The following is a 228,574-nucleotide window of genomic DNA, read 5'->3' as shown; positions in this document are numbered from 1 at the left end:
GGCATCGGCCCCGGCCGCCTTGAGCTCGGCTACCTGCTCGGCATAGGACTCACCGTTGCTCAGGGCCCCGGCGAAGATCGTGGGGTTGGTGGTGACACCAACAACGTTCTTCTCGGCGATGAGGGTCTGCAGGCCGCCCGAGTTGATGCGTCCGCGGGAGAGGTCGTCGAGCCAGATGCTCACGCCGGCGGCGGAGAGTGCTGCGGTACGTTCGTTCGTCATTTCAATTCTTCCGATCTTCAACGACTAGGCGTTGAGGGATTCCTTGGCCGCGGCCACAACGGCCTCGGTCGTGATTCCAAACTTGGTGTACAGGGTCTTCTCATCGGCCGAGGCACCGAAGTGCTCGATCGAGATGGAGCGACCCTTATCGCCGACGATGCCGCGCCAGGTGAGGGCGATACCGGCCTCCACGGAGACGCGGGCGGTGACGGCGGAGGGGAGAACCTCTTCGCGGTAGGCGGCGTCCTGCTCGGCGAACCACTCCAGCGAGGGGACCGAGACAACGCGGGCCTGGATGCCCTCGGTGGCGAGCTGCGCGCGGGCCTCAACGGCCAGCTGCACCTCGGAACCTGTGGCGATCAGCAGCACCTCGGGGGTGCCATTGGGCGCCTCGAGGAGGGTATACGCACCGCGGGCGGTGAGTGCGGCGGAGGCGAAGGTCTCGCCCTCGGCGTTGCCGGTGCCACGCTCATACACGGGGAGGTTCTGACGCGAGAGCGCGATTCCCTGCGGGGCGGTGTGACGCTTCAGCATCTCCAGCCACGCATAGGACACCTCGTTGGCGTCCGCGGGGCGGATGACGTCGAGGTTCGGGATGGCGCGCAGCGCGGCCAGGTGCTCCACCGGCTGGTGGGTGGGGCCGTCCTCGCCCAGGGCGATCGAGTCGTGGGTCCAGACGAAGATCGGGGCCACGTTCATGAGGGCCGCGAGGCGAACCGCGGGACGCATGTAATCGGAGAACTGCAGGAAGGTTCCGCCAAATGCGCGGGTCTTTCCGTGCAGGACGATGCCGTTGAGGATCGCGCCCATGGCGTGCTCGCGGATACCGAAGTGCAGCACGCGGCCGTATTCGTTACCGGTCCAGCTGGCCGTGGAGTGCTCGGCGGGAACAAACGATGCCGCACCCTCGATGGTGGTGTTATTGGAGCCGGCGAGGTCGGCGGAGCCGCCCCACAGCTCGGGCAGCACGGCGGCGAGGCCGTTGATGACCTTGCCCGATGCGGCACGGGTCGAGACGTCCTTGCCACCCTCGAATACGGGCAGTGCCGATTCGACGTCGGCGGGAAGCTCGCGGGCCTCGAGGCGGTCAAGCAGCTGCTTGCGCTCGGGGTTGGCGGCGGCCCAGGCGTCGAAGCCTACCTGCCACTCGGCGCGCAGCTCGGCGCCGCGGGCGATGGCACCACGGGTGTGGTTGATGACCTCGGGGGCCACGTCGAAGCTCTTCTCGGGGTCAAAGCCCACGGCGACCTTCAGGCCGGCGAGCTCCTCGGCGCCCAGCTTGGAGCCGTGGATGCCACCGGTGTTCTGCTTCTTCGGCGAGGGCCATCCGATGATGGTCTTGAGGATGATCAGCGAGGGCTTATTGGTGACAAGCTTCGCCTCCTCGATCTGGTCGTTGAGCTCGGCGACGTCCTCGACGTATTCGCCGTTCTTCTTCCAGTCCACGATGCGCACGTCCCAGCCGTAGGACTCGTAGCGCTTGGCCACGTCCTCGGTGAAGGCGATATCGGTGTCGTCCTCGATGGAGATCTGATTGGAGTCGTAGATGGCAATCAGGTTGCCCAGCTCCTGGTGGCCGGCCAGCGAGGAGGCCTCGCTGGTCACGCCCTCCTGGAGGTCGCCGTCTCCGGCCACGACGTAGACGAAGTGGTCAAAGGGGCTGGTGCCCGCGGCGGCCTCGGGGTCAAACAGGCCACGCTCATAGCGTGCGGCATAGGCGAAGCCCACGGCCGAGGCGAGACCCTGGCCCAGGGGGCCGGTGGTGATCTCGACGTGCTTGGTGTGTCCGTACTCGGGGTGGCCGGGGGTCAGCGAACCCCAGGTGCGCAGCGCCTCGATATCGCCGAGCTCGAGGCCAAAGCCGCCGAGGTACAGCTGTACGTACTGGGTGAGGGAGGAGTGGCCCACGGAGAGGACAAAGCGGTCGCGACCGAGCCAGTTCTCATCGGTGGGGTCCTTGCGCATGACCTTCTGGAACAGAAGATATGCGGCCGGCGCCAGGCTCATTGCCGTGCCGGGGTGGCCGTTACCGACCTTTTCGACGGCATCTGCCGCGAGAACACGGGCGGTGTCAACCGCCTTATTGTCAATGGGGTCCCATTGCAAAGCTGCCACTATCTGTTGACCTTCCTAGTCGAACCGAACCGCCACGGTGGCGCACTCGGCTGAGCGAAACACACGCCTAAAGACATGACCCGGAACGAGCACGGGCAGTGAAAGCCCCAATTGGGGGCCAAACACCGGGATTGTGCCGCGAACACGAGCCCTTCCAGTATAGGGAACTCTGCCGCCGCGCCTCGGAAAATTCCGGCGAGACTGCACGGTTGGCCGCCCCGAAACCCGTTCGCTAGGATGGCTTTGTCGAGTAAAGAGGTTAAAAAGCAATGGACATCGCCGAAATGCCCCGGGTGCATACAGAAAAAATTGGCTTTAAGCGTAAAGCGAAGGCCTATTTTGCGCTCACGAAGCCTCGCGTGATGGAGCTGCTGCTGGTCACCACGGTGCCGGTGATGATCCTCGCGCAGGGCGGCCTCCCGAGCCTCTGGCTGGTGCTGGCCACCGTGATCGGAGGCTCCCTCAGCGCCGGTTCCGCGGGCGCGTTTAACTGCTATTTTGACCGCGATATCGACCGCGTCATGAACCGCACCCAGGGCCGCCCGCTGGTCACCGGCGAGCTCAGCCCGCGCGAGGCGCTGGTGTTTTCCTGGGTTCTGGCGGTGGCCTCCACCGTATGGCTCTATGTCACCACCAACTGGGTGGCCGCCGCGCTCTCGGTGGGTGCGATCTTCTTTTATGTCTGTGTTTATACGCTCTGGCTGAAGCGCCGCACCGCCCAGAACATCATCTGGGGCGGAATTGCGGGCTGTTTCCCGGTTCTGATCGGCTGGACGGCCGTGACCGGTTCGCTCGCGTGGGAGCCGTTTATCCTCTTCGCCGTGGTGTTTTTATGGACCCCGCCGCACTACTGGCCGCTGTCCATGAAATACCGCGAGGACTATAAGGCCGTGGGTGTGCCGATGCTCTCGGTGGTGCGCGGCCGCGCCCAGGTGGGCCTGCAGGTGATCCTCTATGCGTGGGCCACGATCGTATGCTCGCTGCTGCTGATCCCGGTGGGTCATATGGGCGTGCTCTATACGGTGGTAGCGGTGCTCGCGGGTGGCTGGTTCATCTATGAAACCCACCGGCTGTATAGCCTCTCGATTCGTCACGAGGCCGCCAGCCCGATGCGCGTTTTCCACGGCTCGATCTCCTATCTCACGCTGCTTTTCCTCGCGGTGGGGATCGACCCCCTGCTTCCGTTCTAGAAAAATCGCACGTTTTCTCACCGCCCGGGCCGCTTCTGCGTCCCGGGCGTTTTGCTTTTGGGCCCGCGGGTTGCGCATCCGTGCATCCGGCGGCGGTGCCCGCGGCGGTTATTCCGGGCGTGGCGCGCGGGGTGGGGGAGTGTGTGTCGCCGCCTCCCGGGGACCGGGAGCGGGTGCCCCGGGGTCGCCGGGGCACCAAAAGAGCCCCGCGCCGGGTGGCGCGGGGCTCGTCTTCTGGAACCGGGGGGGCTACGGCGCGTGGACGGGCTCCGCGCGCACGGCGGCCGGCTCCGGGACCGCGGTGCGGGTGCCCAGCACCACCGCGGTGGCGAGGGCAATCACCACGCCCGCGAGCACCATATGGGCGCCGACCATGACCCCCGGCAGCCCCAGGCGAGACTGCGCGATGCCCAGGAGGATCTGCGCGACCTGCGCGAGCAGCAGCCACAGCACAAAGCCGCGCGGGCGTCCCTGGCGCAGCGTCAGCAGGAGCAGGAGTACGGTCGCGGCGAGCATCGCATAGCCGGGCCAGGAGTGGAAGTGCTGCATCAGCTCGGCGTCGAGGCCGTTGCGCGGGACCGCTGCATCCCCGGCATGCGGGCCGGAACCGGTGGTAAGAATGCCCACCACGGCCGTTACGGCCACCAGGCCCATCACGATCTGCGTGAGCGTGCGATAGGCGCGCGGCGGGATCACCGGGCCGGCCGCGCCGCGATAGACGCGGTAGACAAGCATCGTGGTCAGGGCCACGAGGCCCAGCGATACGAGGAAGTGCCCGCCGACCACATAGGAGTTCAGGCCGGTGAGTACCGTGATGCCGCCGAGGACCGCCTGGAACGGAATGCTCATGCCCTGCCAAAACGTGATCCAAAAAAGGTCACGCCGGCGCTTGCGCATATTCCACACCGATAAAAACGCGCCGATCGCGATGATCACGAGGACAAAAGTGAGCATCCGGTTGCCGAACTCGATGATGCCGTGGATACCCATTTCGGGGGTGGAGATCAGCGATTCATCGGTGCACTTGGGCCACGTGGGGCAGCCCAGGCCGGAGCCGGTCAGGCGCACCGCGCCACCCGTGCCGATCAGGACCGTCTGGAAGATCAGGGAGAGCCAGGCCAGGACGCGCACCCGCCGATCCACGCTCTGCGGAAGCCAGCGCTCCACGCCCTGTGTATAGCGACGGATCCGGGTCGTGAGAGCAGTCACGGGAATCAAGCCCCATTCTTCGTTGTAGCGGTTGGTATGTCATCCACGGCACGCGGCTTTCGGGGAGGCGGAAGGCGCATAAAACCTATAGACTAGGAGAGTTCAAGCCGTGCGCCGGGCGCAGCGGTATTTGGGTCAAACCAAACCGTTTGCTCAAACCCCTTGAACTCATTGTAGAGACGCTGGAGAGCGACTCGCACATCACCCCCCTCACAAGCCCGCGGCTGATACCGCATCAATGCGAGGGAATGCTCGGGACAGAAATGCTGTTGCCGGCAGGTAGAAAAGAGGTAGAGACATGTCAGACGTTCTCATTGACCGCCCCGAATTAGATTCCCTCGGGGTCTATGAATTCGGATGGTCCGACTCGGATGCCGCGGGTCAGTCCGCGCGTCGAGGCATCAACCCCGAAGTGGTCACCAACATCTCCAACCTCAAATCCGAGGAAGACTGGATGTTGCAGCGCCGCCTGAAGGCCCTCCAGATTTTTGAACGCAAACCCATGCCCACCTGGGGTGCGGACCTGTCGGAGATTGACTTCGACAACATCAAGTACTTTGTGCGCTCCACCGAGAAGCAGGCCACCACGTGGGATGACCTGCCCGAGGAGATCAAAAACACGTATGAGCGCCTCGGGATCCCCGAGGCCGAGCGCCAGCGCCTGGTATCCGGTGTGGCAGCCCAGTACGAGTCCGAGGTTGTATACCACCAGATCCGCGAGGACCTGGAGGAGCAGGGTGTCCTTTTCCTCGACACCGATACTGCCCTGAAGGAGCACCCGGAGATCTTCAAGGAGTACTTCGGTACCGTGATCCCCTCGGGCGATAATAAATTCGCCGCGCTGAACACCGCCGTCTGGTCGGGTGGCTCCTTTGTGTATGTACCCAAGGGTGTACACGTGGATATCCCGCTGCAGGCCTATTTCCGGATTAATACCGAAAACATGGGCCAGTTCGAGCGCACGCTGATCATCGCCGATGAGGGCTCCTATGTGCACTATATCGAGGGTTGCACGGCCCCCATTTATAAGTCCGACTCGCTGCACTCCGCCGTGGTGGAGATCATCGTGAAGAAGAACGCCCGCGTTCGCTACACCACGATCCAGAACTGGTCGAATAACGTCTATAACCTCGTGACCAAGCGCGCGATCGCCGAAGAGGGCGCCACCATGGAGTGGATCGACGGCAATATCGGTTCCAAGGTCACCATGAAGTACCCGTCCATCTACCTCGTGGGCGAGCACGCCAAGGGTGAGACCCTCTCGGTGGCCTTCGCGGGCCCCGGCCAGCACCAGGACACCGGCGCCAAGATGATCCACATGGCCCCGTATACCCAGTCCTCGATCCTCTCCAAGTCGATCGCCCGAGGCGGCGGCCGCGCGGGCTACCGCGGGGAGATTCGGGTGGACGCCAATGCGCACCACTCGAAAAACGTCGTGAACTGTGACGCCCTGCTGGTGGACACCATCTCGCGCTCGGATACCTATCCGGCCATCGATATTCGCGTGGACGACGCCGAGCTGGGCCACGAGGCCACGGTCTCCAAGGTCAGCGAGGAGCAGCTCTTCTATCTGATGAGCCGCGGTATGGAGCAGGACGAGGCCATGGCCATGATCGTCCGCGGCTTCATCGAGCCGATCGCCCGCGAACTCCCGATGGAATACGCACTCGAACTCAATAAGCTCATTGAAATGGGTATGGAAGGATCTGTCGGCTAAATGACGACCACAGCGCCTGCAGCCAGCAGTACAGAATCAGAACAGCACGGTTTCCGTGCGCACTCGGATGGTGGCTCCGCCTTCATCCCCGTGCAGACCCGCTCCGAGCGGTTCGCCTCGGTGAACGTGGGGGATTTCCCCGCGGTCACCGGGCGCGAGCCCGCGTGGAAGTACACCCCGGTCTCCGAGCTCTCCGCCCTCATCGACGGCGAGCTTGACGGCTCCGAGTATCCCTTCGACGCGCCCGCCGTGGCCGGCGTCTCGGTGGAGTGGGTCGGTCGCGACGACGCCCGCATCGGCACCGCCGGAACCCCCGAAAATAAGGCGGCCGCAAACGCCTGGAGCGGTTTTGAGAAGGCCCTCGCGATCACCGTGACCGGCGAGGACGCCAAGACGTTCCGCCTGATCCGTTCGGAGCTGGGTGGAAACGCCCGTGCCGCGCATACGATCATCGAGGCCAAGCCGCACTCGCGCGCCCTGCTGATTCTTGATAACACCGGTGCAGCAAACCTCACCGAAAATATCGAGCTCATCATTGGCGACGGCGCGGAGCTCACCGTCGTGAGCGTGCAGCAGTGGGATAACACCGCCCACCACCTCGCCGAGCACTTTGCCGAGATCGGCCGCGATGCCAAGCTGAAGCACTTCGCCGTGACCCTGGGTGGCAAGATCGTGCGGGTAAACCCCTCGAGCCACCTCGGTGCACAGGGTGCCGATATCGAGGCCCTCGGCGTATATTTCGCGGATGCCCACCAGCACCTCGAGCAGCACGTCTACGTGGACCACGATGCCCCGCATACCCGCTCCCGCGTGACCTATAAGGGCGCGCTGCAGGGCGAGGGTGCACACACGGTCTGGATCGGCGATGTTCTCATCCGCCAGTCCGGCAACGGCACCGATAGCTACGAGGAGAACCGCAACCTCGTGCTGAGCGAGGGTACCCGCGCCGATTCCGTGCCGAACCTCGAGATCGAGACCGGCGATATCGCCGGTGCCGGTCACGCGAGTGCCACCGGTCGTTTTGATGACGAGCAGCTGTTCTACCTGATGGCTCGCGGCATCAACGAGGTTGACGCCCGTCGCCTCGTGGTGCACGGGTTCCTGATAGAGATCGTGCAGCGCATCGGCGATTCCGAGCTGGAGGCCCGCATCGAGCAGGTCATCGAGGACGAGCTTGCGGCGGGTGCAGCATAATCGTGTCGACCCGAGTTTGCTCGCTTGATGAGCTCACCCTGAACCAGGCCAAGCGGGTCGTGGTAGACGGAAAGCCCATTGCGCTCGTTTTAGATAGTCAGGGTGAGGTCCACGCCATCGGCGATACCTGCACCCACGGTGATATCTCCCTCTCCGAGGGATTTGTCGAGGGGGAGACCCTGGAATGCTGGGCCCACGGATCGGCGTTCTCGCTGAAAACCGGAAAGCCGCTGACCCTCCCCGCCTATGAACCCGTACCGGTTTATGTTGTCGATCTGCGTGATGGCGACATTTATATCGACCCGACCGTAACGAAAGAGATTTAAGTAATGTCTGTTCTTGAGATTCGCGACCTGCACGTCAGCGTCGAAACCGACCAGGGCACCAAGCAGATCCTGCGCGGAGTTGACCTCACGATCAACTCCAAGGAGACCCACGCCATCATGGGCCCCAACGGCTCGGGAAAGTCCACGCTGGCCTATACCATCGCCGGACACCCCAAGTACATCGTGGACTCGGGCTCGATCACGCTTGACGGCGAGGACGTGCTGGAGATGAGCGTGGACGAGCGCGCCCGCGCCGGCCTGTTCCTCGCGATGCAGTACCCCGTGGAGATCCCGGGCGTCACCGTGACCAACTTCCTGCGCACCGCCAAGACCGCGATCGACGGCGAGGCCCCGGCCATCCGCGCGTGGATCAAGGACGTGCGTTCGGCCATGGAAAACCTGCGCATGGATAAGGCCTTCGCCGAGCGCAACGTGAACGAGGGCTTCTCCGGTGGAGAGAAGAAGCGTCACGAGATCCTGCAGCTTGAGCTGCTGAAGCCGCGCTTCGCCGTGCTCGACGAGACCGACTCCGGCCTCGACGTGGACGCCCTGAAGATCGTCTCGGAGGGTGTGAACCGCGCCAAGGAGAACACCGATATCGGTGTCCTCCTGATCACGCACTACACCCGCATCCTGCGCTATATCAAGCCGGATCACGTCCACGTATTTGTGAACGGTAAGGTTGCCGAGCAGGGTGGCCCCGAGCTGGCCGACCGCCTCGAGGAAGAGGGTTACGACCGCTTCCTGGTGGACGCGCCCGCCGAGGCGTAGGCTAGAGCCATGGTTTCCACTCTCAGCCCGGCCCGCTATGACGAGGTCGAAGAGGCACTGAAGGACGTGATGGATCCCGAACTCGGGATTAATATCGTGGACCTCGGTCTCATCTATGACCTCGGCTGGGACGACGAAAATAACGCCCTGATCATCCACATGACCCTCACCTCGGCCGGCTGCCCGCTGACCGATGTGCTGGAGGCTCAGACCGCCGAGGCCCTCGATGGCGTGGTGGAGGCCTTCCGCATCAACTGGGTGTGGATGCCGCCGTGGGGCCCCGAAAAGATCACCGATGACGGCCGCGATATGATGCGCGCCCTCGGCTTCTCGATGTAGCAAAATTCAACGGGCCCCTCACCTATCGGGTGGGGGGCCTTATTGTATTCCTGCGGCGACGCCTGGCGGCCGAAAGCCGGATGGTGTTGTAGTCTGGAACGACTGCTTCGACCTGTTTGGGAGTGAACCTGCAGGTGCGGCGTGAGCGCTGCGAATAGCATGTTTACGGTTCCGACGGGGACATTCTATTCGGCCTATATGCGTTGCTTAGAACCACTTAATTTCAAGGACACTCCACCGTATGAATGAAGAGAAAATCGTTTTCAGTCGCCCGTTTCGTGCTGATAGCGAGGCGCGAAACCTTGAGGCAGTGCTTGCCAGCGGGCATGCTCATGGCGATGGGCCATTCACCGCGTCGGCGACCGCAAGACTGGAACAAATTACGGGGAGTGAACGCGTTCTCCTGACGACCTCGTGTACACACGCCCTGGAAATGACATCGATGTTATTGGATCTGGCTCCGGGCGATGAGGTTATTCTCCCGAGCTATACGTTCCCCTCGGCGGCCACGGCGGTGTCCGCCTACGGCGCAACAAGCGTATTTGTGGATGTGGTGAAAGACACCGGTGTGATCGACGCGGAGTTGATCGAGAGCGCCATCACGTCTCGAACCAAGGCGATTTCTGTAATGCATTATGGTGGCGTTGCGCCGGACATGCATCGGGTGCTGGAAATCGCTCATGCACACGGCCTTCCGGTGATCGAGGATAATGCCCACGGTTTGGGCGGCGAGTGGGACGGCCAAAAACTGGGTACGTTTGGTGCATTCGCGACACAGAGTTTCCATAGCACGAAGAATGTGCACTCCGGAGAGGGAGGTGCGCTCCTGATTAATGATGATCGTTTTGTAGAGCGTGCCGAGATCATTCGCGAAAAGGGCACAAACCGATCACGGTTCCTTCGTGGGCAGGTTGATAAGTATTCCTGGGTGGATAAGGGGTCAAGTTATCTCCCCAGCGAGTTTAATGCAGCGGTCTTAGATGCGCAGCTGGAACAGTTTGATCATATTCAGCGCCTGCGCGGGGGAGTATGGGAGCGGTATTCAAGGGAATTGGCCGAGTGGGCCGCGCGCTCGGCGGTGCTTCCCATGACCATTCCCGCAAAAGCGACGCAAATCGCGCATCTTTTTTATCTGCTGATGCCGAGTTTTGAGATGCAACAGGCCCTTTTAGAGCATCTGCGCGATCGTGGAGTAATTGGTACTTTTCACTATATTCCGCTCGATTCGAGTGTGGCCGGGCGTAGATTTGGGCGCACGCCTCAAGAGTGTCGCAATAGTCTTGATTTTTCTCGGCGCATTGTCCGCCTTCCGTTGTGGGCCGGGATGAGTGACTCTCAGGTTGACCGTGTAATCGATGCCGTGCGTGCCTTCACCGTGACGGGAACGGCATAAAATGTCCTGGGCGAGTGCGCACGCGGGTGTGAGTCATCTCACTCATAGCGGAACGGAGTCCGCGAGATTTGGTCTCGGAGTGGGCAGGCTATCCGTTGGCGAGGCCTGTGGCGTCACGCAGCTTATTCCTGGCGAGCCGTCGGGAGACGCGCTGGTTGAGACCGTTTCACGACGACTCCGGGACAGTGAAGAAGACGTGGTCATTCTGCGTTACCCTTCTCGGTTGGTTGCGCTGGCCGATCGCGTGGCGCCCGTCGGCTGGCGCGTGTTGCCGGCCGGGTCGCTCATGTATTGGGAGACGCACACGAGTGATTATCGGGCTATCGAGCGTATTGCTGGTATCGAGGTGCTGGTCTTTCGCGGGGACGAGTTCTCGGGCAGTCCGTGGCGTAGACCGACCCTAGATCTATTAAAGGACTCGTTTAACGGCTATGTGAATCACTACGCGGCAAATGGGCGCTTCGAACATTCTGCCGTTACCGAGGGTTACCTTGAATGGGCGCAGAATACGTTGCTTGATCATTCCGGTATTGCATATCTGCTCCTTGCCGAGGGGGTGCCCGTGGGAGCGGCCATTATTTCTGAGTTTTCCGAGCTCTCGGTTCACGAGGTTGAGTTGGCCGCTATTGGGTCTCGCTTTCAGCGGCAGGGGTTGTACCGTCATCTCCTAGACGGAATCATCGCCGGGGCCGCGGCGGGCGGCATCAAAAGGGCTGTGATATCAACACAGTCCTATAATCTCAACGTCCAGCGCGCGTGGGCTCGAGCGGGCTTGGTACCGGCACTAGCAGTTGAAACGGCGCACCTGGTACGACGCTAACCTTTTGGGGAGCGTCGCTCGATGCTGTTGACCACGTTTGTCGGTGTGCGGGAGAGGATGCCCGAGGGCTAAGCTGGCCGAATGAAACTGTCTGTAGTTGTGCCCTGTTATCGTTCGGCTGCCACACTTCCCGAGCTGACCACGCGACTGGGTAGCTCGCTCGACGAGCTTGTTTTTGCCGGAGAAATTGAGCGTTACGAGATCATCCTGGTTGTGGATGGAGATATCGACGGGACCGGCGACGCCGCCGATAGCAGTGCCGAAAGTCAGTCATTCATCTCCGTGGTGCATTTGCGCCGAAACTTTGGACAACACAATGCGCTGTTGGCCGGTATCCGGCTCGCCGAGGGCGACGTTATTGTCACGCTTGACGATGATTTACAGCATCCTCCAGAGGAAATTGGAAAGCTAATTGCGCCGTTCGTCGACCCTCGTGTCGATCTGGTGTACGCGCTTCCGGAGGTTGAGGAGCACGGGTTCTTTCGTTCGTTTGCGTCACGGTCGGTTAAGCGGGCCCTCGCCCTGGCCGGAGTTGCGAACGCCGAGTGGGTGGGGGCTTTTCGAGCGTTCCGCAGCGAATTGCGTGAGGGATTCAGCCGCGTAGATGACTCTCAGGTAAATCTGGACGTCTTGCTTTCTTGGACCACCTCGTCCGTGGTACCCGTAACGGTCTCCATGGATCGCCGCGAGACCGGGCGTTCTTCTTATAGCGTATTGCGTTTGGCTAAGCACGCAATGAATATGATTACCGGCTATGGTTCCGCGCCGCTCACGCTGGCAACCTGGCTGGGCTTCATCTGCGGCGCATTTGGACTCATTATGCTGCTGACCATCGGCGTCCGGTTCCTATTGGGTTATAACACCGTGGCCGGCTACACCACAATGGCCGGCATGATCTCCCTATTCGCAGGTGCTCAGATGCTCACGATCGGTATCATCGGGGAGTACCTTGGCCGTCAACACCTGCGAAGCATGGGTCGTCCCATGTACTTGATCCGCAAAAAAATCTAGTAAATGGTTGTCGGAACCGTATCGTAGGGTCCGATTAGCTGCGAACAGAACGGCACTCCGTAATAGTGGTTAAACGCCGCGTAGGCACCGGAAATCGTGCGCTCACCATGTAGATCCTCGCCAACCTGCTCCATGAGTGTGGAAATCAGCGTGCATCGCAAGGCATCCGCCGCGGGGGAAAGATCGCCCACGGCGACTTCGTTATGGATGCTGTCCACCGTACGAGTCACCTGATTTAGGCGCGCATTCTGTGCCGCGTAATAGTTAATCGGTGTCGCCATAGCGATCACCACGGCCCCGGCAAGAGCCAGCGCACTAATGATATAGGGCGCGGTGCGGGGGCTTCTGCCCGCGAGATACATTAAGAGGGCAGCCACCATGGTCGCCAGGGCAAACCAAATCAGTACACCGCTGCGGAACGGAACGGACCAGAGCGTCAACGAGGCCTGGGCCTTCGAACTTACGGCCATAAGGACTGCGCCGCCCAGGGCGACACACGCGCTCAGCGCCGCCAATCGAAGGTAAAGAGGCTCCGTTGTGATGCGCTCTTGGGGGGCCTGCAACAGGCGGGAACGGTTGCGGCGACGCACCCACAAAATGACTAATAAGACGCCCAATGCAAAGAGAATGCCCAAAAGCAGCGATCCTCGGGTGGGCGACTGAGGATCCGAACCTAAGGTCTCGAGGGCGTTTTGGCCCGCGTAGTCCACCGTGGCGCCGGGAAGGGAGCTGACGAGGTTGTATACCGTTGCGCTGATCGTGCCCTTAACCGATCCGGCAAGAACCCCGGTATAGCAGCCTCCCGCCGCGCAGGCGGTAGCTACATAGAGACGGGTAACGCCAAATGCAAGAGCAAATAATGTCGCCGTGGTCGCCAGAAGAAATATCTTAGATCGGTCCCTGCCCGCGGAGTATTCAGGATTTCGTGGTTGCAGAAGCAGGGATACGATCATCATCGGAAAGACCAGATAGTACAGCTCATAACTGGTAGTGATGAACACGCAGATTACGAGGACCACGATAACCGCGATGGGCGCGAAAAGGACAAATTTTCGCTGCAGACCCTCGTAGAGCCACAACATAATTATCCCCGCCCCGAAAATGATAGGGACGGCTCCGTAGGTGAGCACCGGGTACGAAATCCAGCCGTTGAAACTGCCCAACATCATACTCTTGGCACCCAGCGGGATAAGTACCGCCAGGATGACCGCAAAGAGCACGCTATCGCCCCGCGATAGGCCCACGAGGCGCCCATCCGGCAGGCGCCGGCGCAGGATGCGCGCGAAACCCAGGATGGATGCAAAGGCAACCAATAAGAGAATCACCTTTAGCCCCGCCCGGATGACCAGCGGGGGCGTTGAGAGCGCGACGGAGAGGTTCATCGTGGCCAGGTCCATGATGCGCTGCATGGCATAGGCAAACTGGGAGAAGCGACCCTGATCCGGGGACTGTGCGGGAACGTCGGTGAACGACCAGACCACCGACTGCCAAAACGACCCTTGCGTATAGGCCGGCGTTTCCAGTATCCAATGTGCGTCGTCGGCATCCACCGAGGAAAAGAGAACCGGGCCGAGGATTGCTGCCCCTACCAGCGTCAGTAGGAGGAGACCCAGGCACAGACTCCATCGGGTCGCCAAAAGGATGTTGATGCGTTCTCGCAGTGCTGTCATGGGGCGCCCCTAAAAGGTGTTTATTGTTTTTGCGACGTTCAGGAGATAGTAGATTCCCGAGAACGTGTGTGCCGCAACAGCCAGTCCAGCAAGAAACAGCGCGACCCGCGGCCAGGGATCAAGTTTAGGCACGTCGAGCTGACGCAACATGAAAATCATGGAGAAAATGAATACCACTGTAATTGCGGTATAGGAGCCCCATGTCCAGTTGCCCTCGAAGGAGATACTTCCATCGGGAAATACCTCCACCAGGAGGCCATACTGAGCAATGGCGACGAGTAACGTCAACCAGGAGACTTGAATTTCCAGCGAACGTCTGGCTAACGGAGTCATTGCTAACAGCATGAGAACCGGCCCGGCCAAGGAGAGCACCAAGAAGTATGAGATGTTGTCGGAGAAATGAGACCAGACGGCAAAGGGAGATATGCCCAGTTTTGTTTCTCGAACACTTCCGGAAAGAAACACGATCGTATATTGCAGCGCAAGAAGCGCTGCCACCGGGATAAACGCGATAGATATCAATTTTAACGCGGGCATAATAGCCGTGCGATTCTGAATCAGGACAATTATGGCGGCAATTCCGATTACGGGAAGCAGCGCTAGTGAAAAATTTGGCTTACACAGGGTGGACAGCACGATGAGTCCGGAGAAAACGGCGGCCGATCGAACCGTCTGTTTCCGAAGGAAGAGGATTCCCGTGTAAAAAGCGGCGATTGCAAATGGCGCGACCATGACATTGGTCGAGTTATGCCAGACGTTGGCCGATAGATGTCCGAGGTAGAGGTTTGCGGGGTTATTCGGGTCGATCAGCGGCATCGCGACGGCGGCCACAAGGGCAACCAGGGTGCTCAGCTGAGGCGAGGAGAGATACCGTTGCGCGATCCAGAAGACAACCCAGCCCTTCAATACCGTGAAGCCGGTCAGGAGAATCACGATCGTGGCTACGACCACTTCGGGTCTCTCGGATCCAAACGAGAGGAAATGAAAGAGCGGATACCACAAAGAATAGGAAAACCATCCGCCATTTTCCACCATCCCTCGAGCCAGAGCGGCATGTGCGAGGAGATCGGAGCGGACGCCCGGCTGTGAGAGCCGGTAGAATACCGGTGCGGATAGGAGCGATAGTACTCCAGCAATGATCAGGTACGATCGCAGGTGGGTTCTCACTGGGAGTGGGGTCCTTCCGAGGACAAATTAAACGCAGGGCGTCTGATTTCTGGGCGTGGTTATTCACAAAGTTGCGGAGAAAGACTGCTCCTTGCGACGTGCCGAGAATATCAGACTCGCGGATATTCGCAGCGGTCGCAGTGCCGCCTTGGGTTGGAGACGATTGATGTTAACGAAAGATGGCAAACGTGTCGGTTAATGATTCCGGGTCCGCGATAGCCAATCTTGTCAAGCGCTTGCTCGCCCGGCAGGAGATCCGTTACCTCCTGGTAGCTGGGCTGACCTCGCTGTTTTATCTGCTGCTCGTCGGCGCTGGTTTATTACTGAACGTGCATTATTTCATTGCAATTTTGATTGCCCAGGCGATAACAATTCTGTGTGCGTTCCCGTTTTATCGGGCATTTGTGTTTCAATCTACCAGCGGTCTTCGGGGCGACTTTATCCGGTTTCTCTCGGTGTGGCTTTCGGGTATGGTTGCAGGCCTTGTCCTGACGCCCCTGCTGGTGGAGATTCTTCGATGGCATCCGTTGCTTTCGCAGGTAGTTGCTATCGGGCTGGTGAGCATCGCCTCGTTCCTGGGGCATCGGTTCTTTTCGTTTAGAAAAAAGGAATAGTCTCCGCGGCGCTAAACTTGGGCTATGACTTCTCGTACCGGCCGCGAACAGCTCCACGATTCCATTAGCAATTATGAGGCGGGCGACCTGCCGGTCGCTCGAATTAGTGACTGCATTTGTGACTGCGGTAGTGAGGTTTTTTCTCTCGGTTTCGACGATGATCGAGGCGTGGCGGTGAGGTTGTGTTTTGCCTGCGATTCCGAGGTCGCCCTGCTTGATTCGCAGGAAGTATTGGACCATGCGGATTCCGATATCGATCTTGACGCTGCCGAGTGCACCTGTGGAGGCATCGATTTTACGGTTGCCGTGGGCTTCGCGATCAGCGGGAACGACGTGCGCTGGGTGAGTGTGGGCCTCCGCTGTGAGGACTGTGCGATAGCCGGAGTGTACACCGATTGGGCCATTGGCTACAGCCCGAGTATGCACCTGCTCGAACGCATTTAGCGGTGCTCCGGGGCAACCCGACCCAACAGTCGTTGCCGCGACGGCAAGCATAATTGGGTGAACGCCTCCCGGAAATAGCGACCACCCGTGGTGGCTTTTAAGAGCGCGGGCATGGATACCATCGGGGGCAGATAAATCTAAGCGCCCCACGGCGCGCTTATTTATGTGTCGGGGTCCGCGCCCAGAACACCTCGGTCTTCATGCTCATGCTGATATTGCCATCCACCGTATGCTCGGCGATCAGCTCCGCGAGGTCGGCCTCGGCCGCGGCCCCGCCCAGGCGCAGGGCGCCGCGAATCTTGCTGGAGGACAGCGCGCGCCCGCGGGTATCCTCGGCCGAGCGCGTGAGGGTCCACGGCTGGCTCAAAACCCCCGCATCGCCCGGGCCGCCGCCGAGGGCGCGCGGCAGTTCCGTGGCATAGGGAAAATCGCGATAATCGCGGCGATAGCCGGGATCGTGGCGCTCCACAAAATCCTCCCAGCCCGCGGCAAAGCCACCGCCGGAATACTCGCGATTATTCTGCACGATGGCCAGGGCCCCTCCCGGAACCAGCGCGGCGCGCGCGGCGCGATAAAACCGGGGGCGATCAAACCAGTGTGCCGATTGGCCCGCGGTGATCAGCGAGAGCCCAAACCGGCGCTCAAGCTCCTCCTCCACGGGGGCATGCACCCATTCCACCGCGGGGAACTTGGCGCGACCGGTCGCGAGCATATCGGTGGAGACATCCACCGCGGTGATGGCGGGGTGCGGGGGGAGCCGCGGGATCAGGCCCTCCAGGATCACCCCGGTACCCGAACCCGCATCCAGGATCCGCACCGGATGATCCGCGGGAAGGAGGGAGACGAGCAGTGCAAATACGGCATCGGGATAGCGCGGACGCTGCCGGTCGTAGATCCCGGCCAGGCCATCAAATACTGCGGACACGGGGGAGATCCTTCCGTCGCGGGACGCCTTGGTCTCCCCAGCCTAGGCGCTAGCGTGCGGGAAACTCCACCACAATCTTGCTCCCCGGGGCGGTATGGGATACCGCGGCGGAGGCCTCGCGCACCGCGGAGAGCGGATAAACCTCGGGGGAGGGCGGGGTCAGGTTGCCCGCCGCGACCCGCTCCAGCAGCAGGGCGAGCCGCTCGCGGGCGTATTGCGGCCGGGTCGCGACCATGACCGGGACCGAACATACCCGTTCGCGCGGGCGGGCCAGCGAGAGCGCGGCGCTGCGCGCGCCGCCGAGTGCGATGCCGCGGCGCGCATGCCCCGAACCATCATCAAATGCGAGACGCACAACGGATCCGCCGCGCGCCACCGCCCCGCGCAACTCCCAGGAACCGGTGTGATCAAACGCGGCATCCACGCCGCCCGGAGCCAGCTCGCGGACACGCGCGATCCACTCGGGATCGCGATAGTCCACAACATCGGGGGTCAGGCCCAGCGCATAATCGCGCGAGCGCTCGCTCGCGGTGCCCAGAACCCGGATGCGCCGCCCGCGATAGTGCTGCGCGAGCAGCGAGCCCACCGCGCCGGATATACCCTGCACCAGGACGCTGCGCGGATCGCCCGCGAGGTCAATCGAGATTCCAGCGGTGAGCAGATCCAGCGGCAGGGTTGCCGCGACCGCGGAACTCAGCGAGGCGGGCACCCGCACGAGGCGCTCGGGGGAGATCGCGAGGTGTGAGCGCAGGCTCCCCATCCGTGGGAGCACGCCGGCCACGCGGGTACCCAGGGGCCAGGCCGCGGAATCCACCGCGGAACCCGCGCCGGTGATCTCGCCGATGAAGTCATAGCCCGGGGTGAACCCGGGGCGCGGCTGAAGCAGGTATCCGCCCGAGCGGGCGAGGGTATCGGTGGACCCGAGCGAGGCATGGGTCACGCTGATACCCACCTCGCGGGGGCGCAGCGCCGAGGCCGCGGGGGATGTGGTGGACTCGGTGATAAGACCCTCCGGGCCACCAAAGGCGGCCACGCGGACGCGGGTAATCTGGGTCATCGGGCTCCCGGGATAAAAATATGGACCGTCCCACTCTACGGCGTATGCCGGTTCCGCCCGGCCCGCGGTCGCCCGAGGACACCCGGGCCTGCGCAAACCCACCCCGGTTTATACGGGGCAAATCGGCGCGCGGCCGCCCGCGCCACGGGCATGCCACACCCGATTTCGCGCGCGGCGCACCGCTCCTTTACGCGGAATCGCCCCCGAGCGCGTAGACTGGCCACTTACCCCCAGATTTTTGCGCGCCCATTTATCGCGCGCCGTCTTAGAGAAATGGACTCCCCACAGTGGCGCTCTCCGTGCACGATCTTGAGATTCGCGTTGGCGCGCGACTGCTCATGGAAAACGTGAATTTCCAGGTCGCCGCCGGCGATAAGATCGGACTGGTCGGGCGCAATGGTGCCGGAAAGACCACTCTGACCAAGACCCTCGCGGGAGAAATTCCCGCGGCCGGCGGCGAGATTAAAAACCGCGGCGAGCTGGGCTATCTGCCCCAGGACCCGCGCACCGGCGACCCGAACGACCTCGCCCGCACCCGCATCCTCGATGCCCGCGGACTCGGCCAGATCGCCCTCGGTATGGCCAAGGCCACCGAAAATATGGCGCACCCCGATCCCGAGGTCGCCGAGGCCGCGATGAAAAAATACGGCAACCTGACCGACCGCTTTAACGCGCTTGGTGGTTATGCCGCGGAGGCGGAGGCCGCGTCTATCGCGAGCAACCTGAACCTGCCCGATCGCATTCTGGACCAGCCGCTGAGCACGCTCTCGGGTGGTCAGCGCCGCCGTATCGAGCTCGCCCGCATCCTGTTCTCCGATGCGCAGACGATGATCCTCGATGAGCCCACCAACCACCTGGACGCCGATTCCGTGGTGTGGCTGCGCGAGTTCCTGAAGAATTACCGCGGCGGATTCATCGTGATCACCCACGATATTGAGCTGGTCGGCGAGACCGTGAACCGCGTGTTCTATCTGGACGCCAACCGCCAGGTCATCGATACCTACAACATGAACTGGAAGAACTACCTCCGCCAGCGCGAGGCCGATGAGGAGCGCCGCAAGAAGGAGCGCGTGAACGTCGAGAAGAAGGCCACCACGCTGCAACTGCAGGCGGCCCGCTTCGGCGCCAAGGCCTCCAAGGCCGCGGCCGCCCACCAGATGGTGGCCCGGGCCGAGAAGATGCTCGCGGGCCTCGACGAGGTGCGTGCCGTGGATCGTGTGGCCAAGCTGCGCTTCCCCGATCCCGCGCCCTGTGGCAAGACCCCGATCATGGCGAAGAACCTCTCCAAGAGCTACGGTTCGCTGGAGATCTTCACCTCGGTGGACCTCGCGATCGACCGCGGCTCCAAGGTGGTGGTCCTGGGGCTTAACGGTGCCGGAAAGACCACGCTGCTGCGCATGCTCGCGGGCGTGGATAAGCCCGATACCGGGGAGATCATTCCCGGCCACGGGCTGAAGGTGGGCTATTACGCCCAGGAGCACGAGAACCTCGACGTGAAGCGCAGCGTCCTGGAGAATATGCTCTCCGCCTCGCCGAATATCGGCGAGACCGAGGCGCGTAAGGTGCTGGGTTCGTTCCTCTTCACCGGAGATGACGGCTATAAGCCCGCGGGTGTGCTCTCGGGTGGGGAAAAAACCCGCCTCTCGCTCGCGATGCTGGTGGTGTCCTCCGCCAATGTGCTGCTGCTGGATGAGCCCACAAATAACCTGGACCCCGCGAGCCGCTTGGAAATCCTGGATGCCCTCGCGCACTTCACCGGTGCCGTGGTTCTGGTGAGTCACGATGCCGGCGCCGTGGAGGCCCTGAACCCCGAGCGGGTTTTGATCCTGCCCGATGGTGTGGAAGACCACTGGAATAAGGACTATAACGACCTGATCGAGCTGGCCTAGACTCGGGGAAACCACCGTTTCCGTGAGCCCGGGGGAGTAGCCGCATGACCGAGAGCCCAGAATTTTCGTTTCCGCCCGCGGGCCAGGACGCGGTATTTCGGGCCTGGTTTGTGGACAGCTTCGCCGGGTTCTGGCAAAACGGCGGGGGCACCCGCATCGGCGGACTCATCGCCGGCTATCTCCTGCTGAGCGAATCCGATGGCGTGGGGGCCGAGGAGCTCGCGCGCGAGCTCGACGTGAGCCGCGGCTCGGTATCCTCCCATACCCGCGCGCTGGAACAGCAGGGTTTTGTGCGCCGCGTGCGCCGCCCCGGCGACCGCACCCATTATTACGTGATGGATGCGGATGTCTGGGGCGGCTTCCTGGAGCAGGAACAGGCGTATCTGCGCGATCAGCGCGCCCTCGCCGAGGAGGCCCTGGCCCGGGCCCGTCCCGCGGGGCTCGCCTATCAGCGCGTGCGTAATATGCGCGACTATATGGGCTGGGTGCTGGATAACCGCTCCCTCGGCAGCGAGTGGCAGCGCTTTAAAGACGAGCGCGATGCCGCCGAGGGCGGCTAGCGGGCGCGGGGCACAATCAGCGGAGAACCCGCCTGCGGATCGCGGGTGATCTCGCAGTCCAGGCTAAAAACATCCTCGATCAGCTCGCGCGTGAGTACCGTCTCCGGGCTGCCCTGGGCCACGATGCTTCCGGCCTGCATGACCACCAGATGCTCCGCATAGCGTGCGGCCTGGTTAAGATCGTGGAGCACGGCGACCACGGTTTTTCCGGCATCGCGCATGTCCTGACACAGGTGCAGCACCTCGATCTGATGCGCGATATCCAAAAACGACGTGGGCTCGTCCAGGAGCACAATTCCGGTGTCCTGGGCCAGGATCAGCGCGACCCAGACCCGCTGCCGCTGGCCCCCCGAGAGCTCGGAGACAAAACGATCGGCCAGGGCGCTCACGCCCGTGGCAGCGAGGGCCCGGTCCACGATCTCGGCGTCCCCGGGGGCCCACTGTCGCAGGAGTGAGTGATAGGGGTGGCGGCCGCGCCCCACGAGGTCCCGCACCCGGATGGTCTCCGGGGCCACGGGGTCCTGGGGGAGGAGGGCGATTGCGCGCGCGATGGTTTTGGCGCGCTGCCGGGAGAGCTCCTCGCCGCCCAGATAGATGCCGCCCGAGCGCGGGGTCAGGGTGCGGCCGAGGGATTTCAGGAGCGTGGATTTGCCGCAGCCATTGGGTCCGATGATTGCGGTGAAGCGATCCCGGGGCACCTCAAAGCTCAGGTCGCGCAGCACCGGATGCGGGCCATAGCCCACGCTCAGCCCGCGCGCCTCGAGGATCGCGGGGCGCGGGGGAGCGGGCACGGTGGGGGAAGCGGTGGTCATAGGAGTCCCTTTCGCCATTCGCGGAGGAGGAGATAGCCAAGATAGATGCCGCCCACCCCGGCGGTGATCACGCCCACCGGGAGCCCCTTCGCCCAGCCCGCCTGCTGGGCGATCAGATCGGCCAGCACCATGATCAGCGCACCGATCAGGGCAGACAGGCCCAGGCTCACGCCGGGGGAGCGCACGAGGCGGCGGGCGATCTGCGGCGCGGTCAGGGCGATAAATGCGATCGGCCCGGAGACGGTGACGGCCCCGGCCGCCGCAATAACCGCGATGATGATCGCAAGCGTGCGGGTGGAGCGGGTGCGCCCGCCGAGGGACTGCGCGAGCGAATCGCCCAGTTCCATCAGGTTCAGCCGCGGGGTGAGTGCGGCCGCGGCGGGCCAGGTCACGGCGAGCACCAGCAGGATCAGCCCCGCCGAGCCCCAGCTGCTTGCGTTGATCGAGCCCGCGAGATATCCGGCCAGCTGCGCCGCCTCATCGCGCAGCGTGATGGTCACCACGTATTGGGTCACGGCGGAGGCCATCGCGGCCACCCCGATGCCCGCGATGATGATCCGGGTGGGGGAGCTAAAGCCGCGACCCGTGGCGAGATAGACCACGGTGATCGCGAGGGTGGCCCCGAGCAGCGCCCCCACCGGCGTGGGGATTACGCCGGGCCAGGCCACACCGGTCAGGGCCACGCCTGCCCCGGCCCCCGCGCCCAGCCCAATCACATCGGGGCTGCCAAGCGGATTGCGGGTCACGGTCTGAAAGAGCGCGCCCGAGATGCCCAGCGCGGCGCCCACCCCGAGCGCCACGACGAGCCGCGGCCCGCGCAGGGTGCCCAGCGTGAAGCCCGCGGCCCCGCGCGGGGGCTCCAGGAGTGCGGCGGGCAGCTCGGCGAGGGGGATGCCGAGCTTGCCGAGGCTCAGTGTGGCCGCGGCCGCCACGAGCAGCGCCATCAGCAGCAGCACCGACCAGAGGAGCGAGCGGGCGCGCAGCGGAAGCGCCACGCGGGTTCCGGCGCGCAGCAGCAGGATGCGCTCGGCGCGGGGCGCGCTCATGAGCGCACCACCCTGCCGCCGCGCACGGCGAGGAGCAGGAAGGGCGCGCCGATAAAGGCCGTCACGATTCCCACCATTAATTCGCCCGGGCGTGCGATCACACGACCGGCGATATCGGCGGCGATCAGGAGGGTGGCTCCGAGCAGGATTGCCGCGGGAATCTGCCAGCGGTGATCGGTGCCGATGAGCGAGCGCACGATATGCGGCACGGCGAGGCCGATAAACGCGATGGGTCCCACGGCGGCGGTTGCGGCGGCGCACAGCAGCGCGGCGGAGAGGATGCCGCCCCCGCGTACCCACGCCACGCGCACGCCCAGCGAGGTGGCCACGTCCTCGCCCAGCGCGAGTGCGTTGAGCCCGGAGGCGAGCATCAGCGCCAGCAGGCCGCCCAGGATCAGGACGGGGGCCACGCTCGCGAGCGAGCCCAGATCGCGGCCCGCGAGTGAGCCGATCACCCAGAAGCGGAAGGAATCAAAAACCTCGGGCCGGGTGAGGATCATCGCCTGAATATAGGTGCCCAGCACCGCGGATACCACGGCGCCCGCGAGCAGCAGCGGGGCAATTCCCCCGCCGCCGCGCGTGCCCACCAGATAGACCACGGATACCGAGAGCAGCGCGCCGATCAGGGCGATCCAGACGGTGCCCACGCCCCCGGAAAAACCGAGGAAGGCGGTGGCGGTGACCACGGCCGCCGAGGCGCCGATGCTCACCCCGAGCAGCCCGGGATCGCCCAGCGGATTGCGCGTGATGCCCTGCACCAGCACCCCGGCCACGGCGAGGGCCGCGCCCACGCAGGCGCCCAGGACGGTGCGGGGGATGCGGCTTGCGATCACGGTTTGCAGGTGCGCGTCGCCCTCCCCGCGCAGCGCGGTGAGCACCTGGCCGGGATCGGTCACCTTGGACCCGGCGATCAGCGACAGCACACAGATCAGAAGCAGCGCGGCGGCGGAGAGCAGCAGGATCAGCGCGGGGCGCGCAAAACCGCGACCGCGGGGAGAGTTCCCGGCGGCCGCGGTGTGTTGTGGGGTGTGGGTCACTTCCCGAGCGTGGCGACGGCGCCATCGATGATCGGAACATAGCGTTCCAGGGCCCAGGGCACGGTGAGCGGGTTGATCATCGAGGATGCGGTCACAAAGGACTGATCGGTGGGGGCCACGACCGAGCCGCGGGCAACCGCGGGGATCGCGGCGTAGAGCGGCTGGGCCTCGATCTCGGCGCGGTTTGCGGCATCCGAGTAGAACGTGAAGATGAGGTCAGAATTGGCGAGCTTATCGGCATTTTCCAGGCCGATCAGTGCGGAGTCGGTGCCCTCGGTCTCGGGGAGGTCATTCACCATCGGGTCCACGGTGAGTCCCAGGGCGCTGGCCATGGCCACGCGCTGTTCCCCGGGGAAAAACACGCCGAGCGTGCCGGGGCCGGTGTTATAGATATAGGAGAACGAGACGCCGGCATATTCGGGGCGCTTGGCGGAGGCGAGGGTGTCGTTAATCGTGGTGATCAGCCCGGAGGCCTCCTCCTTTTTGCCCATGGCCTCGCCGATCGTGGTGATCTGATCGGTCCAGGTGATGGTCCACGGCTGCTCGGGATAGGCCACGGTGGGGGCGATTTTTTCCAGGACATCGTATTGTTCCTGGGTCACGCCCGACCACGGTGCGAGGATCAGGTCGGGCTCCAGATCGGCGATGGCCTCGATGTCCAGCTCGCTGGAGCCGGTGAAGGTCTTCGGGAGTGTGCCGTGTGCGTCGGTCACGGCCTCGTGGACCCAGGGCAGATAGCCGGTGTCATCGCTGCCCCAGGCATAGGATTCCATGCCCACGGGGATCGTGCCGAGCGCGATGGCGGTCTCGGCCGAGCCTTGGCCGAGGGTCACGATGCGCTGGGCGGGGGCGGTGATCGTGGCGGTGCCGAGGGCGTGCTCGATGACCACGGGTGCAAAATCGGCGTTTCCCGAGGCCGCGGGCTCGGCCGTGGTGGAGGAGCAGCCGGCGAGGGCGAGGGCGGAGATCGCGAGGGTCGCGAGGCCCAGGAGTGGGCGGGACGGGGAGGTTCGTCGCATGATGGCGGAGGGCCTTTCGCAGTGGGGTGGGGTGGCAGGGCCACGCGCGGGGGATGCGGCGGGCCCGGGATCGCGGGCAGTGGGGCGTGCCGCGATAACGAGCCTTCCCGTGCTGCCCGGAGGGGCGGGGAAAACCGGCAGTGGTTAGTCTAGCCTTACCTAACGTCAACTTTCAAATAAATTGACAGTTCTCGGGGCGCGCGGGCGCCACGGAGGCATGGCTCCGCCCCGGAATCCCGAGGGAAACTCAGGTGGGGGAGACTGGAATATGGCGGCCACGGGGTCACAAATGGACGGCGTGGCGCGCGCGGATCGCGGGGCGTATTTCCGTTCCGGAGCCTCGGGGCGCGCGCTGCGGATGCCCCCACCCACCCGCGGGGGGTGGCCTCGGCAGGTGGGGAATGCGGGGAAACGCGCGGCGGAGGGGAGCCGCCTAGTGCTTGCCGTCGAGCAGCTCGTCCTCGATATCGGCATCGGTCACGCGCAGTGCCTTCTTACGGGCGCGCTCGGTGGCGCGGCGGTTCTCCTCGGGATCATCCGAGTTCACCCGGCGATACTCCTCGCGCACCGCATAGCCGAGGAATCCAAATGCCATCAGCGCAAAGATGATCCACTGGAACGCATAGGACAGGTGCGGGCCCTCATCGGGCTCGGGGCGCTTCACCTCGGCGGGCCGCGGATCGGGGGACTCGGGGCTTTCGCTCGCGAGCAGCCCATAGGCTCCCGTATAGGTGGGCTGGCCAAACGTGGCGGCGGCATCATCGAGGCGGATGGTGGCGAGCTGCCCCTCGGGTGCGCCGCGACCCTTAATCTCTGCCTCGCCCGCCTTAAGTCGCGCGACCACCGTGACCTCGCCGCTCGGCGGGCGCGGAACGGACTCGGGGCGATCGGCATCGTTGCCGGTGGGGATCCAGCCCCGGTTCACCACAAAAATATTGCCGTTATCCAGTTGCAGCGGCGTGAGGATCTCGTATCCGGGCTGGCCGTCGTGCGGGCGGTTACGCACCAGCAGTTCCTTCTCGGGCAGATACGTGCCGGTGACCTCCACGGGCAGCCAGCGGTCGTTTTCGTTAAAGCCGTCCAGCGTGGGCAGAACGTCCTCAATCTGCACCGGGGTGGCATCAAAATTGCGGTTGACCCGATCGATCTCCACCTCGCGCTCATCGCGGCGGCTGAGCTGCCAATTGGAGAGCATCACGCAGATGATGGCAAAAAGAATGGCCACCCCCAGATAGCCAAACCAGCGCTTCTGAAGTGCAAAACGCCACTTATTCATGTGTCTCCTCGGGGGATGTGAAGGGCAGGGCCTCCACGGGGAAATTACGTGCCTCCAGGAAGCCCACCAGGTACTCCCGGTGCTCCTCGCAGGCCAGCCATATCTTGCGGCGTGTTTCGTCGTGAATCTTGGGGTTGCGCCACTCGATGCGCCACGCGGCGGCCTCGCGGCACTGCGCGCGCGAGCACTCGGCGGCCTCGGGCTCGCCAAAGAGGGAGATCATGCGTGCGGCACCTCGGGGGTCTGGGCCTCGGGGGTGGACGCGGGCATCACAAAAACCCGCGGCTGCGCCGGGGCGGGCGCGGGGGTGGCCTCGTGCACAATCCAGGTGGTCGGGTCCGGCTCGCCGGACTCGGGGGCCGCGGGCTCGTCCGCGGCGGGCCCCGTGCCCCCGGTGGTATCCGCCGCGGTGTCCGCATCCGTGCCCTCGGACGCATCCCCGGGCTGCGCGCCCGGCTGCGGGCGATAGGGCAGGAGCCCGCCCGGGCTCTCCACATTGCCTCCCGGCGGGGTGCCCGTGACATTGGCGATGAGCATCGCAAAATACGGCAGGACTATCGACCCGATCACGGGAAGCACAAGCCACCAGCCGTGCAGAAACAGCAGGCAGAGCAGGCACAGCACGCGGATGATCATCGCGATGAAGTATTTTTTCATCCGCGAATGTCGATCGTCCTCCGGGGAGGGCGGCAGCGTGGTGATCGTGGGCTGATTCATGTCCCTCCTAGCCTACGCTCTTTCCGCAACGCCTAAACTGGTATCCGCGTGCCGACCGGATCGGTGCGCCCTCTTCGTGCCGTTTTACGCGCCGACCACCAGCAGGAGAAAACATGACAGACCCCCGTACCGTCCTCGTCACCGGCGGAAACCGCGGCATCGGCTATGCCATCGCCGAGGAATTTGTGGCCCGCGGCTATCGCGTGGCCGTGACCGCCCGCTCGGGCGAGGGCCCCGCCGGTTCCCTCACCGTGCGCGCCGATGTGACCGATGCCGCGTCCGTGGATGCCGCGTTCACCGAGATCGAGGCCGCCTATGGCCCCGTGGAGGTGCTGGTGGCCAATGCCGGCATCACCCGAGACACCCTGCTCATGCGCATGAGCGAACAGGACTTCGACGATGTGGTGGATACCAACCTCGGCGGCGCATTCAGGGTGGTGAAGCGCGCCTCCAAGGGCATGCTGAAGGCTCGCTACGGCCGCATCGTGCTGATCTCCAGCGTCGTGGGTCTTTATGGTGGCCCCGGCCAGGTGAATTATTCGGCCTCCAAGGCTGGCCTGGTGGGTATGGCGCGTTCGATCACGCGCGAGCTGGGTGCCCGTGGCATCACCGCCAATGTTGTGGCGCCCGGCTTTATCGAAACCGATATGACCGCCGCGCTTCCCGAGGACACCCAGAAGCAGTATCGCGCGTCGATTCCCGCGGGCCGCTTCGCGAGCCCCGAGGAGGTGGCCAAGGTGGTCGCCTGGATCGGCGGCGAGGATGCCGGCTATATCTCCGGCGCCGTGATCCCCGTGGACGGCGGCCTCGGAATGGGCCACTAGCCCCGGATCCGAAAAATGCCCCACACCGGAAGGTGTGGGGCATTTTTTGGGCGCTAAGCTGCCCGTAGCAAACCCGCGGGATGTGGGTGTTGAGTATCGGCGCGGAAAGGGAGAGCAGCGTGAGTCATGAGGGATTTGCGGTACTAGATTTTGAGACAACGGGAATCTCACCCGAATATCATCATCGAGTAATTGAACTCGCGGTGGTTCACGTCGCCCCGGACGGAGCTATTGAAGACCGGTTTGAGACCCTGGTTCACCCCGATCGCGATCTTGGACCCACGCATATTCACGGCCTGCGGGGTTCGGATATGCGGGAGGCGCCACGATTCTCGGGGATAGCCCCAGAGTTCCTGGATCGGCTTCGCGGTCGCGTGCTAGTCGCCCATAATGCCAGTTTTGAAGCTCGCTTTTTGCGTGCCGAACTCGCTCGTCTTGGCGTGGATTCCCCCGTGGGGAACGGCGATGCCCTGTGCACGATGCGGCTCGCGACGTTATTTTTGCCGGGCGGCGGACGCTCCCTGGCGGACTGCTGTGCCGCGTACGATATTCCCTTGCACGATGCTCACCGGGCAGTGAATGACACCGTTGCCACCGCAAAACTATTGGCGGCCTATCGCGAAGAGAATCCGCGAGCGGACGTGTGGGCTAGGCATCGGGAATTGGCGGCGGGGCAAGATTGGCCGACACTTCCCTCGACCGGTACGCGATGGGTTTCGCGGGGTTCTGCGCCGGAACAGGAACGCTCCTTCCTGGAGCGCACAGTGCAGAGCCTCCCCGGTGGAATAACCGATCAGGGAACAGCCATCGACGAGGGACGGGGAAGTCACCGAACGCAAACCCCCGAGGAGCAAGAATATTTTGCGCTCCTTGATCGTGTTCTGGCCGATGGATTTGTGACCCTGCTTGAGGCCGAGGAGCTGGTTACACTGGCAGGCGACCTGGGGCTCCGGGAAACCGACCGAGCACGATTGCATGATGATTATTTCGAGGACGTCGTGATCGCGGCTCACCGCGACGGCATTCTTGACGCGGACGAGATTCAGCAGATCCGTACGGTTGGAACCCTTCTGAACATCGATCCCCGCGAAATTGAAGCCGCGCTGATTATTGAACCAGCGCCCCCGGTTGAAAAGCAGGAGACCACGGGGGGTGTGCGGCCCATATCGGGCGACATGGTGGTATTCACCGGCGATATGCCGCACCCGCGCTCGTACTACGAAGAGATTGCACGCGCACGCGGTTTGGAACCCCGTGCTGGCGTGACCAAAAAAGTGCGCTGGGTTGTTGCGGAAGATGTGGATAGTTTTTCGGGGAAGGCCCTTAAGGCTCGAAATTATGGGATACCGATACTATCGGCTTCGCGATTTCTAGAGCTGTTGAACTGATAACGGGCACCGCTCAGAGGAAATGCCCCACACCGGAAGGTGTGGGGCATTTTTCTTCGAGGCGCTAGCCGCGCAGGCCCAGCAGCGGCAGCAGATCCGCGAGATTACGGCTGCCGATCACCAGCTTGGCGCGCTCACGCACCGCGGGCTTGGCGTCAAAGGCCACCGAGAGGCCCGCGATCTCCATCATCTTCAGGTCGTTTGCGCCGTCACCCACGGCCACCGTGCGCTCCAGGGGGAGCGAGAACTCCGCCGCCCACTCGCGCAGCGCCACGGCCTTCGCCTCGGCATCGATGATCGGGCCCTCCACGCTGCCCGTGAGTGAGCCATCCGCGGCCCGCCCGAGCCGGTTGGCGCGCCAGCGATCCAGGCCCAGGGACTCGGCCAGCGGATCCAGTAGCTCGTGGAAGCCCCCCGAGACCACCGCGATCCGGCCCCCCGCGGCCCGCACCCCGGCGATCATCTCGCGCGCGCCGTCGCTCAGCTCAATCTGCGAACGCACGGCGTCAAAGGCGCCGGCGTCGAGGCCGCCGAGCGTGGCCACGCGCTCGCGCAGGCTCTGCGCAAAATCCAGCTCCCCGCGCATCGCGCGTTCGGTCACCGCTGCCACGTGTTCGAGGCTTCCGGCGCGCGCGGCCAGAAGCTCGATGGCCTCGTTTTTAATCAGGGTGGAATCCACGTCCAAAACGACGAGGAAACGGGCGGGGGACTCGGGGGTCTGGTTCATGGCGCAGGCTGCTCTCTTTCGCTTTCCTCAATACTGGCATCAACTCTCGGCCGTTTGTGTCACGCTCCCCCCTCCGGGGCCGATAGGCTAGGGGCATGGCGAGCGTTCTACGTGTTGATGATGTGTCCGTACTGCGGGATGGTAACCCCATCCTCGATTCCGTTTCTTGGGAGGTAGGGGCAGACGAGCGTTGGGTCATTCTGGGCCCCAACGGTGCCGGGAAGACCACGCTGCTGCAGCTGGCCTCGACCCTGATGTACCCCACCCTGGGCGAGGTAGAGATCCTCGGGGAGCCCCTCGGGCGCACCGATGTATTTGAGCTGCGCCCCCGCATCGGCTTCGCGTCGAGCGCGCTCTCCAAGCGCCTCCCGCAGTCCGAGACGGTTCTGGACGTCGTGATGACGGCCGCGTATTCGGTCACCGGGCGGTGGAACGAGGAATACGAGTCCATCGATATTAAGCGCACCCACCGCGTGCTGGCCGAGTGGAAGCTAGACCACCTCGCCGACCGCCTCTTTGGCACGCTCAGTGACGGCGAGCAGAAGCGCGTCCAGATCGCCCGCGCCGTGATGACCGATCCCGAGTTCATGCTGCTGGACGAGCCCGCGTCGAGTCTCGACCTCGGGGCCCGCGAGGAGCTTGTGGGGTTGCTCGGCGGCTTCGCCCGCTCGGAGGAGGCCCCGGCCATCGTTATGGTCACCCACCACGTGGAGGAAATTCCCGTGGGCTTCACCCATGCACTGCTGATTCGCGAGGGACGCATCGTGGCCCAGGGACCCCTGGCCACCACCGTGACCTCCGAGAATCTCACCTCCACTTTCGGCCTGCCGATCGAGGTCACGGAAACCGCGGGTCGCTTCGGCGCCCGCGCCGTCTAAACCGCCCAACACGCCGGGGTTTACCCCGATGTGGCGGCGGCGACCTGCGTCATCTGCTAAAGTTAGTAGCTGACTTAGCTGCGTGGTTTTTTGCGCTGCGCGGCCACCCCCAAACGTTCATCGTTTATCACCATCCACTAACCAAGGAAGTCCTCATGAAGACTGACATCCACCCGGAATACGCACCCGTCGTATTCCGCGACCTCGCCTCCGGCGAAACCTTCCTGACCCGCACCACGGTCACGAGCAGCAAGACCATCGAGCTCGACGGCGTCACCTACCCGGTGATCGACGTGGAAATCTCCTCGGCCTCGCACCCGTTCTACACCGGTAAGCAGCGCATCATGGACTCCGCCGGCCGCGTTGAGAAGTTCAACCAGCGCTTCAAGGGCTTCGGCGCCTAGTCTTTATCGACTCCGCGGAGGGCGGGTCGGACACCATCACGGTGACCGACCCGCCCTCTTCCGTTTAACAAAAAAGGCGGGTGGCCGCGTCCCGAGGGAAACGCGGCCACCCGCCGGTGGCGCGGGGGCTAGCGCACGGGCCAGGAGCCCGAGGTGGTGAATGAGGGGTCCTTGGTGCGGCGCATATACTCCTGGAAGCTCGCTGCCTGCTCGGCACACCAGCCCACCTGGAGGGCGTGCAGCTCCTCGGCGCTGTGCTGCGCCAGCTTCGCGGCATGCGCGCGGGCGATGGCCTGCGCCACCCGGCCGGCGGCAATCGCATCGGAGCTGGCGTCGTGGGCGTCCACGAGGTCTACGCCATAAAACTGCGATGCGGCCTCAAGCGTGCGCTTGCCCTTGCGGTAGCGATCCACCGCCTTATCGATCACCAGCGGGTCGATGATGGGGGAGGGGCCCTCGAGCGCGGGCACACCATAGCGCAGCGCCTCGTGCTGAAGCAGGCTCAGGTCGTAGGGCGCGTTATAAATGACCACGGGGGTGCCGGCGGCCAGCAGCTCGCGCAGGGCTGCCACAATCTCGGCCACAACCTCGGCGGCGGGGCGGCCCTCGGCGCGCGCCCGCTCGGTGCTGATGCCGTGCACGGCGCTGGCCTGCGCGGGGATCTCCACGCCCGGATCGGCGAGCCAATCCAGGCGACGCAGCACACTGCCATCGGCGGCGAGCACCCCAACGTGGGCGCTCACGATGCGGCTTGTGGTGACGTCGATGCCCGTGGTCTCCAGGTCAAAGACGGCGAGGGGATTGGCTGACCAGATATTCGCTGAAGTGTTCACGTGCCCCAGCTTAGGCCGACCCCCCGACGGCGGGAGCCGGGGACACACCCCGGCCCCCGGATTAACCGGCGGCCGGGGTGGGATCCTCGGCGAGGATATGCAGCCAGAAGAAGCTCTGCGAACCGAGCGTCAGGGTGAGATTTCCCTCGGCATCAAAGGCCGGGAACTCGGCGCCGCCAAAAAGATCAAATACCCGCCGGCCCGCGAGCTCCGGGGCGTGCAGCGTGGTGGTGGCCGGATGGTGCGAAAAACTAAATACGCACAGCACGTCCTCGGCCGCCTCGGTATTACGCCCGGGCTTCCCCGCATAGCTGCGGCGATAGGCGAGCACCGATTCGTGATCGGCGGGCACCACGTGCAGCGTCCCCAGGCCAAATACCGGATGGGATTTGCGCACATGGATGACATTGCGAACCCAGTGCAGGAGCGAACCCGATTGGGCCAGCTGCGATTCCACGTTCACCGATTGGAAGTTATATACCAGGGACTGCACCACGGGCAGATACAGCTTGCCGGGATCGGCCGCGGAAAAACCCGCGTTGCGGTCGGGGGTCCACTGCATCGGCGTGCGCGAGGAATCGCGATCCTCGAGCCAAATATTATCGCCCATCCCGATCTCATCGCCGTAGTACAGGAACGGGCTGCCGCCCAGCGAGAACAGCAGCGCGTGGGCCAGCTCCAGCTCGGCGCGCGAATTATCCAGCAGCGGCGCGAGCCGGCGGCGGATACCCACGTTCACCCGCATCCGCGGATCGTAGGCATACCAGCCGTACATGGCCTGCCGGTAGTCCTCCGTGACCATCTCCAGCGTGAGCTCATCGTGATTGCGGAGGAATACACCCCATCCGGCCCACTCGGGCACCTCGGTCACCTCGCCCAGCACCCGCACCAGCTCCTCGGCCTGCTGGGAGCGCAGCGAATAGAAGATCCGCGGCATCACCGGGAAGTCAAAGGCCATATGGCACTCGGGGCGCTCCTCGGTGCCAAAAAACGCGGCGACCTCGCGCGGCCACTGATTGGCCTCGGCCAGCATGATCCGGCCGGGATATTCCAGGTCCAGCATCGCGCGCAGATTCACCAGGAACTCGTGTGTCTCCGGCTCGCCCTCGCCATTGCCGCGATCCGACTCATAAAGATACGGCACGGCGTCGAGGCGGAAGCCGTCCACGCCCAGATCCATCCAGAAACGGACGATATCAAAGATGGCCTCGTGAACGCGAGGCTCGTTATAGTTCAGATCGGGCTGATGCGAGAAGAAGCGGTGGAAATAATACTGTCGCCGCTCGGGATCAAAGGCCCAGTTGGAGCTCTCGGTATCGTTGAAGATGATCCGAATATCCGGCCACTTCTGATCGGTATCGCTCCAGACATAAAAATTGCCATAGGGCCCCTCGGGATCCGAGCGGGACTGCTGGAACCACTCGTGCTGATCCGAGGTATGGTTCAGCGGAATATCGATGATCACCCGCATATTGCGTTCATGGGCCTTGGTGATCAGATCGCGGAACTCGTCGATCGTGCCAAACTCCGGCAGGATCCCCTCATAATCGGCCACGTCATAGCCGCCATCGCGCAGGGGCGAGGTGAAAAACGGTGGCAGCCACAGGGCGTCGATGCCGAGCCACTGCAGATAGTCAAGCTTGCCGATCAGGCCCTGCAGATCCCCCGAGCCATCGGCATTGCTATCCACAAAGGAGCGGACCATCACCTCATAAAAAACTGCCCGTCGATACCACTGGGGATCGCGGGCGAGGCCGGGAAGCTGGATGGGCGCAGTAAAGGTCACGCTGTTCCAATCGTCAAGAGAGGGGTGGTGCTTCGATCTTTGTTCTTCCCCATCGAGTCTAGGGCGAGGCCGCGGGTTTGTCGCGTTCAAAAACGCCTAAGCTAGGGATGCTATGACACTGCGTTCCCCGTTCCAGGACCTGCTTGACCACATCCCCACAACCGCCGGGGAGGTGGAGATTCGCGGCGCCCGCACGGCCTATTGGACCTATGGGCCGCCGGCCGCCCCGCGCACCATCATCGTGGTGCACGGCTTCCGCGGGGACCACCACGGGCTGGAACCGATTGTGGCGCAGCTCGCGGGGGAGTACCGCATGATTTCCCCGGATCTGCCCGGCTTTGGCGACTCGGAGGCATTCCCCTCGGGTAAACACGATATGCCCGGCTATGTGTCCTGGCTGCGCGCGTTTATCGCGGGGCTGGATCTGGCCGAGCCCCCCGTGATTCTGGGGCACTCGTTTGGGTCGATTCTGGTCTCGGCCGCGGTGGCCGACGGCCTGGAGGCCTCCACGGTGATCCTGATTAATCCGATTGCCGCCCCGGCGCTGAGCGGCCCGCGCGGCATCCTCACCCGGCTTGCGGTCTTTTATTATTGGGCCGCCAAGACCCTCCCGGAGCGCCCGGGGTTTGCGCTGCTGCGCAGCCGGGTGATCACGCGGATCACCAGCATCGCGATGGCCAAAACCCGCGACCGCGCGCTGCGTGCCTGGATCCACGATCAGCACGACCGCTATTTCAGCGCGTTTGCCGACCGCGCCAGCGTCATGGACGCGTTCCGGGCATCCATCACCTATGACGTCAGCCAATACGCCCCGAAGCTCACCGGGCGCACGCTGCTGATCGCCGCGGAACACGATGACATCACCTCGGTTGCGCAGCAGCGCGTGCTTGTGGAGCGCCTCAAAAATGGCCGCCTGGAGGTGATCCCCGAGGTGGGACACCTGATCCACTATGAGTCGCCGGTGCAGGCCGCGGCGATCATCCGGGACGAGCTCGGCGCGGCCTAGTCCCGCTCGCGCAGCAGCGCGTCCAGCGCGGCGAGCGTGGGCGCGGCCGAGCCCTCCACGTTCAGGGCGGCCCGGGTATGGCCTCCCGTGCGGCCGCGGTTAATAATCACGATCGGCGAGTCATCGCGGCGGGCCTGCTCTAGCAGGCGGATGCCGGAGTTCACGGTGAGCGAGGAGCCCACCACCAGCAGAGCCTCGGCCCCGGCCACGATATCGCGGGCGCGGGCAAAACGCGCGACCGGAACCGTCTCCCCAAAAAACACCACATCGGGCTTGAGGATCCCGCCGCAAAGCGTGCAGGCAGGGGCGAGGAAGCGCGCCAGCTCGGGCACCTCGGCATCGCCATCGGGGTTAAGCCGATCGGCCTCATGATCGCCGAGCTCGCCGAGCCAGGGATTGGCGGCGTTAATCTGCTCCGCAATGGCCTCGCGGGCAAAACCCTGCCCGCAGTCCAGGCAGTACACCCGGTCGAGGCTGCCGTGCAGCTCCACGAGCTTGCGGGTGCCCGCCTGCCGGTGCAGCCCGTCCACGTTTTGGGTGATCGCGCCGTGTACCCGCCCGCGGGCCTCCCACTCGGCGAGCAGCGCATGCGCGGCATTGGGGCGGGCGCGCCCCATCAGCCGCCAGCCGAGGTGGCTGCCCGCCCAATAGCGTCGCCGGGATTCGGCACTGGCCAGAAACTGTTGCCCGGTCATCGGCGTGCGCACGGGGGCTCCCGGTCCGCGATAATCGGGGATTCCGGAATCCGTGGACACACCCGCCCCGGTGAGTACCGCGAGGCGGCGGCCGTGCAGAAGATCCGCGACCGTATTGAGGTCGGGGGTGCCGGTGGTGCCTGGCGCGGGTGAGGGTGCGTGCATGGAATGATTGTACGTGAGGGGCCCCGCCGGGTCCCGATCCACAGCACCCGTTTCCAGGAGTTCCCCTTTGCGCGTAATCCCCATCGGCCCCGATGACCTTGAGTCCCTCACCGATTATTCGCGCCTGACCGATGTGGCGCTGCGCAAGGTCTCCGAGCCCGAGGGTGGCCTCTATATTGCCGAGTCCAGCAAGGTGATCGGCCGGGCGCTGGCCGCGGGACATATTCCGCGCTCGATTCTCCTCTCCGAAAAATGGCTGGATGCGCTCGCCCCGGCCCTGGAACCCTTCCCCGATCTGCCCGTATATATGGGAGATCCCGCCACGCTTGAGGCGCTGACAGGTTTTCACCTGCACCGCGGGGCCCTCGCGGCCATGCACCGCCCCGAACTGCCCACCATGGTGGACCTGCTGCGTGATGCGCGCCGCGTGGTGATCCTGGAGGACATCGTGGATCACACCAATGTGGGCGCGATCTTCCGCGCGGTGGCCGGGCTGGGGGCCGATGCCGTGCTGATCTCCCCCCGCTGCGCGGATCCCCTCTATCGCCGCAGCGTGCGCGTGAGCATGGGCACCGTGCTCCAGGTGCCGTGGACGCGCATGCCCGAATGGCCCGAATCGCGCGAAATCCTCGACGCGGCGGGCTTCCACGTCGCGGCGCTTGCGCTGGATGAGCGCGCGGTGACCCTGGATGAATTTTCCACCTCCGCCCCCGAGAAGATCGCGATCATGCTGGGCAGCGAGGGGGACGGGCTGAGCCGGCAGGCGCTGCATCACGCCGATAGCACCGTGATCATCCCGATGCTGCACGGCGTGGACTCCCTGAACGTGGCGAGTGCCAGCGCGGTGGCGCTCTGGGAATTGCGTGTGCGTAATCTCCCCGGAACGGCCTAGCGCAAGCGCGGTCTCCCGGGAGCGGCCTAGGATATAATGGTGTCTCATACCTCCGGCGCCCGCGCGCTGCATCGCCCCGCCCGCCGCCGCTCCCCACTCTTTGGCATCTCGGTCATCCTCGTGGTGTTGCTGGGAATCTATGCCGCCTATGCGCTGCTGCGCGCCGTCCCCGATGCCACGGCCACTCCCGAGCCCGTCTCCCGCTCGCTGACCACCGCGGTCACGCCGCTGGCCTGGCCCGGAACCCCCGCGGTCGCCGCGGTGGGGGCCGTGGGCTTTGACGGGGTCCTCGCCTCGAGCGGATCGCAGGCGCGCACCCCGATCGCGAGCATGACCAAAACCATCACCGCGCTTGTGGTGCTGGATGCCAAGCCGCTCGCCCAGGGCGAGGATGGGCCCGACTATACGTTCACCGAGCTGGACGCCAAGATTTATGAGGACACCGTGCGCGAGGGCGGATCGCGCGCCCCCGTGGTGGTGGGGGCCACCGTGACCGAGCGCCAGCTCCTCGAGGGCCTGATGCTGCCCTCGGGCAATAATTATGCGATCACGCTGGCCACCTGGGCCTATGGCTCGATGGATAAATTCCTCGACGCCGCCCGCGTCTGGCTGGATAAAAATGGCCTGACCGATACCGTCCTGGCCGATGCCAGCGGCATTAATCCGGGCAGCCAGAGCTCCCCTCCCAACCTGATCGAGATCGGCAAGCTTGCCCTCGCCCATCCTGTGCTCTCCGCGGTGGTGGGGGAGAAGGTCGTGAATATCCCCGGGGTGGGAGAGGTCAAAAACACCAACTCCCTGCTCGGCACCGACGGCATCATCGGGCTGAAAACCGGCACCACCATCGTGGCCGGCGCCTGCCTGCTTTTTGCCGCGGAACAAAAAATTGACGATAAAACCGTGACCGTTGTGGGCGTGGTGATCGGCGCGGAGGACCATAAATCGCTCTTCAGCGCGGTGCCCACGCTGCTCGGCACGGTGAAGGACGCCCTGCACCGGGTGACCCTCGTGGAATCCGGCGATGTGATCGCCCGCGTGGATACCGCCTGGGGTGCCCGGGCGAACGTGGTGGCCACCCAGACCGAGCGGGTGCTCACCTGGCAGGACTCCTGGGTGGACCGCGAGGTCACGCTGGAGGTTCCCAACTCGGGGCGCGGCGGCGAGGCCGCGGGGCACGTGACGTTCACCGAGGACGGCAAAAAAACCGTGGTTCCGGTGGTGCTGGGCGAAAAGCTCGCGGGCCCCTCGGCCTGGTGGCGGCTCACGCACCCCTGGTAGCGGGTACGGAACAAAAAACGGGCCGGGGGCGGCGGAGATTTCTCCACCATCCCCGGCCCGTTTCTGCGCTAGTGGCCGTCCTCGGCGGAGTGCAGCGGCGCGGCCTCGGGGCGCTTGGCGCTCATGTTATCTCCCGAGGACTGGTGGCGCAGCCGGCGAATCACCCAGGGGACCAGGTGGGCCCGGGCCCAGGCCAGATCCTCGGCGCGGGCATGCCGCCACGAGGACTCGGGAACCGCCTGCGGACGCAGCGGCTCCAGGTCGTTGGGAACATTCAGCGCATCCAGGACCATTCGGGCCACGGTGTGATGGCCCAGCGGGTTAAGGTGCAGGCGGTCGGGGGACCACATGCCCTGATCCTGAATCTCGGACAGTGCCCACTGATCGGCCACAATGCAGTCATAGCGCTGGGCCACGGTGCGCACATTTTCGTTATAGATCGCGACCTTGCCGCGCAGCGCGCGCATGACCGGGGAAAACCCGGTGTCCACGCCTGTGAAGAGCACGATGGTGGCTCCATCGCGCGAGAGGCGGCGCACGGCGCCGTCGAGCTTCTCGGCGATCTCATCGGGATCGGTGCCGGGCCGGATGACGTCATTGCCCCCGGCGCAGAGCGTGATCAGATCGGGGTGCAGCGCGAGGGCCGGCTCGATCTGGTCGTTAATGATCTGCCCAATAAGCTTGCCGCGCACGGCCAGGTTGGCATAGGCAAAATCCGGGACATCCCGCGCCAGCACCTCGGCCACACGATCGGCCCAGCCGCGGTTTCCGCCGGGCAGGCTCGGCTCGGGATCGCCGATGCCCTCGGTAAAGGAATCGCCGATGGCCACATAGCGCCGCCATGGATGGACGGTGCCGTTATCGGTTGGTTCTGCTGATGTCACTGGGTTCCCCACCCCTCTACAGTGTTCTGGACGGCGGTGCCGGGCATCTCCGCGGCCCCGCTCGGTTTTTATTGCGGCACTGTCCGGGCGAGCCCGGCGGCCGGGAGAAAATCTCCGTGTCCAATCTATCGCGTGACCCGGGAATCGCCCAGGGTGGCCGACGGTTTTCGTCGTGTCGGTGGCCTGGGGTACAGTCTTGTTCAGTGAGCGAAGAGTTGATGTCAGCGGAACCGGGCCAGGGCCCCAGAATCGGTACCTCCGCGGCCGAGCATCTCTCGCCGACCTTCCCGGAGCGCGCCGCCTGGGGTACCGCGGGCAAGCTGCGGGCCTGGCAGGCCGAGGCCATCGAGCTTTATTTCCAGAAGGAACCGCGAGATTTCCTGGCGGCCGCCACCCCCGGGGCCGGAAAAACCACGTTTGCGCTGCGGCTGGCGGCCGAGCTCCTGGCCCGCCGGGTTGTGGAGCGCGTCACCGTGGTGGCGCCCACCGAGCATCTGAAAAAGCAGTGGGCCGATGCCGCGCACCGGGCCGGTATCCGCCTCGACCCCTATTTCAGCAATAAGGATCGCCGCTATGGCAGCCACTATCACGGCGTCGTGGTGACCTATGCGCAGGTGGCGATGCGCGCCGAGCTGCACCGCGAGATCACCGAGTCGCACCGCACCCTGGTGATCCTCGACGAGGTGCACCACGGCGGCGATGCCCTCAGCTGGGGCGATTCGATTCGCGAGGCCTTTGAGCCCGCCGTGCGCCGCCTCTCGCTCACCGGTACCCCGTTCCGCTCGGATACCGCCCCCATTCCCTTTGTCACCTATGCGCCCGATCATCAGGGCATCCGCACCTCGCTCACCGACTATAACTACGGCTATGGGCGGGCGCTGCAGGACGGCGTGGTGCGCCCCGTGATGTTTATGGTTTATGCGGGCCATATGCGCTGGCGCACCAAGGCCGGCGATGAGATGGAGGCCCGCCTCGGCGAGGGCAATACCAAGGACATCACCTCGCAGGCCTGGCGCACGGCGCTGGATCCCAAGGGGGAGTGGATTCCGCAGGTCCTCGACTCCGCCAATAAGCGGCTGAGCGAGGTGCGCCTCGGCATCCCCGATGCCGGCGGCCTGGTGATCGCCACCGATCATTATTCGGCCCGCGCCTATGCCGCAATCCTGCGTGATCTCACGGGCGAGCCGGTCACCGTGGTGCTCTCCGACGAAAAGGAGGCCTCCGACCGCATCGAGGAGTTCTCGCAGAATACCTCGCGCTGGATGGTGGCCGTGCGGATGGTATCCGAGGGCGTGGATGTGCCGCGCCTGGCCGTGGGCGTTTATGCCACGTCCTCCTCCACCCCGCTGTTTTTTGCGCAGGCCATCGGCCGCTTTGTGCGCGCCCGCCGCCGCGGAGAGACAGCCTCGGTATTCCTGCCCAATGTGCCCCAGCTGATGAATCTGGCGGCGGCGCTGGAGCTGGAACGCGATCACGCGCTGGATCGCCCCGCGAGCGATGAGGGCGATTTTTATAACCCCGAGGATGCGATGGTCGCCGCGGCCAATCGCGAGGAGAAGGGCTCCGATACCCTCGGCGAGGAGCTATTCTCCTTCGAGGCGATGAGCTCCTCCGCCAATTTTGATCGGGTGGTTTTTGACGGCCAGGAATTTGGCGGTTATGCCGAGCCCGGAACCGATGAGGAGCTCGACTTCATCGGCCTGCCCGGCATCCTTGAGCCCGAACAGGTTCATGAGCTCCTGACCCAGCGCCAGCAGCGGCAGACCCGGCGCGCCTCCGAGCGCGAGGCCTCGGGTGAGAAACCCTCCGAGAATACGCCCGAGCCGCTCTATCGCACGCTCAAGGAGCAGCGCAGCCTGCTCAATAGCCTGGTGGGGCTCTATGCCAAGCACACGGGCGATCCGCACGGCCTGGTTCATGCCGAGCTGCGCCGCGTGTGCGGGGGCCCCGCGGTGCCGCAGGCCAGTGTCACCCAGCTGCAGGCGCGCATCGTCTATCTGCGTAAGCGTCTCGGCAGCGGCCGCTAGACACGCCGCACCGGGCACACTCCCAGCCGGGCGCGTCGCTGTGGGAACACACAGAATTCCGCGCCCGAAGCCCCGCGCGCCCTGCACTATATGCCCAAAGAAGAAACCATCGGCGGAACCGGCGGGGATAATGGAGGGCATGAGCACAGCGTTCGTGACTAAACCCTGGCTGAGTGCGTATGCGCCCGGGGTGCCCTTCGAAATCGAGGAGGTAACCGAGACGCTTGTTGATATGATCGACAGCTCGGTGCACCGCTTCACCAATAGCCCGGCCCTGGACTTCTTCGGCCGCTCCGTGAGCTATTCCGAGGTGGGGGACCAGATCTCCCGCGCGGCCAATGGCCTGCGCCGCCTCGGCGTGAAGAAGGGCGATCGGGTGGCGCTGGTGCTCCCCAATTGCCCGCAGCACATCATCGCGTTTTATGCGGTCCTGCGCCTGGGGGCGATCGCCGTGGAGCATAACCCGCTCTATACCGAGCGCGAGCTGCGCCATCAATTTGAGGATCACGGCGCAACCGTGGCCATCGTCTGGGATAAATTGCATGCGGTTGTGCAGGGATTCCCCGCCTCGATGGGCGTGGATACCGTGATCGCCGTGGACGTGACCCGGGCGATGCCCTTCGCCACCCGCACCGCCCTGCGCCTGCCCGTGGCCAAGGCCCGCGAGTCCCGCGAGGCGCTCACAGCGGGCCGGCTCGACTCGCATGCGCTTACCTGGAGTGGGCTTGTGAATAATCGCCGGCTGCGCCGCTCGCACCCGCGTCCCGGGCTCGAGGACACCGCGGTGCTGCAATATACCAGCGGCACCACCGGCACCCCCAAGGGTGCGATTCTCAGCCACCGTAACCTGCGCGCGAACGCGAGCCAGGGCGAGGCCTGGGTGCAGGGCCTGCGCCCCGGGCGCGAGGTGGTCTACGCGATCCTGCCGATGTTCCACGCCTATGGGCTCACCCTGTGTGTCACGTTTGCGATGAGTATCGGCGCGCGGCTCGTGCTGCTTCCCAAATTTGACGAGAAGCTGGTCCTGGACGCGATGAAGCGCACCCCGGCCACGTTCCTGCCCGCGGTTCCGCCGATCTATAGCCGCCTGGTGGATGCCGCCGAGGCGCGGGGAGTCTCGCTCTCCGGCATTCGTAACGCGATCTCGGGGGCGATGAGCCTCCCGGTGGCCACCGTGCGGAAATGGGAGGACGCCACCGGCGGCCTGCTGGTGGAGGGCTATGGCATGACCGAGTCCTCGCCCGTGGCGCTGGGCAATCCGATGGGTCCCTCGCGCCGCCCCGGTACCGTGGGTGTGCCGTTCCCGAGCACCGAGATCCGGGTGATCGATCCGAAGGATCCCACGGTGGATCGCGGATTTGAGGAGGAGGGCGAGCTGCTGGTGCGCGGCCCGCAGGTTTTTGGGGGCTATTGGAACCGCCCCGATGACACCGCGATGACGCTGCTGCCGGGAGGCTGGTTGCGCACGGGCGATGTGGTCACGGTATCCGAGGATGGCTATGTCACGATCGTGGACCGCCTCAAGGAACTGATCATCACCGGCGGCTTTAACGTGGCCCCCACCGAGGTGGAAACCGTATTAAACGGGCACCCCGATGTGATCGAGGCCTCGGTGGTGGGGCTGCCCTCAAGCACCGGCGGCGAAAAGGTTGTGGCCGCCGCGGTCCTGCGCGAGGGGGCGGACCTATCCGCGGCACAGCTGCGCGAATGGGCCCACGACCGGATGGCGGCCTATAAGGTGCCCCGCCGGATCACGCTGATCGAGGAGCTGCCGCGCTCGATCGTGGGTAAGGTGCTGCGCCGCGAGGTGCGCGAATTGCTGATCGCCGCCGAGACCGGCGATAACGGCGTGCAGCAGGGTTAGCCCACCCCCGGCACACCGCGCGGGGCCCACCATATTCCGGTGGGCCCCGCGCGTTTTTTTATCCGGCCTCTCCGCGGGGCGACCGGTTTCCGCCCCGATAGAGAAGCCCGGCCCCGGCAAGCAGCAGCATAAACATGAGGCCGAGGGAGAGAAAGAGCGGGCCCTGCTCCGCGCCGGTGCCCGCGAGCCCGCCGCCGGGGCGATCCGCGGGATCGGTGGGGGGCACGGTGGTCGGCGGGGTGGGCTCCGGGGTGGTTGGCGGGCCCACGACCGCGGGGGTTACCGTGAGGAGGGCGGACGTCGATAGCGCCTCCTGGCCGGTGACATCGTTTTTATGGAGCGCCCGATAGCGGGTGCCGGTGACGGCCTCGGCGGCGGGTACCGTGAGCGTGGTGTGGGTGGCTCCCGGTATCGTGGTCCAGGTTTCCCCGTCCGGGCTCGACTGCCAGGACACGCTGAGGGTGCCGCCGGTGGAGCTCGCGGTGGAGGTAAACGTGGCGTCCTGTCCCGCCGTCACGGTGAGGTCCCGCGGGTCGGTCACGGATAGATCGGACTCCCGGGTGGCCTCCTGAAGGATTGCGCCCGTAAAGATGTAATAGCCGGGCCCGGTCCCGGGGGGTACCGGGAACTGCTGCGCGTCATCCCAGCTCAGCGTATGGGCGCCCGGCTCGGTGAATACCCAATTGCCCGTGACCGGATCGATATCCACCCCGCCGCCGGTGGAGGTGGGGATCAGCGGCGAGCCATCCAGCGTGCGCACCGGGTTCTCCTGGACCACACCGAGGAGCTGAGCGGGCAGCGTGACCCGCTGCCCGCTGAGGACCAGCTTCTGTTTTTCCCAGGCCCCGGCGAGCCCGCCAATATCCGCGATCCGATTGCCCGAGAGGTCCAGATCGCCATAGGTGAACCCCGGCGCCGTCGCCAGAACGGCCAGGGGAGTGGGATCGGTGATTAGGGAATTACTGAGGATGAGCTCCCGCAGCTCCCCGGCCTGAAAACCGCCGAGGTCAGCGATGCGGGTATTATCCAGCCGCGCATATTGAAGCTTCGGGGAACCGGCCAGGAGACGATTTGCATCCACGACCGTGCTGTTCTCGATGGTCAGGCGGGTCAGCCCGGGCAGCGGGGGGATCGTTGCCGGGAGGACCTCGGGTACCGGGCGCAGGATCAGATCGGTCAGTGCCGGAAGCGTGGCTAGGGTGGAGACATCGCTCAGCACGTTTCCGCCGAGTTGCACATATTGCAGCAGGGGGAGCCCGGCGAGGGGCGTGATCGAGGTGATCGGGGTGTTCTCCGCCCGCAGCGTATTAAGCGCCTGCAGCCCGGTCAGGGGGGATAGATCCCCGACCTGTGTGTTATCGATGCCGAGGCTAGTGAGCTGGGGCAGGGCGCGGAGCGGGCCAAGATCGGATAGCGGCGCATCAACGACGTTGAGGATGGTGAGCCTGGGCAGGGTGGTCAGCGGGGTCAGATCGGTGATTTTTGTCTCGTAGAACCCCAGGGAGTAGGCGGCGCTCATGTATTCGATTCCGGTGAGATCCGCGATCGGTCGCCCACTACAGTTGATGGCCTGGAGGCGCGCCAACTGCTCCGCGGTGATCTCCGCCTCGGCGGGCTGACCCAGCCGGGAGTTCAGGCACGCGCGCAGCTCCGGATCGGGCATATTCACCACCACGGGCGCGGCGATCGCGGGTGCCGCCGCAAATCCGGGCAGGATCAGCAGGGCGGCGAGGGCCAGAACGGCCGTGCGTGCAGTTTTCATTTATTCCCCCGGCACCGCGAGCAATGCTCTTTTATAGACCCGGCACGGCGGGCGGGCGCGTCCACGGGCCGGGGTGATGGAATAACAACCTAGCAGGGCGCGGGCCGGCGCGGTATCCCCGACACCGGAGATTTTTGGGAATGCGCTCGGGCTGGGCCCAGAGGGCGCGATCCCGAGCGGCTAACGTCGAGGGGTCCGCCCCCGGCCGAACGACGTGCCGGGTGGCCCCGGGCACCGCGGTCAGGCCGGTGTTGAGTAGCTGCGACGGGTACCCCGCCGCAGCAGCCCAAGCCCCGCGAGGAGGAGAATTATCGCGCCGAGCGCGGGCAGGAGGCCATCCCCGCTCGCCCCGGTACCGGCCAGGCCGCCCGCGCCGCCGCCCGGGGGTAATACCGGAGCGGTGGGCTCGGTGGTGACCGTGGGTTGGGTGGTGGCGGGGGGTTCCACGACCGCCGGGGTCACCGTGAGAATCGCGGCCTCCGAGAGGACCTCCTCGCCGGAGAAATCGTTTTTATGCAGCGCGCGGTATCGGGTTCCGGTCGCGGCCGAGCCGGCCGGCACGATCAGCGTGGTCTCGGTGGCGCCCGGAATGGTCTCCCAGGTGAGGCCATCCGCGCTGTACTGCCAGGACACCGTATTGCTACCCAAAATCGAGGTGGACGTGGAGGTGAAGCTCGCATCCAGCCCCGCGGACACGGTGACGCTCGCGGGATTGGTCACGCTGAGGCCCGCGTCTTGATGGGCGGTCTGCAAAAGCACCCCGCCGAACCCGTAATATCCCAGGGGATCCTCCGGATCATCGCCAAAATCGCCGTAGTCGATCCAGCGCAGCGATCTGGTGCCTGTTTCGGAGATCACCCAGTCTCCGGTGACCGGATCAATCGTCACGCCGCTATCGGTTGTGGTGGGAATCACGGGTGAACCGTCCAGCGTGCGTAGCGGGTTTTTATTCACCTTGCCGAGGACCGTGGGAGGCAGCGTGACCTGCTGGTTTAACGCCTCGATTGTCTGATAGAGCCAGGGTCCGTCGAGCCCGCTGAGATCCACGATGTGATTACCCGCGAGGTCAAGCCGCCCAAAATAAAAGCCGGGGGAGTCGCGGAGCACCCCGAGGGGGGAGGGATCGCTAATCTCGGAGTGGCGCAGCCGGAGGACGGAAATATCTCCGGGAACGAATCCGGAGAGATCCCCGATGCGGGTATCGCCGATCTCCACGCTCCTGATATCGGGGAAACGGGAGAGCAGATCCGGGAGATCCGATACGTCGTTTTTCTGGATGAGCAGGGTCTGCACGGTCGGGAGGGTGGGGATCGTATGAAGATCGAGGCCCGGTGCCTGGCGCAACCGCAGTGTGGTGAGTATCGGGAAGGTGGACAGGGGCGAGAGATCGCGCAGGGGACCGCCGCTCAGCGCCAGGACGGACAGTACAGGGAGCCCGGCTATCGAGGCAATCTCGGGGATCGCTGTACCCTCCGCGAGGAGGGTATTCAGGTTTTGCAGGCCGGCCAGGGGGGAAAGATCGGTGACGAGTGTGTTCCCGATATTCAGATCGCGCAGGGTGGGGAGCGTGGCGAGCGGGCCAATATCGGCGACCGGGGTATTGGAAACGTTCAGGTACTGCAATCGGGGGAGGTTGCTGAGCGGCGTGAGGTCGCTGATCTGCGCCTGATGAAAGTGCATCTGGTTGGCGCCGATAACATATTCCACGCCCGTGAGATCGGTGATGCTGCGCCCATTACAGTTCAGGGAATTCAGCGACGCCGCCTGATCGCGCGTAATATCCGCCTGCGGGTCCTGCCGCAGCCAGGAGTTCACGCAGGAGCGCAGCTGGGGATCGGGGAAATCCACGAGCGTATCGTCGGCAAACGCGGGGGAGCCAGATAACCCCGTAAATACCAGCACCGCGGCCAATAAGAGGCCGCCCCTGTGAGCCTTCGCCATGATTCCCCTCGCCGTGCCCCGCGGCGCAGGTCGCGCCCCTTCACATCCCACGGGCATATCTGGAACATACCGGAGGTGCGCCCTCGAATAAAACCCTAAAACTGGGGTGAATCCGGGCCGGAAAACGCAAAAGAGCCGGACCCAGGGGATCCGACTCTTTTGATGAGATATCTCATCGTGCGCAAGAAGGGACTTGAACCCTCACGTCCTTTCGGACACTAGCACCTCAAGCTAGCGCGTCTGCCATTCCGCCACTCGCGCGTGACCAACAGGTAGAAACATTACCGGATAACCGGGCCGGGGACGAATCCTGACTCCGGTCGGGCGCGTCGCGCCGCGGAGGGCGCCGCGTCGCATTCGCGGGCCGCGGCGATGCGGTTTGGCATGCCCCGGATGTCGAGGCCCGCGCGCAAGAGAAAAGGGCCGGATCTAAAGATCCGGCCCTTCATACTGTCTCAACACAGTGTGCGCGGAGGGGGACTTGAACCCCCACGCCCTTTCGGGCACTAGCACCTCAAGCTAGCGCGTCTGCCATTCCGCCACCCGCGCGGGTGTCAACCGGGATTTCGCAAGCGAGAAACCGGAGGCAGTTCGCCGGGGTGAGCCTGCGCTCTTTCCGACAGATGAAACATTACCAGACCCCGCGCACGGCTTTTGACCAAGCGGCGATTTTGCCGCCAATAATTCCCCGGGACGGTAGCCTAGGGGCATGAGCGAAGCCCAGAACGACGCGGAAATCACCTCACTCGATGAGACGGCCCAGATCACGCGTGAGCTAATTCAGATCAATACAACAAACTACGGGAACGGCGTGTCGGAGGGGGAGACCGAGGCGGCCGAATACGTGGCCGAAAAACTGCGCGCGCTGGGCCTGAAACCCGAGCTTTTTGACGCCGCGCCGGGTCGCACCAGCGTGGTGGCGCGCGTGCCCGGCCGCAATCGCGATAAGGGGGCGCTGGTGGTGCATGGCCACCTCGATGTGGTGCCCGCCGATCCCGAGAACTGGAGCGTGGATCCCTTCGGTGGCGTCATTAAGGACGGCATGATCTGGGGTCGCGGCGCCGTGGACATGAAAAACATGGATGCCATGATCCTCGCCTCCCTCTCCGATGTGCTCGAGCGCGGCGGACCCGAACGCGACCTCGTGGTGGCGTTTTTTGCCGATGAGGAAAACGGCGGCATCTACGGTTCTCATCACCTCGTGGACACCCAGCCGCAGCTTTTTGCCGGCGCCACCCAGGCCATCAGCGAGGTCGGCGGCTATTCGATCACGGTGGGAGGCAAGCGCGCGTATCTCCTGCAGACCGGTGAGAAGGCCCTGATCTGGGCGAAGCTGGTGGCCACCGGCACCGCCGCGCATGGCTCGCGCGTGATCTCGGATAATGCCGTGACCAAGCTGGCGCGGGCGGTGGCCGCGATTGGCGAACTGCACTGGCCCGTGCGCCTGACCGAAACCACCGACCTGCTAATCACCGAATTGGCCGCGCTGCTCGGCGTGGACCCCCAGCGGGTGGGCCCCGAGGAGATCACCCTGGCCACCGGCCCCGCGGGCGCGTTCATTCAGGCCTCGCTGCGCACCACCGCCAATCCCACGATGCTCTCCGCGGGCTATAAGCACAACGTGATTCCCGATCGCGCCGAGGCCTGCATCGATATTCGCTGCTTCCCGGGCGAGGAGGAGCAGGTGAAGGCCCAGCTGCGTGAGCTGATCGGCGAGGGCGTGACCCTGGAGATCTCGCATCAGGACGTGGGGCTGGAAAACCCGCCCACGGGCGAGTTGATGGATGCCGTGGCGGCCACCCTGGCCACGCACGATCCCGGGGCCCCCGTGCTCCCGTATCTGCTGGCCGCGGGCACCGATAATAAAGCCCTGTCTAAACTGGGGATTGCCGGATATGGGTTTGCACCGCTAAAGCTCCCGGCCGAACTTGATTTTCCGGCGATGTTCCACGGCGTGGACGAGCGTGTCCCCCTGGACGCCCTCGTTTTTGGGCGTGCGGTTCTCACCGATCTTCTTCTTGACTACTAACCGTTCGCTGCAGAAAGATAATTTCGCGTGGAAATAATTAATGCCATAATCCTGGGCCTTGTCCAGGGTCTCACCGAGTTTCTCCCGGTGTCATCGAGCGCCCACATTCGCATCGTGGGAGCGTTCCTCGGAACCGGCGAGGACCCGGGCGCGCGATTTACGGCGATTATCCAAATCGGTACCGAGCTCGCCGTGATCCTCTACTTCTGGAAGGACATCACCCGCATTATTGGTGCGTGGTGCAAGGCTCTGGTGGGGAAGATCCCGCGTAATGATCCCGATGCCAAGATGGGCTGGCTGATCATCCTCGGCTCGATTCCGATCGTGGTGCTGGGCCTGCTGTTTAAGGACGATATCGAGACCACGTTCCGTTCGCTGTGGTTCACCGCCATCACGCTGATCGTATTTGGAATCATCCTCGGCGTGGCCGATTGGTTCGGCAAAAAAAATCTCACGCTGAAAAACCTGAGCTATGGCCACGGCCTTATCTACGGCCTGGCCCAGGCGCTCGCCCTGATTCCCGGCGTCTCGCGCTCGGGTGGCACGATCACCGCCGGCCTGGCGCTGGGCTATTCTCGGGCCGCGGCCGCGCGCTATGCGTTCCTGCTGGCGATTCCCGCCGTGCTGGGCGCGGGCGGATATCAGGTTTATAAGGCATTCACCGAGGTCTCCCAGGTGGCCGAACCCTTTGGCGCCCTGGCCACCGTGATCGCCACGATCGTCTCGTTTGTGGTGGGTCTGGTTGTGATCGTCTTCTTCATGAACTACATCTCCAAGAAGTCGTTTATGCCCTTCGTGATCTACCGCGTGGTGCTGGGCCTGGTCCTGTTTGCGCTGCTTGGTATGGGGGTGCTCAGTCCCTATGGCAACTAGTCTTCCCGCCGGAATCGCCAGCTGGCCCGCCCCCGCGGTCCCCACGCTGCCGGGCAACGGCCTGCCGCCCCTGCTGCATAACACCGCCACGGGCGCGCTCGAGGAGGCCTCCGCGGAGGGCACCGCGGGCATCTATGTCTGCGGAATCACCCCCTATGACGCGACCCATCTTGGGCACGCGGCCACCTATCTGGCCTTTGACATGATCCAGCGGCTGTGGCTCGACGCCGGCTATGACGTGCACTATGTGCAGAACGTCACCGATGTGGACGATCCGCTGCTCGAGCGCGCCGCCGCCACCGGGGTGGACTGGCGCGATCTGGCCGCCTCTCAGGTGCAGCTTTTCCGCACCGATATGGAGGCGCTGAGCATCCTGCCGCCGCGCAATTATGTGGCGGTCACCGAGAATATTGCCCCGGTGGCCGCGGCCGTGGCCACGCTCCTGGAGGCCGGACTGGCCTATCCCGTGCCCACCGCGGAGGCCGCGGGTGAGGATATCTATTTCGATTCGATCGCGGCACAGGAGCGCGGCCCGTGGGCCCTCGGCGAGGTGGGCGGACTGGATCGCGCCACGATGCTGGCGCTCTCGGCCGAGCGCGGGGGAGACCCCGAGCGCCCCGGAAAGCGGGATCCGCTGGATCCGATGCTCTGGCGTGCCGAGCGTGCGGGTGAGCCCGCATGGGACTCGGTCGTGGGCCGCGGCCGCCCGGGCTGGCATATCGAATGCTCGGTTATCGCACTGGATTATCTGGGCGCCAATTTCACGGTGCAGGGCGGAGGATCGGATCTGATCTTCCCGCACCACGAGTTCAGCGCCGCCCACGCCTCGGCGCTCTCGGGGCAGCCGCTCGCGAAGCTCTATAGCCACGCGGGGCTCGTGGCCTATGACGGCGAGAAGATGTCCAAGTCACTGGGCAATCTGGTGCTGGTCTCGACCCTGCGTGCCGAGGGTGTGGATCCCTCCGCCATCCGCCTCGCAATTTTGGATAACCACTATCGCGGCGAGTGGGAGTGGACCGATGCGGTTCTCAGCCGCGGCCGCGAGCGCCTCGAGCGCTGGCGCACCGCGGGCGCGGGCACGATCGTGCCGGGCAGCGCCGTGGCGCTGCTTGCCACCGTTCGTGCCGCGCTGCACGAGGACCTGAATACGGCCGGGGCCCTCGCCCTGATCGATGAGGCCGCCGCGGGCATCGACGATACCGCGCTATTCGCGGATATGCTCTCCGCGTTGCTGGGCGTCTCGCTCTAGCCCACAACAACGGGGGCCCCTCATCCGGTTTGGATGAGGGGCCCCCGTTGTTTGCGTGTGCCCGTTAGCGAGGGTCGGCGGGGGTATCCGGTTCGGAATCGGGCGTCTCGCCCGGCTCCTCGCGCGCATCCTTTTCCAGATAGCGCTGGAACTCCTGCGCGATGGCCTCGCCGCTGGCCTCGGGGGCCTCCACGGTGTCCCGGGCCTGCTCCAGCTGGCGAATATAGCCGGTATAGCGTCGTCTCATTGCCTGGCAACGGGAGGCTGCCTGGTATCTGCCTCGGAGCTGAGAGCAGCCGGAAAAGATATCATGATTGCATGGATCATCTACCAGTAACATCTCGCCCGGTGTACGTTCTGGGCGCGGGTTTCTCGAAGGCCGTGAGCGATAGTATGCCGATCACCAATGCGCTTGGTAGCGAAATTAAGGAGCGGCTCAGTGGCCAGGTAGATATATCCCTCAGAAATGAGCAATCATTTGAGGACTGGCTAACAGTGCAGATTACGCCGTTGCCGTTTCTGAGTAGTCATGAAAATAGTGTTCGTCGCGCTCACGCCGATTTAGTCATTGCTGAAATTGCAGCCGTGCTTGATCAGCGCGTAACCGCTGCTTCTGAATCTGCATCTCCGCATTGGCTGCGTCAATTGCTTACGATTTGGGACGTGGAAAAGGCAGTTATACTCACGTTCAATTACGACTCTCTTATTGAACGCGCAGTAAATGCCGGCGAGTTGTTTGTGGTGGGCTCTGGATCAAATATTTCAGCTGTTCTGGGAGACAACGTGGTGTTCCCGGCACCAGCGGCTCCGCCGGCGGAGATTTATTATGATGTTAGTTCCCCGCATTCCAAAGGAACTATGCAAGTCATCAAGATGCATGGTTCGCTCCTCTGGTATTGGGCCTCGGATGACACAACCGGGGCGACGCTAATCCGACGCAGGGAAAGAAACCTATTAGGCGATCCAAAACCTTACGTCGAAGACAATGACTTCAACGGAATTCGTGAACTTGATCGATATCTGGTTCCGCCGCTGATAATTAAAGACGGCTATTACGGGACCTATCTTGCGACAGTAATTTGGCGTAGCGCGAGGAAATTCATCGACTCGGCGTCGTCATTGGCGATCATGGGTTATTCCCTCCCTCTCGAAGATAGAGCGGCCAGTCAGCTCATTTCACGAATCCCATCGGATATTCCCATTACCGTCGCAGACCTACACCCGGGCTCAATCGAGCCACGCAAGGGAATTCTGGGGAATCTGGCAGATCTCGGTTTAACTGCGAGCCGTGATACTCATGTGCGTGCTTCCATAACTGAATTTGTTACAGAGAGAATGAAGCAGCTGACGACGAGCTTAACGAATCACTCGCTCCTTAACCGGGAAAGCGGCAAAGAGATGGAGCTGGTTACAGTTATCGCGGGGGGACGTAACGACCGATTTACTTCGGATTATTACGTTTTCACGCGCGAGAACACATCCGGCAGTTATTCTGCACAGATTGTGGACATACCCGTTGACGCCAACAGCGAGATGAGCCTAAATGAGGCGGTGCTGAATTCAATGCCACACGGGACCGGGCGCTTGGAGTCATTCTTAACTGTTGAAGGATTCAAGAGTGCTATTTCTGGTGGCGAGTGTTTTTATTTTCAACACCCACATCGCGAAGAATTGTTGGTTGCTATAGGGCTTGAGCAAATCGTGCACCGTGGTAGACGCCTCTTACGGGTGAAGTGGGCTCCGGCGTAAATTTCTGACGCAGAATCTTAGGTATTATCACGTTCCGAGAATAAGCAAATGGCACTTGGTCGGGCCCAGCTGAGAAGGGATAATTCACGCGGATAAGCGCTATAGCTCGGAGGTGCGCCCTGCTAAATGCTAGGAGTTTCCATTTGAGTCGTTCTCATCTTGTGCGTCGTCCTCCGGCGGGATACCTTCCTGGTTAGATGAGCTAGTGCCCGTGGTATCCAGATAGCGCTGGAACTCCTGCGCGATGGCCTCGCCGCTGGCCTCGGGGGCCTCCACGGTGTCCCGGGCCTGCTCCAGCTGGCGAATATAGCCGGCCATATCCGGGTCCTCCCCGGCGAGCGCGTTTACGCCCTCCTCCCAGGCGGTGGCCTCGGTGAGGAGTTCGCCGCGCGGAATGACGATATCAAGCAGCTCCTCGAGCTTATCGATCAGCGCCAGCGTGGCCTTGGGCGAGGGGGCGTTATGCACATAATGCGGGACCGAGGCCCAGACCGAGAGGGTGGGGATGCCCACGGTTTCGGCGCCCGCGGCCAGTACGTTGAGGATGCCGATCGGCCCCTCATATACGCTGCGTTCGAGGTGGAGCTCGGCGCGTACCTCGTCGTTCTCGCTTGAGCATTCGATCGTGATGGGCCGGGTATGCGGGGAATCGGCCAGCACGGCCCCGAGCACGATGACGCGGGAGATATCGTGGGCGAGCGCCGAGTCCAGCACCTCGGAGACAAAGGACTGCCAGCCGCGGCTGGGTTCCGCGCCGAGGAGCAGATAGACGTTGGAATCGTTATCGGTGCGCGAGCGCGGGAGCAGGGGGTCCTCGATCAGCTCGGGCAATTCCTCGTCGAGGCCGGTGCGGGGCGCGGGCCCGTACAGGGTCGCGCCGGGCCAGCGGATCTGCCGCTTTCCCTTATCGTCGAGATATACGGTGGGCCGGGTGAACTGATAGTCGTAATAGAGCTCCGGGTCCACGCTCATCAGGGGAACCGTCCCGAGCCGATCGCGGAGGATGCCCACGGCCCCGGTTGCGGCCTCCCCGGCATCGTTCCAGCCCTCAAAGGCGACCACCAGCAGGCGACCTGTCACTCGACACACTCCAATTCACGTCTCTTTATCGCGTCGGGGCGGGGTTTCCGCCCGACGGATCATCCCTTAAGAATAGGCCCCCGCGCGAACCAGGTAACATTGACACCCGTGACCCACTCAAACCTCCCCGCCGCAGTCCTCTGGGACATGGACGGCACCCTAGTTGATACCGAGCCTTTCTGGATCGAGGCCGAGACCGATCTTGTGGCCTCATTTGGGGGCGTCTGGACCCATGAGGATGCCCTGTCCGTGGTGGGCTCGGGCCTCTGGGAGAGTGCCCGGCTCCTGCAGACCCACGGCGTAAAACTGGGGGTGGATGAGATCGTACAAAATCTGACAGACACCGTGATGTCGCGGATTCGTGCCGAGGGTGCCCCGTATCGTCCGGGCGCTCTGGAGCTCCTGCGGGAACTTCGCGAGGCGGGTATTCCCACCGCGCTGGTCACGATGTCGATTGGCCCGATGGCCTCGCTGGTGGTGGATTCCCTCCCGTTCCCGGGATTTGATCTGCTGGTCACCGGGGACCTGGTGGATAAGCCCAAGCCGCATCCCGAGTCCTATCTGCTGGCCGCCGCGCGCCTGGGTGTGAACCCCGCCGATTGTGTGGCCTTTGAGGATTCACCCCCCGGAATCCGCAGTGCCGCGGACGCCGGAACGGTGGCCGTGGGTATCCCGCATGCGGTCGCGATCCCCGCCCACCCCGATTACATCCTGCGCGAGACCCTCGCCGGGCTCACCCTGGCCGATGTTTGTGCTCTATTTGCCGAGCGTCGTGCCCTCACCCCGGAGAACACCCTATGAGCGTCCTCGACGGCACCCAGCGTCCCCAGAATTCCGGCCCCTTCCGCGTCGGCGATCGGGTTCAGCTCACCGGCCCGAAGAATAAACTGAATACCGTCACGCTTGAGGCCGGGGGAGAGTTCCACTCGCACCGCGGCATCGTGATGCACGATGAGGTCATCGGCCTGCCCGATGGCTCGGTGGTCAAAAACACCGTGGGTGAGGAATACCTCGCGTTGCGCCCCCTGCTGATCGACTTTGTGATGTCGATGCCGCGCGGCGCCGCGATCATCTATCCCAAGGATGCCGCCGCCATTATCGGCGAGGCCGATATCTTCCCGGGTGCCACCGTGGTGGAGGCGGGCGTGGGTTCCGGTGCGCTCTCGCTCTGGCTGCTGCGCGCGATCGGCCCGGCCGGGGAACTGAAGTCCTTTGAGCGTCGCGAGGAATTCGCCGCGGTGGCCCGCGGAAACGTGGCCACGTTCTTTGGCCACGATCCCGCCAACTGGTCGGTCACCGCGGGTGACCTCGCCGAGACCCTGCCCGAGGTTGCGGCCCCCGGTAGCGTGGACCGCGTGGTCCTGGACATGTTGGCGCCCTGGGAATGCCTCGATGTCTGCCTGGATGCGCTGGTCCCCGGTGGGGTGCTGCTGTGCTACGTGGCCACCGTGACCCAGCTCTCCCGCGTGGCCGAGGCCATGCGCGCCACCGGACGCTTCACCAACCCGATCTCCAATGAGACCATGGTGCGCGGCTGGCATGTGGAGGGCCTGGCCGTGCGCCCGGACCACCGCATGATCGCGCATACCGGGTTCCTGATCACCGCGCGTAAGCTCGCCGATGGCACCATCCTCCCCGAGCTGAAGCGTCGCCCGTCCAAATCCGATTTCAGCGCCGAGGATGTTGAGCTGTGGACCCCCGGTTCGCTGGGTGCCCGCGAGGTGAGCGATAAGGCGCTGCGCAAGCGCGTGCGGGCCGCCGAGGCCGCCGCCCAGGCCTCGCGGGACCGCGATTTTGGCGAGACCGAGGGTACGGACACGGCCGAGGGTTCCTCCCCGGCATAATCGGTCGCCTAGACTGTTGCGGGTGGCCCCTCGGGGCCGCCCGCAGAATCCATTTCTGATTAAAGTGAGGTAACGTGCGCACCACTCCCGCACTCATCGTGACCGCCGTGCTGCTGGCCGGCGGATTATCCGCGTGTTCTTCCGCGCCCGTCGCCCAGGATTGCGAGGGCGCCCCGGCCGATGGCAAGGGTGCGCAGCTCGTGCAGGTCTCCGCCCCGGGCGCCGGTGCCCCGCGCGTGAGCTTCCCGACGCCCGTGATCGTGGACGGCCTCGAGCGCCATGTCCTCGTGGAGGGTGACGGCCCCGTGATTGACGCCAATCAGGTCGTCTCGATGAGCTTCACCGTCCTGGACGGAAGCACCGGTCAGGTTGTCCCGGGCTATGAGTGGGCCGAGCCCGCCGTGCGCCTGGTGTCCGAGCTGCCCGAGCCGCTACAGCCGATGGTGGCCTGCGCCACGGGTGGCTCGCAGGTCGCCGGGGTGCTGGGGAACGCGCTGCAGGGGGAGACCCCGGGCGAGATTCACTCGGCCGTATTTGTGGCCCAGATCGATCGCGTTCTCCCGAACCGCGCCACCGGAAAGCCCCGCGCGGTGCGCGAATCGGGCTTCCCCTCGGTGGTGAGTGCCGCCGATGGTACCCCCGGAATCACGATCCCGCGCAGCGAGGCCCCGACCGAGCTGAAGGTTGCGCTCCTTGCCGAGGGTGACGGACCCGTGATCGGCGACGATACCGCATTTGCGATGCAGTTCACCGGTGCCTCCTGGACCGAGCGCACCATCTTCGCCTCCACCTGGGAGAAGGGTTCGCCGATGGGCGCACGGCTCTCGACCCTTAGCCCAGGAATGGCCGAGGCCCTCAAGGGACAGAAGCTTGGTTCCCGCGTCCTTATGGTGGTCCCGGCCGATCAGGACGTGACCGCCGGTGGCGCCGGCCTGGGTGCCCCCGCGGGCACCACCGCCGTTTATGTGGTGGATCTGCTCGGCGAACTCTAGGCAGCACGGCATTCGAATATTTATTCGAATACCGCCGCCCGCCCGAAACTGCGCGTCGTTCCCGAAAATTCGGGGGCGGCGCGCATTTTCTTTGCGTCGCGGCTCTCCCCTCCGCCGCCCGCAACCGGGTACACTGAAACTGTGTTCGAATCAAAGCCTCCCGCGCCTGCCCGCGTTCCCGTAGAGGAGCGCCTGTTTAGCCTGGTCCTGGCGCTCCTCGCCAGCGAGCAGGGCCTCACCAAATCCGAGGTGCTCTCGAGTGTGCAGGGCTATCGCCAGCGCTTTAATCGCGGCGGCGATAACACCAGCCTCGAACGCCAGTTCGAGCGCGATAAGGACGATATCCGCGAGCTGGGCATCCCCCTGGAAACGGTCGAGACCCCGGGGGAGGCCGGCAATAATCAGCTGCTGCGCTATCGCATTCCCAAGGGTGAATACGATCTGCCCGCCGAGATCACGTTCTCCCCGGCGGAGATCACCATGCTCTCCCTGGCCTCCACCGTATGGCGCGAGGGCTCGCTCTCGGGGGAGTCGCAGCGGGCGCTGCATAAGCTCCGCTCGCTGGGTATCGATTCCACCGATCCGCTGATCGGCTATGCCCCGCGCCTGCGCACCCGCGAAAACGCCTTTGGCCCCCTCAGTGCGGCCATGGAAAAGCGCGTGGAGGTCACGTTTGACTACCTCAAGCCCGGCGATGCCGCGCCGCGCACCCGCACGGTGGCCCCGCTGGCGCTGGTGCAGCACGAGGGGCGCTGGCATGTGCACGGGAATGACCGTGATGCCGGGGGCCCGCGTACCTATTTGCTCTCCCGCATCATCGGCACGGTCTCCGCCACCCGGCGCTCCTTCCCCGAGGATCCCACGGGTCGCGCCGAGGCCGCCCTGGCCGCCCTGCGCGAGCTCTATGCCGCCCAGGTGGCGGTGCTAGACGTGCTGCCCGGAAGCGAGGCCGCGCGCCGCCTGCGCGTGCGTGCGGAGGTCGTTGAGGCCACCACCTACCGGGTGCACTATACCGACCCCAATATTTTCGCCGATGAACTCGCCGGTTTTGGCCCGGAGGTTTTGGTGAGGGAGCCCGAGTCCCTGCGCTCCGCCGTGATCTCCCGCCTCACCCGCACCCTCGCCGATCACGGCACGGAAGGAAGCCCCGCATGAGCGAGCCCAGCACCCCGGCCATTCAGGGCCGCGACCGCCTCGCCTTTTTGCTGTCCCTGGTGCCGTATCTGATCGAGCATGAGCAGGTCTCGGTTTCGGACGCCGCGGCACATTTTGGTGTCTCGGAGACCCTCGTTCGCGAGTCGGTACGGCTGATCGCCGTCTCGGGTGTGCCCGGCGAGACCAGCAGCTATCAGCATGAGGACCTCTTCGATATCGACTGGGATCTACTGGAGCAGCGCGATCAGATCGTCCTGACCCACCTCGTGGTGCTGGACGATTCGCCGCGTTTTTCCGCGCGCGAGGCCGCGGCCCTGATCGCCGGCCTGCAGTATCTCTCGGCGCTGCCCGGGGACGGCGGCGATGAGGTGATCGATTCCCTCATGGCCAAGCTCACCGCGGGCTCCTCCGGGAACCCCGCGCAGGTGGCCGTGAGTGCCTCACCCGCCACCGCCGCCCTCGAGCCGGTGCGTCGCGCGCTGAGCGAGCGCCGCGAGCTGGAATTTGACTATCTCAGCTCGGATGGCGGCCGCCAGCATCGCACGGTGGACCCGCTGCGCGTGGAGTCCCTCGACCAAGACTGGTACCTGCGCGGCTGGTGCCATCTGCGTCAGGCCGTGCGCACATTCCGCCTGGATCGCATGGCCTCCGTGGTGGTGGGCGAGGCCACGGCCCGCCATGCGGAATCCGATCTCAGCATCCCCGAGGCCTTTTTCCATCCCTCCGAGACCGATCTCACGGTCTCGGTGAATATCGATCATGCGGCCCTGCCGATGATCGCGGAGTTTTTCACCGCCGAGTCGAAGATCCACGACGAGGGCGGGCGCGCTCGCGTAAACCTCCGGCTGGGGCATGTGCACGGCTTTAAACGGGTCATCGCGGGGCTCAGCGGACTCGCCGAGGTCACCGATCCGGGCTCGGCCCGGCGCGAGGTGGCGGCCTGGGCCCGCGAGGCACTCGCCCGCTATGGGGATACGGCGCGTCCCGAGGATTCACGATAGACTTGCGGGCAGACCCCGTCAGACAATAAAAGGAATGATCATGCAAAACATCCTGAGTGGATGGCACCTTCCGGTAGTCCTCTTCATCATCCTGCTGATCTGGGGTGGACCCAAGCTTCCCGGTCTGGCCCGCAGCCTCGGCCAGTCGATGAATATCTTCAAGTCCGAGATTCGTTCCGGCAAGAAGTCCGAGGGTGACAACACCTCGGATGCGCCCGCCGAGAGTGCCGGTAACTCCACTCTCGACAGCGACTCCTCCCACAAGAACTAGTTCGTGGCCGTCGGTTCTGCGCCGACCAAGAACCGCGAGGGGCGGATGTCCCTCGGTCAGCATCTGGTCGAACTTCGAAAGCGCCTGTTTATCAGTGCCCTCGCCATCGTGGTGGGCATGGGTATCGGTTTTTATTTTTCCGGTATGGCCATCGTGGAGATTTCGCGGCCCATTCAGGAGCTCGCGCAGGAAAGTGGCAAGGCCCTCCTGAACTTCGATACGGTCACCTCCCCGTTTGATCTGCGGATGAAGGTCGCCCTCACGCTGGGCACCGTGATCTCCTCGCCGGTATGGCTCTACCAGATCTGGGCCTATTTTATGCCCGCCCTGACCCGCAAGGAGATCGGCTATGCGCTGGGTTTCCTCGGCGCCGCTATCCCGCTGTTTCTTGCGGGCTGTTTTGCGGGCTGGTGGGTTTTCCCCCGCATCATCGAGGTCATGGCCTGGTTCACCCCCGAGGGGGCGGCCAATATTTATCAGGCGGGCTATTATTACGACTTTGTCCTGAAGCTCATCCTCGCGGTGGGTATCGCGTTTGTGCTGCCGGTGCTGCTGGTGCTGCTGAATTTTGTGGGTGTGCTCAGTGCCCGCGGAATCATCGGCGGCTGGCGCTGGGCCATCCTGGGCATCACGCTGTTCTGTGCCATGGCCACCCCCGCCGCCGATGTCGTCTCGATGTTTATTCTTGCGGCACCGATGGTGGTCCTCTACTTTGCCGCCTGGGCAATCGCCTGGGTGCACGATCGTCGGGTGGCTAAACGCCTCCAGCGCGAATTCGAAACGGAATCCTCCCAGTGAGTAGCTCTCCCCAAACCACGCCCGAAGCCGCCCCGCCCTCCGCCGCCGAGAGATTCGCCGCGCATAAGGCCAAGACGCCACTGGTCACCGCGTTTGTGGAGAGGCAAAAATTTGCGCTAGATCCCTTCCAGCTGGCCGCGGCCGCAAGCGTGGAGGCCGGAAATAGCGTGCTGGTCGCGGCACCCACGGGGGCCGGCAAAACGATCATCGCGGAGTTTGCGATCTATGCGGCGATGCAGGGCCCCGCCGCGAAGGTGTTTTATACGGCGCCAATGAAGGCGCTGAGCAATCAGAAATATAACGAGCTGGTGGCCGAATACGGGGCCGATCAGGTCGGGCTGCTGACCGGGGATAGCAATATCAACTCGGGCGCCCGGATCGTGGTGATGACCACCGAGGTCCTGCGCAATATGCTTTATGCCGGTTCGGGCCTCCTGGATCACCTGGCCTATGTGGTCATGGACGAGGTGCACTATCTTGCCGATCGGTTCCGCGGCGCCGTCTGGGAGGAGGTCATCATCCACCTTCCGCGCTCGGTGCGGCTGATCGCCCTGAGCGCCACGGTATCCAACGCCGAGGAGTTTGGTGACTGGCTGCAGGCTGTGCGGGGCAATACCGAGGTGATTGTCTCCGAGGAGCGCCCGGTTCCCCTGGATCAGCACGTGCTGGTGCGCGGCAAGTTGATCGAGATGTTCCAGACCGAATATCGCGGGGATACCCGCACCGTGAACCCCGAGTTTATCCGCCTGGTGCAGGGAAACTCGGGCGGGCATAAGAGCCGCCGCCAGCGCGAATACGAAAAATATAATCGCCGCAGCCTGCCGGGTCACGGTAACCTCGACCGTGCGGGGCTTGTGGATCTGCTCGGCGAGTCCGATCTGCTGCCCGCGATCTTTTTTATCTTCAGCCGCGTGGGCTGCGATCAGGCCGTGCGCCAGGTCCTGCGTTCGGGCGTGCGCCTCACCACCCACGAGGAACGGCGGGAGATCCGCGAGTTTGTGGACGAACGCTGCCGCACCCTGCTCGAGGAGGACCTCGCGGTCCTCGGTTATTGGGAGTGGCGCGATGGCCTGGAGCGCGGCGTGGCCGCCCATCACGCCGGCCTGCTGCCCGCCTTTAAAGAGGTGGTGGAGGAGCTGTTCCGCCGCAAGCTGGTGAAGGTGGTTTTTGCCACGGAAACCCTCGCGCTGGGGATTAATATGCCCGCGCGCACGGTGGTCCTGGAAAAGCTGGAAAAATTTAACGGCGAGGCCCGCGTGCCGATCACGCCGGGGGAGTATACCCAGCTCACCGGGCGGGCCGGCCGCCGCGGGATCGATGTGGAGGGCCATGCGGTCATCCATTGGCGCGAGGAACTGAACGCGGAGGCCGTGGCCTCGCTCGCGTCCAAGCGCACCTATCCGCTGAAATCGAGCTTCCGCCCCACCTATAACATGGCCGTGAACCTGATCGATCAATTCGGTCGGGGCCGCGCCCGCACCATCCTGGAGTCCTCGTTTGCGCAGTTCCAGGCCGACCGCGACGTGGTGGGCCTGGCCCGCAAGGTGGAGGAGCAGAAGGCCTCCCTGGCCGGCTATGCCGCGTCGATGCAGTGCCACCTGGGCGATTTTGCGGCCTATGCGCGCGTGCGCCGCGAGCTGACCGATCTGGAACGCAAATCCAATGAGCGCACCAGCCGTGCCAATCACGAGCGGCGCCAGAAGCGCCTGACCGAGCTGCGCGCGGAGATGCGCGAGCACCCGTGTCATAACTGTCCCGATCGGGAAAAGCACGCCCGCTGGGCCGAGCGCTGGTGGAAGCTGAAGCGCTCCACCGATCAGCTCAGCCGGCAGATCAGCGAGCGCACGGGGGCGGTGGCGCGGGTATTTGACCGCATCACCGACGTGCTGCTGGAGCGCGAATATCTGGAGCGCGATAGCAATGGCGCCCTGATCCTCAGCAAGAGCGGGATCATCCTTAAGCGCATCTATGGTGAGCGCGACCTGCTCATCGCCGAGGCGCTGCGCCGCGGCCTGTGGACCACCCTGAACCCCGAGTCGCTTGCGGCGATGGCCAGCTGCCTGGTCTTTGAGCCGCGCCGCGATAACGGCAACCCCGATGAGCGCTATCTGCCCGGCGGCGCGTTCCGAGATGCGCTGCGCGCCTCGGAGACGCTCTGGTCCCAGCTGGACGATGCCGAACAGGCCCACCACCTGCCCGGCAGCGAGCCCCTCGCCACCGGCCTGGCCAGCGCGATGTTTGACTGGGCCCGCGGGGAGCACCTGGATAACGTATTGCGCGAGGCCGATATGGCCGCGGGAGACTTTGTGCGCTGGTGCAAGCAGACCATCGACCTGCTGGATCAGCTCTCGATGGTCGCCGATGCGCCCGTGGCCGGTAATGCCCGCAAGGCCCTCGATCAGATTCGCCGCGGCATCGTGGCCTATAGCTCAATCTAATGCGCACCCGTTTTGATTCCTGGCAATCGCTCGACCGCTCCGGCCCCTGGCGTTCGCGCCTGAGCCCGCGCCCGCTCCCGGGGGATCCAGCCCCGAGCACGGGCACGTTCTGGGCCCTGCTGCTGGCCCTGGGCTCGGGGCCGGTACTGAATGCAGCCTTCCCGGCGCTGGGCCTCTGGCCGCTGAGCTTCCTGGGCATGGGCATGATCCTCTGGGCGATCCAGGGCCGCGGCTTCTGGGCCGGAACCGGCCTCGGGATGCTCGCGGGCCTCGGCTTTTATCTGTCCCATGTGGCCTGGACGGCGCTCTATCTGGGCCCGATTCCCTGGCTGGCACTCTCCACCCTGGAGGCGATCTTCTTTGCGCTGGGATGTGGCCTGATTGCCGTGGCCTATCGCCTCGTGCCGCGCGCCTGGCCCGGCCGTTCCGGGCAGTTCCTGCTCCCGGTCATCATCGCTGCACTCTGGGTCACCCGAGAGTATATTGCGGGGAACTGGCCCTATGGCGGATTCGCCTGGGGCCGGCTCGCACTGGCGCATTCGGAGAGCCCGTTTGCGGCGCTGGCCAGCTGGCTGGGCGTGAGCGGTCTAAGCTTTATCATCGCGCTGATTGCCGCCTCCGCGGTGGCGCTGCTGCGCTCGGGTGTGCTGGCCACCCCGGCCCGACTCCTGCTTCCGGCGCTCCTGGTGGCCGCGCTCGGCGCGGTCCCGGTTTTTGCCGTGGAGCAGGTGGGCACCAGCCGCATCGCCGCGGTGCAGGGCAACGGCAAGGCCGGCTATTTTGATGAGCGCGACCCCGGGGACGTGCTGTCCGCGCAGATCCAGGCCACGCTGCCGCTGCAAAACGATGCGGTGGATATGGTGGTCTGGCCGGAAAACGGCACCGATCTGGACCCGATGCAATATCCGGAGGCCTCGGGGGCGCTGAACTATCTCACGGCGCTGCTGAATGCCCCGATCATCACGGGAACGATTGCCGAACGCGAGGGTAAGTTTTATAACTCCTCGATTCTGTGGATGCCCGAGACCGGCCCGGAAACCTATTACGATAAGGTCCGCCCGATCCCGTTTGGCGAGTATGTTCCCGATCGCGAGTTTTGGACGCCGTTTGCGCCCGACCTGATCAACCTGATCGGCCGCGACTATACCCCCGGCACCGTGGATAATATTTTTGATATCAACGGCACGATCGCGGCGATTTCCATCTGCTTCGATATCGTGGACGATAACCTGCTGCGCGATGCTGTCTCCCGCGGAGCCCAGGTGATTCTGGCGCAGACCAATAACGCCGATTTTGGTCGTACCGAGGAGAATCAGCAGCAGCTCGCGATTGCGCGGCTGCGGGCCATCGAGACCGGGCGTGCGCTCGTGAATATCTCCACCGTGGGCACCAGCCAGATGATTAACTCCGATGGCTCAACGCTCGCCGAGATTGCGCCCTATGAGCCGGGCTATATGGTCGAGAATGTTCCGCTGCATCGGGGTAATACCCCGGCGGTGGTGCTCGGCGCCGCCCTCAACACGGGCATCATTATTTTTGCGGTGGCCGGAGTGGTCCTGATGCTGGGCCTGGGTCGCCGCCCCCGCCGCTAGCGCAAAAAAACGCCCGGCCGGAGGATATCCGGTCGGGCGCGTACTGCGGGGATGGGGGAGTGGGAGCCTAGGCGCCCACCTTTTTCTGGCCGCGACGTTCGCGGAGATAGCTGAGGCGCTCATCGAGCAGCACCTGAAGCTCCTCGCGGCTGCGGCGTTCCAGGAGCATGTCCCAGTGGGTGCGCACCTGCTTTTGTTCGCTGGGGTCCAGGGTGATCGGCTCGGCGCCAACCATCAGGACCGCCTGCTCGCCGCATTTGCGGCATTCCCAGGTATCGGGGGCTTCGGCATCGGCCGCAAAAACCAGTCCGGTTTCGTGGCCGCATTTGGGGCATAGGTAGATGTGCTTTTCTCGGTCCGAGAAAATGACACCCTCTTCACTCTGAAGGCTTTGTGCGCCCAGGCGCATTCCGCGCAAACTGCGATCTGCCATTATGTGGTCTCCTCTCGCGTGCTTGCCAGTTATATCGCTTTAGTCTGAAAGAAGCATCCTAATTACTCGGGTTTCACACACCTTACACTCAGTTTGAGGATTTTTTCCCACGTTGGCGCACAATTCCTGCCGCGAGGTCGGCGCGATCGGTGATCAGCCCGTCCACACCCATGGCCAGCAGGCGTGCCATCTCGGAGGGGTCATTCACGGTCCAAATATGCACCTCCACGCCGTGCTCGTGGCAGAGCTCGATCAGGCGCGGCGTGAGCACCCGGATGCCGGCAAATTTTACGGGCAGCTGCACAGCCTGAACGCCGCGCAGGCCCGAGCGGGCAATGCGCGGCAGGTGCAGCGCCAATCCGAGGATCAGCCGGATCACCCCCGACTGGCTCGCGGAGGAGGCCACCCCGGGGAGCAGGGCGCGGGCGGCGCGCGCACGATGGTCGTTAAACGAGGTGATGAGCACTCGATCGCCCGCCCCGGCACCCCGAATCGCCGCCGCGGCCGGGGCGATCACCGCATTTTCTTTAACGTCGATATTAAACCGGGCCGCGGGGAACTCGCGCAGCACGCCCTCCAGGGTGGGGATCTCGAACCCGGCCCCGGTGACCGGATCGCGCAGCTCGGCGAGCGTCCGCTCGGAGAGGCGCACGCGGCGCCCCCCGCGGCGGTAGTGGGCGTCGTGGAAGAGCACAGCGACCCCATCGGCCGTGATCCGGGTATCGGTCTCCAGGTGCGTGGCCCCGGCCCGCAGGGCCAGGGCAAAAGACTCGGTGGAGTTCTCGGATACGGCAACGGCCAGGCCCCGGTGCGCAAACACGCGGGGACTGGCCGTGGCAAAAAACGAGGAGGAGACCTTAGTCACCCGAACCCTCGGGCTTGATCTTGGTATAACCCAGGGCCGCCGCGATCTCGGCGGGAATCTCCGGCAGGGCGGAGGGCGCCGCGGGGGAGCCGGCTCCCGGCGTGGGCTCGCCGTTCTTCGGGGTGAAGGCCCCGCCGATGCCCTTCAGCGCCTCGGTGAGCTCGGACGGGATGATCCAGAGCTTATTGGCCGAACCATCGGCGAGCTTGGGCAGCGTCTGCAGGTACTGATAGGCCAGCAGCTTATTATCGGGGTTTCCCTCGTGGATCGAGGCGAAGACCGTCTTAATGGCCTCGGCCTCACCATTGGCGCGGAGGACCGCGGCCTGGGCCTCACCCTCGGCGCGGAGGATATCGGACTGCCGGGCTCCCTCGGCCTCGAGGATCGCGGACTGCTTGGTTCCCTCGGAGATGAGGATCGCGGCACGCTTATCCCGCTCGGCACGCATCTGCTTCTCCATGGAATCCTGGATCGACAGGGGCGGATCGATGGCCTTCAGCTCCACACGACCCACGCGGATGCCCCATTTGCCGGTGGCCTCGTCCAGGACGATGCGCAGCTGTCCGTTGATGTTATCGCGGCTGGTCAGCGCCTCCTCGAGGTTAAGCCCACCCACGACGTTTCGCAGCGTGGTGGTGGTGAGCTGTTCCACGGCACCCAGGTAGTTGGCGATCTCATAGGTCGCGGCGCGCGCGTCGGTGACCTGGAAATACACCACGGTATCGATCGAGACCACGAGGTTATCCTCGGTGATCACGGGCTGGGGCGGGAAGGAGACAACCTGCTCGCGCATATCGATCAGCGGGCGAAGCCGGTCGATAAACGGAACCAGGATATTCAGGCCCGGCTGCAGGGTCTTGTGATAGCGCCCGAGGCGCTCCACGATGCCGCTCTGCGACTGCGGGATGATCCGCACGGCGCGCGAGATAACAACCAGCACAAAGATAATGACGATGACAAGGGCGATGAGCCCCACGATGGTTCCGGCGGACATGCCGTCGGAGATGTCGAGTTTATTCATTTAAACAACCTGTTCGGGTTTCACGAGCGCGGTGGCTCCGTCGATAACGGCGACGGTGATGGGGGTCCCGGGTTCAAGGGCGCTGCCCGGGGCGGAGCTTTCGGTGCGGGCGGTCCAGGTATCGCCATTGGCGAGCTTCACCAGGCCGGTGCCGGCCGAGACGGTCTCCAGGACCGTGCCCCCGAGGCCGATCAGGGCATCGAGGTTGCTCTTGGTGGGATCCCCGCCGCGCTGGAGGGCGCGGAGTAGGGGAGGCCGGACGAGGAAGATCAGCAGCATTGCGGCGACACCCGCGATGATGATCTGCCCGTACCAGGGGACCTGGATGACGCCGCTGAGCAGCCCGATGAAGCTTCCGATGGCCAACATCAGGAACGTAAATTCCAGGGTGAGCATCTCGATGATGATGAATATGAGGATCAGCGCAAGCCACGCGATCCAGATATACGGTGTGATCTCCATATCGGGTCCAGTTCTTCCTGGGCTCTCGGCGAGAACTCTTTGTATAAACCTATCAGTTGGGCCCGCGAAGTTTGGGGGAGTGGCACCAATTAAGCCGCCGTCCCTTTGGTAGTCTCTACGAGGGCCCGTGCCCCCATTTTTTTATCCGCTGCCACTCAAGGAGCAAAAGTACAGTGTCTGAAATCCTCACCCCGGGAAGCCTGTCCGGTAAAAACGTCCTCGTGACCGGATCTTCGCGGGGAGTGGGCGCCGATACCGTGCGCTACTTTGCCGAGGCCGGCGCCAATGTTGTGATCAACTTCCGTAATAAGGAGGCCCGCGCGGTGAAGCTCGCCGAGCAGATCCGCGAGGCCGGTGGCACCGCGATCAGCGTGGGTGCCGACCTGACCGATCCCGCGTCCGTGGCCGAGCTGATGGCGACCATCGCGGCCGAGTATGGCTCGCTGGATATCCTCGTGCTTAACGCCTCGGGCGGCATGGAATCCGGCATGGCCGAGGATTATGCCCTGACGCTGAACCGCGATGCCCAGCTGAACGTGCTGGAGGCCGCACGCCCGCTGCTGTCTGCCGGTTCGCGCGTGGTTTTTGTGACCAGCCACCAGGCCCACTTTATTAAGACCACCCCGACCATGCCCGAGTACCTGCCGGTCGCGCTGTCCAAGCGCGCGGGCGAGGATGCGCTGCGCGAGCAGATCCCCGCGCTCACCGAGGCGGGTATCGAGTTTATTGTGGTCTCGGGCGACATGATCGAGGGAACCATCACGGCCACGCTGCTGGACCGGATGAACCCCGGCGCGATTGCCGAGCGCCGGGCACAGGCCGGCAAGCTCTATAACGTGGCCGAGTTTGCCGCCGAGGTGGCCCTCGCCGCCGTGGAGCCCGTCCCCGCGGATAACACTCGCCTGGTTGGCGATACCGCGAGCTTCGGCGGCTAAACGCCGTCAAAAAAGGGCCCCGCCATCGGCGGGGCCCTTTTTTAGGTGGCTACTTGCCGTGGCGGCCAAACAGGAAGGCCTGAACGATCTGCACCACGCCGGCCACGATCATCATGATGGCCACAAAGACCAGCAGGACGGCCGCGGTGGTCACGGGAATGAAAAAGACGAGCACACCGGCGACGATGCTGATGATTCCGTAGACCACGGCGAACCAGCGTGCGCGGTCGTTGCTGCGGTCGGCCAGCGAGGCGATACCCTCGATGACCCAGGTGATTCCGATGACCATGGCCAGAACCGCGGCACCAAAGACCGGGTTGGCGAGGGTATAGATACCACCGATGATCAGCAGCGCACCGAGGATTCCGGTGAAGATGCGGGCGGCAGTGCCGGATTCCTTGGCGAGAATCGTGGTGGTCAGGCGCAGGATTCCGGCCACGATGAAGTAGAGACCAAAGAGCCAACCCACGGCGACGAGGGCGGAACCGGGCTGGGCGAGGATCAGAATACCCACGAGGATTCCGATGGCCCCGGTCACGATGAGACCGGCGCGAATGCCGCGAACCGCCTTCTCCGGGAGGCTCCGGGTGTCGATAACCGTATTGCTTGTCATGGTGCGCGTGCCTTTCGATGGGGGATGGGCCGCGGCGATTTCCCCGGGTCCCCTGTGTGTTAACTGAGAGCTTAGTGCTCGGTAAGTTGCATTTCTAGGCTTTTAAGCGGCTCGGCGGCGCGCGCCGGACACCCGGTTATGGGGGCAACCGGGCGGGCGGCATGAATACGGGGCGGAGAGGTTGGTATAACGCCGACGCCCGCACCCCGTTCGAGGGGTGCGGGCGAGGTGTATTGGGGGAGTGGCCGGGGGTTTAAGACTTAAACCCCCGGCTCGCGGCTAGCGACCGGCGATGCCGGCCTTGGCCACGGGGCCCGCGTGGTGGGTGAGGAAGAGGATTCCCAGCACCAGCCAGACGCCACCCAGGACGGCAATCGGCGCATAGACGCCCGGGCCGCTCCAGCCAAATACGAGGATCAGGACGCCGGCGACGGCGAGCCCCAGGCCGAGGATGATGATCGGCAGCGTGCCACCCTCCACGGGCTCCTCGCGGCGCTGGCCGGGACGCGGCGCATAAACATCCTGCGCGTGAACCGTCTGCGGCTGGGTGCGGGTCAGGGCAACGGCGCCAATAAAGCAGGACACCGCAAAAACAAGAAACAGGCAACCCAGGGCGATCACCATGAGGGCGATATTGGTATCGTGCACGACGACGTGTCTCCTTGAGATTATGAAGCGGGATGGAGCGACGGTGTGAGCGCGCCGCCCGCACGGCGGAGGCCGTGCGCCGATATTCTCTCAGGATCGGCATGATTCCGGGCATAATTGGCCGAAACTGTCCCGTCCCCGGAAATTACCCGATTGCGCCGATAATGCACATTATGTCAAGTAACGTGTATTGGGGTCCTTCCCCGGGCCGCGGGGGCTATCGGGAAGGCCGATTGCGCATTAGCGTGAGACTAACGCAGAAACTCCACCGGACCCCCGAGAGGAAACGCTCATGACCGCCTTCGCCGGAACCGCAATTCCCCGCCTCGTGATCGGCGTGATGCCCGGTCAGGCGGCCGTGGTCATCGATACCGCACTCGGTGCCGCCGCGGCCATGAACGCCCGCGCGATCTTCGCCTATGTGCAGCGCGGGAGCGCGCTGATCGAACAGGCCGATTTTTCGGCCCGCGACTCCCTCTCGCTCTCCCCCGAGGCCGATGAGGAATCCGGCCGCATCCTGGCCGGCCTGCGCGCGTATATCGCCGCCCGGCCGGATGCCGCGCGCGTGGACTGGAAACTCGTGGAGCTCGGCGGCGATCCCGTCCGCGCCCTGGATCGGCTGGCCGAGGCCGAGGACGCCGCGATGATCGTGATGGGCGGCGTGCGCCGCGGCTTCGCCCACCGCGCCGAGGACCTGATCGGCGGCTCCCCCGCCACCTGGCTCGCCCGCCATCAGCTACGCCCCGTCCTGGTGGTACCCGATGACCGCGGCCCCCGCATCGATCCCGAACGCCCCGAGGCCACACCCGAGGAGACGACCTCCTAGCGGCGGCAGCAAAACGGCCGGGCCACTCCCCCACGGGAATGGCCCGGCCGTTCTATTTTTAGTAGACCGCGGGCTCGGTGCTGATTCCGGCCCGGCGTCGGCGGCGCAGCATCGACCAGTACACGATCCCCAGCAGGGCAAACCAGGCCGGGGTCAGGGCTACGGCCATCAGGGTGTCCTCCTTCTGGGTCAGGGCCCAGAGGATAAAGGCAAAAAACGCAAACACCATGATGCAGGCGGGAATGCCGCCGGGCATCTTAAACTTCGAGGCCGCGTGCAGCTCCGGACGCTTCCGGCGATACACGATATAGGAGGCCAGGATGATCGACCAGACAAAGATGAACAGCACCGAGGAGATGGTGGTCACGATGGTAAACGCCTCGATAATGCCGTTTCCCGTATACAACAGCACCACGCCCGAGAGCAGGAAAACACAGGAGAAGAACAGCGCGTTTACCGGCACCTTGCGGCTGCTGAGCTTGGCCAGGCGCTTGGGTGCGTCGCCATTGCTCGCGAGGCCAAAAATCATCCGCGATGTTGAATAAATGCCACTATTGGCGCTGGAGGCCGCCGAGGTCAGCACCACAAAATTCACCACGCTCGCCGCGATCGCCAGCCCGGCCAGGGCAAACATCGCCACAAACGGGCTCTCCCCCGCCTTAATCTCGTTCCAGGGCGTGACCGTGAGGATCACAAAGAGCGCGCCCACATAAAACAGGATGATCCGGATCGGGATCGAGTTAATCGCCTTGGGCAGGTTCTTCTCGGGGTTCTTGGTCTCGGCCGCCGCGGTACCCACCAGCTCGATACCCACAAACGCAAATACAGCGATCTGGAAGCCGGCCACAAAGCCCATGAAGCCGTTCGGGAACAGCCCGTCAAACTCCCAGAGGTTGGAGATCTTGGCCACGTGACCCTCGGGGGAAACAAACGAGGTGGCGAGCATATAGATACCCACCGCGATCAGCGCGATGATCGCAATGATCTTGACCAGCGCAAACCAGAACTCGGTCTCGCCAAAATTGCGCACGGTGGGCAGGTTAAGCACCAACAGCAGCACGATCAGCGCGAGCGCCGGGACCCACTGCCACAGGTCGGGCCACCAGAACTTGGCATAGCCGGCCACGGCGATCACATCAGCCACTCCCGTGACGATCCAACACAGCCAATACGTCCAGCCCGTGAAAAACGTGGCCCAGGGCCCCAACAGATCGCCGGCAAAATCCGCAAAGGAACGATAGTTCAGATTGGAGAGCAGGAGCTCCCCGAGCGCCCGCATCACAAAAAACAGCATGAACCCGATCACCGCGTAGACGATCAGGATGCTGGGTCCGGCGAGCGAGATCGTTTTACCCGATCCCATAAACAGGCCGGTGCCGATCGCCCCGCCGATTGCAATCAGCTGCAGATGGCGATTCGAGAGGTTACGCGCCAGGTGCGGCTGCGTGGGTATCGAGTTTGTTAACGGCTCCGCCTGAAACGGCACCGCGGTAACGTCTTTTTTTCTCCGTGCCATGAGGCCCCTCCAACAGAAATGTGTTCGTCGTTGAACATCCGGCGAGCCTAACAGATTGTATACAAATAGCGAGCGTTTTTCAGTGTGGGCTGTCGGGCCGCGTCATCGGACGCGTCGCGGGTCGTGTCGCCGGGGTCCGGCGGGGGAGAATATGGGGGGCCATAATGGTTCAGTCCCCAAAATCTATACCGGGGCACGGGTGAGGAGAGTTCAGATATGGTGCGGCCGCGTGAGTGAGATTACCGCCGAGCTGGCCCGGGTACGCGAGGCCTTTGATAAGCCCACCCTGCGCCTCCTCGACCGCAAATGGGCGCCGCTGGTGCTCGCCGTATTTAAGACCACGTTTGGGCGCGACCGGCAGAGCGTACACGCCGAGCGGCTGCATATTCGGGTGGACTCGCTGCTGGCCGATCTGGCGTCCGCGGGCGAGGAGATCCCCGCACTGGCGGGCCGGGCGCTGTGTGTGCAGTGGATGAACGACGCCTGGCTCTACCGCTCGCTCGGCGCCGACGGCGAGGAATCCTATTCGCTCACCTCGCACGCCCTGGAGGCGCTCTCGATCGTGGACGGCCTGGCCAAGGACCGCGCGCTGCTGAGCGAGTCTCGGCTCACCACCATCCTGGATACGATGTCGCACTGGGCCGCCGAGTCCACCCCCGATCGCGAGGCGCGCCTCGCCCGGCTGGACACCAGGATCGAGGAGCTCACCGCCGAGCGCACCCGGCTGGCCGCGGGCGGGGAGATCCCCACCGCCTCCCCCGAACGGATGCAGGACGGCTATGCCAACCTGATCAACCTGATCGCCCAGCTGCCGAGCGACTTTAAGCGGGTCGAGGAATCCGTGGCCGGAATGCACCGCCAGATCATCAGCGATTTCCGCTCCGAGGAGCGCCCGATCGTGCAGGTGCTCGACGAATACCTGGCCAAAACCGATGAGCTGATGTCGGGCACGCCCGAGGGCCGCGCGTTTGAGGGGGCGTTTGCGCTGCTGCGCGATGATGAGCTCCTCGCCGGGCTCCGCCGCGATATCGACGCGATCCTCGAACACCCCTTCTCCGCGCGCCTGTCCCCCGCCGAACGCCGCGAGTTCCGCGGCACGGTCGCGGTGATCCGCAGCGGAATCGACGATGTCCTCTCCCAGCGCAGCCGCCTGACCGGGACGCTGCGCGAACATATCGTGAACCACGACGTGGTGCGCGATCGACAGTTGGAGACCACGCTGCGCCGGATCAACCAGGAGCTGGAAACCTGGATGAAAACCGCGCCCGTGCGCGCGGCGGTGCCCGTGGAGCTCCTGCCGGGGCTGCCCGAGGTGGGTCACCTGCGCGAGCGGGTCTATGACCCGGCCGGGTTAAGCGCTCCCCCGCCGCTTGAGGACGTCTCGGAGGAGGCCCCCGAGGCGCCGCTGATCGCCGATATTCGCACCCAGGGAGGGCCGCTTTTGGAGGATATCCGGGACGCCCTGCTATCCGGCGCCGCCGAGGGCGCAAGTGCCGGCACCCTGTTTAACACCCTCGATGGCCGGCTGCGGCGACCCGTGGAAATCTTCGGCGTGCTGCACCTGCTCACCCAGATCGACGCGTTGGAATCCCTGGACGGCGAGGCCGAGGAATTCCATACCGTGCGTCCCGATCACAGCACCCAGGCCTTCCGGGTGCCGCGCGTGCAGGTCTCCCCCGATACCGCCCGGGCCCTCGCCGAACAGAAATCCACCACCGAAACGATCACCCAAGGACAGGCATGACCGAGCCCACCCCCGCCGCGCTTCCCGCGGATTCCGATTCGCTCTCGCTCTTTGAGGGCGATGAGGGCCGCCTGGGCGCGGCCCAGCGCCGCACCCTTGTGACGCTGCTGCGCTCCCGTTATCTTTCCCGGGCCGCGCACCCGCAGGAATGGCGCACGCTGCTGGAATCGGAAACCCTGCTCCGCTCGCGCCTCAACGAGCTCTTCCTGGAACTGCATATCGACCATACCTATGAGGTCGCCTATAAGCGCCAGGCCCAGCCCGAGGAGGGCGGCCGTTTTCCCACGCTGCTGCGCGATACCGCCTATACCCGGGAGGAGACGATCCTGCTGGTATTCCTGCGCGGACGCCTGCGCACCGAGCGGGCCGGCGGGGCCGAGAGCGTATTTGTGGGTCGCGCCGAGATGCTGGAATATATCAGCCAGTTCCGGCCCGCCTATGCCACCGACCGCTCGGGGGACGCCCGCAAGGCCGAAAAGGCCGTGGATAACCTCATCCGTTCCGCGATCCTGCTGAAATCCGATGACCCGGACCGGCTGCGCATCGCCCCCGTGATCGAGGTGCTGCTCTCGCTGGAGCGCCTGGGCGAACTGCTGGAATGGTTGCAGGCCAGCAACGGCGAGATGGGGCCCGAGGCCCCCGGCGGGGAGGGTGACCTGGCCGTGGAGGCCGAGCCCACCGCGGCCGAAAACGATCCCGATTCGAATACGGAAGACACCGAGGTATCCGCGTGAGTGACGCTCCCCTGTTTCATATTAATGGCGCAACCGAGGGCACCACACAGTGGCGGGCCGAGACCTTCCAGCTCGTGAACTGGGGTGGCTTCCAGGGCCACCACTCGATGGACTTCTCGGCCGAGGCCACGCTGCTCTCGGGCGCCTCCGGCAGCGGAAAAAGCACGCTGCTGGACGCCTATCTGGCGCTGATGATGCCCTCCGATACCGCGTTTAACGGCGCCTCCAATGACGCCACCACCGGCCGGGCCCGCGGGGCCGATCAGCGCAACCTGCTGTCCTATCTCAAGGGCAAAACCGATACCCTCCGCGAGGAGGATACCGGCGAGATGCGCGATGCCGTGCTGCGCGGGGCCGAGAGCTCCACCTGGGGCGCCATCGCGATGACATTTGTGGACGATAACGGGCGTCGCTATACCGTGCTGCGCACCTATTTTGTGCCGCGCGGGGCCACCGCCTCCTCCGAGGTCTCGATGAAAATGGCCGTGGTGGACGGTTCGTTTGACCTGCGCCAGCTGGAGGGCATCGCCGAGACGCGCTTTGACCGCCGGGCCCTGAAATCCCTCGGCGCGGGAATCGACGTGTGCGCGAGCTATCTGGAATTTGCGCAGAAGCTGCATACCCGCCTCGGAATCGGCGCGGGGGGCGACGGCGGCAAGGCGCTGCGCCTGCTCGCCCGGATCCAGGCCGGCCAACAGGTGCGCACCGTGGACGGGCTTTATAAGTCGATGGTGCTCGAGCGACCCTCCACCTATGCCGCGGCCGATAAGGCCCTCGCGCATTTTGCGGATCTCGAAAAATCCTATGACGCCATGGTCACCGAGGACTCCAAGGCCCGCGTGCTCGCGCCCATCGTGGAGCTGCACGCCGAGTTTGAGCGGGCGGGCGCGGAGGCCGCCACCATCGATACGTTTGGGGTGCACCGCGAGGGAGCCACCCCGTTCACGCTGTGGCGACTGCATGCCGAACGCGATCTTCTGGACGCCGCCGCCGAGGTGAATGCGCTCGGCCGCCGGGAGACCCGCGAGCGCGCGGGCAGCGCACGCGAGCAGGAGGACACCCTGACCCGCCGCCTCGCCGAGCTGCAAAAACAGCAGCGCGAAAACGGCGGCGATGTGCTGGAGGTGCTGGGCGCCGAACTCGCGGTCCTGGGGCACCGGCACGAGCAGGTGCGCGCGGAACGCTCCGATTTCCTCCGCCGCACGGCCCCGCTGGGGCTTGCCCTGGACACGCGCGAGGAATTCCTCGTGGCGCAGGGCTCCGCGGATCTTTTCCTCAGCGGATTTGAGGAAAACCAGCGTGCGCTGGAGGCGGAGCGGGACGTGATTAAGCGCGCCCAGTATCCGCTTGAGGAGGAAAAGCGCGCCCTGCGGGCCGAGGAAAAATCCCTCGCCGGGCGCGAGGGCCTGGTCCCCGAGCGCCTGCATGCCGCGCGTTTGCTGATTGCCCGGGCCGCGGGAATGGACCCCGCCGAGCTGCCGTTTGTGGCCGAGCTGCTGGATATCGCCCCCGAGCAGGAACACTGGCGCACCGCCGCCGAGGTCACCCTCGGCTCGGTGGCCCGCCTCCTGCTTGTGGACGAGACCCGGCTCGACGCCCTCTCGCGCGCAATCGACGGGCTTGACCTGCCCACCCGGATCGGCTTCGAGGGTGTGCCGCTGGGCGGGCCCGCGCAGTTCACCGGCGATCCCGCGCGGATCTCCGGCAAACTCATTTTTAAAGACTCCCCGTTCACGGCCTGGGTGGCCGAGCGCGTGGGCGCACCCCATACCGATGCCCTGTGCGTCGAGGACGCCGCTCAGCTGGGCGGTGGCGGCCCCCGGGTCACCGCGAGCGGCCAGACCCGCGACGGCAAGCGCGGGGCCCACGGCGATGTGCGCGACCGTCATATCATCGGGTTTTCCAATACCGTGCGCCTCGCGGAGATCGCCGCGGAGATCTCCGCGCTGGATGAACGCCTGGCCGAAAATACCGCACTCGCGGGCGCTGTGGGAGCGCGCATGACGCAGCTGCGCCAGGTGCGCGAGGCCCACCTCTCAGTGCGCGATGCCAAATGGGCCACGATCGACGTGGCCGCCGTGGCCGCCGAGATTAGCGAGCAGACCGCCGAGCGCGAACGCATCCTCGCGGGCAGCGATATTCTGCGCGAGCTTAACGCGGAGGAGGATCGCCTGATCCTGGAGCGCGAGGGTGCCCAGCGCGAGAAGCACCTCGCCGAGAGCGAGGCGGCCCGGCTGGGAACCGATCACGCTACCCTCGTGGATCGCCAGGACGCCGTGAGCGCGGAAATCGAGGAGATCGAGATCCGCCAGGACATCTCTCTGAGCGAGGAACACGCCCGGCGCCTGGACGAGGAATTTGCCGCGGTGGGAGACGCCGCCGATTATGCGGCATTTGCCGCGGGCATTCGCCGGCTGCGCGAGCGCCTGCTGGGCCAGTCGCAATCGGCCACGGATGCCGCCGCACGCGCCCAGAACGGCCTGATCCAGATCTTCCAGACCTATCAGGAGCGCTGGCCCGATCCCAACCTCGGCACCGGGGTGGTGTCCTATCCGGGATATCTGGAGATCCTCACGGGGATTCATACCACCGGGCTGCACGCGCGTCGCGGCGAATGGACCCGCCGCCTCGCGGAGTGGAGCGGCCAGGACCTCGTGCCGCTCGGCGGCGCGTTTGACGGCGCGGTGGAGGCCATCGAGGAGCGCCTCGGCCCGGTAAACGACATCCTGGAAACCCTGCCGTTTGGGGCGGGCCGGGATCGCCTCAGCATCGTGCTGCGCCGCCTCGCGAACGAGGATGTCCACGAGTTCCGGCGGGAGCTGCGTGTGCTCTCCTCCGCACCCGCCGAGGTGCCCAGCGATGAGCAGGCCGAGGAGCGTTTTGCCCGGCTGCGCGCGTTTATGGATCGGATCCGGGAGACCACGGGCGGCGGCACCTCGCAGCGGGACCTGCTGCTGGATGTGCGCCGGCACGTGGAGATCACCGCTGTGCGCAGCACGGTGGACGGCGTGGAAATCAGCACGTATTCCTCGCTCGGCGGCAAGAGCGGTGGCGAGTCCCAGGAGCTGGTGGCGTTTATCGTCGGGGCCGCGCTGCGGTTCCAGCTGGGCGATGAGTCCCGCACCCGCCCGCGGTTTGCGCCGGTTTTCCTCGATGAGGGTTTTGTGAAATCGGACTCGGAATTTGCCGGTCGCGCGGTGGCCGCCTGGAAGGGGCTTGGCTTCCAGCTGATCGTGGGTGCCCCGCTGGATAAGGTGACCGCGCTGGAGCCCTATATGCAGAGCATGCTGTCGATGACCAAAAATAATGCCACGGGATATTCCTATATCACCGAGCTCACCGGGGTGCGCGGCTAGCCCGGCCGCCGCTTGGTGCCCTCCCCGGGGAGGGCACCAAGCGGCGCGATCGGGCTAGGCGAAGCGGGGGTTAATCACGCGCCCCCAGGTGCTCTTATTGCCCCAGATGTTTTGGCGCAGGCCCTCCAATTGCAGCACCTGCGAGTGATCCACAAAGAGGTTCACCTCGTTGCCGTAGTTTTTGATATACCACTCAAAAACCGGCGGATCGGCGGCCTCAAACATCACGTTTTCCAGGCCCAGGCCGTTAATGATGCTCGCGGCCGCCGCGGTATTCCACTCCGCGACGTTTTCGGTGATCCCCTCGGATTCGATCATGATGATGCTGGCCCCGGCATCCAGCGCCCGCTGCGCGCGCGAGATCAGATCGCCCACGTCCTTGGCACCCTCGGCGGCGAGCTCCGCGACCGAGGAATCGCCGCCCGACCCAAACTGGATGCCCAGCTCGGGCTTGGCCTTGAGGCCCGCCGCGGTGACCTTATCGATCAGCCGCAGCAGGCCCGAGGTGGGCACGGTGATAAAACCGGTGGAGATTTCGATCACGTCAAAGCCCGAGTTTTTGGCCTCGGCCAGATAGTGATCCACCGCCTCCTCGCCATAGCGCAGCACCGTTTCGAGCCAGCCCCCCGAAGATACATAGGCGCCGTGCTCATGCGCGATATCGGAGAACGCGCGCACCTGCTCGGGCGGGAGCAACGCAAACGAGCCGCCGGCCCATTTAATGCCGTCCACCCACTGGCCGGCAACCTCCAGCACATCGCTGAGATGGCGGGTGCCAAACGTGGAGTAATACGGGGCCCGCACCTCGGTGAGGCCAAACTCGCGCGGCTTGGCCGGACGATAGGCGCGCGGCACAAAGTTAAAGGAAACGTTATGGGCATCGGTATGGGAGGTCATGAGCGGTCCTGTTCTGCGCCGCCCACCCGGGCCAGCGCGGTCGTGAGCTCGCGCACGGGGCGCGTCTCGAGTGAGTGGATCAGCTCGGCGAGCCGATCCGCGGGGCCGATTCCCAGGCCGGGGTGGGCCAGGGGCCGGAATTTTTCGAGCGCACCGTCCCAGTCCAGCGGATCGCTCGGGAAGCCCAGATAGCTGGACTCGCTCGCCTCCAGCACCGAACCATCCGCGAACGTGACCCTCAGCTCGGCGGGCATTTCGGCGGGGAAGCGCGCCGAGAGTGCCGCATCGGGCTCCACGGTGATCAGGGCCAGGAGGTCCTGGATATCATCGGAGAGGATGCGCTCGGGAGTAAATTGGGCGGGCTGCACAGCGCCGTCCAGCAGCGCGGCGGCCAGCAGATAGGGCAGCGAGTGATCGGCCTCCTCCTTGCTGCGGATATTCTGTTTGGAGCCCTCCTCTCCCCCGCCGATGATGGCGTGCGCCACGGCAAAGGTGCGCAGGTGCACGCCCGTGATCGCGCGGGCGAGGAAGCCGTCCTGGGAGCGAATATCCAGCGCCGCCTCGATCGCCGTCTGGGAGTGGATCTCGGCATTATGCCGCTTCACCAGGGTGCGCGGCACCACGTCCAGGCCCTCGGCGGCCCAGTCCACCTCAAACGGGCCCGCGATGGTCTCGCGGAAACCCTTATTGCCCTCAAATACCAGCTCGGGCCCGGTGATTCCGGCGCGCGCGAGCAGCGCCGCAAACGTGGCCTCCTTGGCCACATTGGGATAGGCCAGGCCCTTCCAGTGGGAGAGATTGCCGGTGCGGGTGACACGCAGCGCGTTATTGGCGGTGCCGGAGATGGCGAGGGCCTGGGCCGTGTGTTCCACGCTCAGGCCGAGGGCGCGGGAGACCCCGGCCGCGGCCGCATAGGCCCCCTGCACGGTGTGATCAAAGCCGCGGGCGCGCACCGGGGCGGCCTCGGAGAGCCGGGCGTGTACCTGATAGGACACGGCGAGGGCGGTGAGGAACTCCCGCCCCGAGCCGTCCACGGATTCGCTCGCGGCCAGGACCGCCCCGAGGTTATCGGAGGGATGATTGGTCTCCCCGGGGGCGAGGAAGGAATCCATGAAGTCCAGATAGCGGCTGAGCGCGGTGTTATAAAACGCCACGCGATCCAGGGGCCCCGCTCCCCCGCCGATATAGGTGGCCTGGGGTGTTCCGCCAAGATCGGCGAGCAGGCCGCGGATGGCGCGGATGGGTTCGGCATCGCGCGCGGCAATGGCCACGCCGATGGTATCTAGGACGCGGATTCTTAGCTGCTCCAGGGAATCGGCGGAGAGCGCGGAAAAACGGGCGTCGTGGGCAAATTGCGCAAGAGAATGGACCTCGGGCATGGGTGACCTCTTTTATCTTAAACAGATGACAAATAGGAGAAATACCGCCGCGGTGGTGCAGATAAGGCTTGCCTAAGAAAAGAGGCTACGCCGATTTATCTTGATGTCAAGGTATATTTTTGCCGCGGGTCAATTTGGGTACGCATTCGAACGCATGTTCTACTGGTTTGGGGTGTGGAACTCGCCATCCCCGCGACGCGCTGGGCGCGGGAATCTCCGGGGTGTCACCGAATCATGATGGGAACCCATCACGCACTCTGCGGGGCGGCCGCCTGGGTTGCGCTCACGTCCACGGCCCCCGGATTTCCGGCGATCTCGGCCGCGCCGATCGCCCCCGAATACGTGGTCATGGGGGCCGTGCTCTGCGCCGGTGCGGCGCTCCTGCCCGATCTGGATCACCCCTCGGCGACCATCGCGCACGCGATTCCCGGGGTGGGTCGCGCCGCGACGGGCGCCATCTCGGGCCTGGCCGGGGGCCATCGCCGCGGCACCCACTCGCTGCTCGCGGCGGCCGGGATTGTCCTGCTGGCTTCGCTGCCATTCACGCTCCCGGCGCTCCTCGCGGGCGCGTGCGGTGCCGCACTGCTGGCCTTTGCGTTGCGGGTCCTCGGCCTGCGCGGGGGATGGCCCGCCGCCTGGGCGCTGGGGGCCGCGGCGGCCCTGGGGATCGGCGCGCTCACGCCCGGGCTCTGGGCGCTGCTCGGGCCGATCGTGCTGGTGGGGTGGATCACCCACCTCGCGGGCGATATTCTCACGCGGGGAGGGCTGCCCCTGCTCTGGCCCCTGCGGCCGCGCGCCCCGCGGGCACTGCGCCGCGTGCCCGTATTGCGGGCCCTGTGGCTGCGCTCGGGAAACTTCGCCCTCCCGATCCTGGGGCGCACCGGATCCCGCCGGGAATGGGCGCTCCTGTTGCCGATCGGCGCCTATGCGCTGATCGGGATCTGCGTAAATCTGCCGCTGATTATCGGCGGATAGCCGGGCGCTGCGGGGCTAGGAGCCCGTGGCCTCGGCCACCAGCTCGCGCAGCTCCCCCGCGAGCCCGGGCGCGGCCGCGAGGGTCAGCACGCCATCCGGGGTGGCCCCCTCGCCGAGGGCGAGCCCGCCGGCCTCGGCCACGATCAGGGCCCCGGCGGCATAATCCCACGGCGCCAGATCCCGCTCAAAATAGGCATCCAGCCGCCCCGCGGCCACCAGGCATAGATCGGTGGCCGCCGAGCCGCCCATGCGCAGATCGCGCACCCGCGGTGCAATCAGCGCGGCCGCGCGGGCCTGCTCGGCGCGGCGCCCGCGGTCATAGCCCAGTCCGGTGCTCACGAGTGCCGCGCGCAGGGGCACCCCGGCGGTGACGGCGAGCGGCACATCCTCCCGGGTGGCACCCTCGCCGAGGCCCGCGGAATAGGAGGCGTTCTCGGTGCAGACGTGCACGGCCGCCGCCCGCACCACCCAGGACTCGGGGGTGGGCTCCCCCGATACCGCGGCGATGCTCACGGCATAGGGGCCGCAGCGATAGAGATAATTCACCGTGCCGTCCAGGGGGTCCACGATCCAGGTGATCCCGCTGCTACCCGCGATCAGCGTGCCCTCCTCGCCGAGGAAACCGTCCCCCGGGCGTGCGGCGAGCAGGCGCTCCCGGATCAGGACCTCCGCCTCGCGATCGGCGCGGGTCACGATATCCAGGTCGGTGCTCTTGGTGGCGGCAATGCTCACGCCCCGATCGCGGGCGAGACGCAAAAACTCGCCCACCTCCGCGGCCACCTCCGCGGCGAGGGTGCGCAGGTTTTGGGTTTCACTCATTAGGACAGTCCAATCACGGGTTCCCGAAACGACGTGTGTTCCGGGGTGGGGGCGGTGAGAAAATCGAGGTCGGCGCCGCGGTCGGCCTGGAGAACATGGGTGCTGTGCAGGAGCGGCCAGCCGCGCAAATCCGGGGCGGAGGCGGGCCTCCACGCGGCGGCGCGGCGGGCCAGCTCGGCCTCGCCGAGGTCCACGGAGAGTGAGCGTTGGGCCACATCCAGGTGGATCATATCGCCGTCGAGCAGCAGGCCCAGCGGGCCGCCGATCGCCGCCTCCGGGGCGATATGCACCACGCAGGTGCCAAACGCGGTGCCGGACATGCGGGCATCCGAGAGGCGCACCATATCGGTGACCCCGCGCCGGGCGAGCGTCACCGGAATCGGGATCACGCCCCATTCGGGCATGCCCGCACCCACCGGTCCGGCCCCCGCCAGTACCAGCACGGCATCCTCGCCGGGATCAAATTCCGGATCCGCGCAGCGCGCGACCATCGTGGCATAATCGCGGAATACCACGGCCGGTCCCCGATGATCCAGTAGGTCGGACCCCGCGGTGGAAACCCGCAGCAGCGCACCGCGCGGCGCCAGATTTCCGCGCAACACGGCAAAGGCCCCGCCCGCGAGCACCGGCGCCTCCCGCGGGGCGATCGCGGGTCCGTCCGCGGGGCGCAGATGCGCGGACCACGGCAGGCCATCGGCGCTGGGCAGCGTGGGATCGATCAGATCCCCGAGCGTGTGCAGGAGCGCGGGCACTCCCCCGGCGGCATCAAACTCCGCCAGCAGATAGCGACCCCCGGGCTCCACATCGGCCAGAACCGGCGTGCCGCGCGAGGCCTCGTCCAGCGCCTCGGGCTCCCAGTCCAGGGCGCGCCGCCCGGCCAGCGCCGCGAGATGCAGCGCCACATTGGTGGAGCCGCCCAGCGCCGCGAGCGTGGTCAGCGCAAGGTTCAGGCCCTCGCGGGTCAGATAGTGATCGGGGGTGCGCTCCTCCCAGACGGCGCGCACAGCGGCGCGCCCCGCGGCCTCGGCCTGACCCGGGCGGCGCGGATCATCGGCGGCGGGGGTCGAGGAGCCGGGCAGGAGAAAACCCAGGGCCTCCAAAACGATCGCCATCGAGGAGGCGGTGCCCATGGTATTGCAGGAGCCCGGGCCACATGCGAGTGCCCGCTCAAACCCCGCCCAACCCTCGGCATCCAGCGTGCCCGCGCGCTGCTGCTGCGTCGCGCGCCACAGGGCGGTCCCGGTGCCCAGATCGGCCCCCCGGAAGCGGCCCGCGGGGCGCGGGCCGCCGTTCACGATGATCGTGGGCAGATTGGCGCTGAGCGCGCCCAGCAGCGCGCCGGGCAGCGACTTATCGCAGTTGCCGAGGATGATCAGGCCGTCCAGGGGGTAGGCGCGCGCATATTCCTCCACCTCGATTGAGAGCAGCGCGCGATAGAGCATCGCGGTGGGCTTCATCAGGTCCTCGCCCAGCGTGATGGTGGGCAGGATCAGCGCGATCCCCCCGGCCTCTCGCACGCCGCGCGCCGCATCCTCGCCGCGGGCACGCAGCGTCAGATTGCACGGGTTGATCGCGGAGGAGGAATCGAGGATGCCGATGATCGGGCGCGGGTGTGCGGGGTCCACGGTGATGCCGGAATTGGCCAGGGCCACGCGGTGCATCAGCGCGACCTCGGTGCTGCCGGCAAACCACGCGTTACTGCGCAGGGGTTTCGAAAAAGTCATGACCGGTTCAGTACACCAACCCCGGATGACGTAAATCCCCCCGCCCGGTGTACATTCCGTGCACACTGCGTGACGTCCGCGCGGTCGCGGCGGCGCTCTGGCTAGATTGGGGCCATTACCGAACACCGTTCGAAAGGATCAGCATGACCGTCTCGCCACCCTCCACCCGCCGCGACTATACGGTCGCGAGCGTGGCCCGGGCCGTGCGCCTCGTGGATATCGTGGCCGATGGCCCGCGCCACGGCGTGACACTGACCGAGCTCACGCGCGCGCTGGGGCTGTCCAAGAGCGGCACGTTTGCGCTCGCGCGCACCCTCGTAGACGCGGGCTATGTGCGCGAGGTGGAGCCCGGGCCCCGCTACCGCCTGGGGCTCGCGCTGGTGCGGCTGGGAGACCGGGCGGTTGATGGCTATCCGCTGACCGAGGCCGTGCGACCCTTCCTGGAGAGCCTGACCCAGGCCTCCGCGATGACCGCGCGCGCCGCCGTGAATGATAACGGCTATCCGATGTTTATCGCGCGCGTGGACGCCCCCGGGAACGTGCGCTTCCACGCGCCGTTGGGGGTGCGGGAACTGCCCCATTCCTCCGCCGCGGGCAAGGTGATTCTGGCCCACCTGGACCCCGCCGAGGCCACCCGGGTGCTGGCCGAGACCGGCCTGCCGCGGCGCACCGCGCATACCCTGACCGATCCGGCGCGGGTGCGCGCGGACCTGATCGCGATCCGCGAGCGCGGTTATGGCATCGATGATGAGGAGGATCAGGACGGCGTGTTCTGCCTGAGTGCCCCGGTGCTGGGGCGCGAGGGCGCGATCTTTGGTGCGCTCTCGATCACGGGGATTAAGATCTCCCGCACCCCCGAGCAGGTTGCCACCCTCGGCGCACAGGTGCGCGATTCGGCCCTCGCCCTGACCCGTTTGCTGCGGAGCTAGCGTGCGCGCCCTGCGCATAGCCGAACCCGGACGGATCGGGATCGCCGATGTTCCCGCCCCGGTCGCGGGCCCCGGGGAGACGCTGTGTCGGCCGCTGCTGATCGGCCTCTGTGGCACCGACCTGGAGCTTCTTGACGGCCAGATCGCGCCGGATCAGGTGCGCTATCCGCTGATCCCCGGCCACGAGTGGGTGGGGGCGGGTCCGGATGGATTGGTGGTGGCCGAGGGGCTCATCGGGTGCACCACGTGTGCGCGCTGCCTCGCGGGGGAACCCAATCTCTGCGCCGCTGCCACCGAGACGGGCTTCACCCGCGACGGGGCGGCCGCGGAGCTGATCGCGGTTCCCACGCGCGCACTGCATGCCGTGGGCCCGGAAATCGGGGTGGATAACGCCGTGCTCCTGGAGCCGGCCGCGGTGGTCTGGCGCGCCCTGGATCGTGCCCAGCCCGCGCCCGGCAGCCGCATCCTGATCATCGGCGATGGCACGATTGGCCTGCTCGCCGCCCGGCTCAGCGCCGCCTGGTCCCCCGCCGAGGTGCACGTGCGTGGCCTCCGGGCGAGCCAGCTGGCGCTGGTGCGCCGCTCGGGGGCCTCGCGGTTTTTCCGGGAGCCCACCGCGGGTGAATACGATCTGGTCATCGATGCGGCGGGCAGTCGCCGGGCCACGCTTGAGGCGCTGGCCGCCGCGCGCACGGGCGGCACCGTGCTGCTGCTGGCCTATCTGGGGCGGGGCGTGGAGGTGCCGCTGCCCGTGGATGAGATCATCAACCGCGACCTGAGCGTGCGCGGCAGCTTCGCGTCCACCCCGGCGGCCTGGAACGCGGTGCTCTCGGGCCTGTCCCGCGGCACGCTGGATCTGGACTGGCTGATCACCCATCGCTTTGCGCTGGGCGAGTTTGACGCGGCCCTGCATGCTCTGCGCGAGCCCGGCGGCTGCCGCGGCAAGGTGATCCTGGACCTGAGCCTCTAAACGCCTCGGTCCCACGCGTGTGGGAGGTCCCGGCGATCGTCGCCACTCCCGCACGCACTGACCCCCTCATTCATAGCCCCGGCTGATGCGCGCGCCGTGCACGCCGGCTTTATACTCGCCCGGGAAAGATACCCGACCCGAGCGCCCGGCGGCATCACCGCTGCAACGTATCCACAACACACCTGATGTGCGGCTATCTTCACCCTCTTTGAATAGAACAAATGTTCGAACCGGTGATAATATGGCGCATATGCATGAAAATAACCAGGTCCACGATGTGATGCAGCGATATTTTGGGGCGCTCGGGAGTCCCGATCCGGCAGATCTTAAGAACGTGTTTAGCGAGGATGCCGTCTGGCATGCCCCCGGGCGCCTTCCTAATTCGGGAATCTGGCGCGGAAGCGAGGCAATCGTGAGCGAGTTCTTCCCCATCGCAACCCGGCGAATGAAACCTGGCTCATTCGCCACACATCTACTCAGCATGACTATCGGTGCAGATAACGCGGTTGTTGAGTGGGAGGCCAGTGCCGAGAACCTGGCAGGAAGCGTCTACCAGAATCGATATATGGCCAATTTTATTATTCGGAATAAACAGATCGTTGAGGTCCGAGAGTACTTCGATACGCAACGTGGCGAGACCCTTTTCGCCTAGCAGAACCATTCCTGCGCGATAGAAATGGCCCCGCTCACCAGGGTGGTGAGCGGGGCCGTTTCTGTCATCCCGAGAGTGCCAGGGCGTGACGGGTGCCACCGGAACCCGCATGTGGCGCGGGGCCCCGAGGATCAAGCCCGCGAAGGCCGGATTATTTAATCCCCGAGCGCAGGAAGCTATTAATAAACCCGCGCTGACCGATCAGGAAGGCCGCGAGCAGCGGCGCGATCACAATCACGGTACCCGCGGCCATCTTCGGAAAATCCATTCCCGTCTCCGGCGCGAGGAAACGCACCAGGCCCACCGTGATCGGGCGGGTGGTATCGGAGCTGGCCACGATCAGCGGCCAGAGGAAATTATTCCACTGCGTGGAGACCGAGACCAGGGCATAGGCGATCAGGCTCGGCTTGGCGGCCGGCACAAATACCTTCCACAGGATTTCCAGGCGCGAGGCCCCCTCGATCTTCGCGGCCTCCACAAGCTCCCCCGGTACGCCCATAAACGCCTGGCGCAGATAGAAGATGCAGAAGGCGCTGGCGATATAGGGCAGCCCGATTCCGGCCAGGGTATCCAGCAGCCCCATCCCGGCGATGGTGCGATAGTTCTCCGACATAAAAACCTCGGGGAAGATCATCAGCTGCACCAGCACAAAGATGAACAGGACGTTTTTGCCGGGGAAGGTGAAGCGCGCAAACGCATAGGCGGCGAGCGCGCCGATCACCAGCTGGGCGAGGGTGATGCCCGTGACCAGCAGGGTGGTATTGAGATAGTACTGGCCAAAGGGAGCCCTCTCCCAGGCGGAGGTGATGTTCTCCAGGCCGAAGTGTCCCCCCGCGCCATCCTCCACCAGGAAGGCGCGATAAAACACGTATACGAGGGGGGAGATCCAGAGCAGTCCCGCGATCCAGGCCACGACCATTTCCGTGCGGTCGGCGGCCGTGAGGATGCGCTCGCCGCGGGGCTTGCGGGCCCGCGCGGGCGCGGCGGAGGGCTTGGCGGGCGGGACGAGTGTGGCCGTTCCGGTCATGCGAACGGATATTCGATGCGGGTGGGCGGGGAGGGGTGAGTGCGCACCGGGGAATCCTAACGGTAGTGAATCTTGCGGTCGATGAGGCGGATCTGGATCACGGCGAGCGCGACCAGGACCGCCACCACCACCAGGGACATGGCGGCGGCATATTGGGGCCAGTGCTGCGCGAAGGACACCTTATAGATGTGATACAGCAGCAGGGTCGAGGCGTTATTGGGCCCGCCCTGGGTCATCACAAAAACAAAGTCCACCATCTTGATGCTGTCCGAGAGGGCCACGATCGCGGAAAAGAGCGTGGTGGGCAGCAGTAGCGGGAAGCTGACCTTCCAGAAGTGGCGGAACTTCCCGGTGCCCTCGAGACGTGAGGCCTCCTCCAGCTCGGGGTCGATGCCCTGGAGGCCTGCCAGATAGAAGATCATAAAAAAGCCCGCCTCCTTCCACACCATCATCACCATGAGCGAGGGAAGGACCAGCGCGGGATCGCCCAGCCAGTCCGGGGTGGGGAGCCCCAGGGAGCCGAGGATCGTGTTAAATACGCCGATATTGGGCTGGTAGAAATACATCCAGATCACGGCGATTGCGACCATTGGCAGGATGGCGGGGGCAAATACGCCCGCGCGCAGGAAGCCCTGCCCGCGCATCTTCTGGTGCAGCAGGACCGCGAGCCACATCGCGAGCCCAAGCGAGAGCGGGACGGTCAGCAGCGAAAACAGCAGGTTATTGGTGGCGGCCCGCAAAAACGTTTCGTCCTCGCCGAGCCGCGCATAATTTTCGAGGGTGAAGCCGCCGCCGCCGCGCTCCTGCATGCTGGAGAGGACGGAGCCGATGAGGGGCTTCACGGTGAATAGGGTGAGGAAGAAAAACGCCGGTATCAGCAGGGCGTAGGAGAAGGCCCGATCCGACATCCGCCGGGGCATTCGAAGAAGTGTTCGAATGCCCCGGCGAATCGGTGCGGGCCGCGCGACCGTATCAGTCATGGGGTGCGGCCTTAGGGGTGTTATTTGTGGCTGGAGAGGATCTTATCGATGGCGGCCTGGGCGTCGTCCAGGGCCGTTTTTGCATCCGCGGTGCCCAGGAGGACCGACTGCAGTGCGGGGGCGAGGGTTTCATAAACCACGCGGTCGCGGTCGAGCGTGGCCATCTCGGGGATGGCATCGGCGATCGCGGCGTGCGGGGCGGCCGCCTGCGGGAACTTCTTCAGGTGGTCCTGCATCGCGGTGGTATCCCAGGCGGCCTCGGAGGTCGCGATATAGCCGGACTTCACGGAGACATCCGCGGCCCGCTCGGGGGTGGTGAGGAAGCGGGCGAGGGTCACGGCGGCGGCGCGCTGCTCATCGGAGACTCCGGCGTTGAAGAGCATCAGGCTTCCGCCTCCCGTGGGGGCTCCCTGTCCGATATCCGCGGGAAGGGCGGATACTCCCCAGTCGAAGGTGGCCTTCTCCTGGATCGTGCCCATGCGGCCCGAGGTGGTCCAGAGCATTCCGGTGGTTCCGGCGAGGAAGTCATCGGTCGAGGTGCCCCAGGCAACCTCGGTATCCGGGGCGACCTTCTCGGTCTTGCCCAGCGAGGCCCAGAACTCGAGGGCCGCGACGTTCTCGGGGGTATTCAGCGTGACCTTATCTCCCGCGGGATTGGACAGCGCACCAAATCCTCCGGCCTGCTGCACGAGTGCCTGGTAAAGCCAATAGGCGGTTCCCGTGGAGGTGGGGATAAACAGGCCCCACTTGGCCTCGGCCTTTTCCTGCATGGCGTGTGCGGTGGCGAGGAGCTCCTCGCGGGTTGCGGGGCCGTGCTCGGGGTCCAGCCCGGCCTTGGCAAAATAGTCCTTATTCCAGTACTGCACGATCGTGGAGCGCGCGAAGGGCACACCCATGACGTGCTTATCGGCGGTGATCGAGTTGCTCATGAACTGCGGGTAGAACCCGTCAAGCCACTTCTTATCCTCATCGGTGGTGAGGTAGTCATCCCAGGAGGAGATGGCATCGCGGTCGGCGAGGTCCAGCATGAAGCTCTGGTCCATGATGGCCAGGGCGGGGGCCTTATTGGCGTCGATGGCGGTATTTACGGCCACGAGGGTCTGATCGTAATCACCCGAGTACACACCCTTGACCTTAATCTCGGGGTGCTCCTTTTCGAAGTCCTTCAGATAGCCATCAATGAGGGTGCCCAGGGTGCCCACCTGATCGGGATAATAAAAATCGATCGATACCTCCTTGCCGGAGGCGTCCCCGGTGGAGGACTGTGCGGGTGCGGAGCAGCCGGACAGGAAGAGGGCGGAGATCGTGGCGACGCCCGCCGCGGCAATCAGCGGGGTACGGAAACGAGGGGACATGAGGGGGTGGTGTTCCTTTCTGGAACGGTATGGGTGATGGAGGGGTGAAATTTAGGAGGCCAGCGCGATCACGGGGGCCGGCACGGGCGCAACCCGGTGCTCGCCCTCCGCGGCGAAGAGGTGCACCGCGGAGAGGGGGGCGCCGATCTGGACGGTCTCGGGGACCGGATCGCTCGCCCGCACGCGCACCCGCACCGTGGCCTCGGCCACGCGATAGCTCAGCACGCGGTCGGCGCCGAGCATTTCGCGGCGGCCGGCGAGGGCGGGCAGGGTGAGCTCGGAGGGGCCGGGCACGAGGTCCTCGGCGCGCACGCCCAGCAGCAGCTCCTCGGGCAGATCTTCGCGGTAGCGGGCGAGCAGGCGGGAGGCGTCGAGGCGCCGGCCATCGGAGAGCAGCAGCTCCCCCGGTGCCCCGCGGCGTACCGGAATGATATTCATCGGCGGCGAGCCGATAAAGCGCGCCACGCGGGCGGACGCGGGGCGGGCATAAAGCTCCTCGGGGCCGTCATGCTGGTCCACGCTGCCCTCGCTCATCACGATCACCCGGTCGGCCATGGTCATGGCCTCGACCTGATCGTGGGTCACATAGAGCACGGTGAGGCCGAGGCGCTGCTGCAGATCGCGGATCTCGGCGCGCATTTCGGCGCGCAGCCGGGCGTCCAGGTTGGACAGCGGCTCATCCATCAGGACCAGGCGCGAGCCGCCCACCAGCGAGCGGCCGAGGGCCACGCGCTGGCGCTGACCACCCGAGAGCTGACCCGGCTTGCGGTTCAGATACGGTTCCAGGTGCAGCTGCGTGGCCACCTCGGCGAGGCGGGCATCGCGCTCCAAACGCGAGACATGACGCACCTTCAGGCCGAAGATAATATTCTCGGCCACGCTCAGGTGCGGGAAGAGGGCATAGTTTTGGAAGACCATACCCAGGCCACGCTCGGAGCTGGGAATATTGGTGACATCGCGGCCATCGATCAGGACCTGGCCGCTATCGGGGCGGTCCAGCCCCGCGAGAATGCGCAGGGTGGTGGACTTACCGCAGCCGCTCGGGCCGAGGATCGCGGCGAATTCGCCATCGGGTACATCGATGCTCACCCCGTGCAGCACGCTGTGCTGGGTGCCGCGGGGGCCGGGGAAAGACTTGGAGAGATCACGGAGTGAAACGTCGGGCACGGGGGTCCTTAGTGGGGAGAGATAGGGGGCCGTTCGGCAGGACCAAACACGGGTTTGGCTGCCGGGAATACGGTCCCACATGGCCCGCAACGGGAGTACAGACGGGGCGCGGCCAAACGGTAAACGATGCGTGAATCTCCGTGGTTCCCGCGGCCGGGGCGGCCCCGCGGGCCGGATGTGGCCGCGCGCGCGGCCGGGGCGCAACCAAACGGTAAACGGTGCATGAACCCGGGTGGTGCGGCCGGGGGCCTGGCCTACGATGGGTCCCATGACGCTCATTACAGTCCATATCCTCGACGTGGGGCAGGGCAGCTGCGCGGTGATCCTCGCGGGCGACCGGGTCAGCGTGATCGACGGTGGCACCACCCGGGCGGCGCGCGAGCGTACCGATCCCGTGGCCTGGCTGCGCGGGCGCGGCATCACCGCGATTCACGACCTGATCCTCACCCACCTGCACCGCGATCACGCCCAGGGTTTGCTGGCCCTGGCCCGGGAATTCCCCGTGGGCCGCGCCTTTTTGCCCTATCCCCGGCTCACGCCCCCGCGCCGGCCCGCCCGCGCATATGGCGAGGTGGATGCCGATGTGGACTCCCCCGCCGGGCAATATCAACTGATCACCGAATATCGGGACCTGCTGAGCCTCCTGGAGGAGGCCGGAACCCCGGTGTCCGGGCTCGGATTTAGTGCGGAGGACAACCCCGTGCTGTGGGGCGAGGGCGCGGCGGTGCTGGAGCGCGTTTATCCGCTCCCCGGGGATCGCCCGGTCACCCCCGCGCTCGTGGACGCCCTGCCGCTCGCGCAGAGCGAGGAGCGCATCCTCTCCGTCCTGGACGAGCTCTCCGAGACCACTAACGCCGAATCGGCGGTATTTATCCTGCGCCTGCCCGGCGAACCCGCGGTGGTATTTGCCGGGGATCACTCCGGACCGGGCTCGGCCTGGGAGCGGATCGGGGCGCGCACGGACCTCGCCGGGGCGATCTGGGTGCTGCCCCATCACGGGCGTCCCGATGGCCCCCCGCCCGCGTTTTATCGCGCGCGCTCGCCGCGGGCCCTGATCGCCTCCCTCGCCGCCTCGCGCGCCGCGGAATGCGGCTCCTACTGGGAGGACCTGGCCGAGGATACCGGCTGCGAGGTGATGACCACGGCGCAGCCGCGGCCGCGCGTCGCCTGGCGCGGCGGCGGGCTGGAGGTCCGGGTGGACGCCGCCACTGGCTAGGCTGGGGGCATGGAAAACCCCGAGGAGCTGCTGGCTACCCTACTCGCGCTGGTGGGCGATCTGCCCGGCGTGGAGACCGTTGTCCTGACCGGAAGCCGCGCGCGGGATAGCCGCGTGGACGAATATTCCGATCTGGATATCGAGCTGATCGGCCCGGGCACCGCGGAGCTGATCGGCCGCGAGGACTGGCTCGCGCCGCTTGGCGAGATCCTCGTGGCCCTGCACCTGGCCAACGGCGGGCCCGGCGAACCCGAGTATCCCACCGTGCTTCTGGTGCTGGCAGGCGGGCGCAAAATCGATATCACGCTGGCACCCGTCCGCCGCCTGCGGGATCTGATCGCCCACGGCCTGGACGATACCTATCTGCGCGGCTATCGCATCCTGCACGATGAGGGTGGGCACGGCGCCGGGCTTGCCCCCTCCCGCGCCGGTATCCCGCGGCGCACCCCGCCCACCGCCGCCGAATTTGATCGCGCGCAGGCGGAGTTTTGGTTTGAGGCCACCCAGCTGCCGATCTATCTGGCGCGCGGGGATATGTGGCCCGTGCAGCTGCGCGATGCCGAGATGAAGGCGCGCCTGCTGGAAATGTTTGAGTGGCGCGCGCTCGCCGCGGACCCCGGGGTGGATGTCTGGCACGACGGCCATCACCTGCACGAGTGGCTGCCGGCCACGCTGTACTCGGATCTCTGGGAGGCCCATGCCGGGTTCCGCGCCGCCGATGCGTTGCGCGCGCTGCGGGTCACCGTGGATCTGTATGCGGAGGTCTCCGCGGAGGTCGGGGCCGCGCTGGGGCTGCCCACGCGCGCGGCGCTGCGGCCGCGGGTGCTGCGCCATATTGCGGCGGTCGCCGGGCGCTAGGCGTCGATCAGGATGCGCGTGGGGTGGGTCATCCGGCCGAACTGGCCCCGTGCGAATTGACCCAGCGCGAATTGGCCCAGTGTGAGTTGGCCCAGGGGCCGCGGGTGCTGTGTCATATTGTGCCGGGTGCCGGGTGCCGGGTGCTAGGCGTCGATCAGGATGCGTGCGGGGTGGGTCTTCCGGTCGAGTTGGCCCAGCGCGAGTTGACTCAGCGCGAGTTGGCCCAGGGGCCGCGGGTGCTGCGCCATATTGTGGCGGTCGCCGGTTATTAGGCGTCGATTAGAATGCGCACGGGCCGGGTCATCCAGCCGAGCTGACCCAGGGGCAGGGGCGGTCCATCAAAACGAAAACCGTGCTCGTGATACCACGCCGCGAGCCGCACCGGGTCGGAGCCCAGCGCGGGGCTGGGCTGCAGGCTCAGCTCCCACCCGGCGCGATCGGTGAGCTCGCAGAGCAGCGTGAGGGCGGCCCGGGCGAGGCCCCGGCCGCGCAGCGGATAGACCACCTGGATCAGATCCAGAATCACCTGCTCCCCGTGCCAGCGCAAACAGAGCTGGATGCGCGGATCCACCTCGCTGTGCACAGCGGCGCGGAGATCATCGAGGGTGCGGGGAATATCGGGTACTGCGGACATGCCATTTTCCGGGACCGGAGGCGGGTGGACGCGGGACACACCAATTCCACTCCGGACGACCTGGACTCGGCTCTGCGCTGCGCAGGAGAATCTGCGCGCCGAGGAGAAAACTCTCCTCGCGGGAGCGGGTCGTGTCGTGGCCCAGAACACTCGCGGGGGGCGAAGGCGCCGCGAGCAACCATCACCCTATCAGTTTTGCCGCGGCAATAATCCCCCCAGTCGCGCGAGGCCCTCGCGGATCTGCGGCTCCGAGGCCGAGCCAAAACTCAGGCGGATAAAGGGCGCCGGGGCCTCGTCCACAAAAAAATGCGCGCCGTTTCCCACCAGCAGGCCCGCCCGGCCCGCACTCTCGGTCAGGGCGGTCTCGTCCACGCTGCCGGGCAGCCGCACCCAGAGGTGCAGGCCCCCGAGCGGGACCGCGGCGATGCTCGCCCCGGGCAGGTGGCGGGCCACCTCGGCGCGCAGCGTATCGCGGCGGGAAATCAGCGCGGTGCGCAGGCGCTTCAGGTGTCCCCGCCACTGCGGGGACGTGACCAGTTCCAGCGCGGTCTCCTGCAGGATCCGCGGCACACACATATCATCGGCGAGGCGCGCTGCACGCAGGCGGGCGCCCGCGGGACCGCGGGCCAAAATCGCCCCGACCCGCAGGCTGGGGGCCGCGGGCTTGGACAGCGAGGTGATTGTGATCACGTGCCCGTCCGGGTCCTCGGAAAATAGCGGCGCCGGGGTACTGCCCTCGAGCCCCAGGTGCCGGGCCCAATCATCCTCCACGATAAACGCGCCGTGGGCGCGGGCCAGCGCGAGAATCCCGGCCCGGCGCGCGGGGCTTGTGGTGACCCCCGTGGGATTGGCATAGGTGGGTTGCAGATAGAGCAGTCGCGCCCCGGTGCGGATCAGGCATTCCTCAAGCAGATCCAGCATGATGCCCTCGCCGTCGCAGGGCACGGCCACCGGCTCCAGCCCCGCCGCCTGTGCCGCGATGATCGCGCCCGGATAGCTGGGGCTCTCGATCAGGAGCGGGCCGCCCGGGGTGCCCAGCGTGCGGAAAACAAAGGAGATCGCGAGCTGGCCGCCGGGCATCACGATCACATCCTCGGGATCGGTGCCGGCCTCGGCGGCAAATACCCGGCGCAGCTCGGGGATCCCGGTGGGCGGGGCCATATCCCAGGCCTGCGCGCGCTTCACCACGCGCGAGGCGGAGGATTGCAGGACCTGCCGCGGTTGCAGCTCGGCCGCAAGATAGCCCCAGGACAGCGGTAGGTCCGAGGCCTCGCCATAGGCCCCGAGCCGCGAGGCGCGCGCCGCGTCCACCCGGGCCCGCCCGAGGGGCACGGCCTGCCAGGAATAATCGGCGGCGTGATGCGCGCCGCGCGCGGCCACAAACGTGCCGCGACCCGGCTCGGTATAGGCGGTGCCATCGGCCACAACCTCGGTGATCGCGCGCGCCACCGTGACCGGGCTGGCCCCAAAGGCGGCGGCGAGTTCGCGGCTGGACGGGAGCCGATGCCCGGCGGGTCGGCCGCGGGCCGCGGCCCTCAGGTGCGCGGAAATCTCGGCCGATCTGCTATCGTGTTTCATGAAAACCAACGATAGCACTACTGCAACCGCGCGGATACCGATACTCCCCCGCTCCGATTTTTCAGCCTCCGCGGCGATCGCCGGGGTGATCTCGGTGCTCGTGAATTTCTCGGGCCCGTTTGTGATTATCCTGGAGGCCACGCGCGCCGCCGGCCTGAGCGAGGCGCAGACCGCGTCCTGGGTCTGGGCGCTCTGCCTGGGCTGCGGAATCTCCGGCCTGGTGCTCACGCTCTTCACCCGCGTCCCCGTGATCGTGGCCTGGTCCACGCCCGGCGCGGCCCTGCTGATCGCCTCGCTGGGCGGCTTCTCCTTCTCCGATGCCGTGGGCGCCTTTTTGGTGGCGAGCCTCGCCGCCGCTGCCTGCGGATTCAGCGGACTATTTGGCGCGATCATGGATCGCGTGCCCGCTCCCCTGCTCTCGGCGCTGCTGGCCGGAATCCTGCTGCCCTTTATCGTGCGCGCCGGCAGCGGGCTGGTCACGGCCCCGGTGCTTGCCGGCGCGGTGCTGCTCGCGTTTCTCCTGGGGCGGCGCTATCTGGAACGCTATGCCGTGGTGCTTGCGCTCGGCGCGGGGCTGCTGGCGGCGGCGCTGACGGGTTCGTTTCGGCCGGTGATGGTGGAATTTTTACCCACCATGCCGGTCTGGACCACCCCCACGTTTAACCCGGCCGCGCTGATCGGCATCGCCCTGCCCCTATTTATCGTGACGATGGCCGCGCAAAACGCCCCCGGGCTCGCGCTGCTGCGCGCGGAGCACTATGTGGTGAACGAGCGCCTCCTGGTGGGCGGCATCTCCACGGTCTCGGCCCTGCTGACGCCCTGGGGTGGGCACGCGATAAACCTCGGCGCGATCACCGCGGCCATCTGCACCGGGCCCGAGGCCCATCCCGATCCCGCGCGCCGCTATGTGGCGGGCATCTCCTCGGCGCTGGCCTATCTGCTGGCGGCCCTGGGCGGAGGGGTGATCGTGGCCGCATTCCGCGCGCTGCCACCCGAACTGGTCTCGGCGCTGGCCGGGGTTGCGCGGCTCTCCTCCGCGCTCACGGCGCTGGCCGGCGCGGTGGGCACGGGCGGCGGCGCGGCCATTCCGGCGCTGCTGACCCTCGCGGTCACGATGTCCGGGATCGTGATCCTGGGCGTGGGGAGCGCATTCTGGGGCCTGCTGATCGGGGCGCTCGCGACGCCCCTGCTGGCGCGCCCTAAAACAGGGCGTCGTCCTCGTCCGGCAGCTTAATAAACGTGCACGACGGGCACCTCCAGTAGAGGTGCCCGCCGCTGCTCACCACGGCCATGCGCACACCGCACGTGCGGCAGGTGATGTTCTCCAGGGCGCTGGCCATTGCCGACTACTGCCGGTAGGAGGACAGGAAATTGCCCAGGCGCTCAATCGCGACGCTCAGATCCCCCGCGGGGGGCAGCGTCACGATGCGGAAGTGATCCGGGGTGGGATAGTGGAATCCCGTGCCCTGGACCACCAGGATGCGCTCCTGCAACAGCAGATCCAGGACGAATTTTTCGTCATCGTGGATCTCATGCACATTGGGGTCCATCCGCGGGAACGCATAGAGTGCACCCGCGGGCTTGACCACCGAGACGCCCGGGATCTCGTTGAGCTTGGTGACCGTGGTCTCGCGCTGCTCATAGAGCCGCCCGCCGGGACGGATCAGCGGGTCGATGCTCTGATAGCCACCCAGCGCCGCCTGGATCGCAAATTGTGCGGGCACATTGGCGCAGAGCCGCATCGTGGACAGCAGGGAGATGCCCTCGATATAGCTCGCTGCGCGCTCGCGCGGACCGGTGATGATCATCCAGCCCGAACGATAGCCGGCGATGCGATAGGTCTTGGACAGGCCGTTAAACGTGATGCAGAGCACATCGTGGGCGAGCGTGGCAATCGAGATATGCTCGGCGTCATCGTAGAGAATGCGGTCGTAGATCTCATCGGCAAAAATGATGAGGTCGTGGCGGCGGGCCAGATCGGCCAGCGCCGTGAGCGCCTCGCGGCCGTAGACGGCACCCGTGGGGTTATTCGGGTTGATCACCACGATCGCGCGCGTGGAGGGCGTGATCTTGGACTCGATATCGGCGATATCGGGCTGCCAGCCGCGCTCCTCATCGGTGTTGTAGTGCACGGCGGTGCCGCCCGCGAGGGTCGTGGACGCGGTCCACAGCGGATAATCGGGGCTCGGCACCAGGACCTCATCGCCCGGATCCAGCAGCGCCTGCAGCGTGAAGGTGATCAGCTCGGAGACGCCGTTGCCCAGATAGACGTCGTTCACGTCAAAGGCGGGGAAATTCTCGCGCACCTGATAGTGGTTCACGATCGCCCGCCGGGCCGAGAGCACACCGCGCGAATCCGAGTAGCCGCTGGCCGCCGAGAGCGTGGCGATCATGTCCTGCACGATCGCGGCGGGGGCCTCAAAACCAAACGGGGCGGGGTTGCCGATATTCAGGCGCAGGATCTTATGGCCATCGGCCTCAAGTCGGGCGGCATGATCGTGAACCGGACCGCGGATATCGTAGAGGACATTCGCAAGTTTGGCGGACTGTTTGATGGGACGCGGTGCGCGCGTGAAATTTTCCTGTGCTGACACCCCACTTACTCTACTCCGCGCCGCGGGAGGAATGCGACAGCCCGCGGCGATCCAGGCCTAGCCCGCGGGGCGGCCCAGCATCGGCACGAGGTTATGGGTGCGCACGGGAGAGACCTTCACGCGTTCGCCGGGCTGCGGGGCCTCCACCATCTGGCCATTCCCGATATACATCGTGGTGTGATACATCGCCTGGCTATTGGTGCCGCCGCCGGGGCCGTAGAACAGCAGGTCGCCGGGGACCATGCCGCCCGAGACCGGGCGCAGCCGGCCCACCGCGGTCATCTGCCGGTACTGGGCGCCCACCGTGTGATAGCCGATATTTACCCCGGCCTGGCGGTAGGCGATCATGGTCAGGCCCGAGCAGTCCCACATGCTGGGCCCCTCGCCGCCCAGGACATACCATTTGCCCACCTGGGCGAGCGCAAAGCTCACGGCACTCGTGGCCGCGGAGGAGGGCCCCACGGGAGCCCCGCCGCCCGCGGGAGGCGTGACCACCGGCGGCGTGCTGCCGCCGCCCGAGGCGGGCGGGCGCGGCGCGGGCGTGGTGGGCCGGGCCGCGGCGGCCTCGCGGGCCGCCTGCACGGCCGCGGCGCGCTGGGCGGCGGCCTCGGCCTCGGCGGCGCGGCGGCGCTGCTCCCCCTCGGCAAATTTCTGCTCCAGGGTGGCGGTGCCATCCTGGAGGAACTCCAGCTGGGTTTGCAGGGTGGCCGCGTGTTCCTGCTGGCCGGCCAGCGCGGCATCGGCCTCGGAGGCCGCGCGCGAGGCAGCGGCGCTGGTGGACTCCGCCCGGGCGGCGGCGTCGCGGCGCGCGGAGGCGGCCACCGCGGCCTGCGCCTCCAGCGAGTCCACCTCATTGGCGGTCTGGGTGGCGCGGGTGATCAGGGCTGTCTGGCCGGAGGAGAGCTTCTCCATGGTGCCGAGGCGGTAGAGCAGATCGGCGCTATCGCCGCTCTCGGTGAGGAGGGTGGTGCCCACGCCCACGCCCGCGCCTCCCGAGCGGGCCAGCTGCGCGGCGAGCGACCCGAGATTGCGGGAGGACTGCGCGGCGGCGGTGCGCGCGGCCTCCAGCCGGGCGGCGAGGGAATCCACGGTGGCCTGCGCCTCGGCGAGATTCTGTTGGGCAACCTGCGCGGCCTCGCCGGCCTGGAGTGCGGCGATACCGGCGGCATCGGCGGCGGATTGGAGGCCCGAGAGCAGGCCCTGAAGGCGGGTGACCTCGGCCTGGGTGGCGGCGGTATCGGCGCGCGCCGATTGCACATCGGCCCAGGAGGGATAGTCGCTGCCGGGGGTGGCGAGGGCGGGCGCGGAAAGGCCCACCGAGGTGAGGCCAATCGCGGCGGCGATACCCAGTGCGGTGCAGCGGCGGCGAATACCCATGAATGCTCCCCAATTTTAAAATACGTAGGCCGGCCTCCGGGACCGGCCCGGGGCGTGGCACAAAATTTAGGCTAGCATCCACTTTCCGACACGCACAGGGGCGGTGGCGGAATTTTTTTGGCGCGCACTAGGGTGCGGCGAGGCCAAAACCGGCCAGGGTGATACCGGTGAGGCGCTCCCAGCCACCCTCGGCTCCCGCGCCATCGGTGCCCCGGTTTAGGCCCGCGGCGGCGAGCAGGAGTAGGCCAAGATCCTCGGGTCGCATGCCGCGCACGGCGCCGGCCTCCACGGCGGCGCCCACCAGGCGGGCGCGCGCCGCGCGCATCCGGGCATGCTCGTTGATAAACACGGTTGCGGTGGGGGTGAGCCCCTCGATCAGCAGATCGGAGAGGGCACGATCCGAGGCCTGCTCCCCCAGCAGGAAATAGATATAGGAGGAGAGGGCGCGGGCGGGATCGGTGCGGGCATGCTCCGCGGCGGCCTCGGTGATATCGGCCAGATAGGCCACGCGCTCGCCCAGCACGGCCACGATCAGGTCGGCCCGGGTGGGAAAGCGGCGATAGAGCGTGCCGATTCCCACGCCCGCACGCCGCGCGACGTCCTCGAGGGAGGCGGCGGTGCCGTGCTCGGCAAAGAGGTCGGTGGCCACACCCACCAGCAGCGCGCGATTGCGTTCGGCGTCGGCCCGCAGGGCGCGGGGGGCCGGGGCAGCACCCGAAGTTGTCATAACAAAAGAGTAGCGCACGGGCCGGACCGCCTCCTCCGCTTGGATGCCGCGCTGGCGGATCGATCCGGGGCCGGGCCTACGGGGTGGCGGATCGACCCGGGGTGGGTCTACGCGGTGGCAGATCGACCCGGTTGCGGATCAACTCAGAGGCAGACCAGCTCGGAAACCGCGCGCTGCAACGGGAAAACATTGGCGCGCGCCCGCCCCGGATGCACCCGATTGGTGAGCAGTACCACGGCCGAACCGGCGCGCGGATTCACGGTGAGCATGGTGCCCGTGAACCCGGTATGGCCCAGCCCGGGAACCGCGCCCATAAACTCGGCGTCCCCCACCCGGAAGCCCGCGGCCTGCCCAAAGCGGCCCGCGGCATTTTCGGAGAAGATCTCCGGGGTGGACAGCATGCGCACGGCCTCCGCGCTGAGCACCCGGCCGCCGCTGCCCATGCCGTCGTTGATGATCATCTCCCCCAGCAGCAGGGCATCACTCGCGGGGGCAAAAAGCCCCGAATTGCCGGCAACGCGGCCCAGCCCGTGGGCGAGCTCATCGTGCACGCTCCCCCAGACCAGGCCGCGGTGCGGCTGAATCTCGGTGGCCACGGAATCCGCGGGATCCACCGGGCCATAGCCCGCGAAGCGGGTGCCCAGCGGGCGCAGGACACGCTCGGTGACCAGCGTGCCCAGATCCCGGCCCGTGACGCGCTCCAGGATCACGCCGATCGCGTCATAGCCGATGCAGGAATATTCATGCGCCGCCTCGGGCAGGCGGGCCAGCGGCATCCCCAAAACCCGGGCCCAGAGCTCCCCCGGATCGGCGATACTCTCCCAGAGCGTGGTGGTGGCGGGCAGGCCCGAGGAGTGCGCAAGCAACTGCCGCAGCGTGATCGTTGGGGCGCCCGGGCCGCTGCCGACCGCCAGGATCGGGGCCACCGGGGCATCGGGGTCGATCAGTCCCGCGTCGATCACGCTCAGCGCGGTCACGGCAATAAACAGCTTGGAGAGGGAGGCGAGGTCAAAGCGGGTATCCGCGGTGATCGGGATGCCCGGCCTGTCCGCCTCGCCCCCGGGGGAATACCCCGCGGAGGTGGTGCCCCGCAAAAACTCGATGCGCTCGCCCGCCGGGGTGATCCCGGCCACCGCGAGTGCCGAGCCGGGGATGCGCCCCGGGATGTTATGCGAGGCCGGATCGGCCCAGATCTCGGCGAGGATCGCGTGGATCTGGGCGGCGGTGCGGGGCGTCCGCGACGGGGTGGTGGCGGCGAGAGACACGGGAACTCCTTTTGATCACCGCGGAATCCCGCGCACCGGATCGCGGCGCGCGGGACCACCCGGGTAATCTATGACGGATCGGGGGTATGTCCCTCCACACTACTCCGGCGGCGACGCAAAACGAGCCCCGTGCAGGCCAGCGCCGCGCCGCCCAGGGCCAGGGGAATCCACGCGCCCGCCCCGGTAGCGGCCAGCGGCGCGGAGGTTCCCTGCGCCGCGGGCGAGGACGCATCGCCCCGGCCCGCGGTGGGCGTGGCCGGTTGTGTCTCGGTATCTCCGCGCAGCAGCAGCCGCACGTCGAAGGACACCGATACCGCCTCGGGGGTATCCGCGCCGTAATTTCCGGAGGTGGCCGAGACCGGGAACGCATAGCTCAACGGAATCGTGGTGTGTGCCCCACGCGGAAGCTCCACCGAGAGCAACCGCGCGGAACGGTCCAGGCGCTCCCGAATCGGCACGTCGTTAATCACAAAATCCGAATAATAGGCATCGGCGGCGTTTCCGGTCACGGCGATATTCACAAGCTCCGCGGTGAGCACCGCGGGCCCCGGGCCGTCATTGCGCACCGTGAACTCGCGCGCCCCGGAGTCCCCGGGTACCACGCGCAGGTTATCAAAGGCGGGCCGGGTGAGGCTGCTGCTATAGGTTCCGGTGGCGTCCCAGGACAGCGCGATGGCCTCCGGGGCGGGGGATGGTGTGGCCGCGGCCAGGGAGAGGGCGAGGATTCCGGCGGCTGCGCCGAGGGGTCCAATCATGATCGCGTCCTTTGCTGCTGTGGGGAGAGTGAGGGGGTGGGGGTGGTGGTGCGGGGGCGCCGCAGGAGGGATGCGGCACCCCAGGCCAGCAGGCCGATACCCAGCGTGGCGATCAGGGGGCCGCGCGCGGCATCCGGAATGGCCCGGGTGAGATGGCCCACGAGGGGAACCGCGTAGAGTACCCGGCCGCGCACCTGCTCCCCCGCGATCGGCTCATCCGCGGCACCATTGGCATCGCCGCGGGTAATAAAGCCGATCCCGGCATCACCCACGGTCTTGGCGATCACCCGATGCGTGATCAGGATGGGGTTGCCGGAGACGGGCTGAAACGTGACCACATCGCCCACCTCGATCAGGTCCGGGGTGGTGCGCTGGCTGATGACCATATCCCCGGGGCGGTAGAGCGGCTGCATCGATCCGCTGAGGATGGTGAGGGGGACGGCGTCCACGAGCCGCGGAACCACCACCACGGCCAGGGCCACCGCGATCACCACGGCCGCGATGCACCAGCCGATGCCGCGCCGCATGCCGCCCCAAAAAGAAACGTCGCGGGCGGCGGCGGGTTCCGCCCTCCGCTCGGCGGCGCGGGGCTCGGTCAGGACGCTCATGCTAGTCGCCGATCGGCGCGCGGAAGGTCTGGGCGGAGAAGGTGAGGGTGGCATCGGCATCACGATCGGCGTCGCTATACCCCAGCCGGGCGCTCCAGGAGTCCTCGGCGCTCACGGCCTCCCGGGTGCCGCGCGAGGTGACCGCGTCGCCCGAGGCCTGCACGGTATTGGTATAGGTTCCCACGCCCGAGGCGCTCAGGCCGAGGCACAGATATTCGCTGGCCGGGGCATCCCAGGATGCGGTGGAATAGGCGGCCGAGACCAGGGTGCGGTCGGCGATGCCGGCGCCCAGCAGCGGCCCGCTATACGCGGTCACCGCAGAGGGATCGGCGAGGGCCCGGGCGCTGCACTCGGCAAGGGCGGGGACCCGCACGATGACCAGATTCAGCGCGGAGAGCAGGCCCGTATCCTCGCCCACCGCCACGATATCGTCCAGGCGATAGGACAGGCCGCGGTTGCCCTGTGACTGGCCGTCCACCCGAATGCCCACCACATGGGTCTGGCCATCGGCGAGCGGGGACACGGAGGACCCGCCCAGGGCGGCACCCAGCGAGAGGGTCACCCGGCCATCGCCATCCGTCTCGATCGCGCGCATCACGGGGGGCGCGGAGAGGGTCTGCGGGGTGCCGGCACCCACGGCAAAATCGATGCCGCCGCCGCCGAGTTCGGCACTACGGGAGGCCTGATCGGACCACAGGGCCCAGGTGCCGACACCCACGGCGCCCAGCGTCGCGCCCAGGGCGAGGGCTGCGGTCGCGGCAATTATGCGTTTCATCGGACGGGCCTTTCGGGAAAAACTGAGGGTGGGGAGAAGAAGCCGGCCGCGCGGCTCGGAGTGGGGGAGGTGGGATGAATCGCGCGGCCGGAGTGGGACACGAAGGACCTAGCGGTCCTGCGTGAGCGTGAAGGTGATATCGCCCAGGGCCGCCTGTGCATTGGTGCGCACGCGGTCCGCGGTCTCGCCATCAAAGGCGAGCGTGATCGTGACGGTCAGGTTTCCCGGGGTCACATCAAACTCGGTGGGGGTGCCCAGGGCCACGCCCGTGGCATAGGGGGTATTGCCATCGGCGCTGCTGACCGAATAGGTGGCGCTGACACCCGAGCTGGCGGCGGCCAGGGCGCCGGTCAGGCCGGTGGCCGAGACATCCAGAATGCCGGCGATATTATCTCCGGTGAGGGTCACCGCAACATCCTGGGTGCGGGTGATCACATCGCCCGGGGTGGTGAGAAAATCGGCGGGGTCGTCGATGGCCACGGGGGCGTTGTGCTCGGGCGAGGCATCGGCCCAGGCCACGGTCGGCGCGGCGGTGATCTCGAGGTTACCGGCGGTGATCGTGCCGCCGCTTACCTCGGCGGAATTGGACCACAGGGCAAACGAGGAGCCGCCCGCAAGCAGGCCCAGACCGAGGGCGCCGACGATGATTCCGCGAGTGGAGTTTTTCATGATATTTCCTTTTCTGAACTGAAATTGGGGAGGATGATGCTGCAAAAACTAGGGGCGGGTGGGAAGAAGCGGGCGCACCGGCGCGGTGGCCGTACACGTCATGCTCTCCCCCACCGCGAGGCGATAGCCGCCCTCGGCCGGGGTGACCGGGCAGGTGAGGCTCGCCGCGGCGATCCGGTCATCGGTCACCACGATGTTCTCCACGGGAAGAAGACCGGTATTGGAGACCAGATATGTCCAGGTGATCGGCGTTCCCGCGGGGATAAGCGCCCCCGAGGCCACCTCGGCGCCGTTCGGGGAGAACCAGGCCTTCTTGACCACGGAGATTCCCGCCTGCACATTACTGAATACGCAGGAGGTAATCGCCCCCGCACGCGGTATCAGCACATCGTCAAGGAAATCGGCATCCCCCGCGCCCTCCGCCTGGCAGACCAGGGAGTCCAGGGCAAAACCGGACGGTCCCGAATCCTCGGACAGGGTATAGGAGCTACCCGGGCGCACGGTCAGGACGGGCGCATCCGCGGGTGCGGCACCGGGGGTGCTCAGCGCGGGAACTCCCGCGTTGATCGATTCCCGATCCGGGGTGGCTCGCAGGGTCCAGTCGGCGGGCACCGCCGCGCTACCGGGCTGCGCCCGGACCAGCTTGGCGAGCCGAAGCTCCGCGGTGACCTGCACCGCGAGGCAGCGCACATGTGCACCCAGGGGTACCGTGACCGAACCGCTCTCCCCCACCTCCGGCAGATCGGTCCAGGAATCGGGGGCGGTCTGGATGGAGCAGGACCAGGAGCCGGTGGCCCCGCGGACCGGCTGGGTGCCGGGAATAATCGTTTGGATATAGGTGGGCTCGGGGGCGAGTGCCGCAAGCACATAGGCGCTGCCGGGGGTGACCGCGACCGTGGTCGCGGGGGTTCCCGTGCGTCCGCTGGCCACGGTCGCGGCCGAACCATTGGGGCCGGTGGCGGTGAGGGTCCAGGCGGAGGGCAGGGCCGGGCCGTTTTGGACCGTGTTCAGCAGCGTCAGCGTGGACGTGCAGGCGTAGTTATTAATGATCGTGAACACGTTCGCGCCCGCGCCCAGGGTTTTCTCCCCCAGGCCCGTGGGTCCACCCGCGGCGGCCACGCAGCCCACCGGGATCCCCGAGAGATTCTGCTCCCCCAGGACGATGCGATCGCCCTGGCTAAAGCCGGTAACCACGGAGCCGAAGGCGTGTGCCCCGCGCTCGCCGAGGGTGGCCCGGGCATCACCAAACGGCTGCTCGCCGTGGGCATAGGTGGTGCCGTTCACGGTCCACTTCTTCAGGACCTGCACGGTCGCCGCGGGCATCACCTGATTACGGTTGATCACGGTGCAGTTCACGGCCTTACCGGCGATGGCGTCCACCGTGAAGCCCGTGCTGCCCACATTGGTTACGGCCACCGCGGTGGCACCGGCATCGGTGCTACAGACGGCGTTTTTTCCGCCCTGCTGGCGCAGGACGTGATTGGCGCGCTGCGTCTCGGTGATCGTGACGGCGCGGGTGCCATTGGCCGGCAGGGCGTCGATGCGGAAGCTCAGTGCGCCGGTGTTTTCGGCGGTCAGGCCGGTCGCGGGGGTCGCATTGGGTCCGGCGCCGAAGGTCCATCCGGCGGCGGGGGTCGGCTCGGTTGTGGCCGATTCCACCAGCTTGGTGACGTTCACGGTGCCCGCACACTGGCCCGAGGCCAGCGTCTTCAGGGTCGCGGAGAGGGTCGTGTAATTGGCGGTGGTGGTGTAGTCGATATCCGCGGTGGGGCCGGAAATGGCGCGCAGATTATCCAGGGAGGAGGACACCCCCGAGCCGATACCGATGCTCATCACCTTGGTGCCCGCTGCCTTCAGCTGGTTGGCGCTAAAAATCGCCTGCTCCAGCTCGCCAAAGCCCGTGCTATCACCGGGGCCCACGCTGGAACCGCTTGGGCCCGAGAATGACGGACTGCCATCGGTCAGGACCAGGAGCAGATCCAGCGGGGCCGCGGCATTGGCCGCGGAGACCGCGCGCAGCCCGGCATCCCAGTTGGTGCCGTTACTGGCGGGGACGGTCAGGTTTTTGACCTTATCGCGCACGGTCGTGGCCCCGGCGGAGGAGGCAATGCTGGTGAGCGCGAGCGCGCCATTGCCGGAGCCCTTGGAGGGCGAGTCCTCGCCAAACGTCCAGACTCCCATCCGGGTGGGGGTGCCGGCGAGGGCGTCCACAAACCCGGTGGCGGCGGTGCGCAGGTTGGCCTCCTGGGAGTACAGCGAGCCGGATACGTCCACAAGCAGACCCACGTTCAGGCCGCAGCGCGGTGCGGGCTGGGGGTTATTCAGCGAGTTCTGCCACGTGCCATAGCTGCGGGTGGACGCGAAGGTACCCGAGGAGAGGGGGTAATTGGTGGAGCGATCCCGCACCGTATCGGAGGAGGATACCCGGAAGGAATACGCCGAGTTTGCGATATTTGCCCCCGAGGAGGACTGCGTATTCAGCACCGGATTGGCGGTATAGCCGGCGGGTGCGCTCAGCTGCACAACCCACGGGGTGATGCCGTTATTTACCCCGGCGGGGATCTGGCGGGGAAAAAAGCCACTCCAGTCCCAAGAGCTGCTCTGCGTCTCCGGGATCGTAAACGTGCAGTAGCCATCGGCGGCGGTCACACACGTGGCCCAGGGCTCGGTGCGCTGCGTGGTGGGGGCGGAGCTGCCGTTAAAGAGCGCAAAAACACCGCCCGCGACGGGGCCTATCGTGCCGTTCGCGGCGCGGATGCCGCCGCTTTTCACCCGGATGACGGCGGTATTGGTGGCGGCCGCGAGGGTCGTGGCGGTGGTTTCAGGTGCGGGTGCGGGGGCCGGTGCCGACCGCTGGGCGGGCGCGGATCCCGGGACCTGTGCCGAATCGGGGGAAGGCGCGGGCTCGGGTGCCGCGGTGGGGGTCTCGGGGGCCGCGGGTACCGGTTCGGGTTCCGCGGTGGGGGTGGGGGCCTCGGGCCGTGACTCCTCGACCACCGCGGACCGGAAGCCCTCATCGCGGGGTGCGCCGGCGGGATCGGGTGCCGCGGCGGCACCGATCGACGCGGATCCGGCGATGACCGCCAGGACCACGGCGGCGATCGCCGTAATTTTGATTCTGCTGTGTTTCACGAACCCTCTACCCTTCACACACGGAGGGCGGCACTGGGGATCGGTGTTGCCTCTCGCGTTCCTCCCAACCTAGAAAGTGGGTACGCGGGGAACAATGCGTATAGCTACGCGTTTTTGGCGTGGCGCCGCGCGGGGGGCGCGTAAAAAACCCGAAATCCTACGCGCGGGCGCGCAAAACACTACTCGGGGCCCGGTTTTCCGCCCCCGGACGGGGGAAGGGGGGCGGCGTGATTACGCGCGTGTACCGCGCTCGGGGGACAGTGTGGGGTGGGGTGCGGGCAGGCCCGGTTGGCGCCCGGTTGAGAGGCAAGTGGGGCCCGCTCGGCGCGGGGCTAGGTGGGCTCGCTCGACGCGGCCGCACTGAGGGTTCTGTCGTCGCCGGGACGAGGTGGGTCCGCCCGGCGCGGGGCTAGGTGGGTCCGCGCCGGCGCGGGTCGAGGCGGGCTCACCCGGCGCGGGGCTAGGCGGGTTCCGGCGAGCGGATCGGCTCGTCCGGCTCCGCGCGCAGCGACGCGCGCGAGTCCAGGCCCAGCTTTTCCAGGATGCGCTGCACGTGTCCGTCCACCGTGCGATCCGAGAGCGAGAGCTCGCGCGCCACCTCGCGGCTGCTCATGCCGCGCGCGATGAATCGGGCCACCTCGGCCTCGCGGGCCGTGAGTAGCGCGCGGGCACGCGCGGTGCCGAGCATCGTATCCAGCGCGAGCGCGGCCGGCTCCACTCGGGCGAGGAGGGTCAGCGCCCGGCGCTGCAGGTGGCGATCGGGGGTCGCGCGCAACCGCAGGAAACAATCGCCCAGCGCCCCCGCGGCGATATAGTCCAGGCGATATTCCAGCGCCACCTCGGCCGCGCGCAGGGAGGCGTGGGGATCGCGCGCCAAGAGCGCCGTGGTGAGCGCATGGGAGGCGATTCCCACCGGATCGCTGGCCGTCGCTGTGGCCTCGTGCAGGGCCTCCAGGGCCCCGTCCGCCTCCATCCGCAGCAGCAGGATCAGCGCCTGCACCTGCGCCGCCCGCGGACCATTTGCCGCGGAGGACCGCGCAATCTCCCAGAGCGCGTTTACCCGGATGGCCTCCGGCTCGCCCTCCCGGGCATAGGCGGCATAGGCGCGCGCGAGCCCGTCCAGCAGCGGCGTGCCCGGATAATCCAGCGAGTCCAGCTCGGCGATATACGCGGCACCCAGCGCCGAGTCCCCCGCGTGTACAGCCAAAAAGGCGGCAAAGGAGAGAGTCATGGGCCGCACCCGCTGGGAATCGGAGATCCGGGTCAGCACCACCCCCGCGCGCGCATGCTCCTGGGCGCGCGGGGTATCGCCGTGTTGCAGCGCCTGGACCGCGCGCGTGAGTTCCACCAGCCCACCCAGACCCTCGATCCACGGGGCGGGTTCGGCATGGAGCCGGGCAAGCTCATCCCAGCGCGCGCCATAGGTCAAAAATATTGCCAGGCGCGCATAAACATAGCCGCCATAATTGGCGAGGTTATCCCGGGAGCGCATGGTGTCAAACGCGTGGCGCAGCTTTGTGATCCCGGGATCAAAATCCCCGAGCGACGCGAGGATCTCCCCCTCGACCAGATCCAGCAGCAGATCCTCCTCGTGGATCGGCTCGGCCTCGGGGCGGCGCGGCGGGATCTCGGCGAGGGCATCACGATAGGCCCCGCGCGCCATCGTCAGCAGCGGCACCAGGATGGCCTCGGCTCGCCGCGAGTATTCACTCTGCTGCTGATCATCCTCGCGATCGCTTGCCTGCTGCCATTCGGAGAGCGCGGGGAAAAGATCCTCCGAGCCCTGCCCGGTGATGAAATAGATCTGCGCGAGCAGGGACATCGCGCGCTGGCCGTCCTTGGCGTTGATGCCGCGGGTCAGCGTGAGGCGCAGCGTATACAGCGCCGTGGATACCTCGCCGCGGCCAAAATGGGCGCGTGCCCGCTGCAGTTCCAGCCCGATCGCGAGGTCCTCGCCCTGGCGGCGGGCGATGGCGTCCAGCGCCAGCTCGGGCCGGTTAATATGATTCGCGAGGATCGCCAGGTTCAGCAGCACCGCGTTCTCGGGGGTTCCCCCGCACTCGATGGTCCACAGGATATAGCGGCGGATCGCCTCGGGGCCGCGCGGTTCGGGAAGCGCCGGAAATACCCGTTCCCAGAGCACCCGGCTCTGCGCGGGGGTAATAATCTCGCGCAGCAGATCCGCGGTGATGCCGGGGCGAACCCGCAGCAGGCGGGCCGCGGTATCCCCCGGGTCCACGCTCAGGATCTCGGAGGCGCGCAGGGCGCGCACCGGCACGGCCCCAAAAAGATCCACCAGCGTGGCCTCCGGGATGGCATGGGCCAGCGCCACGGCATAGAGCGCATCGCGCTGCTGGGGTTCCTGATCCACGAGACGCGAGCGCATCTCCAGCCGGGTGAGGGAATCCAGGCGCGGGGGTGAGCGGAAGAGCCAGACCCCGTCCTGGCATGCGAGCGCGCCGTTCCCGGTGGACTCCTCGAGCACGCGGCGCAGAATCTCCGGGTTGCCGCCGCTGATGCGGCTCAGGTCGTTAATAAGCGTCCACGGCGTGATCCCGTGCAGCGCCTCGCGGGCGAGCGCCTCGACCTCGGCATAATTCAGCCCCGAGAGCGCAAGAAGTTCAATCAGCCCCTCCGCGAGCAGGCCCCGAAACTCCGCCGGCAGCTGGGAGACCGAGCGGCAGAGCATCAGAAGCCTCACGCCGGGTTCGGTGGCAATCCGGGCGAGCAGCCCCGCGCTCGCGGGATCCAGGTGGTGCGGGTTTTCCACGATGATCGCGGCGGGTGCGGGATCGGCCCCGGGCTCGGCGCGCAGGCTCAGCCGCAGGGCGTGGAGCGCGAGGAGCGGATCGGGCTCCACGTCCGCGGGAAGCGTCGTGAGATAGGGGGCGAGCACCGCGAGCGGGGCGCCGCGCAGCGTGCGATTCCCGATCACCGTGATGGAGCGCGTGATCTCGGCGGCACCCAGCACGCTGCGGGCAGCGGACATCAGCCCAAAGCCATTGCTATCCATGAGGCACAGGCCCACCAGGCCCGGATCGCGCAGGATCTCCGCCCCGCGGCGCGCATGCAGGTCGGTGCGCGGGCCCACGCTATCCGGGAAGAACACGCTCGGCCCCTCCCCCATCGGCCGCGCGAATATCCACGGGAGGCCGGAACGCCGCATAGAGTTCCGCGCGCGAGCCCACCCCGAGGGTGCGATAGAGCCGCTGGACATGTCCCTCGGCGGTGCGCGGGGAGATGCCCAGCAGGGCCGCGATCTCGCGATTTTTCAGGCCGCGGTTCAGCGCCTCGAAGATCGTATTTTCGCGCTCGTTGAGGGTGATGCCGCGCACCGGGGCGGCCGCCGGGATAAACGTATTCCGGGTGGGCATATCGCCGTGGGTCTCGCCGGGATCGGAGGTAAAAAACGTGCCCATGCCCAGCGCATCCCCGAGCAGGATTCCCGCTCGAATCGTGGGTCCCGGCTCATAGAGCGCCGTGGCAAAAACGCCGCATACCTGCGCGAGTGGGCCGGAGTTGCGGCGCACCGCACCCTCGATCGCGGCATCGATGCGCAGGCGCTGGGCGGGATCCAGCGCGCCGATCCGCTCCTGTACGGGGCGGTTAAGCAGGGTGCGGATCAGGCCGGAGGCGGCAAAGAGCTCAAAGCCGTATTCCCCGCGGGCGTGATGCCCGGCACCGATCTCGTGATAGAGCGCCACGGCGGCCGGGGCGGAAAGATCGGCGGCATTACGCAGCGCGAGCAGGATCGTGGCCAGGAACCGGGAGAACTGCGGGATTCCGGGAACATCAAAGCGGGCACTCTCGATCCGGAAGCGCTCCTGGATCTGCTCCACCGAGTCCCGCTCGCTCACCCAGGTTTCCCCCGGGACCGGCGAGAGCGAGGCCGAATGGTGCTGTCCCAGCATCGAGCGGGCGCACGCGAGCGGATGCTGCGCGGCGAGGGTATCCCCGCGCAGATACAGCACCAGCCCCTGCGCCATCTCGGCGAGCCCGGACACCAGCCCGCCGGCCTCGGGATAGGTATGCCGGCGACGCGAGACAAGCGCATGGCATTCGTCCCAGTGGCCGGAGAGGAAAAAGATGCGCCACATCACCACGGCGGCCACATCGCGCAATTCGGGGCTGGGCCCCTCCTCGCTGCCGGTATAGATCCGCCGGGCCAGGGCCAGGCCCTCGCGCTGGCGGCCGCGCACGCACAGCGCCTCGGCCACCAGCAGCGCGGTGACCTGCACCTCCGGAAGTTCGGCGGTGGAATCGGCGACCACCTCGGGATCGCGCAGATGCGCCTCCCCCTCGGCGATCATGGCATCAAACTCGGCGCGGTGTTCGAAGAGCAGCACGCGGGCGAGATCGCGGCGCGCGCGATCCCGGTCGTTGAGCACGGCGGCGTCCAGCCGGGCCAGCACGCCGGCCGCTGCCTCGGGATCGCCGTGGTTTTCCAGCTCGATCAGGAACTCCTGGAAGAGCGCGGCGGAATTGCCGGGCAGCGAGCGCAGCCGGGCGAGCGCGGCGGGGATCTCGCCGAGCTGGCGGGCGTTGCGCGCGTGCAGGAGGCATTCCTCATCGCTTCCGCGCGCATAGTCCAGGAGCGCATTGGAGAGCCGCGGCCGATGCCCGTTGCTGGCATCCGCGGCGGCCGCGAGGATCCGGGTATCCCCGGGCTCGATGCCCGCCTGGAGGCCGCGCAAGACCACATCGGGTTCGGTCTCGGGCTGCGGGAGGAAACCCGATTCTCGCCAGATATCGCGGCGTTCGGCCTCGTCCACAAGCGTGCGCATGGCGGCGGCGGTGGCGATATTGGCCGCGGCATAGAGGGTGCCGTCGATGCTCGCCTGGATCAGCTCCGCGGCCTCAAGCGCGGCGAGGTTTTCCTCGCCAAACGCGGCGCTCAATTCCGCGCCGGGCTGTGGTCCCAGGATGGCGACCCGGGCCAATAACGCGCGTTGTGGCGTGGGTAGGGTGCCCACGGCCCCGAGTAATCCGCCCGAGGACAGCGGCTCCTCGGCCCAGTCGCGTTCCTCGTCCAGCGTCCAGTGATCGCCGGTGAGGCGCAGCCAGCCGCCACGCACGGCCTGATCACACAGCATGCGCAGCAGCGCGGGGTTGCCCCCGGCTGCCTGCAGGAGCCACTCGGCCACGCGGCGCGGCACCAGCCCTCCCAGATAGCTTTCCACCTGGGCGGTCACGGTGCTGGCGCCCAGTGGCTCTAGCTCCACGGTTTCCAGCACCTGGGTCGCCGCGAGCGAGAGCAGCACCGCCTGGGTGGCCACATCGGGGCAGGTGATGAGCGCACCCATCCGGCCGGAACCCAGCAGCGTGCCCAGCAGCGCGGCGCTCAGCGGATCGAGCTGTTCAAAATTGAGGATATAGAGGAGTACGGGGCGCTCGCCCGCCTCGCCGAGCACGGTGTCCTCGAAGCGGCGGAGGATGCTCAGCGGGGAGTCCTGCGGGGATGCGGCCCCGCCGAGGGCGTGCTGAATCGCAAAATAGGGGGTGTCCTGGCCGAAGTGGGTTCCGCGGATGCGGACGATCCGGTGGGTTTCGGCGAGCGAGGCCGCGATGGCCATGCCCGCGGTGCCGATTCCGGAACCGGCGGAGCCCTGGAGGACCAGGACCGCGTGGGGGTGGGTGCGGAAGCGGGTCAGGGCGTGGGTGATCGCGGTGTCTTTTTGGTCGTCAAACCAGGGTATGTCGTGATGATGCATGGGGTATTCCCGTCGGGCCGGGTAGCTCGAATTAATGGGGTCCCGGGTGGACCTCATTTTAACCGCCCCATCCCTCTCTTCTTCCGGTGGATGCGGGGGAGCACAAATACGCGGACAAAAGACGGGACTGTTGCCCCTTAGCGTACAGCGAGTTTGCTCTTTTGGATCACCCCCGTTTTGGGTACCTTGTGTTATGGGTATGACATGGAATCTGAGCGCTAGCATTTCACCGATATGACAAATGGTTGTCACATCCGGTGCTCTCACCGATAACGCATGCCGAGGATATGGAGTAATCGTGGAGGCCGCAAAATTTATTCTGGAACTGCTGGTGGTTCTGGGTGCCATTGTGATGGGTACCCGTTCCAGCGGTGTGGGGCTGGGGCTCTGGGGTGGCACGGGTGTGGCCGTGCTCGTTTTTGTCTTCCAGGAGCCCGTGGGCTCTCCCCCGGTGGATGCCCTGCTGATCGTGCTCTCGGTGGTCCTGGCCTCCTCGATGATGCAGGCCGCCGGTGGTATCGACTGGATGGTATCAATCGCGGCGAAGCTGATTTCCCGCTCCCCCAAGCAGATCACCCTGATCGCCCCGCTGGTCTCGTTCCTCTTCTCGGCCGGCGCCGGTACCTCAAATATCCTGTATCCGCTGCTGCCGGTGATCCAGGACGTGTCCTATAAAAATAATATTCGCCCGTCCCGGCCGCTCTCGCTCTCGGTGGTGGCCACGGGTATCGCCCTGGCCTGTAGCCCGGTCTCGGCCGCGATGGCCGCGATGGTGACCCTCACGGATGCCCCGGCCTATGGTTATGAGCTGATCGATATCGTGAAGGTCACGTTCCCCGCGGCCGTGGTGGGTATCGTGATCGCGTCGTTTGTGGTCTCGCGCCTGGGCAAGAATATTGCCGATGATCCCGAGATCCAGGCCAAGATCGCCTCGGGGGCAATCGAGGCCCCGAAGACCGACGGCCCGCTGAAGAAGACCGATATTGTGGCCACCCCGCAGGGGCGCTGGGCCGCGATCATCTTCCTGCTCGGCGTGGTGACCATCGTATTCTTCGGCCTGGCCAAGGAATTGCGCCCGCTGGTCCCCGGCCTCGTGGACGGCAAGGACGCGATGGTGCCGATGCAGATGACCCCGATCATCGAGATCGTCATGTTTGTGGTGGGTACCGTGATCCTGCTGGTGGCCCGCCCCAAGGTCTCCGAGATCCCCGGCATGAGCGTGTTTAAAGCGGGTATGGTTTCGGCCATTGCGCTCTTTGGTCTGGCCTGGCTCACCGATACGTTCCTCGGTGCCCACCAGGAGGTCATCGCCTCGACCGTGGGTAGCTGGGTTCAGCAGGCGCCGTGGATCTTCGCGCTGGGTATCTTCCTGGTCTGTGTGCTCACGACCAGCCAGTCCACGGCCACCCGGACGGTGGTACCCATTGGTTTGGCCGCGGGTATCCCCCTCGGAATGCTGAGCGGTATGTGGGCGGGTGCGTTTGCCGGTATCTATCTGCTGCCCACCAACGGCTCGCAGATCGCGGCGGCAAACTTCGACTATACGGGCTCCACCAAGCTCGGAACCAAGCTCGTGGATCACTCGTTTTTCATCCCGACCCTGGTCCTGGCCGGCGCCACCATTATCGTGGGTGCGCTGTTTGGAATCCTCTGGGGCTAGCCCCCACATAAAAAGGGCCGCACCCCCGATCCTCGGGGGTGCGGCCCTTTTTATGTGGTTTTAGTGGTCGCGATAGGCGTCCCAGGCCGCCTTGCACGCGTGCGCGATGCGGTCCACATGATCGGGGTGCGGGGTGACCCAGCCCGTGCCGGGCTCGCGCAGGATCGCCGTATTCTCCTCGCCCAGCAGATATTCGCGCAGGAACTCGGCCTGCACGGCGTCCAGGGACAGGCCCGAGAGGGCGGGCTCGCGCGCAAAGCGATCGCGGGCGGAGATGATCTCCTGGCTCCCCAGATACGGCTGATTCAGCGCAATATCCTCGGCCTCCGCGGCATGGAAGCCCACCCGGTGCGCGTCGGCCAGTGCGCGCACGCGCGCGGGATCCATGCTCACGGGCTCCTCGGGGCGGGCATCGCCGTGGTGGTCACCGCGGTTGGACAGGGCCACGATCCGCGGCAGGCGATCCTTGGGCTCGCGCTCCACGTTCACCGCCCCCTCGCGCGTGGTGGTGGTATTCATGGTGTCGTGGAAGCTCAGCCGGGTATAGCGCACCCGGTAGCCCGCCCGAGCCTGCGCGGTTTTGGCCTCGATGAAGCGCTCGTTGAGGTCATCGCGGGTGCGCTCATAGACGCCCAGGCCCTGCTCGGCCACGCTCTCAAACGCGGAGGTGAGCTCGCGCAGCTCCTCGGCGGTTGTGGGCACGGTGAGCAGGGGATAAAAGGAGAATGTGACGGGGCGGATGGCGTCCACGCCGGTCAGGTCCACGCGGGCATAGGGCCCGGCCTCGCGCACGCGCGCGATGGCCTCGCCGAGCTGGGCGGCCAGATCGGCGGGGCGCGCGCGATTGGGATCGCGGATCATCCGCGGATGCGGGTTTTCCACGTAGACGATGCGCGGATCGATCTGCGCCCAGCGGCGCACGATTGCGCTGGTGGAGACATCGCTGAAGTCATATTGGAGGCGGCGCGTGAACTCGGGGGCGAGGAAGCGCGAGAGCTCCTCGGGGATCGCGGCGCCCGAGTGCGGGCAGCTCACCAGCACATCGGCCTCGGTGATGGCCTGCTCGAGGCTGCGGCGTTCGGGATCGGCATAAAACGTGATCTCGGCGGCATCAAAAACCTTGCCGGCGGGAATGAGCACGGGGCTGGATTCGCGGGTCATGACAGCACACTAGCGAATACCCGGCCCCGCGCGGAAGGGGTCCGGCGCTAATGGGGGCAGGCGGGCCGGGGTCCGCCGCCGTGCACCGCGCCCGGCGGGGGCACGCGCCCCGGATTCCCCGCGCGGGCGCGCCGCCGGGCGCGGCGCTCGGCACCGGTGGAGAGCGCCTCAGTCCTCCCTGAAAACCGCCTCGTGCACCCGCCGCCGCAGCGGGATGATTCCCGCGGTCTCGCGCGTGGGATGCACCCGGTTGACCAGCAGCGCAACCGCCCGCCCGCGGTGCGGGTCCAGCGCAAGCGAGGTGCCGGTAAAACCGGTATGGCCCACGCCCCGCGCCCCGCCGAGCAGGCCCGCGTCGTTGACCCGAAAGCCAATCGCCTGGCCATAACCCGGGCCGGGCCACTCCCCCGGTTCCGTGAGCAGCCGCACACTCCCCGGGTCGAGGATGCGCTCGCCCCGCGGGCCGCGCCCGTCCTCGATCAGCAGCTCCGCGAGGCGCAGCACATCCCGCGCCGTGCCAAAGAGCCCGGCATTTCCCACCGGGGTGGCGAGGCCCGCGGCGAGTTCATCGTGGATCTGCCCGCGCAGTGCACCCCGAGTGGGCTGGGTCTCGGTGGCCACCGCGTCCCGCGCCGGGACCGGGCCAAAACGCACCGAGTGCGCCCCGAGGGGGCCGGTCAGGCGGGTGCGGAGGATCGTATCCAGCGGCTGCCCGGCGGCGGATTCAAGCACGGCACCGGCAAGAATATAGCCCACGCAGGAATACTCGTGCCGCCGCCCACGCGGATGCCGGAGCGGGGTGGCGAGGACCCCCGCGCGCAGCCTCCCGGGATCGTTCATCTCCCGCCATAGTGCGCTCTCCGCCGGCAGCCCCGAGCGGTGGGTCAGCAGCTCGCGCAGCGTCACCCCCGCGCGCCCCGCGGGCGTGCCCGGCGGAAGATGCGCGGCCACCGGTTCATCCAGCCCCAGCGCGCCCTCGCGCACCAGGATCAGCGCGCATGTCGCGGTAAAAAGCTTGCTGAGCGAGGCCAGATCAAATACATCCCCGGGGTCAAGCGGGCGGCCGCCGTGCTCCACGCGGCCGTGCAGCACCGTCCGGATCTGCCCGGACTCGGTGCGCACGGCCACGCTCGCGGCCGAGGCCAGCGGCATCAGCTGCCCGCCGCGGGAGCACACACTATTTACTCATTCCCGCGGTCAGCCCCGAGATGATCTGCTTGGTCGCCACGAGGAAGATGATCACCAGCGGCAGGGTCGCGATGGTGAGCCCGGCAAAGAGCTGCGGCCAATCGGTGGAATACTCCCCAAAGAACCGGGTGAGGCCCACCGGCAGGGTATAGGAGTCCCGGTTGCGGATCAGGATCAGCGGATAAAAGAAGTCGTTCCAGATCGGCACAAACCTGAATACCACCACGGTCGCGATCGCGGGGCGCACCAGCGGGAGCATCACCCGCAGGAACGTCTGGAACGGGCTCGCGCCATCCAGCCGTGCGGCCTCCTCCAGCTCCAGCGGCATCTGCCGGAAGAATACCGTGAGCACAAACGTGGAGAAGGGAATCCCCATCGCGCCATAGACGAGGATCAGGCTCAGCAGGTTGCTGGTCATCCCCACGCTATCCAACATATAAAACAGCGGCAGGATCGCGAGGTGTACCGGGAGCATCAGCCCGGAGAGGAATAGCGCCTCCATGCCGGCAAAAAAGCGGTGCCGATTGCGCGCAAACGCATAGGCGGCCAGCAGCGAGACCACGGTGGAGAGCAGTACCGAGCCCACCGTGACCACAATCGAGTTCACAAAATAGGTATCAAAGGACGCGGTGAGCCACGCCTCCTGATAGCTCTTAAACGAGGGCTGCAGCGGCAGGCCGAGCGGGCGCATCGCGATATCCTGCTGCGTGCGCAGCGAATTGGATACCATCAGCAGCAGCGGGCCGATCGCGATGATCGCATAACCCCAGAGGAAAATATTGGTCAGGATCGAACCGGCAATATTGCGGTCCTCGGGTGCCCCCTGGGAGCGGGCGCGGCGCAGCACGCGTTCCTGCTGCGCGGCCTCGGGCGTGGACTTCGGGTGTCGCGTGAGGAGGGCCATTAGAAGAGTTTCCGTTCGGCGCGGCGCATCACCCGGGTGATGAGCACGGAGATGATAAAGATGAAAAAGAACAGCACGGTCGCGAGGGCCGAGGAGATGCCGATCGAATTGGGATTACCCGATTCAAAGGCCGTGCGATAAAACAGCAGCATCATCACATCGGTGGCCCCCGCGGGGGATCCCGTGGACCCGCCCAGCGCAAACGGGATCGCCATCGATTCCATGCTGCCGATAAACGTGAGTACCGTGACGATTCCGATGGTGGGCGTCAGCAGCGGCAGGGTGATATAGCGAAAGCGCTTCCAAGAGGTGGCGCCATCGAGGCTGGCGGCCTCGTCGATTTCCGGGGAAATACCGCCCATGGCCGCGCCAAAGAGCAGGATCGGGAAGCCGATCCACTGCCATCCGGTCACAAAAACCACCACCCAGATGGCGAGCTTGGGATCGCCGAGCCAGGGCTGCGCGAGGTGTTCGAGCCCCACGCCGCGCAGGATCGCGTTGACCGGGCCAAATAGCGGCGAGAGCATGAGCGACCAGAGGTAACCGATAACCATCGGGCTCACCAGATAGGGCAGAGTAAAGATGGTCTGAAAAAAGCGCTTAAAGCGCTTCTTGCGGTGCAGCAGCGCGGCGATACCGAGGCCCAGCGAGCTCTGGAAGATCACCGCACCCAAAAACAGCAGCACGTTATGGGTGAAGGCGTTAAGCAGCGAATCCTTATAGGGGTTCTGGGTCAGCAGCGTGGTGAAGTTATCCAACCCCACAAACTCCTCGCGGCGCGTGCCCGACCAGCCAAAAAAGGAATAGCTCAGGGCGGCCAGCAGCGGATACAGGATAAAAACCGCAAAGAGGATCGCGGCGGGCAGGATAAAGGCCACGCTGGTACCAAACGGCATCGAAACACCGCTGCGTCGGCGCCGGGCGGGGGTGCCCGCGACCGGTCGCGTGAGGTTCGGGGGGAAGGCCACGAGATGTCCTCTCTGACAAAAATGTGGGTGGGGTGGGAGGGGCCGGGGCCCCTCCCCGCGGGAGGGCCGGGCCCGATGAGGGCCCGGCCTGAGCGATTATTTGGAGGGGGTAAACCAGGCCGAGACGCCCACCTGGAGGGCATCCGCGACCTCGGCGGGCGTGGACTCACCCAGGAACATCTTCTGGATATTGGTGCCGAGTACCGTGGTGCCCGAGGGGTCGCCATAGCGGAAGTTGATCAGCAGCAGATACGGTGCCGGGTTCTCCTCGTAGAGGTCCCACATTTCCTGGAGGAGCTTATCCTCATAGGTCACGCCGGGAAGCGGCGAGAACTGGCCGATCTGGTTGGACACCTGCTGGCCGAAGTCCTTGGTGGTCATCCACTGCAGGAGCTTCAGGGAGGCCTCCTGCTTCTTCGACTGCTTATTCACGCCGAAGCTGCCATCGGCATAGGCCGGGGTCACGGGGTGATCCAGGACCGAGCCGGGGGGCGGCGGCACCTGATACACACCAAATTCGGTATCCGGGGCACCCTCCTTAAAGGTCTTCAGGTCGAAGGAGCCACCGGGATACTGGGCCGCCTTGCCCGAGGTGAACTGCAGCGCCGAATCGGCCACACCCACGGCCATGACATCCTTATCCAGGTACTTCTGCATGTCCTTCACCACCTGCAGCGAGGCCACATAATTGGGGTCGTTGAAGTTCTGCGAGCCGTCGAGCACGGCGGCCTCAAATTCGCTTCCGCCATAGCGGGCGGAGCCCATGATATCGGCGAAGATCGGGAGCACCCAGTCCTCGCGGGCGCCGAGCGCCATCGGGGTGATCTGCTTCTCCAGGAGCGAGTCATTGAGCGAGATGAACTCCTCCCAGGTCTTCGGGGCCTTGAGCCCCTCCTTTTCAAACAGGGTCTTGTTATAGATCATCTGCAGCGTCTGGGTGGCAAACGGGACGCCGTAGACCAGGCCATCGGCCTTGCCCGTGGCGGCGGCCATCACGCTCGGGGCGATCTGGTCCAGGCCGGTGATCTTATCGCCCACCGGCAGCAGCTGGCCCGCGGCCACGGCGTTCTGCAGCCCACCATAGGCGCGCAGCATCGCGACATCGGGGCCATCGCGGCCCTCGAGGCCCGTGGCCAGGATCTGGTTATATTCGGTGGGCTGGAAGCCCTCAAACTCGATCGTGACGCCGGGGTTATCCTTTTCGTAGGCGTCGAAGATCTTATTCCACTGCGGGCTGGACTGGGCCTGCCAGGACCAGACCTTGAGGGTCACGGCCTCATCGCCGCTCCCCTCCGATCCGCCGTTGGCGCTATTGCCGCCCGGCGCGCAGCCGGCCAGCGTGAGGGCAAAGGCCGCGCCGAGCGCAACCGCGGTGAGTGCGCGTTTTTTCATGATGAATCCTCGCTATCTGTGAGTGGTCGGGGGAAGGGTGGTCGGGAGGGCGCGGGCCACGGAGCCGTGGGCGGCGCCGAGGGCGGCGCGCGCTTCGGCGGGCGGGATGCCCGCCAGCCGGGAGAGGATCGCGGTTTTAATATCGCCATCGCACGCGGCGAGCAGGGTGCCCGCGGCGGCGCGATCCAGGTCGGTGGCGGCCATCAGGATGCGCACCGCGCGCTCGCGCAGCTTTTCGTTGCTGGGCACCACCGAGACCATCAGATTGGACCAGGCGAAGCCGCGGCGCACCATGAGGGCCGTGGAAAAACCGTTCAGCAGGAATTTGGCGGCGGTGCCGGATTTTAGCCGGGTCGAGCCGGAGAGCGCCTCGGGCCCGGTGGCGGCCTCGAGCGCATAGTCCACCTCGGCGCCGATCACGGAGCCGGGGTTATTGGCGATCACCGCGGTGACCGCGCCGCGGCGGCGGGCCTCGGCGAGGGCCCCGCGCACATACGGGGTGCGGCCCGAGGCGGTGATCCCGATCGCGATATCCCCCGCGCTCACCTCGGCGGCATCCCGGGCGCCGGCCTCGGGGCTGTCCTCGACGTTTTCGGCGCTGCGGATAAGCGCGGCCGGTCCCCCGGCCATATGCGCCACCACGATTCCGGGCTCCAGGTTAAACGTGGGCAGCAGCTCGGTGGCGTCCAGCACGGCGAGGCGACCCGAGGTGCCCGCACCAAAATAGTGCACGCGGCCGCCGGATTCCAGGGCGAGGGCCGCGGCATCCACGAGCCGGGCGAGCGTGGGCAGCAGCGTGCGGACCACGGCGGCCACGCGGGCATCCTCGTCGTTCAGCAGACCCAGGAGCTCTACGGTGGGCACGGTATCCAGGGCCATCGTGCGGGGGTTGCGTGCCTCGGTATCCAGGTGGATGGTTTCGCGTGCGGCATCGCTTGGTGCGGTATTCGACAGCGTCATTGCCGTCTCCTCGGGAGTATCCTCGGGGGTGTCATCCTCGACACCCTGTAAATAATTGTCGCCAGCCTAGCCCAGTTATAAAAATATTTACAAGACCTTTTCAAAAACGTGTAAAGATGGTCCACAACACCCCGCCACGACGAAGGGCCCGCGCGATGTCTTCCACCGTTCTCACCGCCGTACACCAGCGCCGCCCCCGCATGACCGGGGCCGAGGAGCGCATCGCCGATTTTATTTTGGCCGATCCCGCCGCGATTCCCGGGCTCACGATCACGGCACTTGCCGAGGCCAGCGGCGTGTCCACCGGCAGCATCGTGCGCTTTTGCCGCGGCGTCGCGGATATGGGCTATCCCGAGTTTCGGCTCGCCCTGGCCTCCGAACTGGGGAGGGAATCACGCAGCCGGGAGCGCTTTAAAATCTCCGATGGCGAGGTCTCCCCCACCGATACACCCGCACAGACGGTGTCCAAGATCGCGTTTATGGAGGCCGAAACCATCGAACGCACAGCGCGCGATCTGGACCTGGACGCGCTGGAATACGTGGTGGAATCCCTCATCTCCGCGCGCCGCATCGATATCTACGGCAGCGGCTCGAGCGCCCTGGCCGGGCAGGACCTGCAACATAAACTGCATCGCGCGGGATATTTTGCGCAGAGCTGGACCGATCAGCACCTGGCCCTGACCTCCTCCTCGCTGCTCGGCGCCGAGGATGTTGCGATCGCCCTCTCCCACTCGGGACGCACCCAGGAGTCCGTGGAGGCGCTGCGGATCGCGCGGGCCACCGGCGCGCGCACCATCGCGATCACCAATGCCCCCGAGTCCCCCCTGGCCCTAGCCGCGGATCTGGTGCTCACCACCGCGGCCAATGAGACGCGCTATCGCTCGGGCGCGATGGCCAGCCGCATCGCCCAGCTCGCGGTGATCGACTTTATTTTTGTGCGGATCGCGCAGCGCGGCTTTGACCGCATGGCGAGCAATCTGCACCTGAGTTTCGAGGCCGTGAAGGGCCATCGGATCGATTAGGACCATCGGCATAAAACAAGGGAGTTTTTTGATGCTACATACCAGTCCTCGCGGCATCCGCACGGGAATAGACCGCCTGGCCGCGCGCGAAATCAACCCGGGCCTGGACGGCGCCCGGCTCGGGCTGATCACCAATGACCTGGCCCTGACCGGCAATCTGCGCCGCGGCCGCGTGGCCCTGATCGAGGCAGGCTTTAACCTCACGCTGCTTTTTGCCCCCGAGCACGGCATCGCCGGCACCGCGCGCGAGGGCGCCCAGATCGGTGATATTCACGATCCGATCACCGGTCTCCCCGTGCGCTCACTCTATGGCGAGCAGCTCGCGCCGGCCGCGGCGGACCTCGCCGCAATCGACACGCTGATCTTTGACCTGCCCGATATCGGTGCGCGGTTTTATACCTATATGTGGACCCTGAGCTATGCGCTTGAGGCCTGCGCCGCCGCAGGGGTGCGGGTGGTGGTATTGGATCGCCCCAATCCGCTCGGCGGCGATCTGACCCTCGCCGAGGGGCCCATGCTTGATGAGGAACACTGCCGCTCCTTTGTGGGGCGCTGGCCCATGCCGATCCGGCATCAGGCCACGATCGGCGAGCTTGCGCGCCACTGGGTCGAGAGCCGCGGCATCACCGTGGACCTCACCGTGATCGAGTGCACGGGGTGGGAGCGCGAGCAGATCGCCGCCGAGACCCCCGCCCACTGGACCCCCACCTCCCCCGCGATGCCCGATGCGCTCACAGCCCTGCTCTATCCCGGGACCTGCCTACTGGAGGGTGTGAACCTCTCCGAGGGGCGCGGCACCGCGGCACCGTTTAGGGTTTTTGGGGCGCCGTGGCTGGACTCCGAGGCCACCGCCGATGCGCTGAACGCGCTTGGGCTGCCCGGGGTGGGGTTTATCCCCTATGGTTTCACCCCGATGATCCGCAATTATGCGGGCGAGCCCTGCTCCGGTGTGATGCTTGCGGTCACGGATCTGCGCGAGATCGCTCCCGTACACACCATGGTGCGCGCACTTGAGGTGGTCCACGCCCTGCACCCCGGTCGGTTGACCGAGCGCGTGGACCCCTCGATGGCCGGCGGCACCGATGCCACCGCGCTTGAACACCTGTTTGGCATCCCCGGGGCCTTCCGCCGCATCACCGCGGGCGAGTTCCGGGATCCGGCCAGCCTCGCCACCCCTGACTGGCCCGGGCTTCTGGGCGACGCCGTGCTCTATTAGAGCCGGATAGAGCAAACCCGCGGCCACCCCTCCGGAGGGAGGGATGACCGCGGGTTTTTGCGTCTACGCGGAGACTAGGCCTTTTCGTAGGCCGGAACGACCTGGTTCTTGGCGTCGCCCACGTTGTGTACACGCAGATCGTTGGTGGAACCGGCGATTCCGGGGGGAGATCCGGAGATCACCACAACCTTCTGGCCCTCCTTGGCAAGACCCTCGCCGAGCAGGCAGTCGTCCACCTGACCAAACATGGCGTCGGTGTGGGTGACGCTTGCGATCAGGCGACCCTCCACACCCCAGTTCAGCTGCATGCGACGCAGGGTGGTCTCGTTCGGGGTATAGCCGATCACGGGGATCGGGCTGCGCAGGCGCGACATGCGACGCACCGAGTCACCGGACTCGGTGAACACGCACAGGTACTTGGCCTCCACAAACTCGGCCACCTCGCTCGCGGCGAGGGTGATCGCGCCACCCTGGGTGCGGGGCTTGGTGCCCAGCGGGGGGATGCGCTCGAGGCCGTGCTGCTCGGTGGACTCCACGATCCGGGCCATGGTGGCCACGGTGATCACGGGGAACTCACCCACGCTGGTCTCGCCCGAGAGCATCACGGCGTCGGCACCATCGAGCACGGCATTGGCCACGTCGCTGGTCTCGGCGCGCGTGGGGCGCGGGCTGGAGATCATGGATTCGAGCATCTGCGTGGCGACGATCACGGGCTTGGCCGCGCGGCGGCACAGCTCCACGGCGCGCTTCTGCACGATCGGGACGGCCTCCAGGGGAAGCTCCACACCGAGGTCACCGCGGGCGACCATGATGCCGTCAAAGGCGTCGATGATCTCCTCGAGGTTATCCACGGCCTGCGGCTTCTCGATCTTGGCGATCACGGGAAGGCGGGTGCCCTCCTCGTCCATGATCTCGTGAACGCGCACGATATCCGCGGCGTCACGCACGAAGGACAGGGCGATGAAATCGGCGCCGAGCTTAATGCCCCAGCGCAGGTCGGCCTCGTCCTTTTCGCTCAGTGCGGGAACGTTCACGGCCACACCGGGCAGGTTGATGCCCTTATTATTCGAGATCGGGCCGGGAACGGTGACCACCGTGGTCACGGTGTTTCCCTCCACGGCGGTCACGCGCAGCGTGACCTTGCCGTCGTCGATCAGCAGCGGGTCGCCCACGCGCACGTCCTCGGGCAGGCCCTTAAATGTGGTGGAGCTGATGTCCTTATTGCCCAGGATGTCCTCGGTGGTGATCTTAAAAACATCACCCTCGGCGAGGTTATAGGGGCCACCCTCAAACTTGCCCAGGCGGATCTTCGGACCCTGAAGGTCAACCAGAACGGCGGTGGACTTGCCGAGGTCGGCGGCGGCCTTGCGCACGTTTGCGTAAACACCCTCGTGCACGGTGTAGTCACCGTGGCTGAGGTTCATGCGTGCAACATTGACGCCGGCCTCGAGAATGGCGCGGATGTCCTCATAGCTCGACGTAGCCGGGCCAAGAGTCGCGACGATTTTAGCTCGTCTCATGTGGTGGTGCTCCATACTTCTGCGGCCGAGGCCGCGGCAGGGGTGGTTAAAGCGTGAGGGCCCTCTCGTGGGCGTGAACCGGGGCGGGCAACGAGGTTGTCCCCTCCAGGTATCGGTCGACCGCTGCGGCAGCCGCGCGACCCTCGGCGATCGCCCAGACAATGAGCGACTGCCCGCGACCCGCGTCGCCGGCAACGAACACTCCGGCCTGGTTGGTCCGGTAATCGTTGTCTCTGTCCAGGTTACCCTGTGCACCCACCGGAAGGCCAAGGTCTCGGGACAGCGTTTCCGCCTCCGGGCCCAGGAATCCCAGGGCAAGAAGCACCAGGTCAGCCTTGATTTCACGCTCTGTTCCCGCGCGCGGCACCCGGCGTCCATCCACGAATTCGGTCTCCGCCACACGGATGCTGCACACATTCCCAGTTTCGTCGGCACGGAATTCCACGGTGGACACCAGATACTCGCGCTCCCCGCCCTCCTCGTGGGCGCTCTGCATCTCAAAGAGCGTGGGCATCGTGGGCCAGGGCTGATGCGCGGGGCGCTCGGTTCCGGGCTGCTTTCCGATGGCCAGGTTGGTCACGCTGAGCGCCCCCTGGCGGTGTGCGGTTCCGATGCAATCGGCCCCGGTATCGCCGCCGCCAAGCACAACCACGCGCTTTCCCGCGGCGGTGATCTGATCGGCCACGCTATCGCCCGCCTGCACCCGGTTGGCCGGGACCAGATAGTCCATGGCAAAGTGCACACCACCGAGGTCGCGCCCCGGGATGGGCAGATCGCGCGGGATCGTCGAGCCGGTGGCCACGATCACGGCGTCAAAGCGGCGGCGCAGTTCCTCCCAGCCGAGGTCCACGCCGATGGTGATTCCGGGGCGGAACCGGGTGCCCTCGGCGGTCATCTGCTCAAGACGGCGATCGAGGTCGCTCTTTTCCATCTTGAAGTCGGGGATGCCATAGCGCAGGAGGCCGCCGATGCGATCCTCGCGCTCATAAACCGCCACGGTGTGTCCCGCGCGGGTGAGCTGCTGCGCGGCCGCGAGCCCGGCGGGGCCCGAGCCCACCACGGCCACGGTCTTCCCGGTCAGGCGCACGGGCAGCTCGGGCTCAACCCAGCCGTTTTCGAAGGCGGTCTCGATGATGGATACCTCCACCTCCTTGATGGTCACCGCGGGCTGGTTGATGCCCAGGACACACGCGCTCTCGCACGGGGCCGGGCAGAGCTTGCCGGTGAACTCGGGGAAGTTATTGGTGGCGTGCAGGCGCTCGATGGCCTCGTGCCCCTCGCCGCGGCGCACCAGGTCGTTCCACTCCGGGATCAGGTTGCCCAGCGGGCAACCCTGATGACAGAACGGCACACCGCAGTCCATGCAGCGGCCGGCCTGGCGCTGCACGGTGGCCCCATCGCGCTGCGCGTAGACCTCCTTCCAGTCCATGAGCCGGAGCGGTACCGGGCGGCGGGGCGCGGTTTCGCGCTGCGTGTTCTCAAGAAAACCTCGGGGATTAGCCACGGGTGACCTCCATGATTCGTTCCCACACCACGTCGCCGTCCAGGTCCAGACCCTCGGTCTGTGCCTGCGCGCGCGTGGCCTGGACCGCGGCATAATCGCGCGGCATAAGCTTATTAAATTCGGCCGAAGCGACCGCAAAATTGGCGAGGATCTCCGCGGCCACCGCGGATTCGGTGGCCTCATAATGCGCGTTAAGAAGCTCGCGCACGCGCTCCTGATCGGCGCGATCCAGGGGCAGGACCCGCAGCTCGCCGCTCGCGGCGGAATCCGGGTTCACCGCCTCGGGGCGCAGCCGATAAACATAGGCGGTGCCGCCCGACATGCCCGCGCCGAGATTCTCGCCCGTGGGGCCCAGAATCAGGGCGGTGCCGCCGGTCATATACTCCAGCGCGTGGTCTCCCACGCCCTCGGCCACGGCGGTGGCCCCGGAGTTACGCACGAGGAAACGCTCCCCCACGATGCCGCGCAGATACATCGATCCGCTCGTGGCACCATAGCCGATCACGTTTCCGGCGATCACGCTGTCCTCCGCGGTATAGGAGGCGCTGCGCGGCGGGCGCACGGTGATCAGCCCGCCGGAGAGGCCCTTACCCACGTAGTCATTGGACTCACCCTCCAGGCGCAGGGCGATACCCGCGGGCAGGAACGCGCCGAGGCTCTGCCCGGCGGTGCCGTGCAGCGTCACGTCGATCGTGGCCTCGGGCAGGCCCTGGGCCCCGTGGCGCACGGTGACCTCATGGCCCAGCATCGTGCCCACGGCGCGGTCGGTGTTGTTAATCGGAAGCTCCACCAGCACGGGCTCGCCGCGGTCCAGGGCATCCCCCGCGAGCTCGATGAGCGCGCGATCGAAGTGCTGGTCCAGCTCGTGCTCCTGCTCGCGTGCCGAGCGGCGCGGGGCACCCACCTCGGGCACGGTGAGGATCGGTGAGAGGTCCAATCCGCGGGCCTTCCAGTGTGCGCTGGCGTCCTCGGCGTGCAGCAGCTCCACGCGGCCGATGGCCTCCTCCAGGGTGCGGAACCCCAGCTCGGCGAGATATTCGCGCACCTCCTCGGCGATGAACTCAAAGAAGTTCACCACAAACTCGGGCTTGCCCGTGAAGCGCTCGCGCAGCACGGGGTTCTGGGTGGCCACACCCACCGGGCAGGTATCCAGGTGGCATACCCGCATCATGATGCAGCCGGAGACCACCAGCGGGGCGGTGGCGAAGCCAAATTCCTCGGCGCCCAGCAGCGCGCCGATGATGACATCGCGGCCGGTCTTCAGCTGGCCGTCCACCTGCACCACCACGCGGTCGCGCATGCCGTTCAGGATCAGCGTCTGCTGCGTTTCGGCGAGCCCCAGCTCCCAGGGCGTACCCGCGTGCTTGAGCGAGTTCATCGGGCTTGCGCCGGTGCCGCCGTCGTGACCCGAGACCAGGATCACATCGGACAGGGCCTTGGCCACACCCGCCGCAACCGCACCGATACCTGCCTGGCTGACCAGCTTGGTATGGATCCGCGCGGCCGGGTTGGCGCGCTTCAGGTCAAAGATGAGCTGCTTCAGGTCCTCGATTGAATAGATATCGTGGTGCGGCGGGGGCGAGATCAGGCCCACGCCGGGGGTGGCATGGCGGGTGCGCGCGATCCACGGATAGACCTTGCCGGGCGGCAGCTGGCCCCCCTCGCCGGGCTTGGCGCCCTGGGCGAGCTTAATCTGGATGTCATCGGCATGGGTGAGGTACATGCTGGTGACACCAAAGCGGCCACTGGCAACCTGCTTAATGGAGCTGCGGCGCTCAGGGTCAAGAAGGCGCTCATTATCCTCGCCGCCCTCGCCGGTATTGGATTTTCCACCCAGCCGGTTCATCGCGATGGCCAGCGTCTCGTGGGCCTCCCCCGAGATCGAACCATAGCTCATCGCGCCGGTGGAGAAGCGCTTCACGATCTCGGAGACCGGCTCCACCTCGCTCAGCGGCACGGGCGTGCGCGCGTGCTCGTCGAGGCGAAACAGCCCGCGCAGGGTCATCAGGTTTTTGGCCTGATCGTTCACCAGCCCGGTATATTCGCGGAAAATATCAAAGCGGCGCTCGCGCGTGGCATGCTGCAGCTTAAAGACCGTCTCCGGGTTAAACAGGTGGGCCGGGCCCTCGCGCCGCCACTGATATTCCCCGCCGGTGTCCAGGCGCTCGTGGTGACGCACCGAGGGGTTCTCCGGATAGGCGCTGACGTGACGTGAGAGCGTCTCGGAGGCAATCGCCTCGAGGGTGATTCCGCCCAGCGTGGAGATCGTGCCGCCGAAATGCGCGTTGATGAGCTCCTCGGATAGGCCCACGGCCTCAAAGGCCTGAGCCCCGGCATAGCTCGAGACCGTGGAGATGCCCATCTTGGACATGATCTTCAGGACACCCTTGCCCAGGGCGTAGATGACGTTATGTACTGCCCGGTCCGGGGTGATGCCCGTGATGGCGCCGGTGCGCACGAGGTGCTCGCAGGTTTCCATCGCCAGATAGGGGTTAACCGCGGAGGCGCCATAGCCGATCAGGAGTGCCACGTGGTGTACCTCGCGCACGTCGCCGGCCTCGGCGATCAGGCCCACCCGCATCCGGGTTTCCTGAGCCACCAGGTGGTGGTGCACGGTGGATACCAGCAGCAGCGAGGGGATCGGGGCGAGGTCCTTATTGGAATCGCGGTCGCTCAGCACGAGGAAACGCGCGCCGGATTCCAGCGCGGCGTCCACCTCCGCGCAGATCTCGGCGAGGCGCGTGGCGAGGGCACCCTCCCCGCGGTCGAAGCGGTAGAGGCCGCGGATGGTCGCGGTCTGCGTGCCCTCCGCGTCGATGTGCTGAATCTTGGCGAGCTGATCGTTATCGATCACGGGGAACTGGAGCACCACGCGCCGCGCGTGCTCGGCCCCCGCGGACAGCAGGTTGTCCTGCGGGCCCAGGCCCAGGCTCAGCGAGGTCACGCGCTCCTCGCGGATCGCGTCCAGCGGCGGGTTGGTGACCTGCGCGAAGCGCTGGCTGAAATAGTCAAAGAGCAGGCGGGGGCGGTCCGAGAGCACCGCAATCGGGGTATCGGAACCCATCGCACCGAGCGGTTCCGCACCGTTTTGACCCATCGGGGTCAGCAGGATGCGCACCTCCTCCTCGGTATAGCCAAACGTGCGCTGCCGGCGGGTGATCGACGCGGCGGTATGCACGATATGTTCGCGCTCGGGCAGATCGGCGAGGTTGATCTGGCCGGTCTCGAGCCACGTGGCCCAGGGCTTGGACCCGGCAATCTCGCTCTTCACATCGGCATCGGAGATGATCCGGCCCGCCTCGGTATCCACGAGGAACATCGCGCCGGGGCGCAGGCGTCCCTTGCGGGCCACGCGCGCGGGGTCCACCGGCAGGATGCCGATCTCGGAGCCCAGCACCACCAGGCCATCGGTGGTCTCGACCCAGCGTCCGGGGCGCAGGCCGTTGCGGTCCAGCGTGGCACCCACATAGCGGCCATCGGTGAAGGTCAGGGCGGCGGGGCCATCCCAGGGCTCCATCTGCAGGGCGCTGTACTCATAAAAGGCGCGCAGCTCGGGATCCAGCGTGGTCTTCTTTTCCCAGGCCTCGGGAACCAGCATCATCATGGCCTGAGGGAGCGAGCGACCGGTCAGGGTCAGCAGCTCAAAAACCTCATCGAGGGACGCGGAATCACTCGCGCCGGGGGTGCAGATCGGCAGCAGCGGGGAGATATCGCCGAGCAGCTCGGAGGCGAGCTGGGACTGGCGGGCGCGCATCCAGTTCCGGTTGCCCTCCACGGTGTTAATCTCACCGTTATGCGCAAGCATGCGCAGGGGCTGGGCCAGGGGCCAGGACGGGAACGTATTCGTGGAATAACGCGAGTGAACGAGGGCGAGCTTCGAGGCGAAGCGCTCATCGGAGAGGTCGGGGTAGAACGGCTCAAGCTGGAGCGTGGTGACCATGCCCTTATAGACGAGTGTCCGGGCCGAGAGCGAGGCAAAATAGGCGCTCAGTTCGTGCTCCGCGCGGCGGCGGAGGCGGTAGGCCAGGCGATCAAGCGCGAGGCCGGAAATCTGTGGGGTAGTGCGGGAGGGAGTATCGGGGGCGGGGGTATCTGCCGCCTCGGGCGCGCCGGGTTCGATGGGCGTGCGGGTGTTGAGCTGGGGCGTGACCGTTTGGTTTTCGGGGGCTCCGGGCTCGATCGGAGAGTGCTCGCGCAGCTGCGGCTCGGGCGCGTGGTTCTGCGCGGCGGCGGTGATAAACAGCTGCTCAAACGCGGGCATGGCCTCGCGGGCGAGCTTGCCCAGGTGGGCGGGGTCGGTGGGCACGGTGCGCCAGCCGAGAACATCGAGGTTTTCCTCCGCGGCGATCTTCTCGATCGCGCGCTTCTGGGCGTCGCGCGCCCAGGACTCGGCGGGCAGGAAGGCCAGGCCCACGGCATATTCGCCGGCGGCGGGAAGCTCAAACTCGGTCACGGCGCGCAGGAACTCATCGGGAACCTGGCTGAGCAGGCCCGCGCCGTCTCCGGTGCCGGCATCGGAGCCGATGGCACCGCGGTGCTCCAGATTACGCAGGGCCTCGAGGGCCTGCTGGATGATGTCGTGGCCGGCGGTGCCGCGCAGCGTGGCCACGGCGGCCAGGCCACAGGCGTCCTTTTCGCGGGCAGGGTTATAAAGACCCTGCCGCGGGGGCACTGTAGAGAACTGTTGATACGGACTAGGTTGCGTCATGATTCCACCCTGGAGAGGTTAAGGGGAGGTCGGTGGGACGCCATTGGCCCGGGGCAGGTCTAAACCTGGCCCGGGCCAATTTACCGTTTGTATGGGTGTGGCTAACCCGGGAGGGTTAGGAGGGTGAGCCGTTCGTGCTTGTGGCCGAAGGAACAGTCGGCGCCGTTGCCGCGACCGCGGGAGCACTGGTGTCTACGTACTCCACGTCGGTGTGAGAAGATCCTACTCCAGACTGGGGGCTCTTCCATTCATATCCGGGGCGGTACGGCGAGGGCTCGAGGCCCTTATGGCGACGGTTCTGGACGATGATCAGGACAATTCCCACCAGCACGGCGAGCATTGCGGCCCAAACATTTACCCGAATTCCCCAGAAAATCTCGCTCGGGTCGATGCGAATCGACTCCCAGACCATGCGGCCCGCGCCATACCAGATGAGATACACGCCAAAGAGCTTGCCCCACTGCAGCGTGAGCTTCTTACCCAGCCAGAGGAGGACAACCACGCCCAGCAGGTTCCACAGCGCCTCGTAGAGGAACGTGGGGTGGAAGAGCGTGCCCGCGGGCAGCCCGAGGGGCCAGGCGGGGTTATTGGCGTCGATCTCCAGGCCCCAGGGCAGCGTGGTGGGCGTGCCAAAGAGCTCCTGGTTGAAGTAGTTGCCCACGCGGCCAAAGGCCTGCGCGAGCAGCAGCGCGGGGGCCAGGGCGTCCGCAAACGTCCAGAACCGCAGCTTGGTCCACTTGCAGCCCAGCCACGCACCCACGGCGCCACCCAGCAGCGCACCGAAGATCGCGATGCCACCCTCGCGGATGTTAAAGACGTTCAGCAGGTTGGCGCCCTCATAGAAATAATCGTTGGGGTGGGTGGCGACGTGGAAGATGCGCGCACCGATGATGCCCAGGGGCACCGCGCACAGGATCATATCGAGCACCACGCCCGGCTCCGCCCCCCAGCGGGTCAGGCGCCGGTTCACGAGGAACCCGGCGGCAATGATGCCCACCATGATGCACAGGGCATAGAAGTAGATGGGAATGGGACCGATCGAGAACGAGTTCACGTCGGGGCTGGGGATGCTCAGTGAAATCACCTGGCGTCACGCCTTTCTAATCTGCGCGAAATCTGCGCGCACACAATACTAGTTCGAAGGGGTCTTGCCGGTGGCCAATTCGGCGGCCTTTTGTGCCACGGCCTCCACGCCGCCCGAGGCGAGGGCGCTGACCAGGGCCGAGCCCACGATCGCACCATCGGCATAGGACAGCACATCGCGCACATGCTCGGGGGTGGAGATTCCGAGGCCCACGCAGGCGAAATTATCGCCCGCGCGGCGCAGGCGGGCGGTGAGTTCGCGCGCGGCGCTGTCCATCTCGCCGCGGGCACCGGTGATGCCCATCGTGGAGACGGTATACACAAAGCCGCGGCTCAGCGTGCTGGCCGTGACCAGGCGCTCATCGCTGGAACTGGGTGCGGCCAAAAATACCCGGTCCAGGCCGGCGTTATCCGAGGCGGCGAGCCAGTCGGCGGCCTCATCCGGAATCAGGTCGGGCGTAATCAGCCCGGCTCCCCCGGCGGCGGCCAGATCGCGCGCAAAGCGCTCCACGCCGTATTGGATCACGGGGTTCCAATAGGTCATGAGCAGCACGGGGACATCCACGCGGGCGCGGATCGCGGCCACCGCGTCAAAGGCGTGGCTCAGGCGGAAGCCGCCCGCCAGCGCCACCTGGGTGGCTGCCTGAATCGCGGCGCCATCCATCACGGGGTCCGAATAGGGCAGGCCCAGCTCGATGATGTCCACGCCGTTTTCAGCGAGGGCCACTGCGGCGTCCACGCTGGTCTGAAAATCGGGGAAGCCCACCGGCAGATAGCCGATCAGAGCGCCGGTTCCGGCGGCCTTCTGCGCGGCGATGGCCGAGGCCACGGTGCTGATAGCGGTCATGACTGGGTTGCTCCCTCGTCGATCAGATCAAAATAGCGACCGGCGGTTTCCATGTCCTTATCGCCGCGGCCGGACAGGCTCACGAGGATCAGGGCATCCGGGCCCAGCTCGCGGCCGAGCCGGAGCGTGCCGGCCAGGGCGTGGGCCGATTCGATTGCGGGGATGATGCCCTCGGTGCGGCTGAGCAGGCGGAAGGCCTGCATCGCCTCGTCATCGGTGACCGGCAGATAGTGGGCGCGGTTGAGGTCCGCGAGCCAGGAGTGCTCGGGCCCCACGCCGGGATAGTCCAGCCCCGCGGAGATCGAGTGCGACTCGATGGTCTGGCCGTCCTCATCCTGCAGCAGATAGGAACGGGCGCCGTGCAGGACGCCCGGGCGACCCTTGGTGATGGTCGCGGCATGGCGCGGCGTTTCGGCGCCGTCCCCGGCGGCCTCAAAGCCATAGAGCGCCACGTCGAGATCGTCGAGGAAGGCGTGGAAGATGCCGATGGCATTGGAGCCACCACCCACACACGCGGTCACGGCATCGGGCAGTTTGCCGGTGAGTTCCAGCACCTGCGCGCGGGCCTCCTCGCCGATGATCTTCTGCAGATCGCGGACCATTGCCGGGAACGGGTGCGGCCCGGCCACGGTGCCAAAAATATAGTTAGTGGTCTCCACATTGGTGACCCAGTCGCGCATCGCGTCGTTAATCGCGTCCTTCAGGGTGCGCGAACCGGTTTTCACCGGGATGACCTCCGCACCGAGGAGGCGCATGCGGGCCACGTTCAGCGCCTGGCGCTCGGTATCCACCTCGCCCATATAGATCACGCAGTCCAGGCCAAAGAGGGCAGCGGCGGTGGCGGTGGCCACGCCGTGCTGGCCCGCGCCGGTCTCGGCGATGACCCGGGTCTTGCCGATGCGCTTGGTGAGCAGCGCCTGGCCGAGGGCGTTATTGATCTTATGGGAACCGGTGTGGTTCAGATCCTCGCGCTTCAGGATGATCCGGGCCCCGCCGGCGTGCTCGGCAAAGCGCGGCACCTCCGTGATGATCGAGGGACGCCCCACATAATCGCGCAGGAGGCCGTTCAGCTCGGCGTTAAACGCGTCGTCATGCCGGGCCACCTCCCACTCCGCGGTGAGTTCGTCAAGCGCGGCGATGAGCGATTCGGGAACAAATCGCCCACCGAAGGCGCCAAAATAGGGACCGGTTTCGGTGCGTAGTGCCATGTGTGGGTTATACCGCCAAGTATTCGCCGAGGGTGGCTACCGGGTCGCCGGTGACCAAGGCCTCGCCGATCAGGACCACGTCGGCACCCGCGGCGCGATAGTGTCGCACGTCCTCGGGCGAGAGCACCGCGGATTCGGCCACGCGAATAACGCCGGCCGGGATCTGCGGTGCGAGCGTGCCGAACAGGTCACGATCGAGTTGGAAGGTGGACAGGTTGCGGGCGTTCACGCCAACCAGCTGGGCGCCGAGGGAGAGCGCACGATGCAGCTCCTCCTCGCTGTGGGTTTCCACGAGCGCGGTCATGCCGAGGTCGGTGATCAGCGCATAGAGCGAGGCCAGCGTGGCATCGTCCAGGGCCGCAACGATAAGAAGCACGAGGTCGGCACCGGCGGCGCGGGCCTCGTAGACCTGATACGGCGTGGAGATGAAGTCTTTCCGCAGTACCGGCAGGGATACCGAGCGCCGAACCTCCTCGAGGTCGGCCAGGGAGCCCTTAAACTTGCGACCCTCGGTGAGCACGCTGATGGTGCTCGCGCCGCCGGCCTGATAGGACACGGCCAGCTGGGCGGGATCGCGGATCTCGGCGAGGTCGCCGCGGGACGGGCTCGCGCGCTTTACCTCGGCGATGATCTTAACGTGATCGGCCGGGGCAAGCGCCGCGAGGGCGTCAATGGCCGCCGGGCGGGCCAGGGCCTCGGCCCTGACCTGCTCCAGCGGACGATTGCGTTCACGATCGAGGGCGTCCGCCGCGGCGCCCGCCATAAGATCGCTCAGCATGATCTAGTGGCTCTTGGCGACGTACTTGGGGCCGGCAACGCCCCAGCCCGCCTTGGCGAGGATCCAGCCGAGAAGCGCGCCAACCACCAGCAGGCCGGCCGAGGCCCAGACCAGCCAGGCGGTGTCCAACCAGAAGGCGACGGTGCCGATGGTGAATGCGACCAGCATCACGATGACGGCGGCCCAGGCAGCGGGCGAGTGGCCGTGGCCGGGATCTGAAATGTCGGTGCTCATGAAACTCCTTAAACGAATGGGCCACGCCAGTCTATCGGGTGGCGGGGTCCGAAGTGGAAACCCACGCGCGCACGGGGTGAGCCGGTGGGCGTGGGCGGGGAACGGGAAGGTTAGCGGTCGCCCGGGAGCCGGGTGGGGTCATCGCCGCGGCTGAGGTCATCCCAGCTGTCGATGGCATCCGGGGTGGACTCGGGATCCACCGCGAGGCGCGGGGTCACGGTCTGGTATTTGCGGGAGGATCCGGGCCAGTTGCGCGCGGTGGCGAGGATGAGGGCCCCGCCCAGGACTGCGAGCACGGCGCCGGCCAGGGCCAGGAACGGCCAGGCAGAGGACGCGGCCGAGACGATAACGGCATGCACCGAGGCGCTCCCGGCGATCCCGGTGGCGGCGGTGATCGCGGCCGCGGCGGCGGCCCCCGGATCCGTCATCGACAGCACCGATTCCAGCGCAATACACAGGCCCAGCACAATCGCGAGCACGCCGAGGATCAGGCGGAATCCGCGCCCGGCGATGGCCAGCGCGGCCACGAGGGCCAGGAGCGAGAGCGAGAGGGCGGTGAGTGCGGGTGCCGCGACGGAACCATCGATTGCCAGCGTCTGCTCTCCCCCGCTGGGCATCGTGATGATGACCGTGCTCCAGGACTGGGTCCAGGACAGCAGCGAGAGTGCCCCGGCGGCCACGAGCAGCAGGAGCGAGCGGTTTTTCCCGCGCCTTCCGCGGCGGGCGCGCTCCGCCTCCGCGGTGGGCTGCGTGTCCGCGGCGGTATCGGGGGTGGGGTCGGTCATGAAATCCTTGTCATTGCGTTGGCGATCGCCACGGCGCGCAGCGGGGCGGCGGCCTTATTTTGGCTCTCCTCAAACTCTAGCCGCGGGGAGGAATCGGCGACGAGGCCACCCCCGGCCTGCACATGGGCCACGCCGTCCACGATCGTGGCGGTGCGGATCGCGATGGCCAGGTCGGTATCCCCGGAGAGGCCAAAATAGCCCACAACTCCGCCGTAGACGCCGCGCTGAGCGGGCTCCAGGGCGTCGATAATCTCGAGTGCGCGCGGCTTGGGTGCGCCCGAGAGGGTGCCCGCGGGGAACGTGGCACGGAAGATATCCACGGGGCTGGCATCCGCGCGGAGGGTGCCCTCCACCGAGGAAACCAGGTGCATGATATGGCTGAAGTTCTCGATTCGCATGAACTCGGTGACCTCCACCGTGCCCGGCTCGCATACCTTGGCCAGGTCATTACGCGAGAGGTCCACAAGCATCAGGTGCTCGGCGCGCTCCTTCTCATCGGCCAGGAGTTCCGCGGCGAGTTCGGCATCACGCTCGGGGGTGGTGCCGCGCGGCCGGGAGCCGGCGATGGGATGCGTGATCAGGTGGCCGCGCTCGGCCTTTACCAGCGCCTCGGGCGAGGAGCCCACCACCGAGAACGGTCGCCCGTCCGCGTCCTCGAGCATAAATAGATACATATAGGGGCTGGGGTTGAGCGCCCGCAATACCCGGTAGACGTCCACGGGCTCGGCGTGGCAGGCCAGGTCAAAGCGCTGCGAGACCACCACCTGGAAGATATCGCCCGCGCGAATGAACTCCTTGGAGGCCACCACGGCGTCCAGGTAGTCCTGCTCCTGCGTGCGGTGGGTAGGCTCCGCATGGAGGGAGAAGTCCGCCTCGGAGAGGAACGCCTCGGAGGGGCGGGCCAGCGCCGTTTGCATCCGGTCCAGCTGCTCCTGCGCGCGCGCCCAGCGGATATCGCCGTCCTCCTCCGTGTCCAGGAGCACGTTTACGATCAGCCGCACCGTGGCGGAGCGATGGTCGCAGACGGCGAGGGATTCCACAAAGCTCAGCGCCTGATCGGGCACGCCGATCTCGCGCGGGGGCACATTGGGGAGATTCTCGATCTGCCGGATTGCCTCCCAGCCGATATATCCCACGAGGCCACCGGTCAGCGGCGCAAAGCCCTCGATCCGCGGTCCGGCCCAGCGCTCGTGAAAGGCCGCCACCGCGTCCAGCGGGGCGTCCGGGGCGTCGGCACCCAGCGCGCGCTCGGCGCTGAGGCCGTAGTCGAGCCAGCGGGTGCGCCCCTCGGCCTCGGTGAGAACTCCAAAGGCCGAGACGCCGATAAAGGAGAATCGCGACCAGATGCCGCCCTGCTCGGCGGATTCCAGCAGGAAGCTCCCGGGGGTGCCATCGGCAAGCTTGCGATAGATCCCCACCGGGGTCTCGCCATCGGCGAAGATCTCCCGGGCCACCGGAACCACGCGGTGCTCCCCCGCGGCACTGAGGGCGTTAAACGCCGCGCGGGTGGTGGTTCCGGACATGCTGTTACTCATTTTTTCTCCCGAGACTCGGCGGAGGTGGAAAACTAGGCGGGCAGCTCGCCGATGACCGCGGGAATATCGCGTTCATCAAAGCAGGAGTGGGCCCCGGTATGGCACGCGGCGCCCACCTGGATCACCTCGATCAGGAGGGTATCGGCATCGCAGTCTACGGCCACCGACTGAACGTACTGGGCGTGTCCGGAGGTATCTCCCTTGCGCCAATACTCGCGGCGCGAGCGCGACCAGAACGTGACCCGTCCCTCGGTGAGGGTGCGGCGCAGCGCCTCGGCGTTTACATAGCCGAGCATCAGGACGCGGCCCGTGCCACGCTCCTGGATGATCGCCGGGGCCAGACCGTTTTCATCAAAACTCACCGAGGCCACCGCGGCCTCGGGGCTGGAGATATCCAGCGGGGCGAGGCCGCTCATGAGCGCACCGGGATTCCCGCGCGGGCCATCTCGGATTTCACGGCGTCGATCGTGAGATAACCCGAGTGGAATACGCTCGCGGCCAGGACCGCATCGGCCCCCGCCAGCACGGCGGGCGCAAAATGCTCCAGCTCGCCCGCGCCGCCCGAGGCGATCACGGGCACGGTGCTGAGCGAACGCATGAGCGTGATCAATTCGAGGTCAAAGCCGTCCTTAGTGCCATCGGCGTCGATCGAGTTGACCAGGAGCTCGCCGGCCCCGCGGTTAATCGCCTCGCGGGCCCAGAGCGCCGCATCCAGCTGGGTCTTCTCGCGGCCGCCGTGGGTGGTCACCACAAAGCCCGAGGGGGCACCGGGATCGCGGCAGATATCCAGCGAGAGAACCACCACCTGCGCGCCAAAGCGGTCGGCGATCTCGCCGATCAGATCGGGGCGCGCGATGGCAGCGCTATTCACGCCGATTTTATCCGCGCCGCAGCCCAGCAGGCGCGCGACGTCCTCGGTACTGCGCACGCCGCCCCCCACCGTGAGCGGCACAAAAACCTGCTCGGCGGTGCGGGTGACCACGTCATAGGTGGTCGCGCGGCCATCCACGGTCGCGGTGACATCCAGGAACGTGATCTCATCGGCGCCCTGGGCGGCATAATTGGCCGCAAGTTCCACGGGATCACCCTGATCGCGCAGATTCTGAAAATTCACACCCTTCACCACGCGGCCGGCGGCCACGTCGAGACAGGGAATCACACGGGTTGCTAGCGTCATGATGACCCTCCCCTAGAGGCGCGCGGCGTGAATGGCGCTGACCAGGATGGCGCGCGCGCCAATCTCGTAGAGCGCGTCCATGATCTTGGCGGTGCGGCGCTTGGGCACCATGACCCGCACGGCAACCCACTCGGGATCGCGCAGCGGCGAGACCGTGGGCGACTGGCGTCCGCCGGCAATCGCGGTGGCCCGATCCAGCAGCTCCAGCGGCAGGTCATAGTCCATCATCACGTACTGGCGGGCGACCTGAACGCCCTCGAGCCGGCGGCGCAGCGTGGCCAGGCCCGGCTTTTCCTCGTGTGAACGGATCAGCACCGCGGTGGAGTCCAGGATCACGGGACCAAAGATGTCCAGCCCGGCCTTGCGCAGGGTGGCCCCCGTGGATACCACATCGGCCACGGCATCGGCCACGCCGAGCTGCACCGCGGATTCCACGGCGCCGTCGAGGTTTACCAGCACCGCGGTCACGCCGTGTCCGGCGAGGAAATCGCGGACCAGCCCCGGATAGCTCGTGGCCACGCGCACACCCTCAAGATCGGCAAGCGTGGAGTATTTACCGGAGGGGCCGGCGAAGCGGAACGTGGAGTCTCCGAAGTTCAGCGGCTCCACCTCGATGGCCTCCGAACCGGAGTCCAGGAGCAGATCGCGGCCGGTGATGCCCACATCCAGCGCGCCCGAGCCCACATAGGTGGCGATATCGCGGGGGCGCAGGAAAAAGAACTCCACGTCGTTATCGGCGTCGAGAAGGTGCAGTTCCTTCGGGTCGCGGCGCGTGGCATAGCCGGCCTCGGACAACATGAGGGTGGCGGTTTCGGACAGTGAGCCCTTATTGGGAATGGCGATACGAAGCATGATGGGTGCCCTAACGGGGTCTAGTGATCAAAAGCGTGGGGAACAGCGGGAAGCGCGGGCGCTTCACAGATGTCGGTACACGTCCTCCAGGGAAAGTCCCTTGGCGATCATCATGACCTGCAGGTGGTAGAGCAGCTGCGAGATCTCCTCGGCGGCCTCGTCATTGGACTGGAACTCGGCGGCCATCCATACCTCGGCGGCCTCCTCCACGATCTTCTTGCCGATTCCGTGGATGCCACGGTCCAGCTCGGCGACGGTGAGGGAGCCCTCGGGTCGGTCGATGGCCTTCTGGCTCAACTCGGAAAATAGGGTGTCGAAACTCTTCACGCTCTCAGGGTACTAGGTCGCGGGGTGGTGAAGTACCATCGGCGGCATAATCGGGAATTATGCGCAATATTTCGGGGTAGCTGGACAAAAAACCGGCCCGTTCCCCGCGCGGTGGCGGGGAACGGGCCGGAGGTTGTCGCGGGTGGCTAGCGCGCGGCGCCCGCGAGGCTGCCTGTGGTCTTGGCCGAGGGGTCATAGGCCACGCAGTTGATGGTGCGGTCGTTCTGCATGGTCCAGCCGGTGGAGGTCGGGGTCAGGGGATAAAAATCGAGCCCGGATTCCTCATAGGAGAGGCCGATAAAATCGTTAAAACGGTCAACACATCCGTTAAACGCAATCTCCGACATCTCGTCATCGCCCGGGAAGTCATTACCGTCCACGGTGAACTCGCCAAAGACCTCCTCGTCGTGGGGGTCGCCGCAGGGAACCGTGGGAACATCGGAGACCTCGGTGGCTCCGGTCTGCTCGTCCATGCAATCGCCGATCTTAATCGCGAATACGTCCGTGATTCCGGACTCCACAACCTGTCCGGCGTTATCGCGCACGGCGGGCGCGGTGGTGCACCCGATGAGGGTGAGGCCCATCCCCAGCCCGAGGGCAAGCGAGGCGAGGCGGGTGGGAATGGAGAAGCGATTCACGATATTTCCTTTGGTGCTGTGTGCTAAATGCTGAGTACGGACAGAGTTAATGCGTGACCCATCCTGGTTTATCGCGGATTTCGCGGCGGGGCGGAGGCCAAAAATAGAGGCATACCTGTCGGGTAGCGGGGTCGGCGCGGCAATGAGAAGAGCACCGGCCGGGCCCGCGGTGCGGGTCCGGCCGGTGCTAATGCGGGGAATTAGTGGCTATGGGCCTGCGCGCTCGCGCGCAGCTCGGCGATTGCAAGCGCCGGGTTATCCTTGCCAAATACGGCGGAACCGGCCACAAAGGTATTGGCCCCGGCCTCGGCGGCCTGGGAGATCGTGGACTCGTTGATACCACCATCCACCTGCAGCCAGATATCGCTGCCGCGGCGGCGCGCCTCGGCGGCAAGCAGCGTGAGCTTGGGCATGGTCTCGGGCATAAACGACTGGCCGCCAAATCCGGGCTCCACCGTCATGATCAGGATCTGGTCAAACTCGTCCATCAGTTCCAGATAGGGCTCCACGGCGGTGCCGGGCTTCAGGGCGATTCCGGCGCGCGCGCCGATCTCCCGCAGCCGGCGGGCGAGTGCCACCGGGTCGGTCGCGGCCTCGGCGTGGAACGTGACCGAGGCGGCACCAAGCTCGGCATATTCCGGCGCGGTGCGGTCGGCATCGGAGATCATCAGGTGCACGTCGAGCGGAATCGGCGAGACATCCTGGATGCGACCCACCATCTGCGGCCCAAACGTGAGGTTCGGGACAAAGTGATTATCCATGACGTCCACGTGGACGAGGTCGGCCGAGGCGATAACCTCGAGGTCGCGCTGAAGGTTTACAAAATCCGCGGCAAGAATGCTCGGGTTGATCCTGACTGTCATGCCACCCAGTTTAGGGCGAGCATCGCGCCCGGCGAATCCGGCACCCGGCCGGCTGCACGGATGTGCGCCCTAGCGGCCGATCCCGGCGAGGGTGCCGGTGGTTTTGCCGCTGTTGTTATGGGCGGTGCACGCGATGATGCGATCATTCATCCGCATCCAGCTCTCCATCGTGGGAGAGAACACAAAATAGGAGTGCTCCGCACCCTCGGGGGGCACGCCGATGAACTCGGTGAAACCCGCCGTACAGACATCGCGGGAGAGCGTGGCCACCCGGTCATCGCCCGGATAGCCCTCGATCGCGGGATCAAAATCATCCGCGGTGATCGTATGGAGGGAAAATACCTCGAGGTCGTGTTCCGTGGAGCAGGGCACGGCATCGGCATTGGTGGTCTGGCCGTTTTCCACATTATTCAGGCAGTCCCCCACCTGAAGCGCGAAGATATCGGCCTTCCCCGCGGTCACGATCTCCCCCACGTCATTGCGCTCGGGGCCGCTCTCCCCCGGGCCGAGCGCGGAGCAGCCGGAGAGCGTGAGCAGCGCGAGGGCCGCGGCGGCAATAACCAGGCGATACCGGGGGTGGGGCTGGGTCATCGGTTCCGCTTTCTCTCGGGGATACTCCCAGTGTGGCAGATGTGGCCTGACCACAGGCGGAGGCGCGCTTAAATGCACCCCTCCGCGCGGTCGCTAGGCAGGACGGTGCAGAAGCGCGATAAACATCGCGTCGGTGCCGTGGCGGTGCGGCCACAGCTGCACGGTGCTGCCCGAGCCGTGGCGCAGACCCTCACCCAGATCCAGCGGGGAATCGGTCAGCGATTCCAGGATGCCCACGGTATCCAGCAGCTCAATCTCGGGGTGTCGGCGCAGGCCCTCGCTCACCACGCCGCGGGTCTCGGCGATATGCGGGGAACAGGTGACATAGGCGAGGATGCCGCCCGGGCGCAGCGCCCCGAGGGCCGACTGGAACAGATCGGCCTGGATGACCCCCAGATCGGCGAGGTCCTTCGCGGTTTTTCGCCAGCGCGCCTCGGGGCGGCGGCGCAGCGCCCCCAGCCCGGTGCACGGGGCATCCACGAGGATACGATCGGCGCTGTGCGGGTAGAGCTCGCCCCAGATGCGGGCGTCCCCCTCCCGCACCTCGATCGGCTCGGGCAGCACGGCGAGGGCCTTGCGCACCAGCTCGGCGCGGGCCGGAACCACCTCATTGGCCACAAGCGTGGCCCCCGAGGCGAGCGCCTCGGCACCCAGCAGGACGGCCTTACCGCCGGGGCCGGCACACAGATCCTGCCAGCTCTCCCCCGGGGTCACCGCGCGGGCGCGGCTCAGGGCCAGGGCCGCGAGCTGCGAGCCCTCGTCCTGCACCCGGATCAGGCCGCGGGCAGCACGAATCACGGCCTCGGGATCGCCGCCCCCGAGGTGGAAACCGAGCGGGGAATATGCGGTGGGTTCGCCCTCGGCGGGGCGCTCGGCCTGGCCGGGAAGGGCAATATAGGTCACGGCGGGCGCGATATTATCCGCGGCCAGCAGCTCCTCCAGCTCCTCCACGCGGCCCTCGGCGCGCAGCGCCTGGCGCAGGGCACGCACGATCCAGGTGGGGTGGGAATAGAGCGCACTCAGGCGGTCGTCCTCGCCCGAGGCGGCCGCGGCCACCTTCTCGCGCCAGACCTCGGGTTCGGTGCGGGTGATCCCGCGCAGCACGCCGTTGACAAAGCCGGTGGCCGAGCGCGAGCCCACCTCGCGCGCGAGCGATACCGATTCGTTAACCGCGGCATGGCTCGCGACGCGCGTGGCCAGCAGCTGGTGCACGCCGAGGCGCAGCACATCCAGGATGGCCTCGTCGATCTCGCCCACGGGGCGACCCGAGGCCAGCTCGATCACGCGGTCATAATAGCCGCGCATGCGCAGGCTGCCATAACAGAGCTCGGTGGCCAGGCCGGCATCGGCGGTATTCAGGCCCGCGCGACGGATCGCGGTGGGCAGCAGCAGGTTGGCATAGGCGTCATCGTGACGCACCGCTGTGAGGACGTCAAAGGCCACGCGGCGCGCGGGCTGCACGGCATCACCCGCGCGGGCGGCGGCGCGGCCCGGGCGCGAACCCTCGCCGCGGCCGGGGGCATCGCCGCGGCGCGCGGCCTCGTGATCGCTGCGCCGCGCTGGACGATTATCGCGGTGCCCATCGCGCGTGGCGCGGCGCGGGCCGGAGGACGAGTGGGGATCTGTGGTGCTCATCGCTGGGCCTCCGGTTCGGGGTTGGTGCCGAGCCCGCGCCACCAGTCGCCGGCGTTCATGCCGGGACGACCGCTGGGCTGGACCCGGATCAGTTCGAGCGCGCCCTCGGCGCAGCCCACGAGTACTTTTTTATTCAGAAAACGAATCGCGCCGGGTTCCAGCGATACCTCGGGATGCAGGCGCGCCTCCAGGATCTTCATCCGCACGCCGTCCACGAGGGTATGGGCGCCGGGCTCGGGGGTGACCCCGCGGAAGCGGTTATAGACCTCCCGGCCGGGCAGGCCAAAGTGCAGTGCGCCGTCCTCCAGGCCGAGCTTGCCGGCCAGGGTGGGTTCGCCCTCCTGCGGGCGCGGCCGCGCGGTTCCCGCCGCGAGTTCGTCCACCACGCGGGCCAGCAGTTCGGCCCCGGAGACCGCAAGCTCCGCCAGGAGGTCCCCGGCGGTGGCATCGGGGTGGATCTGGTGGGTCAGCTCGCCGAGGATCTCCCCCGCGTCCAGCGCCGCCACCAGCTGAAAAACATCGGCGCCGGTCACGGTATCGCCGTGGATCAGGGAGTGCTGCACCGGGGCGGCCCCGCGCCAGGCGGGCAGCAGCGAGAAGTGAAGGTTGATCCAGCCCAGGCGCGGTGCGCTCAGCAGCGGCTCGCGGATCAGCCCGCCATAGGCCACGACCACGCCCAGATCGGCATCAAGCTCGGCCAGTTCCCGCGCCACCTCGCCGTCCAGGCGGGTGGCCTTGCTCACGGGAATGCCGCGCTCCTGGGCCAGCGCAGCCACGGGAGACGGGGTCAGGACGCGCTTGCGGCCGAGCGGGGCATCGGGCCGGCTGAGGACCCGGATGACGTCGTGATCGCCGCCGAGGAGAGCCTCCAGGCTGGGTAGGGCCACCTCGGGTGTGCCGGCAAAGATGATTTTCACGGGGTCTGTACTTTCTTAGAGCTGAATTTCGGGGTCGTCAAACCGAACCTTAAGTGTAGGGGCCGGGCGGAAGCCGCGCGCACCCGCCTGCGGGCTTCGCCTCCTACTGGCATAGCCGATCACGGCGGCCTTCAGTTCCTCGGCGATGCGCTGGCCGTCGCGATAATCAAAACGGACCACCGCGCGGGCATCGCCGTCCACCCGGACGGGGCCCAGGCGATCGCTGGCCGGAAGCGTGTCCAGGCCCGCCAATACCTCGCTCACCGCGGATTCCTCGCCCGTGATGGTGGCCAGGCGCACGGCCGGGGGAAAGCGCAGGGCGCGCCGGTCGGCGAGTTCCGCCCCGGCGAACTCGGCCTGGTTCCAGGTGGCAAATGCGTGCGCCAGCGCCCCGGTCACTCCCACCAGGAGCACGGGGGCCCCGGGCGCGGCGAGGGCGGCGGCCTGGGACCACCAGCGCAGGCAGTCCTCGGCGATCGTAAGGGATTCGGCCCCCAACATGCGGTCACCGTCCAGCAGCAGCACGGCGTGATAGCCGCCGCGCGCGAGCGGCTCGGCCCCGCGGGTGGCCACGATCAGCGCGGGCTTATCGGGGACCGTGAGTACGGTTTTTTCGCCATCGGCCACGATCACGGCGGTGGCGGGGAACGCGCGGCCCAGTTCCTCGGCGGTGCGGCCGCTGCCGCGGGTGACCAGCCGGAACTCGGTGCCCTCGCAGTGGGTGCATACCCAGTCGCCCGCGAGATGGCCACACAGGGTACAGGCGGGGGTGGCCCCGCGCGCGGGGATGCCCAGGGGGCCGTGGCACGCGGTACAGCGCGCCGCCTCGGAACAGCGCTTACAGGAGAGCATCGGGGCATAGCCCGGGCGCGCCACCTGCACCAGCACCGGGCCGGAGCGCACGGCCTCGGCGATCGCGCGCCATGCGGGCGAGGGGATGCGCGCGGCCGCGGCGGGGCCATCACCCAGGTCCTGGTGCGCGGTCACGATAATTTTGGGGCGCTGCCGCGGCTCGGGCGAGAGTGCGTGCAGGAAGCCGAGTTCCACAAGCCGCTGGGCCTCGACGCTGCGGGCATGGGCGGCGAGCACCAGCGCACAGCCGGAGAGATCCTGGCGCAGCAGCGCCGCATCGCGCGCGTGCACATAGGGCGCGAGGGGTTCGGCGTGCAGGGCGTCGCCGTCGTTCCAGACGATGATCAGGCCGAGGTTATGGGCCGGGGCATAGACGGCCGAGCGATTGCCGATGATGATGCGCGGGGTGGGCTCAAGCGCGGCCAGAAATGCGCGGTATCGATCGGGATTGGACTGCTTTGCGTCGAGGCGGATCACGGCGGTTGCGGGTACCAGATCCCGGGCGGCCAGCTCCACCTGCTCCAGGTCGCGATAATCGGGGAGCACAATGATGCTGGACTCCCCCGCCGCGAGGCGCTCGGCGGCGAGCTGGGCGAGCGTGAGCGCCCAGCGGCCGATCGGGCGTCGATCGGCGGCATCCATCACACCGGGCAGGGCATCGAGTGCCAGCCGGCCGTGGGCGGCGATCAGATCGGGCACGGCATCGGGATAGCCGGTAATTCGGGTCGCGGGAGCGCGGGCGGGCTCGGCCGCGGATACGTCGGCCTCCGCGGGTTCCTCCCCGCCGGGGGCCCAGGGATCGGCCGGATCGGCCACCGTGCGCGCCTCCCCCGCCGCGGCCACCCAGGGATCGCCCTCGGCCTCCGCCTCGCTCGCGGCCGCGGCGCGTTCGGCGAGCCACGCCTTTTCCACGCGCACCTGACGTGCCGGCACGGCCAGGCGCAGGATGCCGCTGGCATTGCCCGCCGCGCGATCGGCCGCCCGACGCGCAAGCGCCCATACCTCGGGGCTGAGCACCTGCGCGGGAGAAACCACCTCGCCCAGGTCGCTCAGCGCGCCGGTATAGTCACCGCGGTCGGCGACCTCCACGATAAAACCCTTCGCTCCCCGCCCCGAGGATCGCCACGGAACGACCACACGCACCCCGGGCAGGGCCGTGGCGGCCAGCTCCTCGGGGATGCGGTAATCGAATAGGTGGTCAAGCTGGGGCAGGGGCGAATCGATCAGCACCCGTGCAATGCGGGCGGTGGGCATTTACTCGCCGGCGGCCGAACGCAGGTCCTCAACGCGGTCGAGGTTCTCCCACGTGAAATCGGGCAGCTCGCGGCCAAAATGGCCGTAGCTGGCGGTCTGGCGGTAGATGGGGCGCAGCAGGTCCAGATCGCGCACAATCGCGCCCGGGCGCAGGTCAAAAACCTCGCGGATCGCCGAGACGATGCGCTCCTCGGGGATATGGGCGGTCCCGAAGGTTTCCACATAGAGCCCCACCGGGTGCGCCTTGCCGATGGCATAGGCCACCTGCACCTCAAGCTTATCGGCGAAACCCGCGGCCACGGCATTTTTGGCCACCCAGCGCATCGCATAGGCGGCCGAACGGTCCACCTTCGACGGGTCCTTCCCGGAGAATGCGCCGCCGCCGTGGCGCGAGGCCCCACCATAGGTATCGATGATGATCTTGCGGCCGGTGAGCCCGGCGTCACCCATCGGACCGCCGGTGACAAAACGACCGGTAGGGTTGATCAGGGTGTTCAGGTTGGAGATATCCAGGTCGAGCCCCTCCAGCACGGGCCGGATGACCACCTCGGCCACCTCGCGGCGCAGCTTTTCGGTGGTCACGTCGTCCTGGTGCTGGGTGGATAGCACCACCGTTTCCACGCTGCGCGGCACGATGCCGTCATAGCCGATTGTGACCTGGGTTTTGCCATCCGGGCGCAGGTAGTCGAGTTCGCCGCTCTTGCGCACCTCGGCGAGGCGCTCGGCGAGGCGGTGCGAAATCCAGCTCGGAAGCGGCATGAGCTGCGGGGTTTCGGTGGTGGCAAAGCCAAACATGATGCCCTGATCGCCCGCGCCCTGGAGGTCGAGTGCGTCCACGGAGGAGCCCTCGCGGGTCTCAAAGGCGCTGTCCACGCCCTGGGCGATATCGGGAGACTGCGCACCGATAGAGACGTTCACGCCGCAGGAGGCGCCGTCAAAGCCGGCATCGGAGCTGTTATAGCCGATGCCCAGCACCACATCGCGCACGATGGCCGGGATCTCGGCATAGGCGGTGGTGGTGACCTCCCCGGCCACCTGGACCAGGCCCGTGGTCACGAGGGTTTCCACGGCCACGCGGGCCTGCGGATCCTGCGCGAGGAGCGAGTCGAGGATGGCATCGGAGATCTGATCGCAGATCTTATCCGGGTGGCCCTCGGTGACGGATTCGGACGTGAAAAGACGAAGATTGGTCAAGTTGTGACTCCTCAAAGGTGCTGCGAGATTATCTGGGTTCGCGGTATTGCCTGGCCCCGGGGACTACTCCCCCGCGGGACCCTCCCATCCTAGCCGCGGCCCCGGACAGTGCGCCGCCGAATACCCCGCCGGGTCGAAAGATGACGGAGAGTATTGGTTGTGGCGGGCAGATCACCCGGGCCGGCCGCATGGTTCCGCGGTTCCCGGTGGCCGGCGCGGGCCACCGGGAGAGCGCAGGTTACGGCGTGGGACGCGGATGCGCGAGCAGCACGTCGAGGATGGCATCGGCCACCTCGCGCTTGGAGCCCGTGGCCTCCGCGCGGATCTCGCCCGCGCGATCGATCATGATCACGGTGTTATGGTCGGCGCCGAAGCCATCCGACCAGCCCACCACGTTCAGGCAGAGATAATCGCAGTCCTTGCGGGCGAGCTTGGCCCGGCCCAGCTCCAGAAGATGGGCGCGGTCGCGCGCGGTCTCCGCGGCAAAACCCACGATGATCTGCCCCGGGGTGGCGAGCGGCGGAAGGCTCGCCAGAATATCGGGATTCTTTTCGAGTTCCAGGGTGAGGGTATCGCCCCGGTCCTCCTTTTTAATCTTGGTTTCGCTCACGCGGACCGGGCGATAATCGGCCACCGCGGCGGCCATGATCACAATCTCGGTGGCGGGCAGTTCCTCGTGCACGGCCTCGGCGAGCTCGGCGGCGGTGCCCACGCTGCGCGAGCGCACATGGGTGGGCAGGGCCTCGTCCACGCTCGCCGCGATCAGGCTCACCTCGGCCCCGCGCGCACACGCGGCCTCGGCCAGGGCGATGCCCTGCTTGCCGCTGGAACGATTGCCCAGATAGCGCACCGGGTCCAGCGGTTCGCGCGTGCCGCCCGCGGTGATCAGGATACGGCGCCCGGCCAGGTCCCGCGCGGACTGCACCAGGGCCAGCCCGGCGGCCACGATCTCCTCGGGCTCGCTCAGGCGGCCGGCGCCCGAATCGGTTCCGGTGAGCTGACCCACCGCGGGGCCCACGACGTGGAATCCGCGGCCGCGCAGCGTGGCCAGATTGGCGCGCGTCGCGGCGTTTTCCCACATCTCGGTATGCATCGCCGGGGCGAGTAATACGGGGGCGCGGGTGGCCAGTACGGTATTGCCCAGCAGGTCATCGGCGATGCCCGCCGCGAGCTTGGCCAGGGTATTGGCGGTGGCCGGGGCGATGATCACCAGATCGGCGCGCTGGCCCAGGGCCACGTGCCGCACCTCGGATACATCGGTATAGAGATCGGCGCCCAGCGGATTACGGGAGATGGCCTCCCAGGTGGGGGCCCCCACGAAGCGCAGCGCGTGTTCGGTGGCGATCACCTGAACGTGATGTCCCGCGCGCACCAAAAAACGGACGACACCAACTGCCTTATATGCAGCGATGCCGCCCGTTACACCGACAACAATATTCAAAGAATCGGCCATCGGTGTGGGACTTATTCGGCGATCGGCTTGATCGTCAGCTTATCCTCGTTGATCTCGTGCATGGCGATCGAGAGGGGCTTATCCTCGACGCTCGAGTCCACCAGGGGGCCCACGTTGTCAAACAGCGAGCCCTCGTGCAGGTCGGAGTAATAGTCGTTGATCTGGCGGGCGCGCTTGGACGCGAAGATGACCAGGGCGTACTTGGACTCGACCTTGGTGAGAAGGTCATCGATGGAAGGATCGATGATTCCCTTGGGCTTTTCAACCATGTGGTGTCACACTCCTCGTGTGTTTGTAGTGCGGTGTTAAAGAAGAAGCTGCCGGTGCGGGCGCAGCGGGAAAAAGCGTTTAGTTCGATTCTGCGGGCGCGACCGAACGCGACCCGGAACCGCGGACCTGAATCAAGTCTACGACCTCGGCCGCCGCTTCGGCGACATCTGCGTTGATAATCCGGAAATCAAATTCATCCTGGGCCGCCATTTCGGTCTGGGCGGTGTCCAGGCGGCGCTGCTGTTCCTCGGGCGATTCGGTGCCGCGGCCCACGAGGCGGCGCACCAATTCGTCCCAGCTCGGCGGGAGCAGGAAGACCAGGGTGGCCTCGGGCATGATCTCCTTGACCTGGCGTGCGCCCTGGATATCGATCTCCAGGATCACGCTGGTGCCGCGGGCCAGGGCCTCGTCGATGGGTCCGCGCGGCGTGCCATAGCGGTGCACCTTATGCACGGTGGCATATTCCAGCAGCTGCCGGTTTTCGATCAGCGAGTCAAACTCGGCATCGTCCACAAAATAATAGTCAACACCGTGGGTCTCGCCCGGGCGGGGCTCGCGCGTGGTGGCCGAGACGGAGAGCTGGATCTGCGGATAGTGCTCCTGGATATAGCTCACCACGGTGCCCTTACCCACCGCGGTGGGGCCGGCCACCACGATCAGGCGGCTGCCGCCGGGACGGGTAGCCGCCTCGCGGTTGTGCAGGAACTCCTCGAGGCGCACGCGCTGGTGGCGGCCAAGACCACCCAGGCGCTTGGCCGGGGAAATCTGCAGCTCCTCCAGGATCCGGCCCAGCTTGGTGCGCCCAATCGCGGGGATCGACAGCAGGAAATCGGTGATCCGCAGGCGACCCTCGATGCCCTCGGGCTCGGCCGTGGCGGCCGCGAGGACCTCCAGCGGGCGACGCTTTCCGGCGGCAATATCGGCCTTCACCGCGGCGCGCGCGCGGCGGGCTGCCACGGCGGCACGGGATGCGGCTACGCGATCCACCTCGGGTAGGGGGCGCTTGGGGCTCATGAGCGGACTCCTCCCCCGGCGCCGCTAAACGGCGCGGGGTACAAATTAGGCACGGTGATATTCGTCCGTGATTTGGGTGGACATCGTCTTGACTGCTTCCGCGATATTCTCGGGCCCCGCGGATAAAACACTCCGCGATGCCGAGATAATCACCCCGGAAGAGAGCGGACCATAGATTTTGGTGGTGTCCTCCAGGCGCGCGCCCTGGGCTCCAAAGCCCGGCGCGAGAATGGGTAACACCCGATCCGGCGGGGTTTCCAGATCAAGGTCAAATTCGCTGAGATCCAGTGTAGCGCCAATTACGAGCCCCACGTCACCGATGGTCGCGGGGTCCACTGCGCCCGCGTTCCACTGCGCCACATCATCGAGGATGCGGCGCGAAACCGTACGGCCGTCAGCGGTGCGGGCGCGCTGAATATCGCGGCCCTCGGGATTGGAGGTGGCGGCCAGGACAAAAATGCCCTTGCCGCGCTCGCGCGCCAGCGCGAGGGGCGCGGCAATGGAGCCCACACCCTGGAAGGCAGCGAGGGTCAGCGCATCGGCCTCAAGCGGCGAGCCCTCGGCGAGCCAGGACTGGCCATAGGCCTCCACGCTTGTGCCCACATCGCCGCGCTTGGCATCGGCGATCACAAGCAGATCCGCGGCGCGCGCGGCGGCGAGGACCTCCTCGAGTGCACGATAGCCGGCGGACCCAAAGCGCTCATAAAACGCCACCTGGGGCTTGATGATTCCTGCCCGGCCCGCGGTGGCCTCAACCACGCGCAGGCCAAACTCGCGTGCGCCCTCGGCCGTATCGGCCAGGCCCCACGCGGAGAGCAAAAAACTATGCGGGTCGATGCCCACGCACAGCCGCCCGGAGCGCGCAAATACGCGCTCCAGGCGGCTCCCGAAGGATTCGATCACGCGGAGGTCGTCTCGCTAGCGGCGAGCTTCTCGGCACGATCCAGCGCATACTCCTGGAGCGAGCGCACGTCGAAGCCCTCGCGCACGGCACCGAGGCTCGCGACGGCGGCGGAGAGCTCGGCGATCGTCGTGAACAGCGGCTTATCCGCGGCCACCGTGGCGGCGCGAATCTCATAACCATCGGCGCGGGCGCTCGATCCGGACGGGGTATTAATGACCACGTCCACCTTGCGGTCGTTGATCAGGTCGATGATCGTGGGCTCGCCGCCCGCGGTTCCCTCGCTGTGCTTGCGCACGATCTTGGCGCGGATACCGTTGCGCTGCAGGATCTCCGCGGTGCCCTCGGTGGCCAGCAGCTCATAGCCGAGGTCCTGGAGCAGCAGCGCGGGCAGGACAATCGCGCGCTTATCCTCATCGGTCACCGAGACAAATACGGTGCCCGAGAGCGGCATCTGGCTGCCGGCGGCCGCGAGGCCCTTGGCGAAGGCGCGCGGGAAGTCCTTATCGATTCCCATGACCTCACCGGTGGAGCGCATCTCCGGGCCGAGCAGCGAGTCCACGACCTTGCCCTCCTTGGTGCGGAAGCGCTTGAAGGGCAGTACTGCCTCCTTGACGGCCACGGGCGAGTCCAGCGGCACGCGCGAACCGTCCACGGCGGGGAGCATTCCCTCGGCGATCAGGTCGGTGATGCTGCTGCCGACCATGATCAGCGAGGCGGCCTTGGCCAGCGGAATACCGAGGGCCTTGGAGACAAACGGCACGGTGCGCGAGGCGCGCGGGTTGGCCTCCAGCACGTAGAGGATGCCGGCGCTGATGGCGAACTGCACGTTGAGCAGGCCGCGCACCCCCACGCCCCTGGCGATGGCCTCGGTCGCGGTGCGGACGCGGTCGATCTGGGCGCGGCCCAGGGTCACGGGGGGCAGGGTGCAGCACGAGTCACCGGAGTGGATACCGGCCTCCTCGAGGTGCTCCATGACGCCACCGATATAGAGCTGTTCACCGTCATAGAGCGCGTCCACGTCGATCTCGATCGCGTCGTCGAGGAAGCGGTCCACGAGCAGGGGGTGGTCGGGTCCGATCAGGGCCTGACCCTCCTGGCGCACAAAATAATCGCGCAGTGCGGCGGTATCATAAACGATCTCCATGCCGCGGCCGCCGAGCACAAAGCTGGGGCGTACCAGCACCGGATAACCGATGGACTCGGCCACCTCCACGGCCTCGCTCACGTTATGGGCGATGCCGTTCTTGGGGGCGAGCAGGCCGCCCTCCTCGAGGATGCGCGCGAATTCGCCGCGCTGCTCGGCCAGGTCGATATTTTCCGGGGTGGTGCCCAGAATCGGCACGCCGGCGTCCTTCAGTCCCTGGGCCAGGCCCAGGGCGGTCTGGCCACCCAGCTGCACCACAACGCCCACCAGTTCGCCCGCGCCGGACTCGGCGTGGATAACCTCGAGGACGTCCTCAAGCGTGAGCGGCTCGAAGTACAGGCGGTCCGAGGTATCGTAATCGGTCGAGACCGTCTCGGGGTTGCAGTTGATCATGATGGTCTCGTAGCCGGCGTCGTGCAGGGCAAACGAGGAGTGCACGCAGGAATAGTCAAATTCCACACCCTGGCCGATGCGGTTCGGGCCGGATCCGAGGATCACAACCTTCTTGCGGTCGGAGGGGGCCACCTCGGTCTCCAAGTCATAGCTGGAGTAGTGATACGGGGTGAGGGCGGGGAACTCGCCCGCGCAGGTGTCCACGGTCTTAAAGACCGGGCGCACACCGAGCAGATAGCGGATCTCGCGGACCTCGGCCTCGCCGAGGTTACGCAGCTGACCGATCTGGGCATCGGAGAATCCGTGGTCCTTGGCGGTCTTCAACACCTCGGTGCTGAGCGACTCGGCCGCGGCCACATAATCGGCCACATCGTTGATCAGCACAATCTGGTCCAGGAACCAGGGGTCCATGCCGGTGGCCTCAAAGGCCTGCTCCACGGTGGCGCCGGCGCGCAGCGCCTGCTGCAGGGTGACGATGCGGCCGTCGGTGGGCACGCTTGCGATCGCCAGCAGCTCCTCGACGCCGCGCTTCTCCTCGCCCCAGTGGAAGCTGGAGCCGCGCTTTTCGAGCGAGCGCAGCGCCTTCTGCAGGGCGGTGCTGTAGTTGCGGCCGATGGCCATGGCCTCGCCCACGCTCTTCATGGTGGTGGTGAGGGTGGCATCCGCGGCGGGGAACTTCTCAAACGCGAAGCGGGGAACCTTGACCACCACATAGTCGAGGGTCGGCTCGAAGCTGGCGGGGGTCACCTTGGTGATGTCATTGGGGATCTCGTCGAGGCGGTAGCCGATCGCGAGCTTCGCGGCGATCTTTGCGATCGGGAAGCCCGTGGCCTTGGAGGCCAGCGCCGAGGAGCGCGAGACGCGCGGGTTCATCTCGATTACGATGACGCGGCCGTTGCTCGGGTCGATTGCGAACTGCACGTTGCAGCCGCCGGTGTCCACGCCCACGGCGCGGATGATGTCGATTCCGATATCGCGCATGCGCTGGTATTCGCGGTCGGTCAGCGTGAGCGCGGGGGCCACGGTGATCGAATCTCCGGTGTGCACACCCACGGGGTCCACGTTCTCGATCGAACACACCACTACGGTGTTATCCGAGCCGTCGCGCATGAGCTCGAGCTCATATTCCTTCCAGCCGAGGATGGACTCCTCCAGGAGCACCTCGGTGGTGGGGCTGGACTGCAGGCCATCGGCCGTGATCCGGATGAGCTCCTCCTCGGTATAGGCGAAGCCCGAGCCGAGGCCACCCATCGTGAAGGACGGGCGCACAACCAGCGGATAGCCGAGGTCCTTCGCGAACTCGATGGCCTCCTCCACGGTGTGGGCGATATGCGAGCGGGCCACATCGGCACCGGCATCAAGCACCAGCTGCTTAAAGAGCTGGCGGTCCTCGCCCTTCTGGATCGCCTCGATCTTCGCGCCGATCAGCTCAACATCGTATTTCTTGAGGATGCCCAGCTCGTCCAGCTCGATTGCTGCGTTCAGCGCGGTCTGGCCACCGAGGGTGGGCAGGATCGCGTCGGGACGCTCCTTGGCGATGATGGTCTCGATGACCTCGGCCGTGATCGGCTCCACATAGGTGGCATCGGCAAAATCGGGGTCGGTCATGATGGTGGCCGGGTTGGAGTTCACGAGGATCACGCGGATCCCCTCCTCGCGCAGCACGCGGCACGCCTGGGTGCCGGAATAGTCAAACTCACAGGCCTGACCGATAACAATCGGGCCGGAGCCGATTACGAGGACTGACTTAATATCGTCGCGCTTAGGCATTACTTGGTTTCTCCCTTGGTGGCGAGAACGACCTCGCGGAAACGTGCAAAAAGATAGTGGGCGTCGTGCGGGCCGGCGGCGGCCTCGGGGTGATACTGCACGCTGAACGCGGGGATGTTCAGGCAGTTCAGGCCCTCCACGACGTTATCGTTGAGGCTATAGTGGCTCACCTCAACCTCGCCGAAGCCCTGGGGTGAGGTGAACGAGCCCTCGATGGGCAGGTCCACGGCAAAACCGTGGTTCTGCGAGGTGATCTCGACCTTTCCGGTGGACTTATCCAGCACGGGCTGGTTGATCCCGCGGTGGCCAAACGGCAGCTTATAGGTGTTAAAGCCCAGCGCGCGGCCGAGCAGCTGGTTGCCAAAGCAGATCCCAAAATACGGCAGGCCGGCACGCAGACCCGCCCGCAGCACCTCGATCTGGCTCTCGGCGGCGGCGGGGTCGCCGGGGCCGTTGGAGAAGAACAGGGCATCGGGCTTCAGAGCCAGCAGATCCTCGGGGGTGATGTCCTGGGGCACCACGACCACGTCGAGGCCCTGCTCGGCGAGATAGCCGAGGGTGGAACGCTTCACGCCGAGGTCCAGGACCGCGACGGAACCGATGCGCTCGCCCACCGCGGGCAGCGTATAGGTGGTGGTGGTGGAGACCTGGGCGGACAGGCTGCGTCCGGCCATGCCGGCCGCGGAGGTCACGAGCTCCAGCTGCTCCCCCGCGCTGAGGTTATGCGCCTCGCCGGAGAAGATTCCGCCGCGCATCGAGCCGGCCGAACGGATGTGGCGGGTCAGGGCGCGCGTATCGATCCCGGAGATGCCCACCACGCCGTCCTGCACGAGGTTATCGTCGAGGGTGCCCTCGGAGCGGAAATTGGAGACGCGGCGCGCGGGGTCGCGCACCACATAACCGGATACCCAGATCTTCTCGGATTCCTTATCCTGCTCGTTGACGCCCGTGATGCCAATATGCGGCGCGGTCATCACGACGATCTGTCCGGCATAGGAGGGGTCGGTGAGGGTTTCCTGATAGCCGGACATGCCCGTGGTGAAAACAACCTCACCCAGGGTCTGGCCGGTCAGGCCGTAGGCGGAACCGTCGAAGCGGGTGCCATCCTCCAAAACGAGGACGGCCGGTGCGGCGGCGCCGAATGCGGTACTGGTCATGCTGTGATCTCACTCTCGGTGGTGCGGGAAGCGGGGGCGGGCACGATCTGCGCGATCGCGTCCAAAATCTTGATGTGGTCGGACTGCTCAATGACCCGGATATAGCTGTCGATAGCGGTCTCGCCGGAGGTCCAGCTCAGGGCGATCAGGCCGTCCTTTTCCACGACGCGGTCGATGGTCCAGGTGGCCGGAAGGGCCCCGAGGATCTGCGCGGCGGGGATAAACGCGGGATATTCGCCGCGGGCGGCGATGACCACTCCCTCGCTGGCCACGGCCACGGTGGCGCGCGAGCGGAAGCTCAGGCCCTTCAGCGCGAGGCGCTCGAGGGGTTCACCCGCGCGGGTCGAGGCCACATAAAAGGCCGGGACCTCGGCGAGCACGGTGGCGCCCTCGGGCAGATCGGTGATCATCGGAATCGCGGCGCCCTGTTGGCGTCGTCGTCGCCAGCCGAGCCACATCAGAACCAGGACGAGTACAAGTACCGCCAGGATGATCAGTGCAGGAATGATGGGGTTAGCCATGTAGTGCCGCCAATGCTCGGATCTGTTCTGTGGGAAGCAGCTCACCGTCGAGAACGGTGGCATAGCCCCCGTGGAAGGTGGCCCGGACCGAGCCCGGGAGGCTCCGTCCGAAGTAGGGGGAGTTCACGGATTTGCCGCGCAGCGCATCGGCGGCAAAATCGGCGCGGGCGCTCGGGTCGTAGAGCGTGATCTCGGCGGGGTTGCCCGCGCTCAGGTCGAGTCCCTGGCCGGAGATGCGGCCGATTCGGGCGGGGGCGCTGGACATTACGCGCACCACGTCCTCCCAGCCGAGGAGGCCGGTCTCCACCATGGCCTCGTGCACCACGGAGAGGGCCGATTCCAGGCCCACCATGCCGTTGGCAGCCTCGGCCCATGCGCACTCCTTGGCCTCGAGCGGATGCGGCGCGTGATCGGTGGCGACGATATCGATCGTGCCATCGGCGAGGGCCTCGCGCAGGGCGAGCACATCCTCCTCGCGGCGCAGCGGGGGGTTGACCTTAAACCGCGAGTCATAGCTGCGCACGAGTTCCTCGGTGAGCAGCAGGTGATGCGGGGTGACCTCGGCGGTGACGTTGATGCCGCGGGCCTTGGCCCAGCGGATCACGTCCACGGAGCCGGCGGTGGACAGGTGGCAGATATGCAGGCGCGAACCCACGTGTTCGGCGATCAGGACATCGCGCGCGATGATCGATTCCTCGGCCATCGCTGGCCAGCCGGCCAGGCCCAGTTCGGCGGAGACCACACCCTCGTTCATCTGGGCGCCCGGGGTCAGCCGCGGGTCCTGAGCGTGCTGCGCGATCACGCCGTCAAAGGCCTTCACGTATTCGAGTGCGCGGCGCATCAGCTGCGGGTCCCACACGCAGAAACCGTCATCGGAGAAGACCCGCACCTGGGCGCGGGATTCGGCCATCGCGCCGAGTTCGGCCAGCCGCTCCCCCGCGAGGCCCACCGTCACGGCGCCGATCGGCTGCACGCGGGCATAGCCTGCCTGCTCGCCGAGCGAGAGCTCCTGCTCCACCACTCCGGCGGTATCGGCCACGGGAGAGGTATTGGCCATCGCAAAAACGGCGGTATAGCCTCCGGCGGCCGCGGCGCGGGTTCCGGTGAGCACTGTCTCGCTGTGCTCATAGCCGGGCTCGCGCAGGTGCGTGTGCAGGTCCACCAGGCCGGGCAGGGCCAGCAGGCCGTCGGCGTCGATCACGGTGGCTCCACGCGCATCCAGGCCGCTGCCGGTCTCGGCGATCAGGCCGGCTTCGAGGCGCAGGTCGGTGCTCTCGCCGGTGGCCAGGCGCGCACCGCGAATCAGAAAGTTCTCGTGGCTCACAGGTTTTCCTCCCGGTCTCCGGACAAAAGTAGGTAGAGCGCGGCCATCCGGACGGAGACGCCGTGCGTCACCTGTTCCAGGACCGTGGACCGGGCCGAATCGGCGGCGCCGGAGGAAATCTCCAGGCCGCGGTTCATCGGACCGGGGTGCATAACAATGCTAGTGGCTGGCAGGGAGTCCACACGCTCATCGTCCAGCCCCCAGCGGCGGGAATATTCCCGGGAATTGGGGAAAAACGCGTCGTGCATGCGTTCGCCCTGGATGCGCAACATCATGACCACATCGGGGCCCTGGGCGAGGGCATCATCGAGGCTATAGTTCACGGTCACGGGCCAGGACTCGATCCCGACCGGCAGCAGCGTGGGCGGGGCCACCAGGGTGACGTGGGCGCCGAGGGTGTGCAGCAGCCAAATATTGGAGCGGGCCACCCGCGAGTGCAGGACATCGCCCACGATCGTGACGCTCACGCCGTCCAGGTCGCGGCCGCGCGAGGCGGCACCGTGCAGGCGGCGGCGCATCGTGAAGGCGTCCAGCAGGGCCTGGGTGGGATGCTCGTGGGTGCCGTCGCCCGCGTTGATGATTCCGGCGTCGATCCAGCCGCTTGTGGCCAGCGTGCGCGGCGCGCCCGAGGCGCCGTGGCGAATGACCACGCCATCGGCCCCGATCGCCGCGAGGGTCTGGGCGGTGTCCTTTAGGCTCTCGCCCTTGGACACGCTGGAGCCCTTCGCGGAGAAGTTGATCACATCGGCGCTGAGGCGCTTGGCGGCGGCCTCAAAGGAGATCCGGGTGCGGGTGGAGTCCTCAAAAAAGAGGTTCACGACGGTTTTGCCGCGCAGCGTCGGCAGTTTTTTGACCTCGCGCAGCTGGGTATCGGCCATATCCTCGGCGATGTCGAGGATCAGAAGGGCGTTATCACGCCGAAGCGAGCGGGTGTCCAGGAGGTGCCGCATTAGGAGGCACCGCCCAGGTCGTCGATCGTCACGCGATCCTCGCCGTCCAGCTCGGATAGCTCCACGTTGATGCGCTCCGATTTGGAGCTGGGGAGGTTTTTACCCACAAAATCGGGACGGATCGGCAGTTCGCGGTGGCCGCGATCCACGAGTGCGGCGAGGCGCACGGCGCGGGGACGCCCGATATCTCCGAGGGCGTCCAGGGCCGCGCGGATGGTGCGACCGGAGTATAAAACATCATCGGCGAGCACCACCGTTTTGCCGTCGATTCCGCCGGCGGGGATGGTGGTGGGCTGCGGGCTGCGCGTGGGGATGCGGCCGAGGTCGTCCCGATACATGGTGATATCGAGGGCGCCGTGGGGAACGTTCTCCCCGGAGAACTCGCTCAGGAGTGCGGCGAGGCGGCGGGCGATATACACGCCGCGCGTGGGGATGCCCAGGACCACCAGGTCGCCGGCCCCGCGATTTGACTCCAGGATTTCGTGCGCAATACGGGTCAGTGCCCGGGATATATCAGCCTGCTGAAGCACAACGCGTGCGCTCATGCGGACTCCCTTCTTCGCCTCTCTGGACGATCTTAAAGGTTGCCGAATACAACTGGCTTCAGCTTAGCATCCGCCGGGGTATATGCCGACTCCGCTAGCGGGGCAGGCTGGCGATCACAAGCTCGCTGGTATAGGCCACATCCACGCGGCCATCGCTATCAAGATAGGCGCGGACAAGCGCAAGCGTGCGGCGGTCAAGTTCCGCGCCGTGGCTGGCTCGGGCGCGTTGCACCGAGGTGGCCGAATGTGCGAGCCCCAGGAACTCCTCGGGGGTCATGAAGGTATCCCAGAGAGCCTGATGGGTCTCCACGCGGGTGCCCGCGGGCAGATGCTCATGCAGCGCTGCCAGCACATCGGAATCGGGGTGGTCCCGGCTATAGCCCGGGCTCAGCTCCTCCAGCAGGGCCTCATATTCGGCAAGAAACGCGCTATCGGTATGGCGGCGAATATTATAAAGAACCGCGATCACTCCCCCGGGGACTAGGGCGCGGGTGGCGGCGGCCAGCAGGCGCGGCACGTCCATCCAGTGAAAGGCCTGCGCGATCATGATCAGGCCCACACCGCGGCTCACCTCCAGATAGGGCTCGGCGCGCCCCACGTGCCAGAGCGCGTCCGGAACCAGCTCGCTGCCCAGGGCCACCATCGCGGCCGAGGGATCCACGGCGGCATAGAGCGGGCGCGGCCCCAGGACCTCGCGCAGCCCCGCCAATGCGATGCCGGTGCCGGCCCCCAGATCCAGAACACGGGCCGGGGTATGACCCGTGCGCGCGCGGCCCAGCCGGTTTGCCATGATCTCAAAGAGTGCGCGCGGATACGGGGGCCGGAACCTATCGTAATCCGCCGCGAGATCGTCAAATACTTCGTGCCCCATCCTCGGAGTATAGACGCCCCGCATGGCCCCACCCGGAAGAAGCGGAGGATCAGGGGGAGATAAATACGTCGTTTAGCGTGACCGTCTGCAGCCCGCGCTGGGAGATGATCCCGGAGAGCTCCCCAAAGACCTCGGTGACCGGGGTGTAATTGGCGTGACCAATCACAATATGTTGGGGCAGGAACCACTGATCGGCAAATTGCACCACCTGCTCGGTGGTGATCAGCCCGGAATCGGAGAGCGAGCCATACCAGAGCACCGGAACGGTATAGCCGATGCTCGCGGCCACCGCATCGGTATGCGCGGAGCGATAGCCAAAGGGCGGCCGATAATAGGGCTTGGCGCTCACCCCAAACGTGTCCTGGATATAGGTTTCGTTGCGGGTGAGTTCGTCGATGATGCCCCGATCACTCAGCTTGGTGAGTGCCTGGTGGCTCCAGGTGTGATTACCAATCTGCACCTGGCCCGAGGCGATCATCGGCCGCAGCCGCTCGGCCTGAGCCGCCCATCCCGGATAGCTGCCGTTAATAAAAAATGTCAGCCGGGTGCCGGTGCGCTCGGCGAAGTCCACATAGCGGGCCACGGTCTCGGCATCGGAGCCGTCGTCCACGGTCCAGGCCAGAAAATTGCCCTGCCCGGGCAGTCCGGTGATCGGCCCGCGCGGCAGCGCCACGCGCTCGGGCAGCACCGGGGCGGGAGGTGCGCTGGGCTCCGGGTCCGACGAGGGCTCGGCCGGGGGCGTTCCCTCGGCGGAGGCGGAGGGAACGGGCGGGGTGGCCGCGCCCGAGGGCCCCGCCTCCGCGGGCCGGGTGGCGCAGGCAGTTCCGAGTGCCAGGATGCCGCCCATCACGATCGCCAGCGACGCACGCCATATTCTCATGTGCACACCATACTGCCGCCGGGCCAGCCGGGCAATAAGTGGCCCGGATTTCCGGGTGGCGCTCATGCCGAGCGGGCCCGATGCATTGAGAGTCCGGCCCCGCGGGGCCTAGCGAATAACCTCCACGAGGGCGGCGATGCCCATTCCCCCACCCACCGCCACGGCGGCCAGCCCGAGCGTGCCCGCGGGCTCCCCCGAGCGCACCAGGCGGGAGAATAGCCGCACCAGTAGATGCGCCCCGCTGGCGCCCCAGGGGTGCCCGATTGCGAGGGTGCCGCCGGCCGAGTTCACCCGGGGATCCGGCCGCGGGAGCCCGGTGCCCTCGGCAAATTCAACCAGGCCCAGGGCGCGGAGCACGGCGAGGTGTTGGGCGGCGAAGGCCTCCACCAGCTCGATGGCCGCGACCTCGTCCAGGGAAACTCCGGTGCGCCCGCACAGCGCGTGAATCGCGGCCACGGGCCCCAGGCCCGGCAGCGCCGGATCGCAGCCGATACTCACGCTGTCCACGATGCGCAGCCCGGGAATACCACGCCCCGCGGCCCGGGCGCGGAAGGCTTCGGTGACCAGGCTCACCGCGGCCGCGCCGTCCGAGTTTCGGCTGGAATTTCCGGCGGTCACCACGCCGCCGTGCAGCGCCGGGAACCGCGGCAGGAGCGTGGCGATATCGCGCGGGCCGGGATCTTCGCCCAGGAGGGCCTCCGGGTGGTCCACCGCGAGCGGAAGAATTTCGGCGGACCGGAGCGCGGCACCGCGATCCAGCGCGCGCCGATGGCTGTATAGCGCGATCGCATCCACCTGAGCGCGGCTAAAACCATAGCGGCGAGCCAGCTCCTCCGCCGCGGGCCCCATCTCGGGATCGGGGAAGCCGTCCGGGGTGAACGGTGCGCGATCATAGGGCCGATCGTGCAGAATGCGCAGCGGGGCGGTGGAGGCCGATTCGGCGCCCCCGGCCAGGACATAATCGGCGTGGCCGGAGGACAGTGCGGAGGCCGCCGTGAGGATCGCGGCGAGGCCGCTGCCACACTGCCGATCAACGGTCATTCCCGGGACCTCCACGCCCAGGCCCGCGCGCAGGGCGGCGATGCGGGCGAGGTTACCCCCGGGGCCCATGCAGTTGCCCAGGATGACATCATCCGGGGCGGCGTTTTCCGCCCCGCTGCCCACCCCGAGGTCAGCGGTCTGCCGGTGTAGCTCGCGCAGCAGCGGGGCCGCCAGCGCATCTACCGGGACTGTGCGTAACTGGGCACCGCGGGTGGCAAAGGGGGTGCGCAGGGCGGCGATGATCACGGCGTCCCGGGCCGTCGGCGCGGAAAAGGTTCTAGAGGACACTGCGGAAGGCTCCACTCTCGGCGGGGATGGTGGTGGTCGCGGAGGCGGCCCGCGCGGCCACCGCGCCGCGATCCACCTTGCCGGCCAGGGTGCGCGGCAGCGACCCGGTGAGATACCAGCGGCGTGGCCGGTGCGAACTGGTGAGTAACTCCCGGGCGGCGGCGTTCAGCGCGGCGCGGGTGGGCGCCGGGGCGCCGTCTTCCCATTCGATCACCGCGGCTAGCAGCGCGCCAATTCTGGGGGCGGCCACGGCAAATACGATCGCATCGGCGATGCCGGGGAGGGAGCGGAGTGCGGCCTCAACGTCCTCCGGGATCACGGTTGCCGAGGCGGTGAGGATGGCCCCGTCGCCGCGTCCGTGCAGGCGGAGGACGCCGTCGGACTCCAGCGTGGCAAGATCCCCGACGCTCATCCAGGGATGCTCGCGCCCCTCCCGGCGTAGAGCGCCGCCGGCAGTGTCTCCCTCCAGATAGCCCCGGGCGAGATAGGGCGAGGAGACCCATAGTTCCCCGGCGGCCGGGGACGCGCCCTCGGGGCGCGCGGGGTTCGCGCGGATCTGGAGCGCAACATCCGGGAAGGGGCGAAGGCCCGTGCCATCGCTATCGGCGGCGACAAAGGACAGTTCCGCGGCGCCGTAATAGGACACCACCGTGATCCCCAGCCCCTCGGCGCGGGTGCGCAGATGTGAATCCAGGCGGGAGCCGCCAATCATCGCGGCGCGCAGGGAGGAGCGCGCGCCGTTTTCGATGAGTTCCAGCGCGCGGCGCAGTGCCTGTGGCGTGCCGTGCAGGATGGTGGCGGGGTGAAGATCGCCGGCCTCCAACTGGGCGCCGGCGGGCAGTATCAGTGGGTGGGAGCCCTCGAGTGCGTAGATCGCGGCAAAGAGGGCGATCGAGGAGATCAGCGGGGATGCGGCCAAAATCTGGTCCCGTTCCCCCACCGCCAGCAGCGCGTCGATTGCGGCAAACGAGGAGCTCCAGGACCGCGCGTCGCGCAACACCACCCGCGGGGAACCGGTGCTGCCCGAGGTGGAGGTGGCCCAGGCCAGATCGGTGGGCAGCGGCGGTGCCGCGGCGATCCGCTGCGCGAGCGCCGCCCGAAACTGCGGGCCCCAGCGGGGATCTCCCACCAGGACGATCCCCCCGGCTCGTCGCACCGCGAGGGCGCGGCAGAGGGCGCGGACCGGCGAGGGGTCGATGATGAGGTGCACGCGTCCGGGGGCACTGCGGGGATCAACCCGGGCGAGGGATATCAGCCGTTTCAGCTCCGCCGCGTCGTGGAACACCTCGCCGCGGCGCAGCGTGGCGGCGGGGCCACGAGGCATTCTAGCGACCCCCGGCGGCGGGCGATCGGAGCGCGATCATTGCGGCATATACGGCGAGGCTCGCGCGGCCGGGGCTGCCTAAACTCTGCGTGGTCATGGGGGTCCTTGGCTGGTTGATGGCGCACCTGAACGGTGTTCTCCTGAACACCGTTCAGTATGGCGCGGATGGGGCGCCGCGCGCAAATGACACGGCACCACACTTCCCCGCCGGCCGACCGCCAGGCATCTCCGGAATCGGGGTGCACCACTGCCCCGAGCAAACGGCGAGGCCGTGCAGGGGGTACCTGCACGGCCTCGCCGTTCTGCCGCCTCGGGGGTATTAGCCCTCGGTCCCCGCGCGACGCTTGCGAAGAAGGAGAACTCCACCCAGGCCCAGCAGCATCAGCGCGGATACGGCCCACGGGAGAACATTGCCCGCACCGGTAGTCACGAGTGCCCCGCCCGCCTCGCCGGGAACGCTGCCCGTGCCGGGGGCCGGCGCGGGATCGGTGATGGTCGGGGGCAGGGTGGGTGCCGAGGTGGGTGCCACCACGTCCACGGCCACGTCCACCGTGGATACGGGTGTGTGCAGTGCGGTCCCCCGCGCGGTGACCGCCTCCGCGGCGGCGGAGTTGCTGATGAGGGCCGCGGTCAGGTCCGTCGCCCGCACCGCATAGGTGGCCTCACAGGAGAGGGATTCACCCGGCGCCAGGGTGGTGGTGGCCGGGCAGTCCAGGGTCAGTCCGGCGGCGTCTCCGCTGAACTCGGTCTCCATGACCGCAATATTGCGCACGGTGACCAGCCCGGTATTTGTCACGGTGAAGCGATAGCCGATCAGGTCATCGGGTGCACTCACCGAGGCCACATCGGCCTCCTTCAGGAAGGAGAGGCTCGCTGCCTCGGTGGAGCGCACCACCGCGGTGGAGGGGGTCGCGTCCACCCGTGCCGCGGAGGGGTCCAGCGCCGATGCCGAGGCGGTATTGCTCAGCTCGCCGGCATCAATATCGGCCTGCTGCACCACATAGGAGCCCGTGCATACCAGCTCGGCCCCGGGGGCCAGCGTGGTATCGGCGGGGCAGGCAATCGCGGGCGCCGCGCCCGCGCCGCCGAAGGCGTCCTCGGTCACGCTCACGGCGCTCAGCTCGGTCTCGCCCGTGTTCCGAACCGTGAACGTATAGTCCACGTTATCTCCGACCCTGCCCATATCCGCCGACGCGGCAGTCTTCTCGATCGTCAGCCCCGAGACGAGCCGGCGCTCCACGGACTTCTGGGTAATCGTGCCGGAGAATACACCGTAGTTACCGATGCCGGTGTCCTGAGACCAGCGCAGGGTATTGGTGCCCACCTCGGCGAAGCTCCAGGCATTGGCCGCGGCATCAAAGTCGGCCGTGGTGGAGGTCACGGGAACCGCCGAACCATCGATCGTAACCACGGGGTTATCCTGCATCAGCCCCACCTGAATATCCTCCAGCGTCCAGCGCTGGGAGGTAAAACGCACATATTTGGGCGCGGTGATTCCGGCAAGCGAGGCGAGGGACGTGATGCGGTTGCCATCCAGCGTCAGATGCTCGATAAAGGACAGCCGCCCCAGCGGGGAGGGGTCCTCGATCAGGTTATTCGAGAGTTCCACGGTGCGCATCCGGGTGGCGTCCACCAGCGGCGAGAGATCGGTGATCAGGTTATATCGGGCATCCAGCCAGACCAGGCCACTCATCCGGCCCAGCGGCGAGAGATCCGCCACCTTATTGGTTTCAAAGCTCAGCTGCGTGAGTGAGGTGAGCGGAGTCAACGGCGAGAGATCGGTGATCTGATTGGAGGACACGTTGAGATAGCTGGTCAGGTTGACCAGGGAACCCAGCGGGGTAATATCCGTGATTCGGTTCACGCCCAGGTCAAGAAATTCGAGGTCGGTGAGCTGGGCAAGGGGCGTCAGATCGCTGATCGCATTGCCGCGCAGCTGCAAGGATTGCAGGCCCGTGGCGTTGGACAGCAGCGAAAGATCACTCAGGCCGGCGGGCATATAGCTGGCGTCGAGCGAGGTCAGCCGGGGCAGTTCGGAAACCGAGGCATAGCTGGCCAGCGGTGCCCGACTCACCGAGACATCGCTCAGGCGGGCGAGGGGGGCCAGGGGGCTGAGGGTGGTGACCTGCGAGCCGTTGAGGTTTATGCGCTCCAGCGCCGTCAGCTGTTCCACGCCGTCCAGGGTGGAGGCTGTTTCACAGCTCAGGGTGGTGATTGCTGCGGCATCATCCAGGGGAATCGGATCGCCGCCGGCCAACCCCAGTGTGCCGGCCACACAGCCGGCGAGTCCGGAATCGCCAAAGACCGCGCGATCTCCAGGGGCGGCCTGGGCGGTGGACAGGGAAAATATTGCGAGCAGCGGCGCGGTGAGCGCCACCGCCGCGATCATCGAGAGGGGCTTTTTCATGCGCTGGGTACCGTTTCGCGAGGCGATTAATGGGGAATTACGGGTGGTTTAAAAAGAATAATTTCCCGATACCCGCGCAGGTGGTAATCCTGTCGCAAAATAGACCCTGCCCGGCGCACGCCCGGGCGCAAACAAAAGGGGCGGGTGATATTCGCTGTGGAATATCACCCGCCCCGGGGACGTGCTCAAACGCTAGACCGCGGCGTTAGCCTGGGCGATCTTGGCCAGCAGGCCGTTCACAAAACCCGAGGAGTCGTCAGTGGAAAACTCCTTGGCGGCCTCGACGGCCTCGTCGATGGCCACGGCGGTGGGCACCTCGTCGTTAAAGAGCATCTCCCAGACGCCGATGCGCAGGATTGCGCGATCCACGACCGGCATCCGCGCGAGGCTCCAGCCCTGCGAATAGGTTTCGATCTGCTCGTCGATTTCCTCGGAGTGATCCATCACGCCGTCCACGATTTCCCGGGCATAAAGCCAGGACGCCTCGCGGGCGGGTTCGCTCGCGGCGCGCTTGGCCTCGGCCTGAAGGGCCTCGGGGAGGGTCTGCTCGCGCAGATCCGCGCCGTAGAGGATATCCAGGGCGCGTTTGCGGGCCTTACTGCGTGCGCTCACTAGTCGTTTACGCGCGCGAGGTAGTCACCCGTGCGGGTGTCCACCTTGACCTTGGTGCCGGTCTCGAGGAACAGGGGAACCTGGATCTCGTAGCCGGTCTCGATCGTGGCGGGCTTGGTGCCGCCGGTGGAGCGGTCGCCCTGCAGGCCCGGGTCGGTGTGCGTGATGGTCATCACTACCGAGGCGGGGAGCTCCACATACAGCGGGTTGCCGTTATTCAGGGCGATGGTCACGGCCTGGTTTTCGAGCAGGAAGTTCACGGCATCGCCCACGACGGCGGCGGGAACGTTGATCTGGTCGTAGTCCTCGGTGTCCATGAATACGAAGGCATCGCCATCGGCATACAGGTAGGTGAAGTCGCGACGATCGACGTTCTCGGTCTCGATCTTGGCTCCGGCGTTATACGTCTTGTCCACGGTCTTGCCCGTGACGACGTTTTTCATCTTGGTGCGCACAAACGCACCACCCTTGCCGGGCTTGACGTGCTGGAACTCGATTACGGTCCAGAGCTGTCCGTCGATCTTGAGGACAACGCCGTTCTTAATGTCAGCGGTAGATGCCATGAAAAGCGGTTTCCGTTCAGTGGTAAAAAATTGCGGTCGGATGCGACCTGCTGGTCAAGCTTACTCGGTAGCCCGGTCCCGGGCCAAAAATCGGGCGGGTTAGGAGCCGATTTCCTGATATGCGGCGAAGAGCAGGGCCGTCTCGGGCGCGGTTAACACGCTGGGCTTGCCGATATCGTCCAGAACGATGAAGCGCAGCATTCCCGAGCGTGTCTTTTTATCGCGCTGCATCGTGGCGAGCAGGGTATTCCAGCGGCCCACGGGATATTCGGTGGGCAGATCCAGCGAGTCGAGGATGCGGCGCGTGCGATCCACGGCGTCATCACCGAGCCGCCCGGCCAGGCGCGAAAGCTCCGCGGCAAACATCATGCCCACGGCCACCGCCGCACCGTGGCGCCACTGATAGCGCTCGGCGTGCTCGATTGCGTGGCCCAGGGTATGCCCGTAGTTCAGGATCTCGCGCAGGCCCGCCTCGCGGAAATCCTCCCCCACCACGCGTGCCTTCATGTCGATGGACAGCTCGATCACGCGGCGGAACTCGGGCGTGGTCGGATCGGTGGCCGCCGCGACATCGGACTCGATAATGTCGAGGATCTCGGGATAATAAATAAACCCGGCCTTCACGATCTCCGCAAAGCCGGTCAGGATCTCGTTGCGCGGGAGCGTGTCCAGCACCTCCAGATCGGCAAATACGGCGGTGGGTGCGTGGAATACCCCCACGAGGTTTTTTCCCTCATTGGTGTTAATTCCGGTTTTACCCCCCACGGAGGCATCCACCATGCCCAGCACGCTGGTGGGCAGCTGGATCAGCGAGACCCCGCGCAGCCAGGTCGCGGCCACAAACCCGGCCAGGTCGGTGATCGCTCCCCCGCCGAAGCCGATGATCGCATCGCTGCGGGCAAAATCGGCCTGGCCGAGGATCTGCCAGCAGAACGCTGCCACCTCCACGCGCTTGGCGTTTTCGGCATCGGGCACCTCCGCGAGCAGCACCTGATAGCGGTCGGCGAGGCTCTCGCGCAGCGCGGCCGCGCGGGCTCCCATCGCGGGCGGGTGCACAATCAGCACCTTTTGTACGTCATCCGCGAGTGCATCCGGGATCCCCGAATAGATATCGCGTCCGATAGTCACGTCATAATCGCCCTGCGGCGAGGTCACGGGGATGGTGGTCACGGTGCGCTTCTCGGTCACGAGTTCTCCTTAGCCCAGGCCAGAATATCCTCGCCGAGGCGCGTGATCGGCCCCACCGAGGTATCAAAAATCACGTCGGCGACCTCTTCGTAGAGGGGCCGGCGTGCCTCAAAAATGCGTCCCCATGCGGAGGGGTCATCGCGCAGCAGCGGGCGCTCGTCCACGTTGATGCGGGCGAGCACCGCCTTCTCGGTGACCGTGAGATAAATCACGGCCACATCGGCGAGCTGCGCGCGCGTATCGGGATGCAGGACCGCGCCGCCGCCGAGGGATACCACGGCGTTTTCGCGCAGCGCCCGCTCCACGGCCGCGCGTTCCAGCTCGCGGAAGCCCTCCTCGCCGTGCCGGGCAAAGAGGTCGTTAATCCGACCGTGCTCGGCCACGATGCGATGATCGGTATCCACAAACGGGCGACCCAGGGCGCGCGCGAGGCGCTTGCCCACCTTGGTCTTGCCCGCTCCCATGGGGCCAATCAGGGCCACCGTGCGCGGCAGCCCCGCGCTACTCACCGGAAACGGCAAGCTCGGGATTGGAGGCGGCCGCGGTGCGCAGGTTCTCGGCGATATGTGCGAGATAGCCGTCAAAATTGCGCTTGGTCTCGCCGATCGAGTCGCCGCCGAATTTTTCCAGCACGGAATTGGCCAGCACGAGGGCCACCATGGCCTCGGCCACAACGCCCGCCGCGGGAACCGCACAGACATCGGAGCGCTGGTGGTGGGCGCCCGAGGCCTCGCCGGTGGCCACGTCCACGGTGCGCAGCGAGTGCGGGACCGTGGCGATGGGCTTCATGGCGGCGCGCACGCGCAGGACCGTTCCGGTGCTCATGCCACCCTCGGTGCCGCCGGCCTTATCGCTCGAGCGCACGATCACGCCGTCCTCGATAAAAAGCTCGTCATGCGCGGCCGAACCGCGGCGGCGCGCGGTCAGGAAACCGTCGCCGATCTCCACACCCTTAATGGCCTGAATGCCCATGATGGCCTGCGCCAGCTGGGCGTCGAGGCGACGATCCCAGTGCACATGCGAGCCGAGCCCGGGGGGAAGGTTATAGGCCAAAACCTCAACAACACCGCCCACGGTATCGCCGTTTTTCTTGGTATCGTCCACCTCCTCGACCATGCGAGCGGAGGTTTCCGGATCGAAGCAGCGCAGCGGATCGGCATCCAGGGCGTCCACATCGCCGGGCAGCGGCAGCGCGGCATCCTCGGGCACACTCACGGGGCCGATGGACAGCGTATGGCTGACCAGCTCGATGCCCAGCTCGGACAGGAACGAGCGGGCCACCGCGCCGAGCGCGACGCGGGCCGCGGTCTCGCGGGCACTCGCGCGCTCCAGGATCGGGCGGGCCTCGTCAAAATCGTATTTCTGCATGCCCACCAGATCGGCGTGGCCGGGGCGCGGGCGGGTCAGCGGGGCGCTGCGGCCGCGCGACATTTCCGTGGTCTCCACGGGCTCGGGGCTCATTACCTCAACCCATTTGGGCCACTCGGTATTGCCGATGCGCAGGGCCACCGGGCCTCCCAGCGTGGAGCCGTGGCGCACGCCGCCGGAGATATTCAGCTCATCCACCTCAAACTTCATCCGCGAACCGCGGCCATAGCCGAGCTTGCGGCGGGCCAGATCGGCGCGGATGGCGTCCATGGAGACGGGAACGCCCGCGGGCATTCCCTCGACGATTGCAATCAGTTCCGGGCCGTGAGACTCTCCGGCGGTAAGCCAACGAAGCATGGCACCTATCTTTCCATAGTCGCGGGTCGGCTGCCGACACCGCAAAATTGTGCGGGGGATAAATCTGGGGTGGATCCGGGGCGGCTAGCGGGTGGCGGGCGCCGGGAGGCCCACCGAGGCGAGCATGGCCGCGAGGATCCGGGGTTCATCGGGGAGAACGGCGGAGGGATCGCCCCCGACGAAAATTCGCACCTGAACCAGGGCCTGATGCACCAGCATCTCGAGCCCACTGACCACCGTACCGTGTGCGGGGGCCCACTCGCGCGCGAGTGAGCTGGGCCACGGCGCATAGGCCACGTCAAAGAGCGGGGCGGATGCGCGCAGTTCCTCGGGGAAAACGATTCCGGGTTGCGCGTCCCCCGGGAGCGTTGAGACGATCAGCGCGGTATCGGGCCGAGGAAGATAGTCGGCAAACGCCGCCACGCTCGCGTCCAGGCCAAGCTCCCGGGCCAGGCCCGCGGTATCGGCGGCGCGGCCGGGCGTGCGCACCAGCAGGCGCACCGAGGTGATGCCCAGTTCGGCGCAGGCCAGCAGGGCGCTGGCAGCGGTGGCTCCCCCGCCCAGAATCTCGGCATGGCCGCGCCCGGGCCCGGCCAGGGGAATCGGCCCGCGGGCGGCGCGAATCGCGTTCACGATCCCCGCCACATCGGTGTTATAGCCGTGCAGGATCCGGCGGCCGTTCAGATATTCACAGCGCAGGGTATTAACCGCCCCCGTGATCCGCGCGGGTTCATCATGCGTATCCGCCGCTGCATGGGCGGCACCCTTAAGCGGCATCGTGAGCGAGAGGCCGCGCCAGGACTCGTCGAGTTCGGCGAGGATTCCGGGCAGCTGTTCCGCGAGCACCTCGCGGCGCGAATACTCCCAGTCCAGCCCCAGCAGGCCATAGGCGGTGGCATGCAGGAGCGGGGACCGGGAGTGCTCGATGGGCGAACCAAATACGGCGAGCCTCATGGCGGGGTTAGCAGCCCTTTCCGGGGTTGGCGCTGCACCAGGCGCGCAGCTGTGCCACGGCCTTCTCATGCTCGGCGTCCGTGGTGTTAAACACGGTCTCGCCGGTGTCCAAATCCACCGTGACAAAAAACAGCCAGTCGCCGGGCTCGGGGTTCATCGCGGCCTCGATGGCGCGGTCGCCGGGGTTGGCGATCGGCCCCACGGGCAGCCCCTGGCGCTCATAGGTATTCCAGTCGTTCTTTTCGCGCAGCGATTCGGCGCTGGACCAGACCGAGCCATCGGCCTGCCCCGTGCCGTACTGGGCGGTGGAGTCCATCTGCAGCTTCATATCCACCGCGAGGCGGTTTTCAATCACGCGCGCAACCTTCGGGAAGTCCTGAGGCTGGCGGGCCTCGCGCTCCACGATCGACGCAAACGTGAGAATGCGCTCGTATTGATCGGCGGGAACACCGGCATCGTTCAGGGCCTTCACGGTGCGGTCCACCATGATCTGGAGCGCCTCGTGCGGGGTGCTCTTATCCGGGAACGTATAGGTGGCGGGGAAGAGCCAGCCCTCAAGCGAGGGGGCATCGGCGGGCAGGCCAAAATCGGCGGGATTGGCGGCCGCGGCCTCCATCTCCTCAAGCGAGACATCGATTGCGCTGGCCACATTGGGAAGGATCGTGCGGCCGGTCTCGCCCTCGCGCACAAGCACGCCGCCCTGGAGCCGGTTGCCCGGGTTCAGCAGGGCCGTGAGTGCGGACTCGGCGCTCATCTTGGTGCGCAGCGAGTAGAGGCCCGGGTGGAATACCGGTTCCTCGGGCGTAGAAAGCAGCAGGCGATAAAACGCGTCCACCGAGGCGGTCACGCCCGCGGCATGCAGCGAACGGGCCACGGCGGTGCCGTCATCTCCCTCGGCGATCGAGACGGTGACCTGTCCCTCGCCGGAACCCTGATAGTCCTCGGGCGCGGCATTGGAGAATTTCTCGATCAGCTGCGGCATAAACGAGTTCCAGGTGATCGTCACGGCGGTCCCCAGACCCACCACCACGAGGATGCTGATCAGGGTCACGATCAGTGCCCGGCGGCGGCGGCGCGGCTTCACGGCCACGGTGGCGTTTTGCTCGAGCGCCGCCTCGGCCTCGGCGCGGCGCTGGGCGCGGGACTCGGCGATAACCGCGCGCTCCCGGGCCTCGCGCCGCGACGTGGGCGGCGGGAGATCGGGCTCGGGTTCCGCCGCGGGCGGGGCAACGCGGGGAAGCTCGCCGGTGAGGGCGGCAAATGCCTCGTCCAGCGGATCGTTCTGCTCGGGCACCGGTTAGGCTCCTTCGTCAATGGTCAGCAGCTCACCCGGGGGAACACCGCGGCCACGCTCGGTGTCGAGTGCGTGCTGAAGAATGATTACGGCCGCCACCTGATCAATCACGGAGCGGGACTTTTTTTGCGATTTTCCGGCGCTGCGCATCGCCGAGTGCGCCGTCACGGTGGACAGGCGCTCATCCACGAGCCGCACGGGGATCGGGGTGGTTGCGGCCAGCTGCGCGGCAAAAGCGCGCGCATCGGCGGTCGAGGGTGTCTCCGCGCCGGAAAGCGAGAGCGGCAGGCCGATCACGATTTCCACCGGCGAGAGCTCCGCCAGATGGCCGCAAATCGTGGTGATATCGGAGCCGTCCTCCGCGCGCGCCACGGTCTCGATCGGGGTCGCCAGGAGCCCGTCGCGATCCGAGCGCGCGACACCGATGCGGGCCTTGCCCACATCGATGCCCACGCGAACGCCCGGCCGGAAACCCGTCTGGACCACTAACGCCCGATCTGCTCGGTAATGGCGGCCAGTGCCGCCGGGATCGCCTCGGGGTTTGACCCGCCACCCTGGGCGAGGTCGGGCTTGCCGCCCCCGCCGCCACCGAGTACACCGCTGGCAATCTTCACGAGTGCCCCCGCGGCGATACCGGCATCGCGTGCGGCCTGGTTGGTGCCCACGATCACCAGCGGGCGACCGGCGACCGTGGCGGTCAGGGCGGTCACGGCGGCATCGGCGCCGAGGCGCTCGCGCACCCCGGTCACGAGGGCGCGCAGGTCGTCTCCCGAGCCGAGCTCGCCGACGTTCTGTGCCACCACGCGGATATTGCCCAGCAGCGCCGCCTTCTCGACAAGACCCGGGATCTTCTCGGATAGCGCCTGGGATTCAAACGCCGCGATCTTCTTCTCGGCGTTCTTGAGGTTATTCACCAGCTCCTGGATCTTCTCCGGCAGCTGCTCGCGCGGCGTCTTCAGCGCACCCGTGAGCTGGGAGACCAGGGCGCGCTCGGCGGAGAGTTCGCGGAAGGCCTCGCGGCCCACCATGGCCTCCACGCGGCGGTTGCTGGAGCCCACGGAGGACTCGCTGACGAGGCTCACCAGGCCGATCTCGGAGGAGCGACCCACGTGGGTTCCGGCGCACAGCTCGCGCGACCAGGGGCCGTTGATATCCACCATGCGCACGGTGGAGCCGTATTTTTCGCCAAAGAGGGCCATCGCGCCGAGCTTCTTGGCCTCGTCGATGGGCATCTCGCGGGTGACCACCTCGAAGTTATCGCGGATCGCGTTATTGGCGATCTCCTCGATCTCGGTTTTTGTCTCGGTGGACAGTGCCTGGTTCCAGGAGAAGTCCAGGCGCATATAGCCGGCCTTATTATACGAACCCGACTGGTGGGCGTTTTCGCCGAGGGTCTGGCGCAGCGCCGCGTGAATCAGGTGTGTGCTGGAGTGAGCCTGGGCGGCACCGAGGCGATAATCGGCGTCAACCACGGTGGTGGCCTCATCGCCCACGGCGAGGGTGCCCTGGTCGATCTTCACGGTGTGGCTGATCAGGCCCTTCACGGGCTTCTGCACGTCAAGAACATCGGCCTCAAAGCCCGCCCCGATGATGCGTCCGTTATCGGAGTCCTGGCCACCGGATTCGGCGTAGAGCGTGGTCTCGGCGAGGATCACCTCGGCGGTCTGGCCGGCGCTGGCGGCGGGTACGGACACGCCGTCCACGATCACACCCAGCACGCGGGTGCCGGTGATCAGCTCGTCATAGCCGCGGAAGACCGTCTCGCCCCCGGCGCGGAACGCGCTATAAACCGAGAGATCGGCGAGGTGGCCCTTTTTGCTCTTGGCATCGGCCTTGGCGCGGGTGCGCTGCTCCAGCATCATGCTGTCAAACGCACCACGATCCACGCGGAGACCCGCCTCCTCGGCGATTTCCAGCGTGAGGTCGATCGGGAATCCGAAGGTATCGTGCAGCAGGAAGGCGGTCTTGCCGTTCAGGGTGACTCCGCCGGCCTGCTTGGTGCTGGTCACGGCGGCATCGAGGATCTCGGTTCCGCCGGCGAGGGTGCGCAGGAAGGTATCCTCCTCGCCAAAGGCGATGCGCGAGAGCCGCGGATAATCCTCGGCCACCTCGGGATAGGAGTGCTTCATCGCATCGCGCGATGCGGCAAAAAGCTCTGGGAAGGTGGCACCCTCCACGCCGAGCAGGCGCATTGCGCGCACCACGCGGCGCATCAGGCGGCGCAGGATATAGCCGCGGCCCTCGTTGGAGGGCGTCACGCCATCGGAGAGCAGCATCAGCGAGGAGCGCACGTGATCGGCGATGACGCGCAGGCGCACGTCGTCCTCGTGATTGGCGCCATAGGCGCGGCCCGAGAGCTCGGCGGCGCGGTCCAGGACCGGGCGCACCTCGTCGATCTCGTACATATTCTCAACACCCTGCTTAATGAAGGCCACACGCTCGAGGCCCATGCCGGTGTCGATATTCTTCTTGGGCAGCTCGCCGAGGATCGTGAAATCGGTTTTGCTCTTTACATCACCGATCAGATACTGCATGAACACGAGGTTCCAGATTTCCACATAGCGGTCGTCGTCGGTGGCGGGGCCGCCGTCGATGCCATATGCGGGGCCGCGATCGAAGAAAATCTCGGAGCACGGGCCGGCGGGGCCGGGCTGGCCGGTGGACCAGTAGTTGGTATCGGCGTCGAGGCGCTGGATGCGCTCCTCGGGCAGGCCGGCGATCTCGGTCCAATAGCCGATGGACTCGTCGTCGTCCTTATATACGGTGACCCAGAGATCCTTGGGGTCAAAGCCGAGGCAGCCGGACTCCTCGGAGCCGGTGAGGAACTCCCAGGCGAAGCCGATGGCTTCCTTCTTGAAATAATCGCCGAAGGAGAAGTTGCCGTTCATCTGGAAGAACGTGCCGTGCCGCGGGGTCTTCCCCACCTCTTCGATATCCGAGGTGCGAATGCACTTCTGCACGCTCGTGGCGCGGTCAAACGGCGCGGGAATCAGCCCGGTGAAATAGGGCACAAACGGAACCATGCCGGCCACGGTGAACATCAGCGTCGGGTCATCACTGACCAGCGAGGCGGAGGGGACGACGGTGTGGCCGCGCTCGGCAAAGAAGTTGAGCCAGCGCTTGCGGATTTCAGCGGTTTTCATGATTCCGTTCTACTGTCGGGGTGACCGACTACTACTTGGTGGAAAGTTCTTCGGCGGTATCGCCCTGAAGCTCGGCTTCGCGTTCCTTATAGGCATCGGCGACGGTATCGCCAAATTCACGCATGCGGCCGTCGAGCTCGGCGAAGAAGCGCTTACCGCGCGTGGTCTTATTAATCTCGTGGGCGACGATAAAACCGCCGGCGATACCGACGATCAAAAAGAAAAGGTTTTTCACTGGATTCTCCCGTGGGCTTAGGTGTTGGCAGCCATTCCATAATCCTAGTCGGAGCGCATGCCCCGGCGGTGATTCGGGGCGTGCGTCGCGTGCATATCGGATGAGATTCGGGGCAAATACCCGGCCGGTACGCAAAACGGGGCCACGGTAAACCGTGGCCCCGAATGTGTTAAGGACTACTTAGCGAGCCGCGTAGTACTCAACAACCAGCTGTACTTCACAGGTCACGGGGACCTCGGCACGCTTGGGCTTGCGCTCCAGGCGGGCCTGCAGCTTGTCAATCTCGACGTCCAGGTAGGCCGGAACCTTGGGGAGAACATCCTGGTGTGCGCCTGCGGCGGCAACCTGGAAGACCTCGAGGCCCTCGGACTTCGGCTTGACGTGCATGGTCTGTCCCGGCTTAACGCGGAAGGACGGACGGTCAACGAGCTGGCCATCAACCAGAATGTGACGGTGCACAATCAGCTGACGAGCCTGAGCGGTGGTGCGGGCGAACCCGGCACGAACGATCAGAGCGTCGAGACGCACCTCGAGGAGCTCTACGAGGTTCTCACCGGTCAGACCGGAAGTACGACGAGCCTCTTCGAAGGCGATCTTGAGCTGCTTCTCGCGGATGCCATACTGGGCGCGCAGACGCTGCTTCTCCCGGAGACGAACTGCATAGTCGGAGTCAGCCTTACGCTTGCTACGACCGTGCTCGCCGGGTGCGTAGGGACGCTTCTCGAGGTACTTGGCGGCCTTCGGAGTGAGGGGGATGCCAAGTGCGCGCGAGAGGCGCGTCTTGCTACGGGTACGTGACTTAGTAGACACGGTTTCCTTTCGATGAAAATTCCATAAACAGATTTTTTCGGGCACGGGTGTGCCAAAAAAAGAGTTAGAGGGAGTGACCAGGGCGGTTCGGCTACAGAACCCATCCCGTCGAAACCAATTCTTTGCGCAGCCGTACGTTAAGAATGGATCTAGGTCGTCCATAAGGTTAGCACGCCCCGGGCCCGCGCCACACCATGCGGCGCCCGCAATTTCGGGAAATTTTGGCGGGAGCGGGGCGCGCGGGGCCCCCGGGGTTGGCGGGGCGGTATCGGCGCGGTATCGGCACGGTGTCGGGAGCGCACCGGCAACCCCGAATCTTGCTATTTGCCGCGCACGATCCGCATGATCTTACTCAGCCGCGAGCGCAGGTCGCGCTCATTGCCGTGCCGGGCGAAACCGGCGCGGTGGCGGGAGCGCACCGACGGCCCCGAATATTGCTATTTGCCGCGCACGATCCGCATGATCTTACTCAGCCGCGAACGCAGGTCGCGCTCATTGCCGTGTGGGGTCGGGCGGTAGTACACGCGGTCCACCAGCTCATCGGGCAGATACTGTTGCGCGAGCACACCCAGTTCGGCATCGTGCGGATATTTATATCCCTGACCGTGCCCCAGGCGCTTGGCCCCGGCATAGTGGGCATCGCGGATGGGCTTGGGCACACGCCCAAAATCGCCCGCCCGCACATCGGCGATGGCGGCGTCGATGGCAAGATAGGCCGCATTGGACTTGGCGGCGGTGGCCAGATAGATCACGGCCTCGGAGAGGGGAATGCGCCCCTCGGGCATGCCGATAAAGGCCACGGCATCGGCCGCGGCATTGGCAATGACCAGCGCCTGCGGATCGGCGAGGCCCACGTCCTCGGCGGCGGAGATGATGATGCGCCGGGCGATGAAGCGCGGGTCTTCGCCGGCCTCGATCATGCGCGCCAGATAGTGCAGCGCGGCGTCAACATCGGAGCCGCGGATGGATTTAATAAAGGCGCTGATGACGTCGTAGTGCTCATCGCCGTTGCGGTCATAGCGCAGCAGTGCGCGGTCCACGGCGGAGCCCACGATCTCGGCGGTGATGATGGGTTTATTCTCGGGGTTATGGATCGCCTCGGCGACGGGAACCTCCGCGGCCTCCCCCGCTACGGCCGTTTCTTCGCCGGCCGCTTCTTCCCCGGTTTCCTCTGCCGCGGGCTCCGCGGAGAGGTGCTCGCCCTCTTCGGGGTCTTCCTCCTCGGCGTCCTCGGCGGCGAGGGCACCAAAATCGAGCACACCCTCCTCGGCGGCGGGATCGGCCCCGCCCGAGGCCGAGAGCATCTGCAGGGAATCGGCGGAGACCGAGGCCGCCTCCAGCGCAGTGAGGGCGCGGCGGGCGTCACCCGAGGCCAGGCGAATGATGGCCGCCCGGGCATCGGCCGTGAGGATGAAGCGATCGCCCAGGCCGCGGCGATCCACCACGGCCCGGTCGATCAGCACACCGAGATCCTCATCGGAGAGCTGTTCCAGGGTGAGCAGGAGCGAGCGCGAGAGCAGCGGGGAGATCACGGAAAACGAGGGATTCTCGGTGGTGGCCGCCACCAGAATGACCCAGCCGTTTTCCACCCCGGGCAGCAGGGCATCCTGTTGCGCCTTGGTGAAGCGGTGGATCTCGTCGAGGAACAGCACGGTGGAGAGGCCATAAAGATCGCGGCTGGTCATGGCCTCGGACATGACCTCGCGCACGTCCTTCACCCCGGCGGTCACGGCGGAGAGCTCCACAAAGCGGCGGCCCGAGCTATGAGCGATGGTCTGCGCGATGGTGGTTTTGCCGGTGCCCGGGGGACCCCAGAGAATCACTGAGACCGAGCCCTTATCTCCGGAATTGGAGTGCGCGAGGCTCACCAGGGGCGAGCCGGGGCGCAGCAGATGGCGCTGGCCGGCCACCTCATCAAGCGTGCGCGGACGCATGCGCACCGCGAGGGGAACGCTGCCGGAATGCAATCCGGTGGAGGAGGAGGCCATAACCCCAGGGTACCGGGAACCGCCGACGGCCGACGAAATCGGTCGCACTCCCCCGCGGCGGTGGCCCAAAGCGCCCCCGCGCCCCTAAGATCGAGTCCGGAACTATTTACCGGGTGCGCCGCACCCGGTCAGACAACTGGATTATCCGAGAGGAAGCCCCGTGGCTGCCCATAAGAATGAGGACCGCGCCGCGCGCGAGGCCCGCGACCGCCTGCGCGCATATCAGGCACGTCAGTCCGTTCACGCCCATGACGTGCGTCGCCGCAAGCGGGATAACTGGATCGCCGCGGGGGTCATTGTGGTCCTGGTGGGTGCCGCGATCGGCATCCAGCTGGCCGTGAACCCGCTTGCGCCCTCGCCCGAGGCCGGCCCCAGCCCCTCGCCCTCCCCGAGCGATTCCTCCGCGGTACCCAGCAAGGACCTGGCCGAGGACCGCACCTGGACCGGCGATATGGTGATTAACGGCGATGCCCTCGGCGTGGAGCTGGACGGCGCCGCGGCACCGCAGGCGGTGTCCTCGTTCCTCTCGCTCTCCCAGAACGATTTTTATAATGACCTTTCGTGCCACCGCCTGGTGAATAACCCCGGCACGGACGGCGCGGCCGGCTTCCACGTGCTGCAGTGTGGCGACCCCGCGGGAAACGGCACCGGTGGACCCGGCTATAGCTTTGGCCCGATCGAGAACGCCCCCGAGGACGAGTTTTATCCCGCCGGCACCATCGCGATGGCCCGGAGCGGAAACGATGCCGCAAGTAACGGCAGCCAGTTTTTCATCGTATTTGCCGATACCCGGATCCCCAATGACCAGGCCGGCGGCTATACCGTGATGGGCAAGATCACAACCGGACTGGACGCGCTGAACGCAAATGTCACCGGAATGGAGACCACAACGTCGGCGGATGGGGCGACCGACGTCCCCGTGTCCCCGATTACCATTGAATCCATTACCCTGAAATAAAACTCCCCGTCCGGTTCGGCTATTGGGTTCCCCAGTCCGACCCGGGCATACTAGGCTTATCGAGAATTCTCGACTCGCGATTATTAGCGAAAAAAATCAGCAAGGTGAGGCACGTGTCAACTTCCGAACAGCAACCGTGGGGTCGAGTAGACGATTCCGGTACCGTTTTCGTCCGTGAGGGCGAGCAGTGGCGCGAGGTTGGTCAATATCCCGACGGCACCGCCGAAGAGGCCCTGGCCTATTTCGAGCGCAAATACACCGATCTGGCCGGCCAGGTCACCCTGCTGGAGCAGCGCGCCAAGCGCGGTGCCCCCGCGGCCGATATCAAGAAGGCCGTGGCCAAGCTCCGCGAGGAGCTCACCGAGGCCAAGGCCGTGGGCGACCTCGAGGCCCTCGTGGCCCGTGTGGGTGTGCTCGACGAGGCCGTGGGTGAGCTCACCGAGCAGCAGAGCGAGGCCGCCAAGGCCGAACTGGATCAGGCCATCGCCGACCGCACGGTCATCGTGCTTCAGGCCGAGACCATCGCCGCCCAGGACCCCGCCAAGACGCAGTGGAAGCAGTCCACCGAGCAGATGGCCGAGCTCTTTGCCGCCTGGCAGAAGCACCAGCAGGACGGCCCGAAGCTCGCCAAGAACGTCGCCAACGACCTCTGGAAGCGCTTCCGTTCCGCCCGCTCCACCGTGGACGCCAACCGTCGCGCGTTTTTTGCCGACCTGGATGCCGTGCATAAGGAGGCCCGCACCAAGAAGCAGGCCCTGATCGCCGAGGCCGAGGCCCTGATCCCCCGCGGCGCGGAGGCCACCACGGCCTACCGCAAGCTGCTGGATGACTGGAAGCTCTCGGGTCGCGCCGGCAAGCGTCAGGACGACGCCCTGTGGGCCAAGTTTAAGGCCGCCGGAGACGCCATCTACCAGGCCAAGGCCGAGGTGGACGCCCTGGATGACGCCGAGTATCAGGCCAACCTGGAGAAGAAGCTGGCTCTCCTGGAGGAGGCCAAGCCGCTGCTCGAGGTCGAGGATCGTGAGCAGCTGCGTTCGGGTCTGCTGAATATTCAGCGCCAGTGGGACGAGATCGGTAAGGTCCCCCGCGATAAGATCCGCACGGTCGAGGATGGCCTGCGCGCCATCGAGACCCGCCTGCGCAAGATGGACGACGAATTCTGGGCCAAGAACAACCCGGAGACCAAGGCCCGCACCGAGGGTCTTGCCGGTCAGCTCAACGAGGCCATCGCCAAGCTTGAGAGCGAGCTTGCCGCGGCCCAGGCCACCGGCGATGCCAAGAAGATCGCCAAGGCCACCGAGGCCCTTGAGGCCCGCAAGGCGTGGTTGAACGTTCTCGGATAGTCCGTCCCTTCGCAGGACACCAGGGTGCCGCCGATTCCTCCGGGAATCGGCGGCACCTTTGTTTTGGGCGGGGCTGGGCGCGGGCGTGTGCGGGGTATTTATGCCTCGGGATGCGGGGGTCTCGGGACCGGTAGTGCCCCGGGGCAGACGTGGTGCCGAACTTATCCCCCGGGGTGATCGGTGCTGGAATTATCCACAGGAGCGGAGAATTTTAACCGCGGCGCGGGGGTGGAGACGAGGCTTGGTTTATGACCTCAATTCCACATCCTCCCTCGCCGGATGCGTTTCCGCCGGCCATGCCACCCCCGGGGGCGTCTTCCCCTCCCTCGGACGCACCTCAGCCGCGCGTGTGCCGCCCCTCGGGCAAAAGCTCGGTGTGTGGCCTGCCGTGTGACTCAACCCCGCCGCCTTACCCGCCACAGTCTTCCCATCCGCGCCCGAAACCTCTCCCTCCGGGGGCGCGCTTCCCGCGTCCCGCGAGTCTCACGAGCATCGCAGGTACCTCCGGGGTTAACTTCCCGTGTGCGTCCGGTCCGTTCCCAGGCCCCCGGGAGCGGACCGGGGCTCCCCCGCCACCTCGTTGCGGCACCGTGCCAGCCTCGCCGGGCGGGTCCGGAGAGTGTCGATCTCTCCCCACGCAGTGTCGTTCCACGCAGCGTGAAGACACACAGGGCGCTCCCGGTGAGTATCGGCGCGCGCGGCGAGGGCTCGGGGAGTTCCGCGCCGGGGAACACGCGCTCCTAACGCCCCGCCCACGGGCGTGGAGCATCGAGCGCCCGCGAGTCCTCGCCGCCTGCGCTGCTCGCGCCGGGGAGGCGGCCGGTAGCCCTTCGGCGGCGGTTCCGGGCACAGGCAGCTCGGTATCGCCGCCGTTGCCTCTGCCCCTCCATGATTCCCTCGCCCGGGCGGGCCGCGGCGGGGCGCCGGGGCCACGACGGCTCCCCGATCTGCTGACCCCCGAAATTCTCCCCGCGGAAGAGCTCCGGGCCGCGGTACTCGATGGCGAACTCTTCCCCCTGGGCGACTGCTTTATGCCTCCCGATCTGCCCGATACCCCGGAGGTCCGCGGCCGCGCATTTCTGCACGGCCTCCCCGGGACTCGGCTGCCCGCGTGGGCTTGCGTGGCGGGCCTCTCGGCCGCCTGGATCCACGGGGCCCTCAGCACACCTCCAACCACGCCGTGGCTCGGGGCCCTCGGCGTGCCCGATACCCGCGATATCGCGCCCTCACGGGTGTGGCTCCTGCGCGCTCACGTCCCGGCCACGGACCTCGCCCGGCACGCGGGCCTTCCCGTCACCACCCCTACCCGCACACTCTCCGACCTGCGCCGGGTCCTCGCGCGCCCGCCCACACCACCCGCCGACGCACGAGGGCCCGCGGGTGCTGCCCCCGCCAGGGGCCCCACCGAGGCGTTCGGGCGCGCCTCCCCGGGCTCGCTGCCCGCTCCCTGCCGCCGGCAGCTTGGGGAGGCCATCTCCGCACTCGCGGCGAGCTTGCGTGCGAGCCCCGGGCTCGGCTCCGCATCCGAGGGCGGCTCCACATCCGAGCCCGCGAACGAGCACAAGCCCCGGCACGAGACCACAAACGTGACAGGGCGCGGGATCACCCCGGCGTAATGCCGCGCGGGCCGGATACCGCGGGCAGGTCCCTGACGGCCGCGCAGGCAGGTCCCCCACGGCCACACGGGCAGAAAAAAGGGAGGGGGCGCTAAATTGCTCCCCCTCCCTCCCGCGTCGTTTTCCGCGCGTATCGCCCGGAGCTAGCCGCCGGTCACCCGGTAGACGTCATAAACGGCGTCGATGCGGCGCACGGCATTCAGTACACGATCCAGATGGGTGGTATCACCCATCTCAAATACAAAGCGACTTATCGCCAGGCGGTTGCTCGACGTAGACACATTCGCGGAGAGGATATTCACATGATGCTCGCTCAGCACGCGGGTCACATCCGAGAGCAGGCCCGAACGATCCAGCGCCTCCACCTGAATCTGCACCATAAACACGCTCTTCGACGTGGCCGCCCAGGCTACATCGATCATCCGATCGGGCTCCTGCAATAACGACTGCACGTTGTGGCAATCGGCGCGGTGCACCGATACACCCGAGCCGCGGGTCACAAAGCCCACAATCTCATCCCCCGGCACGGGCGTGCAACACTTGGCCAGCTTCACCAAAATATCGGCGGCACCGCGCACCAGCACACCCGAATCGCTGTGCTCCGTGGGACGAATCCGCCCGCGCATCGGAAACTCGATGGCGTGATCCTGCGCATCGGCATCGCCCTGCAACAGCGAGGCCACCTTCTCCAAAACCGACTGCGTGGAGACATGCCCCTCACCCACGGCCGCATAAAGCGCCGATACGTCCTCATAACGCATCTGGGCGGCCACCTCGGCAAAGCTATCCCGATCCATCAGCTTCTGCAGCGGCAGATTCTGCTTCCGCATCGCCCGCGCAATGGCATCCTTGCCCTGCTCGATCGCCTCATCGCGGCGTTCCTTCGTAAACCACTGCCGGATCTTATTACGCGCCCGGGTGCTCTTCACAAAGCTCAGCCAGTCCTGGCTTGGCCCGGAATCCGGGTTCTTCGAGGTAAAGACCTCCACAACATCGCCCGAGCTGAGCTCCGTCTCGAGCGGCACAAGCCGGCCGTTCACCTTCGAACCCATCGTGCGATGGCCCACCTCGGTATGTACCGCATAGGCAAAGTCCACCGGCGTGGCCCCCGCGGGCAGCCCCACCACGCGGCCCTTCGGCGTGAAGACGTAGACCTCCTTGGCGCCAATCTCAAAGCGCAGCGAGTCCAGGAACTCCCCCGGATCCGCGGTCTCCTCCTGCCAATCCGAAATATGCTTCAGCCACGCCATATCGGTGCCCGTGGCGCGCGGCGCCTCCACCTTATTGCCGCCCTGGCGCTCCTTATACGCCCAGTGCGCGGCCACACCGTATTCGGCGTGTTCGTGCATCTCCTGGGTGCGAATCTGCAGCTCCACCGATTTACCACCCGGGCCAATCACCGTGGTGTGCAGCGACTGATACAGGTTAAATTTGGGCGTGGCGATATAGTCCTTAAACCGCCCGGGGATCGGCGTCCAGCGCGCGTGAATCGCACCCAAAACCGCATAACAATCCCGCACAGAATTCACGATCACGCGGATACCCACGAGGTCATAAATATCGTCAAACTCGCGGCCGCGCAGGATCATCTTCTGATAGATCGAATAATACTGCTTGGGCCGGCCCATCACCTTTCCGCGAATCTTCGCGGAACGCAGATCGGTGGAAACCTCGTTAATGACCTGCTGCACAAACTCCTCGCGCTTGGGCGTGCGCTCCTTAACGAGGGATTCAATCTCCGCATAAATCTTCGGATACAACACCGCAAAGGACAGATCCTCAAGCTCCCACTTAATGGTCTGAATACCCAGGCGATGCGCAAGGGGTGCGTAAATCTCCAGCGTCTCGGTGGCCTTACGCGTGGACTTCTCCGGGGGCACAAAACCCCAGGTGCGCGCATTATGCAGCCGGTCGGCAAGCTTAATGATGAGCACGCGGATGTCCTTGGACATCGCCACGATCATCTTCCGCACGGTCTCCGCCTGCGCGGCATCACCGTATTTCACCTTATCCAGCTTCGTCACGCCATCCACGAGCATCGCGATTTCGTCACCAAAATCGCCGCGCAGCTGATCCAACGTATAGTCGGTGTCCTCAACCGTATCGTGCAGCAGCGCCGCCGCAAGCGTCTTCGGGCCCAGCCCCAGATCCGCCAAAATCTGCGCCACCGCCACCGGATGGGTCACATAGGGCTCGCCGCTCTGCCGCTTCTGCCCGCGATGCGCGCGCTCGGCCACGGTATAGGCCCGCTCAATTACGGAGATATCCGCCTTGGGATGCTGGGCCCGAGCCGTGCGCACAAGGCGATCCACGGCACCGGCAGGCTGAGCCTTGGAAAAGATCCGCGGGACCAGCCTCCGCAGCGAAGCATTAGCCGAATGGGTCTCGGTCATATGGGCTCACCACCTTACGTCTTATCCCTATTATGCCCGCTCACCGCCCCGGAAAAGACCATGGCCACGACCGAATGTTCGGTCGTGGCCATGTTCGGAGAAAACGGCTAGCTGGTAGCCTCTTTCTCCACCTGCGCGGCGCGCTCACGCGCGGCCAGAACGCGGGCATCGCGCTTGGCGATCTCCGGCTCCTTCTCGCGGAACAGCGCATAGAGCGGTGCGGCCACGAAGATCGTGGAATAGGTGGCCACGAGGATACCCACGAGCAGCGACAGCGAGATATCCCGCAGCGTCTCCGCCCCCAGGAAGAGGTCACCGATGATCAGGATCGACGCCACCGGGAGGATGGCCACCACGGAGGTGTTAATCGAACGCACCAGCGTCTGGTTTACCGCGAGGTTCACCGATTCGGCAAAGGTGCGTGGCGAATTCTCGCCGTCCTCCGTGGTATTTTCGCGGATCTTATCAAAGACCACCACGGTGTCATAGAGCGAATAGCCGAGGATCGTCAGGAATCCGATCACCGCCGCGGGCGAGATCTCGAATCCACTGAGCGCATAAACCCCCAGGGTAATCACCAGCACATCCAGCAGCGCGATAATCGCCGCCGCCGACATCTTCCAGGTGCGGAAGTACAGCGCCATGATCACGAAGGTCATCAAGAGGAATACCACCAGGCCGATCAGGGCCTGCTTGGTGACATCCGCACCCCAGGAGGCGCCGATGAACGAGGAGGTAATCTCCCCCGGATCCACATTAAAGGCCTCCGCGAGCTCCGCCGCGACCTTCGCCGAATCATCCGAGCTGAGCTGATCGGTCTGCACACGAATCGCGTGGTCACCCACCGTACTCACCCGGGCCGTGGCCGCGGGAACGATGCTAGACACCGCGTCGCTCGCGGTCTTCTGATCGGGATCGGTCACACCGGAGACGGTGAACTGCGAACCACCGGTGAACTCGATACCCACGTTAAACGGGGCGCCGGTCACCACACCGCGCACCACGGGCACCAGGACAGAGCCCAGGACCAGCAGAATCGCGATGGAGAACCACAGCTTGCGGCGACCAACAAAGTTAATCGAACGCTTTCCGGTATAAAGATCGTTACCGAAGCTGGTGAGGTTAAAGCTAGCCATTAGCTGTCCTTCTCTGAGCTCGAACCGGCACCAACACGCTCGGATCCGCCGTGGGAGGCGGCCTCCGCCTCGGCGGCCTTACGTTCGGCGATGGTTTGCCGTTTGGCCGCCTCTCGGCTGGCCCCGGCGGTCTTCTTGGTCGCAAGTTCCGGCGCGCGGAACTGCGCGCGCCCACGATAGACCGCGCCCAGCGCCTGCGGGTCCAGGCCCGAGAGCGGGTGACCGCTCGAGAAGAACCGGGTACGGGCGAGCAGCTGCAACATCGGGTGCGTAAACAGAACCACAACCAGCACGTCGATGACGGTGGTCAGACCCAGGGTGAAGGCGAAGCCTCGCACGTTACCCACGGCCATGACATAAAGCACCACGGCGGCAAGGAGGTTTACGCCCTTGGATGCGTAGATGGTGCGCTTGGCGCGTTTCCATCCGGCCTCCACGGCGGACTCCAGCCCGCGGCCATCGCGCAGCTCGTCTCGAATACGTTCGAAGTACACGATGAACGAGTCGGCCGTGAATCCAATCGCCACGATAATACCCGCAACACCCGCGAGCGAGAGGCGGTAGCCATTGCTCCAGGAGAATAGCGCGATTGAACCATAGGTGAGCAGACCCGCTACCACCAGCGAAAGGATGGTGACAAAGCCCAGCAGTCGATACTGGAACAGCGTATAGATTACCACCAGGATCAGACCGATCAGGCCGGCAAGCAGACCACCCTGCAGCTGGGATGCACCCAGGGTTGCGGAGATCTCATCGCTGGACTGCACGGTGAAGCTAATCGGCAGTGCACCGTATTTCAGCTGATCGGCGAGCGACTTGGCGCTCTCCTGCGTGAAGTTACCGGAGATGCTGGGCTTTCCATCGGTGATGATGCCCTGCATGGTCGGGGCCGAGATGACCTGGCCGTCGAGCACAAACGCAAACTGCGAGCGGGGGTCCTGCTGGCCCGCGGCGGCCTGGTTGATCGCATACAGACGCTTGCTGACCTCGGTAAAGGCATCCTTGCCCGGGTTCTTCAGCGTGATGTTCACGGCCCATTCGCCGGTCGAGGCACCCGTGGAGGTGGCCCGCATGCCGGCGCTGGCATCGGTGATCGAGTCTCCACCAAGCTCCACCGGACCAAGCAGATAACGGATATTGCCGTCGGTGTCACACGCGATCAGCGGCTGATCGGCGGGCTTCTCCTCGGCGTTGGCATTCTCCTTGGCCTTGCAGTCATAGGAGAGGAACTCGGCCTCGAGGTGCGGGGTCAGCCAGTTCATATCGCTACCGTCGGTGGGCTTCACCGTGGGCGTGGACTCCAGGTCGTCGGTCGCGGGAGGATTGGGTACCTCCTGGCCGTCGATGACCTGGCTGGTGCTGGGGTCGGACGCACCCAGAACGGCACGGAACTGCAGCTTGGCGCTGGATTCGATGCGGTTGCGGGTTTCCTCGTCGGCCTTACCGGGGATCGACACAACAATATTGCGTCCACCCTGGGTGTTGACCTCGGCCTCGGAGACGCCCGAGGCGTCCACGCGCTGCCGGATGATCGAGACGGCCTGTGCCAGCTGCTCCTGGGTAATCTGCTTATCGCCCTCAAGCTTGGGCGCCAGAATGATCTGGGTTCCTCCCTCGAGGTCGAGGGCGAGCTTGGGCTGCCAGGTGGCGTCGTCGAAGGCGGTGGCGGCGGCCAGGCCGCCGAACATCGCTATCAGGATCACCGCCAGCCAGATTAGGGCCCGCCTACCGTGGCGGACCGGAGCCAGTTTCGACTGTGCCAATGGGCTACTCAGCTTTCTATGGTCGCCCGGACTCTGTGGCCCGGGCGAGGAGGGACGGTGTGACGGTTAGTCGTCGTTCTTGGGCTTGGCCTGCGCGTCGGTGGGCTCCACACGCTCACCAAACTCGGGCTCGCCAACATAGGTGGCGTTGTCCTCGTTCAGCTGCATGGTGGGAGAGGCCTCCTCGGCCACGGGGGCGTCGGTGTCCTCCACGACGCGCGCGATGATCTGGCGGTGAACCGTCAGCACGGTGCCGGGAGAGGTCTCCAGGAGTACCTTATTCTCGTCCTCATCGATCGAGAGGATCGTTCCGAAGATGCCGCCATTGGTCATGACCTCGGCGCCGGGAACAACCTTCTCCTGCATCGTCGCGAGGTCCTTCTTACGCTTCTGTCCGTTGCGGAACATGAAGAAGATGAGCAGGGCCATCACGGCGAGCATGATCGGGGTCATGAGATTTTCCATGGTTTTACGCAGAACCTTTCGCAGCCAAAGGCCGCAGTTTTATTTGGGGGTTTGAAGTCTTCGTCTGAATTATAGGTTATTAGGCTGTCCGGATGCCCGCGGATCGTCAATACCGAAGTGGCGGTAGGCATCCTCGGTGGCCACGCGACCGCGCGGGGTGCGGGTGATCAGGCCGATTCGCACGAGGAAGGGCTCCACCACGCTCTCGACCGTTTCGGCCTCCTCACCCACCGAGACGGCCAGGGTATTCAGGCCCACGGGCCCTCCCCCGAACCGGCGCAGCAGGATGTCCATGACCGCGCGGTCGAGGCGGTCCAGGCCCAGCGGATCCACATCATAGAGCTCCAGCGCAGCCCGCACCGAGGCGAGATCGGCGCGCGTTCCGTGCACCAGCGCATAATCGCGCACGCGCCGCAGGAGGCGGTTCGCGATGCGCGGGGTGCCGCGGCAGCGCCCGGCAATCTCGGCCAGGGCCTCGCGGTCGATATCCAGATCGAGGAGGTTTGCGGCCCGGGCAAGCACGCGTTCGAGTTCGTCCTCGGCGTAAAACTCCAGGTGCGCGGTGAAGCCAAATCGGTCACGCAGCGGATTGGGCAGCAGGCCCGCGCGCGTGGTGGCCCCCACCAGCGTGAACGGGGCGAGCTCGAGCGGCACCGAGGTGGCCCCGGCGCCCTTACCCACCATGATGTCGATGCGAAAATCCTCCATGGCCAGATAGAGCATTTCCTCGGCTGAGCGAGCCATCCGGTGAATCTCATCAATAAACAGGACCTCGCCGGGCACCAGGCTCGACAGCACGGCCGCAAGATCGCCCGCATGCTGTATCGCGGGACCGCTGGACATGCGCAGCGGCTTCTCGCTCTCATGCGCCACGATCATGGCCAGGGTGGTTTTGCCCAGCCCGGGGGGACCCGCGAGCAGAATGTGATCGGCCGTGCGCGATTGCATCGCGGCCGCGCGCAGCAGCAGCTCCAGCTGGCCGCGAACCTTACTCTGGCCCACAAATTCGTTGAGGCTGCCGGGGCGCAGCGCCCCCTCGAAGGCAAGCTCCACCGCGGATTCGAGGTCGGGGCTCAGCGCCTCGGCGCCCTCGGAGAACGCCCTCATCGCTGCGGCCCGAGCGCGGCCAGGGCGGCGCGCAGGAGATTGGGGACGGTCTCGGCGGAGGGATCGGCCGATTCGGCCAGCAGCGCCTCCACCGCGGGTACCGCGGAGCGCTCGGCCCAGCCCAGCCCGATCAGGGCCTCGATCACGCTGGCCTTCACCGCGGCGGAGCCGGTGGCGGTGGCGCTCACGCGGCGCGTGGCCGTGAGCTTACCGGCCAGCGAGACGATGATCAGTTTGGCGGTTTTGGGGCCGATACCCGAGACCTTACGGAACGCGGAGTCGTCCTCGGCGGCCACGGCATCGGCGATCTGATCGGGGCTGAGCTGGGCCAGCACCCCGAGCGCGGATTTGGGGCCCACGCCGGTGACCCCGATCAGGATTTCAAAGACGTCGAGTTCCTCCGCCTCGGCAAACCCGAAGAGCTGCAGGGAATCCTCGCGCACGATCTGCGCGGTATGCACAAAGGCCTCGGACCCGAGGCGCAGCCCCAGGGCAAACGCAGGGGTTGTCTGTACGGCGTAACCGACGCCGCCCACCTCGATGGCCACACGGCCGGCGGTCGCGCTGAGCACGGTACCGCGAAGACTAACAATCACGGTGATAGCCTATGCCCCACGGCCGACATCGGCGTGCTGCCACGCGTAAACGGGGGTAATCAGCGTCCCGGGCGGCGGCTGGCCTGCTCGGCGCGCTGCCAGGCCTGCTGCGCGGGCGTGAGCGCCCCGGCGGGCATCGTGGACGTGCTTCGCGAGCCGTGCGGGGCCTTGCCCACGGGCACCGAGCCGCCCCAGGCGTGGCAGATCGCCAGGGCCAGCGCATCGGCGGCATCGGCGGGCTGGGGAAGCTCGGGCATTCCCAGCACGCGCGCCACCATGGTCTGCACCTGCTTCTTCTCGGCGTTGCCGTAGCCGGTCACGGCGGCCTTAACCTCGCTGGGGGTATGCATCCCGATGGGGATGCCGTGCTTGGCCGCGGAATAGAGCGCCAGGCCGCTGGCCTGCGCGGTCCCCATGACCGTGGAGAGGTTTTGCTGCGCAAAGACCCGCTCGACCGCCATCGCGGTGGGGCGATGGGTGAGGATCGCCTCCTCCAGGCCCTCGGCGATCAGCAGCAGGCGGCGATCGATGCCCAGGTCGGGGCTGGTGCGGATCACGCCATAAAACACCAGCGTGGCGCGACGGTTCGGTGCGACATCGACCACGCCGATGCCGCACCGGGTGAGACCGGGGTCTACCCCCAGGACCCGAGTTCCCACCTGAATCTTCCTCCGGCCTAGTCTTCGGCCTGAAGCTCGGCCTGCACCTCGGGGCTCAGCCCGTAGTTGCCATAGATATTCTGCACGTCATCGGAGTCCTCGAGGGCATCGATGAGGCGGAAAACCTTGCGCGCGGTCTCGGCGTCCACATCCACCTTGAGGTTGGGGATGAAGGCCATATCGGCGGAGTCATAGTCGATTCCGGCCTCCTGCAGCGCCTGACGCACGGCCACAAGATCGCTGACATCGGTGATGATCTCAAACGTATCGCCCTCGTCGATGACCTCCTCGGCACCGGCATCCAGTACGGCACCCAGGATGTCGTCCTCGGTGGTATTGGCGGCGGGGACCACAATCAGGCCCTTGCGCGAGAAGTTATAGGCCACGCTTCCGGGATCGGCCATCGTGCCACCGTTGCGGGTCATCGCGGCGCGCACATCGGCGGCGGCGCGGTTTTTATTATCGGTCAGACACTCGATCAGGAGTGCCACTCCCCCGCCGGCATAGCCCTCATAGACGATGGTTGTATAGTCGATGACCTCACCGGTGAGGCCCGCTCCACGCTTTACGGCGCGATCGATATTATCGTTCGGAACCGAGGTCTTTTTGGCCTTCTGGATCGCGTCTACCAGGGTGGGGTTACCGGACAGATCGGCGCCACCGATCTTCGCGGCGACCTCGATGTTCTTGATGAGTTTCGCAAACGACTTGGCGCGACGCTGGTCGGTGATCGCCTTCTTATGTTTGGTTGTTGCCCACTTGGAGTGTCCGGACATATGCTCCCTTTTCTTCGATTATCACCACTATTCTACGGTTTCCGCGGCCCGCACGATGCACAAAACCCCTCGCGTCCGCGAGATTGCGGGCGAGGGGCTCGGTGTGGCGCGCGCCGGATCAGTCCTCGGCGGAGGCGGCCAGCTCGGCCTGGGTGGCGGCATCCAGGCCATAATTGGCATAGATATTTTGCACGTCGTCACAGTCCTCAAGTGCGTCGATGAGGCGGAATACCTTTCCGGCGGTATCGGCGTCGATGTCCACACGCAGGTTGGGGATAAACGCCACCTCGGCGGAGTCATAGGCGATGCCCGCGGCGTCCAGCGCATCGCGCACGGCGATCAGGTCGGCCACATCGCAGATCACGTCGAAGGAATCCACATCGTCGTTCACTTCCTCGGCACCGGCATCCAGCACGGCCGCGAGGATCTCGTCCTCGGTGCTGGCCTCGGCCGGCACCACGATGAGTCCCTTGCGCGTGAAGTTATAGGCCACGCTTCCGGGATCGGCCATCGTGCCGCCGCCCCGGGTCATCGCTGTGCGCACCTCGGCGGCCGCGCGGTTTTTATTATCGGTCAGACACTCGATCAGCAGGGCCACGCCGTTTTGTGCGTATCCCTCGTACATGATGGTCTGATAGTCGATAACCTCACCCGTGAGGCCCGCGCCACGCTTAATAGCGCGGTCGATATTATCGTTGGGCACCGAGGCCTTTTTGGCCTTGGTCACGGCCTCAACGAGTGCGGGGTTTCCGGCCTGATCGGCGCCGCCGAGCTTGGCGGCCACCTCCACACCCTTCAAAAACTTGGTGAAGGCCTTGGCGCGGCGAGAATCGGTGATTGCTTTTTTATGCTTGGTCGTTGCCCACTTGGAGTGCCCGGCCATATATATCGTTATTCCTTACGGTCGTAGATCAACCCCCACCATACGAGGCCCCCGCACTTAATGTGGGAGGCCCTCGCGGGTGGGATGATTTCGCCGTCGCACGGCCCGGTTTTAGCCGCGGCCGCGCACCATATCCAGGAAATAGCGGTGCACGCGGTCATCCCCCGAGACCTCGGGATGGAACGCTGTCACCAGCAGGGTTTCGGAGCGTGCCGCCACGATCCGACCCCCGGGCAGCGTGCCCAGCACGCGCACCGTGGGCCCGTGGGATTCCAGGAGCGGGGCGCGGATGAAGCTGGCGTCGATATCCTCGCCGATGCCCGCGAGCCTCAGCCGGGTATCAAAGGAATCGGCCTGGCCGCCAAAGGCATTGCGGCGCACCGCCGCATCCAGCCCGCCGATGCCCTCCTGCCCCGGGGCCGCATCGAGGATGGTATCGGCCAGCAGGATCATTCCGGCACAGGTGCCGTAGACCGGCAGCCCCGCTGCTATCGCCGCGCGCAGCGGGTCCAGCAGGCCAAAGATCCGGGCAAGCTTCTCCATGACCGCCGATTCCCCGCCGGGCAGGATCAGCCCGTCCACGGCGGCCAACTCGGCGGGGGTGCGCACCCGTGTGGCGGGCACCCCGAGGCGGTGCAGCAGCGCCAGATGCTCCGCCACACCGCCCTGCAGGGCCAGGACGCCGATCCGCGGCGTTCCTCCTACCATCCGCGCTCGGAGAGGCGGTGCGGCGCGGCGACGTCGCTCACGTTGATGCCCACCATGGCCTCGCCCAGGCCGCGCGAGGCATCCGCAATCACCTGAGGGTCGTTATAAAACGCGGTGGCCTTAACCACGGCGGCGGCCCGCTTCTCGGGGTTGCCGGATTTAAAGATTCCCGAGCCCACAAATACGCCGTCGGCCCCCAGCTGCATCATCATTGCGGCGTCGGCGGGTGTGGCCACTCCCCCGGCGGTAAAAAGCACCACGGGCAGCTTCCCGGTGGCAGCCACCTCGGCCACGAGGCCATACGGCGCCTGCAGGTCCTTCGCGGCCACATAGAGCTCATCGGGGTTCAGCGCGGCCAGTGCGCGGATCTGGGAGTGGATGGTGCGGATATGCTTGGTGGCCTCGGAGACGTCCCCGGTGCCCGCCTCACCCTTGGAGCGGATCATCGCGGCACCCTCGGTGATGCGTCGCAGTGCCTCACCGAGGTTGGTGGCGCCACACACAAACGGCACGTCAAAATCCCACTTATCGATGTGGTTCACGTAGTCGGCGGGGCTGAGCACCTCGGACTCGTCGATGAAGTCCACGCGCAGAGCGCCGAGCACCTGGGCCTCGACAAAATGTCCGATCCGGGCCTTGGCCATCACGGGGATGGAGACCTCGGCGCGAATGCCCTCGATCAGGTCGGGATCGCTCATCCGAGCCACGCCACCCTGGGCGCGGATATCGGCGGGTACACGCTCGAGGGCCATCACGGCCACGGCGCCGGCATCCTCGGCGATGCGGGCCTGCTCGGCGTTCACCACGTCCATGATGACACCGCCCTTGAGCATATCGGCGAGGCCGCGCTTCACGCGGTTACTGGCAAAGGTTTCGGGGGCTGCGTTAGTAGTCATGCCGCCACGCTAGCGCCCCCGGCAGACCAATTGCGCCCCAAAAAGCATGCCAATTAGGTGTTGCTGGATTATTGGTTGGAATAACTCCGGGCCACCCGCGGTATCCAACCAAAAACGGCGGCCCGGCACACACGGGGTGTGCCGGGCCGCCGGGAAAGTGCGGGCCTAGTCTTGTGGCCAGGCATTCGCGATCGACGCGCGCACATCCCCCAGGAGCTGCGGGAGCGCCTTGGTCTTTGCGATGATCGGCATAAAATTGGCATCCGAGCGCCAGCGCGGCACCACGTGCTGGTGCAGGTGCGCGGCGATTCCCGCCCCGGCCACCTCGCCCTGGTTCATGCCCAGGTTAAAGCCGTCATTGCGGGAGACCTGCGTGATCACGCGCATCGCCGTCTGGGTGAGTGCGCCGATCTCGGCGACCTCCTCGGGCGTGGCCAGGTCATAGGTGGCGATATGGCGATACGGGCAGACCAGCAGGTGTCCGCTGTTATACGGGAATAGGTTCAGCAGCACAAAGGCATGCTTCCCGCGCGCCACGATCAGCGCCTGCTCATCGTCCAGGGACGGGGCCACACAGAACGGGCAGTCATCCCCGCGGGGCTGCTGGCCCTTTTCGATATAGACCATCCGGTGCGGCGTCCACAGGCGCTGGAACTCGTCCGGCACCCCCACCAGGTCAAAGCTGGACTCGGCCGAGGCCGTGCCGGGTGTGTTCTCGGCACCCGGCTCGGCCTCATAATCGTCGAGGGTTAGTCTTGCCATGCGGTGCTGACCTGGGCGTGGGTCTCGATGGCGTCCACGATCCGGGCGATGGCCTCGTCCACGGGCACACCGTTGAGCTGGCTGCCGTCGCGGAACCGGAAGCTCACGGCACCCGCCGCGCGGTCATCCTCCCCGGCGATGAGCTGGAACGGAATCTTGGCCTTGGTATGGGTGCGGATCTTCTTGGGCATCCGGTCATCGCTGTGATCCACTTGCGCGCGCACGCCGCGCTGGCGCAGGCGGTCGAAGATCTCCTCCAGATACTCGGCATATTCCTCGGCCACGGGGATACCCACAACCTGCTCGGGCGCGAGCCAGACCGGGAAAGCCCCGGCATAGTGCTCCAGGAGTACACCAAAGAAGCGCTCGATCGACCCAAAGAGCGCGCGGTGGATCATGACGGGCCGCTGCTTGGTGCCATCGGCAGCGGTATATTCCAGCTCGAAGCGCTCGGGGAGGTTAAAGTCGAGCTGAATCGTGGACATCTGCCAGGTGCGACCGATCGCATCGCGCGCCTGCACGGAGATCTTCGGGCCGTAGAACGCGGCCCCACCCGGGTCCGGCACCAGTTCCAGCCCGGATTCCACGGCCACCTGACGCAGGGTCTCGGTGGCCTCCTCCCAGGCCTGCGGGCTTCCCACAAACTTATCGCTCTCGGGATCGCGCGTGGACAGCTCGAGGTAGAAGTCGTTCAGCCCGTAATCCTTGAGCAGATCCAGCACAAACTTGAGCGTGCTGCTGAGCTCGTCCTTGACCTGATCGGGCGTGGCATAGATATGCGCATCGTCCTGGGTCATGCCGCGCACGCGCGTGAGCCCCTGGAGCGTGCCCGACTTCTCATAGCGATAGACGGACCCAAACTCGAAGAGGCGCAGCGGCAATTCGCGGTAGCTGCGTCCGCGCGAGCGGAAGATCAGGTTGTGGAACGGGCAGTTCATCGGCTTGAGATAGTAGTCGGCACCCTGGCGGGTAACGTGGCCGTGCTCGTCGCATACCTCATCGAGGTGCATGGGCGGGAACATGCCATCCGCGTACCACTGCAGGTGGCCGCTGGTCATAAACAGATCACCCTTGGTGATATGCGGGGTATTTACGAAGGAATATCCGGACTCGGTATGACGCTTGCGCGAGTAGTTTTCCATCTCCTGGCGGATGATGCCGCCCTTGGGGTGGAAGACGGGCAGGCCCGAGCCGATCTCATCGGGGAAGCTGAAGAGGTCCATCTCGGCACCCAGCTTGCGGTGGTCGCGCTTGGCGGCCTCCTCCAGGCGGTGCTGATACGCGCGCAGCTCGTCCTTGGTGGGCCAGGCCGTGCCGTAGATGCGCTGCAGCTGCTTATTCTTTTCCGAACCGCGCCAATAGGCGGCCGCCACGCGCATCAGCGCAAAGCCATTGCCGATCAGGCGGGTGCTGGGCAGGTGCGGGCCGCGGCACAGGTCTTTCCAGACCGTCTCGCCCGTTTTGGGGTCGACATTATCGTAGATGGTGAGCTCGCCGGCCCCCACCTCCACGGACTCGTTATCGCCGCCGTGCTCGGCACCACCCTTAAGCCCAATGAGCTCGATTTTATAGGGCTCATCGGCGAGCTCGGCGAGAGCCTCCTCATCGGTCACGACGCGGCGCACAAAGCGCTGGCCCTGCTTGATGATGCGCTCCATTTCCTTCTGGAGCGACTTCATGTCCTCGGGCGTAAACGCCTCGGCGACGTCGAAGTCATAATAGAAGCCGTCGGTCACGGGCGGACCGATGCCCAGCTTGGCATCGGGGTTAACCTTCTGTACCGCCTGGGCGAGCACGTGCGCGGCCGAGTGGCGCAGGATATTCAGGCCGTCCTCGGAGTCGATCGTGACCGGCTCGGCCACGTCGGTAGTGCTCAGCGTCGTGGCAAGATCCCTCAGTTCACCGTTGACGCGCATGGCGACAACGTTGCGGTCGGGAAATTTTTCGAATCCGTCAGACACCGGGTGTGCTCCTTTATTGATTAAGACCCTGCCAGTCTAGTAGCTGGGAGCGGCACCCGGCATCGCGCGCGAACCGTGTTGCGCTAGTGGGCGTCCTTCGCCGCGGCGGCCTTCGGGGCGGCATCGGACTTGGGCCGCCACCCGCTGTCCAGCAGCGGCACGAGCACCACGCAGACGAGGATGCTCCAGCCCACGGCGGGCAGATACGCATCGCTCCACCAGGCATAGGCGCCCACCCCACGCAGCAGATCCAGGAACGTCAGCGCAAAACCAAATACCAGCGAGATGATGGAGATCACGGCCAGGCGCACCGCGCGCACCTTGGGGCCCTCGGGCTCGCGGAAATAAAACGCCACCACACCGGCCAGTGCACCAATCAGCGCATTGGCGAGGTGCCAATCCCAGAAGACGAGCACGTTATCGCCCTGGAAGAGATCCACGATCGGATTACCGATCAACCCGGCGAGGCCACCCACGAGCGGCCCAAACCGAATACCCAGGAAGACCAGGATGGCGATGGCGGGCCGAATGGTGATGTCCTCGGTGCCGGGCAGCGTATAGCTGAAGATGCCCAGCAGCCCATAAAGAACCCCACCCAGGACACCCTTGCCGATCAGGGGCACGGAGATTGTCCACGGGGGCTGGAACCGCGAGGAGGTGCGAATAGTGGCGCTCAGGTCTGTCATAGCTCGAATAATAGCGCCGAAGCCCGCGCGGGCAATAGTATCGGCGCGCGAATATTTCGCCCCGTTTTCGGGGGCCGGAGGGCACACAAAAAGGCCCCCGGAATCCGGGGGCCTATCGGTGAGCGATACTGGGATCGAACCAGCGACCTCTTCCGTGTCAGGGAAGCGCGCTACCGCTGCGCCAATCGCTCAAATAAATTTAGTTATATAAGTGGAGGTGGCGACGGGATTCGAACCCGTGTGGACGGCTTTGCAGGCCGCTGCCTCGCCTCTCGGCCACGCCACCGCATGTGATTTTCACCACGTGCCGCAACCGATTCCGAGGAACCGTTTCCCAACACTCGAGCGGATGACGAGATTCGAACTCGCGACCCTAACCTTGGCAAGGTTATGCGCTACCACTGCGCCACATCCGCATTTTGTTTCCGTTTCCGGCTACATCAATAGATTACAGGAAACCAGAGCGCGGTTGTTCATTCGGCGAATATTTTGCGTCATTTTCCGCCGCAATCCCCCCAAAAACCGCGTAATCATGCGGAATATTTTGGGCGCCACGTTTCCGGGATCGGGCGTGTCGAGGGCCCGCGGCGGCGCGTATTGCGCCGGGTTACGTACCCCGCGCCCGCGACCCGCGCGGAAGCCTAAGCTGGGCTGCATCATGACCTAAGGAGTCCCATGCCCGCGATCCCCCTCCCCTCCGTTTTGCTCGGCGACGGCCTGAACTCGGCCCCACTCGGCTTTGGCGGAATGGGCCTGAGCAGCACCTATGGTGAGGCCGATCCCGAGGATTCCCTGCGCACCCTGGCGCATGCGCTGGATCGTGGCATCACGCTCTTTGATACCGCAAATATTTATGGCAACGGCGGCAATGAGGAGCTCTTTGCGCGATTTATCCGGGGCCGCCGCGAGCGGGTCACCCTCGCCACCAAATTTGGGCTGCTCTCCCCTCCGGATCCCGGGGGCCACGTCGCCCGCGGCGACGCTCCCTATGTGCGGGCGAGCCTGGAGGCCAGCCTCGCCCGGCTGGGCACCGATTATGTGGACCTCTACTACTATCACCGCGTCGATACCCGGGTGCCGATCGAGGAAACCGTGGGGGCACTGGCCGAGCTGCGCCGCGCGGGATTGATCCGCCATATTGGCCTCTCCGAGGTTACGGGCCCCGAGCTGGAACGGGCGGCGGCGATCGCCCCGATTGCGGCGGTGCAGAGCGAATGGTCGCTCTGGAGCCGCGATGTCGAGGCCGCGGTGATCCCCACCGCGGCGCGGCTGGGGGTGGGCTTTGTGCCCTATTCCCCGCTCGGCCGCGGATTTTTGGCCGGGGCGGTGCCCGCCGATGGTGTGCCCGCGGACGACCTGCGCTCGCGCTTCCCGCGCTATAGCGAGGAGCTTCTGGCCGCCAATCTGGGCATCGTCACGGCGGTGCGTGATATCGCCGAGCGCCTGGAGACCTCCCCCGCGAGTGTCGCGCTCGCCTGGCTCTGGGCCGCGGGCCGCCGGGCCGGCATCGCGACCGTCCCGATTCCCGGTACGCGCCGCGCGGATCGCGTGGACAGCAACCTGGCCGCGCTGGACGTGGAGTTCCCCGCGGAGGACCTGCGCACGCTGGACGGGCTCTATGCCACGGTCTCCGGCGCGCGCTCGCATCAGCCCGCGGCCATCTCCAGCGGCCGCGAATAATTCCCATCCCTACGAGTGAAACGAGAGCACCATTTCCACCCCGGAACCCAAAAAGCTGATCGTCAACCTATTTGAGATGAACTGCGTCAGCCATATCAGCCACGGCCTGTGGCAGCTGCCCGGCAATAACCGACACCGCTATAACGACATAGGTTATTGGACCGAGCTCGCCCAGATCCTCGAGGATGCCCGCTTCGACGGCATATTCCTCGCCGATGTGGTGGGCGCCTATGACGTCTTCCGCGGCGGGCCCGAGACGGCCCTGCGCGAGGGCATGCAGATCCCCAATAACGACCCCCTGCTGGTGATTCCCGCGATGGCCGCGGTGACCAGCGGGCTGGGCTTTGGTGTGACCTTCTCCACCAGCTATGAGCCGCCGTTTGCATTTGCGCGCCGGATGAGCACCCTGGATCACCTCACGCGCGGACGCGTGGGCTGGAATATCGTCACCTCCTATCTCCCCAATGCTGCACGCAATTTTGGCCTCGACGCGGAGATCCCGCACGATACCCGCTATGCCATCGCCGATGAGTATCTGGACGTGCTGTATAAGCTCTGGGAGGGCTCCTGGGATGATGATGCGGTGATCCGGGACCGGGAGAATCGCGTATATACCGATCCCTCCCGCGTGCGCTATATCAACCACGAGGGTGAGCACTTCCGGGTGGCCGGCCCGCACCTGAGCGAGCCCTCGCTGCAGCGCACGCCGGTGCTCTTCCAGGCCACGGGCTCCCCCGCGGGAATCAATTTCGCCGGAAAACACTCCGAGGTGGTATTCACCGGCGGGGCCACGGCCGAGGACTTCCGCCGGAATGCGGCGGGTATGCGCGAGGCGGCCGGGCGCAATGGCCGCTCGGGCGATGACCTGCGTTTTATCGTGCAGGCGGGGGTGATCGTGGGTCGCACCGAGGCCGAGGTGGAGCGCAAGCTGCGGGACTTCCACGAGAATAAGTCCCTCGAGGCCATCCTCGCCCACCGCGGGGTGTCCTTTGACCTCACGGCCTGGCCGCGCGAATACACCATCGAGCGGATCATCCGGGAATCGGGGGCCACCGATAACCCCTATCTGGCCAGCCTGAAGCCCGAGGCCACGGCCGGTGCGGTGCTGGATCAGATCCTGGACGGACGCGAGGGCCGCTTTTTTGTGGCCGGCACCCCCGATGTGGTGGCCGATGAGATCGAGTCCTGGCTGGACGAGGCGGGCATCGACGGCATCAACCTGCGCCAGTATCACTCCTTTGATACCGCCCGCGACTTCGCGGAGCTGGTGATGCCGGAACTGCGCCGGCGCGGACGCATCCGTGAGGACTATACCCCGGGCGAGACGCTGCGTGAGCGGCTCTTTGGCCAGGGTCGGGCGCGCCTGCCCGAGACCCACCCCGCGGCGCGCTACCGCGGGGGCGCACACCTCTAGGCGCACGCAAAACGGGGCCGGGGCCCGGCGAGAGGATTCTCTCGCCGGGCCCCGGCCCTCTTGCGTGCCTGCCCCGCGAGGGGCGGTCCCGCACACCAAAACGGCGGGCCGCGGGGAGGAGCTCCCGCGACCCGCCGAGGCGCAGACGCCGGGCTAGGCCTCGCTGGCCTCGCGTGCCAGCTGGATCGGGGATTTCAGCCCCGTGCCATTGAGATAGTGATCGCCGAGCGCCGCCGCGCGATGAATCGCGGGGTTATGCGAGGAGATCGTGCGCGCATTGCGCCACAGCCGGTCCAGCGCGCGCCCCTGCGCGGTGGCCGAGGCCCCACCCACCTCAAATAGGCGCGTGGTGGCACGCAGGGTCAGCTCAATAACAACCTGCTGCGCCTCAAATACCCCGATCAGCGCCCGCTCATAGGCGGCCTCGGTGGGCACGATGCCCTCGGCGCGCGGGGCATCCGCGGCCTCGAGTCCGGCGATTGCCGCACGCACCGCCGATTCCACCACAAAATTGAGGCTCGCTACCTCGCCAATCACCGACTGCACCAGGACGTCCTCGCGCGGGTGGGCGCTGCCGGGCTTCCCAAATGTGCGCGTGCGCGGCCGCACAAAATCTATCGCCTCGGTCTTGGTGGCGCGGGAAATCCCGGCCAGGCTCGCCAGCAGGATCGCCTGATAGAGCCCCGTGGTATAGGCCGTGGGGCGGGATTCGGCGCTCTCGTCCCAGTCCAGAATATTTTCCGGATCCACGCGCGCGCCGTCGTAGATCGTGGTGCCGCTGCCGGTGAGTCGCTGCCCAAATCCGTCCCAGTCATCGATGCGGGTAATCCCCGGGGTATCGGCGCGAATCGCAAACGCCACGGGGCGTCCGCGGAAACGCGCGGCCGACCAGATCCAATCGGCAAACAGCGTGCCGGTGCTGTAATACTTGGTGCCGGTGACCGCGAGCGCTCCCCCGACCTCGGTGATCTCCGTCTGCTGATCCGAGGTGGCTCCGCGTTCGGCCTGCGCGTTTCCGAAGAGAATCTCGCGGCGGCCGATGGCCTGGAACCATTCCCGCCGGCGCGGCGATTCGGGCTGTACCAGCCATGTCTCGATAAAGGCGATATGGCCGCGCAGCAGCTGCGGAAGATTGGAATCCGCCGCCCCCAGGTCGATCAGCAGGTCAAAAAGCTCGCCGAGCCGCAGGCCCGCTCCCCCGTATTCCACGGGGAGACGCAGCGCCCCAAACCCGGCCTCGCGCAGTTCGCGCACGGCCTCAAACGGGAGTTCGCGTTCGCGTTCGCGGTGCACGGCACCCCGCGCGATGCGCTCAAAGATCGGGGCGAAGCGCGCGCGGATCTCCGCGAGGGTCTCCGGGAGGCGGTCGGAGAGGTTGATATCCGGGGCTGCTGTGGTGATGGTCATGCGTGGTTCCTTTGTTTGATGCGGTGGGGGCGGCGTGCCGGGTTATTTCTGTTCGCGCAGGTACTTCTCGGTCTCGGCCTGCACACGCAGGACATCGGGCAGGCTCGCCTGGCTGATCGCGCCGCGGCCCTCGTTCTCCAGGTGATAGGCGGCCACAACCTCATCCGAGTGATAGGCCTTTTCGAGGTCGGCCCAGACGGGCAGGTTGGCATCCTTGGCCTGGGCGGCAAATACGGCCTGATACGGCAGATAGGCGGGGGTGTGTACCAGGTCGGCATCGGTGACCAGCACACTATCGGCGGGGATTCCGGCCTTCACCGCGGTGGACTGATAGCTCACGGCTGCCGCGGCATCCGGCAGCGAGGTGGGGATCTGCTGGGCCACCAGCGGCACAAACTCATAGGAGTGCGGGTTTGTGGTGATGTCCTCGATACCGGCAAAGAGGCCGGCATCGGCATCCAGCGAGATGAGCTTCTGCGCCTCCAGGAAGCGCAGCGCGCGGCCCTGGTTGGTGGGGTCATTGGGCACCAGGATCTTGCCACCCTCGGCGATATCCCCGATCGTGGTGGCCTGGGCGGAATACAGGCCCAGCGTGCCGAGGCTGGTGACGCCCACGGGCTTCAGGTCGTGGCCGCTGGACACGTTGTACTGGGAGAGGAACAGGACGTGCTGGAAGGCATTGGCGTCGATCTCGCCATTGGCCAGCGCCTCATTGGGCAGGTTCCAATCGCTAAACACCTGGAGCTTCACCCCGATGTTGTAATCGCGATCGGCCACCTTCACAAAGGCATCCCAGGTGGGCGTGACGTCTCCCACACCCAGGGTGATCTCCTGGCGCGGTTGCGCGGCCGGCTCGGCGGCCTGGGCATCGGGGCGGGCGCTGATCGCGAGCACCGTGGCCACGGCCCCCACCGCGATCAGCGAGGCCGCGGCGATGCCGCCGATCAGGGCGAGGCGGCGGCGCTGGCCGCGGCGTTTGCCGAGGGCGGAGTTCACCGCATCCTCGACCTGGGTGGAGGTATCGGGGGTGTTCTGATGTGGGTCGTTTTGTGTGGCCATGGGGTTCTCCTGTGCTGTTGGGGTGCGCCTGATGCGCCGGGAATACCCCATAGTCTGCACACCGCGATGGCCAAATAGAAGTGTCGTGACGGTGTGTGTACACGGATTTCGTTTCATGACAAACCCCCGATTAACCGCCACATTTCCGTTCGTGACGTTGCGTTTCTAGCGGTGACGCGGAGGGGTTGCCGCGGAGGTTTGTGATGCCCCAGGATCAAGCAACGCGGCACAGCCACTGCCGCGGATTACCGCCCGTCCCCCGGCCGGCCCACCCCCGGGTGCGCCGCGCCGCGTCACCAGTTAAGGATTTGCCGCATGCCCCCCTCCACCCTCGCCCCACCACCCGTGGCGGCCGACCCGATGATCGAATTTCGGGGCGTCACCAAACGCTTCAGCGGGCGTAAAAAGGAACTCACCGCCCTGGATAATGTGAGCTTTAACATCGGCCGCGGCGCCATCTTTGGCATCGTGGGCTATAGCGGCGCCGGTAAGAGCACGCTGCTGCGCACCATCAACGCGCTTGAACGCCCCACCACGGGCAGCGTGCTGGTGAATGGCAAGGAGATCAACGCCCTCGGCGGCAAGGATCTGAGCATCGCCCGGCTGCGCATCGGCATGATTTTTCAGCAGTTTAATCTGCTGAACTCGCGCACGGTATTTGGAAACGTGGCCTATCCGCTGCGCCTGGCCGGGGTATCCGCGGAGGACACCATCCGCCGCGTCACCGAGCTCCTGGCGTTTGTGGGGCTGGTTGATAAGGCCGATTCCTATCCCTCCCAGCTCTCGGGCGGCCAGAAACAGCGCGTGGGTATAGCCCGGGCCCTGGCCAATCGCCCCGATGTGCTGATCTCGGATGAGTCCACGTCGGCGCTGGACCCGCAGACCACCGCGGAGGTCCTGGAGCTGCTGCGCCGGGTGAACCGGGAATACGGCGTGACCATCGTACTGGTCACGCATGAGATGGAGGTGGTGCGCCGCGTCTGCGATCGGGTCGCGGTAATGGCCTCGGGCCGGGTGGTTGAGGAGGGCACCATCTACGAGGTATTTTCGGCCCCGAATGATCCCACCAGCAAGCGCTTTGTCTCCTCGGTACTGCACCACCACGCCGATGACGCCTCGCTGGAGCGCATTCGTGCGCTGCACACCGGCAGGCTCGTGACCCTCGCGGTGGAGGACCGGGCCAGCAACGACCCCTATCTCACCCGCGCCGCGCGCGATAATAACGTGGACTTTAACGTGGTCTATGGCGGGGTCAGCGAATTGCAGGGGCGGCTCTTTGGCAGCCTCACGGTGGAGCTCATCGGCGAGGACGCGGCCGTGGAGGCCACGATCGCCCAGCTGCGACACTCGGTTTCGGTGGCGGAGGTGGCAGCGCATGGGTAATACCGACTGGGTGGCCGCCTGGCCCAAGATCTGGATCGCTACGCTGCAAACCCTGCAGATGGTGAGCGTCTCGATGCTCATCGCGAGTGTCTTTGGTGTGCTTCTGGGCCTGCTGCTCTATGCCACCCGGCAGGGCAACCTGCTCGCCAATGCCTGGGTTTCCGGCATCTTTAACCTGCTGATCAACGTGATCAGGCCGATCCCGTTTATCATCTTCATCGTCGCAATCACCCCGCTGACCCGGCTGGTGGTGGGCACCAGCATTGGCCCGGGCGCCGCAATTTTTGCCCTCTCGATCATCGCCACGCTCAGCATCGGTCGCATCGTCGAGAATAACCTCGTGGCGGTGGACCCCGGCGTCATCGAGGCCGGCGCCGCGATGGGGGCCCGGCCGCTGCGTGTGCTGTTCACGATCCTGCTGCCCGAGGCGCTCGCGCCGCTGATCCTGGGACTCACCTATATTTTGGTGGCCCTGATCGACTTCACGGCCGTGGCCGGCGTGGTGGGCGGCGGCGGACTGGGTGACCTGGCCCTGGTCTACGGCTATCAGCGCTATGACAACGGAATCATGCTTATTGTCATCATCGTGCTGATCGTTCTGGTGCAGATCGTGCAGTTTGTGGGCAGCCGCACCGCCAACTGGGTCCTGCGCCGCTCCTAAATTTCCCGCAATACCATTTCCCAAACAGAGGATAAATCATGACCAAATTCACCGGGCTGCGTGCCCTCGCCCTCGCGGCGCTGATCCCCACCACCCTGGTCCTGGCGGCCTGCTCGGCCGCCGCCGCACCGGGCACGGGCTCCTCCGACTCCCCCGCGGAGCCGGTAAAGGTACGGATCGGGGTGAGCGAGATCGGCCCGATCCAGGACGTCCTGAAGACCGTGGCCTCCGAAAATAATGTGGAGATCGAGTGGCAGGCATTCTCCGATTGGACGCTGCCCAATGAGGCGCTCGTGAACGGCGATATCGACGCCAATGCATTCCAGCACATTGCCTTCCTCAGCGCGTTTAACGTGGCGAAGGACGCCGATGTGCAGCCGGTGGGCCCCACCCAGATCACCACCTGGGGCCTGTACTCCGAAAATTATGACGCGGTGGCCGATCTCCCCGCGGGGGCAAAGATCGCCATCCCCAACGATCCCTCCAATGGCGCCCGCGCCCTCTTCCTGCTGCGCGAGGCAGGGCTGATCGAGCTCGGATCCGATATCGGCATTTATCCGACCACGGAGGACATCACCAAGAACTCGCGCAATATCGAGATCCTGCCGGTCGTGGCCCAGCAGCTGCCCACCACCTATCCCGATGTGGATGCCGTGGTGGTCGGGGCCGCGACAATCGATAAGGCGCTGAGCATCACCAGCGATAAGGCACTGCTGCTGGATGACCCGCATGCCGATACCTCACTGCCCTATACCAATGTGCTGGCCGTGCGCGGCGAGGATAAGGATAAGAAGGAGTGGGCCGATATCGTGGCGTTCTGGCAGGACCCGCGCGTGGCCGAGGCGCTGAAAACCGAGAGCAAGGGAAATAGCGTGGTGGCCACGGTTCCCGTGGAGAAGCTGCGCTCGACCCTGGCCGAGCTGGAGAAGCTCGCCGAGGACATCAAGAACTAGCCCCCAAACAAAAGGAGCCCCCGAGATTCTCGGGGGCTCCTTCGTGGTGAGCGATACTGGGATCGAACCAGCGACCTCTTCCGTGTCAGGGAAGCGCGCTACCGCTGCGCCAATCGCTCAAATAAATTTAGTTATATAAGTGGAGGTGGCGACGGGATTCGAACCCGTGTGGACGGCTTTGCAGGCCGCTGCCTCGCCTCTCGGCCACGCCACCAGGTGTGAATTTAATCACAGCTTCAGGTCTTGCAACCCTTATTTCCTACACTCGAGCGGATGACGAGATTCGAACTCGCGACCCTAACCTTGGCAAGGTTATGCGCTACCACTGCGCCACATCCGCATTTTGTCCCCGTTCCCGGGTACTTCATTACAATAACCGACCCGAAGCGATGTGCGCAAATCCCACCCCGCTTCCCGGCGTTTCGCGGGGCGTCTCCCCGGCCCAGATCCGCGGAATTCCGGGCCTCCCGGGCCGACACACCGAAGACATTAAGACATGGGGTGCGGCGGCCACAGACACACGCATCACGCGCGACAGCGAATCCCGGAGCCCCGCCCATGCCACAAATCGCGACAGCGCCCGCCGCCACACGGGCGCGGCACGAGCCCGAGCCGCGATTGCAACCGGGGGCCGCCCGCGGAACACACGCCCCCAAAACACTCCCGCGACACGCCCCAACCCGCCGTGAAATTTGGCGGTTTTATCCCGATCCGGGCGGCGGATTCGCGCGCGGGCCCCCGCATCCTATAAGCTTCATACGTGCCCAGCAATGAGCATAATGAGCGATTGGCGCAGTTGGTAGCGCGCTTCCTTCACACGGAAGAGGTCATCGGTTCGAGCCCGGTATCGCTCACAGATCATTCCCGCCCCTATCTACGGATATGGGCGGGTTTTTTGTTGCGGCGGCGCGGAGTATTCTGGGGCAATGCCCCCACGATCCCGCCCGCGGTCCGTCCATTCCGGTGCCGCATGAGCGGAACCCGCACCCGGCCCGGAGCTGGTTTTCTGGCGTGCCTGATCGCACCGCTGGCGGCGGGTGTCCTGCTGAACGCCCTGATCCGTCCGGGTCTTGCGCGCGCGCTCGGCGGGGAGCGTCACTCCACGGGCGCGGGCGTGCGCTCCAATAATGTGTTGTGGACCTTTGACCCGGACACCACGGCCGAACATCCGATCCTCACCGCGCTCCTGACCCCCTCCGATGGGGCGGTGGCCGCGGCGATGCTCGCGCTGACGGCACTCCTCCTGACCGGGCACTGGCTGATCACCCGCCGCCGGCCCGCGCGCGAGGCACAGGAGGGCTAGCCCCGCGCGCGGTGGCCGCTATTTTTTCTCAAAGGCGGGGGTATCCACCTCGCAGGTCACCGCCTCCCCCGGATTGCCCGTGGTCTTCTGCAGGCTGCGCGAACCATCGATCAGAATCTCGCAGGTAGCGGCGCTCTGGGCCCCGGGTGTGGCCACGACGGCCGCACGATCACCCGCATTCACGATCGCATCCCGCGACCACTCACCCGGCGAGGAGACCCGCAGTTCCTCCCCACTCACCGTGATCATGCGGGAGGACTCCCCGCGCTTCTCGCCATCCGCCACCTCCGCGGCCGCCAGGGCCTCGGTATCGGCGCCGTCCAGCGAGACCCGATAGGTGATCGACCAGGCATCGGTCATACTCGCGGAAATCGCGGAGCAGCCGGCGAGGGCCCCGACCACGAGGGCGGCCCCGATGCCCGCAAGCACCGCCGTGCGGCGACGGCCCCCGGCCGAGACGGGGCGGGAGACGGACGGGGAACTCATGGAATTATTCATATTCCGAGTGTGGCCCGCGAGGCGCAGCGCCCGCATCGCCCGCGGGGATGGAACGCGTCACTCGCACGGACCATAACGGTCCTCCGTGCGGCGGAGCCCGCGGATCGGGAATGAAAATATCCTCACCGCCACGCCTGCCCGGTGTTACCCTCGGAAATAATTACCCCCCTCCTCCGCACGCAGAAAGTTCGGGACCCCCATGACCGATTGCCTCGCCGTCACCGGCACCAATACCCCCGTGCTCCTCGCGGCCCTGATCCTGGGCCTGCTCCTGGCCGGCCTGGTCCTGCTGGGCGCGGGGCGGCGCCGCGGGAGGCGCGGCGGCACACTCGCCCTCACCCTGGCCGCGGTACTGATCGGCGGTTCGCTGATCCTGGTCCCGGGTGCCCCTGCCTCCGCCAATGTGGACTGCGAACCCGGCACAAAACCCACCCCCGCGGTATCCCCCACGGCCACCCCCGTCCCGAGCCTCACCCCAACGCCCAGCGTTTCCCCCACCCCGGAGCCCTCGCCGAGCGCATCGCCCAGCGAGCCGCCCGCCGAGCAGGCCGATTTTGCGGTGCGTTTCCCGGCCTTTATCCTGCCCGCTCCCCCGATGAGTGGAGATTTTTCCGTGCGGGTCCCCCTGGCCGTGGCCAATACCTCCGCGATAGCCGGCGGCGCCTCGCTCGACATGGAGATCGCCGCGGCCGGAAACGGCCACTGGAGCGCGGTGGCCGTGACCGATATGGCGGGGGCTCCGCTGCGCGATATCGTGATTAACCCCGGCCCCGCTGGCACCGCCATCATCACCATGACCCCCGCCCCGCAGCCCGGCTCCGAGCGCGGCTTCCTGGTGGAACTGCTCTATCACTACGACACCTGGCCGCATGATTTTGTCACGCAGCCCGATGGGTCGATGTGCCGCACGGCGCGCCCCACGTCCGAGATCACGGTTACGCTCGGCGCCGCCGATGCGGAGCCCGCAAATAACTCGGCCACGGCGGCACTCCCGGGCTATGGTGAGTGCTCCCCGGCACCCTAATCATCGGCGCGGCAAAATCGCCGCCGTACCGGGCTACCACCCACCACGCTCACCCGCTACTCTCGTCTCATGACGACACAAGAGTATGCGGGTGGGCGTGCCCCCATTCCCGGCCAGCCCCTGTTCCGCTTTGACGGCGGTGCCGCCACCTGGTTCGGGGTGCAGATCGGCGGGTTTCTGGTCACCGTCCTGACCCTGGGCATCTGCTATCCGTGGGCGCTGGTGATGACCTATCGCTGGAAATCCAAGCACACCTTCCTCAACGGGCATCAGCTCGTTTTTACCGGAAACGCCTGGTCGCTCTTTGGCCAGTGGATCAAATGGTTCCTGCTGTGCATTATCACCCTTGGAATCTATTCCTTCTGGGTCTACCCCCGGCTTACCCGCTGGATCGTGGAGAATCAGGCGTTTGCCCGCTGAATCCGCGGCCGCCCCGCGCTGGCCGCGCGCCACGGCCTTCTCCACCGCCCGCCTGCGGGCCGAACCCCTGACCCCCGCCCATGCCGGGGAGATGGTGCAGGTCCTCTCCTCCCCCGAGCTCTACAGCTTCACCGGCGGCACGGCCCCGGACGCCGCGGAGCTGGACGCGCGCTATCGGCGGCAGGCGTCGGGGCACTCCCCCGCGGGGGACGCCGGCTGGCTCAACTGGATCCTGCGCGAGCCGGATACCGGGCGCGCGGTGGGGTATGTGCAGGCCACCATCACCGCGGGCCCGCGCGGCAATACCGCGGAGCTGGCCTGGCTGATCACGCCCGCGGAACAGGGGCGTGGCCTCGCCGCCGAGGCCACACGGGGTCTCGGGGACTGGCTCCACACCTCCGGAATAACCGCGCTCCGCGCGCATATCCATCCCGGGCATCACGCCTCCCGCGCGGTGGCGCGCGGCCTCGGGCTCGAGCCCACCGCGGTGGTTGTGGACGGCGAGGTTGAGTGGGTCTCCCCCGGCTAGGGATCACCCCCGCGGCGCCCTTCCTGATGAAAACCCTCGATCACAATATTTATTTTCTTGGAATTGGGATCGTCTCGAAACGGAGGGATAGCCTTTATCCGCGGGTCGGCCGCCCCACGGGGAATCCGGCCCGCGCTATTTTGCGCATAGGCCGATCACGCACCCGAGGGAAAACCGCATGACTGAAACCAACTGGCCCATCCTGCTGGGTCGCACCGCCAACCGCCTGGAGGTCGCCCATAGCGCCCGTTCCGCGGCCATTATTCGGGCCCAGGCCGATGGTGTGCGGGTAGTGGATATTGCCCGTTGGGCCCGCCTCAGTACCGCGCAGGTCTACCGCATTCTGCGCACCGCGGGCGTGGACTTCGACCGGCGCTAATCGCCGTCCTGATCGTCATCCCGCGTGAGCACCCGGATCATCGTGATGCCCTTCACCGAGGAGATGATCTCCAGGAAACCGCTAATCGGGATATGCCCGCCCACGAGTGTCATATGCGCCGTGACCTCGTTGCGGCCCTCGTCATCATCGGAATCCTCGTGGATGAGCTGGTCCAGATTTGCCGCAAAGCCATAGCTCGCCGCGAGATCCAGCAGGTGACGCAATACGTCCTTCCCCTCGCGGTAGCGCACCAGGAGCGTGCGCCCGCTGAGCACCGAACGGCTGCGAATCCAGCGAAAGAGCCGTGAGATCACCGTGACGGTGAGCAGATGCAGCAGCGTGGCCGCCACCGCCAGGACCGGAAGACCCGCGCCGCAGGCCATGCCGATGGCCGCCGTGAGCCAGATCGACGCCGCCGTGGTGAGCCCGCTCACGATATTTTGGCGCACAAAGATTACGCCCGCGCCCAGGAAACCGATACCGGAGACCACCTGGGCGGCAATGCGCGAGGGGTCCAGATTGACCTCGGGGCCCAGCACGGGCGCAAAGCCATAGGCGGAGACCAGGGTGAATACCGCCGCACCCAGCCCCACCAGGGTATGGGTGCGAATGCCGGCGTTTTTATGCCGGAGCTGGCGCTCGGCCCCGATCACGGCGGAGAGAATAAACGCGCAGAGCAGGAGGATGCCCATGGTCAGGGTCTCGGGCGGGAACAGGTCTATTGTCATGGTGTCATCACCCCGTATCGATGGGGGCCCGGGTGGACCGCGCACCAGTCTAACCCCGGGAGCCCCGGCCCGGCGGCGCGCCGTCGCGTGCTAACCCGGGTCGATCTCGAATTCGGTCCGCGCCGCGAAGCTCCGGGCACAGAGCTCGGAGAGCACGTCCAGGTCGCAGTCCCCCAGCCGGCGCAGATAAACACAGCCCGCACTCTCGCGGTGCGGGCCAAGTCGCGCCAGCAGTGCGGCGCTATGGGTGTGCTCGCGCAGGCCGTAGAGCACGGGGCCGGTGGAGCGCGCCGCAAATCCCACCCGCATGCTCACACCCTCGCGCCCGGAGGCATAGCGATAACGGAGTTCCCCGAAGCCCACCATGCTTGGGCCCCACATGCGCCCAGGTACACCCGTGGCGCGCGTAAAAAGCTCAAGCAGGGCCTGCCCCTCGCTCGCGCGCCGCGCCGGGGTGAGCGCGGCCAGGTATGTGGCCGGGTCCACCGCGGTGACGTGGGTTTTATTCTCGGCCACGGTTAGCGCCAGCCATAGCGTGAGCGCAGCGCGGAGGCCACCCGGTCGAAGTTTTTCCGGTCCAGGCTCGCGGCCTCGCGGCGCATGCCGCCCGGGCGCACCCGGAAGACCCGGTCCAGGATCACCCAGCTCGGGCGTCCCTGCGCATCCCAGGGACCGGCACCCAGCGAAAGATAATCCCCACCCGCGTGCTCCTTGGACGTGAGCTGCACCGCGAGCACATCGCCCCCGGGCAGTGCCGCCACGATCAGCACGGGCCGATCCTTGCCCCTGCCGTCGTTTTCCTCAAACGGCACCCAGGTCCAGACAACCTCCCCCGGATCGGCGGCACCATCGCGGTGGGGTACATAGGTCACGGTCACCGGGCCGAGTGAACGCGGCGATACCTCCACCGTGGCCTCCCGGCCGCGCTGGCCGGGAGAGGGGGTGCCGGGGGTGGAGGTCTTCTTGGGGGAGCTACCGAGCGCATTAACCAGGGCCCGGAGGATCTTCAGCAGAGAGTTCACATACGCACGGTAATACAGAAAAAGCCCCATCCCTCGAAGGCGCGACGGCGGGCTTTCAAAGGATGGGACGGTCTTGGGGGGGGGTGAGGCCCCATCCCTCGAGTGCGCGACGGCGGGCGCTCGAAGGATGGGACGGGGGTTCGCCAGCTAGATGGTGGCGGAGATGGTGGAGGTGGGAGGCATGTTATAGCCCTCCTCTCCGTGGACGGCGTTATCAACGCCGGCGAGCTCGTCCTCATTGGCCACCCGGAAGCCCATGGTCTTCTCGATTGCGAGACCGATGATGAAGGCGATCAGGAAGGAGTAGACGAGGACCGCGAGGACCGCGATGACCTGCACCACCAGCTGGCGGAAGTCGCCGCCCACAAACAGGCCGGTTTCGGTGGCAAACAGCCCCAGATACACGGTACCGATCAGGCCACCCACGAGGTGGATGCCCACCACGTCCAGCGAATCGTCATAACCGAGGCGGAACTTCAATTCGATGGCCACGGCGCATACGGCACCGGTGATCAGGCCCAGCAGCAGGGCCCAGCCCGGGGTGAGGTTGGCACAGGCGGGGGTGATGGCGACCAGTCCGGCCACGGCTCCCGAGGCGGCCCCCACCGAGGTGGGCTTGCCGTGACGCAGCTTCTCCACGATGAGCCAGCCGATGATTGCGGTGGCGGTGGCACCCAGGGTGTTGATCACGATCAGGCCCACGGTATCCATTCCGGAGGACCACTGGGCGCCGGCGTTGAAGCCAAACCACCCGAACCAGAGGATCGAGGCACCGATCAGGGTCAGCGGCACGTTATGCGGCTTCATGATGCCCTTTTCGAAGCCGAGGCGCTTGCCCAGGACCAGGGCGAGGGCCAGCGCGGCGGCACCGGCGTTGATATGCACGGCGGTTCCCCCGGCATAGTCCAGCACCTCGATGCCGGAATCCTCACCAAAGAGCGTGGTGCCGAGGTTCTGAATCCACCCGCCACCCCAGACCCAGGCGGCCACGGGGAAATACACCACGGTGGCCCAGATACCGGCGAAGATCATCCAGGCACCAAACTTGGCCCGGTCGGCGATGGCGCCCGAGATCAGGGCCACGGTGATGATGCCAAACGTGGCGCCGAAGGCCACACCGAGGAGGTTGGTATTGGCATCCGCGCCGCTCGCGATTGAGCCGAGCCCGAAGTCCTGGAAGGGGTTACCGGCGAAGTCCCCGGGGTTATCCACGCTGCTCATGTTGTAGCCGTAGAGAATCCAGAGGCCCGCGATGAGGGCCATCGACCCGAAGCTCAGCATCAGCATGCTGACCACGCTTGTGATCTTCACAAGCCCACCGTAGAAGAATGCGACGCCGGGGGTCATCAGCAGCACCATAGCGGTGGCCATAATTCCCCAGGCCAGAGATCCCGTGTCCATAATCTTTCCTAACCGTCGAGTTATGCGCAGACCCCGGATGTGATGAGAGGGGGTGTCTTGCGCCGTGATGACAGCTTGACGGTTGAAGATTTCGGTGACGGTACACAACGTGTTTCGAAACGATTACGGGTGTAGCCCGCTCGTGAACATCGTGTTTCGGCCCAATGGGGGGCAGGGTGGCTGCGCCGCGGCGCAGCCACCCGCGCCCTCCGCTAGTGCGGGTCGCCCAGGCAGAACCGGTTGCCATCGGGATCGGCCAGCACGTCCCACGTGAATCCGGAGATCGTATGCTGCTCGATATGGGTGGCCCCCGCCGTTACCAGCCGGTCCACGGCGGCGGCGCGGTTGGTCTCGCCGGGCTCCAGGTCGAGGTCCAGGTGCAGGCGATTTTTCCCGGGCGTGGGATCGTCAACCTTCTGGAAGCCCAGTACCAGGGGCAGCTCCGGCGCGGATACGGTGCAGAACCAGCCCTCGTTATCGTCGGCGACGGTGCCTCCGAGGATTTTGGCCCACCACGCGGCCAGGGCCCGCGCATCGGTTGTATCTACGGTGATCATGGCGAGTCTGGCCACGGGTCCTCCTCTATGGTGCGGCGTGCGGCCGCGGCGATGGCTACTGATAACACCATGCTAGCGAGCGGGACCGACGCCGCGTCCGGATACGACAAACGGGGGCGGGATTGCTCCCGCCCCCGATCGCCGACCCTGCGGCTAGGCCGTGTGTACCACCATCTTGCCAATATTGGCGCCGCGCATCAGGTCGAGGAACGCGTCGAGGGTATTATCGATTCCCTCCACCACGGTCTCGTCAAAAACCACGTCGCCCGCGGCGAGCCAGCCGGCCATCGCGGCCTGGAACTCCGGGGCAAAGCCGGTGTGGCTGCCGACCGTGAAGCCGGTGAGGGTCAGGCTGCGGGTGATCAGGTCGGCCATATTGCGCGGGCCCACCGCCTCCTCCGTGGTGTTGTACTGGGCGATAGCGCCGCATAGGGCCGCGCGTCCGCCGCGACGCAGCGCGCCGATCGCGGCCTCGAGGTGCTCGCCTCCGACGTTATCAAAATAGACATCGATGCCCTCGGGGGCCGCGAGTGCCAGCTGTTCGGCCACCGGACCATCGTGATAGTTAAACGCCGCGTCGTAGCCGTATTTTTCGGTCAGCAGCGCCACCTTCTCGGCGGAACCGGCGGAACCCACCACGCGGGAGGCGCCCAGAAGCCGGGCGATCTGGCCGGCAATGGTGCCCACGGCACCCGCGGCGCCGGAGATAAATACGGTATCGCCCTCGCGCAGCCCGGCGATCTCGCGCAGGCCCACAAAGGCGGTCAGCCCGGTCATGCCCAGCACGCCCAGATAGGCGGAGAGCGGAATGCCCGGCACCTCGGGCACCACGCGGAACTGGTCGCCGCCGGCCTGGGCAATATCGCGCCAGCCGTATTGGTGCACCACCACATCGCCCACGCTGATGCGCGGGTCGCGCGAGGCGAGCACGCGGCCCACCGCGCCGCCGGTCATGGTCTCGCCGAGGTTATACGGCGGCACATAGGAGGCCACATCGTTCATGCGCCCGCGCATATAGGGGTCCACGGAGAGGAACTCATTGGCCACGCGGACCTCGCCCTCGGCGAGCTCGGGCAGGTTAATCACCACGCGCTGCACGTCCTCCGCGGTGGGCCAACCCACGGGGCGGGCGGCAAGCTGGAACTGAATACTGGGGGTGGGGAGGGTCATAGCGGGCCTTTCTAGAGTGCGATGATCAGGAAGATCAGGGTGAGCAGGGGCAGGGTGCCCTGCGTGATCGCGGCGCGTGCCTTGCTGCCATCGGAGAGGATCAGCACAAGCGACGCCGCAAACATCGATCCCACGCCCACAAAGATCAGCGTGGCACCCACGGCGATATTTCCGGCGGCCAGGAGGCCGATGCCCAGGAAGACCGCGATCGCCAGAAACAGGTTATAAAAACCCTGGTTAAAGGCGAGCCCGCGGGTGGTCTCGGCCTCGGCGGCGCTCGCGACGCCGAAGGTCTTCATGGTGGCCGGAGCGGTCCAGCGGACCGATTCGAGCACAAAGATATAGCAGTGCAGGGCGGCGGCGAGGCCGGCCAGGACGAGGGCCAGGATCATCACGGTGGGGTCCAATCATCGGGGTTAGGAATCGTGTGTGTTCCACTGTACAATAAATCTGTACCGATTGATACAGAATGGGGAAATCATGGCCCGCACCCGCGAATTTGATACCGATGCGGTGGTCCGCGCCGCGCGCGATGTGTTCTGGGAGCACGGTTATGACATGGCCTCACTCGCCGATCTGGAACGCGCCACCGGGCTCGGCCGCTCCAGCCTGTATCAGGCGTTTGGCTCCAAGCGCGGGCTCTTTGATGCCGCGGTGGAGGAGTATCTGGGTAGCATCGTGCGCCCCCGGCTGGCCCCGCTCCTGCATCCCACCCCCGGGCGCAATGGCGTGCGGGACTATCTGGACGGCTTCTCCTCAACCCTCGGCACGCTCGCCTCGGATTCCCCCCACCTGGGCTGCATGCTCGTGAGCGCGGCCCCGGGCATCGGGGCGCGCGATGACGCCGCCGGAGCCGTGATCCGCGGCTATCGCTCCGAGCTGGAGGCGGCGCTCGCCCACGCCCTCGAGGCGGCCGGGGACCCCGATCCACTCCCCCGGGCAAAGCTCATCACCGGGCTGCTGGTGAGCGCTCTCCTGATCGCGCGGATCGACCGCAGCGAGGCGCTTGCGCTCCTCGATCTCGCCCGCACCCACGCCGAGTCCACACGCTAAAAACCCCGCCCGCGACAGCTCGCGGGCGGGGCCTCGCCGTTTAGGCGTTGGTCAGGGCGATCATGCGCGAGACCGCGCGCAGATATTTTTTGCGATAGCCGCCGCCGAGCATATCGCCGCCAAATACCGAGTCCAGCGCCACGCCGGTGGCCACGATCGGCACCTGCGCGTCGTAGACCCGGTCGATAAAGGCCACGAGGCGCAGCGCCTCGGTCTGGCTGGTGAGCTCGTGCACGCCGCGCAGGCCGAGGCGCTGGATGCGACCAATCAGCGCCATATAGCGCGAGGGGTGCACGGTGGCCAGATGCGCCATTAGGGAGTCAAAATTATCGTCGGAGAACTCGGCATCCGCGTCGAGGCCCCGCTCCAGCGCCGCCTCATACTCCTCCTCGGGGGTGATGATCGCGTGACCCGATACCGAGCGGCGGCGATAATCGGTGCCGTCGATGCGCAGGGTGTCAAAATTATCCGACATCGCCTGGATCTCGCGCAGGAAGTCCGAGGCGGCAAAGCGCCCCTCGCCGAGCGCATTGGGCGGGGTATTGGAGGTGGCGGCGATGCGCGTGCCGGTCTTGACCAGCTCGCCCAGCAGCCGGGTCATCACCATGGTGTCGCCCGGATCGTCCAGCTCAAACTCGTCAATACAGATCAGCGTGGCGCCGGTCATGGCCTGCACGGTCTGCTGATAACCCAGCGCGCCCACCAGCGATGTGTACTCGATGAACGTGCCAAAATATTTGCGCGGGCCCGGCGCCGCATGCCAGAGCGAGGCCAGGAGGTGGGTTTTACCCACACCAAAACCGCCGTCCAGATACACACCGGGCTTAGTCGCCGGGGCCTTCTTCTTGCGGGAGAAAAAACCGCCACCCTTGGCGGGCGCCCAGGAACCGGCAAACTCGCGCAGGATCTCCACGGCCGCAACCTGTCCCGGGAAGTCCGGATCGGGGCGGTAGGACTCAAAACTGGCGGTGGCAAACTGCGGCGGCGGAACCAGGCTCGCAATCATCTCCGCGGCGGAGGACTGGGGATTGCGGTCGGTAATACTCACGCGGCCGAGCGTGCGTGCGGAAGACATGAACTAAATAACCTCGAATGTCGTTTTGAGACGGGTCGTGGGTGACAAGCGCACAAAACATGCGTAACGTCGAATGAATGGGGCTGTAGATGATCCAGCCTACCGCCCCACCACCCGAATACCGTCATTGCGCAGGAGGAACTCCGTGGCCATCGCCCCCGATACAACCGATCCGAAGTTTGCCGATTATGCCCGGCCCGGCGCCCTCGTCTCCACCTCCTGGCTTGAGGAGCACCGCGGGGAACCCGGCCTGGTGATCGTGGAATCCGATGAGGACGTCCTGCTCTATGAGCTTGGCCATATCCCCGGCGCGATCAAGGTGGACTGGCATACCGAGCTCAATGACCCCGTGGTGCGCGATTATCTCGACGGCGAGGGCTTTGCCGCGCTGCTCTCGGCAAAGGGAATCTCCCGCGAGGATACCGTGGTGATCTACGGCGATAAGAGCAACTGGTGGGCCGCCTATGCCCTCTGGGTTTTCACCCTCTTTGGCCACCCCGATGTGCGACTGCTGGACGGCGGACGCGATAAGTGGATCACCGAGGGCCGCGCCATCACCACGGAAAAGCCCGCCATTACCCCCGCAACCTATCCGGTGATCACCCGCGATGACCGCACCGAGCGCGCGTTCCGCGAGGATGTCCTCACCCATCTGGGCAACCCGCTGATCGATATTCGCTCCCCTCAGGAGTACACCGGCGAGCGGGTGACCCACCCCGATTATCCCGAGGAGGGTGTCCTGCGCGGCGGCCATATCCCCACGGCCCGCAACGTTCCCTGGGCCCGCGCGGTGGACACCGACGGCGGCTATCTGCCGCGCACCGAGCTGGAGGCCATCTATGGCGCGGGCGGCCTGGGTTTGGGCCCCGAGGATTCCGTGATCACCTATTGCCGGATCGGGGAACGCTCCAGCCATACCTGGTTTGCGCTGCGCTTCCTGCTCGGATTTTCCGATGTCCGAAACTATGACGGCTCTTGGACCGAATGGGGAAACGCCGTGCGGGTCCCCATCGTCACGGGAGAGGAGCCCGGCGAACTCCCCCGCGTGGGATAATCGTCTTCCATGACCGCCATACCCGAAGTATTTGCCGAAATCAGCGAGGATTTCCTCGATCTGGAGGAGGCCAACCGTCTCGAATTGCTGCTCGATTTTTCCCGGGAACTCCCGGAACTGCCCGAGCGCTTTCGGGATCGGCCCGAGCTGCTGGAGCGCGTGGCCGAGTGCCAGTCGCCGGTCTATCTTTTTATGGAGGTGACCGCCGAGGGCCGCGTGTTTATGCATGCCACGGCGCCCCCGGAGGCCCCCACCACGCGCGGCTTCGCGAGCATCCTGGCACAGGGTTTTGACGGCCTCACGGTGGCCGAGGCCCTCGCGGTGCCCGCGGATTATCCGCAGTCGCTCGGGCTCACGCGCGCGGTCTCCCCGCTGCGCCTCGCGGGGATGACCGGCATGCTTGCGCGCGCCCAGCGCCAGGTGCGCATGCAGGCCGAGACCGCGTGAGTATCGTCACCGAGCTGATCCCCACCACGCTCGAAAATATTAATCCCGAGGACGAGGCCGCGCGGGAGTGGATTGCCCGGCGCTATGCGCTGGAGGGTGAGCGCTGGGTCGCGGTGAATATGATCACCACGATGAACGGCTCGGCCGCGGGCGAGGACGGCACCAGCGATACCATCTCCAACCGGGTGGATCGCTATATTCTGGGCGTAATCCGCGATCAGGCCCATGCTGTGCTGGTCGGGGCGCAGAGCCTGCGCGCCGAGGGATATACCATTCCGCGCCGGGCCACGCTGGCCGTGCTCACGCGCGGCGGCGACCTCGGCGATGTCCCCAATAACGAGGGCGCCCGGGAACGGCTTATCGTGCTGTGCCCGCGCGCCTCGGTCCCGAAGGTCACGGGCCGGGTGGGCGACCGGGTGCTCGCGGTGATCGGCATAGATGCCGCCGATCCCACCCCCGAACAGATCCTCGATACGCTCGCGGAACACGGTTATACCCGCGTGATCTGCGAGGGCGGACCCACCGTGACCGGAAGCTTTCTCGCCGCCGGGGCCATCGATGAGATTTTCCTCACCGCGGCCCCCAGCGTGGTACTCCCCCCGCAGCCGGTCTTTGGCCAGAGCGAAAACCTGGTGACCCGCTATGAACTGCACGGGCTCCTGATGGACTCCGAGGGCACGCTCTATCAGCGCTTCCGCCCCCTCACGGAACCGCTCGGCGGCTAGCTCTAGCTCCCGGGTATCCGGCGCGGCCAGTACGCCCGCCCGGGCACCCTGCGACGGAACCGCTCGACGGCTAGAACAGTAGTTCCCGCGCACCCTGCGCGACCAGTACGCCCGCCCGGGCACCCTGCGACGGAACCGCTCGGCGGCTAGCGCTAGTTCCCGGGTTCCCTACGCGGCCAGTAGGCCCGCCAGGCTACCCTGCGGGTCAGCCGCGGGAGTCCACGCGCTCACCCGCGCGCCAGACCCGACCGATCAGCGGCACCCCGGGCCGATAGGCGAGGTGCACATAGGACGGCGCGGTAATCTCGGCGATATCGGCGCGCGCCCCCACCCGAAGCACCCCGCGGTCGGCATGGCGCAGGGCCCGCGCTCCCCCGGCGGTGGCCGCGCTGATGGCCTCGGCCGGGGTCATCCCCATTTCGCGCACCGCGAGGGCGATACACAGCGGCATCGAGGAGGTAAAGCAGGACCCCGGATTGCAATCGCTCGCGAGCGCCACGTGCACCCCCGCGTCCAGCAGCGCGCGGGCATCGGGATAGGGCTGCCGGGTGGAAAACTCCACGCCGGGCAGGAGGGTGGCCACGGTATCCGAGCCGGCCAGCAGCCGGATATCCCGCTCGCTCAGATAGGTGCAGTGATCGATGCTCGCGGCCCCCAGCTCCACGGCCAGCGCCACCGCCTCACTCGGGCCAAGCTGCGCACCGTGCACCCGCACACCCAGGCCGCGGGCCGCGCCCGCCTCCAGGACCCGCCGGGTCTGCTCGAGGCTAAAGGCCCCCGTCTCGCAAAACGCATCGATCCAGCGGGCATGCGGGGCGCAGGCGTCCAGCATCTCGCCGATGACCAGGTCCACATAGGCCTCGGGATCGGCGCGATACTCGGCGGGCACCACATGGGCGCCCAGATAGGTGACGTCCTCGGTGAGGGCCGCCGCGATCCGGCACAGCCGCTCCTCCGTGGCCAGATCCAGGCCATAACCGCTCTTAATCTCCACGGTGGTGGTGCCCTGATCGGCCATCTCGCGAATAAACCCCGCGGCACGCTCGGCCAGCTCGGCCTCGGCCGCGGCCCGCGTGGCCGCCACCGTGCTTGCGATCCCGCCCGCGCTATAGGACTCCCCCGCCATTCTTGCGGCAAACTCCGCCGCGCGATCCCCGCCAAAAATAATATGCGAGTGTGAGTCCACAAACCCGGGAATCACCGCGTGGCCCGCGAGGTCCACCATAAGATCGGCGGCGGGGGCCGCGGAGGCCGGGCCCACCCAGGCCACGCGGCCGTCCTCGATCAGCAGGGCCGCATCGGGGATCTCCCCCAGCAGCCCCGCGCCCAGTGCCGGATCGCCGGTCGCGAGGAGTCCAATATTGGTCAGTGCGGTGACGGTCATTCTGTTCCTTTCGGTACCAGCTCGGGAGGGATTAGGGCCGCACCGCGGGGTCATCCCCCGCGGGGTCCTCGCGCTCAGCGGCGGCGCGCTGGCGGCGTCCGGGAGGGAGGGTGATGGGGCGGGTCTCATCGCTCAGCTCCTGGCGCTGCTTGCCGCGCCCGTGCACCAGGAAGCGATAGCTCAGCAGGAGCAGCGCCAGCCAAACCAGGCCCGCGATCAGCGCGATCCGGGTGCCCGGCACGATACCCAGCACCACGATCACTCCCACCAGGAAGATAAAGGCGATGATCGAGGCGGCGGGCCACCACGGCACGGGGAACTCGCTCGGCAGCTTTGCCTCGCGCTTAATCTCCCGCTTCATCGCGATATGCGAGGCCATGATCATGAGCCATACCAGCACGGTGGCAAACGTGGCCAGCGAGGCGATGATCAGGAATATCTCATTGGGAATCAGCGCGTTGAGGACCGCGCCCAGCAGCAGCGCGATCACCATCACGATGATGGTCATGCCCGGCACGCCATTGCGGGTGGTGCGGCCAAAGATGCGCGGGGCGTGGCCCTGCGCGCTCATCGCAAACATCATCCGGCCCGCGCCGAACATATCGGAGTTAATCGCCGAGAGTGCCGCCATGAGCACCACGGCGTTGAGGATATGCGGGGCCGCGGGGATACCGAGGGTATCAAAAATCGAGACAAACGGGCTCTTATCCCCGGAGATGGTCTGCCACGGCTGGATGCTCATGATCACCCCGAGCGTGAGCACATAAAACAGCAGGATACGCGTGGGCACCATATTGATGGCCCGCGGGATGACCCGGCGGGGATCCTCCGCCTCGCCCGCGGTGATCCCGATGATCTCGATGCCGCCAAACGCAAACATCACAATCGCGAAGCACGCGATGAACCCGCCAAAGCCGCCGCCAAAAAAGCCGCCGGTTTCGGGGTTAAACAGGTTATGAATGCCCGAGGCATCGGGGCTCTGATTATTCAGGCCAAAAACAATGATGGCGATTCCGCCGATGATCATCGCGATGATCGCGCCCACCTTGATGATGGAGAACCAGTATTCCAGCTCCCCAAATACCCGCACCTTCAGCATGTTAATCGCGCCAATAAAAAAGATTGCGGCGATGATCCAGATCCAGCGGTCCACATCGGGAAACCAAAAGCCCATATATACGGCGATTGCGGTGACATCGGCGAGCGCCACGATGATCATCTCAAACGTATAGGACCAGCCGGTGACAAAACCCGCCCAGGGCCCCAGATAGCGGGCCGCATACTGGCTGAAGGAGCCGCTCACGGGGTGGCGCACGGCCATCTCTCCGAGGGCGCGCATGACCATATATACCGCGGCGCCGCCGATCAGATAGGCCAGCAATACGGAGGGTCCCGCGGTCTGAATCGCGGAGGCGGACCCATAAAATAGCCCGGTTCCAATCGCGGAACCGAGGGCGATAAAACGAATATGGCGGCCCGTGAGTCCGCGCGCGAGGCGCTGCTCGGTGGGGGCCGGGGCGGGTGTATTACGTGTTGAATCCATGGGTGGCGTCTCCTTTGTCGCACTGCAGATCTGGCACGAGGGCGCCCACCCGGCAGGGTCGCTGAGGTCTTCCGGGGAACCGGCGCGCGGCGCGAGGTTTCCCCGGAAAAGACCCTACCGGGTGAGCGGGGGTGGTGTGGTTAGACCTCCCACATCGGCACGCGCAGGCCGCGCTCGCGCGCAACCTCCTCGGCGCGCTCATAGCCGGCATCCACGTGCCGCATTACCCCGGTGCCCGGGTCATTGGTGAGTACGGCCTCGAGCTTGGCGGCTGCCAGCTCGGTGCCATCGGCCACGGTGACCTGGCCCGCGTGGATCGAGCGGCCGATGCCCACGCCGCCGCCGTGGTGCAGCGAGACCCAGGTGGCTCCCGAGGCCGTATTGAGGAGTGCGTTCAGCAGGGGCCAGTCGGCGATCGCATCCGAGCCGTCCTTCATGGCCTCGGTCTCCCGATAGGGCGAGGCCACCGATCCGGAGTCGAGGTGATCGCGGCCGATCACGATGGGGGCGGAGAGTTCGCCGTTTTTGACCATCTCGTTAAACTTGAGCCCCACCAGGTGGCGCTCCTTATAGCCGAGCCAGCAAATGCGCGCGGGCAGCCCCTCAAAGTGCACCTGTTCGCGGGCCTGGGTGATCCAGCGGTGCAGGTGCTCATCCTCGGGGAAGAGTTCCAGCACGGCGCGGTCGGTTTTATAAATATCCTCGGGGTCGCCGGAGAGTGCTACCCAGCGGAACGGGCCCTTGCCCTCGGCAAAGAGTGGGCGGATATAGGCGGGGACAAACCCGGGGAAGTCGAAGGCGCGTTCGCTGCCGCCGAGCTGTGCCTCGGCGCGGATCGAGTTGCCATAGTCAAAGACCACGGCCCCGGCGTCCTGGAATCCCACCATCGCGTCCACCTGGGCGCTCATCGACTGGCGCGCGGCCGCGGTGAAGCCCTCGGGATCGGCGGCGGCGCGCTCGCGCCATTCCCCCGTGCCGATGCCCGCGGGCAGATAGGCGAGGGGATCGTGGGCGCTGGTCTGATCGGTCACGATATCGATGGCGATCCCGCGCGCGAGCAGCTCCGGGAATACCTCGGCGGCGTTGCCCACCAGGCCGATCGAGAGCGCGCGTCCCTCGGCCTTGGCCGCGAGGGCGCGGGTGAGCGCATCGTCTAGATCGGTTGCGAGCTCATGCAGATAGCCGTGATCGATGCGGCGGCGCAGCCGGGTCTCGTCCACGTCCACGATGATCACGGCGCCGCCGTTCATGGTCACGGCCAGGGGCTGCGCGCCGCCCATTCCGCCCGCGCCGCCGGTCAGGGTCAGCGTGCCGGCGAGGGTTCCGCCAAAATGGGCCCGGCCCACCGCGGCGAAGGTCTCATAGGTGCCCTGCAGGATTCCCTGGGTGCCGATATAGATCCAGGAGCCCGCGGTCATCTGCCCATAGGCGATCAGCCCCTCGGCCTCGAGGCGGCGGAACTCGGGCCAGGTGGCCCAGTCCCCCACCAGATTGGAATTGGCCAGCAGGACCCGCGGGGCCCAGCGGTTGGTGCGGAAGGCCCCCACGGGCTTACCCGATTGGATCAGCAGGGTCTCGTCCTCGTCCAGGGTTTCCAGGGCGTGCACGATCGCGTCATAGGCCTCCCAGTTGCGGGCTGCCTTTCCGGTGCCGCCATAAACCACGAGGTCCTCGGGGTGTTCGGCGACCTCGGGGTCGAGGTTATTCATCAGCATGCGCAGCGGGGCCTCGGTCTGCCAGGACCGGGCGGTGAGGGTCGTGCCGCGCGCGGCGCGGATCGGGGTGGTGCGGGACGTGGTCATCGGTTACTCCTCGGTGAGTGGATGGCTAGTTCAGGGGGGTCAGGGCCGCGGCACGCGCGATCTCGCCGGTGGCAACCAGGTGCACCACCGCTTCGATCTCGGGGGCCAGATAGCGGTCGTTTCCGGGGCCGGGAACAACCCGGCGGACCCGTTCAAGCACCGCGGCGGTGGCCGGGGCGGGCAGCAGCGGTGCACGCAGGTCCAGCGCGCGGGTGCCGGTCATGACCTCGATGGCGATGACCCGGGTGAGCCCGTCAAGCGCGCGGCGCAGCTTGCGGCCCGCGGCCCAGCCCATCGAGACGTGGTCCTCCTGCATCGCGGAGGACGGGATCGAGTCCACCGAGGCGGGGCTTGCCAGGCGCTTCAGCTCGGAGACGATACCCGCGGCGGTGTACTGCGCGATCATCAGTCCCGAGTCCACCCCCACCTCATGGGCGAGGAAGGGCGGCAGGCCCGCGCTGCGGTGGGTATCCAGCATGCGGTCGAGGCGGCGCTCGGAGATGCTTGCCAGGTCGGCCACCGCGATGGCCAGGAAGTCCAGCACATAGGCCACGGGGGCGCCGTGGAAATTGCCATTGGATTCGATGCGACCATCCGGGGTGAGTACCGGGTTATCCACGGCCGAGGCGAGTTCGCGCTCGGCCACGAGGCGGGCATGATCGGCGGTATCGCGGGCGGCGCCGTGGACCTGGGGTGAGCAGCGCAGCGAATAGGCGTCCTGGACCCGGGTGCAGCCGGGGCCCGCGTGGCTCGCGACGATGCCGGAACCGGCCAGGACCGCGCGCAGGTTCCGGGCTGAGAGCGCCTGCCCGTGCTGGGGGCGCAGGCGCTGCAGGTCCTCGGCGAAGACCCGATCGGTGCCCAGCAGCGCCTCGATGCTCAGGGCCGCGGAGATATCCGCGCTGGTGATCAGCAGCGATAGGTCATCCAGGGCCAGGGCCAGCATCCCGAGCATTCCATCGGTGCCGTTGATCAGCGCTAGCCCCTCCTTCTCGGCGAGCACGATCGGGCGAAGACCGGCCGCGGACAGCGCGGCGGAGGCATCCATGAGGGTGCCGGTGGCGTCCCGCACCTCGCCCTCGCCGAGCGCGGCGAGCGCCACATGGGCGAGCGGGGCCAGGTCGCCCGAGCACCCGAGCGAACCGTATTCGCGCACCACCGGGGTGATGCCGGCGTTGAGGAGGTCGGCATAGGCCTGGGCCGTGGCGGGGCGCACACCGGTGCGGCCGGTGGCGAGGGTGGACAGGCGCAGTAGCATCAGCGCGCGGATCACCTCGCGCTCCACCTCGGGGCCGCTGCCGGCTGCATGCGAGCGCACCAGGCTCAGCTGGAGCTGGGCGCGGCGGTCGGCGGGGATGAAGGTATTGGCCAGGGCCCCAAATCCGGTGGAGATGCCGTAGTGCGGCTCGGGGTCGGAGGCGAGGCCGTCGATCAGGGCGCGGGAGGCGGCGATGGCCTCCAGAGCGGCGGGGTCGAGGGTGACGGGGGCATTGCGGCGGGCGACGGCGACAACATCGTCGATGCTGACGGCGCCGGTGCCGATCAGAACTGTGGTGGTGGTCATGAGTCCCAATCAACACCACTTTTGGGGGGCAAACCAGCCGTTCCCCCACGGTACTGTCCGGGGTACCGGACACGAGGTGGGTTGCCGCGCGCGGCGCATTGCTACGCTCACAGCCATGACCACCACCGCTCTCGCCCACGATCCGCTCTGGCCCCGCGCCGGCTCCTGGCCCGCCACCGCGGCCACCCCGGGCCCCGCGCTCGCCGCCCTCCTGGGGGTGCCCGTACACCGCGGCTCACTCTCCCCGAGCGGGGCGGATGCCACCCCCGCCGCCGTGCGCGCCGCCCTCAACCGCTATAGCACCTATCGCGCGGGAACCCCGGGGCTCACAGCGCCCGTGGACCTCGCCGAGTGGCCCATTATCGACGCGGGAGACGTGAGTGATCCCGAGGGCCCGGCCGGCTCCGAGCGCACGCGCGAGCGGGCCGCACAGCTGGCCCCCCGGGCCGGACTGCTGATCGCGCTGGGCGGGGATAACTCCGCCACCCTGCCGGTGGCGCGCGGCGTCTGGGGCGAGCGAATCGGCACCGCCGGACTGATCACCCTCGACGCCCATCACGATCTGCGCGATGGGGTGAGCAACGGCTCCCCCGTGCGCGAGCTAATCGAGGCCGGGCTGGATCCGCGCCGCATCGTGCAGATCGGCATCTCCGATTTTGCCAATTCCCGCGCCTATAGCGAGCGGGCACGCGACCTCGGGATCACCGTGATCACGCGCGTCGCGCTTGAGCAGCTGCCGATGGCCGAGGCGATGTCCCGGGCCCTCGCCATCGCCGGTGCGGCGGGCGGCCCGATCCATGTGGACCTGGACGTGGACGTATGTGATCGCGCGGTCGCGCCGGGCTGTCCCGCCTCGACCCCGGGCGGCATCTCCGCCCAGGAGCTGCGCGCGGCCGCGCGCGCCGCCGGGGCCGATCCGCGCGTGCACTCCCTGGACCTGGTGGAGGTGGATGCCACCACCGATACCGAGGACGGCCGCACCGTGCGCCTCGTCGCGCTGTGTGTCTTGGAGGCGCTCGCGGCCGCGACCGGGCGCTAACTCAGCCCCCGATCGCCGCCCTGACCGCCGAGCCGCGGCCGTGCAGGCTGCGGCTCAGCCGCTCGGCGCCCGCCATCAGCTCGGCCACCAATTCGGCATCGCGCGATTCCTCCGCGGCAAAGGTCAACCCGAGCCCCGCCACGGGCCAGCCGTTATGGTCGGTGATCGGGACCGCCACGGAGCGCAGCCCCGCGGTCACCTCGCCGTCCTCCACCGCATAGCCGCGCTCGGCGGTATCGGCGAGCAGGCGGCGCAATTCGCGCCGGTTTTGCGGGCCCAGGCCCGTGCGATCCACAAAGGCCGTGGCCCCCGGAAAAAGCGCGTCCACCTGCGCGCGCGGCATCGCCGCGAGGATCGCCCGGCCGGTTGCGGTCAGGTGCGCGGGCAGGCGCACCCCCACCCCGGTCACCAGCGGGGTGCGACGCCGGGCGCGCTCCTCCGCGATATACAGCACATCGCTGCCGTGGGATACCGCCAGATGGCCGCTCTCGCCGATGCGGTCCACCAGATCGGCGAGGATCGGTTTACCAATCAGGCTCAGCGGCTGCTGCCGGGTGAAGCCCCCGGAGAGTTCAAAGGCGGTGGGCCCCAGGCCATAGCGCCGCGCCTCCACCAGGTGCACCACATAGCCGTGTTCGATCATGACCCGCAGGAGCTGATAGGTGGTGGAGCGGGCCAACCCGAGGCTGGTCGCGAGGGAGCCCGCGGGCAGCGGGCCGCGGGAACTCGCGAGCAGCCGCAGCAGCCGCAGGCCCTGGTCCAGGGCCGGAACCTTACTCGCGCTCATCGGCCGCGCCCCGGCCGCCGGGCAGGGCATCCACAAACGCGGCGATGGAACGCTCCCAGCGCTCGCGGTCATAATTCCAGAGCTTGGTATGCCGCGCCACGGTATAAACCTCCAGGCGCACGAGGTCCGGACGGGCCTCGGCGAGGGCGCGGGATCCATTGGAGGGCACAAAGCCGTCGTCGTCGCTGTGCAGCACCAGCGTGGGTACGGAGAGCTCCGCGGCGCGGCTCACGAGATCCAGCCGGTTGAGGTCAAGCGGTTTTTCCAGGCCCGTGAGGGGCCGGGCCCAGCGGGCCCCGAGCAGCTCCGTGGCGAGGCGGCGCACCGAGCGCGGCAGGCCCCGCTCGCCGCCCTGATAGTCGAGTACGCGCCGCCAATCGATCACCGGGGATTCCAGGATCAGGCCGTCGATCAGCCCGCGGTGGGCGCTCTCCAGCGTGGTTTGCAGCGCGATCGCCCCGCCCATCGACCAGCCCATCAGCGTGATGCTGCGCGCCCCGCGCGCAGCAGCATAATCAAGAGCTGCCTCCACATCGCACCATTCCGTCAGGCCCAGCCCGTAGAGGCCACCCTCGCCGAGCGGGCCCTCGCCGTCGTTGCGATAGGACACAAGCAGGACCCGATATCCCGCGGCATGCAGCGTGGGGACCGCGCGCAGCCCCTCGGAGCGGGTGGTTCCCCGCCCGTGCACCACCACGGCCCAGCGGCCATCGGATGCGCCCGCGGGCGGCGGAAACTCCCAGGCCGGGGCCAGGCCACCCGGGGTGGAGATAAGCACCGCCTCCGCGGGCACGCCGGTATCCTCGGGCGCGGTATATACCCAGCCGCTAAAGGTGCCGATGCCGTGGCCCACCACGCCGCGCAGATCCTGGGCGGGCAGCTCGCGCTCAACCACCCGATCATCCGCGCGCAGAACATCGCCCAGCTGGAGGTAGCGTTCGGGCTTGCCAAACCACAGGCCATAGCGCCCGGGGACCGCGGTATCCGCCGTGGCGGCAAGCATTATGCGACCGCCGGGTTCGTCCACCCCCAGCACGTGAACATCGGCCGCGCGGCGCCGCGGGGGCGTGACCACCATGCGGGCCATGACCGAGGCCACGGAACCCGCGGCCAGCACGGTGGCACCGGCGATGAGGCCGGTGGAAATGATCAGGGTACCGAATAGGCTCCGGTCGGCGCGCCGTAAAGGTTTCATTGGCAAGTAACTCTAGTCTGCAATCGTGAGTGAGTCAGTAGCGGATCCGGATATCCCCGGCATCTTTCAGGATGCCCTTCGGTCCATCCGCAGCGTTGAGATACGACCGGAACTCGTGGTGCAGGAAATTCCGGCCCCGGAGAACCTAGCCCCCTATTCCTTCGCGCTGGCCGCCGAGGTGCTTGGCGCCACCCGCCCCGATGGTTCCGAGCACGGGCAGGGCCGCTTTGTTCTCCTCTATGACCCCGCCGAGCCCGAGGCCTGGGGCAGCGCATTCCGAGTGATCTGCTTTGTGCAGGCGCCGATCGAGCAGGAGATGGGTGTGGACCCGTTTGTGGCCTCGGTGGCCTGGTCCTGGCTCATCGATGCACTGAACGGTCGTGATGCGAAATTTGGCGCGGCGAGCGGTACCGCCACTAAGGTTATTTCTACAGGATTTGGGGAGCTTGCCGCCCAGGGCGATGGATCTCAACTGGAGCTTCGCGCGTCCTGGTCGCCACACGAATCCCGCCTCGACGCCCACGTCGAGGGCTGGGGCGAACTACTGTGCATGTTGGCGGGCCTCCCCCCGACCGAAGAAGGGGTCACCATGATCAACAGCCGGAGAAGTGCCCGTGGCTGATCGCCACGTCATCACGACCGAGAAGGAATACCGGGCGTCGATCGACGCGATCATCGGCGGAGTGGGCCCCATCGCGGTGGATGCCGAGCGCGCCTCGGGCTATCGCTATTCGCAGCGCGCCTACCTGATCCAGGTATTCCGTCGCGAGGCCGGCATGTTCCTCTTTGATCCGATCGAGATCGGCCCGATGCACGACCTCGGTGCCGCGATCGCCTCCGAGGAGTGGATCCTGCACGCCGCCAGCCAGGACCTCGCGTGCCTGCGCGAGGTGGGCATGGACCCCCTCCGAATCTTTGATACCGAGCTGGCCGCGCGCCTGCTGGGCCTGCCGCGCGTGGGTCTGGGCGCCGTGGTTGAGCAGTTCCTCGGCATTCACCTGGCCAAGGAACACTCCGCGGCCGACTGGTCCACGCGCCCCCTCCCCCAGTCCTGGCTGGAATATGCCGCCCTGGACGTGGAGCTGTTGGTGGATCTGCGCGATGAGGTGGCCGCCCTCCTCGACAGCGAGGAGAAGACCGAGATCGCCCGGCAGGAATTTGATGCCGAGCTGCACCGCGCCCCCGCCGGCCCCAAGGTGGACCCGTGGCGCAAGCTGGCCGGAACACCCTCCGGGCGCAACCGGCAGGTTTTGGCCGTGGCCCGCGAGCTGTGGACCGCGCGCGATACCCTCGCCCGCAAGCGGGATATCGCCCCGGGCAGGCTGGTTCCCGATGCCTCGCTCCAGGCCGCCATTAAGGCCAATCCGCGTACCCGCTCCCAGCTGGCCTCGCTGCGCGCCTTCACGGGCCGCGCGAGCCGCTCCGAGCTGAATACCTGGTGGGCCGCGATCGAGCGCGGACAGGCCGAGACCGAGCTGCCTCCCCTGCGCCTGCGCACCGATTCCCTGCCTCCCATCCGCGCCTGGATCGATAAAAACCCCGAGGCCGATCACCGGCTGAAGGTGGTGCGCCCGCGCATGATCGCCCTCGCCGAGGAGCTGAAGATGCCCGTGGAAAACCTGCTCACGCCGGAGACCCTGCGCCGTCTCGCCTGGAATCCCCCGGCCGAGCCCGGGGCCGAGGGCATCGCCGAGGCCCTCGCCGAATACGGCGCGCGGCCGTGGCAGATTAAAGCTATTGCACAGGTAATCTCTCAGGCCTTTGTAGAAGCACCCCAAATCGAGATCGAGGACAGCGCCGCGGCTTCGTAGGAACCGGCAATTCTCGCCCGGGGGTCCGATTCGATCCGTAGTATCGAATTAATTGATCTCTCAAGGAGGCAGAGTGGCCACGCAAAAAGACGTGTTTTTCGTCGACGGAACCCGTACCCCGTTCGGTCGTGCCGGCGAAAAAGGCATGTACTGGAACACCCGAGCAG

Annotated in this window: 206 protein-coding genes, 9 tRNA genes and 1 pseudogene (2 of these 216 only partly in view); 72 read left to right on the top strand and 144 right to left on the bottom strand. The window is 66.2% G+C overall.

The annotated features are described in order from the left end of the window. Together tal and tkt are read right to left on the bottom strand one after the other, a co-directional pair. Positions 1-222, bottom strand: partial view of a transaldolase gene (gene tal, locus KXZ72_RS03260; protein ID WP_226082301.1) — the beginning only. It extends 888 nt beyond the left edge of the window; the window shows 222 of its 1,110 coding nt (coding positions 1-222); the start codon lies at positions 220-222; its stop codon lies off the left edge, out of view. A gap of 24 nt (positions 223-246) precedes the next feature. After that, positions 247-2,337, bottom strand: a complete 2,091-nt coding sequence (tkt, locus tag KXZ72_RS03255; protein ID WP_226082300.1) for a transketolase — start codon at positions 2,335-2,337, stop codon at positions 247-249. A 269-nt stretch (positions 2,338-2,606) separates the two neighbouring features. Here tkt and KXZ72_RS03250 point away from each other — a divergent pair, with 269 nt between their 5' ends. Beyond that, positions 2,607-3,527 carry a heme o synthase gene (locus KXZ72_RS03250; protein WP_226082299.1) on the top strand — a complete coding sequence of 307 codons (921 nt, stop codon included), beginning with the start codon at positions 2,607-2,609 and terminating at the stop codon, positions 3,525-3,527. A 249-nt stretch (positions 3,528-3,776) separates the two neighbouring features. On the opposite strand, the gene KXZ72_RS03245 is transcribed toward KXZ72_RS03250, so the two are convergent. Next, complete coding sequence (locus tag KXZ72_RS03245) at positions 3,777-4,736, bottom strand: COX15/CtaA family protein (RefSeq protein ID WP_226082298.1); 960 nt, start codon at positions 4,734-4,736, stop codon at positions 3,777-3,779. Positions 4,737-5,034: 298 nt separating this feature from the next. Here KXZ72_RS03245 and sufB point away from each other — a divergent pair, with 298 nt between their 5' ends. From sufB to KXZ72_RS03205, 8 genes are all read left to right on the top strand, one after another. After that, positions 5,035-6,453, top strand: coding sequence for a Fe-S cluster assembly protein SufB (gene sufB, locus KXZ72_RS03240; protein WP_226082297.1), 1,419 nt, complete (start codon positions 5,035-5,037; stop codon positions 6,451-6,453). Further along, a complete protein-coding gene (gene sufD, locus KXZ72_RS03235) occupies positions 6,454-7,647 on the top strand; it encodes a Fe-S cluster assembly protein SufD (RefSeq protein WP_226082296.1) in 1,194 nt (397 codons plus the stop codon). It begins immediately after the preceding gene. After that, positions 7,647-7,973, top strand: a complete 327-nt coding sequence (locus KXZ72_RS03230; protein WP_226083410.1) for a non-heme iron oxygenase ferredoxin subunit — start codon at positions 7,647-7,649, stop codon at positions 7,971-7,973. Before sufD ends, KXZ72_RS03230 begins: the two co-directional genes overlap by 1 nt. A 3-nt stretch (positions 7,974-7,976) precedes the next feature. Next, positions 7,977-8,744, top strand: a complete 768-nt coding sequence (gene sufC, locus KXZ72_RS03225; protein ID WP_226082295.1) for a Fe-S cluster assembly ATPase SufC — start codon at positions 7,977-7,979, stop codon at positions 8,742-8,744. Positions 8,745-8,753: 9 nt separating this feature from the next. After that, positions 8,754-9,083: a metal-sulfur cluster assembly factor gene (locus KXZ72_RS03220; protein WP_226082294.1), complete on the top strand. Its 330-nt coding sequence runs from the start codon at positions 8,754-8,756 to the stop codon at positions 9,081-9,083. 241 nt (positions 9,084-9,324) lie between these two features. Continuing rightward, on the top strand, positions 9,325-10,476 hold the full coding sequence (gene rffA, locus KXZ72_RS03215) for a dTDP-4-amino-4,6-dideoxygalactose transaminase (protein WP_226082293.1): 1,152 nt from the start codon (positions 9,325-9,327) through the stop codon (positions 10,474-10,476). A 196-nt stretch (positions 10,477-10,672) separates the two neighbouring features. Beyond that, entirely contained in the window at positions 10,673-11,296 is a 624-nt protein-coding gene (locus KXZ72_RS03210; protein WP_226082292.1) for a GNAT family N-acetyltransferase, read from the top strand. A gap of 81 nt (positions 11,297-11,377) precedes the next feature. Beyond that, positions 11,378-12,307: a glycosyltransferase family 2 protein gene (locus KXZ72_RS03205; protein ID WP_226082291.1), complete on the top strand. Its 930-nt coding sequence runs from the start codon at positions 11,378-11,380 to the stop codon at positions 12,305-12,307. Here KXZ72_RS03205 and KXZ72_RS03200 read toward each other — a convergent pair. Both KXZ72_RS03200 and KXZ72_RS03195 read right to left on the bottom strand, forming a co-directional pair. Continuing rightward, positions 12,304-13,977: a hypothetical protein gene (locus KXZ72_RS03200; protein ID WP_226082290.1), complete on the bottom strand. Its 1,674-nt coding sequence runs from the start codon at positions 13,975-13,977 to the stop codon at positions 12,304-12,306. The two genes, KXZ72_RS03205 and KXZ72_RS03200, sit on opposite strands and share 4 nt — an antisense overlap. A 9-nt stretch (positions 13,978-13,986) precedes the next feature. Continuing rightward, the gene (locus tag KXZ72_RS03195; protein ID WP_226082289.1) at positions 13,987-14,928 is read right to left on the bottom strand and encodes a hypothetical protein; all 942 of its coding nucleotides are present in this window, start codon (positions 14,926-14,928) and stop codon (positions 13,987-13,989) included. A gap of 404 nt (positions 14,929-15,332) precedes the next feature. Here KXZ72_RS03195 and KXZ72_RS03190 point away from each other — a divergent pair, with 404 nt between their 5' ends. Both KXZ72_RS03190 and KXZ72_RS03185 read left to right on the top strand, forming a co-directional pair. Next, entirely contained in the window at positions 15,333-15,758 is a 426-nt protein-coding gene (locus KXZ72_RS03190; RefSeq protein WP_226082288.1) for a GtrA family protein, read from the top strand. 24 nt (positions 15,759-15,782) lie between these two features. Then, positions 15,783-16,202 (top strand): hypothetical protein, encoded by a 420-nt coding sequence (locus KXZ72_RS03185; RefSeq protein WP_226082287.1) that lies wholly within the window; start codon positions 15,783-15,785, stop codon positions 16,200-16,202. Positions 16,203-16,359: 157 nt separating this feature from the next. Here KXZ72_RS03185 and KXZ72_RS03180 read toward each other — a convergent pair whose 3' ends face one another. Both KXZ72_RS03180 and KXZ72_RS03175 read right to left on the bottom strand, forming a co-directional pair. Continuing rightward, a complete protein-coding gene (locus KXZ72_RS03180; RefSeq protein WP_226082286.1) occupies positions 16,360-17,127 on the bottom strand; it encodes a class I SAM-dependent methyltransferase in 768 nt (255 codons plus the stop codon). Between the two features lie 49 nt (positions 17,128-17,176). After that, positions 17,177-18,184 (bottom strand): zinc-binding dehydrogenase, encoded by a 1,008-nt coding sequence (locus KXZ72_RS03175; protein ID WP_226082285.1) that lies wholly within the window; start codon positions 18,182-18,184, stop codon positions 17,177-17,179. A gap of 338 nt (positions 18,185-18,522) precedes the next feature. On the opposite strand from KXZ72_RS03175, the gene KXZ72_RS03170 reads away from it, so the two are divergent. Together KXZ72_RS03170 and KXZ72_RS03165 are read left to right on the top strand one after the other, a co-directional pair. Then, positions 18,523-20,073: an ABC-F family ATP-binding cassette domain-containing protein gene (locus tag KXZ72_RS03170; protein ID WP_226083408.1), complete on the top strand. Its 1,551-nt coding sequence runs from the start codon at positions 18,523-18,525 to the stop codon at positions 20,071-20,073. Positions 20,074-20,117: 44 nt separating this feature from the next. Next, positions 20,118-20,633 carry a GbsR/MarR family transcriptional regulator gene (locus tag KXZ72_RS03165; protein ID WP_226082284.1) on the top strand — a complete coding sequence of 172 codons (516 nt, stop codon included), beginning with the start codon at positions 20,118-20,120 and terminating at the stop codon, positions 20,631-20,633. On the opposite strand, the gene KXZ72_RS03160 is transcribed toward KXZ72_RS03165, so the two are convergent. The 7 genes from KXZ72_RS03160 to KXZ72_RS03130 form a co-directional block, all read right to left on the bottom strand. Then, the gene (locus KXZ72_RS03160; RefSeq protein ID WP_226082283.1) at positions 20,630-21,445 is read right to left on the bottom strand and encodes an ABC transporter ATP-binding protein; all 816 of its coding nucleotides are present in this window, start codon (positions 21,443-21,445) and stop codon (positions 20,630-20,632) included. The genes KXZ72_RS03165 and KXZ72_RS03160 overlap by 4 nt on opposite strands. Continuing rightward, entirely contained in the window at positions 21,442-22,491 is a 1,050-nt protein-coding gene (locus KXZ72_RS03155; RefSeq protein WP_226082282.1) for a FecCD family ABC transporter permease, read from the bottom strand. The genes KXZ72_RS03160 and KXZ72_RS03155 overlap by 4 nt, the downstream gene beginning before the upstream one ends. Further along, a complete protein-coding gene (locus tag KXZ72_RS03150) occupies positions 22,488-23,528 on the bottom strand; it encodes a FecCD family ABC transporter permease (protein WP_226082281.1) in 1,041 nt (346 codons plus the stop codon). The genes KXZ72_RS03155 and KXZ72_RS03150 overlap by 4 nt, the downstream gene beginning before the upstream one ends. Further along, complete coding sequence (locus KXZ72_RS03145; protein ID WP_226082280.1) at positions 23,525-24,547, bottom strand: iron-siderophore ABC transporter substrate-binding protein; 1,023 nt, start codon at positions 24,545-24,547, stop codon at positions 23,525-23,527. Before KXZ72_RS03145 ends, KXZ72_RS03150 begins: the two co-directional genes overlap by 4 nt. A gap of 433 nt (positions 24,548-24,980) precedes the next feature. Then, on the bottom strand, positions 24,981-25,823 hold the full coding sequence (locus KXZ72_RS03140; RefSeq protein WP_226082279.1) for an SURF1 family cytochrome oxidase biogenesis protein: 843 nt from the start codon (positions 25,821-25,823) through the stop codon (positions 24,981-24,983). Beyond that, the gene (locus KXZ72_RS03135) at positions 25,816-26,046 is read right to left on the bottom strand and encodes a hypothetical protein (protein WP_226082278.1); all 231 of its coding nucleotides are present in this window, start codon (positions 26,044-26,046) and stop codon (positions 25,816-25,818) included. The genes KXZ72_RS03140 and KXZ72_RS03135 overlap by 8 nt, the downstream gene beginning before the upstream one ends. Next, entirely contained in the window at positions 26,043-26,540 is a 498-nt protein-coding gene (locus tag KXZ72_RS03130) for a DUF3099 domain-containing protein (protein ID WP_226082277.1), read from the bottom strand. The genes KXZ72_RS03135 and KXZ72_RS03130 overlap by 4 nt, the downstream gene beginning before the upstream one ends. Positions 26,541-26,653: 113 nt before the next feature. On the opposite strand from KXZ72_RS03130, the gene KXZ72_RS03125 reads away from it, so the two are divergent. Both KXZ72_RS03125 and KXZ72_RS03120 read left to right on the top strand, forming a co-directional pair. After that, positions 26,654-27,364, top strand: a complete 711-nt coding sequence (locus KXZ72_RS03125; protein ID WP_226082276.1) for a beta-ketoacyl-ACP reductase — start codon at positions 26,654-26,656, stop codon at positions 27,362-27,364. Between the two features lie 119 nt (positions 27,365-27,483). Next, the gene (locus KXZ72_RS03120) at positions 27,484-28,752 is read left to right on the top strand and encodes an exonuclease domain-containing protein (RefSeq protein WP_264159442.1); all 1,269 of its coding nucleotides are present in this window, start codon (positions 27,484-27,486) and stop codon (positions 28,750-28,752) included. Positions 28,753-28,816: 64 nt separating this feature from the next. On the opposite strand, the gene serB is transcribed toward KXZ72_RS03120, so the two are convergent. Next, entirely contained in the window at positions 28,817-29,479 is a 663-nt protein-coding gene (gene serB, locus KXZ72_RS03115; RefSeq protein ID WP_226082274.1) for a phosphoserine phosphatase SerB, read from the bottom strand. 95 nt (positions 29,480-29,574) lie between these two features. Between serB and KXZ72_RS03110 the strand changes: the two genes are divergently transcribed. Further along, positions 29,575-30,357, top strand: coding sequence for an ABC transporter ATP-binding protein (locus tag KXZ72_RS03110; protein ID WP_226082273.1), 783 nt, complete (start codon positions 29,575-29,577; stop codon positions 30,355-30,357). Positions 30,358-30,512: 155 nt separating this feature from the next. Beyond that, complete coding sequence (locus tag KXZ72_RS03105) at positions 30,513-30,761, top strand: type B 50S ribosomal protein L31 (protein WP_226082272.1); 249 nt, start codon at positions 30,513-30,515, stop codon at positions 30,759-30,761. Between the two features lie 128 nt (positions 30,762-30,889). On the opposite strand, the gene KXZ72_RS03100 is transcribed toward KXZ72_RS03105, so the two are convergent. Beyond that, positions 30,890-31,594: a 3'-5' exonuclease gene (locus KXZ72_RS03100; RefSeq protein ID WP_226082271.1), complete on the bottom strand. Its 705-nt coding sequence runs from the start codon at positions 31,592-31,594 to the stop codon at positions 30,890-30,892. Between the two features lie 61 nt (positions 31,595-31,655). After that, entirely contained in the window at positions 31,656-33,380 is a 1,725-nt protein-coding gene (treS, locus tag KXZ72_RS03095; protein ID WP_226082270.1) for a maltose alpha-D-glucosyltransferase, read from the bottom strand. A gap of 112 nt (positions 33,381-33,492) precedes the next feature. Here treS and KXZ72_RS03090 point away from each other — a divergent pair, with 112 nt between their 5' ends. Continuing rightward, positions 33,493-34,386, top strand: coding sequence for an alpha/beta fold hydrolase (locus KXZ72_RS03090; RefSeq protein WP_226082269.1), 894 nt, complete (start codon positions 33,493-33,495; stop codon positions 34,384-34,386). Here the strand turns inward: KXZ72_RS03090 and KXZ72_RS03085 are convergent. Beyond that, the gene (locus tag KXZ72_RS03085; RefSeq protein ID WP_226082268.1) at positions 34,383-35,246 is read right to left on the bottom strand and encodes a Sir2 family NAD-dependent protein deacetylase; all 864 of its coding nucleotides are present in this window, start codon (positions 35,244-35,246) and stop codon (positions 34,383-34,385) included. The genes KXZ72_RS03090 and KXZ72_RS03085 overlap by 4 nt on opposite strands. 67 nt (positions 35,247-35,313) lie before the next feature. Here KXZ72_RS03085 and KXZ72_RS03080 point away from each other — a divergent pair, with 67 nt between their 5' ends. Next, a complete protein-coding gene (locus KXZ72_RS03080; protein WP_226082267.1) occupies positions 35,314-36,138 on the top strand; it encodes a TrmH family RNA methyltransferase in 825 nt (274 codons plus the stop codon). Positions 36,139-36,177: 39 nt separating this feature from the next. Then, on the top strand, positions 36,178-37,416 hold the full coding sequence (locus tag KXZ72_RS03075) for a D-alanyl-D-alanine carboxypeptidase family protein (RefSeq protein ID WP_226082266.1): 1,239 nt from the start codon (positions 36,178-36,180) through the stop codon (positions 37,414-37,416). A gap of 68 nt (positions 37,417-37,484) precedes the next feature. Here the strand turns inward: KXZ72_RS03075 and KXZ72_RS03070 are convergent, their stop codons facing one another. After that, positions 37,485-38,300, bottom strand: a complete 816-nt coding sequence (locus tag KXZ72_RS03070) for an SGNH/GDSL hydrolase family protein (RefSeq protein WP_226082265.1) — start codon at positions 38,298-38,300, stop codon at positions 37,485-37,487. A gap of 218 nt (positions 38,301-38,518) precedes the next feature. On the opposite strand from KXZ72_RS03070, the gene KXZ72_RS03065 reads away from it, so the two are divergent. Beyond that, positions 38,519-40,327 (top strand): DEAD/DEAH box helicase, encoded by a 1,809-nt coding sequence (locus KXZ72_RS03065; protein WP_226082264.1) that lies wholly within the window; start codon positions 38,519-38,521, stop codon positions 40,325-40,327. Between the two features lie 139 nt (positions 40,328-40,466). Beyond that, positions 40,467-42,191 (top strand): long-chain-fatty-acid--CoA ligase, encoded by a 1,725-nt coding sequence (locus KXZ72_RS03060; RefSeq protein WP_226082263.1) that lies wholly within the window; start codon positions 40,467-40,469, stop codon positions 42,189-42,191. A gap of 58 nt (positions 42,192-42,249) precedes the next feature. On the opposite strand, the gene KXZ72_RS03055 is transcribed toward KXZ72_RS03060, so the two are convergent. From KXZ72_RS03055 to KXZ72_RS03040, 4 genes are all read right to left on the bottom strand, one after another. Continuing rightward, positions 42,250-43,953, bottom strand: coding sequence for a leucine-rich repeat domain-containing protein (locus tag KXZ72_RS03055; RefSeq protein ID WP_226082262.1), 1,704 nt, complete (start codon positions 43,951-43,953; stop codon positions 42,250-42,252). A 240-nt stretch (positions 43,954-44,193) separates the two neighbouring features. After that, positions 44,194-45,894, bottom strand: coding sequence for a leucine-rich repeat domain-containing protein (locus KXZ72_RS03050; protein ID WP_226082261.1), 1,701 nt, complete (start codon positions 45,892-45,894; stop codon positions 44,194-44,196). 178 nt (positions 45,895-46,072) lie between these two features. Then, positions 46,073-46,155 (bottom strand) — tRNA-Leu (locus KXZ72_RS03045). A 205-nt stretch (positions 46,156-46,360) separates the two neighbouring features. Further along, positions 46,361-46,443, bottom strand: a tRNA-Leu gene (locus KXZ72_RS03040). Between the two features lie 160 nt (positions 46,444-46,603). Here KXZ72_RS03040 and KXZ72_RS03035 point away from each other — a divergent pair. Genes KXZ72_RS03035 through mshC form a run of 3 tightly spaced genes read left to right on the top strand, consistent with a single transcriptional unit; the run spans position 46,604 to position 50,045 of the window. Next, positions 46,604-47,923 carry a M20/M25/M40 family metallo-hydrolase gene (locus KXZ72_RS03035; RefSeq protein WP_226082260.1) on the top strand — a complete coding sequence of 440 codons (1,320 nt, stop codon included), beginning with the start codon at positions 46,604-46,606 and terminating at the stop codon, positions 47,921-47,923. A gap of 27 nt (positions 47,924-47,950) precedes the next feature. After that, complete coding sequence (locus KXZ72_RS03030; protein WP_226082259.1) at positions 47,951-48,796, top strand: undecaprenyl-diphosphate phosphatase; 846 nt, start codon at positions 47,951-47,953, stop codon at positions 48,794-48,796. A gap of 13 nt (positions 48,797-48,809) precedes the next feature. Further along, positions 48,810-50,045 carry a cysteine--1-D-myo-inosityl 2-amino-2-deoxy-alpha-D-glucopyranoside ligase gene (gene mshC / locus KXZ72_RS03025; RefSeq protein WP_226083406.1) on the top strand — a complete coding sequence of 412 codons (1,236 nt, stop codon included), beginning with the start codon at positions 48,810-48,812 and terminating at the stop codon, positions 50,043-50,045. A gap of 64 nt (positions 50,046-50,109) precedes the next feature. Here the strand turns inward: mshC and KXZ72_RS03020 are convergent. Further along, positions 50,110-50,271 (bottom strand): annotated as a pseudogene (locus KXZ72_RS03020) (PAC2 family protein); the annotation flags it as partial. Between the two features lie 92 nt (positions 50,272-50,363). On the opposite strand from KXZ72_RS03020, the gene KXZ72_RS03015 reads away from it, so the two are divergent. After that, positions 50,364-51,794: an SIR2 family protein gene (locus KXZ72_RS03015; RefSeq protein ID WP_226082258.1), complete on the top strand. Its 1,431-nt coding sequence runs from the start codon at positions 50,364-50,366 to the stop codon at positions 51,792-51,794. Positions 51,795-51,923: 129 nt separating this feature from the next. Here KXZ72_RS03015 and KXZ72_RS03010 read toward each other — a convergent pair whose 3' ends face one another. Beyond that, positions 51,924-52,874 carry a PAC2 family protein gene (locus tag KXZ72_RS03010; protein ID WP_226082257.1) on the bottom strand — a complete coding sequence of 317 codons (951 nt, stop codon included), beginning with the start codon at positions 52,872-52,874 and terminating at the stop codon, positions 51,924-51,926. A gap of 108 nt (positions 52,875-52,982) precedes the next feature. Here KXZ72_RS03010 and KXZ72_RS03005 point away from each other — a divergent pair, with 108 nt between their 5' ends. From KXZ72_RS03005 to lnt, 9 genes are all read left to right on the top strand, one after another. Beyond that, positions 52,983-53,675, top strand: coding sequence for an HAD family hydrolase (locus KXZ72_RS03005; protein ID WP_404823661.1), 693 nt, complete (start codon positions 52,983-52,985; stop codon positions 53,673-53,675). Continuing rightward, positions 53,672-54,718 carry a tRNA (adenine-N1)-methyltransferase gene (locus tag KXZ72_RS03000; RefSeq protein ID WP_226082256.1) on the top strand — a complete coding sequence of 349 codons (1,047 nt, stop codon included), beginning with the start codon at positions 53,672-53,674 and terminating at the stop codon, positions 54,716-54,718. Before KXZ72_RS03005 ends, KXZ72_RS03000 begins: the two co-directional genes overlap by 4 nt. A gap of 74 nt (positions 54,719-54,792) precedes the next feature. After that, positions 54,793-55,710 (top strand): FKBP-type peptidyl-prolyl cis-trans isomerase, encoded by a 918-nt coding sequence (locus KXZ72_RS02995; protein ID WP_226082255.1) that lies wholly within the window; start codon positions 54,793-54,795, stop codon positions 55,708-55,710. A gap of 141 nt (positions 55,711-55,851) precedes the next feature. After that, entirely contained in the window at positions 55,852-56,865 is a 1,014-nt protein-coding gene (locus tag KXZ72_RS02990; protein WP_226082254.1) for a helix-turn-helix transcriptional regulator, read from the top strand. Next, a complete protein-coding gene (locus KXZ72_RS02985; RefSeq protein ID WP_226082253.1) occupies positions 56,862-57,866 on the top strand; it encodes a helix-turn-helix transcriptional regulator in 1,005 nt (334 codons plus the stop codon). The genes KXZ72_RS02990 and KXZ72_RS02985 overlap by 4 nt, the downstream gene beginning before the upstream one ends. A gap of 34 nt (positions 57,867-57,900) precedes the next feature. Further along, a complete protein-coding gene (locus KXZ72_RS02980; RefSeq protein WP_226082252.1) occupies positions 57,901-58,137 on the top strand; it encodes a twin-arginine translocase TatA/TatE family subunit in 237 nt (78 codons plus the stop codon). A gap of 3 nt (positions 58,138-58,140) precedes the next feature. Next, positions 58,141-58,935 carry a twin-arginine translocase subunit TatC gene (gene tatC / locus KXZ72_RS02975; protein ID WP_318999880.1) on the top strand — a complete coding sequence of 265 codons (795 nt, stop codon included), beginning with the start codon at positions 58,141-58,143 and terminating at the stop codon, positions 58,933-58,935. Continuing rightward, a complete protein-coding gene (locus KXZ72_RS02970) occupies positions 58,932-61,373 on the top strand; it encodes a DEAD/DEAH box helicase (RefSeq protein WP_226082251.1) in 2,442 nt (813 codons plus the stop codon). The genes tatC and KXZ72_RS02970 overlap by 4 nt, the downstream gene beginning before the upstream one ends. Beyond that, complete coding sequence (gene lnt, locus KXZ72_RS02965) at positions 61,373-62,965, top strand: apolipoprotein N-acyltransferase (protein WP_226082250.1); 1,593 nt, start codon at positions 61,373-61,375, stop codon at positions 62,963-62,965. The genes KXZ72_RS02970 and lnt overlap by 1 nt, the downstream gene beginning before the upstream one ends. A gap of 67 nt (positions 62,966-63,032) precedes the next feature. Here the strand turns inward: lnt and KXZ72_RS02960 are convergent, their stop codons facing one another. The 4 genes from KXZ72_RS02960 to KXZ72_RS02945 all read right to left on the bottom strand — a co-directional run bounded on the left by KXZ72_RS02960 (position 63,033) and on the right by KXZ72_RS02945 (position 65,746). Next, complete coding sequence (locus KXZ72_RS02960) at positions 63,033-63,398, bottom strand: RNA polymerase-binding protein RbpA (RefSeq protein WP_226082249.1); 366 nt, start codon at positions 63,396-63,398, stop codon at positions 63,033-63,035. An 88-nt stretch (positions 63,399-63,486) separates the two neighbouring features. Then, a complete protein-coding gene (locus KXZ72_RS02955; protein ID WP_226082248.1) occupies positions 63,487-64,263 on the bottom strand; it encodes a glycerophosphodiester phosphodiesterase family protein in 777 nt (258 codons plus the stop codon). Next, complete coding sequence (locus KXZ72_RS02950) at positions 64,256-65,257, bottom strand: SPFH domain-containing protein (protein WP_226083401.1); 1,002 nt, start codon at positions 65,255-65,257, stop codon at positions 64,256-64,258. The genes KXZ72_RS02955 and KXZ72_RS02950 overlap by 8 nt, the downstream gene beginning before the upstream one ends. A 27-nt stretch (positions 65,258-65,284) precedes the next feature. Next, positions 65,285-65,746: an NfeD family protein gene (locus tag KXZ72_RS02945; RefSeq protein ID WP_226082247.1), complete on the bottom strand. Its 462-nt coding sequence runs from the start codon at positions 65,744-65,746 to the stop codon at positions 65,285-65,287. A 173-nt stretch (positions 65,747-65,919) separates the two neighbouring features. Between KXZ72_RS02945 and KXZ72_RS02940 the strand changes: the two genes are divergently transcribed. After that, entirely contained in the window at positions 65,920-66,681 is a 762-nt protein-coding gene (locus KXZ72_RS02940; protein ID WP_226082246.1) for an SDR family oxidoreductase, read from the top strand. 49 nt (positions 66,682-66,730) lie between these two features. Here the strand turns inward: KXZ72_RS02940 and KXZ72_RS02935 are convergent, their stop codons facing one another. Both KXZ72_RS02935 and KXZ72_RS02930 read right to left on the bottom strand, forming a co-directional pair. After that, on the bottom strand, positions 66,731-67,294 hold the full coding sequence (locus KXZ72_RS02935; RefSeq protein ID WP_226082245.1) for an HdeD family acid-resistance protein: 564 nt from the start codon (positions 67,292-67,294) through the stop codon (positions 66,731-66,733). Between the two features lie 279 nt (positions 67,295-67,573). After that, positions 67,574-67,942, bottom strand: coding sequence for a hypothetical protein (locus KXZ72_RS02930; RefSeq protein ID WP_226082244.1), 369 nt, complete (start codon positions 67,940-67,942; stop codon positions 67,574-67,576). 292 nt (positions 67,943-68,234) lie between these two features. Between KXZ72_RS02930 and KXZ72_RS02925 the strand changes: the two genes are divergently transcribed. Continuing rightward, positions 68,235-68,768, top strand: a complete 534-nt coding sequence (locus KXZ72_RS02925) for a universal stress protein (protein ID WP_226082243.1) — start codon at positions 68,235-68,237, stop codon at positions 68,766-68,768. A 58-nt stretch (positions 68,769-68,826) separates the two neighbouring features. Here the strand turns inward: KXZ72_RS02925 and cycA are convergent, their stop codons facing one another. Next, on the bottom strand, positions 68,827-70,284 hold the full coding sequence (gene cycA / locus KXZ72_RS02920; protein WP_226082242.1) for a D-serine/D-alanine/glycine transporter: 1,458 nt from the start codon (positions 70,282-70,284) through the stop codon (positions 68,827-68,829). Positions 70,285-70,513: 229 nt separating this feature from the next. Between cycA and KXZ72_RS02915 the strand changes: the two genes are divergently transcribed. Genes KXZ72_RS02915 through KXZ72_RS02905 form a run of 3 tightly spaced genes read left to right on the top strand, consistent with a single transcriptional unit; the run spans position 70,514 to position 76,118 of the window. Beyond that, on the top strand, positions 70,514-72,028 hold the full coding sequence (locus tag KXZ72_RS02915) for a DUF3375 domain-containing protein (protein ID WP_226082241.1): 1,515 nt from the start codon (positions 70,514-70,516) through the stop codon (positions 72,026-72,028). Further along, positions 72,025-72,762: a DUF4194 domain-containing protein gene (locus KXZ72_RS02910; RefSeq protein WP_226082240.1), complete on the top strand. Its 738-nt coding sequence runs from the start codon at positions 72,025-72,027 to the stop codon at positions 72,760-72,762. Before KXZ72_RS02915 ends, KXZ72_RS02910 begins: the two co-directional genes overlap by 4 nt. After that, the gene (locus KXZ72_RS02905; protein WP_226082239.1) at positions 72,759-76,118 is read left to right on the top strand and encodes an ATP-binding protein; all 3,360 of its coding nucleotides are present in this window, start codon (positions 72,759-72,761) and stop codon (positions 76,116-76,118) included. Before KXZ72_RS02910 ends, KXZ72_RS02905 begins: the two co-directional genes overlap by 4 nt. Before the next feature lie 54 nt (positions 76,119-76,172). On the opposite strand, the gene KXZ72_RS02900 is transcribed toward KXZ72_RS02905, so the two are convergent. Together KXZ72_RS02900 and KXZ72_RS02895 are read right to left on the bottom strand one after the other, a co-directional pair. Then, the gene (locus KXZ72_RS02900) at positions 76,173-77,015 is read right to left on the bottom strand and encodes a phosphosulfolactate synthase (protein WP_226082238.1); all 843 of its coding nucleotides are present in this window, start codon (positions 77,013-77,015) and stop codon (positions 76,173-76,175) included. Then, entirely contained in the window at positions 77,012-78,394 is a 1,383-nt protein-coding gene (locus tag KXZ72_RS02895) for an MmgE/PrpD family protein (RefSeq protein ID WP_226082237.1), read from the bottom strand. Before KXZ72_RS02895 ends, KXZ72_RS02900 begins: the two co-directional genes overlap by 4 nt. 234 nt (positions 78,395-78,628) lie before the next feature. On the opposite strand from KXZ72_RS02895, the gene KXZ72_RS02890 reads away from it, so the two are divergent. After that, entirely contained in the window at positions 78,629-79,369 is a 741-nt protein-coding gene (locus tag KXZ72_RS02890; RefSeq protein WP_226082236.1) for a metal-dependent hydrolase, read from the top strand. A gap of 15 nt (positions 79,370-79,384) precedes the next feature. Here KXZ72_RS02890 and KXZ72_RS02885 read toward each other — a convergent pair whose 3' ends face one another. Beyond that, entirely contained in the window at positions 79,385-80,188 is an 804-nt protein-coding gene (locus KXZ72_RS02885) for an inositol monophosphatase family protein (protein ID WP_226082235.1), read from the bottom strand. Next, a complete protein-coding gene (locus tag KXZ72_RS02880; protein WP_226082234.1) occupies positions 80,188-81,912 on the bottom strand; it encodes a dihydroxy-acid dehydratase in 1,725 nt (574 codons plus the stop codon). Before KXZ72_RS02880 ends, KXZ72_RS02885 begins: the two co-directional genes overlap by 1 nt. Positions 81,913-82,055: 143 nt before the next feature. Between KXZ72_RS02880 and KXZ72_RS02875 the strand changes: the two genes are divergently transcribed. The 3 genes from KXZ72_RS02875 (at position 82,056) to KXZ72_RS02865 (ending at position 84,463) form a co-directional block, all read left to right on the top strand. Beyond that, positions 82,056-82,841: an IclR family transcriptional regulator gene (locus KXZ72_RS02875; RefSeq protein ID WP_226082233.1), complete on the top strand. Its 786-nt coding sequence runs from the start codon at positions 82,056-82,058 to the stop codon at positions 82,839-82,841. 1 nt (position 82,842) lies between these two features. After that, positions 82,843-83,811 carry a zinc-dependent alcohol dehydrogenase gene (locus KXZ72_RS02870; protein ID WP_226082232.1) on the top strand — a complete coding sequence of 323 codons (969 nt, stop codon included), beginning with the start codon at positions 82,843-82,845 and terminating at the stop codon, positions 83,809-83,811. Between the two features lie 250 nt (positions 83,812-84,061). After that, the gene (locus tag KXZ72_RS02865; RefSeq protein ID WP_226082231.1) at positions 84,062-84,463 is read left to right on the top strand and encodes a nuclear transport factor 2 family protein; all 402 of its coding nucleotides are present in this window, start codon (positions 84,062-84,064) and stop codon (positions 84,461-84,463) included. A 151-nt stretch (positions 84,464-84,614) separates the two neighbouring features. Here KXZ72_RS02865 and KXZ72_RS02860 read toward each other — a convergent pair whose 3' ends face one another. The 4 genes from KXZ72_RS02860 to KXZ72_RS02845 all read right to left on the bottom strand — a co-directional run bounded on the left by KXZ72_RS02860 (position 84,615) and on the right by KXZ72_RS02845 (position 88,992). Further along, on the bottom strand, positions 84,615-85,490 hold the full coding sequence (locus KXZ72_RS02860) for a carbohydrate ABC transporter permease (RefSeq protein WP_226082230.1): 876 nt from the start codon (positions 85,488-85,490) through the stop codon (positions 84,615-84,617). Between the two features lie 56 nt (positions 85,491-85,546). Continuing rightward, positions 85,547-86,398 carry a carbohydrate ABC transporter permease gene (locus KXZ72_RS02855; protein WP_226082229.1) on the bottom strand — a complete coding sequence of 284 codons (852 nt, stop codon included), beginning with the start codon at positions 86,396-86,398 and terminating at the stop codon, positions 85,547-85,549. Between the two features lie 92 nt (positions 86,399-86,490). After that, the gene (locus tag KXZ72_RS02850) at positions 86,491-87,825 is read right to left on the bottom strand and encodes an ABC transporter substrate-binding protein (RefSeq protein ID WP_226082228.1); all 1,335 of its coding nucleotides are present in this window, start codon (positions 87,823-87,825) and stop codon (positions 86,491-86,493) included. A 51-nt stretch (positions 87,826-87,876) separates the two neighbouring features. Then, positions 87,877-88,992, bottom strand: coding sequence for an ABC transporter ATP-binding protein (locus tag KXZ72_RS02845; RefSeq protein WP_226082227.1), 1,116 nt, complete (start codon positions 88,990-88,992; stop codon positions 87,877-87,879). A 268-nt stretch (positions 88,993-89,260) separates the two neighbouring features. Here KXZ72_RS02845 and KXZ72_RS02840 point away from each other — a divergent pair, with 268 nt between their 5' ends. Both KXZ72_RS02840 and KXZ72_RS02835 read left to right on the top strand, forming a co-directional pair. Beyond that, positions 89,261-90,208, top strand: coding sequence for a ComEC/Rec2 family competence protein (locus KXZ72_RS02840; protein ID WP_226082226.1), 948 nt, complete (start codon positions 89,261-89,263; stop codon positions 90,206-90,208). A gap of 9 nt (positions 90,209-90,217) precedes the next feature. Next, positions 90,218-91,066: an aminoglycoside 6-adenylyltransferase gene (locus KXZ72_RS02835; protein ID WP_226082225.1), complete on the top strand. Its 849-nt coding sequence runs from the start codon at positions 90,218-90,220 to the stop codon at positions 91,064-91,066. 268 nt (positions 91,067-91,334) lie between these two features. Here KXZ72_RS02835 and KXZ72_RS02830 read toward each other — a convergent pair whose 3' ends face one another. Continuing rightward, positions 91,335-91,700 carry a hypothetical protein gene (locus KXZ72_RS02830; RefSeq protein WP_226082224.1) on the bottom strand — a complete coding sequence of 122 codons (366 nt, stop codon included), beginning with the start codon at positions 91,698-91,700 and terminating at the stop codon, positions 91,335-91,337. Positions 91,701-91,889: 189 nt separating this feature from the next. Further along, positions 91,890-93,278, bottom strand: a complete 1,389-nt coding sequence (locus tag KXZ72_RS02825; protein ID WP_226082223.1) for an aminotransferase-like domain-containing protein — start codon at positions 93,276-93,278, stop codon at positions 91,890-91,892. Here KXZ72_RS02825 and KXZ72_RS02820 point away from each other — a divergent pair. Beyond that, the gene (locus tag KXZ72_RS02820; RefSeq protein ID WP_226082222.1) at positions 93,277-94,512 is read left to right on the top strand and encodes a benzoate/H(+) symporter BenE family transporter; all 1,236 of its coding nucleotides are present in this window, start codon (positions 93,277-93,279) and stop codon (positions 94,510-94,512) included. The two genes, KXZ72_RS02825 and KXZ72_RS02820, sit on opposite strands and share 2 nt — an antisense overlap. Before the next feature lie 112 nt (positions 94,513-94,624). On the opposite strand, the gene KXZ72_RS02815 is transcribed toward KXZ72_RS02820, so the two are convergent. The 11 genes from KXZ72_RS02815 to KXZ72_RS02765 form a co-directional block, all read right to left on the bottom strand. Next, entirely contained in the window at positions 94,625-95,872 is a 1,248-nt protein-coding gene (locus KXZ72_RS02815; protein ID WP_226082221.1) for a pyridoxal phosphate-dependent aminotransferase, read from the bottom strand. A 57-nt stretch (positions 95,873-95,929) separates the two neighbouring features. After that, complete coding sequence (locus KXZ72_RS02810) at positions 95,930-97,249, bottom strand: C40 family peptidase (RefSeq protein ID WP_226082220.1); 1,320 nt, start codon at positions 97,247-97,249, stop codon at positions 95,930-95,932. 127 nt (positions 97,250-97,376) lie between these two features. Then, entirely contained in the window at positions 97,377-97,976 is a 600-nt protein-coding gene (locus KXZ72_RS02805; protein ID WP_226082219.1) for a TetR/AcrR family transcriptional regulator, read from the bottom strand. 143 nt (positions 97,977-98,119) lie between these two features. Beyond that, on the bottom strand, positions 98,120-99,241 hold the full coding sequence (locus KXZ72_RS02800; RefSeq protein WP_226082218.1) for a serine hydrolase domain-containing protein: 1,122 nt from the start codon (positions 99,239-99,241) through the stop codon (positions 98,120-98,122). Between the two features lie 68 nt (positions 99,242-99,309). Then, on the bottom strand, positions 99,310-99,996 hold the full coding sequence (locus tag KXZ72_RS02795; protein ID WP_226082217.1) for a hypothetical protein: 687 nt from the start codon (positions 99,994-99,996) through the stop codon (positions 99,310-99,312). Further along, positions 99,993-100,604, bottom strand: coding sequence for a signal peptidase I (locus tag KXZ72_RS02790; protein ID WP_226082216.1), 612 nt, complete (start codon positions 100,602-100,604; stop codon positions 99,993-99,995). Before KXZ72_RS02790 ends, KXZ72_RS02795 begins: the two co-directional genes overlap by 4 nt. A gap of 1 nt (position 100,605) precedes the next feature. Then, complete coding sequence (locus tag KXZ72_RS02785) at positions 100,606-101,379, bottom strand: SipW-dependent-type signal peptide-containing protein (protein ID WP_226082215.1); 774 nt, start codon at positions 101,377-101,379, stop codon at positions 100,606-100,608. Between the two features lie 108 nt (positions 101,380-101,487). Then, entirely contained in the window at positions 101,488-102,048 is a 561-nt protein-coding gene (locus KXZ72_RS02780) for an alternate-type signal peptide domain-containing protein (RefSeq protein WP_226082214.1), read from the bottom strand. Positions 102,049-102,096: 48 nt separating this feature from the next. Next, positions 102,097-105,180 carry a DUF7507 domain-containing protein gene (locus tag KXZ72_RS14700; RefSeq protein WP_264159440.1) on the bottom strand — a complete coding sequence of 1,028 codons (3,084 nt, stop codon included), beginning with the start codon at positions 105,178-105,180 and terminating at the stop codon, positions 102,097-102,099. Between the two features lie 460 nt (positions 105,181-105,640). Further along, positions 105,641-108,289, bottom strand: a complete 2,649-nt coding sequence (locus KXZ72_RS02770; protein ID WP_226082213.1) for a LuxR C-terminal-related transcriptional regulator — start codon at positions 108,287-108,289, stop codon at positions 105,641-105,643. Then, positions 108,273-110,891, bottom strand: coding sequence for a helix-turn-helix domain-containing protein (locus KXZ72_RS02765; protein WP_226082212.1), 2,619 nt, complete (start codon positions 110,889-110,891; stop codon positions 108,273-108,275). The genes KXZ72_RS02770 and KXZ72_RS02765 overlap by 17 nt, the downstream gene beginning before the upstream one ends. A 241-nt stretch (positions 110,892-111,132) precedes the next feature. On the opposite strand from KXZ72_RS02765, the gene KXZ72_RS02760 reads away from it, so the two are divergent. Next, on the top strand, positions 111,133-112,551 hold the full coding sequence (locus tag KXZ72_RS02760; RefSeq protein WP_226082211.1) for an anaerobic C4-dicarboxylate transporter family protein: 1,419 nt from the start codon (positions 111,133-111,135) through the stop codon (positions 112,549-112,551). A 60-nt stretch (positions 112,552-112,611) separates the two neighbouring features. On the opposite strand, the gene KXZ72_RS02755 is transcribed toward KXZ72_RS02760, so the two are convergent. The 6 genes from KXZ72_RS02755 to KXZ72_RS02730 all read right to left on the bottom strand — a co-directional run bounded on the left by KXZ72_RS02755 (position 112,612) and on the right by KXZ72_RS02730 (position 119,124). Next, positions 112,612-113,712 (bottom strand): N-formylglutamate amidohydrolase, encoded by a 1,101-nt coding sequence (locus tag KXZ72_RS02755; RefSeq protein WP_226082210.1) that lies wholly within the window; start codon positions 113,710-113,712, stop codon positions 112,612-112,614. 168 nt (positions 113,713-113,880) lie between these two features. Further along, on the bottom strand, positions 113,881-114,888 hold the full coding sequence (locus KXZ72_RS02750) for a serine hydrolase domain-containing protein (RefSeq protein ID WP_226082209.1): 1,008 nt from the start codon (positions 114,886-114,888) through the stop codon (positions 113,881-113,883). Between the two features lies 1 nt (position 114,889). Further along, positions 114,890-115,804: a carbohydrate ABC transporter permease gene (locus KXZ72_RS02745; RefSeq protein ID WP_226082208.1), complete on the bottom strand. Its 915-nt coding sequence runs from the start codon at positions 115,802-115,804 to the stop codon at positions 114,890-114,892. After that, positions 115,804-116,772, bottom strand: coding sequence for a carbohydrate ABC transporter permease (locus KXZ72_RS02740; protein ID WP_226082207.1), 969 nt, complete (start codon positions 116,770-116,772; stop codon positions 115,804-115,806). Before KXZ72_RS02740 ends, KXZ72_RS02745 begins: the two co-directional genes overlap by 1 nt. Before the next feature lie 96 nt (positions 116,773-116,868). After that, positions 116,869-118,164 carry an ABC transporter substrate-binding protein gene (locus KXZ72_RS02735; RefSeq protein ID WP_226082206.1) on the bottom strand — a complete coding sequence of 432 codons (1,296 nt, stop codon included), beginning with the start codon at positions 118,162-118,164 and terminating at the stop codon, positions 116,869-116,871. A 12-nt stretch (positions 118,165-118,176) separates the two neighbouring features. Then, a complete protein-coding gene (locus KXZ72_RS02730) occupies positions 118,177-119,124 on the bottom strand; it encodes an N-acetylmuramic acid 6-phosphate etherase (protein ID WP_226082205.1) in 948 nt (315 codons plus the stop codon). 155 nt (positions 119,125-119,279) lie between these two features. Between KXZ72_RS02730 and KXZ72_RS02725 the strand changes: the two genes are divergently transcribed. Continuing rightward, complete coding sequence (locus KXZ72_RS02725; protein ID WP_226082204.1) at positions 119,280-120,146, top strand: MurR/RpiR family transcriptional regulator; 867 nt, start codon at positions 119,280-119,282, stop codon at positions 120,144-120,146. Positions 120,147-120,177: 31 nt separating this feature from the next. Continuing rightward, positions 120,178-121,362 (top strand): exo-beta-N-acetylmuramidase NamZ family protein, encoded by a 1,185-nt coding sequence (locus tag KXZ72_RS02720; protein WP_226082203.1) that lies wholly within the window; start codon positions 120,178-120,180, stop codon positions 121,360-121,362. Between the two features lie 74 nt (positions 121,363-121,436). Here KXZ72_RS02720 and pyk read toward each other — a convergent pair whose 3' ends face one another. The 48 genes from pyk to KXZ72_RS02480 form a co-directional block, all read right to left on the bottom strand. Next, entirely contained in the window at positions 121,437-122,882 is a 1,446-nt protein-coding gene (gene pyk / locus KXZ72_RS02715; protein ID WP_226082202.1) for a pyruvate kinase, read from the bottom strand. A gap of 46 nt (positions 122,883-122,928) precedes the next feature. Next, positions 122,929-124,386, bottom strand: coding sequence for a glutamate synthase subunit beta (locus tag KXZ72_RS02710; protein WP_226082201.1), 1,458 nt, complete (start codon positions 124,384-124,386; stop codon positions 122,929-122,931). Further along, entirely contained in the window at positions 124,379-129,094 is a 4,716-nt protein-coding gene (gene gltB / locus KXZ72_RS02705) for a glutamate synthase large subunit (RefSeq protein WP_226082200.1), read from the bottom strand. The genes KXZ72_RS02710 and gltB overlap by 8 nt, the downstream gene beginning before the upstream one ends. 115 nt (positions 129,095-129,209) lie before the next feature. Beyond that, a complete protein-coding gene (gene lgt, locus KXZ72_RS02700; RefSeq protein ID WP_226083398.1) occupies positions 129,210-130,169 on the bottom strand; it encodes a prolipoprotein diacylglyceryl transferase in 960 nt (319 codons plus the stop codon). A gap of 57 nt (positions 130,170-130,226) precedes the next feature. Next, on the bottom strand, positions 130,227-131,024 hold the full coding sequence (gene trpA / locus KXZ72_RS02695) for a tryptophan synthase subunit alpha (RefSeq protein ID WP_226082199.1): 798 nt from the start codon (positions 131,022-131,024) through the stop codon (positions 130,227-130,229). Beyond that, entirely contained in the window at positions 131,021-132,232 is a 1,212-nt protein-coding gene (trpB, locus tag KXZ72_RS02690; protein WP_226082198.1) for a tryptophan synthase subunit beta, read from the bottom strand. The genes trpA and trpB overlap by 4 nt, the downstream gene beginning before the upstream one ends. A 7-nt stretch (positions 132,233-132,239) precedes the next feature. Further along, positions 132,240-133,010 (bottom strand): indole-3-glycerol phosphate synthase TrpC, encoded by a 771-nt coding sequence (gene trpC / locus KXZ72_RS02685; RefSeq protein ID WP_226082197.1) that lies wholly within the window; start codon positions 133,008-133,010, stop codon positions 132,240-132,242. Positions 133,011-133,013: 3 nt separating this feature from the next. After that, complete coding sequence (locus KXZ72_RS02680; protein WP_226082196.1) at positions 133,014-133,244, bottom strand: DUF6704 family protein; 231 nt, start codon at positions 133,242-133,244, stop codon at positions 133,014-133,016. A gap of 110 nt (positions 133,245-133,354) precedes the next feature. Beyond that, positions 133,355-134,029 (bottom strand): Trp biosynthesis-associated membrane protein, encoded by a 675-nt coding sequence (locus KXZ72_RS02675; protein ID WP_226082195.1) that lies wholly within the window; start codon positions 134,027-134,029, stop codon positions 133,355-133,357. Then, complete coding sequence (locus KXZ72_RS02670; RefSeq protein WP_226082194.1) at positions 134,026-135,564, bottom strand: anthranilate synthase component I; 1,539 nt, start codon at positions 135,562-135,564, stop codon at positions 134,026-134,028. Before KXZ72_RS02670 ends, KXZ72_RS02675 begins: the two co-directional genes overlap by 4 nt. Before the next feature lie 32 nt (positions 135,565-135,596). Next, complete coding sequence (hisI, locus tag KXZ72_RS02665; protein ID WP_226082193.1) at positions 135,597-135,980, bottom strand: phosphoribosyl-AMP cyclohydrolase; 384 nt, start codon at positions 135,978-135,980, stop codon at positions 135,597-135,599. Beyond that, positions 135,977-136,741, bottom strand: coding sequence for an imidazole glycerol phosphate synthase subunit HisF (gene hisF, locus KXZ72_RS02660; protein ID WP_226082192.1), 765 nt, complete (start codon positions 136,739-136,741; stop codon positions 135,977-135,979). The genes hisI and hisF overlap by 4 nt, the downstream gene beginning before the upstream one ends. A 12-nt stretch (positions 136,742-136,753) precedes the next feature. Then, on the bottom strand, positions 136,754-137,593 hold the full coding sequence (gene hisG, locus KXZ72_RS02655; RefSeq protein WP_226082191.1) for an ATP phosphoribosyltransferase: 840 nt from the start codon (positions 137,591-137,593) through the stop codon (positions 136,754-136,756). Between the two features lie 63 nt (positions 137,594-137,656). Next, a complete protein-coding gene (locus tag KXZ72_RS02650; RefSeq protein WP_226082190.1) occupies positions 137,657-137,920 on the bottom strand; it encodes a phosphoribosyl-ATP diphosphatase in 264 nt (87 codons plus the stop codon). A 146-nt stretch (positions 137,921-138,066) separates the two neighbouring features. Then, positions 138,067-138,558: a septum formation family protein gene (locus tag KXZ72_RS02645; protein ID WP_226082189.1), complete on the bottom strand. Its 492-nt coding sequence runs from the start codon at positions 138,556-138,558 to the stop codon at positions 138,067-138,069. Between the two features lie 200 nt (positions 138,559-138,758). Next, entirely contained in the window at positions 138,759-139,421 is a 663-nt protein-coding gene (gene rpe, locus KXZ72_RS02640; RefSeq protein WP_226082188.1) for a ribulose-phosphate 3-epimerase, read from the bottom strand. A gap of 69 nt (positions 139,422-139,490) precedes the next feature. Further along, a complete protein-coding gene (locus KXZ72_RS02635) occupies positions 139,491-140,012 on the bottom strand; it encodes a septum formation family protein (RefSeq protein ID WP_226082187.1) in 522 nt (173 codons plus the stop codon). A gap of 93 nt (positions 140,013-140,105) precedes the next feature. Continuing rightward, positions 140,106-141,647, bottom strand: coding sequence for an RsmB/NOP family class I SAM-dependent RNA methyltransferase (locus KXZ72_RS02630; protein WP_226082186.1), 1,542 nt, complete (start codon positions 141,645-141,647; stop codon positions 140,106-140,108). Continuing rightward, complete coding sequence (fmt, locus tag KXZ72_RS02625; RefSeq protein WP_226082185.1) at positions 141,644-142,564, bottom strand: methionyl-tRNA formyltransferase; 921 nt, start codon at positions 142,562-142,564, stop codon at positions 141,644-141,646. Before fmt ends, KXZ72_RS02630 begins: the two co-directional genes overlap by 4 nt. Before the next feature lie 15 nt (positions 142,565-142,579). Further along, a complete protein-coding gene (locus tag KXZ72_RS02620; RefSeq protein ID WP_226082184.1) occupies positions 142,580-144,670 on the bottom strand; it encodes a primosomal protein N' family DNA-binding protein in 2,091 nt (696 codons plus the stop codon). Further along, positions 144,671-145,864, bottom strand: coding sequence for a methionine adenosyltransferase (gene metK / locus KXZ72_RS02615; protein ID WP_226082183.1), 1,194 nt, complete (start codon positions 145,862-145,864; stop codon positions 144,671-144,673). Between the two features lie 238 nt (positions 145,865-146,102). Further along, entirely contained in the window at positions 146,103-147,305 is a 1,203-nt protein-coding gene (gene coaBC, locus KXZ72_RS02610) for a bifunctional phosphopantothenoylcysteine decarboxylase/phosphopantothenate--cysteine ligase CoaBC (RefSeq protein ID WP_226083397.1), read from the bottom strand. Positions 147,306-147,328: 23 nt separating this feature from the next. Further along, a complete protein-coding gene (gene rpoZ, locus KXZ72_RS02605) occupies positions 147,329-147,586 on the bottom strand; it encodes a DNA-directed RNA polymerase subunit omega (protein ID WP_226082182.1) in 258 nt (85 codons plus the stop codon). A 79-nt stretch (positions 147,587-147,665) separates the two neighbouring features. Beyond that, positions 147,666-148,601: a guanylate kinase gene (gmk, locus tag KXZ72_RS02600; protein ID WP_226082181.1), complete on the bottom strand. Its 936-nt coding sequence runs from the start codon at positions 148,599-148,601 to the stop codon at positions 147,666-147,668. A gap of 45 nt (positions 148,602-148,646) precedes the next feature. Next, positions 148,647-149,504 carry an orotidine-5'-phosphate decarboxylase gene (gene pyrF, locus KXZ72_RS02595; RefSeq protein WP_226082180.1) on the bottom strand — a complete coding sequence of 286 codons (858 nt, stop codon included), beginning with the start codon at positions 149,502-149,504 and terminating at the stop codon, positions 148,647-148,649. Further along, on the bottom strand, positions 149,501-152,812 hold the full coding sequence (gene carB, locus KXZ72_RS02590; RefSeq protein ID WP_226082179.1) for a carbamoyl-phosphate synthase large subunit: 3,312 nt from the start codon (positions 152,810-152,812) through the stop codon (positions 149,501-149,503). The genes pyrF and carB overlap by 4 nt, the downstream gene beginning before the upstream one ends. Continuing rightward, positions 152,812-153,969 carry a glutamine-hydrolyzing carbamoyl-phosphate synthase small subunit gene (carA, locus tag KXZ72_RS02585; RefSeq protein WP_226082178.1) on the bottom strand — a complete coding sequence of 386 codons (1,158 nt, stop codon included), beginning with the start codon at positions 153,967-153,969 and terminating at the stop codon, positions 152,812-152,814. Before carA ends, carB begins: the two co-directional genes overlap by 1 nt. Continuing rightward, positions 153,966-154,490, bottom strand: coding sequence for a PH-like domain-containing protein (locus tag KXZ72_RS02580; protein ID WP_226082177.1), 525 nt, complete (start codon positions 154,488-154,490; stop codon positions 153,966-153,968). Before KXZ72_RS02580 ends, carA begins: the two co-directional genes overlap by 4 nt. Continuing rightward, positions 154,483-155,814, bottom strand: a complete 1,332-nt coding sequence (locus KXZ72_RS02575) for a dihydroorotase (RefSeq protein ID WP_226082176.1) — start codon at positions 155,812-155,814, stop codon at positions 154,483-154,485. Before KXZ72_RS02575 ends, KXZ72_RS02580 begins: the two co-directional genes overlap by 8 nt. Further along, positions 155,811-156,764 (bottom strand): aspartate carbamoyltransferase catalytic subunit, encoded by a 954-nt coding sequence (locus tag KXZ72_RS02570; RefSeq protein WP_226082175.1) that lies wholly within the window; start codon positions 156,762-156,764, stop codon positions 155,811-155,813. The genes KXZ72_RS02575 and KXZ72_RS02570 overlap by 4 nt, the downstream gene beginning before the upstream one ends. Next, complete coding sequence (gene pyrR, locus KXZ72_RS02565; protein ID WP_226082174.1) at positions 156,764-157,309, bottom strand: bifunctional pyr operon transcriptional regulator/uracil phosphoribosyltransferase PyrR; 546 nt, start codon at positions 157,307-157,309, stop codon at positions 156,764-156,766. Before pyrR ends, KXZ72_RS02570 begins: the two co-directional genes overlap by 1 nt. Positions 157,310-157,403: 94 nt before the next feature. Further along, entirely contained in the window at positions 157,404-158,180 is a 777-nt protein-coding gene (locus KXZ72_RS02560; protein ID WP_226082173.1) for a class I SAM-dependent methyltransferase, read from the bottom strand. A gap of 49 nt (positions 158,181-158,229) precedes the next feature. Continuing rightward, a complete protein-coding gene (locus KXZ72_RS02555; RefSeq protein ID WP_226082172.1) occupies positions 158,230-159,060 on the bottom strand; it encodes a polysaccharide deacetylase family protein in 831 nt (276 codons plus the stop codon). A 108-nt stretch (positions 159,061-159,168) separates the two neighbouring features. Next, a complete protein-coding gene (locus KXZ72_RS02550) occupies positions 159,169-160,389 on the bottom strand; it encodes a thiolase family protein (RefSeq protein WP_226082171.1) in 1,221 nt (406 codons plus the stop codon). Further along, positions 160,379-161,713, bottom strand: a complete 1,335-nt coding sequence (locus KXZ72_RS02545; protein ID WP_226082170.1) for an ANL family adenylate-forming protein — start codon at positions 161,711-161,713, stop codon at positions 160,379-160,381. Before KXZ72_RS02545 ends, KXZ72_RS02550 begins: the two co-directional genes overlap by 11 nt. 319 nt (positions 161,714-162,032) lie before the next feature. Beyond that, positions 162,033-164,120: a leucine-rich repeat domain-containing protein gene (locus KXZ72_RS02540; protein WP_226082169.1), complete on the bottom strand. Its 2,088-nt coding sequence runs from the start codon at positions 164,118-164,120 to the stop codon at positions 162,033-162,035. Positions 164,121-164,312: 192 nt separating this feature from the next. Continuing rightward, a complete protein-coding gene (gene nusB / locus KXZ72_RS02535; RefSeq protein ID WP_226082168.1) occupies positions 164,313-164,732 on the bottom strand; it encodes a transcription antitermination factor NusB in 420 nt (139 codons plus the stop codon). Beyond that, positions 164,732-165,295 carry an elongation factor P gene (gene efp, locus KXZ72_RS02530; protein WP_226082167.1) on the bottom strand — a complete coding sequence of 188 codons (564 nt, stop codon included), beginning with the start codon at positions 165,293-165,295 and terminating at the stop codon, positions 164,732-164,734. The genes nusB and efp overlap by 1 nt, the downstream gene beginning before the upstream one ends. Before the next feature lie 99 nt (positions 165,296-165,394). Then, complete coding sequence (gene aroB / locus KXZ72_RS02525) at positions 165,395-166,483, bottom strand: 3-dehydroquinate synthase (protein ID WP_226082166.1); 1,089 nt, start codon at positions 166,481-166,483, stop codon at positions 165,395-165,397. Beyond that, positions 166,480-166,992, bottom strand: a complete 513-nt coding sequence (locus KXZ72_RS02520; protein WP_226082165.1) for a shikimate kinase — start codon at positions 166,990-166,992, stop codon at positions 166,480-166,482. The genes aroB and KXZ72_RS02520 overlap by 4 nt, the downstream gene beginning before the upstream one ends. Then, positions 166,985-168,208, bottom strand: coding sequence for a chorismate synthase (gene aroC, locus KXZ72_RS02515; RefSeq protein WP_226082164.1), 1,224 nt, complete (start codon positions 168,206-168,208; stop codon positions 166,985-166,987). The genes KXZ72_RS02520 and aroC overlap by 8 nt, the downstream gene beginning before the upstream one ends. Positions 168,209-168,292: 84 nt before the next feature. Next, positions 168,293-169,162: a shikimate dehydrogenase family protein gene (locus KXZ72_RS02510; protein WP_226082163.1), complete on the bottom strand. Its 870-nt coding sequence runs from the start codon at positions 169,160-169,162 to the stop codon at positions 168,293-168,295. 7 nt (positions 169,163-169,169) lie between these two features. Further along, complete coding sequence (mltG, locus tag KXZ72_RS02505; protein ID WP_226082162.1) at positions 169,170-170,456, bottom strand: endolytic transglycosylase MltG; 1,287 nt, start codon at positions 170,454-170,456, stop codon at positions 169,170-169,172. A 3-nt stretch (positions 170,457-170,459) separates the two neighbouring features. After that, positions 170,460-170,942 (bottom strand): Holliday junction resolvase RuvX, encoded by a 483-nt coding sequence (gene ruvX / locus KXZ72_RS02500; protein ID WP_226082161.1) that lies wholly within the window; start codon positions 170,940-170,942, stop codon positions 170,460-170,462. After that, on the bottom strand, positions 170,942-173,599 hold the full coding sequence (alaS, locus tag KXZ72_RS02495) for an alanine--tRNA ligase (RefSeq protein ID WP_226082160.1): 2,658 nt from the start codon (positions 173,597-173,599) through the stop codon (positions 170,942-170,944). The genes ruvX and alaS overlap by 1 nt, the downstream gene beginning before the upstream one ends. 31 nt (positions 173,600-173,630) lie before the next feature. After that, positions 173,631-173,834: a hypothetical protein gene (locus KXZ72_RS02490; protein ID WP_226082159.1), complete on the bottom strand. Its 204-nt coding sequence runs from the start codon at positions 173,832-173,834 to the stop codon at positions 173,631-173,633. 180 nt (positions 173,835-174,014) lie between these two features. Then, a complete protein-coding gene (gene rpsD / locus KXZ72_RS02485) occupies positions 174,015-174,644 on the bottom strand; it encodes a 30S ribosomal protein S4 (RefSeq protein ID WP_226082158.1) in 630 nt (209 codons plus the stop codon). A 437-nt stretch (positions 174,645-175,081) separates the two neighbouring features. After that, positions 175,082-176,632 (bottom strand): replication-associated recombination protein A, encoded by a 1,551-nt coding sequence (locus KXZ72_RS02480; protein WP_226082157.1) that lies wholly within the window; start codon positions 176,630-176,632, stop codon positions 175,082-175,084. A gap of 160 nt (positions 176,633-176,792) precedes the next feature. Between KXZ72_RS02480 and KXZ72_RS02475 the strand changes: the two genes are divergently transcribed. From KXZ72_RS02475 to KXZ72_RS02465, 3 genes are all read left to right on the top strand, one after another. Continuing rightward, positions 176,793-177,590, top strand: a complete 798-nt coding sequence (locus KXZ72_RS02475; protein ID WP_226082156.1) for a peptidylprolyl isomerase — start codon at positions 176,793-176,795, stop codon at positions 177,588-177,590. A 113-nt stretch (positions 177,591-177,703) separates the two neighbouring features. Beyond that, the gene (locus KXZ72_RS02470) at positions 177,704-178,933 is read left to right on the top strand and encodes a DUF349 domain-containing protein (RefSeq protein WP_226082155.1); all 1,230 of its coding nucleotides are present in this window, start codon (positions 177,704-177,706) and stop codon (positions 178,931-178,933) included. Between the two features lie 872 nt (positions 178,934-179,805). Further along, on the top strand, positions 179,806-180,549 hold the full coding sequence (locus KXZ72_RS02465) for a hypothetical protein (protein ID WP_226082154.1): 744 nt from the start codon (positions 179,806-179,808) through the stop codon (positions 180,547-180,549). Positions 180,550-180,692: 143 nt separating this feature from the next. Here the strand turns inward: KXZ72_RS02465 and KXZ72_RS02460 are convergent, their stop codons facing one another. From KXZ72_RS02460 to KXZ72_RS02380, 17 genes are all read right to left on the bottom strand, one after another. Then, positions 180,693-182,942: a RelA/SpoT family protein gene (locus tag KXZ72_RS02460; protein WP_226082153.1), complete on the bottom strand. Its 2,250-nt coding sequence runs from the start codon at positions 182,940-182,942 to the stop codon at positions 180,693-180,695. Between the two features lie 107 nt (positions 182,943-183,049). Further along, a complete protein-coding gene (secF, locus tag KXZ72_RS02455) occupies positions 183,050-184,078 on the bottom strand; it encodes a protein translocase subunit SecF (protein ID WP_226082152.1) in 1,029 nt (342 codons plus the stop codon). Then, a complete protein-coding gene (secD, locus tag KXZ72_RS02450) occupies positions 184,078-185,766 on the bottom strand; it encodes a protein translocase subunit SecD (RefSeq protein ID WP_226082151.1) in 1,689 nt (562 codons plus the stop codon). The genes secF and secD overlap by 1 nt, the downstream gene beginning before the upstream one ends. Positions 185,767-185,907: 141 nt before the next feature. Beyond that, complete coding sequence (yajC, locus tag KXZ72_RS02445; RefSeq protein ID WP_226082150.1) at positions 185,908-186,306, bottom strand: preprotein translocase subunit YajC; 399 nt, start codon at positions 186,304-186,306, stop codon at positions 185,908-185,910. Positions 186,307-186,375: 69 nt separating this feature from the next. Next, positions 186,376-187,413, bottom strand: a complete 1,038-nt coding sequence (gene ruvB / locus KXZ72_RS02440) for a Holliday junction branch migration DNA helicase RuvB (protein WP_226082149.1) — start codon at positions 187,411-187,413, stop codon at positions 186,376-186,378. Then, positions 187,410-188,009, bottom strand: a complete 600-nt coding sequence (gene ruvA, locus KXZ72_RS02435) for a Holliday junction branch migration protein RuvA (protein ID WP_226082148.1) — start codon at positions 188,007-188,009, stop codon at positions 187,410-187,412. Before ruvA ends, ruvB begins: the two co-directional genes overlap by 4 nt. Positions 188,010-188,068: 59 nt before the next feature. Continuing rightward, complete coding sequence (ruvC, locus tag KXZ72_RS02430) at positions 188,069-188,668, bottom strand: crossover junction endodeoxyribonuclease RuvC (RefSeq protein WP_226082147.1); 600 nt, start codon at positions 188,666-188,668, stop codon at positions 188,069-188,071. Positions 188,669-188,685: 17 nt separating this feature from the next. Then, positions 188,686-189,444: a YebC/PmpR family DNA-binding transcriptional regulator gene (locus KXZ72_RS02425; protein WP_226082146.1), complete on the bottom strand. Its 759-nt coding sequence runs from the start codon at positions 189,442-189,444 to the stop codon at positions 188,686-188,688. A 118-nt stretch (positions 189,445-189,562) separates the two neighbouring features. Then, positions 189,563-190,327 (bottom strand): YebC/PmpR family DNA-binding transcriptional regulator, encoded by a 765-nt coding sequence (locus tag KXZ72_RS02420; protein WP_226082145.1) that lies wholly within the window; start codon positions 190,325-190,327, stop codon positions 189,563-189,565. Between the two features lie 111 nt (positions 190,328-190,438). Further along, positions 190,439-191,035 (bottom strand): pyridoxal 5'-phosphate synthase glutaminase subunit PdxT, encoded by a 597-nt coding sequence (gene pdxT / locus KXZ72_RS02415; RefSeq protein WP_226082144.1) that lies wholly within the window; start codon positions 191,033-191,035, stop codon positions 190,439-190,441. Next, entirely contained in the window at positions 191,029-191,931 is a 903-nt protein-coding gene (gene pdxS, locus KXZ72_RS02410) for a pyridoxal 5'-phosphate synthase lyase subunit PdxS (protein WP_226082143.1), read from the bottom strand. The genes pdxT and pdxS overlap by 7 nt, the downstream gene beginning before the upstream one ends. 165 nt (positions 191,932-192,096) lie before the next feature. Then, complete coding sequence (locus tag KXZ72_RS02405; protein ID WP_226082142.1) at positions 192,097-192,693, bottom strand: HIT family protein; 597 nt, start codon at positions 192,691-192,693, stop codon at positions 192,097-192,099. Continuing rightward, positions 192,681-194,654 carry a threonine--tRNA ligase gene (gene thrS / locus KXZ72_RS02400; RefSeq protein WP_404823660.1) on the bottom strand — a complete coding sequence of 658 codons (1,974 nt, stop codon included), beginning with the start codon at positions 194,652-194,654 and terminating at the stop codon, positions 192,681-192,683. The genes KXZ72_RS02405 and thrS overlap by 13 nt, the downstream gene beginning before the upstream one ends. Before the next feature lie 83 nt (positions 194,655-194,737). Beyond that, entirely contained in the window at positions 194,738-195,340 is a 603-nt protein-coding gene (locus tag KXZ72_RS02395) for an ECF transporter S component (protein WP_226082141.1), read from the bottom strand. A 119-nt stretch (positions 195,341-195,459) separates the two neighbouring features. Then, positions 195,460-195,531: transfer RNA gene (locus KXZ72_RS02390), tRNA-Val, on the bottom strand. A gap of 21 nt (positions 195,532-195,552) precedes the next feature. Further along, positions 195,553-195,626 (bottom strand) — tRNA-Cys (locus KXZ72_RS02385). A 58-nt stretch (positions 195,627-195,684) separates the two neighbouring features. Then, positions 195,685-195,756 (bottom strand) — tRNA-Gly (locus KXZ72_RS02380). A gap of 259 nt (positions 195,757-196,015) precedes the next feature. On the opposite strand from KXZ72_RS02380, the gene KXZ72_RS02375 reads away from it, so the two are divergent. Both KXZ72_RS02375 and KXZ72_RS02370 read left to right on the top strand, forming a co-directional pair. Beyond that, positions 196,016-197,020 (top strand): aldo/keto reductase, encoded by a 1,005-nt coding sequence (locus KXZ72_RS02375; RefSeq protein ID WP_226082140.1) that lies wholly within the window; start codon positions 196,016-196,018, stop codon positions 197,018-197,020. Positions 197,021-197,096: 76 nt separating this feature from the next. Then, positions 197,097-198,434 (top strand): NtaA/DmoA family FMN-dependent monooxygenase, encoded by a 1,338-nt coding sequence (locus KXZ72_RS02370; RefSeq protein ID WP_226082139.1) that lies wholly within the window; start codon positions 197,097-197,099, stop codon positions 198,432-198,434. Positions 198,435-198,587: 153 nt separating this feature from the next. On the opposite strand, the gene KXZ72_RS02365 is transcribed toward KXZ72_RS02370, so the two are convergent. Both KXZ72_RS02365 and KXZ72_RS02360 read right to left on the bottom strand, forming a co-directional pair. After that, complete coding sequence (locus tag KXZ72_RS02365) at positions 198,588-199,841, bottom strand: acyl-CoA dehydrogenase family protein (RefSeq protein WP_226082138.1); 1,254 nt, start codon at positions 199,839-199,841, stop codon at positions 198,588-198,590. Positions 199,842-199,883: 42 nt separating this feature from the next. Then, positions 199,884-200,900, bottom strand: a complete 1,017-nt coding sequence (locus KXZ72_RS02360) for a MetQ/NlpA family ABC transporter substrate-binding protein (protein WP_226082137.1) — start codon at positions 200,898-200,900, stop codon at positions 199,884-199,886. A 315-nt stretch (positions 200,901-201,215) separates the two neighbouring features. On the opposite strand from KXZ72_RS02360, the gene KXZ72_RS02355 reads away from it, so the two are divergent. Genes KXZ72_RS02355 through KXZ72_RS02345 form a run of 3 tightly spaced genes read left to right on the top strand, consistent with a single transcriptional unit; the run spans position 201,216 to position 203,897 of the window. Further along, entirely contained in the window at positions 201,216-202,283 is a 1,068-nt protein-coding gene (locus KXZ72_RS02355) for a methionine ABC transporter ATP-binding protein (RefSeq protein ID WP_226082136.1), read from the top strand. Continuing rightward, entirely contained in the window at positions 202,276-202,944 is a 669-nt protein-coding gene (locus KXZ72_RS02350) for a methionine ABC transporter permease (protein WP_226082135.1), read from the top strand. Before KXZ72_RS02355 ends, KXZ72_RS02350 begins: the two co-directional genes overlap by 8 nt. 38 nt (positions 202,945-202,982) lie before the next feature. Next, a complete protein-coding gene (locus KXZ72_RS02345; protein ID WP_226082134.1) occupies positions 202,983-203,897 on the top strand; it encodes a MetQ/NlpA family ABC transporter substrate-binding protein in 915 nt (304 codons plus the stop codon). 44 nt (positions 203,898-203,941) lie between these two features. On the opposite strand, the gene KXZ72_RS02340 is transcribed toward KXZ72_RS02345, so the two are convergent. From KXZ72_RS02340 to KXZ72_RS02330, 3 genes are all read right to left on the bottom strand, one after another. After that, positions 203,942-204,016, bottom strand: a tRNA-Val gene (locus KXZ72_RS02340). A 21-nt stretch (positions 204,017-204,037) separates the two neighbouring features. After that, positions 204,038-204,111, bottom strand: a tRNA-Cys gene (locus KXZ72_RS02335). 54 nt (positions 204,112-204,165) lie between these two features. Next, positions 204,166-204,237: transfer RNA gene (locus KXZ72_RS02330), tRNA-Gly, on the bottom strand. Between the two features lie 441 nt (positions 204,238-204,678). Between KXZ72_RS02330 and KXZ72_RS02325 the strand changes: the two genes are divergently transcribed. Continuing rightward, positions 204,679-204,751, top strand: a tRNA-Val gene (locus KXZ72_RS02325). Positions 204,752-204,867: 116 nt separating this feature from the next. Continuing rightward, positions 204,868-205,200, top strand: a complete 333-nt coding sequence (locus KXZ72_RS02320; RefSeq protein ID WP_226082133.1) for a hypothetical protein — start codon at positions 204,868-204,870, stop codon at positions 205,198-205,200. A gap of 18 nt (positions 205,201-205,218) precedes the next feature. On the opposite strand, the gene KXZ72_RS02315 is transcribed toward KXZ72_RS02320, so the two are convergent. Beyond that, positions 205,219-205,686 (bottom strand): hypothetical protein, encoded by a 468-nt coding sequence (locus KXZ72_RS02315; RefSeq protein WP_226082132.1) that lies wholly within the window; start codon positions 205,684-205,686, stop codon positions 205,219-205,221. Between the two features lie 211 nt (positions 205,687-205,897). On the opposite strand from KXZ72_RS02315, the gene KXZ72_RS02310 reads away from it, so the two are divergent. The 4 genes from KXZ72_RS02310 to KXZ72_RS02295 all read left to right on the top strand — a co-directional run bounded on the left by KXZ72_RS02310 (position 205,898) and on the right by KXZ72_RS02295 (position 208,050). Continuing rightward, a complete protein-coding gene (locus KXZ72_RS02310; RefSeq protein WP_226082131.1) occupies positions 205,898-206,722 on the top strand; it encodes a hypothetical protein in 825 nt (274 codons plus the stop codon). A gap of 69 nt (positions 206,723-206,791) precedes the next feature. Beyond that, positions 206,792-207,142, top strand: coding sequence for a DUF898 domain-containing protein (locus KXZ72_RS02305; protein WP_226082130.1), 351 nt, complete (start codon positions 206,792-206,794; stop codon positions 207,140-207,142). After that, on the top strand, positions 207,132-207,671 hold the full coding sequence (locus KXZ72_RS02300; protein ID WP_226082129.1) for a GNAT family N-acetyltransferase: 540 nt from the start codon (positions 207,132-207,134) through the stop codon (positions 207,669-207,671). Before KXZ72_RS02305 ends, KXZ72_RS02300 begins: the two co-directional genes overlap by 11 nt. Positions 207,672-207,849: 178 nt before the next feature. Next, positions 207,850-208,050 carry a hypothetical protein gene (locus tag KXZ72_RS02295; protein ID WP_226082128.1) on the top strand — a complete coding sequence of 67 codons (201 nt, stop codon included), beginning with the start codon at positions 207,850-207,852 and terminating at the stop codon, positions 208,048-208,050. Here the strand turns inward: KXZ72_RS02295 and KXZ72_RS02290 are convergent. The 7 genes from KXZ72_RS02290 to KXZ72_RS02260 form a co-directional block, all read right to left on the bottom strand. After that, positions 208,047-208,778: an MgtC/SapB family protein gene (locus KXZ72_RS02290; RefSeq protein WP_226082127.1), complete on the bottom strand. Its 732-nt coding sequence runs from the start codon at positions 208,776-208,778 to the stop codon at positions 208,047-208,049. The genes KXZ72_RS02295 and KXZ72_RS02290 overlap by 4 nt on opposite strands. Before the next feature lie 90 nt (positions 208,779-208,868). After that, the gene (locus tag KXZ72_RS02285; protein ID WP_226082126.1) at positions 208,869-209,294 is read right to left on the bottom strand and encodes a DUF1801 domain-containing protein; all 426 of its coding nucleotides are present in this window, start codon (positions 209,292-209,294) and stop codon (positions 208,869-208,871) included. A 2-nt stretch (positions 209,295-209,296) separates the two neighbouring features. Next, a complete protein-coding gene (locus KXZ72_RS02280) occupies positions 209,297-209,800 on the bottom strand; it encodes a type II toxin-antitoxin system PemK/MazF family toxin (RefSeq protein WP_226082125.1) in 504 nt (167 codons plus the stop codon). A gap of 147 nt (positions 209,801-209,947) precedes the next feature. Continuing rightward, positions 209,948-211,201, bottom strand: coding sequence for an ammonium transporter (locus KXZ72_RS02275; RefSeq protein ID WP_226082124.1), 1,254 nt, complete (start codon positions 211,199-211,201; stop codon positions 209,948-209,950). Between the two features lie 212 nt (positions 211,202-211,413). Then, positions 211,414-211,773 carry a VOC family protein gene (locus KXZ72_RS02270; protein ID WP_226082123.1) on the bottom strand — a complete coding sequence of 120 codons (360 nt, stop codon included), beginning with the start codon at positions 211,771-211,773 and terminating at the stop codon, positions 211,414-211,416. A 138-nt stretch (positions 211,774-211,911) separates the two neighbouring features. After that, on the bottom strand, positions 211,912-212,928 hold the full coding sequence (locus tag KXZ72_RS02265; protein ID WP_226082122.1) for an NADP-dependent oxidoreductase: 1,017 nt from the start codon (positions 212,926-212,928) through the stop codon (positions 211,912-211,914). Between the two features lie 11 nt (positions 212,929-212,939). Continuing rightward, complete coding sequence (locus KXZ72_RS02260; protein ID WP_404823659.1) at positions 212,940-213,335, bottom strand: DUF1304 domain-containing protein; 396 nt, start codon at positions 213,333-213,335, stop codon at positions 212,940-212,942. A gap of 73 nt (positions 213,336-213,408) precedes the next feature. Here KXZ72_RS02260 and KXZ72_RS02255 point away from each other — a divergent pair, with 73 nt between their 5' ends. Then, the gene (locus tag KXZ72_RS02255; protein ID WP_226082121.1) at positions 213,409-213,981 is read left to right on the top strand and encodes a TetR/AcrR family transcriptional regulator; all 573 of its coding nucleotides are present in this window, start codon (positions 213,409-213,411) and stop codon (positions 213,979-213,981) included. Between the two features lie 40 nt (positions 213,982-214,021). On the opposite strand, the gene zapE is transcribed toward KXZ72_RS02255, so the two are convergent. After that, entirely contained in the window at positions 214,022-215,056 is a 1,035-nt protein-coding gene (zapE, locus tag KXZ72_RS02250) for a cell division protein ZapE (RefSeq protein ID WP_226082120.1), read from the bottom strand. Positions 215,057-215,201: 145 nt separating this feature from the next. On the opposite strand from zapE, the gene KXZ72_RS02245 reads away from it, so the two are divergent. The 3 genes from KXZ72_RS02245 to KXZ72_RS02235 are packed head-to-tail and all read left to right on the top strand — an operon-like array spanning position 215,202 to position 217,282. Further along, positions 215,202-216,110 (top strand): sulfurtransferase, encoded by a 909-nt coding sequence (locus KXZ72_RS02245; protein ID WP_226082119.1) that lies wholly within the window; start codon positions 215,202-215,204, stop codon positions 216,108-216,110. 9 nt (positions 216,111-216,119) lie between these two features. Continuing rightward, a complete protein-coding gene (locus KXZ72_RS02240; protein WP_226082118.1) occupies positions 216,120-216,557 on the top strand; it encodes a SufE family protein in 438 nt (145 codons plus the stop codon). Beyond that, positions 216,554-217,282: a dihydrofolate reductase family protein gene (locus KXZ72_RS02235; protein WP_226082117.1), complete on the top strand. Its 729-nt coding sequence runs from the start codon at positions 216,554-216,556 to the stop codon at positions 217,280-217,282. The genes KXZ72_RS02240 and KXZ72_RS02235 overlap by 4 nt, the downstream gene beginning before the upstream one ends. Before the next feature lie 205 nt (positions 217,283-217,487). Here the strand turns inward: KXZ72_RS02235 and hutI are convergent, their stop codons facing one another. The 4 genes from hutI to hutH all read right to left on the bottom strand — a co-directional run bounded on the left by hutI (position 217,488) and on the right by hutH (position 223,575). Continuing rightward, positions 217,488-218,666: an imidazolonepropionase gene (hutI, locus tag KXZ72_RS02230; protein ID WP_226082116.1), complete on the bottom strand. Its 1,179-nt coding sequence runs from the start codon at positions 218,664-218,666 to the stop codon at positions 217,488-217,490. Positions 218,667-218,697: 31 nt separating this feature from the next. Next, entirely contained in the window at positions 218,698-220,209 is a 1,512-nt protein-coding gene (locus KXZ72_RS02225) for an amino acid permease (RefSeq protein WP_226082115.1), read from the bottom strand. A 140-nt stretch (positions 220,210-220,349) separates the two neighbouring features. Next, positions 220,350-222,011, bottom strand: coding sequence for a urocanate hydratase (gene hutU / locus KXZ72_RS02220; protein ID WP_226082114.1), 1,662 nt, complete (start codon positions 222,009-222,011; stop codon positions 220,350-220,352). Positions 222,012-222,036: 25 nt separating this feature from the next. After that, positions 222,037-223,575: a histidine ammonia-lyase gene (hutH, locus tag KXZ72_RS02215; RefSeq protein ID WP_226082113.1), complete on the bottom strand. Its 1,539-nt coding sequence runs from the start codon at positions 223,573-223,575 to the stop codon at positions 222,037-222,039. Between the two features lie 115 nt (positions 223,576-223,690). Here hutH and KXZ72_RS02210 point away from each other — a divergent pair, with 115 nt between their 5' ends. Continuing rightward, entirely contained in the window at positions 223,691-224,614 is a 924-nt protein-coding gene (locus KXZ72_RS02210; RefSeq protein WP_226082112.1) for an arginase family protein, read from the top strand. 1 nt (position 224,615) lies between these two features. On the opposite strand, the gene KXZ72_RS02205 is transcribed toward KXZ72_RS02210, so the two are convergent. After that, complete coding sequence (locus KXZ72_RS02205) at positions 224,616-225,401, bottom strand: IclR family transcriptional regulator (RefSeq protein ID WP_226082111.1); 786 nt, start codon at positions 225,399-225,401, stop codon at positions 224,616-224,618. Next, the gene (locus tag KXZ72_RS02200; RefSeq protein ID WP_226082110.1) at positions 225,388-226,596 is read right to left on the bottom strand and encodes an alpha/beta hydrolase family protein; all 1,209 of its coding nucleotides are present in this window, start codon (positions 226,594-226,596) and stop codon (positions 225,388-225,390) included. Before KXZ72_RS02200 ends, KXZ72_RS02205 begins: the two co-directional genes overlap by 14 nt. Before the next feature lie 25 nt (positions 226,597-226,621). Between KXZ72_RS02200 and KXZ72_RS02195 the strand changes: the two genes are divergently transcribed. From KXZ72_RS02195 to KXZ72_RS02185, 3 genes are all read left to right on the top strand, one after another. Continuing rightward, a complete protein-coding gene (locus tag KXZ72_RS02195) occupies positions 226,622-227,218 on the top strand; it encodes a DUF3000 domain-containing protein (RefSeq protein WP_226082109.1) in 597 nt (198 codons plus the stop codon). Next, positions 227,211-228,407, top strand: coding sequence for an HRDC domain-containing protein (locus KXZ72_RS02190; protein ID WP_226082108.1), 1,197 nt, complete (start codon positions 227,211-227,213; stop codon positions 228,405-228,407). Before KXZ72_RS02195 ends, KXZ72_RS02190 begins: the two co-directional genes overlap by 8 nt. Positions 228,408-228,480: 73 nt before the next feature. Then, positions 228,481-228,574: the beginning of a thiolase family protein gene (locus KXZ72_RS02185; protein WP_226082107.1), read on the top strand. The gene runs 1,103 nt beyond the window's last position; only the first 94 of its 1,197 coding nucleotides appear in the window; the start codon lies at positions 228,481-228,483; the stop codon falls past the right edge of the window.

The sequence above is a fragment of the Mycetocola spongiae genome (assembly GCF_020424085.1).
Lineage (GTDB): Bacteria > Actinomycetota > Actinomycetes > Actinomycetales > Microbacteriaceae > Mycetocola > Mycetocola spongiae.
Note: the sequence above shows the minus strand (reverse complement) of the source record. Positions and strands in the feature narration are given on the sequence as shown.

What these genes read in the sequence shown, in the direction of transcription:
- KXZ72_RS03250 (WP_226082299.1), top strand. Translation starts at nt 2,607, where the DNA reads ATGGACATCGCCGAAATGCCCCGGGTGCATACAGAAAAAATTGGCTTT.
- sufB (WP_226082297.1), top strand. Translation starts at nt 5,035, where the DNA reads ATGTCAGACGTTCTCATTGACCGCCCCGAATTAGATTCCCTCGGGGTC.
- sufD (WP_226082296.1), top strand. Translation starts at nt 6,454, where the DNA reads ATGACGACCACAGCGCCTGCAGCCAGCAGTACAGAATCAGAACAGCAC.
- sufC (WP_226082295.1), top strand. Translation starts at nt 7,977, where the DNA reads ATGTCTGTTCTTGAGATTCGCGACCTGCACGTCAGCGTCGAAACCGAC.
- KXZ72_RS03220 (WP_226082294.1), top strand. Translation starts at nt 8,754, where the DNA reads ATGGTTTCCACTCTCAGCCCGGCCCGCTATGACGAGGTCGAAGAGGCA.
- rffA (WP_226082293.1), top strand. Translation starts at nt 9,325, where the DNA reads ATGAATGAAGAGAAAATCGTTTTCAGTCGCCCGTTTCGTGCTGATAGC.
- KXZ72_RS03205 (WP_226082291.1), top strand. Translation starts at nt 11,378, where the DNA reads ATGAAACTGTCTGTAGTTGTGCCCTGTTATCGTTCGGCTGCCACACTT.
- KXZ72_RS03200 (WP_226082290.1), bottom strand. Translation starts at nt 13,977, where the DNA reads ATGACAGCACTGCGAGAACGCATCAACATCCTTTTGGCGACCCGATGG.
- KXZ72_RS03185 (WP_226082287.1), top strand. Translation starts at nt 15,783, where the DNA reads ATGACTTCTCGTACCGGCCGCGAACAGCTCCACGATTCCATTAGCAAT.
- KXZ72_RS03175 (WP_226082285.1), bottom strand. Translation starts at nt 18,184, where the DNA reads ATGACCCAGATTACCCGCGTCCGCGTGGCCGCCTTTGGTGGCCCGGAG.
- KXZ72_RS03170 (WP_226083408.1), top strand. Translation starts at nt 18,523, where the DNA reads ATGGAAAACGTGAATTTCCAGGTCGCCGCCGGCGATAAGATCGGACTG.
- KXZ72_RS03165 (WP_226082284.1), top strand. Translation starts at nt 20,118, where the DNA reads ATGACCGAGAGCCCAGAATTTTCGTTTCCGCCCGCGGGCCAGGACGCG.
- KXZ72_RS03160 (WP_226082283.1), bottom strand. Translation starts at nt 21,445, where the DNA reads ATGACCACCGCTTCCCCCACCGTGCCCGCTCCCCCGCGCCCCGCGATC.
- KXZ72_RS03155 (WP_226082282.1), bottom strand. Translation starts at nt 22,491, where the DNA reads ATGAGCGCGCCCCGCGCCGAGCGCATCCTGCTGCTGCGCGCCGGAACC.
- KXZ72_RS03145 (WP_226082280.1), bottom strand. Translation starts at nt 24,547, where the DNA reads ATGCGACGAACCTCCCCGTCCCGCCCACTCCTGGGCCTCGCGACCCTC.
- KXZ72_RS03140 (WP_226082279.1), bottom strand. Translation starts at nt 25,823, where the DNA reads ATGAATAAGTGGCGTTTTGCACTTCAGAAGCGCTGGTTTGGCTATCTG.
- KXZ72_RS03135 (WP_226082278.1), bottom strand. Translation starts at nt 26,046, where the DNA reads ATGATCTCCCTCTTTGGCGAGCCCGAGGCCGCCGAGTGCTCGCGCGCG.
- KXZ72_RS03130 (WP_226082277.1), bottom strand. Translation starts at nt 26,540, where the DNA reads ATGAATCAGCCCACGATCACCACGCTGCCGCCCTCCCCGGAGGACGAT.
- KXZ72_RS03125 (WP_226082276.1), top strand. Translation starts at nt 26,654, where the DNA reads ATGACAGACCCCCGTACCGTCCTCGTCACCGGCGGAAACCGCGGCATC.
- serB (WP_226082274.1), bottom strand. Translation starts at nt 29,479, where the DNA reads ATGAACCAGACCCCCGAGTCCCCCGCCCGTTTCCTCGTCGTTTTGGAC.
- KXZ72_RS03110 (WP_226082273.1), top strand. Translation starts at nt 29,575, where the DNA reads ATGGCGAGCGTTCTACGTGTTGATGATGTGTCCGTACTGCGGGATGGT.
- KXZ72_RS03105 (WP_226082272.1), top strand. Translation starts at nt 30,513, where the DNA reads ATGAAGACTGACATCCACCCGGAATACGCACCCGTCGTATTCCGCGAC.
- KXZ72_RS03090 (WP_226082269.1), top strand. Translation starts at nt 33,493, where the DNA reads ATGACACTGCGTTCCCCGTTCCAGGACCTGCTTGACCACATCCCCACA.
- KXZ72_RS03085 (WP_226082268.1), bottom strand. Translation starts at nt 35,246, where the DNA reads ATGCACGCACCCTCACCCGCGCCAGGCACCACCGGCACCCCCGACCTC.
- KXZ72_RS03065 (WP_226082264.1), top strand. Translation starts at nt 38,519, where the DNA reads ATGTCAGCGGAACCGGGCCAGGGCCCCAGAATCGGTACCTCCGCGGCC.
- KXZ72_RS03060 (WP_226082263.1), top strand. Translation starts at nt 40,467, where the DNA reads ATGAGCACAGCGTTCGTGACTAAACCCTGGCTGAGTGCGTATGCGCCC.
- KXZ72_RS03055 (WP_226082262.1), bottom strand. Translation starts at nt 43,953, where the DNA reads ATGAAAACTGCACGCACGGCCGTTCTGGCCCTCGCCGCCCTGCTGATC.
- KXZ72_RS03050 (WP_226082261.1), bottom strand. Translation starts at nt 45,894, where the DNA reads ATGGCGAAGGCTCACAGGGGCGGCCTCTTATTGGCCGCGGTGCTGGTA.
- KXZ72_RS03035 (WP_226082260.1), top strand. Translation starts at nt 46,604, where the DNA reads ATGAGCGAAGCCCAGAACGACGCGGAAATCACCTCACTCGATGAGACG.
- KXZ72_RS03015 (WP_226082258.1), top strand. Translation starts at nt 50,364, where the DNA reads ATGGATCATCTACCAGTAACATCTCGCCCGGTGTACGTTCTGGGCGCG.
- KXZ72_RS03000 (WP_226082256.1), top strand. Translation starts at nt 53,672, where the DNA reads ATGAGCGTCCTCGACGGCACCCAGCGTCCCCAGAATTCCGGCCCCTTC.
- KXZ72_RS02985 (WP_226082253.1), top strand. Translation starts at nt 56,862, where the DNA reads ATGAGCGAGCCCAGCACCCCGGCCATTCAGGGCCGCGACCGCCTCGCC.
- KXZ72_RS02980 (WP_226082252.1), top strand. Translation starts at nt 57,901, where the DNA reads ATGATCATGCAAAACATCCTGAGTGGATGGCACCTTCCGGTAGTCCTC.
- lnt (WP_226082250.1), top strand. Translation starts at nt 61,373, where the DNA reads ATGCGCACCCGTTTTGATTCCTGGCAATCGCTCGACCGCTCCGGCCCC.
- KXZ72_RS02960 (WP_226082249.1), bottom strand. Translation starts at nt 63,398, where the DNA reads ATGGCAGATCGCAGTTTGCGCGGAATGCGCCTGGGCGCACAAAGCCTT.
- KXZ72_RS02950 (WP_226083401.1), bottom strand. Translation starts at nt 65,257, where the DNA reads ATGTCCGCCGGAACCATCGTGGGGCTCATCGCCCTTGTCATCGTCATT.
- KXZ72_RS02945 (WP_226082247.1), bottom strand. Translation starts at nt 65,746, where the DNA reads ATGGAGATCACACCGTATATCTGGATCGCGTGGCTTGCGCTGATCCTC.
- KXZ72_RS02935 (WP_226082245.1), bottom strand. Translation starts at nt 67,294, where the DNA reads ATGACAAGCAATACGGTTATCGACACCCGGAGCCTCCCGGAGAAGGCG.
- KXZ72_RS02925 (WP_226082243.1), top strand. Translation starts at nt 68,235, where the DNA reads ATGACCGCCTTCGCCGGAACCGCAATTCCCCGCCTCGTGATCGGCGTG.
- cycA (WP_226082242.1), bottom strand. Translation starts at nt 70,284, where the DNA reads ATGGCACGGAGAAAAAAAGACGTTACCGCGGTGCCGTTTCAGGCGGAG.
- KXZ72_RS02910 (WP_226082240.1), top strand. Translation starts at nt 72,025, where the DNA reads ATGACCGAGCCCACCCCCGCCGCGCTTCCCGCGGATTCCGATTCGCTC.
- KXZ72_RS02900 (WP_226082238.1), bottom strand. Translation starts at nt 77,015, where the DNA reads ATGACCTCCCATACCGATGCCCATAACGTTTCCTTTAACTTTGTGCCG.
- KXZ72_RS02895 (WP_226082237.1), bottom strand. Translation starts at nt 78,394, where the DNA reads ATGCCCGAGGTCCATTCTCTTGCGCAATTTGCCCACGACGCCCGTTTT.
- KXZ72_RS02890 (WP_226082236.1), top strand. Translation starts at nt 78,629, where the DNA reads ATGATGGGAACCCATCACGCACTCTGCGGGGCGGCCGCCTGGGTTGCG.
- KXZ72_RS02885 (WP_226082235.1), bottom strand. Translation starts at nt 80,188, where the DNA reads ATGAGTGAAACCCAAAACCTGCGCACCCTCGCCGCGGAGGTGGCCGCG.
- KXZ72_RS02880 (WP_226082234.1), bottom strand. Translation starts at nt 81,912, where the DNA reads ATGACTTTTTCGAAACCCCTGCGCAGTAACGCGTGGTTTGCCGGCAGC.
- KXZ72_RS02875 (WP_226082233.1), top strand. Translation starts at nt 82,056, where the DNA reads ATGACCGTCTCGCCACCCTCCACCCGCCGCGACTATACGGTCGCGAGC.
- KXZ72_RS02865 (WP_226082231.1), top strand. Translation starts at nt 84,062, where the DNA reads ATGCATGAAAATAACCAGGTCCACGATGTGATGCAGCGATATTTTGGG.
- KXZ72_RS02860 (WP_226082230.1), bottom strand. Translation starts at nt 85,490, where the DNA reads ATGACCGGAACGGCCACACTCGTCCCGCCCGCCAAGCCCTCCGCCGCG.
- KXZ72_RS02855 (WP_226082229.1), bottom strand. Translation starts at nt 86,398, where the DNA reads ATGTCGGATCGGGCCTTCTCCTACGCCCTGCTGATACCGGCGTTTTTC.
- KXZ72_RS02850 (WP_226082228.1), bottom strand. Translation starts at nt 87,825, where the DNA reads ATGTCCCCTCGTTTCCGTACCCCGCTGATTGCCGCGGCGGGCGTCGCC.
- KXZ72_RS02840 (WP_226082226.1), top strand. Translation starts at nt 89,261, where the DNA reads ATGACGCTCATTACAGTCCATATCCTCGACGTGGGGCAGGGCAGCTGC.
- KXZ72_RS02835 (WP_226082225.1), top strand. Translation starts at nt 90,218, where the DNA reads ATGGAAAACCCCGAGGAGCTGCTGGCTACCCTACTCGCGCTGGTGGGC.
- KXZ72_RS02830 (WP_226082224.1), bottom strand. Translation starts at nt 91,700, where the DNA reads ATGTCCGCAGTACCCGATATTCCCCGCACCCTCGATGATCTCCGCGCC.
- KXZ72_RS02820 (WP_226082222.1), top strand. Translation starts at nt 93,277, where the DNA reads ATGAAAACCAACGATAGCACTACTGCAACCGCGCGGATACCGATACTC.
- KXZ72_RS02825 (WP_226082223.1), bottom strand. Translation starts at nt 93,278, where the DNA reads ATGAAACACGATAGCAGATCGGCCGAGATTTCCGCGCACCTGAGGGCC.
- KXZ72_RS02810 (WP_226082220.1), bottom strand. Translation starts at nt 97,249, where the DNA reads ATGGGTATTCGCCGCCGCTGCACCGCACTGGGTATCGCCGCCGCGATT.
- KXZ72_RS02805 (WP_226082219.1), bottom strand. Translation starts at nt 97,976, where the DNA reads ATGACAACTTCGGGTGCTGCCCCGGCCCCCCGCGCCCTGCGGGCCGAC.
- KXZ72_RS02795 (WP_226082217.1), bottom strand. Translation starts at nt 99,996, where the DNA reads ATGATTGGACCCCTCGGCGCAGCCGCCGGAATCCTCGCCCTCTCCCTG.
- KXZ72_RS02790 (WP_226082216.1), bottom strand. Translation starts at nt 100,604, where the DNA reads ATGAGCGTCCTGACCGAGCCCCGCGCCGCCGAGCGGAGGGCGGAACCC.
- KXZ72_RS02785 (WP_226082215.1), bottom strand. Translation starts at nt 101,379, where the DNA reads ATGAAACGCATAATTGCCGCGACCGCAGCCCTCGCCCTGGGCGCGACG.
- KXZ72_RS02780 (WP_226082214.1), bottom strand. Translation starts at nt 102,048, where the DNA reads ATGAAAAACTCCACTCGCGGAATCATCGTCGGCGCCCTCGGTCTGGGC.
- KXZ72_RS02765 (WP_226082212.1), bottom strand. Translation starts at nt 110,891, where the DNA reads ATGCATCATCACGACATACCCTGGTTTGACGACCAAAAAGACACCGCG.
- KXZ72_RS02760 (WP_226082211.1), top strand. Translation starts at nt 111,133, where the DNA reads ATGGTTGTCACATCCGGTGCTCTCACCGATAACGCATGCCGAGGATAT.
- KXZ72_RS02755 (WP_226082210.1), bottom strand. Translation starts at nt 113,712, where the DNA reads ATGACCCGCGAATCCAGCCCCGTGCTCATTCCCGCCGGCAAGGTTTTT.
- KXZ72_RS02745 (WP_226082208.1), bottom strand. Translation starts at nt 115,804, where the DNA reads ATGGCCCTCCTCACGCGACACCCGAAGTCCACGCCCGAGGCCGCGCAG.
- KXZ72_RS02735 (WP_226082206.1), bottom strand. Translation starts at nt 118,164, where the DNA reads ATGAAAAAACGCGCACTCACCGCGGTTGCGCTCGGCGCGGCCTTTGCC.
- KXZ72_RS02730 (WP_226082205.1), bottom strand. Translation starts at nt 119,124, where the DNA reads ATGACGCTGTCGAATACCGCACCAAGCGATGCCGCACGCGAAACCATC.
- KXZ72_RS02725 (WP_226082204.1), top strand. Translation starts at nt 119,280, where the DNA reads ATGTCTTCCACCGTTCTCACCGCCGTACACCAGCGCCGCCCCCGCATG.
- KXZ72_RS02720 (WP_226082203.1), top strand. Translation starts at nt 120,178, where the DNA reads ATGCTACATACCAGTCCTCGCGGCATCCGCACGGGAATAGACCGCCTG.
- pyk (WP_226082202.1), bottom strand. Translation starts at nt 122,882, where the DNA reads ATGAGACGAGCTAAAATCGTCGCGACTCTTGGCCCGGCTACGTCGAGC.
- gltB (WP_226082200.1), bottom strand. Translation starts at nt 129,094, where the DNA reads ATGACGCAACCTAGTCCGTATCAACAGTTCTCTACAGTGCCCCCGCGG.
- trpA (WP_226082199.1), bottom strand. Translation starts at nt 131,024, where the DNA reads ATGACCGCTATCAGCACCGTGGCCTCGGCCATCGCCGCGCAGAAGGCC.
- trpB (WP_226082198.1), bottom strand. Translation starts at nt 132,232, where the DNA reads ATGGCACTACGCACCGAAACCGGTCCCTATTTTGGCGCCTTCGGTGGG.
- trpC (WP_226082197.1), bottom strand. Translation starts at nt 133,010, where the DNA reads ATGCTGAGCGATCTTATGGCGGGCGCCGCGGCGGACGCCCTCGATCGT.
- KXZ72_RS02680 (WP_226082196.1), bottom strand. Translation starts at nt 133,244, where the DNA reads ATGAGCACCGACATTTCAGATCCCGGCCACGGCCACTCGCCCGCTGCC.
- KXZ72_RS02675 (WP_226082195.1), bottom strand. Translation starts at nt 134,029, where the DNA reads ATGACCGACCCCACCCCCGATACCGCCGCGGACACGCAGCCCACCGCG.
- KXZ72_RS02670 (WP_226082194.1), bottom strand. Translation starts at nt 135,564, where the DNA reads ATGAGTAACAGCATGTCCGGAACCACCACCCGCGCGGCGTTTAACGCC.
- hisI (WP_226082193.1), bottom strand. Translation starts at nt 135,980, where the DNA reads ATGAGCGGCCTCGCCCCGCTGGATATCTCCAGCCCCGAGGCCGCGGTG.
- hisF (WP_226082192.1), bottom strand. Translation starts at nt 136,741, where the DNA reads ATGACGCTAGCAACCCGTGTGATTCCCTGTCTCGACGTGGCCGCCGGC.
- hisG (WP_226082191.1), bottom strand. Translation starts at nt 137,593, where the DNA reads ATGCTTCGTATCGCCATTCCCAATAAGGGCTCACTGTCCGAAACCGCC.
- rpe (WP_226082188.1), bottom strand. Translation starts at nt 139,421, where the DNA reads ATGACAGTCAGGATCAACCCGAGCATTCTTGCCGCGGATTTTGTAAAC.
- KXZ72_RS02635 (WP_226082187.1), bottom strand. Translation starts at nt 140,012, where the DNA reads ATGACCCAGCCCCACCCCCGGTATCGCCTGGTTATTGCCGCCGCGGCC.
- KXZ72_RS02630 (WP_226082186.1), bottom strand. Translation starts at nt 141,647, where the DNA reads ATGAGCACCACAGATCCCCACTCGTCCTCCGGCCCGCGCCGCGCCACG.
- KXZ72_RS02620 (WP_226082184.1), bottom strand. Translation starts at nt 144,670, where the DNA reads ATGCCCACCGCCCGCATTGCACGGGTGCTGATCGATTCGCCCCTGCCC.
- rpoZ (WP_226082182.1), bottom strand. Translation starts at nt 147,586, where the DNA reads ATGGTTGAAAAGCCCAAGGGAATCATCGATCCTTCCATCGATGACCTT.
- gmk (WP_226082181.1), bottom strand. Translation starts at nt 148,601, where the DNA reads ATGAGCCCCAAGCGCCCCCTACCCGAGGTGGATCGCGTAGCCGCATCC.
- carB (WP_226082179.1), bottom strand. Translation starts at nt 152,812, where the DNA reads ATGCCTAAGCGCGACGATATTAAGTCAGTCCTCGTAATCGGCTCCGGC.
- carA (WP_226082178.1), bottom strand. Translation starts at nt 153,969, where the DNA reads ATGACCAGTACCGCATTCGGCGCCGCCGCACCGGCCGTCCTCGTTTTG.
- KXZ72_RS02580 (WP_226082177.1), bottom strand. Translation starts at nt 154,490, where the DNA reads ATGGCTAACCCCATCATTCCTGCACTGATCATCCTGGCGGTACTTGTA.
- KXZ72_RS02570 (WP_226082175.1), bottom strand. Translation starts at nt 156,764, where the DNA reads ATGCGGCACCTCCTGGACACCCGCTCGCTTCGGCGTGATAACGCCCTT.
- pyrR (WP_226082174.1), bottom strand. Translation starts at nt 157,309, where the DNA reads ATGAGCGCACGCGTTGTGCTTCAGCAGGCTGATATATCCCGGGCACTG.
- KXZ72_RS02560 (WP_226082173.1), bottom strand. Translation starts at nt 158,180, where the DNA reads ATGGGGCACGAAGTATTTGACGATCTCGCGGCGGATTACGATAGGTTC.
- KXZ72_RS02555 (WP_226082172.1), bottom strand. Translation starts at nt 159,060, where the DNA reads ATGAGAATATGGCGTGCGTCGCTGGCGATCGTGATGGGCGGCATCCTG.
- KXZ72_RS02545 (WP_226082170.1), bottom strand. Translation starts at nt 161,713, where the DNA reads ATGCCTCGTGGCCCCGCCGCCACGCTGCGCCGCGGCGAGGTGTTCCAC.
- KXZ72_RS02540 (WP_226082169.1), bottom strand. Translation starts at nt 164,120, where the DNA reads ATGAAAAAGCCCCTCTCGATGATCGCGGCGGTGGCGCTCACCGCGCCG.
- efp (WP_226082167.1), bottom strand. Translation starts at nt 165,295, where the DNA reads ATGGCATCTACCGCTGACATTAAGAACGGCGTTGTCCTCAAGATCGAC.
- aroC (WP_226082164.1), bottom strand. Translation starts at nt 168,208, where the DNA reads ATGCTTCGTTGGCTTACCGCCGGAGAGTCTCACGGCCCGGAACTGATT.
- KXZ72_RS02510 (WP_226082163.1), bottom strand. Translation starts at nt 169,162, where the DNA reads ATGAGGCTCGCCGTATTTGGTTCGCCCATCGAGCACTCCCGGTCCCCG.
- alaS (WP_226082160.1), bottom strand. Translation starts at nt 173,599, where the DNA reads ATGAAAACCGCTGAAATCCGCAAGCGCTGGCTCAACTTCTTTGCCGAG.
- KXZ72_RS02480 (WP_226082157.1), bottom strand. Translation starts at nt 176,632, where the DNA reads ATGGCCTCCTCCTCCACCGGATTGCATTCCGGCAGCGTTCCCCTCGCG.
- KXZ72_RS02460 (WP_226082153.1), bottom strand. Translation starts at nt 182,942, where the DNA reads ATGACCGAGACCCATTCGGCTAATGCTTCGCTGCGGAGGCTGGTCCCG.
- secF (WP_226082152.1), bottom strand. Translation starts at nt 184,078, where the DNA reads ATGGCTAGCTTTAACCTCACCAGCTTCGGTAACGATCTTTATACCGGA.
- secD (WP_226082151.1), bottom strand. Translation starts at nt 185,766, where the DNA reads ATGTTCGGCGGCCTGGCCGCCGCCACCGCCTTCGACGACGCCACCTGG.
- yajC (WP_226082150.1), bottom strand. Translation starts at nt 186,306, where the DNA reads ATGGAAAATCTCATGACCCCGATCATGCTCGCCGTGATGGCCCTGCTC.
- ruvB (WP_226082149.1), bottom strand. Translation starts at nt 187,413, where the DNA reads ATGAGGGCGTTCTCCGAGGGCGCCGAGGCGCTGAGCCCCGACCTCGAA.
- KXZ72_RS02425 (WP_226082146.1), bottom strand. Translation starts at nt 189,444, where the DNA reads ATGTCCGGACACTCCAAGTGGGCAACAACCAAACATAAGAAGGCGATC.
- KXZ72_RS02420 (WP_226082145.1), bottom strand. Translation starts at nt 190,327, where the DNA reads ATGGCCGGGCACTCCAAGTGGGCAACGACCAAGCATAAAAAAGCAATC.
- pdxT (WP_226082144.1), bottom strand. Translation starts at nt 191,035, where the DNA reads ATGGTAGGAGGAACGCCGCGGATCGGCGTCCTGGCCCTGCAGGGCGGT.
- pdxS (WP_226082143.1), bottom strand. Translation starts at nt 191,931, where the DNA reads ATGACTACTAACGCAGCCCCCGAAACCTTTGCCAGTAACCGCGTGAAG.
- KXZ72_RS02405 (WP_226082142.1), bottom strand. Translation starts at nt 192,693, where the DNA reads ATGGCAAGACTAACCCTCGACGATTATGAGGCCGAGCCGGGTGCCGAG.
- KXZ72_RS02395 (WP_226082141.1), bottom strand. Translation starts at nt 195,340, where the DNA reads ATGACAGACCTGAGCGCCACTATTCGCACCTCCTCGCGGTTCCAGCCC.
- KXZ72_RS02375 (WP_226082140.1), top strand. Translation starts at nt 196,016, where the DNA reads ATGCCCGCGATCCCCCTCCCCTCCGTTTTGCTCGGCGACGGCCTGAAC.
- KXZ72_RS02370 (WP_226082139.1), top strand. Translation starts at nt 197,097, where the DNA reads ATGAACTGCGTCAGCCATATCAGCCACGGCCTGTGGCAGCTGCCCGGC.
- KXZ72_RS02365 (WP_226082138.1), bottom strand. Translation starts at nt 199,841, where the DNA reads ATGACCATCACCACAGCAGCCCCGGATATCAACCTCTCCGACCGCCTC.
- KXZ72_RS02360 (WP_226082137.1), bottom strand. Translation starts at nt 200,900, where the DNA reads ATGGCCACACAAAACGACCCACATCAGAACACCCCCGATACCTCCACC.
- KXZ72_RS02355 (WP_226082136.1), top strand. Translation starts at nt 201,216, where the DNA reads ATGCCCCCCTCCACCCTCGCCCCACCACCCGTGGCGGCCGACCCGATG.
- KXZ72_RS02350 (WP_226082135.1), top strand. Translation starts at nt 202,276, where the DNA reads ATGGGTAATACCGACTGGGTGGCCGCCTGGCCCAAGATCTGGATCGCT.
- KXZ72_RS02345 (WP_226082134.1), top strand. Translation starts at nt 202,983, where the DNA reads ATGACCAAATTCACCGGGCTGCGTGCCCTCGCCCTCGCGGCGCTGATC.
- KXZ72_RS02320 (WP_226082133.1), top strand. Translation starts at nt 204,868, where the DNA reads ATGAGCGGAACCCGCACCCGGCCCGGAGCTGGTTTTCTGGCGTGCCTG.
- KXZ72_RS02315 (WP_226082132.1), bottom strand. Translation starts at nt 205,686, where the DNA reads ATGAGTTCCCCGTCCGTCTCCCGCCCCGTCTCGGCCGGGGGCCGTCGC.
- KXZ72_RS02310 (WP_226082131.1), top strand. Translation starts at nt 205,898, where the DNA reads ATGACCGATTGCCTCGCCGTCACCGGCACCAATACCCCCGTGCTCCTC.
- KXZ72_RS02305 (WP_226082130.1), top strand. Translation starts at nt 206,792, where the DNA reads ATGACGACACAAGAGTATGCGGGTGGGCGTGCCCCCATTCCCGGCCAG.
- KXZ72_RS02295 (WP_226082128.1), top strand. Translation starts at nt 207,850, where the DNA reads ATGACTGAAACCAACTGGCCCATCCTGCTGGGTCGCACCGCCAACCGC.
- KXZ72_RS02290 (WP_226082127.1), bottom strand. Translation starts at nt 208,778, where the DNA reads ATGACAATAGACCTGTTCCCGCCCGAGACCCTGACCATGGGCATCCTC.
- KXZ72_RS02275 (WP_226082124.1), bottom strand. Translation starts at nt 211,201, where the DNA reads ATGGACACGGGATCTCTGGCCTGGGGAATTATGGCCACCGCTATGGTG.
- KXZ72_RS02265 (WP_226082122.1), bottom strand. Translation starts at nt 212,928, where the DNA reads ATGACCCTCCCCACCCCCAGTATTCAGTTCCAGCTTGCCGCCCGCCCC.
- KXZ72_RS02255 (WP_226082121.1), top strand. Translation starts at nt 213,409, where the DNA reads ATGGCCCGCACCCGCGAATTTGATACCGATGCGGTGGTCCGCGCCGCG.
- zapE (WP_226082120.1), bottom strand. Translation starts at nt 215,056, where the DNA reads ATGTCTTCCGCACGCACGCTCGGCCGCGTGAGTATTACCGACCGCAAT.
- KXZ72_RS02240 (WP_226082118.1), top strand. Translation starts at nt 216,120, where the DNA reads ATGACCGCCATACCCGAAGTATTTGCCGAAATCAGCGAGGATTTCCTC.
- hutI (WP_226082116.1), bottom strand. Translation starts at nt 218,666, where the DNA reads ATGACCGTCACCGCACTGACCAATATTGGACTCCTCGCGACCGGCGAT.
- KXZ72_RS02225 (WP_226082115.1), bottom strand. Translation starts at nt 220,209, where the DNA reads ATGGATTCAACACGTAATACACCCGCCCCGGCCCCCACCGAGCAGCGC.
- hutU (WP_226082114.1), bottom strand. Translation starts at nt 222,011, where the DNA reads ATGACCACGTCCCGCACCACCCCGATCCGCGCCGCGCGCGGCACGACC.
- hutH (WP_226082113.1), bottom strand. Translation starts at nt 223,575, where the DNA reads ATGACCACCACCACAGTTCTGATCGGCACCGGCGCCGTCAGCATCGAC.
- KXZ72_RS02210 (WP_226082112.1), top strand. Translation starts at nt 223,691, where the DNA reads ATGACCACCACCGCTCTCGCCCACGATCCGCTCTGGCCCCGCGCCGGC.
- KXZ72_RS02205 (WP_226082111.1), bottom strand. Translation starts at nt 225,401, where the DNA reads ATGAGCGCGAGTAAGGTTCCGGCCCTGGACCAGGGCCTGCGGCTGCTG.
- KXZ72_RS02200 (WP_226082110.1), bottom strand. Translation starts at nt 226,596, where the DNA reads ATGAAACCTTTACGGCGCGCCGACCGGAGCCTATTCGGTACCCTGATC.